The organism is Bradyrhizobium sp. ma5 (assembly GCF_042258955.1).
Lineage (GTDB): Bacteria > Pseudomonadota > Alphaproteobacteria > Rhizobiales > Xanthobacteraceae > Bradyrhizobium.
Genome location: NZ_CP170156.1, coordinates 7,184,321 through 7,415,006, shown reverse-complemented (window position 1 = coordinate 7,415,006; position 230,686 = coordinate 7,184,321). Strand labels below are relative to the sequence as shown.

General features: G+C 63.6%; 205 protein-coding genes, 1 tRNA gene and 3 pseudogenes (2 of these 209 cut by a window edge). 94 read left to right on the top strand and 115 right to left on the bottom strand.

Translation table 11 applies throughout. The annotated features are described in order from the left end of the window. The 6 genes from lspA to ACE103_RS34910 form a co-directional block, all read right to left on the bottom strand. A protein-coding gene (gene lspA, locus ACE103_RS34935; protein WP_375776723.1) for a signal peptidase II crosses the window boundary here: on the bottom strand, positions 1-324 show its 5' portion. The gene continues 189 nt to the left of window position 1, outside the view; only the first 324 of its 513 coding nucleotides appear in the window; it begins with the start codon at positions 322-324; its stop codon lies beyond the left edge, outside the window. Positions 325-467: 143 nt separating this feature from the next. Continuing rightward, positions 468-962, bottom strand: coding sequence for a nuclear transport factor 2 family protein (locus ACE103_RS34930; protein ID WP_375776722.1), 495 nt, complete (start codon positions 960-962; stop codon positions 468-470). Between the two features lie 177 nt (positions 963-1,139). Further along, entirely contained in the window at positions 1,140-2,132 is a 993-nt protein-coding gene (locus ACE103_RS34925; RefSeq protein ID WP_223977562.1) for a LysR family transcriptional regulator, read from the bottom strand. 77 nt (positions 2,133-2,209) lie between these two features. Beyond that, positions 2,210-3,241, bottom strand: coding sequence for a MerR family transcriptional regulator (locus tag ACE103_RS34920; protein WP_375776721.1), 1,032 nt, complete (start codon positions 3,239-3,241; stop codon positions 2,210-2,212). Positions 3,242-3,587: 346 nt separating this feature from the next. Beyond that, positions 3,588-4,388, bottom strand: a complete 801-nt coding sequence (locus ACE103_RS34915; RefSeq protein WP_375776720.1) for a DUF2927 domain-containing protein — start codon at positions 4,386-4,388, stop codon at positions 3,588-3,590. A 93-nt stretch (positions 4,389-4,481) separates the two neighbouring features. After that, positions 4,482-5,054 carry a L,D-transpeptidase gene (locus ACE103_RS34910; protein ID WP_374708099.1) on the bottom strand — a complete coding sequence of 191 codons (573 nt, stop codon included), beginning with the start codon at positions 5,052-5,054 and terminating at the stop codon, positions 4,482-4,484. 320 nt (positions 5,055-5,374) lie between these two features. Here ACE103_RS34910 and ACE103_RS34905 point away from each other — a divergent pair, with 320 nt between their 5' ends. Further along, a complete protein-coding gene (locus ACE103_RS34905; protein WP_375776719.1) occupies positions 5,375-6,919 on the top strand; it encodes an acetolactate synthase large subunit in 1,545 nt (514 codons plus the stop codon). Positions 6,920-7,114: 195 nt separating this feature from the next. After that, entirely contained in the window at positions 7,115-7,651 is a 537-nt protein-coding gene (locus ACE103_RS34900; RefSeq protein WP_375776718.1) for a hypothetical protein, read from the top strand. 360 nt (positions 7,652-8,011) lie between these two features. Here the strand turns inward: ACE103_RS34900 and ACE103_RS34895 are convergent, their stop codons facing one another. Beyond that, positions 8,012-8,245: a hypothetical protein gene (locus tag ACE103_RS34895; protein ID WP_223977572.1), complete on the bottom strand. Its 234-nt coding sequence runs from the start codon at positions 8,243-8,245 to the stop codon at positions 8,012-8,014. A gap of 180 nt (positions 8,246-8,425) precedes the next feature. Here ACE103_RS34895 and ACE103_RS34890 point away from each other — a divergent pair, with 180 nt between their 5' ends. Then, a complete protein-coding gene (locus tag ACE103_RS34890; protein ID WP_171947715.1) occupies positions 8,426-8,566 on the top strand; it encodes a hypothetical protein in 141 nt (46 codons plus the stop codon). Positions 8,567-8,634: 68 nt separating this feature from the next. Here the strand turns inward: ACE103_RS34890 and ACE103_RS34885 are convergent, their stop codons facing one another. Then, positions 8,635-9,006, bottom strand: a complete 372-nt coding sequence (locus ACE103_RS34885) for a DUF4118 domain-containing protein (RefSeq protein ID WP_223977575.1) — start codon at positions 9,004-9,006, stop codon at positions 8,635-8,637. Positions 9,007-9,186: 180 nt separating this feature from the next. Here ACE103_RS34885 and ACE103_RS34880 point away from each other — a divergent pair, with 180 nt between their 5' ends. From ACE103_RS34880 to ACE103_RS34855, 6 genes and pseudogenes are all read left to right on the top strand, one after another. After that, positions 9,187-9,486 carry a hypothetical protein gene (locus ACE103_RS34880; protein ID WP_375776717.1) on the top strand — a complete coding sequence of 100 codons (300 nt, stop codon included), beginning with the start codon at positions 9,187-9,189 and terminating at the stop codon, positions 9,484-9,486. 415 nt (positions 9,487-9,901) lie between these two features. Continuing rightward, positions 9,902-11,260: a tyrosine-type recombinase/integrase gene (locus ACE103_RS34875; protein WP_375776716.1), complete on the top strand. Its 1,359-nt coding sequence runs from the start codon at positions 9,902-9,904 to the stop codon at positions 11,258-11,260. 394 nt (positions 11,261-11,654) lie between these two features. After that, positions 11,655-11,786 (top strand) — tRNA-Met (locus ACE103_RS34870). A 312-nt stretch (positions 11,787-12,098) separates the two neighbouring features. Continuing rightward, positions 12,099-12,272 carry a hypothetical protein gene (locus tag ACE103_RS34865; protein ID WP_375776715.1) on the top strand — a complete coding sequence of 58 codons (174 nt, stop codon included), beginning with the start codon at positions 12,099-12,101 and terminating at the stop codon, positions 12,270-12,272. Then, the gene (locus tag ACE103_RS34860) at positions 12,269-14,719 is read left to right on the top strand and encodes an AAA family ATPase (RefSeq protein ID WP_375776714.1); all 2,451 of its coding nucleotides are present in this window, start codon (positions 12,269-12,271) and stop codon (positions 14,717-14,719) included. Before ACE103_RS34865 ends, ACE103_RS34860 begins: the two co-directional genes overlap by 4 nt. A gap of 1,035 nt (positions 14,720-15,754) precedes the next feature. Then, positions 15,755-16,296 (top strand): annotated as a pseudogene (locus ACE103_RS34855) (DUF6602 domain-containing protein); the annotation flags it as partial. A 334-nt stretch (positions 16,297-16,630) separates the two neighbouring features. On the opposite strand, the gene ACE103_RS34850 reads toward ACE103_RS34855, so the two are convergent. The 5 genes from ACE103_RS34850 to ACE103_RS34830 all read right to left on the bottom strand — a co-directional run bounded on the left by ACE103_RS34850 (position 16,631) and on the right by ACE103_RS34830 (position 21,596). Beyond that, on the bottom strand, positions 16,631-16,897 hold the full coding sequence (locus ACE103_RS34850) for a hypothetical protein (RefSeq protein WP_375776713.1): 267 nt from the start codon (positions 16,895-16,897) through the stop codon (positions 16,631-16,633). A gap of 239 nt (positions 16,898-17,136) precedes the next feature. Continuing rightward, positions 17,137-17,991: an FAD binding domain-containing protein gene (locus tag ACE103_RS34845; RefSeq protein ID WP_375776712.1), complete on the bottom strand. Its 855-nt coding sequence runs from the start codon at positions 17,989-17,991 to the stop codon at positions 17,137-17,139. Further along, positions 17,988-20,360 carry a xanthine dehydrogenase family protein molybdopterin-binding subunit gene (locus ACE103_RS34840; RefSeq protein WP_375776711.1) on the bottom strand — a complete coding sequence of 791 codons (2,373 nt, stop codon included), beginning with the start codon at positions 20,358-20,360 and terminating at the stop codon, positions 17,988-17,990. Before ACE103_RS34840 ends, ACE103_RS34845 begins: the two co-directional genes overlap by 4 nt. Then, positions 20,353-20,874: a (2Fe-2S)-binding protein gene (locus ACE103_RS34835; RefSeq protein WP_375776710.1), complete on the bottom strand. Its 522-nt coding sequence runs from the start codon at positions 20,872-20,874 to the stop codon at positions 20,353-20,355. The genes ACE103_RS34840 and ACE103_RS34835 overlap by 8 nt, the downstream gene beginning before the upstream one ends. Beyond that, positions 20,871-21,596 carry a hypothetical protein gene (locus tag ACE103_RS34830; RefSeq protein ID WP_375776709.1) on the bottom strand — a complete coding sequence of 242 codons (726 nt, stop codon included), beginning with the start codon at positions 21,594-21,596 and terminating at the stop codon, positions 20,871-20,873. The genes ACE103_RS34835 and ACE103_RS34830 overlap by 4 nt, the downstream gene beginning before the upstream one ends. Before the next feature lie 118 nt (positions 21,597-21,714). Between ACE103_RS34830 and ACE103_RS34825 the strand changes: the two genes are divergently transcribed. The 4 genes from ACE103_RS34825 to ACE103_RS34810 all read left to right on the top strand — a co-directional run bounded on the left by ACE103_RS34825 (position 21,715) and on the right by ACE103_RS34810 (position 25,064). Next, complete coding sequence (locus ACE103_RS34825) at positions 21,715-22,206, top strand: winged helix-turn-helix transcriptional regulator (RefSeq protein WP_375776708.1); 492 nt, start codon at positions 21,715-21,717, stop codon at positions 22,204-22,206. Between the two features lie 84 nt (positions 22,207-22,290). Continuing rightward, on the top strand, positions 22,291-23,169 hold the full coding sequence (locus ACE103_RS34820; RefSeq protein ID WP_375776707.1) for an enoyl-CoA hydratase/isomerase family protein: 879 nt from the start codon (positions 22,291-22,293) through the stop codon (positions 23,167-23,169). Between the two features lie 2 nt (positions 23,170-23,171). Beyond that, on the top strand, positions 23,172-24,437 hold the full coding sequence (locus ACE103_RS34815; RefSeq protein WP_375776706.1) for a CaiB/BaiF CoA transferase family protein: 1,266 nt from the start codon (positions 23,172-23,174) through the stop codon (positions 24,435-24,437). 153 nt (positions 24,438-24,590) lie between these two features. After that, positions 24,591-25,064: a winged helix-turn-helix transcriptional regulator gene (locus ACE103_RS34810; RefSeq protein ID WP_375776705.1), complete on the top strand. Its 474-nt coding sequence runs from the start codon at positions 24,591-24,593 to the stop codon at positions 25,062-25,064. A 236-nt stretch (positions 25,065-25,300) separates the two neighbouring features. Here ACE103_RS34810 and ACE103_RS34805 read toward each other — a convergent pair whose 3' ends face one another. Further along, positions 25,301-25,909, bottom strand: coding sequence for a hypothetical protein (locus tag ACE103_RS34805; RefSeq protein WP_375776704.1), 609 nt, complete (start codon positions 25,907-25,909; stop codon positions 25,301-25,303). 210 nt (positions 25,910-26,119) lie between these two features. On the opposite strand from ACE103_RS34805, the gene ACE103_RS34800 reads away from it, so the two are divergent. Then, complete coding sequence (locus ACE103_RS34800) at positions 26,120-27,208, top strand: M91 family zinc metallopeptidase (RefSeq protein WP_375776703.1); 1,089 nt, start codon at positions 26,120-26,122, stop codon at positions 27,206-27,208. A gap of 258 nt (positions 27,209-27,466) precedes the next feature. Here the strand turns inward: ACE103_RS34800 and ACE103_RS34795 are convergent, their stop codons facing one another. Both ACE103_RS34795 and ACE103_RS34790 read right to left on the bottom strand, forming a co-directional pair. Further along, positions 27,467-28,849: a hypothetical protein gene (locus ACE103_RS34795; RefSeq protein ID WP_375776702.1), complete on the bottom strand. Its 1,383-nt coding sequence runs from the start codon at positions 28,847-28,849 to the stop codon at positions 27,467-27,469. A gap of 39 nt (positions 28,850-28,888) precedes the next feature. Next, the gene (locus tag ACE103_RS34790) at positions 28,889-29,767 is read right to left on the bottom strand and encodes a hypothetical protein (protein ID WP_375776701.1); all 879 of its coding nucleotides are present in this window, start codon (positions 29,765-29,767) and stop codon (positions 28,889-28,891) included. Positions 29,768-29,949: 182 nt separating this feature from the next. Between ACE103_RS34790 and ACE103_RS34785 the strand changes: the two genes are divergently transcribed. After that, positions 29,950-30,525, top strand: coding sequence for a hypothetical protein (locus tag ACE103_RS34785; protein ID WP_223975657.1), 576 nt, complete (start codon positions 29,950-29,952; stop codon positions 30,523-30,525). 88 nt (positions 30,526-30,613) lie between these two features. Here ACE103_RS34785 and ACE103_RS34780 read toward each other — a convergent pair whose 3' ends face one another. The 9 genes from ACE103_RS34780 to ACE103_RS34740 all read right to left on the bottom strand — a co-directional run bounded on the left by ACE103_RS34780 (position 30,614) and on the right by ACE103_RS34740 (position 42,578). Next, positions 30,614-32,200: a methyltransferase regulatory domain-containing protein gene (locus ACE103_RS34780; protein ID WP_375776700.1), complete on the bottom strand. Its 1,587-nt coding sequence runs from the start codon at positions 32,198-32,200 to the stop codon at positions 30,614-30,616. Positions 32,201-32,205: 5 nt separating this feature from the next. Continuing rightward, complete coding sequence (gene tssH / locus ACE103_RS34775) at positions 32,206-34,842, bottom strand: type VI secretion system ATPase TssH (RefSeq protein ID WP_375776699.1); 2,637 nt, start codon at positions 34,840-34,842, stop codon at positions 32,206-32,208. A gap of 99 nt (positions 34,843-34,941) precedes the next feature. Next, positions 34,942-36,006, bottom strand: coding sequence for a type VI secretion system baseplate subunit TssG (gene tssG / locus ACE103_RS34770; RefSeq protein WP_375781248.1), 1,065 nt, complete (start codon positions 36,004-36,006; stop codon positions 34,942-34,944). Further along, complete coding sequence (tssF, locus tag ACE103_RS34765; RefSeq protein ID WP_375776698.1) at positions 35,970-37,937, bottom strand: type VI secretion system baseplate subunit TssF; 1,968 nt, start codon at positions 37,935-37,937, stop codon at positions 35,970-35,972. Before tssF ends, tssG begins: the two co-directional genes overlap by 37 nt. A gap of 1 nt (position 37,938) precedes the next feature. Then, entirely contained in the window at positions 37,939-38,487 is a 549-nt protein-coding gene (gene tssE / locus ACE103_RS34760; protein WP_375776697.1) for a type VI secretion system baseplate subunit TssE, read from the bottom strand. 68 nt (positions 38,488-38,555) lie between these two features. After that, the gene (locus tag ACE103_RS34755) at positions 38,556-39,041 is read right to left on the bottom strand and encodes a type VI secretion system tube protein Hcp (RefSeq protein ID WP_223975663.1); all 486 of its coding nucleotides are present in this window, start codon (positions 39,039-39,041) and stop codon (positions 38,556-38,558) included. 51 nt (positions 39,042-39,092) lie between these two features. After that, positions 39,093-40,595, bottom strand: a complete 1,503-nt coding sequence (tssC, locus tag ACE103_RS34750; RefSeq protein ID WP_375776696.1) for a type VI secretion system contractile sheath large subunit — start codon at positions 40,593-40,595, stop codon at positions 39,093-39,095. Between the two features lie 16 nt (positions 40,596-40,611). Continuing rightward, positions 40,612-41,139, bottom strand: coding sequence for a type VI secretion system contractile sheath small subunit (gene tssB, locus ACE103_RS34745; protein ID WP_223975665.1), 528 nt, complete (start codon positions 41,137-41,139; stop codon positions 40,612-40,614). Between the two features lie 125 nt (positions 41,140-41,264). Beyond that, positions 41,265-42,578, bottom strand: coding sequence for an ImpA family type VI secretion system protein (locus tag ACE103_RS34740; protein ID WP_375776695.1), 1,314 nt, complete (start codon positions 42,576-42,578; stop codon positions 41,265-41,267). 352 nt (positions 42,579-42,930) lie between these two features. On the opposite strand from ACE103_RS34740, the gene ACE103_RS34735 reads away from it, so the two are divergent. From ACE103_RS34735 to ACE103_RS34695, 9 genes are all read left to right on the top strand, one after another. After that, positions 42,931-44,799, top strand: coding sequence for a type VI secretion system Vgr family protein (locus tag ACE103_RS34735; RefSeq protein WP_375776694.1), 1,869 nt, complete (start codon positions 42,931-42,933; stop codon positions 44,797-44,799). 5 nt (positions 44,800-44,804) lie between these two features. Next, entirely contained in the window at positions 44,805-45,368 is a 564-nt protein-coding gene (locus ACE103_RS34730; RefSeq protein ID WP_375776693.1) for a DUF6931 family protein, read from the top strand. A 12-nt stretch (positions 45,369-45,380) separates the two neighbouring features. After that, positions 45,381-46,754 carry a type VI secretion system-associated FHA domain protein TagH gene (gene tagH, locus ACE103_RS34725; RefSeq protein ID WP_375776692.1) on the top strand — a complete coding sequence of 458 codons (1,374 nt, stop codon included), beginning with the start codon at positions 45,381-45,383 and terminating at the stop codon, positions 46,752-46,754. A gap of 48 nt (positions 46,755-46,802) precedes the next feature. Continuing rightward, positions 46,803-48,140 (top strand): type VI secretion system baseplate subunit TssK, encoded by a 1,338-nt coding sequence (tssK, locus tag ACE103_RS34720; protein WP_375776691.1) that lies wholly within the window; start codon positions 46,803-46,805, stop codon positions 48,138-48,140. 287 nt (positions 48,141-48,427) lie between these two features. Next, on the top strand, positions 48,428-49,660 hold the full coding sequence (gene tssL, locus ACE103_RS34715; RefSeq protein ID WP_375776690.1) for a type VI secretion system protein TssL, long form: 1,233 nt from the start codon (positions 48,428-48,430) through the stop codon (positions 49,658-49,660). 44 nt (positions 49,661-49,704) lie between these two features. Then, entirely contained in the window at positions 49,705-53,256 is a 3,552-nt protein-coding gene (gene tssM, locus ACE103_RS34710; RefSeq protein ID WP_375776689.1) for a type VI secretion system membrane subunit TssM, read from the top strand. Continuing rightward, positions 53,253-53,954: a type VI secretion system-associated protein TagF gene (tagF, locus tag ACE103_RS34705; protein WP_223975677.1), complete on the top strand. Its 702-nt coding sequence runs from the start codon at positions 53,253-53,255 to the stop codon at positions 53,952-53,954. The genes tssM and tagF overlap by 4 nt, the downstream gene beginning before the upstream one ends. A 6-nt stretch (positions 53,955-53,960) precedes the next feature. Continuing rightward, on the top strand, positions 53,961-54,737 hold the full coding sequence (locus ACE103_RS34700) for a PP2C family protein-serine/threonine phosphatase (RefSeq protein ID WP_375776688.1): 777 nt from the start codon (positions 53,961-53,963) through the stop codon (positions 54,735-54,737). After that, complete coding sequence (locus ACE103_RS34695; RefSeq protein ID WP_375776687.1) at positions 54,734-56,539, top strand: serine/threonine-protein kinase; 1,806 nt, start codon at positions 54,734-54,736, stop codon at positions 56,537-56,539. Before ACE103_RS34700 ends, ACE103_RS34695 begins: the two co-directional genes overlap by 4 nt. A gap of 8 nt (positions 56,540-56,547) precedes the next feature. On the opposite strand, the gene ACE103_RS34690 is transcribed toward ACE103_RS34695, so the two are convergent. Next, positions 56,548-57,528 carry a DUF4424 domain-containing protein gene (locus ACE103_RS34690; RefSeq protein WP_375776686.1) on the bottom strand — a complete coding sequence of 327 codons (981 nt, stop codon included), beginning with the start codon at positions 57,526-57,528 and terminating at the stop codon, positions 56,548-56,550. Between the two features lie 89 nt (positions 57,529-57,617). Then, on the bottom strand, positions 57,618-57,899 hold the full coding sequence (locus ACE103_RS34685) for a hypothetical protein (protein WP_375776685.1): 282 nt from the start codon (positions 57,897-57,899) through the stop codon (positions 57,618-57,620). 155 nt (positions 57,900-58,054) lie between these two features. Between ACE103_RS34685 and ACE103_RS34680 the strand changes: the two genes are divergently transcribed. From ACE103_RS34680 to ACE103_RS34670, 3 genes are all read left to right on the top strand, one after another. After that, entirely contained in the window at positions 58,055-59,776 is a 1,722-nt protein-coding gene (locus ACE103_RS34680; protein WP_375776684.1) for a hypothetical protein, read from the top strand. 140 nt (positions 59,777-59,916) lie between these two features. After that, positions 59,917-61,695: a caspase domain-containing protein gene (locus ACE103_RS34675; protein WP_375781247.1), complete on the top strand. Its 1,779-nt coding sequence runs from the start codon at positions 59,917-59,919 to the stop codon at positions 61,693-61,695. Positions 61,696-61,715: 20 nt separating this feature from the next. Next, positions 61,716-62,360, top strand: a complete 645-nt coding sequence (locus tag ACE103_RS34670) for a DUF4384 domain-containing protein (RefSeq protein ID WP_375776683.1) — start codon at positions 61,716-61,718, stop codon at positions 62,358-62,360. Between the two features lie 209 nt (positions 62,361-62,569). Here ACE103_RS34670 and ACE103_RS34665 read toward each other — a convergent pair whose 3' ends face one another. Continuing rightward, positions 62,570-64,414, bottom strand: a complete 1,845-nt coding sequence (locus tag ACE103_RS34665; RefSeq protein ID WP_375776682.1) for a caspase domain-containing protein — start codon at positions 64,412-64,414, stop codon at positions 62,570-62,572. A gap of 503 nt (positions 64,415-64,917) precedes the next feature. On the opposite strand from ACE103_RS34665, the gene ACE103_RS34660 reads away from it, so the two are divergent. The 3 genes and pseudogenes from ACE103_RS34660 to ACE103_RS34650 all read left to right on the top strand — a co-directional run bounded on the left by ACE103_RS34660 (position 64,918) and on the right by ACE103_RS34650 (position 65,798). After that, positions 64,918-65,166 (top strand): DUF1194 domain-containing protein, encoded by a 249-nt coding sequence (locus ACE103_RS34660; protein WP_375776681.1) that lies wholly within the window; start codon positions 64,918-64,920, stop codon positions 65,164-65,166. Then, positions 65,154-65,270 (top strand): annotated as a pseudogene (locus ACE103_RS34655) (ribonuclease Z); the annotation flags it as partial. The gene ACE103_RS34660 and the pseudogene ACE103_RS34655, both read left to right, overlap by 13 nt. A gap of 9 nt (positions 65,271-65,279) precedes the next feature. Continuing rightward, the gene (locus ACE103_RS34650; RefSeq protein WP_375776680.1) at positions 65,280-65,798 is read left to right on the top strand and encodes a metallophosphoesterase family protein; all 519 of its coding nucleotides are present in this window, start codon (positions 65,280-65,282) and stop codon (positions 65,796-65,798) included. Positions 65,799-65,912: 114 nt separating this feature from the next. Here ACE103_RS34650 and dinB read toward each other — a convergent pair whose 3' ends face one another. Then, the gene (gene dinB / locus ACE103_RS34645; protein ID WP_375781246.1) at positions 65,913-67,016 is read right to left on the bottom strand and encodes a DNA polymerase IV; all 1,104 of its coding nucleotides are present in this window, start codon (positions 67,014-67,016) and stop codon (positions 65,913-65,915) included. A gap of 193 nt (positions 67,017-67,209) precedes the next feature. Here dinB and ACE103_RS34640 point away from each other — a divergent pair, with 193 nt between their 5' ends. The 6 genes from ACE103_RS34640 (at position 67,210) to ACE103_RS34615 (ending at position 72,494) form a co-directional block, all read left to right on the top strand. Next, entirely contained in the window at positions 67,210-67,422 is a 213-nt protein-coding gene (locus ACE103_RS34640) for a hypothetical protein (protein ID WP_375776679.1), read from the top strand. Between the two features lie 753 nt (positions 67,423-68,175). Then, positions 68,176-68,349 (top strand): hypothetical protein, encoded by a 174-nt coding sequence (locus tag ACE103_RS34635; protein ID WP_223968847.1) that lies wholly within the window; start codon positions 68,176-68,178, stop codon positions 68,347-68,349. Between the two features lie 1,046 nt (positions 68,350-69,395). Further along, entirely contained in the window at positions 69,396-69,812 is a 417-nt protein-coding gene (locus ACE103_RS34630) for a hypothetical protein (RefSeq protein ID WP_375776678.1), read from the top strand. A gap of 92 nt (positions 69,813-69,904) precedes the next feature. Next, positions 69,905-70,189 (top strand): PilZ domain-containing protein, encoded by a 285-nt coding sequence (locus ACE103_RS34625; protein ID WP_375776677.1) that lies wholly within the window; start codon positions 69,905-69,907, stop codon positions 70,187-70,189. 1,294 nt (positions 70,190-71,483) lie between these two features. Continuing rightward, positions 71,484-72,053, top strand: coding sequence for a peptidase S14 (locus ACE103_RS34620; protein ID WP_375776676.1), 570 nt, complete (start codon positions 71,484-71,486; stop codon positions 72,051-72,053). A gap of 75 nt (positions 72,054-72,128) precedes the next feature. Beyond that, on the top strand, positions 72,129-72,494 hold the full coding sequence (locus ACE103_RS34615; RefSeq protein ID WP_375776675.1) for a GrlR family regulatory protein: 366 nt from the start codon (positions 72,129-72,131) through the stop codon (positions 72,492-72,494). 1,458 nt (positions 72,495-73,952) lie between these two features. On the opposite strand, the gene ACE103_RS34610 is transcribed toward ACE103_RS34615, so the two are convergent. From ACE103_RS34610 to ACE103_RS34555, 12 genes are all read right to left on the bottom strand, one after another. Beyond that, entirely contained in the window at positions 73,953-74,240 is a 288-nt protein-coding gene (locus tag ACE103_RS34610; protein WP_375776674.1) for a DUF5658 family protein, read from the bottom strand. Between the two features lie 100 nt (positions 74,241-74,340). Continuing rightward, positions 74,341-74,838: a hypothetical protein gene (locus ACE103_RS34605; RefSeq protein WP_375776673.1), complete on the bottom strand. Its 498-nt coding sequence runs from the start codon at positions 74,836-74,838 to the stop codon at positions 74,341-74,343. 3,060 nt (positions 74,839-77,898) lie between these two features. Then, positions 77,899-81,147, bottom strand: a complete 3,249-nt coding sequence (locus tag ACE103_RS34600; protein WP_375776672.1) for an adenylate/guanylate cyclase domain-containing protein — start codon at positions 81,145-81,147, stop codon at positions 77,899-77,901. A gap of 646 nt (positions 81,148-81,793) precedes the next feature. Then, positions 81,794-82,630 (bottom strand): alpha/beta fold hydrolase, encoded by an 837-nt coding sequence (locus tag ACE103_RS34595; protein ID WP_375776671.1) that lies wholly within the window; start codon positions 82,628-82,630, stop codon positions 81,794-81,796. A 155-nt stretch (positions 82,631-82,785) separates the two neighbouring features. Then, a complete protein-coding gene (locus tag ACE103_RS34590) occupies positions 82,786-83,295 on the bottom strand; it encodes an Lrp/AsnC family transcriptional regulator (RefSeq protein ID WP_375776670.1) in 510 nt (169 codons plus the stop codon). A 311-nt stretch (positions 83,296-83,606) separates the two neighbouring features. After that, positions 83,607-84,539, bottom strand: a complete 933-nt coding sequence (locus tag ACE103_RS34585) for a sugar-binding protein (RefSeq protein ID WP_375776669.1) — start codon at positions 84,537-84,539, stop codon at positions 83,607-83,609. Between the two features lie 96 nt (positions 84,540-84,635). Further along, a complete protein-coding gene (locus ACE103_RS34580; RefSeq protein WP_375776668.1) occupies positions 84,636-85,718 on the bottom strand; it encodes an ABC transporter permease in 1,083 nt (360 codons plus the stop codon). Continuing rightward, complete coding sequence (locus ACE103_RS34575; protein WP_375776667.1) at positions 85,718-86,482, bottom strand: ATP-binding cassette domain-containing protein; 765 nt, start codon at positions 86,480-86,482, stop codon at positions 85,718-85,720. Before ACE103_RS34575 ends, ACE103_RS34580 begins: the two co-directional genes overlap by 1 nt. A 38-nt stretch (positions 86,483-86,520) precedes the next feature. Then, entirely contained in the window at positions 86,521-87,870 is a 1,350-nt protein-coding gene (locus ACE103_RS34570) for a carbohydrate porin (RefSeq protein WP_375776666.1), read from the bottom strand. Between the two features lie 300 nt (positions 87,871-88,170). Continuing rightward, positions 88,171-89,232 (bottom strand): ABC transporter permease, encoded by a 1,062-nt coding sequence (locus tag ACE103_RS34565; RefSeq protein WP_375776665.1) that lies wholly within the window; start codon positions 89,230-89,232, stop codon positions 88,171-88,173. After that, positions 89,229-90,755, bottom strand: coding sequence for a sugar ABC transporter ATP-binding protein (locus tag ACE103_RS34560; protein ID WP_375776664.1), 1,527 nt, complete (start codon positions 90,753-90,755; stop codon positions 89,229-89,231). Before ACE103_RS34560 ends, ACE103_RS34565 begins: the two co-directional genes overlap by 4 nt. Positions 90,756-90,819: 64 nt before the next feature. Then, positions 90,820-91,785: a sugar-binding protein gene (locus ACE103_RS34555; RefSeq protein ID WP_375776663.1), complete on the bottom strand. Its 966-nt coding sequence runs from the start codon at positions 91,783-91,785 to the stop codon at positions 90,820-90,822. A gap of 241 nt (positions 91,786-92,026) precedes the next feature. Between ACE103_RS34555 and ACE103_RS34550 the strand changes: the two genes are divergently transcribed. Both ACE103_RS34550 and ACE103_RS34545 read left to right on the top strand, forming a co-directional pair. Next, positions 92,027-93,298 (top strand): ROK family protein, encoded by a 1,272-nt coding sequence (locus ACE103_RS34550; protein ID WP_223969638.1) that lies wholly within the window; start codon positions 92,027-92,029, stop codon positions 93,296-93,298. A 79-nt stretch (positions 93,299-93,377) separates the two neighbouring features. Next, positions 93,378-94,136 carry an SDR family NAD(P)-dependent oxidoreductase gene (locus tag ACE103_RS34545; RefSeq protein WP_375776662.1) on the top strand — a complete coding sequence of 253 codons (759 nt, stop codon included), beginning with the start codon at positions 93,378-93,380 and terminating at the stop codon, positions 94,134-94,136. A 23-nt stretch (positions 94,137-94,159) separates the two neighbouring features. On the opposite strand, the gene ACE103_RS34540 is transcribed toward ACE103_RS34545, so the two are convergent. The 21 genes from ACE103_RS34540 to ACE103_RS34440 all read right to left on the bottom strand — a co-directional run bounded on the left by ACE103_RS34540 (position 94,160) and on the right by ACE103_RS34440 (position 118,296). Then, complete coding sequence (locus ACE103_RS34540) at positions 94,160-96,529, bottom strand: xanthine dehydrogenase family protein molybdopterin-binding subunit (protein ID WP_375776661.1); 2,370 nt, start codon at positions 96,527-96,529, stop codon at positions 94,160-94,162. 14 nt (positions 96,530-96,543) lie between these two features. Next, on the bottom strand, positions 96,544-97,002 hold the full coding sequence (locus ACE103_RS34535; RefSeq protein ID WP_223969635.1) for a (2Fe-2S)-binding protein: 459 nt from the start codon (positions 97,000-97,002) through the stop codon (positions 96,544-96,546). A 15-nt stretch (positions 97,003-97,017) separates the two neighbouring features. Further along, the gene (locus ACE103_RS34530) at positions 97,018-97,908 is read right to left on the bottom strand and encodes an FAD binding domain-containing protein (RefSeq protein WP_375776660.1); all 891 of its coding nucleotides are present in this window, start codon (positions 97,906-97,908) and stop codon (positions 97,018-97,020) included. Then, positions 97,908-98,921 carry an ABC transporter permease gene (locus ACE103_RS34525; protein ID WP_375776659.1) on the bottom strand — a complete coding sequence of 338 codons (1,014 nt, stop codon included), beginning with the start codon at positions 98,919-98,921 and terminating at the stop codon, positions 97,908-97,910. The genes ACE103_RS34530 and ACE103_RS34525 overlap by 1 nt, the downstream gene beginning before the upstream one ends. Further along, positions 98,914-99,930, bottom strand: coding sequence for an ABC transporter permease (locus ACE103_RS34520; RefSeq protein WP_375776658.1), 1,017 nt, complete (start codon positions 99,928-99,930; stop codon positions 98,914-98,916). The genes ACE103_RS34525 and ACE103_RS34520 overlap by 8 nt, the downstream gene beginning before the upstream one ends. Next, entirely contained in the window at positions 99,927-101,465 is a 1,539-nt protein-coding gene (locus ACE103_RS34515; RefSeq protein ID WP_375776657.1) for a sugar ABC transporter ATP-binding protein, read from the bottom strand. Before ACE103_RS34515 ends, ACE103_RS34520 begins: the two co-directional genes overlap by 4 nt. Positions 101,466-101,544: 79 nt before the next feature. Beyond that, complete coding sequence (gene torT, locus ACE103_RS34510; protein ID WP_223969630.1) at positions 101,545-102,651, bottom strand: TMAO reductase system periplasmic protein TorT; 1,107 nt, start codon at positions 102,649-102,651, stop codon at positions 101,545-101,547. Between the two features lie 116 nt (positions 102,652-102,767). Next, positions 102,768-104,729 carry a hydantoinase B/oxoprolinase family protein gene (locus ACE103_RS34505; RefSeq protein WP_375776656.1) on the bottom strand — a complete coding sequence of 654 codons (1,962 nt, stop codon included), beginning with the start codon at positions 104,727-104,729 and terminating at the stop codon, positions 102,768-102,770. Positions 104,730-104,732: 3 nt separating this feature from the next. Further along, positions 104,733-106,757: a hydantoinase/oxoprolinase family protein gene (locus ACE103_RS34500; RefSeq protein ID WP_375781245.1), complete on the bottom strand. Its 2,025-nt coding sequence runs from the start codon at positions 106,755-106,757 to the stop codon at positions 104,733-104,735. A gap of 194 nt (positions 106,758-106,951) precedes the next feature. Further along, a complete protein-coding gene (locus tag ACE103_RS34495; RefSeq protein ID WP_375776655.1) occupies positions 106,952-107,911 on the bottom strand; it encodes a helix-turn-helix domain-containing protein in 960 nt (319 codons plus the stop codon). Positions 107,912-108,018: 107 nt separating this feature from the next. Further along, entirely contained in the window at positions 108,019-108,984 is a 966-nt protein-coding gene (locus ACE103_RS34490; RefSeq protein ID WP_375776654.1) for a LysR family transcriptional regulator, read from the bottom strand. A gap of 210 nt (positions 108,985-109,194) precedes the next feature. Then, a complete protein-coding gene (locus ACE103_RS34485; protein ID WP_375776653.1) occupies positions 109,195-110,172 on the bottom strand; it encodes a biotin-dependent carboxyltransferase family protein in 978 nt (325 codons plus the stop codon). Continuing rightward, a complete protein-coding gene (locus ACE103_RS34480) occupies positions 110,162-111,037 on the bottom strand; it encodes an allophanate hydrolase subunit 1 (RefSeq protein WP_223969624.1) in 876 nt (291 codons plus the stop codon). Before ACE103_RS34480 ends, ACE103_RS34485 begins: the two co-directional genes overlap by 11 nt. 43 nt (positions 111,038-111,080) lie before the next feature. Next, on the bottom strand, positions 111,081-112,481 hold the full coding sequence (locus tag ACE103_RS34475; protein ID WP_375776652.1) for an acetyl-CoA carboxylase biotin carboxylase subunit: 1,401 nt from the start codon (positions 112,479-112,481) through the stop codon (positions 111,081-111,083). A gap of 12 nt (positions 112,482-112,493) precedes the next feature. Further along, on the bottom strand, positions 112,494-112,736 hold the full coding sequence (locus ACE103_RS34470; protein ID WP_223969622.1) for an acetyl-CoA carboxylase: 243 nt from the start codon (positions 112,734-112,736) through the stop codon (positions 112,494-112,496). 39 nt (positions 112,737-112,775) lie between these two features. Further along, positions 112,776-113,504, bottom strand: coding sequence for a LamB/YcsF family protein (locus ACE103_RS34465; protein WP_375776651.1), 729 nt, complete (start codon positions 113,502-113,504; stop codon positions 112,776-112,778). Between the two features lie 88 nt (positions 113,505-113,592). Beyond that, positions 113,593-114,780 (bottom strand): ABC transporter substrate-binding protein, encoded by a 1,188-nt coding sequence (locus tag ACE103_RS34460; RefSeq protein WP_375776650.1) that lies wholly within the window; start codon positions 114,778-114,780, stop codon positions 113,593-113,595. A 30-nt stretch (positions 114,781-114,810) separates the two neighbouring features. Continuing rightward, positions 114,811-115,884 carry a branched-chain amino acid ABC transporter permease gene (locus tag ACE103_RS34455; RefSeq protein ID WP_223969619.1) on the bottom strand — a complete coding sequence of 358 codons (1,074 nt, stop codon included), beginning with the start codon at positions 115,882-115,884 and terminating at the stop codon, positions 114,811-114,813. Positions 115,885-115,887: 3 nt separating this feature from the next. Continuing rightward, positions 115,888-116,802, bottom strand: coding sequence for a branched-chain amino acid ABC transporter permease (locus tag ACE103_RS34450; RefSeq protein WP_223969618.1), 915 nt, complete (start codon positions 116,800-116,802; stop codon positions 115,888-115,890). 1 nt (position 116,803) lies between these two features. Further along, positions 116,804-117,526 carry an ABC transporter ATP-binding protein gene (locus tag ACE103_RS34445; protein ID WP_375776649.1) on the bottom strand — a complete coding sequence of 241 codons (723 nt, stop codon included), beginning with the start codon at positions 117,524-117,526 and terminating at the stop codon, positions 116,804-116,806. Continuing rightward, positions 117,523-118,296 (bottom strand): ABC transporter ATP-binding protein, encoded by a 774-nt coding sequence (locus ACE103_RS34440; protein ID WP_375776648.1) that lies wholly within the window; start codon positions 118,294-118,296, stop codon positions 117,523-117,525. The genes ACE103_RS34445 and ACE103_RS34440 overlap by 4 nt, the downstream gene beginning before the upstream one ends. A gap of 100 nt (positions 118,297-118,396) precedes the next feature. Between ACE103_RS34440 and ACE103_RS34435 the strand changes: the two genes are divergently transcribed. Further along, the gene (locus tag ACE103_RS34435; protein ID WP_375776647.1) at positions 118,397-119,317 is read left to right on the top strand and encodes a LysR substrate-binding domain-containing protein; all 921 of its coding nucleotides are present in this window, start codon (positions 118,397-118,399) and stop codon (positions 119,315-119,317) included. 169 nt (positions 119,318-119,486) lie between these two features. Next, positions 119,487-120,140 carry a TetR family transcriptional regulator gene (locus ACE103_RS34430; protein WP_375776646.1) on the top strand — a complete coding sequence of 218 codons (654 nt, stop codon included), beginning with the start codon at positions 119,487-119,489 and terminating at the stop codon, positions 120,138-120,140. Between the two features lie 8 nt (positions 120,141-120,148). On the opposite strand, the gene paaZ is transcribed toward ACE103_RS34430, so the two are convergent. Then, positions 120,149-122,176, bottom strand: a complete 2,028-nt coding sequence (paaZ, locus tag ACE103_RS34425; protein WP_375776645.1) for a phenylacetic acid degradation bifunctional protein PaaZ — start codon at positions 122,174-122,176, stop codon at positions 120,149-120,151. Between the two features lie 109 nt (positions 122,177-122,285). After that, a complete protein-coding gene (paaG, locus tag ACE103_RS34420) occupies positions 122,286-123,077 on the bottom strand; it encodes a 2-(1,2-epoxy-1,2-dihydrophenyl)acetyl-CoA isomerase PaaG (RefSeq protein WP_375776644.1) in 792 nt (263 codons plus the stop codon). Between the two features lie 390 nt (positions 123,078-123,467). On the opposite strand from paaG, the gene ACE103_RS34415 reads away from it, so the two are divergent. After that, positions 123,468-124,448, top strand: coding sequence for an AraC family transcriptional regulator (locus tag ACE103_RS34415; protein ID WP_375776643.1), 981 nt, complete (start codon positions 123,468-123,470; stop codon positions 124,446-124,448). 40 nt (positions 124,449-124,488) lie between these two features. Here ACE103_RS34415 and ACE103_RS34410 read toward each other — a convergent pair whose 3' ends face one another. After that, positions 124,489-124,884, bottom strand: coding sequence for a hypothetical protein (locus tag ACE103_RS34410; protein WP_375776642.1), 396 nt, complete (start codon positions 124,882-124,884; stop codon positions 124,489-124,491). A gap of 196 nt (positions 124,885-125,080) precedes the next feature. Between ACE103_RS34410 and ACE103_RS34405 the strand changes: the two genes are divergently transcribed. The 8 genes and pseudogenes from ACE103_RS34405 (at position 125,081) to ACE103_RS34370 (ending at position 132,320) form a co-directional block, all read left to right on the top strand. Then, on the top strand, positions 125,081-125,689 hold the full coding sequence (locus ACE103_RS34405) for a class I SAM-dependent methyltransferase (protein WP_375776641.1): 609 nt from the start codon (positions 125,081-125,083) through the stop codon (positions 125,687-125,689). A 362-nt stretch (positions 125,690-126,051) separates the two neighbouring features. Then, positions 126,052-126,264: a hypothetical protein gene (locus ACE103_RS34400; protein ID WP_375776640.1), complete on the top strand. Its 213-nt coding sequence runs from the start codon at positions 126,052-126,054 to the stop codon at positions 126,262-126,264. A gap of 37 nt (positions 126,265-126,301) precedes the next feature. Continuing rightward, a pseudogene (locus ACE103_RS34395) lies at positions 126,302-127,317 on the top strand (DUF4424 domain-containing protein). A 19-nt stretch (positions 127,318-127,336) separates the two neighbouring features. Further along, on the top strand, positions 127,337-127,849 hold the full coding sequence (locus ACE103_RS34390; protein WP_375776639.1) for a hypothetical protein: 513 nt from the start codon (positions 127,337-127,339) through the stop codon (positions 127,847-127,849). Between the two features lie 234 nt (positions 127,850-128,083). Then, complete coding sequence (locus ACE103_RS34385; RefSeq protein WP_375776638.1) at positions 128,084-129,205, top strand: branched-chain amino acid ABC transporter substrate-binding protein; 1,122 nt, start codon at positions 128,084-128,086, stop codon at positions 129,203-129,205. A 263-nt stretch (positions 129,206-129,468) separates the two neighbouring features. Then, positions 129,469-130,500: a hypothetical protein gene (locus ACE103_RS34380; protein WP_375776637.1), complete on the top strand. Its 1,032-nt coding sequence runs from the start codon at positions 129,469-129,471 to the stop codon at positions 130,498-130,500. 75 nt (positions 130,501-130,575) lie between these two features. Further along, positions 130,576-131,433, top strand: a complete 858-nt coding sequence (locus ACE103_RS34375; protein ID WP_375776636.1) for an alpha/beta fold hydrolase — start codon at positions 130,576-130,578, stop codon at positions 131,431-131,433. Positions 131,434-131,480: 47 nt separating this feature from the next. After that, entirely contained in the window at positions 131,481-132,320 is an 840-nt protein-coding gene (locus ACE103_RS34370) for a class I SAM-dependent methyltransferase (protein ID WP_375776635.1), read from the top strand. 2 nt (positions 132,321-132,322) lie between these two features. On the opposite strand, the gene ACE103_RS34365 is transcribed toward ACE103_RS34370, so the two are convergent. Further along, complete coding sequence (locus tag ACE103_RS34365; protein ID WP_375776634.1) at positions 132,323-132,901, bottom strand: TetR/AcrR family transcriptional regulator; 579 nt, start codon at positions 132,899-132,901, stop codon at positions 132,323-132,325. Positions 132,902-132,982: 81 nt separating this feature from the next. On the opposite strand from ACE103_RS34365, the gene ACE103_RS34360 reads away from it, so the two are divergent. The 4 genes from ACE103_RS34360 to ACE103_RS34345 all read left to right on the top strand — a co-directional run bounded on the left by ACE103_RS34360 (position 132,983) and on the right by ACE103_RS34345 (position 137,793). Next, positions 132,983-133,300: a monooxygenase gene (locus tag ACE103_RS34360; RefSeq protein WP_375776633.1), complete on the top strand. Its 318-nt coding sequence runs from the start codon at positions 132,983-132,985 to the stop codon at positions 133,298-133,300. A 175-nt stretch (positions 133,301-133,475) separates the two neighbouring features. Beyond that, positions 133,476-134,483: an aldo/keto reductase gene (locus ACE103_RS34355; protein WP_375781244.1), complete on the top strand. Its 1,008-nt coding sequence runs from the start codon at positions 133,476-133,478 to the stop codon at positions 134,481-134,483. Further along, a complete protein-coding gene (locus tag ACE103_RS34350) occupies positions 134,480-135,334 on the top strand; it encodes an amidohydrolase family protein (protein ID WP_375776632.1) in 855 nt (284 codons plus the stop codon). Before ACE103_RS34355 ends, ACE103_RS34350 begins: the two co-directional genes overlap by 4 nt. A gap of 119 nt (positions 135,335-135,453) precedes the next feature. Continuing rightward, positions 135,454-137,793, top strand: a complete 2,340-nt coding sequence (locus tag ACE103_RS34345) for a Tex family protein (RefSeq protein ID WP_375776631.1) — start codon at positions 135,454-135,456, stop codon at positions 137,791-137,793. 219 nt (positions 137,794-138,012) lie between these two features. On the opposite strand, the gene ACE103_RS34340 is transcribed toward ACE103_RS34345, so the two are convergent. Continuing rightward, positions 138,013-139,476: a catalase gene (locus ACE103_RS34340; RefSeq protein WP_375776630.1), complete on the bottom strand. Its 1,464-nt coding sequence runs from the start codon at positions 139,474-139,476 to the stop codon at positions 138,013-138,015. Positions 139,477-139,909: 433 nt separating this feature from the next. On the opposite strand from ACE103_RS34340, the gene ACE103_RS34335 reads away from it, so the two are divergent. The 3 genes from ACE103_RS34335 (at position 139,910) to ACE103_RS34325 (ending at position 142,633) form a co-directional block, all read left to right on the top strand. Continuing rightward, positions 139,910-140,434 (top strand): hypothetical protein, encoded by a 525-nt coding sequence (locus tag ACE103_RS34335; RefSeq protein WP_375776629.1) that lies wholly within the window; start codon positions 139,910-139,912, stop codon positions 140,432-140,434. A 146-nt stretch (positions 140,435-140,580) separates the two neighbouring features. After that, complete coding sequence (locus ACE103_RS34330) at positions 140,581-141,273, top strand: response regulator transcription factor (protein ID WP_021075850.1); 693 nt, start codon at positions 140,581-140,583, stop codon at positions 141,271-141,273. Beyond that, positions 141,260-142,633: an ATP-binding protein gene (locus ACE103_RS34325; RefSeq protein ID WP_375776628.1), complete on the top strand. Its 1,374-nt coding sequence runs from the start codon at positions 141,260-141,262 to the stop codon at positions 142,631-142,633. The genes ACE103_RS34330 and ACE103_RS34325 overlap by 14 nt, the downstream gene beginning before the upstream one ends. A gap of 198 nt (positions 142,634-142,831) precedes the next feature. On the opposite strand, the gene ACE103_RS34320 is transcribed toward ACE103_RS34325, so the two are convergent. From ACE103_RS34320 to ACE103_RS34205, 24 genes are all read right to left on the bottom strand, one after another. Beyond that, positions 142,832-143,458, bottom strand: a complete 627-nt coding sequence (locus tag ACE103_RS34320; protein ID WP_375776627.1) for an FMN-dependent NADH-azoreductase — start codon at positions 143,456-143,458, stop codon at positions 142,832-142,834. Positions 143,459-143,470: 12 nt separating this feature from the next. Beyond that, positions 143,471-145,045 (bottom strand): isochorismatase family protein, encoded by a 1,575-nt coding sequence (locus ACE103_RS34315; RefSeq protein WP_375776626.1) that lies wholly within the window; start codon positions 145,043-145,045, stop codon positions 143,471-143,473. Positions 145,046-145,062: 17 nt separating this feature from the next. After that, positions 145,063-145,911 carry an MBL fold metallo-hydrolase gene (locus ACE103_RS34310; RefSeq protein ID WP_375776625.1) on the bottom strand — a complete coding sequence of 283 codons (849 nt, stop codon included), beginning with the start codon at positions 145,909-145,911 and terminating at the stop codon, positions 145,063-145,065. A gap of 51 nt (positions 145,912-145,962) precedes the next feature. Then, positions 145,963-146,853, bottom strand: a complete 891-nt coding sequence (locus tag ACE103_RS34305) for an amidohydrolase family protein (RefSeq protein ID WP_375776624.1) — start codon at positions 146,851-146,853, stop codon at positions 145,963-145,965. Then, the gene (locus ACE103_RS34300) at positions 146,850-147,968 is read right to left on the bottom strand and encodes a VWA domain-containing protein (RefSeq protein WP_375776623.1); all 1,119 of its coding nucleotides are present in this window, start codon (positions 147,966-147,968) and stop codon (positions 146,850-146,852) included. Before ACE103_RS34300 ends, ACE103_RS34305 begins: the two co-directional genes overlap by 4 nt. Beyond that, positions 147,965-148,846: an AAA family ATPase gene (locus ACE103_RS34295; protein WP_375776622.1), complete on the bottom strand. Its 882-nt coding sequence runs from the start codon at positions 148,844-148,846 to the stop codon at positions 147,965-147,967. Before ACE103_RS34295 ends, ACE103_RS34300 begins: the two co-directional genes overlap by 4 nt. A 9-nt stretch (positions 148,847-148,855) precedes the next feature. Continuing rightward, positions 148,856-149,878, bottom strand: a complete 1,023-nt coding sequence (locus ACE103_RS34290; protein WP_021075858.1) for a xanthine dehydrogenase family protein molybdopterin-binding subunit — start codon at positions 149,876-149,878, stop codon at positions 148,856-148,858. A 2-nt stretch (positions 149,879-149,880) separates the two neighbouring features. Continuing rightward, positions 149,881-151,470 (bottom strand): xanthine dehydrogenase family protein molybdopterin-binding subunit, encoded by a 1,590-nt coding sequence (locus ACE103_RS34285; RefSeq protein WP_375776621.1) that lies wholly within the window; start codon positions 151,468-151,470, stop codon positions 149,881-149,883. A gap of 12 nt (positions 151,471-151,482) precedes the next feature. Next, the gene (locus tag ACE103_RS34280) at positions 151,483-151,962 is read right to left on the bottom strand and encodes a (2Fe-2S)-binding protein (protein ID WP_375776620.1); all 480 of its coding nucleotides are present in this window, start codon (positions 151,960-151,962) and stop codon (positions 151,483-151,485) included. Positions 151,963-151,968: 6 nt separating this feature from the next. Continuing rightward, on the bottom strand, positions 151,969-152,787 hold the full coding sequence (locus ACE103_RS34275) for an FAD binding domain-containing protein (RefSeq protein WP_375776619.1): 819 nt from the start codon (positions 152,785-152,787) through the stop codon (positions 151,969-151,971). 15 nt (positions 152,788-152,802) lie between these two features. Next, entirely contained in the window at positions 152,803-153,246 is a 444-nt protein-coding gene (locus ACE103_RS34270) for an SRPBCC family protein (RefSeq protein ID WP_375776618.1), read from the bottom strand. Positions 153,247-153,249: 3 nt separating this feature from the next. Next, on the bottom strand, positions 153,250-153,687 hold the full coding sequence (locus tag ACE103_RS34265) for an SRPBCC family protein (RefSeq protein ID WP_375776617.1): 438 nt from the start codon (positions 153,685-153,687) through the stop codon (positions 153,250-153,252). A gap of 9 nt (positions 153,688-153,696) precedes the next feature. Then, positions 153,697-156,588 (bottom strand): flotillin domain-containing protein, encoded by a 2,892-nt coding sequence (locus tag ACE103_RS34260; protein WP_375776616.1) that lies wholly within the window; start codon positions 156,586-156,588, stop codon positions 153,697-153,699. A 26-nt stretch (positions 156,589-156,614) separates the two neighbouring features. Next, positions 156,615-157,448, bottom strand: a complete 834-nt coding sequence (locus ACE103_RS34255; RefSeq protein WP_375776615.1) for a phosphoenolpyruvate hydrolase family protein — start codon at positions 157,446-157,448, stop codon at positions 156,615-156,617. A 3-nt stretch (positions 157,449-157,451) separates the two neighbouring features. Beyond that, positions 157,452-159,662: an ABC transporter permease gene (locus ACE103_RS34250; RefSeq protein ID WP_375776614.1), complete on the bottom strand. Its 2,211-nt coding sequence runs from the start codon at positions 159,660-159,662 to the stop codon at positions 157,452-157,454. Beyond that, positions 159,655-160,437, bottom strand: coding sequence for an ABC transporter ATP-binding protein (locus ACE103_RS34245; RefSeq protein WP_207835482.1), 783 nt, complete (start codon positions 160,435-160,437; stop codon positions 159,655-159,657). The genes ACE103_RS34250 and ACE103_RS34245 overlap by 8 nt, the downstream gene beginning before the upstream one ends. Next, complete coding sequence (locus ACE103_RS34240) at positions 160,430-161,515, bottom strand: branched-chain amino acid ABC transporter permease (protein ID WP_375776613.1); 1,086 nt, start codon at positions 161,513-161,515, stop codon at positions 160,430-160,432. Before ACE103_RS34240 ends, ACE103_RS34245 begins: the two co-directional genes overlap by 8 nt. Before the next feature lies 1 nt (position 161,516). Next, positions 161,517-162,527 carry a branched-chain amino acid ABC transporter permease gene (locus ACE103_RS34235; protein WP_375776612.1) on the bottom strand — a complete coding sequence of 337 codons (1,011 nt, stop codon included), beginning with the start codon at positions 162,525-162,527 and terminating at the stop codon, positions 161,517-161,519. A gap of 121 nt (positions 162,528-162,648) precedes the next feature. Further along, a complete protein-coding gene (locus ACE103_RS34230) occupies positions 162,649-163,467 on the bottom strand; it encodes a helix-turn-helix transcriptional regulator (RefSeq protein WP_223969580.1) in 819 nt (272 codons plus the stop codon). A gap of 138 nt (positions 163,468-163,605) precedes the next feature. Then, a complete protein-coding gene (locus ACE103_RS34225; protein WP_375776611.1) occupies positions 163,606-164,856 on the bottom strand; it encodes an ABC transporter substrate-binding protein in 1,251 nt (416 codons plus the stop codon). 502 nt (positions 164,857-165,358) lie between these two features. Further along, positions 165,359-166,078: an SDR family NAD(P)-dependent oxidoreductase gene (locus ACE103_RS34220; RefSeq protein WP_375776610.1), complete on the bottom strand. Its 720-nt coding sequence runs from the start codon at positions 166,076-166,078 to the stop codon at positions 165,359-165,361. Positions 166,079-166,127: 49 nt separating this feature from the next. After that, on the bottom strand, positions 166,128-167,372 hold the full coding sequence (locus tag ACE103_RS34215; RefSeq protein WP_375776609.1) for an acyl-CoA dehydrogenase family protein: 1,245 nt from the start codon (positions 167,370-167,372) through the stop codon (positions 166,128-166,130). Between the two features lie 113 nt (positions 167,373-167,485). After that, the gene (locus ACE103_RS34210) at positions 167,486-168,421 is read right to left on the bottom strand and encodes a helix-turn-helix domain-containing protein (RefSeq protein ID WP_375776608.1); all 936 of its coding nucleotides are present in this window, start codon (positions 168,419-168,421) and stop codon (positions 167,486-167,488) included. Positions 168,422-168,556: 135 nt separating this feature from the next. After that, the gene (locus ACE103_RS34205; protein WP_375776607.1) at positions 168,557-169,330 is read right to left on the bottom strand and encodes an SDR family oxidoreductase; all 774 of its coding nucleotides are present in this window, start codon (positions 169,328-169,330) and stop codon (positions 168,557-168,559) included. A gap of 137 nt (positions 169,331-169,467) precedes the next feature. On the opposite strand from ACE103_RS34205, the gene ACE103_RS34200 reads away from it, so the two are divergent. Further along, positions 169,468-170,376 (top strand): LysR family transcriptional regulator, encoded by a 909-nt coding sequence (locus ACE103_RS34200; protein ID WP_223969574.1) that lies wholly within the window; start codon positions 169,468-169,470, stop codon positions 170,374-170,376. Between the two features lie 37 nt (positions 170,377-170,413). Here the strand turns inward: ACE103_RS34200 and ACE103_RS34195 are convergent, their stop codons facing one another. Genes ACE103_RS34195 through ACE103_RS34185 form a run of 3 tightly spaced genes read right to left on the bottom strand, consistent with a single transcriptional unit; the run spans position 170,414 to position 171,546 of the window. Next, the gene (locus ACE103_RS34195; RefSeq protein ID WP_375776606.1) at positions 170,414-170,566 is read right to left on the bottom strand and encodes a hypothetical protein; all 153 of its coding nucleotides are present in this window, start codon (positions 170,564-170,566) and stop codon (positions 170,414-170,416) included. Further along, a complete protein-coding gene (locus ACE103_RS34190) occupies positions 170,521-171,162 on the bottom strand; it encodes a hypothetical protein (RefSeq protein WP_375776605.1) in 642 nt (213 codons plus the stop codon). The genes ACE103_RS34195 and ACE103_RS34190 overlap by 46 nt, the downstream gene beginning before the upstream one ends. Before the next feature lie 45 nt (positions 171,163-171,207). Then, the gene (locus tag ACE103_RS34185; RefSeq protein ID WP_375776604.1) at positions 171,208-171,546 is read right to left on the bottom strand and encodes a hypothetical protein; all 339 of its coding nucleotides are present in this window, start codon (positions 171,544-171,546) and stop codon (positions 171,208-171,210) included. A gap of 115 nt (positions 171,547-171,661) precedes the next feature. Here ACE103_RS34185 and ACE103_RS34180 point away from each other — a divergent pair, with 115 nt between their 5' ends. Beyond that, complete coding sequence (locus ACE103_RS34180) at positions 171,662-172,594, top strand: LysR family transcriptional regulator (RefSeq protein WP_223969570.1); 933 nt, start codon at positions 171,662-171,664, stop codon at positions 172,592-172,594. A gap of 20 nt (positions 172,595-172,614) precedes the next feature. Here ACE103_RS34180 and ACE103_RS34175 read toward each other — a convergent pair whose 3' ends face one another. The 3 genes from ACE103_RS34175 to tuf form a co-directional block, all read right to left on the bottom strand. Then, a complete protein-coding gene (locus ACE103_RS34175; RefSeq protein WP_375776603.1) occupies positions 172,615-174,888 on the bottom strand; it encodes a TonB-dependent receptor in 2,274 nt (757 codons plus the stop codon). Between the two features lie 147 nt (positions 174,889-175,035). Next, positions 175,036-175,407, bottom strand: coding sequence for a hypothetical protein (locus ACE103_RS34170; RefSeq protein ID WP_375776602.1), 372 nt, complete (start codon positions 175,405-175,407; stop codon positions 175,036-175,038). 198 nt (positions 175,408-175,605) lie between these two features. After that, positions 175,606-176,811, bottom strand: coding sequence for an elongation factor Tu (gene tuf / locus ACE103_RS34165; RefSeq protein WP_375776601.1), 1,206 nt, complete (start codon positions 176,809-176,811; stop codon positions 175,606-175,608). 362 nt (positions 176,812-177,173) lie between these two features. Between tuf and ACE103_RS34160 the strand changes: the two genes are divergently transcribed. Together ACE103_RS34160 and ACE103_RS34155 are read left to right on the top strand one after the other, a co-directional pair. Next, positions 177,174-177,794 (top strand): hypothetical protein, encoded by a 621-nt coding sequence (locus ACE103_RS34160; RefSeq protein ID WP_375776600.1) that lies wholly within the window; start codon positions 177,174-177,176, stop codon positions 177,792-177,794. A gap of 124 nt (positions 177,795-177,918) precedes the next feature. After that, positions 177,919-178,692: an SDR family NAD(P)-dependent oxidoreductase gene (locus ACE103_RS34155; RefSeq protein ID WP_375776599.1), complete on the top strand. Its 774-nt coding sequence runs from the start codon at positions 177,919-177,921 to the stop codon at positions 178,690-178,692. Between the two features lie 22 nt (positions 178,693-178,714). Here the strand turns inward: ACE103_RS34155 and ACE103_RS34150 are convergent, their stop codons facing one another. The 4 genes from ACE103_RS34150 to ACE103_RS34135 form a co-directional block, all read right to left on the bottom strand. Further along, the gene (locus tag ACE103_RS34150) at positions 178,715-180,901 is read right to left on the bottom strand and encodes a TonB-dependent receptor (protein WP_375781243.1); all 2,187 of its coding nucleotides are present in this window, start codon (positions 180,899-180,901) and stop codon (positions 178,715-178,717) included. 613 nt (positions 180,902-181,514) lie between these two features. Further along, a complete protein-coding gene (locus tag ACE103_RS34145; protein WP_375776598.1) occupies positions 181,515-182,189 on the bottom strand; it encodes an RraA family protein in 675 nt (224 codons plus the stop codon). Between the two features lie 33 nt (positions 182,190-182,222). Then, positions 182,223-183,248, bottom strand: a complete 1,026-nt coding sequence (locus ACE103_RS34140; protein WP_375776597.1) for an amidohydrolase family protein — start codon at positions 183,246-183,248, stop codon at positions 182,223-182,225. A 22-nt stretch (positions 183,249-183,270) separates the two neighbouring features. Then, positions 183,271-184,599, bottom strand: a complete 1,329-nt coding sequence (locus ACE103_RS34135; RefSeq protein ID WP_375776596.1) for an MFS transporter — start codon at positions 184,597-184,599, stop codon at positions 183,271-183,273. A gap of 201 nt (positions 184,600-184,800) precedes the next feature. Between ACE103_RS34135 and ACE103_RS34130 the strand changes: the two genes are divergently transcribed. Together ACE103_RS34130 and ACE103_RS34125 are read left to right on the top strand one after the other, a co-directional pair. Then, positions 184,801-185,736: a LysR substrate-binding domain-containing protein gene (locus tag ACE103_RS34130; RefSeq protein ID WP_375776595.1), complete on the top strand. Its 936-nt coding sequence runs from the start codon at positions 184,801-184,803 to the stop codon at positions 185,734-185,736. Positions 185,737-185,984: 248 nt separating this feature from the next. Further along, positions 185,985-186,335: a hypothetical protein gene (locus ACE103_RS34125; RefSeq protein ID WP_375776594.1), complete on the top strand. Its 351-nt coding sequence runs from the start codon at positions 185,985-185,987 to the stop codon at positions 186,333-186,335. Positions 186,336-186,344: 9 nt separating this feature from the next. On the opposite strand, the gene ACE103_RS34120 is transcribed toward ACE103_RS34125, so the two are convergent. Both ACE103_RS34120 and ACE103_RS34115 read right to left on the bottom strand, forming a co-directional pair. After that, a complete protein-coding gene (locus tag ACE103_RS34120; RefSeq protein WP_375776593.1) occupies positions 186,345-187,058 on the bottom strand; it encodes a type 1 glutamine amidotransferase in 714 nt (237 codons plus the stop codon). An 85-nt stretch (positions 187,059-187,143) separates the two neighbouring features. Further along, a complete protein-coding gene (locus ACE103_RS34115; RefSeq protein ID WP_375781242.1) occupies positions 187,144-188,118 on the bottom strand; it encodes a hypothetical protein in 975 nt (324 codons plus the stop codon). A gap of 494 nt (positions 188,119-188,612) precedes the next feature. On the opposite strand from ACE103_RS34115, the gene ACE103_RS34110 reads away from it, so the two are divergent. Beyond that, the gene (locus ACE103_RS34110; protein ID WP_375776592.1) at positions 188,613-189,161 is read left to right on the top strand and encodes a cytochrome b; all 549 of its coding nucleotides are present in this window, start codon (positions 188,613-188,615) and stop codon (positions 189,159-189,161) included. Between the two features lie 15 nt (positions 189,162-189,176). On the opposite strand, the gene ACE103_RS34105 is transcribed toward ACE103_RS34110, so the two are convergent. Further along, a complete protein-coding gene (locus tag ACE103_RS34105; RefSeq protein WP_375776591.1) occupies positions 189,177-189,704 on the bottom strand; it encodes an Lrp/AsnC family transcriptional regulator in 528 nt (175 codons plus the stop codon). Between the two features lie 87 nt (positions 189,705-189,791). On the opposite strand from ACE103_RS34105, the gene ald reads away from it, so the two are divergent. Beyond that, positions 189,792-190,907 carry an alanine dehydrogenase gene (gene ald, locus ACE103_RS34100; protein WP_375776590.1) on the top strand — a complete coding sequence of 372 codons (1,116 nt, stop codon included), beginning with the start codon at positions 189,792-189,794 and terminating at the stop codon, positions 190,905-190,907. Between the two features lie 84 nt (positions 190,908-190,991). Here ald and ACE103_RS34095 read toward each other — a convergent pair whose 3' ends face one another. Then, entirely contained in the window at positions 190,992-191,762 is a 771-nt protein-coding gene (locus ACE103_RS34095) for an IclR family transcriptional regulator (protein ID WP_223969555.1), read from the bottom strand. A 146-nt stretch (positions 191,763-191,908) separates the two neighbouring features. Here ACE103_RS34095 and leuC point away from each other — a divergent pair, with 146 nt between their 5' ends. The 10 genes from leuC (at position 191,909) to ACE103_RS34045 (ending at position 201,600) form a co-directional block, all read left to right on the top strand. After that, on the top strand, positions 191,909-193,312 hold the full coding sequence (gene leuC / locus ACE103_RS34090; protein ID WP_375776589.1) for a 3-isopropylmalate dehydratase large subunit: 1,404 nt from the start codon (positions 191,909-191,911) through the stop codon (positions 193,310-193,312). Between the two features lie 3 nt (positions 193,313-193,315). Continuing rightward, positions 193,316-193,966, top strand: a complete 651-nt coding sequence (leuD, locus tag ACE103_RS34085; RefSeq protein WP_375776588.1) for a 3-isopropylmalate dehydratase small subunit — start codon at positions 193,316-193,318, stop codon at positions 193,964-193,966. Continuing rightward, positions 193,963-195,096, top strand: coding sequence for a 3-isopropylmalate dehydrogenase (gene leuB / locus ACE103_RS34080; protein WP_375776587.1), 1,134 nt, complete (start codon positions 193,963-193,965; stop codon positions 195,094-195,096). The genes leuD and leuB overlap by 4 nt, the downstream gene beginning before the upstream one ends. Then, entirely contained in the window at positions 195,096-196,157 is a 1,062-nt protein-coding gene (locus ACE103_RS34075; RefSeq protein WP_375776586.1) for an ABC transporter substrate-binding protein, read from the top strand. Before leuB ends, ACE103_RS34075 begins: the two co-directional genes overlap by 1 nt. Further along, the gene (locus ACE103_RS34070; protein ID WP_375776585.1) at positions 196,154-196,987 is read left to right on the top strand and encodes an ABC transporter ATP-binding protein; all 834 of its coding nucleotides are present in this window, start codon (positions 196,154-196,156) and stop codon (positions 196,985-196,987) included. The genes ACE103_RS34075 and ACE103_RS34070 overlap by 4 nt, the downstream gene beginning before the upstream one ends. After that, on the top strand, positions 196,984-197,856 hold the full coding sequence (locus ACE103_RS34065) for an ABC transporter permease (protein ID WP_223969549.1): 873 nt from the start codon (positions 196,984-196,986) through the stop codon (positions 197,854-197,856). Before ACE103_RS34070 ends, ACE103_RS34065 begins: the two co-directional genes overlap by 4 nt. A gap of 125 nt (positions 197,857-197,981) precedes the next feature. Next, positions 197,982-198,851 carry a helix-turn-helix domain-containing protein gene (locus ACE103_RS34060; protein ID WP_375776584.1) on the top strand — a complete coding sequence of 290 codons (870 nt, stop codon included), beginning with the start codon at positions 197,982-197,984 and terminating at the stop codon, positions 198,849-198,851. Positions 198,852-198,977: 126 nt separating this feature from the next. Next, positions 198,978-199,439: a (2Fe-2S)-binding protein gene (locus ACE103_RS34055; protein WP_223969547.1), complete on the top strand. Its 462-nt coding sequence runs from the start codon at positions 198,978-198,980 to the stop codon at positions 199,437-199,439. Then, entirely contained in the window at positions 199,436-200,497 is a 1,062-nt protein-coding gene (locus tag ACE103_RS34050; protein WP_375776583.1) for a molybdopterin cofactor-binding domain-containing protein, read from the top strand. Before ACE103_RS34055 ends, ACE103_RS34050 begins: the two co-directional genes overlap by 4 nt. Continuing rightward, entirely contained in the window at positions 200,389-201,600 is a 1,212-nt protein-coding gene (locus tag ACE103_RS34045; RefSeq protein WP_375781241.1) for a xanthine dehydrogenase family protein molybdopterin-binding subunit, read from the top strand. Before ACE103_RS34050 ends, ACE103_RS34045 begins: the two co-directional genes overlap by 109 nt. 39 nt (positions 201,601-201,639) lie before the next feature. Here the strand turns inward: ACE103_RS34045 and ACE103_RS34040 are convergent, their stop codons facing one another. Next, entirely contained in the window at positions 201,640-201,816 is a 177-nt protein-coding gene (locus tag ACE103_RS34040) for a hypothetical protein (RefSeq protein WP_375776582.1), read from the bottom strand. Between the two features lie 200 nt (positions 201,817-202,016). On the opposite strand from ACE103_RS34040, the gene ACE103_RS34035 reads away from it, so the two are divergent. Then, on the top strand, positions 202,017-202,274 hold the full coding sequence (locus ACE103_RS34035; RefSeq protein WP_223969544.1) for a hypothetical protein: 258 nt from the start codon (positions 202,017-202,019) through the stop codon (positions 202,272-202,274). Positions 202,275-202,491: 217 nt separating this feature from the next. On the opposite strand, the gene garD is transcribed toward ACE103_RS34035, so the two are convergent. The 6 genes from garD to ACE103_RS34005 all read right to left on the bottom strand — a co-directional run bounded on the left by garD (position 202,492) and on the right by ACE103_RS34005 (position 210,560). Next, on the bottom strand, positions 202,492-204,030 hold the full coding sequence (gene garD / locus ACE103_RS34030; protein WP_375776581.1) for a galactarate dehydratase: 1,539 nt from the start codon (positions 204,028-204,030) through the stop codon (positions 202,492-202,494). A 106-nt stretch (positions 204,031-204,136) separates the two neighbouring features. Then, positions 204,137-205,585 carry an aldehyde dehydrogenase family protein gene (locus tag ACE103_RS34025; RefSeq protein WP_375776580.1) on the bottom strand — a complete coding sequence of 483 codons (1,449 nt, stop codon included), beginning with the start codon at positions 205,583-205,585 and terminating at the stop codon, positions 204,137-204,139. A gap of 17 nt (positions 205,586-205,602) precedes the next feature. Next, complete coding sequence (gene gudD, locus ACE103_RS34020; RefSeq protein ID WP_375776579.1) at positions 205,603-206,958, bottom strand: glucarate dehydratase; 1,356 nt, start codon at positions 206,956-206,958, stop codon at positions 205,603-205,605. Positions 206,959-206,989: 31 nt separating this feature from the next. After that, complete coding sequence (kdgD, locus tag ACE103_RS34015; RefSeq protein ID WP_375776578.1) at positions 206,990-207,931, bottom strand: 5-dehydro-4-deoxyglucarate dehydratase; 942 nt, start codon at positions 207,929-207,931, stop codon at positions 206,990-206,992. Between the two features lie 127 nt (positions 207,932-208,058). Continuing rightward, the gene (locus ACE103_RS34010; protein WP_375776577.1) at positions 208,059-208,964 is read right to left on the bottom strand and encodes a LysR substrate-binding domain-containing protein; all 906 of its coding nucleotides are present in this window, start codon (positions 208,962-208,964) and stop codon (positions 208,059-208,061) included. Between the two features lie 258 nt (positions 208,965-209,222). Beyond that, entirely contained in the window at positions 209,223-210,560 is a 1,338-nt protein-coding gene (locus ACE103_RS34005) for an MFS transporter (RefSeq protein WP_375776576.1), read from the bottom strand. Between the two features lie 212 nt (positions 210,561-210,772). On the opposite strand from ACE103_RS34005, the gene ACE103_RS34000 reads away from it, so the two are divergent. Then, entirely contained in the window at positions 210,773-211,804 is a 1,032-nt protein-coding gene (locus ACE103_RS34000) for an alpha/beta fold hydrolase (RefSeq protein ID WP_375776575.1), read from the top strand. Between the two features lie 14 nt (positions 211,805-211,818). Next, complete coding sequence (locus tag ACE103_RS33995; RefSeq protein ID WP_375776574.1) at positions 211,819-212,769, top strand: fatty acid desaturase; 951 nt, start codon at positions 211,819-211,821, stop codon at positions 212,767-212,769. A 3-nt stretch (positions 212,770-212,772) separates the two neighbouring features. On the opposite strand, the gene ACE103_RS33990 is transcribed toward ACE103_RS33995, so the two are convergent. After that, on the bottom strand, positions 212,773-213,384 hold the full coding sequence (locus ACE103_RS33990; RefSeq protein ID WP_375776573.1) for a TetR/AcrR family transcriptional regulator: 612 nt from the start codon (positions 213,382-213,384) through the stop codon (positions 212,773-212,775). A 151-nt stretch (positions 213,385-213,535) separates the two neighbouring features. Here ACE103_RS33990 and ACE103_RS33985 point away from each other — a divergent pair, with 151 nt between their 5' ends. The 8 genes from ACE103_RS33985 (at position 213,536) to ACE103_RS33950 (ending at position 221,201) form a co-directional block, all read left to right on the top strand. Continuing rightward, complete coding sequence (locus ACE103_RS33985; protein ID WP_375776572.1) at positions 213,536-214,561, top strand: histone deacetylase family protein; 1,026 nt, start codon at positions 213,536-213,538, stop codon at positions 214,559-214,561. 237 nt (positions 214,562-214,798) lie between these two features. Further along, a complete protein-coding gene (locus tag ACE103_RS33980) occupies positions 214,799-215,728 on the top strand; it encodes a Gfo/Idh/MocA family protein (RefSeq protein WP_375776571.1) in 930 nt (309 codons plus the stop codon). Positions 215,729-215,730: 2 nt separating this feature from the next. Next, on the top strand, positions 215,731-216,801 hold the full coding sequence (locus ACE103_RS33975) for an aldose epimerase family protein (protein WP_375776570.1): 1,071 nt from the start codon (positions 215,731-215,733) through the stop codon (positions 216,799-216,801). Between the two features lie 35 nt (positions 216,802-216,836). After that, entirely contained in the window at positions 216,837-217,715 is an 879-nt protein-coding gene (locus ACE103_RS33970) for an SMP-30/gluconolactonase/LRE family protein (RefSeq protein WP_375781240.1), read from the top strand. A gap of 58 nt (positions 217,716-217,773) precedes the next feature. Then, positions 217,774-218,520, top strand: a complete 747-nt coding sequence (locus tag ACE103_RS33965; protein ID WP_375776569.1) for a TetR/AcrR family transcriptional regulator — start codon at positions 217,774-217,776, stop codon at positions 218,518-218,520. Positions 218,521-218,539: 19 nt separating this feature from the next. Then, a complete protein-coding gene (locus ACE103_RS33960; RefSeq protein WP_375776568.1) occupies positions 218,540-219,409 on the top strand; it encodes an ABC transporter substrate-binding protein in 870 nt (289 codons plus the stop codon). Beyond that, positions 219,409-220,332, top strand: a complete 924-nt coding sequence (locus tag ACE103_RS33955; protein WP_375776567.1) for a DUF1932 domain-containing protein — start codon at positions 219,409-219,411, stop codon at positions 220,330-220,332. The genes ACE103_RS33960 and ACE103_RS33955 overlap by 1 nt, the downstream gene beginning before the upstream one ends. Positions 220,333-220,418: 86 nt before the next feature. Further along, on the top strand, positions 220,419-221,201 hold the full coding sequence (locus ACE103_RS33950) for an SDR family NAD(P)-dependent oxidoreductase (protein WP_375776566.1): 783 nt from the start codon (positions 220,419-220,421) through the stop codon (positions 221,199-221,201). Positions 221,202-221,480: 279 nt separating this feature from the next. On the opposite strand, the gene ACE103_RS33945 is transcribed toward ACE103_RS33950, so the two are convergent. Next, entirely contained in the window at positions 221,481-222,293 is an 813-nt protein-coding gene (locus ACE103_RS33945) for an enoyl-CoA hydratase (protein ID WP_375776565.1), read from the bottom strand. A 409-nt stretch (positions 222,294-222,702) separates the two neighbouring features. Between ACE103_RS33945 and ACE103_RS33940 the strand changes: the two genes are divergently transcribed. The 6 genes from ACE103_RS33940 to ACE103_RS33915 all read left to right on the top strand — a co-directional run bounded on the left by ACE103_RS33940 (position 222,703) and on the right by ACE103_RS33915 (position 227,866). Next, positions 222,703-223,356 carry a PilZ domain-containing protein gene (locus tag ACE103_RS33940; RefSeq protein ID WP_375776564.1) on the top strand — a complete coding sequence of 218 codons (654 nt, stop codon included), beginning with the start codon at positions 222,703-222,705 and terminating at the stop codon, positions 223,354-223,356. A 279-nt stretch (positions 223,357-223,635) separates the two neighbouring features. Then, the gene (locus ACE103_RS33935) at positions 223,636-223,875 is read left to right on the top strand and encodes a periplasmic nitrate reductase, NapE protein (protein ID WP_375776563.1); all 240 of its coding nucleotides are present in this window, start codon (positions 223,636-223,638) and stop codon (positions 223,873-223,875) included. Between the two features lie 5 nt (positions 223,876-223,880). Beyond that, positions 223,881-224,213: a chaperone NapD gene (locus ACE103_RS33930; protein ID WP_375776562.1), complete on the top strand. Its 333-nt coding sequence runs from the start codon at positions 223,881-223,883 to the stop codon at positions 224,211-224,213. Further along, the gene (napA, locus tag ACE103_RS33925; RefSeq protein ID WP_375776561.1) at positions 224,210-226,705 is read left to right on the top strand and encodes a periplasmic nitrate reductase subunit alpha; all 2,496 of its coding nucleotides are present in this window, start codon (positions 224,210-224,212) and stop codon (positions 226,703-226,705) included. The genes ACE103_RS33930 and napA overlap by 4 nt, the downstream gene beginning before the upstream one ends. Continuing rightward, complete coding sequence (locus tag ACE103_RS33920; RefSeq protein WP_375776560.1) at positions 226,678-227,178, top strand: nitrate reductase cytochrome c-type subunit; 501 nt, start codon at positions 226,678-226,680, stop codon at positions 227,176-227,178. Before napA ends, ACE103_RS33920 begins: the two co-directional genes overlap by 28 nt. A gap of 7 nt (positions 227,179-227,185) precedes the next feature. Further along, the gene (locus ACE103_RS33915; RefSeq protein ID WP_375776559.1) at positions 227,186-227,866 is read left to right on the top strand and encodes a NapC/NirT family cytochrome c; all 681 of its coding nucleotides are present in this window, start codon (positions 227,186-227,188) and stop codon (positions 227,864-227,866) included. Positions 227,867-228,054: 188 nt separating this feature from the next. Here ACE103_RS33915 and ACE103_RS33910 read toward each other — a convergent pair whose 3' ends face one another. Next, positions 228,055-228,747 carry a hypothetical protein gene (locus ACE103_RS33910; protein WP_375776558.1) on the bottom strand — a complete coding sequence of 231 codons (693 nt, stop codon included), beginning with the start codon at positions 228,745-228,747 and terminating at the stop codon, positions 228,055-228,057. A gap of 185 nt (positions 228,748-228,932) precedes the next feature. On the opposite strand from ACE103_RS33910, the gene ACE103_RS33905 reads away from it, so the two are divergent. The 3 genes from ACE103_RS33905 to ACE103_RS33895 all read left to right on the top strand — a co-directional run. Next, positions 228,933-229,553, top strand: a complete 621-nt coding sequence (locus tag ACE103_RS33905; protein ID WP_375776557.1) for a class I SAM-dependent methyltransferase — start codon at positions 228,933-228,935, stop codon at positions 229,551-229,553. Positions 229,554-229,576: 23 nt separating this feature from the next. Then, a complete protein-coding gene (locus ACE103_RS33900; protein WP_375776556.1) occupies positions 229,577-229,987 on the top strand; it encodes a DOPA 4,5-dioxygenase family protein in 411 nt (136 codons plus the stop codon). 146 nt (positions 229,988-230,133) lie between these two features. After that, positions 230,134-230,686, top strand: the 5' end (the start) of a protein-coding gene (locus ACE103_RS33895; RefSeq protein WP_375776555.1) for a putative bifunctional diguanylate cyclase/phosphodiesterase. The gene runs 1,829 nt beyond the window's last position; only the first 553 of its 2,382 coding nucleotides appear in the window; it begins with the start codon at positions 230,134-230,136; the stop codon falls past the right edge of the window.

Below are 230,686 nucleotides of genomic sequence, written 5' to 3'. Positions count from 1 at the left end.
TCCGGCGGCGCCGGCGCCGATCAAGGCGAATCCGAAGGCGTTGATGGTCGTGGTCGATCGCCGCAGGATCAATCCAAGCAGGGCCGCCGCTGCGGCAAGGCCGACGGACGCGAGCACCCACCGCGACAACGCACCGTAGTCGGGAACGAGACCGAAAGCGTTGCTGCGATTGAACATGAGGGTGAGATCAACGGGGCCGCGCAGCTTGACGGTGGCGCCGGTTTCCAGCGATCGAAGGGCCCAATGCTTGGTCAGCTGATCCAGCGCCAGCATCGCAAGCGCGGCGCAGAACGCGGTGATGCGCGAGCTTCGATATCTTCTCACGAAACCGTCTCTCGCTCCGCTGCCGTCCACGCCGGGCAACAACCCCCAGCGTCACACCATAGTGTGACGGGCCGTAACGGCCAATATCTCCGACCGGTCCTGCTCAAGCTATCTTGCTGACTGTATCCTGCGGGCGATCACAGCTACTCGAATCGAAAGGCATCTTTCGCGGGATAACCCAAATTCACACCAATCTTCCAGGCGCCATCTATCTTGCTCAACAAATAGGTCCCGCCTGATCTGTTAAGCTCGCTACCGTCCGACTTGTAACGCACGTATGTACCACCTGCGATGGCATGCGTAGGGCCAAGGAGCTTCACTCCGAAATCAATCCACTCCGTCTTTGCATATCCCTGCTTGACCGCCGCTTCGCGATACTTCTTGTACCAATCCATCGCTTCATCCCTCGTCGAAAAGGCGGTGAAGCCCTGCGATCCTGCTATGACGAAGGGAATGCTGATGTCTTGTGCCACTGCAGCCATGTCGCCGCGGCTGTACGTCTCAAAATATTCATGCATCAGCTTGTCGATTGCGTTCCTTTCAGTGGCTGGATCAGTCGACTGAGCTCGCGCAGCAATCGGGATCGATATCAGCAATGCGGCAATTGCGAGTGTGATTTTCTCTACTAACGACGTCATGCCGTAGCCCTTTCCAAGGCGGCCGCGTTGATCAGAGGTACGTGAATAGCACGACTTGCCGGCTCAAAATCCAAGGTTATAAGGCCGACGATGCCTGGATGATTTGTTTCCGGCAATTCTCGACTACCGCTTCTAAGTAAGCTCAAACCGGGGAGCGCGGTTCTTCGAGCGTTCGCGTCACACGTTCTTCGCGACCTTGCGCGTTCGGGTCGCGCCGGCGCCGGCGATCGCCGGCTTGATATTCCACACCGCGCGCACGGCTGCGAAGGCGTGGGCGATCACCGGCTCCTGGCGGCGGGCGGCGAGGCAGGCGAAAGAGAGATCGCAGCTGAGTTTCACTTTGTCGGAGACCACGAACTGATGCGGGCGCGCCATCCGCGGCGCCAGCACGCTGTCGCGCGCGAGGGCGAGGCAGAGGCCGGATTCGACGAAGTCGATCATCGCCTCTTCCTGATCGGTGTAGCCGACCCGCTTCGGCAAGGCGCCGAGCGGACGGAAGATGTCGTCGAGCAGCCGGCGGTGGCCGGAATGCGGCGGTGTCGCGAGCCAGGGCAGTTCGGCGAGCTCGGCCCAGCCCTTGCCGATCACCCGGTCCCGCCAGCCGATCGGCGCGATCACGCGGTAGTGGTAGCTGAGCAGCGGCGCCAGCTGGTAGCGGCCGTCGGCGATGGTCCGTTCGGTGAAGCTCTGATGGAGCTGCTCCGGCGGCGTGGCGTCGACATAGTAGCCGACGTCGAGCTCGCCGCGGCCGACCTGCGCCAGCACGTCGTCGCTGACGCCATGGCGCAGAAACACTTCGGTGCGCTGCGAGGACATCGCAAGGCTGCGCACGAACGGCCCGAGCCGGGTGAATTCGGGGTCGAGGATGGTGCCGACGCGCAGCGTGCCGCGCTGCGCCTCGTTCAGCGAGTCCGCCATCGCCTTGAAGTCGGATGCCGCGGCCACCGCCCGGTGCGCCAGCGGCAGCAGCGCCGCGCCCGCCTCGGTCAGCGTGAAGCCGCTGGGTGTGCGGTTGAACAGCAGCAAGCCGGTGCTTTCCTCCAGCGCCTTCAGTTGCAGGCTGACCGCCGGCTGGGTCAGTTTCAGCATCGCTGCAGCGCGCGATACAGTGCCCTCACGGGCAACCGTGATGAAGCAACGCAAGGCCTGGGTACGGGGAAGCTCGGTCATTGTGTGAGCTTATAGCACACATTTCCTGCCGCGCATCCGACCTTGTCGCGTGATTATAATACAACCAATGCGAGAAATCAGGATGGCCGCCACGCAACCATGCCTGCGGTGCGCACCCGCACCTCCGGCGAGGCGAGGCAGGTCGCGACCGCTTCATAGCCGGGAGCACCGGGCACGGGCGTGACGCAGATCGGCCGGCTGTGATTGGCGGGGCACAGGATGATCGCTTCATCGTCGCCGACCGCGTCGAGGTCCAGGATCGCGCTGGAGCGTGTCAGGAAGAACAGCGGCCGCGCCTCGGGCCCGCGGCGGCGCAGATACGCGATCACGGCTTCCTGGCTGGCCGCATCGAGCCCGTGCTCGAGCATGTCGATCACCAGGATCGCGTCGCCGTCGGCCTCGAGCGCGGCGAGCAGGGTGGTCAGCGCGGCCGAGTCCACCGCGCCGTCGGCGAGCAGGACGGCAAGACTGGCCTCGACCCTCGCCTTGTGCGCCGGGTCGGCAGCGAGCCGCGCGCGAACCGCCGCGCCGCCGTCGGCGGTGCGCTCTAGCCCCAGGAAGCTGGCATTGGGCAGCACTTCGGCGAGCCGTTGCGCGAGGCGCGTTTTGCCGCTGCCGAGCGGGCCGACGATGTAGTTCAGCAGCTTGATGTCGCGCAACTCGAAGCGCTCGCCGCCCCACGGCCACGGCAGATCGAACGCGACGCCGATCGCCGGCCGCGCCCTGACCGCGCCGATGAGATCGCTCGTCGCGGGCACCTTGCCGCGGCCGAGGTCGGCGCGCAGCCGGCGCACCCTGGCGATGCTGTCACCGGATTGGCGAATGCTCGCTTCGAGAGAGGCCTCGTGCGCCGCCAGCACGCGATCGAGGATGACGGCGTCGCCGCTCAGGATTCGCGCCACTTCATTGATGCTGAGGCCGAGCGCGCGCAGCGCGACGATCTCGGCGCCGCGCGCCATCTCGGCCGCACCATAGGCGCGCCATCCCGCCGGCGTGCGGCCGGGTGCGATCAGGCCGCGCTCCTCGTAGAGGCGTAGTGCTTTCGCCGAGATCCCGAGCTGCCTTGCAGCTTCGGACGGGCTGAGGAAACGGGCAGCAGGAGCATTCATCGAATCACCTCGCGTCGTCTGACCGCACCTCTATGGAGGCGGCCGCAGGGGCAAGGTCAAGGGGGAGGGAACCCTGCCGCTGGTGCGTCTCTTACGCGCGCGTTGCGCGAGAATGCGAAGCTGCGTCCTCATTCACAACTGTCATCGCCCGGCTCGACCGGGCGATCCAGTACGCCGCGGCTTCTCGGCTCAAGCACTGCTGTCTCTGGAATACTGGATCACCCGCATGCGCGGGTGATGACACCGAACAAGCTGTTTGACCGGTGGAGTCGAGACCTATCCTCATCGTCGTCCTGGCCTTCGCCAGGACGACAGCGGTGTTCCTGGCGAGCACAATGCACCACCCTCACTCCAGATGGTTCACCTTCGCCACCCAGGCGCGGACGTCGGTGAGCACTTCGGGCAGAGCGGCCTTGACCTCCTGCACGTTCATGCCGGGCTTGATGCGGGGGTCGTAGAGCAGGTTGAGCAGGTATTGGTCGTAGACGTCGAAGAAGCCCATCGAGACGCTGTCGTTGAACATGGTCCACGGCACGGTCGCAGTGTCGTTGATCGGGCCGAGCGACTGCAGCAGCTCCTCATAGGCGCAGTCGAGGAAGACGAAATCGCCATTGTCGACGGTCAGGATGACGTCGGAATGCTCGATCTCGTAGTTCTCGTTCTTGCGGAAGCCGGACAGGCATTGCGGGTCGAGCGAGGTGCGGATCTCCTTGGCGCGCTCCTGGCCGTAGAAGGTCGCGATGGTGCGATAGAGCTCACGGTCGCGCACCAGCTTGACCACGACATTGGCCGCGTCGTTGTCCTCGGTCATCGCGATGTCGAGATGCTGTACCTTGGCTCGGATGTCGGCGATGACCTTGGCGAGCTGGACCTTGCGGTCGGCGCGGTTGCCGTCGGCGAACACGCGCACCGGCCTGTCGTATTTGCGGATGCGGTCGACTCGGCCGGCGAGATGATATTCGGCGCCGAACGCGGTTTTCAGAAAGCCCTCGAGGATCTCGGCGTCGGTAAAGACCTTCTTCTCGTTGCGCTGGCGCGAGGTGACGGCCGGAATCTCTGCACCCGTCGCCGGTACGATGGCGTCGGTGAGCGAGGTGGTGAGCGCCGCGGCGAGCAGCAGCAGGATCGGCGAGCAAGGTTGGCGCATTCGAACCACGCTGCCGCAATGCGCCCGGCAGCGCAAGGCAAGATCAGCGATCTTGCCGGATGGCAGCGCCTGGTTCCGTCGAAATCGACGCGATCAGTTCTTCACCACCACGGTGGCGCCGACCGAGACGCGATCATAGAGGTCCTTGACGTCCTCATTGGTCATGCGGAAGCAGCCCGACGAGACCGCCTGGCCGATCGTCTCGGGCTCGTTCGAGCCGTGGATGCGATACAGCGTCGAGCCGAGATACATCGCGCGCGCGCCGAGCGGGTTCTCGATGCCGCCGGCCATGTGGCGCGGCAGATCGGGGCGGCGACGCAGCATGTCCGACGGCGGCGTCCAGGACGGCCATTCCTTCTTCGCACTGATGCGATGGACACCGCCCCAGCGGAAGCCATCGCGGCCGACGCCGATGCCGTAGCGCAGCGCCTGGCCGTTGGCCAGCACCAGATAAAGCCGGCGCTCGGCGGTGTTCACCACGATGGTACCGGGGGCATAGTTGGTCTCGTAGTTGACAGTGGTGCGCGGGATCGGGCTGGCGCCGCCACCGCCGAAGAAGCTCGGGGCTTCGGACTGGTAGCCCCGGGAGTCGAAGAGCTGGGCCTGGGCCTGGCCGGCACCTGCCAGGATCGTGAGCGCGGCAAACATCAAGGCAATCGGGCGCATCGTCATCGTCCTCGCGAACAATCAAATATGCAGCCAAAAAGGCCACAATCGCCGGCCTTTCGCAAGCGACGAAGCCGTGACTTTATGCACTTTCGAGCAAGACGGTTTAAAAAGGCAACAGACCGGAAGCGATACCTGCATTGTCCCGCCAAACCTTTGACGAAGCGGACGAAGAATGGTTGATCTGGAGCGTTTTCCAGCGAAGTGGAAACCGGTTCGCGTCAAGAAACGCGACCAAACAAGGGATACCAGCATGGTCCGCTTCAATCGGATCATGCTCTGAAGCGACCTCAAGAACATCTCGAAACGGGAGCGTGAGCATGAACGGTGCGGAAAGTCTGGTGCGGACGTTGGTCGCGGGCGGCGTGGACGTCTGCTTTACCAACCCGGGCACCTCGGAGATGCATTTCGTCGCAGCACTGGACAAGGTGCCCGGCATGCGCTGCGTGCTCGGCCTGTTCGAAGGTGTGGTGACCGGTGCGGCCGACGGCTATTTCCGCATGAAAGGAACGCCCGCCTCGACGCTGCTGCATCTCGGGCCCGGCCTTGCCAACGGCCTCGCCAATCTGCACAACGCCAAGAAGGCGCATTCCGGCATCGTCAACATCGTCGGCCAGCACGCCACCTATCACATCGAATACAACGCACCGCTGACATCAGACATCGAAGGCCTGGCACGGCCGATGTCGGCCTGGGTGCGCACCTCGCCGGACGCCAGGTCGGTCGCCCGTGATGGCGCCGCCGCGATCGCCGCCGCCAGCGGCGCGCCGCCGCAGGTTGCGACCTTGATCCTGCCTGCCGACACCGCGTGGAACGAGGCTGACGGGGTGGCCCAGGTGCCGGTGGAATCGCAGCGCCGGAACTATTCGCCACAGGCCGTCGAGAGCGCCGCCAAGGTGCTGCGCAGCGGTGAACCGACATTGCTGCTGATGACCGGCAGCGCGGTGACAGAGTCGGGGCTGGCGCTGGCGGCGCAGATCGCCGGCAAGACCGGCTGCAAGGTCATGGGTCAGCTGGCGAGCCCGCGGATGGCGCGCGGACGCGGGCGGTTTTCCATCGAGCGGGTGCCTTACGTGGTCGAGCTGGCGCTCGCGGCGCTGAAGGGCTTTCGGCACATCGTTCTCGTCGAAGCCAACGAACCCGTCGCGTTCTTCGCCTATCCGAACAAGCCGAGCCTGCTGAAGCCGGAGGGATGCGAGGTGCATCGCATGACCTCGAGCGGGGAGAATTCGGTGGCGGCGCTGCAGGCGCTGGCCTCGGCGGTTGGCGCCAAGCCGGCCGATGTCAAGCCGCAGGCGACCGTCGAACTGGTAAAGCCGACCGGTGCCTTGAACCACGCGTCGATCGCCCAGGCGATCGCGGCTGCGGTTCCTGACAATGCCATCCTGGTCGACGAATCCATCACGACCGGGCGCGGTTTCTTTCCGCTGACGGCGAGCGCCGCTCCGCACGACTGGATTCAGAACCTGGGCGGCTCGATCGGCTATTCGACGCCGGTCGCGACCGGCGCCGCGATCGCCTGTCCGGACCGCAAGGTGATCTGCATGGTCGGCGACGGCAGCGCGATGTACACGATCCAGTCGCTGTGGACGCAGGCGCGCGAAGGGCTCAACATCGTCACCATCGTGTTCGCCAATCGCATGTACCAGATCCTGCGCGGCGAGTTCGATGGCGTCGGCGCCGGCGAACCGGGCAAGCGGGCGCAGGACATGCTGAGGATCGACAGCCCGACGCTGGATTTCGTCGCGCTCGGCAAGAGCATGGGCGTGCCGGGCCGGGCGGTGACCACCGCGGACGAGTTCAACAAGGCCTTGGCGGAAGCCATCGCCGAGCCGGGCCCGCGGCTGATCGAAGTGCAGGTGTAGCAGCGCAGTTGCGGGGCCGCGGCGGCGGCCGAGCATGATCCGGACCGGAACGGCCGCGTTAGCGCAAAGTGCGAAGCGGTTTTCCCTGCGACAAGCGCGATGCGTTTGCGCGGAGATCATGCTCAAACAAAAGAGCCAAAGCGCGATGATGGATCAACCAGACCTCATCGCGCTTTAGTCCAGTCGGAGGCGCCAATGCAGACCGAGCTGAACAAGGTGATCGCCGCGATCGAGGAATTCTACGCGCAGGAGACATTCCTGCTGGAGCGCGATCTCGGCGAGCGAACGCTCACTCACCGGCTGGCGGTCTATGTCGAGCGGCAGTTTCCCGGCTGGCAGATCGACTGCAACTATGATCGGCTCGGCGAGCGCACGCTGCGGCTGCCGCGTGGCTCGGGGAGCTCGACCGATGACCATCTCGGCAAGTCGATCTATCCCGATATCGTCGTGCATCAGCGCGACATCCCGAACAATCTGCTGGCCATTGAGCTGCGCAAGGACAGCAACCACCAGCCGCTCGAGCACGATCAACGCAAGCTGCAGGCGCTGACCGATCCGAATGTGTGGTTTGCCTATGCGATGGGCATTCTGGTGATCGTCGGACAGCACGGCGTGAGCTTTTCCGAAATCTATGCCGGCGGCGCCGTCGACAGCGCCACGTCGCGCTGGTTTGCGGCGCGGATACGCGAGAGCGGGCTCGCAGGCAGGCGCGACGACGGCGCTCAGCATTAGGCCTGTCGATGAATCTTCCAACGCACCGCTGTGATAGCCCGTTTGGATCATGCGTTGCCGCTGCACGCGCGTCACAACAGAAGGTGCGGGAGGTGGAGCAATTTCTGGAGCTGGTGGTCAATTTTCAGAACGATCCAATGGCGGTGCGGATTATCGGCTCTGCGCCTCTTTCGCTCCCTCTCCCGCACTTGAATTCAGTTCTCACGGCCCCAACACTCACTGCCCCAAGCGGCCGGCGCATTTGATCGCGACGCGATGGGCGAGGCGGCATCCGCACCGAGACAGCAACAAAAAGGCCGCCTTCGGGCGGCCTTTTCCGTGATCGCCAGATTCGTGATCGGTGACCACGATTGTTTCTGTTTATTGCTTGGCCGCGTCGTCGCCGGTCGTGGCGGCGCCAGCCTTGGTGCCCCCCTTGGCGCTCGATTTCTTGGCGGTCTTCGCTTTCTTTTTCGGCGCCATTTTGGTCGCTTCGCTCTTGGTCGCCGTGTCGCCGCTTTGCGCTGCGGGGGCCGGGCTGGCGGCCTTGTCCTGCGCGAGCGCGGTGGACGAGACGAAGGCAAGCGCCGTGGCGGCGAGGATCAGTGTTCGCATCGGATGGTTCTCCCAAGTTGGTTTCCGGCGCCCCTCAACGGGACAGAATGTCGCAGGTTCCGCGGCGGCGATCAGCAGTCCGTGAGCTGTGCGTGAACGGCGCAATCGCCGCGAAAGGGCCGGAACCGGGAACCGCGAGCCGCGTTATGTCGCTGGGCAGGAGTTTCGAGGAGAGACGCCATGCGTTGGCGGTCAATGACGGAAACCACCAATACGGTGCTCGACACCGCCCCCGAGGATACCTTCTACACGGTGGGCTGGACCATCAGCGGGCTGGCGACACTGGCCACCATCGTCGCGGTCTGGATGTTCGGGATCTGAGGGCAAGCGATCCATGCAGGCAACCAGCCTGCCGGCGCCGGCGGGCGGTCGCGGCCTGCGACGGTCAGCTATTTCCGCAGAATGGCCAGCGCTTCCCGGTAGAGCTGCGAGAAACCGAGCAGGAGCGCGCTCGACAGCAGGAACGTCGCGATGCTGTCATAGTCGTCGGCCGTCGGCCAGGCGAACTCGAAATAGGGGGGCATGAACACCCACCACACGATCGGCACCGTGATGATGGTGGCAAAGGCGCCGGCAGGCGCGCCGCCCATCAGCCCGGCGATCAGGATCGCCGGCACGAAGGCCGCGAAATAGAACTGCATGCCAAAGCTTGCGAACATCTCCTGCGTCGCGGTGGCGAACACCACGGCCAGCAGGGCGACGACGAATGTCGACAATGACCAAGGCCGCAGCTTCAGAATGTAGTCGTTGCCCTTGCGCATCGAGACGTCCCGGCCTCCGCGAGTTCCGGGAAGGTAGCCGAGGAGGCCTGCAAACAAAACCCCGTACGACTCCGAGGGTCAGCGTTGTGCTCGGCACAGTGAAAAGGAACCGGCCCGGTCAAGCCGCCGCCGCATTGTCGCGCTTATTGCATTGCGGCAGGGTGATGGTGGGACGACACAATGCTGGAATTGCTGATTGTCGTGCTGGTCACCGGGATCGGCTTCGTATCGGGGTACGGCGTGCGCGAGCTGATCTCTCGCCGCAGACGGCGGTCTTCGCCGCGGGTTCACGCGCCGACGGTCCGCGCCGCGAATGACGACATCTCCGCCCGCGGCTGGTATCGGCCGACCGTCACGCAATCCGCCGATCAAGCCACCCCGCCGCCCGACGAACTCGACGGCGCGGTTCGCGACCTGCTCGGCGAACTGGGCCGGCGCAACACCAAGCCGTCATCCGCCCCGCACCGCCGACGGCAGTGAAGCCGCCGCTATCGTATCGGCTACTGTGCATGGGGGTTGTTTTCGACATTTTTGATGAGGCGTCCCTGAAGGGCGCCAGAACGTCGACAATCGTCCGCACCCGGCGGTTCAGGAAGGGAAATGGTGGACGCACAAGGGATCGAACCTTGGACCTCTCCCGTGTGAACCACAACTCGTAGGCCATCGTGGGCCAAATTCTGCCATCGTGCAATCCTAGAAACTGTTGAAATACAAATTGTTATTGCCATAATCGACCATAGTTGGCCATAACGGGCCAATCCACATTTTGTATACCCCTGCTGTTGCCCCGTGTGAATTTTCCCGTGGGGCACAACAGAGCTGGGAACGCGAGGGGAACGGGTTTGGGACCTGTTCCGCTTCTCGGTCTTGAGGGCATAAACTACGGGGACACGCGATGGAAATTGAAGGGGAAGGCCTCAGATCCGAGGTGGCCACGAGCTATCTGAAGCTCACTGACGACGCGATCCGCGCCGCCTTAGTGCCGGCAGGCAAGTCGCAACACTATTTACACGACACCGAGCAGCCAGGGCTTGCGATCAGGATGCGCGCGACTGGTGGCCGGACCTGGGTATATCTGTTCACTAAGCCGGGGGTGCGGGGTACCCAGCGCAAGACGCTCGGTGCATGGCCCAAGTTCAACGAAAAGGCTGCGCGAAAGGCAGCCACCATTGCCGCGGGCGAAGTTATCAAGGGCGTCGACCCCAACGATGCGAAGCGCGAAGCCAAGCGGCAACAATTGGCCGAGAGGCTGTGCACAACGCTAGCGATCCTGATTGTCGAAGAAGGACCCTACGAAATCTCGTTGACGGGGCGCCAGGTCGTCAACTGGAAGCCAGCAATGTCGGCGCTGCGACGTGGTCTTAAGGATCATGTGGACCTCGCTATCGCCGAGCTGACGCGACGACAAATCATGGCGGCGGTGGACAAGATCGCCAGGACCGGTAGGCGCGGAGCAGCCAAGGACCTCCGCAAACACACGCATACCTTTCTCGAGTGGTGCGTCGGCGAAGGGTACGTCGAACACAACGTGCTCGCCGGCTATCGCGCGCCAAAGGAAACTCGTGCGCAACGGGTCGGGCGCCGGACAAAGGGGCGGGCGCTCACCGATGAGGAGATCATCAAGGTCTGGCATGCAGCCGGCAAGCTCGGCGCTTTCGGGCTTTTGACTCGAATGTGCCTGCTTGGTGGTCCGCGCCGCAGCGAACCCACGATGATCAAGTGGCAAAAGGACGTTATGGACGACCGCATCACTTTTGATGCGGCTTGGACAAAGATGGGCCTGCATCATGACGTGCCACGCACGCGCCTCGTTGATGACGTGCTCGCCGCCGCAAAACATTTCCAACGTGCGACGTCCGACTTTGTCTTCCCGTCACCGAAAACCGGTGGCCAGATGTCCGGCTTCACCAAGATGGTCAACCGCTTGGTCAAGGAGGCGGGTGTCGCAAAATTCACCATGCATGACCTGAGGCGCAGTCTGCGCACCATCATGTCGCGCTGTGGCTACGACAATGAAATCCAGCGGCTGTGTGTCGGGCAAAAGCCAAGCGGAATCGATCAGGTCTACAATCACGATGAACAGTGGATCATCCGCAAGATGGCGTTCGAAGCAGCTCATGACTACATTGCGGAGTTGGTCGGCGCAGAACGAGTCGGCAAGGTCGTGCGCCTGCAGCGGACCAATCCGCTCGATCCCATCAAGGCCGAGCTGCTCGGCCGTCTCCGCGAACATTATGCGGCTGAGGGTGCCTAGTGGTCTCGTCGCACCCGGCTAGATAGTCACGCACGGCATCGACACGATAGAGTGGGCGGCCATCGACGTAACGCCATTTCAGCGGGTGGTTCGGATCACGCCGCCACTGCTCCAACGCTCCAGGAGTGCGTCGAATGACCGCGGCCGTCTCCAACGCTGTCAAATTGGAGCTACTTGGGAGGGTATCGATATCGAACGTCGCGGGCGGTGGCATGCCGCGGTTGCGACCGCGTTTCGTGGCAGGCGGCGTTTTGGTGGGAGCTGCTAACCCAAGGGCTTCGATCTTGGCCGCCTCATCCTTGCCGCGCATGCTTCCGTCCCGGACTATAATCGGTGCAAGGCAGCAGAACGGTAGATCGATCCAGCAAGAAAGAGTTCATTATGCAGATATGGTTGCGGGGTAGGCCGTGGCGTAAAAATGGGACGAACCGGATCAATCGGTCTTGGGATTCTGGGCGCGTTCTTGATTTCGACCTTCAGTCTCATAACCTGAAGGTCATGGGTTCAAATCCTATCCCCGCAACCAAGCTTTCTGAAATGATATCAATGAATTATCCCGCCTTTGGCGGGCTTTTTCATATGTTGCAAGCGGTTCCTGCACATTTCGATCTCTTACGAAGAAAAACTCTTGATTATCATGTAGTTAAAGTGATTCGATCCGATCGGTTGCCGGTCGCTACAAATGTTTACATGGCACGTGATTGGCACATGAAATCGGAGCGCTTGATCAAAAACTCTTTCTGAAAACCGTGCAGCACCGTGTTGCTTTGCGTAGTGGTTAGGTATCAGGTGTTTCGCCGATCTACCTTTAGTTGTTTCTGATCAGAAGATTATTTTTATGGCAACGTTGCAGCAGACAGTCGTGAACGCGTTTCTCGCGGACCTAGTTTCTAAAAAATCCTTGGACGGTGCCAAGATCGAGGCGCTGCGGAAACTCCTTGCCGAAAATCCCAAGGTGAAGGCGGACGACCTGGTGAAAATCTTCCTGTCTGACGGCGGTGATGTGACGTGATCAAGATCGAAGCGGCGCACATTGAAGAAGTACGGGGAATTCGTAACCTGGACATCGTTTTCGGTCAGGCGACTTATGCCATTTCTGGTCCGAATGGATCAGGTAAGAGCGGTGTCATCGACGCAATCGAGTTCTGCCTGACAGGCCAGATTGGCCGTCTGATGGGACCAGGAACAAAAGGCTTAACAATCGCGGATCATGGGCCGCATGTAGACAAGACAAAGTTTCCCGATGCCGCGTTCGTCACTTTAAACGTTCATATCCCGTCGCTGAAGAAGTCCGCGACTATCACCCGTAAATTGTCGGCGCCACGGAAGCCAAAAATCGTCCCCAGCGACGCCGATATCAAGGCCGTATTTGCGGAGATCGAGGATCATCCAGAAGTCACTCTCTCGCGCCGGGAAATTCTCCGGTTCATTCTGGCTGAACCGACAAAGCGGTCTGAAGAGATTCAGACCATTCTTAAACTTGATGAAATTGGGCAAACACGCGCCGCGCTGAATACGGCACAGAACCGGCTTCAGACACAGCACAAGACCGCACAGGCACAGGCCAGCCAGAGCCGCGATACGCTGTTGCGTCATCTTCAGATCGCCGCCCTGCAGCCCGCGGAGCTTCTGGATGCCGCTAACAAGCGGCGCAATCTGCTCGGCTTGACCGCGATTACCTCACTGACAGCTGACACGGTGCTGGACGTTGGTATCGGCGATGCCGGTAAAGTTAGTGATTTTAATAAACAATCGGCGTTACGTGACATCAAGGCTCTCTCCAGCGCGATTGAAGGGATTTCCGATGCCGGAAAGCCCGCCGTGTCCGAGATACTTGCAGGCCTTGCAAAGCTTGAGGCCGACCCCACGCTACTTGATGCGCTCAATCGCCGTTCGCTTGTCGAGAAGGGCCTTGAGCTTGTCGACGGTCCTGACTGTCCCCTCTGTGATCAGTCATGGGAAGATGAGGCCCATCTGCGCGCGCATCTGCAAGCGAAGCTCGCTAAATCCGCAGAGGCGGCCGCCCTCCAACTCGCGTTGATCAAGTCCGGTGCCGAAGCCAGGACTGAAGTAATCTCGCTGGCGGGCCTCCTTGGTTCGGCCGCGAAGGTGGCGCAAGCGCGAGCCGACGAGCTGGCACGTCTGCTTTTCGAGACATGGGTGAAGGACCTTGACGATCTAAAGGCGCAACTCAGCTCGTTCGAGGGGCTGCTCGGGTTGAAACCGCGATTGACGTCTGGCTGGGCGGCGATGCCCGCAAAGGCCAAGAGTCGCGTCGGCTCGCTGCTCGCTGCCGTCGAAGCCATCCCCGATCAATCAGCCGCTGTCGATGCACAAACGTTTTTATCCACTGCCCAATTGCGGTTGACCGATTACCGCGAGGCGATGCGCCGGAACAAAGCTGCTGAAGCGGCAGGCGTCGCTGCGAAGACGGCGTACGACGCGTATTGTGCAGCGATGGAAACGCAGCTGAATGCGCTTTACGATGACGTCCAAGAGGATTTCAGTACCTTCTATCGAATGATCAACGAGGGTGACGAGGTAAAATTTACTGCAAAGCTGACGCCAAGTGAAGGTAAGCTCGATTTCGCTGTTAACTTCTATGAGCGTGGACTGTTCCCCCCTGCGGCGTTTCATAGCGAAGGCCACCAAGATGGTATGGGTGTGTGCCTGTACCTTGCACTCATGAAGCGGTTGTTCGGCGATCGGTTCACGATCGCGCTGCTGGACGATGTCGTAATGTCAGTCGACGCGGGCCATCGGTATCAGTTTTGCCAATTGCTAAAGACCCATTTTCCGAACACGCAATTCATCATCACGACGCATGATCGCCTGTGGGCGGAGCAAATGAGATCTGCGGGCCTTGTAACCGCAAAAACATCCCTGGCGTTCCATAGCTGGACCGTGGACACCGGCCCGCTGGTCGAGTCCAACGAGGAAATTTGGCAGGAAATCGCGGCGTCGCTCGCTAAAGGCAAGGTCGAGGCTGCCGCTGCTGCCCTGCGGCATCATCTTGAATATGCATCGCGGCGATTGGCCGACAATCTCGGCGCACGCCCGGTGTTCAAAAGTGACGGCAACTATGAGCTTGGCGAATTGCTTCCCAGCGTACTTGCACGCCTACGGGAACTCTGCGGCAAGTCTGCCGAGGCTGCGCAATCGTGGAAGAACGATTCGGCCAAAGAGGCGGCGGTGTCGCTTAAGGCCAAACTCTCAACTTGCAACGGTGCCACCAACGTGGAGCAGTGGGCCGTTAACAAGGCGGTGCACTACAATGAATGGGCAAACTTCGGGCGCAAGGATTTCGAGCCGGTTGTTGCGGCTTTCAAAGAATTGCTCGACTGTTTTCGCTGTGCCGGGTGCGGAGCGTGGCTGTATGCTACGCCCCGTGGAATCCCCGACGCGGTGCGATGTTCTTGCACGACGATCAATTTCAATTTGAAGGCAAAAGAGAAGTAGCGCTCCCCCGAGCGCGAGAAATCTAGCGAGGGGCTTCTCGCCCTCACTGTGAGTGTATCAATGCGCAGATCAGGCTCGCACATGTCGCGCGGCTTGGCGATCAGTGATGTGATGGAAAACGCCATCTGCACTTGGCGCCGAATATCAAGGCGCGGAAGATCGGGCGGTGGCATTTGGTGAAGACAGGTGGCCAGAGATGACGCTTGGGCGCAGCGAGATCACCTTCTGCGGGCGGAGCTGCGGACACATTCCGACTTCAAGGCCGCCAGCACAAATGTTACGCTCGCTGGGCAATCGATCGCCGTCTTTCCGACATCCCTTGCGTTATTCATGCGCCTCATAATTGAAGAACGAGTCGAACATTCCCTTCGCTACCTCCGTCCAGGGGATAGCGCAAAGGTTATGCACACGCTCGGAGAACTCGAACGAACTGACTTCGCGCATTGGCGCGAAAGATTCAAAGTCGTGAAGTCACAAACTTCCGGAGTTCAGCCGTTCTTTGTCATTCGCGTTAATCCCCGGCTCCGGATCATTTGTCGTTATGGCGAAGACGAGACGCTGATTATCGAGGACATCGTTATCGGCTCTCGCGATATTCACAGATCGCGCATGCAAAGCAAGCATGACCTGCGCTGCATCATCTCATCTAGGTCGCTTGTATGCGCTGAGCCTAGGCATCCGCTAGAACTTCAGTTCGACTTGCGAGTGGCTTGGTGCTGCCCAACGTAGCCTATGACGACTTTCCGCGCTGTCTCGTCGAAGAAGAACGCAACACGAATCGTGTGGCGCGGCTCCGTACCCAATGTGCTCCCTGAGCTCGACCCGGGCGCCGCCATAAGTGACCTCGTAATCCGCCGCATACGTGCTCATTGTGATCTCGGACTGGTGGGCGTTGTACCTGAATTGGCAGCTCTCCCGGCAGGAGTGGTCCAAATCAGCGCATCTCTCAACGCCTGTGCGCGCGTTCCAATAAGTCGTCGCAACCAATTGAATGCTGCGTACAACAATTCGGGCTGCTCAAATTGAGAAGCTTCTTTGGACAGCCACGGAAACTTCAGCGACCAGATCGACGTCGTTGTGTTCGACCGGCAGTATTCGCCGTTTATTTTTAAATTTCAGGGACAGACCATCGTGCCGGCCGAGAGCGTTTATGCCGCTTTCGAAGCGAAGCAGGCGATCAACGCCACGCAAGTCGAATACGCGCAGAAGAAGGTCGCAACGGTCCGGCGCTTGCACCGCACGAGCCTTCCGATCCTGCATGCGGGCGGGACCTATCCCGCCAAGCAACTCATTCCGATCCTCGGCGGTCTCCTTACGTTTGAGAGTGACTGGACGCCTGCATTCGGTGATCCCTTAATCCGCGCACTTGAGGTTACCGACGAGATGGAGCGCCTCGACATGGGCTGCGTCGCAGCGCATAGCCATTTCACGTTTGACCGCAAATCTGGGAACTACACGTTCAGCCGGAGGGGCGCCCGGCAACGGCATTTTTGTTCAATCTCATCTCGACCTTGCAGTTCAGTGGCACGGTCCCGATGATTGACATTCAGGCCTATGCGCAATGGTTGACCCAGTGACGACAGTGCAACCCCGCCGGCAATCGTTTCGTCTCACTTCACGAGGATCCGCATCATGGGGTCGAAGTCCGAACTGCTGCGGACCTTGGTCGCCGCTTCCGGCGGGGAATCGTCGGTTCTCGGCGTTCGCGGTTCTGTACTGAAATGGCGCGCCCGACACGATTCGAACGTGTGACCTTGCCTTCGGAGGGCAACTGCTAAGCGGCCGCCTCCAATAGTAATTTGAGATGGTTGCAGGTCCGGGATTTGAACCTATTCGAGCACCAATTTGGGTGGCGAGGAATCGCGCGCGAACGGCGGCTTTTGACGGGCTATCAGGAGGCCAGCTCGGGAGTTAGGCTGCCCGCCGATAAGAAAACACGGCTTCCAAAATAGTGGGTTTAGCGATGTAGCGGTCTCCCGCTACCACCTTTACCCCCGACGTCTCGTCACTGGGGGATTGGCGGTACCGCCCTCCCGCACCATAAGCCCACCATACAACGTCGTCGCGGACCGACACCACCTGCGAAGTCCACAACCGCGCCTGGATCAGGATCGCGAACTCTTTTAGCCTGACCGGGACGGAAGTGTTGAAGCGCAGATAGTCGAGCTGGGCAAACATTCGCTGGCCCGTGGATACGATCGTCCGCTCAGGAAAGGCGCGTTGTATCGGCGGATCAAACTTTCTCTCTTACCGTCTGGCAAAAGCACTAGGACGCCAGGACACGCTGGGCGAATCGACCGGACGGTGTTTAGTCTCACTGCGCCTCACGCAGCACGAAGAGCTCGCACGTAACACCGTCGTTCGGCCGACAAGTTGCGCTTGTCGTCAACTTCTACGGCGCAGATCAGCCGGCCCGCTCAGGCACCATTCAGCGATGCCAACGCCCTGCTGACCTCGGTCTTAACCAGATGCTTGCGATAATCCGCCGAGGCGTAATGGTCTGACAGGCACTCAGCCTGTTCGCCGGTAAGCGATGCGGCCATTGCGATGTTTTCAGTCGATAGCGGCTTGCCGATCAGATGCGTGCTCGCAGAATCGGCCGCAAAGGCCCGGCTAGTCGCTCCGGTGATGGCGATCATGGCTTCTGAAACGATGTCGTCGCGCAAGCACAGCGTGGCGGCGACACCGACCACGGCATAGCCGCTGGCCGGATGGCGTATCTTGCGATACCGGAATTTCGCGCCGCGGTTCGGACGCGGCATATGGATAGCAACGAGCACTTCTCCTGGCTCGAGTGCGGTGGTCATGATATCGACGAAGAAGTCCCTTGCCGCGATACGCCTGCGTCTGGTCGGGCCGGCCAGCTCCAGTTCGCCCTTCAGCGCGATGACGACCGCCGGCCAGTCGGCCGCAGGATCGGCGTTTGCCAGTGAACCGCCAATCGTGCCGCGATTCCGCACTTGCGGGTCGGCGATAATGTCGGCGGCTTGATGGAAGATCGGCAGCACCTCTCGCAGAGGTTTTGAAGCCAGCAGTTCGGCATGCGTGGTCAGGGCGCCGATCCTGATGCGGTCGGCAACTTCGATTCCTCTTAACTCGTCGATGCCGCTGATATCGATCAACAGCGCGGGCGATGCCAACCGCAATTTCAACGTCGGAATCAGCGTATGGCCGCCGGCCACGAGCTTGTTGCCGTCGGGGTCGTCTTGCAGCAGGCCGATGGCGTGAGAGAGCGACGTTGCACGGACATAGTCGAATGAGGCCGGGATCATCGGTCTGCTCCGGCGCGTGCCTTCTGGATCGCCGACCAGACTCGCGGCGGCGTCATCGGCATGTCCAGATGTTTGATCCCGAACGGTGAAAGCGCATCGAGCACGGCGTGAACCATGCATGGGGGTGCTGCGATCGATCCGCTCTCGCCGATGCCCTTGACGCCGATCGGGTTGGTCGGCGAGGGTGTCTCCTGAAACAGCGATCGTATGCTGGGAACGTGCTCCGCGCGGGGCACTGCATAATCCAACAGCGATCCCGTCATCAATTGCCCGGTATCGGCATCGTAGCTGACTTCTTCATAGAGCGCCTGCGCGATGCCTTGCACGACGCCGCCATGAATCTGTCCGGCGGCAAGCAGCGGATTGATGATAGTGCCGGCATCATCAACGGCGACATAATCGAGAATGTCGACGATTCCGGTCTCCGGATCGACGTCGACATAGGCCATGTGGACGCCCGAAGGCGCGCCCATGCCCTTCGGATCGTAAAACACGGTCTCGTCGAGACCCGGCTCCATTCCATCCGGAAGCTTATGGCCGACATGCGCCATCCTCGCCACTGTGCCGAACTTCAAAGACGCGATGTCGGTTCCGGGGACACTGAACTTGCCGGCCTGATAGGAAACATCCGCTTCATCGACTTCGAGCATGCCCGCGGCAATCTTTTTCGCCTTGGCGACGACGCGGGTAGAGGAGACGTGAACGCCGGATCCGCCCACCGCCATCGACCGCGAGTTGAAAGTGCCATGACCGGCCTGGACTTGCCGCGTGTCGCCTTGCACCACGTCGATGTCTTCGATCGGAATCTGCAGGACGTCGGCGGCAATCTGCGCCAGTGACGTGACATGGCCGTGGCCCTGACTCATGGATCCCGAGAAGATTGTCACCCGGCCGCTTGAATCCACGCTGACCCGGGCGCTTTCCCAGCCGCCACGGTTGAAGCCGATCAGCGAGAGCCGGCGTGACGGCGCCATACCGCACATGTGGGTATAGGCCGCAACGCCAATGCCGCGATAACGGCCTTTGGCGCGCAATTGATCGCGTTCGGCGCTGCGGAAGTCGTAGTTGAAGGCTTCCATCGCTTTGACGAGGCAGCCTTCATAATTGCCGCTGTCGTAGATCGTGGCGGGTCCGCTATAGGGCCGATACGGAAAGTCGGCGGGCTGAATGAAATTAAGCCGGCGCACCTCCACCTGGTCGAGATTGAGATGGCGTGCGACCGCATCGATCGCGCGTTCGGCGATGTAGGCCCCCTCGGGCCGGCCATATCCGCGATAGGCATCAACCGGCACGGTGTTCGTCACAACCACCCTGGAGCGCGCCTCGTAGTGCTCGATCTTGTAGGCGCCGGTCCCGAAATTGATCGTGTTCACGGTGGGGCCGCCTGATGCCATGTTCGACAGATAGGCGCCGACATTGCCCAGTGTCTCGACCTTCAGACCGAGGATCTTGCCGTCGTTGCGGAAGGCTATCTCAAGCGCCTCGGTATGCGCCCGGCCATGGTTGGTGGATTGATGGCTTTCGGAGCGCGATTCCCACCATTTGACGGGCACGCCGAGGAGCCGCGCCAGATACGGGCAGAGGAGTTCCTCCGGATAGAGGTGCATTTTTGCGCCGAAGCAGCCGCCGATGTCGGGCGCCACGATCCGCAATTGATGTTCGGAAATACCGACGGTGTCGGCGATCCAGCGGCGATGCATGTGCGGCACCTGGCTCTGGAGGTAGACTGTCAGGCTACCGTCGACATTTGGCTCGGCCAGGATGGAGCGCGTCTCCATGCAGGTCGGGATCAGGCGGTTGTTGGCAACGCGAAGCGTGATGACCTGGTCGGCCTCCCGCGCAGCCTTGCCATAGTCGCCACCGCCGATCTTGTAGATCGTGGTGATATTGTTGGGCACGTTGTCGTGGAGTTGCGGCGCGCCGTCGCGGATCGCCGCTTCCTCGTCGACGACGGAGGGAAGCGTTTCGTAGTCGACATCGATCAGCCCGATGGCATCGTGCGCCATCGCCTGGGTTTCGGCGACGACGAGTGCGACGCATTCGCCGACGAAACGAACCCGGTAGATGGCGACGACGGGCCGGTCTGGCACCTTCGTGCCGGGTATGATCCAGTTGGGAACGATCGAGCCGATCTTGCCGGCGAGATCGGTGCCTGACAAGGCGAGGCGGACGCCCGGCGCCGCTTTTGCCGCCATCAGATCGACGTGCTTGATGATTGCATGCGCATGCGGCGATCGCAGCACGGCAATATGCAGCATGCCCGGTGCCTTGATGTCGTCGCTGTAACGTCCCTTGCCGGTAACGAACTTGAAGTCTTCGCGCCGTCGCAAGGGCTGACCGACATATCTGGTCGCGGTTGTGTCAGTCATGGCGAGGCGCCTCCGAGGCAAGGGATTGAACCGCGCGAACGATGTTGTTGTAGCCGGTACAGCGGCAGATGTTGCCGGCGAGGCCGTGACGGATTTCGCTTTCGGTCGGATTCGGATTTTGCCCAAGCATCTGGCGGACGCTCATGATCATCCCCGGCGTGCAAAAACCGCATTGCAGGGCGTGGTGCTCATGGAAAGCTGCCTGCACCGGATGCAACGCCCCGCCGCCGCGCGCGAGCCCTTCGATTGTCGTGATCGACGAGCCGCTGGTCATCACAGCCAGAACCGTGCAGGATTTGACGGCCTGTCCGTCGATATCGACGGTGCATGCACCGCATTGCGACGTGTCGCAACCAACATGGGTTCCCGTGAGGCCGAGATCGTCGCGGAGCAAGTGAACCAGAAGCTTGCGGGCTTCGACCGAAGCGGTCCGGCGTACGCCATTCACGTCGACTGTCACAACGTGAAGCTCTCCGGTGTGGTCAGTCATTGTTTTCTCCGACGGTCCAATCATGAGAATCTGACGTCGGCGATATCTATCGCCACGAACACCGGATCGGGAATCGCGGTGCCGTCTGCATTCCGGCGGACCGCTCGCCGCTTCGTCGCCACCTTAACTCCGGAAAAATCACGATGGTCGTCGAGGTAATGCGCCGTCGGTACGCCACCGGCAACGGCCGCGCTGTAGTCCATCCGGGAGATCAAGCCTTCACCATTGATGTGGAAAACCTGCTCGGCGCAATGCGTCGCGATATGATCCGGAAAGGTGACCTTGAGCCGCCTGCGTGTTTCGCCGTTCTCATCCCAGGGCTCGATTTCTTCAGCGCGAAATCCGGGCAGCGCGAAGATAAAGGGCGTATTGAGGTAGTTCCACATCGCGTAGCCGCTGAAATAAGCAAGATGCAATTCGTCCCACCGGGTCTCGACGGTATGGCCGTCAAACGCGGCGCGGGGATTTTTGCGATCCTTGACGGATTTGCCGTCGAGCGTTTCGATGACGGTATGGTCGGGGGTGCATGAACTGCGCATACCTTCGCCGAGGAAGGGGTGGTAGCTGATCCATTGTTTGTCGGTGGCGGCCGTGACGCGGACGTTCTTCAGCGCCACCGGCCACCCCTTTCGTGTCCAAAGGCCGCCGCTGATCGACATGTCGCCTTCGATGGCTTTCACATTATTCCAGCGTTCGATGCCGCCGTGGGCATCGATGACAAGGTCGCGAAGCTCGCGCATGATCATGGTTCCATTCCGTCGAAATTGGTGGCCCCCATAGACGGGGGGCTGGCCTGCGGAAGCGAAGATAGCCGTCGACAATTAGTCACTCTAATGATAAGAGTGAATAAGAGGCAAGCGTTTTATGAAGTCAAAGAGCTTTGATGGGATGGCGTGCTCGATCGCCGGCGTTATGGACGCGATCGGTGATCGCTGGGCCGTCTTGATCCTGCGCGATCTGTCGCTCGGGCTCAGCCGGTACGAGGACCTGCGCCGCTCTACCGGCGTAACCAACGCGACCTTGTCCGATCGGCTAAAGCACCTTGAGGGCCACGAATTGGTCGAGCGGCGCCAATACCAGACCAATCCCGAGCGATACGAGTACCGTCTGACTGCGAAGGGCCGGGACACCATCCTTGTGCTGCAGGCGCTGTTACAGGTGGGGGACAAATGGGCGGTTTCCGGAGACGCGGGGCCGCCACTCAAATTCGTCGATCGAAAAACCGGGCACCCGGTGAAGCTTGCGAGGGTCGACAGTGAGACCGGGCAAGGCATCAGGCTTCAGGACGTGCAGCCGCAAGCAGGCCCCGGCGCCGATGAACTGGTGCGGTGGCGCCTGACCCATTTCCGGAAATAAGAGTCGGCGAACCTGCCTCTGTCTGCAAGACGCGCCGCACAGCCTTTGTGAAATGATTGGTATCATTTAATTCGCCATCATGACTTGCAAATTGCAAGTCATGATGTAAGCGCGCCGCAACGAAAGAGTAGCGCGCATCGTAGCGTTCAACTAGGGAGGTGTGTGGTGTCCGAGGATGCACTGATTACGCGCGAGCAGCGCGGCAATACTTCCGTATTGACCATGGTCTATCGGCCCTACAATTTGCTTGGACCAAAGCTCATCAATGCCGTCGTCGAGCAGGTCGAAGAGGCGCAAAAAGCCGGTAGCCGGGCGATCGTCCTTCGCAGCGGGCTTCGACATTTTTCCGCCGGCGCCGATCTCGATATTTTCGACAAGCGCGTGGAGCAAGGCAGTGGCGAATCAAGCAGCGAGAACCGCCGCCTGAACGGTGTCGAGTTTCTCCGCTTCATGGAATTGCTGCCGATCCCGTTGATCGCGAGCATCCATGGCGTCTGTCTCGGCGGTGGCCTCGAGCTGGCGCTGTCTTGCGACTACATCATCGCGGCGTCGTCGGCGAAGATCGGTTCGGTGGAGGCTACGCTTGGACTGCATCCATTGCTGGGCGGCATCCAGCGTCAGGTGCAGCGGATCGGTGCACTGCGCGCCAAGGAGATGTCGATGCTGGCGCGTCGCTATGATGCGCCAACCCTGGAAAAGTGGGGCCTGATCAATCTTACCGTTCCGGAAGAATCGCTGGAGAAGGCGACCATGGCGGTCGCCGAGGAATTCGCGCAAGGTCCGACGCTGGCCCACGCGGCGACCAAGGAGCTGGCCCACATCGCCGTCAACGACGGGGTGGCCGCGGCCGACGAGGCCATGGCAAGACTGCAGGCGCCGATCTGGGCGTCGGAAGATCTGAAAGCCGGCCTTGCCTCGTTCCGTAAGAACGGCCCTGGCCTTGCCAAATTCGCGGGGCGCTGATCATGAGTGGTCCTCTCAGCGGAATTCGCGTCGTCGACTTTTCCCGTGTGCTCGCAGGTCCGCTGTGCGCGCGGACCTTGCAGGACCTCGGCGCCGAGGTCGTCAAGGTCGAGCCGCCAAGCCCGGACGTGTCGCGCTTTGCGTTTCCATCCACCGACGGCATGTCGGGCTATTATGCGCAGCAGAACGCCGGCAAGCGCAACGTCAGCATCAATCTGAACGTACCTGGCGCCTATGATCTGGCGCTGAAGCTCTGCGATAGCGCCGATATCGTGGTGGAGAATTTTCGCGCGGGAACGCTCGGCTTCTTCGGCCTTGACTGCGCGACCCTGTCGACGCGAAATCCGCGGTTGATCTACGCGTCGATCACCGGTTACGGCCAGGGTGGCCCCTGGCGCAGCCGGATGGCCTATGCTCCGACGGTGCAGGCTGAGGCCGGCTTTACCGAGAATAGTGTTCGGCACTATGGCGAGGCCCTGACAGAGCCGCGCACGGACAGTCTGTCGCATGCCGACGTCTATGCTGGATTGCAGGCGGTGATCGCCATCCTCGCGGCACTCCACAGTCGGCGGACAACCGGGCAGGGCCAGTATATTGACGTGGCGATGGCAGCGACCTTGCTTGCGGTCAATGAACGCGCGCATGTCGATCTGTCGGATGAGGACATCGGTGCAGAGCCTGCAGTGCTCGGCGCCACTGATTGCTCCTTTTTCACGGGGCCGCGGGGTGAGCATTTCACCGTCGCCACCAGCATTATCGGCAGCCGGACGTTTCCGTCCTGGCTGCGTGCGATGCGGCGCGTCGATCTGATGGACGACCCGCGGTTTTCGAGCGCCGCGGCCCGGCGGCTGAATTTCGGCGCGTTGCATCAGATCATCCAGTCCTGGATGCTGACATTCCCGGATATGGCGACGCTCGACGCACAGTTCGACGAGGCGAAGATCGCGATGGGCGAAATCCGCTCGATCAAGGAGCTGACGAAATCGGACTGGAGCGACTACTGGGGAGCGGTCCAGCTCGTGCCGGATCGCAGCGGCGGCGAATACAAATTGCCGGGCCGCCCCTGGCGCTTTTCCGGGGATGAACTGACACCTATTGGCACGCCGGCTTTCCAAGGCGAACACAACAAGGAGGTATTCCGCGAGCTCGGCGTGAGCGAGGCGGAACTGCAAAGGCTTTCTGAGACCGGGGTACTCGTGACGCACCGTCGCGCCCTTGAGCCGGAAGTCGCGGCCAAACCACCGCAGCCGGCTGGGCAGGCGGCTTGATCCCTGGCACAACGGCCAAAGGATCGAAGAAGGGGAGGCGGACCGCACTTCCCTCCTGCTATAAGTGATCGGGAATCACCGGAGCAAAAGACTGCGAGACACATCGTGAAGCGCTCCCGTTCCACCAACAAGGAATGCTCGATCGCCGGCGCCATGGAGGTGGTGGGCGACCGCTGGTCGATCCTACTGCTGCGGGAAGCCTATTATGGCACCAAGCGGTTCGACGAGTTTCAAAATTATCTCGGCGTGGCGCCGAACATTCTCAGCGCGCGGCTGAAGAAATTCGTCGATCTCGGCATGATGACGCGTGGGCCGCTGCCGGAGCATGGCGGGCGGTACGAATATGTATTGACCGAGAAGGGCCGCGATTTTTTCCCGACTTATCTCGCGCTCAAGAAATGGGGCGACGACTGGCTGGCGGAGCCGGCCGGACCGCAGGTGGTCTTCAGGGATCGCACGAGCGGGCAGAAGATCGAATATCCCGCCTTGCTGTCGGCGCGCGGCGAGCCGTTGCAGCTTGAAGACGTCGAGATCGTTGCTGGTTCTGGCGCCGTGCCTTTCAATCAAAAGCGATTTGGTGGACAACTACCGCATGTAAAGGTCAAACCACGACGTATCAGCCGATGAACCGCTCTGCAAACTCTAATCACTGACGCGGCTCACGTTGCAGGTCAAACCGACGCCAAAGTTATCGCGGAATTGGCGAGATGTCTCAATCGGCTTGCCGTTCTCCAACATGCCCGATCCTGTCGTTAGCTCGTGATTGATGCGCATTCCGGCCCGTCGCTTTGCCGGTTCGGGCAGCCTCGACCGCACGCTGCTCTGTACCAATTCGCCATCCAGCTCAGAACCGGTGACTCCTACTAGAGTTTGATTCCTTCCATCGATTTTCTCAACTCATCGGCCGATTGTTTGGCGAGAGCGCCGCCCTGCACGCTGACCCACGTCTCTGGCCACGCCTTCTTAATTCTTGAGATCGTGTGGCCGCCTAGTTTCGGGGGCGGGACCGCGCCGCTGCTATCGATGACCAGTGTCCCTATGAAGACGTCATCGTTGCTATGTGCGCAATTCGAGAGACCAATACAATGGACGAGTTCGTGCACAAGGATGTGCAGCCGCATTGCCTGGCCAGCGTCGGCGCGGCCGACTTTCGGGGTTGCAGGCACCCGCAGCTTCACTGAATTCATCGAAGGGCCACTACGAGAGTCGACGATGGTCTGTACGGCGCTGCCGTGGAGGCCGGAGCCCGGATACGTTTCGGCCACGATCGGGCTGCCAGCTGCACCGTCAGCCTTTCTGAACGCAAGATAGACGCCGTTCTGCTTGAGAAGCTCGTTGATCGTCGTGATCGCTGTATCGAGATCATTGACCCAAACGCTTGGGGTGAAGCTCGGCCCAGGGAATATCTTTAGCTCACCCGTGCGCCGGACCCGTTCGGGCCAAGGCGTAATCTCCGGTTCCGTACACGCCACGATGCGGCCCCCGTAGAAGGTCGATACAACGTCCTTAAGATCTATGTCTCGCCCTTGTTCAAATCGGTTCAACCCGGCGTGGAACCGGGTCGTTGCCTATCACGGTCGTGTGTTCGTGAGCGGACGAACCGTTGGTGTCTGCTTTGCGACTATTCAGCGTAGTTCTCGGCGGACCATCGCGTTGTCGAAAGCATAATATGGAGAGCCGCCATGGCCGACGATGTTGATCTTACTGAGCTGGATTACGATTTCTTAGGTTTTACCTTTCAGCAGAACGAGCAGTACAGAAAGTTCAACAAATATATCGAGAAGCACGCGTCGCCACTCGATGCTTCGATGTTGCAGTGGGATCTAGGCGATCCCGTGGTTGATGAAGGACTGCCGAACGGCATTCTCATAGCCTTCCGAAGCATGGGATCGTGGATGGTGGTGAACCATGAGACTGCCGACAGCCATGCCGGAAAATTCGATTCGCTGAAGCAGAAATACTTGGCTGCCAAGAACAGCTACAGGCGTCAGATTGTCGGTCTCCTGAAACAAATACAAAGCCACCCGACCGGCCGGGCCCTGCTTGACGAATTCGGCACCAGCAAACCATCGTTCGCGAGAATTCGCCCATATAACCTGGATGACGCCAACGCACTGACGGTGGCCGACGACCTCGATCAACAGCAATATATTATTGCCCGCGGTACCCGCCTAAGTGCCGATCCAAAGAAGAAGGACCTGTTCAAAGTCGTCGGGAAAGGCGGAGGCGCAAATTGTGATGTCCTGTTTTCGCCCGAGAAAGCAGAGCTTCTTCGAAAGAAATTCAAGAAGGCTCACCATGGCCATGCCCCCGCGATGGCAACCGACGAGGTGCTGTACCACGAACTCGTTCACGCCTCACGAATGATAGCCGGCGTGATGAACTTTGCCCCAGCAGACCATTGGTACCAGGATTCTGAAGAGTATCTCGCAGTCATTTTGACGAACATATACGTGTCCGATAAGGGCGGGCCCCCTCTCTTCAGAGCGTTTTATGGGCCGACCGAAGGCCCCTATAAAGGCAAGGATCCTGCGCCCGATGATGCGTTGTGGGAAGCGGCTGTCTTCCTTGATAATCCGCAGAACACATCTCCATCGCCTGTGCAGCTAATCGAGCGGTTCAGGCTCAGCCAGCCCGACCTGTACTGGAGGCTCGCCCATCTGCCACCCATGGGCGGGTTGGTAAGGAAGTACAATTGGATTTACTGGTACGACCAAATCCGGATCAAAGGACGGACGCGGCCGCGCAGGCCGATGGTCGGTCGACCGTGAAAAATCTCCCATCGAAGCCGCAATGTCACGGCGCTCCGGGCCACCACGTTGACGGCGAGTTCATGGCCGAGCGATCCCGGCAAGACTGATTCCAACATAAACGGGCCATTGGCTCGTCGCGGGGGCTCGAAGCCGTCGACCAAGGCTACCGATCAGCAGGCCTGACGCCGCGCTACGCGGCGAATCCGATGTCACCTGGAGAGGTCTGGATGATTGAGGGAATCGTCTCGGTAGATGGCGAATGCCAGCGAGCGCCGCTTACGCCTTGGCAGCAACGTAGCCGTAATAATTCATCAGAAAATCCGCAAGGGGCAGGGGCTTCAGAGCCCCGCCCTTGCTCGGGTGCGGGATCGCGTAGTCTCCCTTGCCCCAGGTAAAGATCGTTGTCGTCACGTTTCCGTTCGACACTTGAACCTTGTCGCGCAAGACGACCCAGTGCCGTGTGAGCACGGAGCCTTCGTCAGACTGGTCGTCATATTCGATCATATTGGCGCTTATGAATAGGCATACGCGGTATCCGCCGGCGAGCAGGGCGTTGGCTTCCATGACGTTGTCGATGCCCTTGCTGAATTTCAGATTGGTCTCCTCGCGCACGTCCTGGTATCCAGCCTTGCGGAACCATTGCTCCATTTCGCTCGGTACGGTGATTCCAGCGACATCGCTTATTCTGCCGGTGTCGTCAAAATCGAGGAACCAATTTTCGGAGTCGCGAATGGAGGCGCATGTCAGCCAATCAACGTGGTCCAGCGAGTAGGGCGGCGTGTAGTTCTTCACGTCCTTTCCAGGCTTGATCAGCAGGCGGCCGAGGCTCGCTTGCCCCTTCTGATACATGTCGATGGCGAACCGCGCATACTGCCCCGGCTTGTCGGATGCGTAGCTGAACATCAATGCGGACGGTCCGCACAGGCTTGCCTGATCCTGATCGATGAGGCTCGGCTTCGCAATGCGCCTGAGAATGCCTATCCCGACGCGGTGCGGGTCGAGCTTCGGAAAGAACGTCGTCCTCGTGTTCTTCAGGAAATCGCAGACCATCTCCGCGGCGAGCTTCTTTTGATCCGAATTGAGGTCGTACGGACCAACCCCGAGCCACTTCTTCTTTTCGTCGCCGACGAAGAGCGTGATGAGCTTTTTTGAAGTCGGCGAGAGAGTTCTGGAGGTGCTCGCAATGGTCATCAGGTCGTCCAGCTCGAATGCGGTGACCGTGCCGTCCGCGACGGTCGCCCTGATGATGTCAACCACTTCCGCATAATCTAGCTTTGAATCGTCGATCAACCCCTTGCGAAGCGCGGCATCGACGGATGGGGTCGTGATTCCATCCCATTGACCTTTTGGAGAGGGAGGCTTGGCGGCCGCCTTCGTCGAGAGGTCAACGAGCCTGCTGAAAGTTGGCCCGCCAGGCCGAATATAGCCGTCAGGCGTGCCCGGGAAGTTCTTTTGCTGGAAATACAGAATTGAGGTGTAGAGGCTGTCGCTGGCATGACCTGTCACGACCACTTGCGGCTTGAGCGTGGTCTCCGCACCCCCGTCGGAAATGGCGATCTTGTTGAGCAGCGAGATGACCAGCTCCTGGTCTTGCTTCCAGTTCTGGCAGCTGCGACCCGTCGCCGCAAACCGACCGACCTTGTCTTTCAACTGCGGCATATCGCCTCCCAGATCCGGACCGCAGATCTACGGTCCGCGTCAGCGCGAGCCTCTCGGCTTGGAGCCGAGCAAATCGTGCGTCCCACTGACGCTCAACGTTCCCGAGCACTCGAAGCCCCCGAAAATTCCGCAGGAACCGGTGACGGTGACGCGCAGGTCCTTGCGCTGATACAGGTCGACCGATATGCCAAATCGCGAAAAGTCATTGGCGCTGTTCGGCAGGATCAGGTCGATGTGATCGATCGCCCAGCGCGGCAAATTGGGGTTGCTCTTCCAGAACAGCTCATTGACGGCGTGATGGCCGAAATTCGGTCCGACCGTGAGGGCGCCGTCTGCTCCCTCAAACACGAAGCCCGTCTCGTCGATGTGAACGTTGACGCGGTCGGGCGCTACCGCGAAATGTAGCGATGTGATGTCTTGCGGCTGCGGGTCCTTGCCGAACTGCGCACTGTAGTCGTCGCTCCATTGCCCGCGGCCGCGCCCAAGCCCTAAGCCGTGCCGGCCCGGAAGATCTCGCGTCGAGAGCGGCCGGTCGGATAGCTTTGGGCGCCAGATTTCCCGAAATCCCTTGCCGATCGTGGCCGCCATCGACAGATCTAGCGCCCAATGCGACGGTTTCTCCGGGCTTTTCCCTTCGGCGAAGGCGTCGAATCCATCCGACGTCTTGGCAATCCGCAGCACCTTGACCAGGTCTTCCCAATCCTTCGGCAGAAACGTGACGCCGTCGAGCGTGCTCGTCGCGGCCGCTACGCCGTACTTCTCCAATTGACGGCGGATATAGGCTTTTTCGTCGTAGAGGCGGACATTGGGATTCGGCCCCGCGAAATATTTTGACAGATCGATCTGTGGCCGAAGCATGGTTAGCCGCGCGGCGATCTTCCGGTAGGTGTCGGTCGTTGTCGGGTCGGTGGTCGTCACGGGGCCATCCTCAGAGCAAAGCCTGTCTCCGATTGGTCTAGCCCGGACGGGGCCGGGTTCAACTGAACCTCCCAACCGGAAAAGCCGACCACTATTCGTGGAGCGGTGTAAAGAGCGAGGACGATCCGATGTCACTTCGGAGCAGGGTGCTAGACGTACTCCACGGCCCGGCGGTCGCGCGCATGCGCTTCCGGTTTCCGATCCGTGGCAGCCACGTGACGATTGCACCGCAAACGTTCCATCACGTCGCACGCGCGATCCGGTTGGGACAGGTCAGCGTCAGGGTCCCGACGGACCTCGCGGCAGGTGTTGCGGCGCAATATAACGATGTCGCGCGAACACGAGCGGACGGTACTGTCGTCGCGGCGAATACGCTGGAGGTGGTGTCGGCAACGGGCCGGATGGACGAAGCCTATATCGTCCATGAGGCCTTGCATGCGGCTTACGATCTGCTGCGCACCGGCCTTGACGCCAATGCGGAGGAGGCGTCCGCCTATGTCTGCACTGCGCTTTATTGCCGCATGACAGGTCTACCGCGACCTCGCTGGGCGAACGGCCCGATCTACGCCAACGCCGCCGAAGTTGCCCGAACGCTGCTATCACAATATCAGAAGGGTGATCCCGGCATTCCATGGGTCGGCGAACATGAATGGCGGATGCTGCGCGCCGGTGTGGGCCTTAATTCGGTCTATGCCAGTGGGCCTGGCGGCATTCTCACCGGATGGCTCCTCGGCCAACAATACACCCACGACGGCTGATGGGACGGGGCCGGACCCGCTCCACAAACTGCTGGCCGGCGGGCTAATCGCTGACACTTCGTGCCGAGGTTAACCGCCGTTGAAGGTGTTAGGCGACCAGCAGACCTAGTTTGCCGACCGTCGCCAGCGAACGGTCAACACTCTGTCGGGTTGAGAGTAGCAACGGCTCGGCGGGCTGCCCGGCATCATCCACTTGCTTGACCTCGATGGCCGGTCCGAAGGTTTCGGTCATTTCGGCCGTGATTTGCTCGATCGTTCGAGAGCCGTCGAGCAGTTGCAGGAAGCGGCGCGTCCTGTCGTCTTCCAACTGCACCGTTTGGTGGAGCAGATTGGTGACCAGTGGTCCGGTCTGCGCTTGTCTGCGAGCGAGTAGGCTCGCCTGCGGGCAATCTGTGACTTCCGTCACGAGAAAGGGCGGCGATTTCAGAAAGGAGATCTCGCCGCTGCAAGCTAGGATATAGAGCGCATCCGTCAATATCCGTTGGTCGTCGCTTGTTTGCCGGCCTTCCAACAGCGCCCGGGCGCCATCGAGCAGTTCAGTGAACGAGAGCGCGCGAGGCCAGGCCCGGCCGAGACAAAGATGTGCAGCCTTCAGGAGCGGATTGGTCACCGTGATTTGGCTGCCGTCCTGATTTTCAAACTCCATTTCGGAATCGTCGGTCAGGCAGGTGTCGGGTCGACGTGGGCTCGCGGTGCTTAGCAGATAGAACCGGGTGATGAAGTCGAGATCGACCCGGCGGCCAAGGGAGATGCCCTCGTGGCAGAGCAACGTACGCCGAAACCCGTTGCCGTCGATGAAGTCCTGATATTGATCGCGCGCCATGAATTCGTTTTCGGGAAAGCGCTGCAGCGTGGCGCGCACCTCTTCAGTGTAACCCGCAAGATAGCGTCGTGAAAAGTCGGCGTCGCTCAGATACTGCAGCCCATGTCGGCCAGCATCTTCGACGACTTCGTGTAGCAGGAAGGCTGTCGCGCCCTGGTCGAGATCGTCGTGAAAAAGCAATTCATCCGGAGCCTTGAGAACACGGTTGCACTGATCGCGCATGACCGCACCGTGCACTGAGTTGGACTTCGTCCCCTCGCTGAGAAACTTCACGATGGCGCGAGCTTGTCCAACCTTCTCCTTCATCCCCGTTATGCTCCGGGTGTGGTAGCGCATCATGTCGCGAACCATGTCGCGAAGGTGCGAGAACGGGTGCGCGTTATAGCTGACGTAGCAGAGCCCCTCGGGTGCCAAATTCCGCTTGAAAATGGTCATCATCTTCTCGCGCACGATCGGCGGTACCCATGAATACACGCCATGAGCGATGATGTAGTCGAACTGTCCGAAGGCCGCGTCGACATCCATGATGTCGCAATGCAGAAGCCTGATGTTGCTCAGGCCCAATGCGGCGATGTTTCGCTGCCCGCGTTCGATGGTAACGCCACTCAGGTCGATACCGACGAACTCGCTATCCGGATATTGGAAGGCCATGGGCAGCAGATTGCCGCCAACGCCACAGCCGAGCTCCAGAACCCGGCAGTGCTCGACCGGAGCCGGCTGCATGCCGTAGACGGTCGCGATCGTTGCGAGTTGGTTTGGGTGAGTGAGCCCGTAGACATGCCCGGGATAGTACACCTCATCGTATGGTGTGATGCCGGTGGTTGGCTGGCGGTGTTCGGTCTGGATGTTCATCGCAGTCAGTTCCACGAGTATGCAAACTTGTCGTTCACGATCGAGACGCGCGTTTGCTTGACTTCCTCCTTGGCGAGAGACTTGCTGAGGAATTCACGCGACAGTTCTGGCAACAGCGTGTTGGTGATGATGTTATCGATCATCCGCCCGCCGGAGTCCGGATCGTTGCAACGGGATACGATGTGCTCGACGACCGCATCGTCGTAGCCGAAGGCAGCCTTGTGATTATCGCGGAGGCGCTGTCCGATCCGGTCGAGCTGCAATCTGACGATTCCGGCAAGCATCTCGTCCGAAAGCGGAAAGTACGGGATCGAAACTATGCGTCCAAGTAACGCGGCAGGGAACACCTTCAGCAATTCGGGCCGCAGCAGCCTGGCGAGTTCTTCCGGCTCGTTGCGATACTTTGGGTCTCGCGCCAGGCCCATGATGAGATCGGTGCCGACGTTTGTGGTCAGAATGATCAGTGTGTTCTTGAAGTCGATTCGCCGGCCGTTGCCGTCCTCCATGACCCCCTTGTCGAACACCTGGAAGAAGATCTCATGGACGTCAGGATGGGCCTTCTCCACCTCGTCGAGCAGGATCACGCTGTAGGGCTTGCGGCGAACCGCTTCGGTGAGCCGACCGCCTTCACCATAACCGACATAGCCCGGAGGCGCGCCTTTCAAGGTCGAGACCGTGTGCGCTTCCTGGAACTCCGACATGTTGATCGTGATCATGTTCTGCTCGCCGCCATAAAGGGTTTCGGCAAGTGCGAGGGCGGTTTCCGTCTTGCCCACGCCGGACGGTCCGGCCAGCATGAAAACGCCAATCGGCTTGGACGGGTTGTCCAATTTGGCGCGGCTGGTCTCAATTCGTTTCGCGATCATCGTTAGCCCGTGAGACTGGCCGACGACGCGGCAATTGAGAATTTCCGGTAGCTTCAGGACGGTCTCGATTTCGTCGCGCATCATTCTGCCGGTCGGAATGCCGGTCCAGTCAGACACGACAGAGGCGACCGACTGCTGGTCGACATGGGCATAGATCATCCGCTTTTCCGGATTGATGCCCTCCAGTGTCTCAAACTTGCCACGCAACTCCACGCGCTTCGCTGCTCGATCGTCGTCTCCGTTCTCGGAGAGGATCTCGCGAATGCCGCGAATGTCCTTGACGAGTTCCTGTTCCCTGGCCCAGTCGCCTTCAAGGCCGCTCAGCTTGTCCTTCAGCGCGGCTATGTCGCCGTCGACCTCGGCAATCCGCTCGCTGTTCTCGTCCCCGAGGTCACCATCGCTGACCAGCGCTGACCGTTCGGCTTCGCGAGCGGCGATAGCGACGCGAGCGTCCTCGATCAGAGCCGGCGTCGCACTTTGACTGATGGCGACCCGCGCCGAAGCTGTGTCCAGCAGGCTGACCGCCTTGTCCGGCAACTGTCGGGACGGAATGTAGCGATGCGACAGGTTGACCGCGGTCACGATCGCGGCGTCCGAAATGCGAACGCCGTGGTGCTTTTCCATCGGGCCGAGGAGACCGCGCAGCATGATGCAGCAGGTCTCGACATCCGGCTCATCGACCTGGATCGGCTGGAAGCGTCGTGTGAGCGCGGGATCCTTTTCGATATATTGGCGATATTCTGCCCAGGTGGTGGCGGCGATGGTACGCAGCGTGCCGCGGGCGAGGGGAGGCTTGAGGAGATTGGCTGCGTCGCCGGTGCCGGCCGCGCCACCGGCGCCGATCAGCGTGTGAGCTTCGTCAATGAACAGGATAATCGGGGTCGGCGAGTTCTGCACCTCGTCGATCACCGAGCGCAGGCGTTGCTCGAATTCACCCTTCATCGAGGCGCCGGCCTGCATCAGGCCGATATCCAGCGCGCAGAGCCTGACGTTGCGCAGTGGCGGTGGCACCTCGCCAGCGGCAATGCGCTGGGCAAATCCCTCGACCACGGCGGTCTTGCCGACGCCGGCTTCGCCGGTGAGGATCGGATTGTTTTGCCGCCGGCGCATCAGCACGTCGATCAATTGGCGGATTTCGTCGTCTCGCCCGAGGATTGGGTCCATCTCGCCCGATCTGGCTTTGGCGGTGAGATCCTGGGAGAACCTGTCGAGCGGCGTTGTCCCCTTGGGATTTGCCCGGTCGGCACCGTCAGAGCCGGCACCGGCCAATCCGGTGCCGTCCATCGGGCGCATCGTTTCTTCCTCAGAGCCTGCCCAGACGGCGCGGTGCTCCGCTGCCAATGCGTCTACGTTTATCTTGGCGAACTCCTGCGAGATGTTGTTGAGGGCACGACGGATCTCATTCGATTTCAGTCCGGCGACCAGGAGATGGCCAGTGCGGATCTGAGTCTCGCCGAAGAACAGCGTGGCGTAGTGCCAGCCACGGTCGAGAATATCGATGACCGAATTGGCAATCCCCGGCATATCGGTTTCGTTCTTGCGGAAGCCGTTGATGACGCCTGCGAGATCAGACAGCAGCCGCGCGCGGTCCAGCTTGTAGTGGTCCGCCGCGAGGCTGAAGTCGGTCCTTTCCTGTTGCAGGATGTGAAACAGCCAGTGTGCGAGCTCGACGTTGCGGTTGCTCGCGCTCTTAGCGTGACGCAGGGCCTGTATGAAAGCATCGTAGCCGGCGCGGTTTAGCTTTCCAGTCACGGCCTCGAGGCTGATGTCGGTCACGGTGGGCCTCCTGCTCAATTGCCCCGGGGCGATGCCAGGCTCATCTTGGAAATTGGCGCGAATTCCATGATGTTAGGACAGTCGGACCGGTGCCTAGGTTCAAATCGGTGGGGCGTCTGTCGCGGTGCTTCGCCGGGCTCTCAGACGCTCGGCAAGGTGAAAGCGAGCATCGCGGCGATATTCCTCGGTCGAGGCCCAGTTCGGTGAAACCCAGCTGGTCCACCCAAGGCGTCCGCTCTGTCCAAGCTTCATCGGGACGACTGCTCCCGCCGGAATGGCGAGTTCTACCTCCCACTCGAGTTCGTCGCCGATATAGAAGTACACGGCGTCAACTAGGGGCTCGGACAAGTTAGGCTCTTCAGTGGGCAGGAACTGCTCGTATTGAGCAAAATCCTTCACGAAAACGCGAACCCTGATCTTGTCTTCGACACTGAACACCCGCGAGCCCAGAAGCGCGTCGTGGCCGAGCCTGGCGTGCGCCGCGCCGAGGCGGCTGCAGTGGCTTGCCTCGAATGGGAGCCAGGTGCCGACAAATTCGTCGATCTCAACCCTGACATCGAACAGCCCCTGCAGCAGTCGGGCCAGTCGTGACGCGGATTTCGCCCTGGGTGCGACCAGTCCAGCGAAGCTGAGCTTCGCCATGTCCGGTACCGTGTCTCGATTGGCAAAGATATCAGAGCCAAGGCCGGCAAAGGAGCCCACATAGGCGATGAAGCGGTCATCCGATGGCCTGTCATGCTGCGCGATCGGCCGCGCGTTCGCCCAGGCACGAAAGAACAATTGCAGAAAGCGTCCATTGAGAAGGTCGAGAAAGCGCGGAAAGGCGTCGTCTCGCATCAACTGCCAACCGACGCTCTCGTCGGTGGTGGCCAGAGGCAGCGCGCCTTGCGGTCCGAGGAGACCGAGGAATTTGACCAGGATTCTGAGCCTGCCATCGCGGTCGTCGACTGAGCTCAGATTGGACGCGGGAAATTCCAGATAGGGGGTTTGACCGAGGTCAACAAATTCCTCGCGACGCGCGGCACTGTCGCCGATCCGCGGTCGATCTGGATTGGATCGCTCGAGCTGGCGGAGCGTCTGGAAGAAATCGAACCGCCAGGGCTCGGCCTTCATTTGATCGATCAGCATTACAGCGGCCTCCGGGTGCCCATGCGGGTCGGCCAGTGCATGATCTCGCCGCGTTCCGAAGTCGATATGACCGTTTGGGTGAAGGTGTTGAAGCCCGAATAGTCGGCGAAAAAGCGTTCCAGCACCGCCCCGAGCAGGAATACGCCACTGCCTTCGAATGCCTTCTCGTCGAGTGTGACGGTGATCTCCAGGCCGCGCGCTGCGCCACTGCCGGTACGCTCACGCACTCGCCGCACCACGGGCCTGCTCTCGACGCTGCGCACGCCACGAATCTTTCGTTCCGTAGCGTCGTCGAACTGGTCGGCGAATAATGACAGCATCTCCCGCAGTGCTCCGGCGTTCTTGCCGCCGCTGCGTTCTACGAGGCCGAGATAGTTCAAACTCAGCATGTTGATCAGGCGCCAACTGACAACACCGCTATTGGCGATTTCACTGCGACTGCGCAACTGCGCCACCACTGGCTCGCGTGGCCGGGTGGGCCCGGCGATGCACATCAGCTCGAGTGAGGTGTCATCCAGCAGGCGAAAGTCCGCTCCGCCTTGGCCGACCGGCAGATGTTCCGTGAGATGCCGGTTGGAGCACAACGCCCGGACGCTCAGTTCGGCGGCAGATCCGTCGCCGCTCAGGTCACCAGGCTCGAGCAGCGAAAGGAACATGTCTGTCCCGGTGTAGTCGGAGGCCGTGCCATATGTCTTTTCCTCGACGGTGCGGCGCCGCGGCAGCCGACGAACGGTAAAATAAAGTCCCTCGACCGATGTGGCCGTGCGGTCGATTGCGGCGGAGTACAGCGGACGCACCTGCCGCTTGTCTTTTTCTGCAGGGAAGTGCGCGTAAACCTCCAGTACCTGGTGCGGCTCGTATTCGAGATAGCGGCTTCGGTCGGGCACCACGTGGTATTCGTGCGTATTCGATTTGACAGGGATGCGATCGCTGGTTTTCTCGAACAGGTTGATTGCCGGGGCAGTGTAGAGACTGAAAGTCTCTGCCCGGACGTAGGCCGCAAGCCGTGAGTTGTGCTCATCGAACGCGAAGACGATATCGATTGACTTGCCGCGCAACCGAGGCATCACAGCGCGAAGTCCCGTCAGATTGATGCCAAGGAACTTGCGCGGAAACACGAAATACTCCCGCAACAACTCCGAGCCGCGAAAGACCCGGTTATCGTTAGGAAACAGGGATTCGTTCTCGCCGAAGCCGACCTGTTGCACACAGTCGTTCGGGGCCCGGATGACGACCGGATCGCCGAAATCGTCGAGATAGCGAAAGTAGACGCTGATGCAGTTCGAGGTCAGCTGTTCGTAGAGCGCGACAGCGTCGGATTCGGCGCCGGTAAGATAGATAGGCAATTCGCTGGTGCGGCAGCCCGCGAACCAGGTTTCCGGCTTGTTGCGAGCCTCCGCGTCCGCCGGCTCTTCGTCGAGCCGCGCGGCGGTACGGTGGGTCATGGAGAGCCTGAGCCCCGCAATGACCTCTCCGCCGATTGGAATCCCGAGGGCCTGCAATGCGCCCGCGGTCGCAAAATATTCGGCGCCGGTGACGTCAAAGGGCCAAAGTACGATATCGCGGCAAAGCCTGAATCGGCAGGCGAGGCTCCGTTCCCTTTCGCGATAGCTCGCATCGAAGTAGGCGCCCCGCGCGATTTTTCTGCCGTCGCGCAATGCCGGATCGGCATAGGGTGGCTGTGCCTTGACCAGCATGGCAGATGGAGTTGGCGCGAGATAGTTCGGAACCAGCTGTTCGAGCAGGTTTGCCGTGAACTCCGGAAATTCGTGCTTGAGCTTGAGCTGAACGCGAGCAGCAAGGAACGCGGCTCCTTCGAGCAGCCCCGAAATCATTGGATCTGAGCGATCGCGGATCAGCCCGCCGAGGCGTTCGGCGATGCCAGGATATTCCTCGGCAAAGTCTTCCGCATGCTCGTACAACAGCGACAGTTCACGGTTGTAGAAGTCGAGGAATTCGCGATTCATGCTATAGTCGATTGATCTGGATGTCGCCGCTGTCGAGGTCGACGTCCGCGACGAATTCTACGGGCACGTTGAGCGGCTCGCACTTCAGGTCGGATTGCACGACAAAGCGCAGCTTGAGCTGTTCGGGGCCCACGGAGGTGTCACGGCGCACCCGGATGGACCTGCGATCGAGTCGCGGCTCGTACGTCGTAAGTGACATGCGCAGGGCGTCGCTGAGCTCTTCGTCCGTGACCTCGTCGATCGAACGGTTTGCGATGTCGGGAAAACCATAGTTTAAAATCGAGGTGCGAACGTGGCCGCGGCCAGTCAGATCGAGCGTCGATTCGAGGGCAATAGTATTAAGGAGCGTTTCAACGTCATGCGAAACCTCCCGCCGTAGCACCGTCTCCGAGATCGGGAAACGACCAGTGCTGCGCCGTCCCGCTATGACTCGCTCACCGAACTGATCGCGCAGTTCGAGTGGCTTGCGCGCATCACGAGCGTCATGAGCCGCACGAAAGGCCAGCATCAATGGCGGAGAGAGCCGGTCCTTCTTTGGCGTAACAGTCATTGACAATCTCCGTACCGCCAACGCCGATTGCCATTCTTGGCAACCGGCGCCAGACAGGGAGCTTACGATCAGGCCCATTCCTTGTTGGCCGGAACGTCCCAGCCGAAGGTCGGCGATGCGCCGGCGCCGCCCTTGTCCGTCTGGGTCTTGTAGGTCATCTTCACCTTCGCGAAGTTCAAGCTCACATTTTCGGTGAGACGATCTTCGCCATGGGATCCGCCGGTCGATACGCTGGAGACCAGCACGTGCTTCATCTCGATCTTGAGATACTCCAGCGGATTTTCACCGGCCTTGCGGACAGTGAGGATCGCGGTATCGATGTGCTTGCCGTTGGCGCAGACCTTGAACAGCTCAGGCGTCGCCTTGTCGACGAAGTGCGTGAAGTGGAGATCCTGAACGTTGACCTTGCCGGCGCCACCGCCTGACCCGCTGTGGAAGGTGCCGCTCTGGCTCTCGCCAAAGGACCAGCTCAAAATGTCGATTTCGTCCTTGTGTTTGTCGTCGAGCGACTCGCCCTTGATCGGGTCGAGTTTCAAAAAGATATCGACAGCCATATCATAGCCCTTTCAAAAACCTGGATGAGTGACAGTTGCGATAACGCGGCGTCAGGAGCTCGGGCCTGGAAGGCGGGAAACAAGGCTGAGGCCGACGTCCATCGCTTCCAATTGAAAGTGTGGACGGAGAAAGAAGCGCGCGTTGTAGTATCCCGGGTTCTCCTCGTTTGCTATGACCTCGACCTTCGCAGCGGCCAGCGGCTTGCGCGCCTTCTGCGCCTCTGACGATAGGGCTGGATTGGCATCAACGTACTCGTTGATCCAGGTTTGCAGCCAGACCGTCAGCTCATCCTTTTCCTTCATGGATCCGATCTTGTCGCGAACCATGCATTTCAGGTAGTGCGCAAAGCGGGACACTGCGAACATGTAAGGCAGACGTGACGACAGGTTGTCGGATGCGGTTGCGTCCACACCCTTCTCGCCGAAGTATTTCTTCGGCTTGTAGAGGGACTGGGCACCGATGAAGGCGGCCTTGTCGGTGTTCTTGCGGTGGATCAGCGGGATAAGGCCCGCCTTTGCAAGCTCGTGCTCGCGGCGATCGCTGATCGCGATTTCGGTGGGGCATTTCAGGTCAACGCCACCATCGTCAGTCGGGAATGTGTGCGTCGGCAGGTTGATGACCTCGCCGCCCGACTGCACACCGCGGATGCGCGTGCACCAGCCGAACTCCTTGAAGGCGCGGTTGATGTTGACTGCCATCGCGTAGGCGGCGTTGATCCAGCCGTACTTATCACCGGTGTGTCCGTCCGTCTCCTCTTCGAAGGCGAATTCTTCCACGGGCTCCGATTTGGCGCCGTAGGGGAGGCGACCCAGCGCGCGCGGCATGCAAAGGCCGAGATAGCGGGAATCGTCCTGATCGCGCAGTCCCTTCCATGCGGCGTATTCCGGTGTGTCGAACACCTTGCCGATGTCGCGAGGGTTGGACAGTTCGGTCCACGAGTCCATTCCCATCAGGGTAGGCTCGGCGCCGCTGAAGAACGGGGCATGCGCGGCGCCGGCGATCTTGCTGAGGTCGCGGAGCAGCTGCACGTCGGTCGGGAGGTGGCTGAAATAGTAGTCACCGATCAGGCAGCCGAACGGCTCGCCGCCGAGCTGGCCGAATTCGTACTCGTAGATCTGCTTGAACAGCGGGCTCTGGTCCCAGCGCGCATCGGGATAGAGTCGCAGGTTCCGATACAGCTCGCTCTTGGAGACGTTCATCACCCGGATCTTGAGGTTGGCGTCGGTCTCGGAACTGAAGACGAGGTAGTGGAGGCCGCGCCAGGCACTTTCGATCGCCTGGAATTCGGGTGCGTGCAGGATCTCGTTCATCTGCGCGGTCAGCTTCTGATCGATCCGCGCGATCATCTCCTCGATGGTGTCGAGCACGTCCGATTTGATGACGCTGGTGTCCTTGAGCGCCTCTTGAACGAGCGTGGACACCGCGTTCTCGACCTCGGTCGCCGCACGTTCGGTGCGCGGCTTGAAGCTTTGCTTCAGCAGGGCAGCAAACTCGTCAGCCTCGACGGTCCCGACTTGGGTGGTGGTCTCTTTATGGGTAGCTTCTTTTGCCATGGTCCCCATCCTTCCCTTAGCTGTTGGTGTCGGGTTCGGTGGACTGGCTGGCCGCGCGCTCGCGCAGTGCGGCCATCAGTTGAGGATCGGCGAGGAGTTTCTTCAGCTGGTCCTCGGCGCCCACCTTGCCATCCATGTAGCGCAGCAGGTTGGCGAGCTGTTCACGTGCTTCGAGCAGTTTGGCCGTCGCCGGCACCTGGCGAGCGACCGCCACAGGCGTGAAGTCGGACATCTTGTTGAAGCGCAGGTTGACGGAGATCTTCTCGTCAGAGTCATCGCTCAGACGATTGACGACGCGCGTCGTCACACCGGGCTGGATCGCCGTCATGCGATTGTCGAAATTGTCCATGTCGAACTCAAGGAACTTGCGCTCCTCGACTTTCGCCTTCTCGACGCCGGGGTTGTTGCCGGAAAGATCGGACAGGACGCCCATGACAAACGGCAGTTCGATTAAGCGTTCGGCGTCGTATGGATCTTCGTAAGTGATGTGCACGCGCGGTGCGCGGTTTCGGCGAATAAATTTTTGGCCGCTGTCGGTTGCCATTGGGGTGCCCTCTTCACAAAAATCTCTGCGGAAGCCGACTTGCGCGACGCAGGCAGGGAAGTGCCCGGGTCTTCTTCGGCAAAGCTTCCTTTCGTTTAGTTAGTCCCTTCGAATGGAAGGCGGGTTCAATTCGATTTGTCGATCGCCTTCAGAGCGCCCTCCGGCAAGACTTCGTTCAGCAGGCTGAGGAAATCTCGTTGTGCGAGTTCGCGTGCGCGATCGACCAGGAAGGGGATCGGGCTGGACGGCTCTGCGGTCCGGAAGAAAGACGCTACCTTGCTCAGCAAGTCCAACGCTTGGGCTCTGCTTTCTGCTGCAAAAACAACGTCTTGGGCATCATTTTCCGTCGTGGATGGGAGCGATGTGGCGAACTCCGCCATGCGCTCGATCGGCAGGTCAAATACCTTGTCGCGACCGATATTGATGGCGGCGCTCTCGACGTGGGCGGGCATCAGCATCCGCATCACTTCGATAAACGATTTGCCAACCATGTCCTGTGCCTGCCGCACCAGCAAGAGTGCCGGGCTCGACGGTTCCCTCCGAGCGAAATATTCGGCAGCGGCCGCCAGCGCCGCGGATGCCTGTCCGGGCGAGGTCACGGCGCCGGCGATTTCGATCGGAAGCTGCGGGCCGTCTTGGGCAGCCTCGTCCGGCGAGGGGGCGGCCGCTGCCGGATCGCGTGCGGTGACCAGCGCCGCGAGCCAGTTGGCCATGCCATTCGCGACGCCCGCCAACCTGTCGAGACTGATGGGTTGCCCCGAATTCAACTTCTCGTGCCAAATCGATTTGATGCCGGCAATCTCGGCAGCGACGGCGGAACAGCGGGTACTCACCGCTTTGAGGGTGTCGAGCTCGGTCTCGCCGATGATGCGTTCAATGCTTCCGAGATCGGGCATGTCGACGTCGGCCTCAGCGGCGGGAATTTCGCCCTTGGCAATCTGATAGGCACGGTAGTTGAGGCTGCCGTGCCTGCGATTTTCGATTAGGGGAAGAAATTGGAGCGGGTTGATCACCGTCGGAAACACGTCGATCGCCTCGACGGTGACGGCGCGAAAAGCATAGTCGCCGTCCTCGCCCCTCGGGTGAACCGCATCCCATTGTTCACGCAGCAGCACGGTGGTCGCCTTCAGGCAGCTGAGAAAGCCGTCGAGATCGCGGTTCAAGATGGAGAATTTGGCGAGCAGCATGGTCAGGCGCAGATCGCGGGTGCGTGCCAAGAGCGGCTGCGCAGCGGAGAATTGGCCGGCAATGTCGATGGCCTTTGGGTCAAATCGTCCGCGCTCTCCATTGGCGTTGACGACCTCGAAATACGACATCGGAAGCAGCGATTCCGCACCTGCGAAGAAATTGAGGTACTGGACATCCCCGGCCGCATCGAGGTCAGGCCCGCAGGGATCGTCCGGGGCTATGGGCTGGGTCAGGGATGTGACATCGAGCATGCAAAGATGGTCCGTCTACGGGGCCCTAGCCCCTTTACCAAGACCGTCACAAGTGGCGGATCGGGCGGGGATCATGACCCGGTCGTCTGTTAGGTCAGATCAACGATGACCTCGGTTCATTCCCGGCGGCCAGGACCGTTTCGCGTGAACCAACAAGCTCTTGGAGCCGACTACATGAATGCCGGGATAGTTCCATCGGGCGCGTACTTTGGCGCGTCAGGAGCGGGCGACCCCAGGCGGACTGGTCGGTCGTCCTACCGATGGCTGGCTCGGATTTCGGTTGTTTCGTGCTTGACGACCTGATGCGCCGGTTGCGCGGATCGTGCGGTCAACCAAGGAGTTTAACGCCCACATGGGCCAGCTTACCCAGGATACCCGCCTTTGCGAGCTCAAGACCCCCCTTGGCAAGGACGTTCTGGTTTTTGTCAGGTTCGAGTCCTCTGAAGGTCTGAGTGAACTGTTCGAACATCGTATCGAGTGCTTCAGCGAGGACGCCGATCTCGACTTTGATCGCGCGATCGGCCAGCAGTGCACGCTTACGATCAAGTTGCACGGGAAGGAGCGCGAGTTTAGCGGCATTCTCACGGAAGCGCAGTGGCTCGGGGTCAAGAACGACTATTTCAACTACCGGATCGTGCTGAGACCCTGGTTATGGCTGCTGTCGCGTACCACCGATTGCAGGATTTTTCAGGACAAGAAGGCGCCTGACATCATCAAGGAGGTCTTCAACGAGCGCGGCTTCACGGATTACGAGTCCAAGCTTACTGAAGAAGGCTCATGTCCAAAGCTCGAGTACTGCGTTCAGTATCGCGAGACCGATCTGGATTTTGTATGCCGGCTGATGGAGCAGCACGGCATCTACTACTTTTTCAAGCATGAGGGTGGCAAGCATACGCTGGTGCTGGCTGACTCCAAGTCCTCGCACAGCCCAATCAACGGTCTCGCAAAGATCCCTTATGTCCCGCTGACCGGATCCGACCGCCGCGAGGAGCAGCATATTTATGAATGGGTTTCCGAGCGCAGATTTCGTACCGGCAAGTTCGAGCTCAACGACTACAACTACCAGAAACCCAACGCGCAGATGATCAGCGACGCCAAGGGTTCTGAGCACTACACGCGATCCGAGATGGAGTTCTACGACTATCCCGGCAAGTTCAAGGAGAAATCCGACGGCGAGCGATACGCCAAGATTCAGCTCCAGGCCGAGCAGGCGATGGATCGGCGCCGCCGCGGCAACGGCGACGCCGTCAACCTGTTCCCGGGAGGACTAACCAAGCTCGAGAAGCATTCGAGAGACTCGCAGAACGTTGAATATCTCGTCGTACGAGCAGCTCACTCGTTTTCCATCGAGTCCTACCGCACTGGCGGTCCCGGCGACGGCGGACAGCACGTCTACTTCGGCAGCTATGAATTTCTGCCAAGCGATCGGCCGTTTCGATCTCCCATGATGACGCCGAAGCCGAGGATCAACGGTATCCAGACGGCCAAGGTCGTCACCAAGGACGACAATTCGAGCGAGGAAATCGACGTCGAGTCGTTGGGCGAAATCTATGTTCGCTTTTTCTGGGATCGAAAGAAGAAGCGGTCGTGCCGGTTGCGCGTGGCCCAAGTCTGGTCCGGCAAGCGCTGGGGCGGTCAGATCATCCCGCGCGTCGGCCAGGAAGTCGTCGTGGAATTCCTGGAAGGAGACCCCGACCGGCCCTTGGTGATCGGCACGGTGTATAACGATGAATACAAGCTGCCCTACGATCTACCGTCCAAGAAGACGATCGCGGGGTTGAAGTCCGACTCGACCAAGGGAGGGGGCGGTTACAACGAATGGAACTTTGAGGACAAGAAAGGGTCCGAGAAGATCACCCTGCACGCCGAAAAGGACTACGACGTAACGGTCCGCGACACCGAGACCAGGACCATCGGTGAAGCCGCGTTCGGCGGCGATACCCGCAAGACCACACTCAAGAACGGCAATGACAAGCTTGATATCGAATTGGGTGGTCAGCACATCAAGCTGGCGATGGATCAGTCCGTCAACGCGGGGCTGAACATCACCCTCACTGCCAATGTCAACATCACCCTCCAGGTTGGTCCCAGCCAAATCATCCTGTCCCCCGCCGGAATCGTCATCAACGCACCGACCATCACCATGACCGCGCAGGCCGCCATGGCGCTCGCGGCCGGCGGCCCGTTGGTTGCCCACGGCACACCAACCATTGTCGGCTGACGGCCATGGGTCAAGTTCGGTTCAGCACAGTCCGCGATCTGTTTGAAGCCTATCCGCTGGCGCGATACGACGTCGGCAGCGCCACCCCGGACAAGTTCTCGTTGGATTTCCTGCAGGAGGTCGCTGATGCAGGCAACTGGCACCAGGCTGTATCCTTCTGCGCGTATCTGCTCCCCAGGCGCGTGGCCGTCGCCTGGGGATGTCGCTCGCTGCGGCAGATGTTCGACAACTTCGACGGCAACGAAGGCAGGTCACTCAGCTTTGCCGAGACCTGGGTCCAGCAGCCAGACGAGCAATCGCGTAACAAGGCGTTGGCGGTCGGCAACGCCAACGATCCCGAGCAGCCGGCGACCTGGCTGGCGCTGGCGGCGGGCTGGTCTGGCGGGAGCGTCGTCCCTGCGGAATTTGCCCCGGTCGAAGCCAAGCCGGATCAGACGGCGCGGGCGGTTCGCGCGGCTCTTTTGATCGGACTTTGCCGGCTTACCAATGAGTCTAGGGACCGGATAATGACGGCCTGCCTGGAGGATGGTATTCAATTGGCCCGCGGCGAACCGCGCCCTCTGCGCTGACGAGACGATGTGATGGTGCTTCGCTTCAACATCGAGAACGAGCCCAACCTCCGCGATGGCGGACCCGTTTCATTTACGGTCACCGGCCAGCGCTCGGTCGATATAGGCCGCGATCGTCATCTCGATTGGACTTTGCCCGATCCGTCTCGGATGATTTCGGGAAAGCATTGTGAGGTCCATTATCGCGACGGCGGCTACTGGTTGCACGACGTCTCGACCAACGGCACCTTTCTTAACGGCGCAGACCAGCGCATGCGGGGAGCGCATCGGCTACGCAATGGCGATCGCCTCGTCATCGGCCACTATGTCATTGGTGTTTCGCTGGACCTGGACGAGCGTGCCGAGGGCACTCCGAGCCATGGCACGCAGCAGCAAGCTTCTCTCGCGCAGCAGCACGCCGATTACCACGAGCTGTGGGCTCCCGGCCGCGACGTGCCGCCGCCAATCGACCCCCAGCAGTTGAGAAAGCCGCGCGAAGCAGCGCGGCCCGTCAATGCGGAGTTCCTGGACTGGGCGGCGAGCGTTCCGCCGGCGGGCGTCGACCCCGTCCGGCATTCGCCCCAGATGCCTCAACGAGAGCCGCCTTCGCACGACGACATGAGCTGGGCAGCCGGTCCGGTCGCCACGTCTCAACCGCCGGTCGACGTGCTGCGCGCGATGCCGACGCCGCGCCGACCATTGGTCTGGGTCGACGATGAAGCAGCTGTCCCGCCACCGTCGGCGCCACCGGCAGGCCACGCGGGAGCGCCGCGGCCGCAGGTGGCCGAGCCGGTACCGGCTTCGGCCACCTTGATCGGCAATCCCGAATTCGCACGCCTGGTGGCCCGTGCTGCCGGACTGCCGGAGAATTTCTTTGCCGACAAGACCGAGGCCGAACTCGCGGAGCAGCTGGGCATCATACTGCGCATGACCGTGGAAAATTTGATGGCCCTGCTGCAGGCGCGGACCCAGGCCAAGCAACTGACGCGCAGCACCAGTCAAACCACCATCCAGGCTATCGAGAACAATCCGCTGAAATTCTCGCCGACCGCGGAAGACGCGATGCGTATCCTGTTCGGGCCGCCGACGCGCAGTTACCTCGATGCGCCGCATGCCTTCGCGCAGGGCTTCAAAGATCTCAAATCCCATCAATTGAAGACCTATGCGGCAATGCAGCATGCCGTCGGGGGGCTGATCGCCAGTATCGATCCAACGCTGGTGGCGCGCGAGCTTGAGCTTCAGCGCGGCGCAAGATCCTTTTTCGGCTCGAACAAGAGTAAGTTGTGGGATGAATTCTTGACGCGCTGGAAGGCGCATCTCGGTCGCGACGAAAGCGCGCCGATCGATACTTTCATGCTTCATTTCTCTGAATATTACGACCGCGCAGACAAGTCGGGGTCAAAGTGAACTGTCGGTGACGATGCCGTCGCCGATCATTGCCAAGTGGATGCAGGAATGTCCTGGTACAGCAAAGTTTTCTGGTCGGAAGGTCTGTTTCTGCGGCCGCATCATCTGCAGCAGGGCGATCGCTATATCGAGCATCTGCTGGAAAAGCGCGTTCGTTACACAACACCGTACCCATGGGGCTTTGCGCAGCTCGAGATCGACAACGATCTTACTCAGCAGAGCAAATTCGCCGTGCGCCGTGCGGCCGGCGTCATGCCCGATGGAACGCCTTTCGATATCCCTGCCGACAGTCCGATCCCGGAAGCGATCGAAGTGCCGGATTCGGCCGCAGGCCAGATCGTCTGGCTGATGATGCCGGTCGCAGCGCCCAATACGCGGGAGGTGGATGAGGATCGCACTGACAGCGCAAGTCGTTACGTTCGGAGTTCCGAAACGTTTATCGATTCAACCTCGGCGCTGCGCATCGAAGAAGAGATCGATATCGTCTATCCGCGGCTGTCGTTCGAGCTGCGCAAAACCAGCAAGCCGGGATACATGGGTCTCGGCATCGCCCGCATCCTCGAGGTGCGCGACAAGAACATCCTGTTCGACGACAAATTTGTGCCGCCGATGCTGGTCTGCGCCGCACATCCGGTTATCGATGGTTGGCTCAATCGCATCATTGGCTGGGTTGAGACCAAACTCGACGAGCTTGCACGCTACGCGGTCGATCCATCGTCCGGCGGCGGCTTGCAGAGCGTCGATTACCTGGTGCTGCAGGTTCTGAACCGGATCATTCCCGTGCTAACTCATTTCAAGCGGTCCGGCAGCGTACATCCCGAGCGGCTGTACGAAGAACTGCTGAGGTTTGCCGGTGAGCTTGCGACTTTCGCGACCACCGAACGACGTGCGCGGGACTACCCGGCATACGATCACGACAACCTCGAATACGTCTTCACGCCGCTGGTGCGCGACATCCAGGATTTCCTAAGCGCGCGGCTGGGCAGGCGGGCGATCCGTCTGGAGATCATCGAACGCGCCCAGAACGCATTTGTATCGCCGATCCGTGATCGCGCGTTGTTCCGAAATGCTACCTTGGTTCTGGAGGTTGCCGCGCGGCGGCCTCTCGTCGAGATTCAGAATGAATTCCCGCACCTGTTCAAGGTCGGGCCCAACACCAAGATGACCGAGATCGTACACGCAAACCTGCCGGGTTTGACCTTGGTGCATTTGCCGACGCCGCCACCGCACATCCGAGCCATCACAGACCACGTCTATTTCTATCTCGATCGCAAGTCGCCGCTGTGGCCGGAGTTCAGTACAGCTGCCTCGATCGGGATGCATTTCTCCGGCGACTGGCCGGAGCTTGAGTTGTACCTTTGGGCCATCCTGGAAGAGCGGCCATGACCGACAGGGACAAGCCGGTTAATCCTTTCGGTCGGGGCGAGCGGACCATCATCCGTCCGAACCCCGGCGGGAAGGTGCCGCCTGCTCCGGCTCCTCAACCTCCTGCAGGGGAGGGGCCTGCAAGCCGTCCGGCGTACTCGCCATCGCCCGTGGCCTCGCCGGGTAGCCCTTCGCCGCCCTCACTTTCTCCCGTACCGCAGGGCGCAAGCTACGCCGCCCCGCCGACCAGTCAGCCCTCGGAGGAATGGATTTCGACACCGACGCAGGTTCCGGCGCAGCAACCGATCTTGCCGCCCGGACCGCCCTTGCGTGTCGATGATCTGGTCGCGCCAAACGCCAATCCGGTGATGCGCGCTGGCGGCCCCTTGCTGCAGTTGCTTGGTCGGCTGCGAGTAGCGCTGATGAGGGCGTCATTCGCGAGCCTAATGGAGCAGGTCGCCGACGCCATCAAGTTCTTCGAGAAGGATATCCGCTCGGCCGGCATTTCTGAACACCAGGCCAATACCGCGAAGTATATCCTGTGCGCTACCGCCGACGATATCGTGCAACACATTCCGACCGACGATCGGCACGTCTGGGCGCAATACTCGATGCTCAGCCGGTTCTTCGGCGAACGCGTCGGCGGCGTACGCTTCTTCGAGATTCTCGATCATTTGAAGGCTGATCCGCTGGTCAATTATCCGGTGCTCGAACTCCAGCACGCCTGCCTTGCGCTCGGGTTCCAGGGCATCCACCGGACCTCGCCAGGCGGGCTTGCGAACCTCCAGGTGATCCAGCGCAACCTCTATGAGACGTTGCGCCGGGTTCGCCCCAAGCCGACCAACGATTTGTCGCCGCACTGGCGCGGCCAGGCCTTGGCCGGTCGGCGGAAGCACCTGCGCATTCCGGTTTGGCTGGTGGCGGCCGTGGTCGCCGCGCTGCTGACGGGATCCTATTTTGTGCTGAGGACATTGCTGGCTGGCCGTGCAGAGAATGCCGCCGAAGTCGCGCTGGCATTGCATCCCGGCGATCCAATCGAGCTCAAGCGCCGCGTCGTTGCGCCGCCGCCGCCTCCACCGCCGCCGCCACCCCCAGATCGCATTACCCAGCTGCAGCGCATTCGCAACGCGCTTGCACAGGAGAAGACGGCGTGCGCCATGACGGCGGATCAGACGGCGAGCTTCATCGTGATCAGGGTCTGCGATCTCGCATTGTTTGCCTCGGGCCAGGCAACCATCCTGGATGGCTTCAGGCCGATCGCGGCCCGCGTTGCGGTGACGCTCGACAAGGAGCCCGGCCGCATCCGAGTGGTTGGCCATACCGACAGCTCGCCGATCCGCACCGTCCGTTTCCCCTCGAATTTCGAATTGTCGCTCGAGCGCGCCAAGGCGGTTGCCGCCGCGCTGAAACCCGGCCTCGCGGATGGTTCGCGCATCGACGTCGACGGCAAGGGATCGGATTCACCGATTGCCAGCAATTCGACACCGGAGGGACGGTCCAAAAACCGACGGGTCGAAATCTTCATCGAACGTAGCGAATAGGCGGACGCCACAAGTTCACGCGTAAGCGACAGGTACCGGCAAATATGCTCGCCAAGGACATTCTACGCATCGTTCTCTATGGAGTCGGGCTCAGCTCGCTTGGGGCGGTGATCTACCTTGCCGGTCCCTTCCTTGCTTTCGGCGACTGGCATCCGCTGGAGAATCACATCATTCGCCAGATCGCGATCCTGCTGCTCGGCGCTGCGGCGGCAGGCGTCACCGGTCTTCATTTCTTCAAGCGACGCAAGAATGCTAAGGAGATCGCCGACGGCGTCAGCGGTGCGGACCAGGCTGTCAGCGACGAGCCGGTGCTCAAGGAGCGCATGAAGGATGCGCTCGCAACGCTCAAGACCACAAGCGGCAACAAGTCCGGGTATCTCTACGATCTGCCCTGGTACGTCATCATCGGTCCGCCCGGTGCGGGAAAGACCACCGCGCTGGTCAATTCGGGGCTCAAGTTTCCGCTCGCGCGAGGGGCAACGCCGGCGGCGATCGCCGGAGTCGGCGGCACCCGGTACTGCGATTGGTGGTTCACCGAGGAAGCGGTACTGATCGATACCGCCGGTCGCTACACAACCCAGGACTCAAACAGCAAGGCCGACAAGGAAAGCTGGCTGTCCTTTCTGGACATCCTGAAAAAAAGTCGGTCGCGCCAGCCGATCAATGGCGTTCTCGTCGCGATCAGTCTGGAGGACGTGCTGACGCTGCCGAAGCAGGAACTCGCGCTGCATGCCGATGCTATCAGGATGCGGCTGCTCGAACTGCATCAAAGGCTGAAAGTGAGCTTCCCGGTTTACGCGCTGTTCACCAAGGCCGATCTCGTTGCCGGTTTCACCGAATATTTCGCCTATCTCGGCGAGGCCGGCCGGCGCCAGGTCTGGGGCGCCACCTTCCAGACCGCCGACAAGACCCAAAATCTGGTGGGGCAGGTCCCGGTCGAGTTCGATCGCCTGCTGGAGCGCCTGAGCGAGGAAACGCTCGACCGCTTGCAGGACGAGCCGACCCCGCAGCACCGGGTGCAGTTGTTTGGCTTCCCGGCGCAGATGGCGCGGCTCAAGCCGCAAATCCACGATTTCCTCAACCAGATATTTGAGCCGACGCGATATCACGTGAACGCCAATCTGCGTGGGTTCTATTTCACGTCCGGCACCCAGCAGGGTACGCCGATCGATCAATTGATCGGATCGTTGGCGCGTACATTCGGTGCGGAAGAAGTCGGTGCTGGAGCCTATTCCGGGACCGGCAAGAGCTACTTCCTTGCCGATTTGATTTCGAAGGTCATCATCGGCGAGGCCGACTGGGTCTCGACCGACCGTGCCGCGGTGCGCCGCGCCTTGATCCTCAAGACCGCGGCACTATCGGTGATAGGTTTGGTGGCGATCGGACTGATCGGTGCGTGGCTGACCAGCTACAAACGCAACTCCGACCTGATCGAGCAGAGCTTGCAGGCGGACAACGAGTATGCCGCCGCCGGTGCGCCGCTGATCAAGCAAACGTTGATTGCCGACCATGATCTCGACAAGGTGCTGCCGCTCCTTTATCGGCTGCGGAACGCGCCGGCTGGCTATGCCTCACGGAACGAGCCGGTAGCACTCTCGGCGCGTTACGGGCTCAGTCAGCACGCGCGCCTGTTGTCGCCCGCAAAGGCAGCCTATCACACTGCGCTTGAGCGCATGTTCAGGCCTCGCTTGCTCTACCGTTTGGAGGAGCAGCTCAATGCGCGGATCGGCGAGCCTGCCTTCGTCTATGAGGCGCTGAAGGTCTACCTGATGCTCGGCGGCCTTCAATCCCCAGACCGCGAGCTCATCCGCTCCTGGATGCAGCGCGACTGGGCCGACAACCTCTATCCCGGCGCGACCAATGCGGAAGGACGGCGTCTGCTCGATGAAAATCTTGCTGCGCTGTTCGACCTTGAAACCGAGCAGCCGCCGCTGGTCGAGCTCGACGGCCGGCTGATCAAGCAGGCCCAGAATTCGCTAGCGCGCCTCAGCGTGTCGCAACGTGCCTACGAGTTCTTGAAGTCGGAGGCTCGTGGATCGACCGCCGGCGACTGGATCGTCAGCCGCCGAGGCGGTCCGGACGTGGCAGTTGTCTTCGAAACCACGACCGGACAGCCCTTGGACAACGTGCGGGTACCCGAGTTCTTCACCTACAATGGCTTTAATCAGAAGTTCATCGCTCGACTGCCCGGATTGTCAGAGCGCATGAAGCGGGAGCGGTGGGTCCTGGGTGACGCCGGCCAGCAGTCGGCGATTGACCAGCAGTATGACAACCTGGCTGGCGATTTGCTCAGCATCTACTCCAATGAGTTCGTAACGACGTGGCGCACTGCGCTTGGTAGTCTACGTCTGAAGAAATTGCTCGCGGACAAGCCGAAATACGAAGTGCTGAGGGCGCTTTCGGCGCCCACATCGCCGATGCGGCAAATCCTGGAGTCGGTGCGTGACGAGACGATGCTGACCAAGGAGCGCCCGAAGCCGGCGAGCGCAGGCACGCCAGCCGTGCCGCCTGCGGTGACCACGCCGGCGCTCTTCAACAATGCCCAGGATGGTACGCCTGGCGCGGTGATCGAGTCGCAGTTCAAACCCTACCATGCAGTGCTTGAAGGGGAGAGCACCCGCCGACCGATCGACTCGACAATCGCAAACCTGAACGACATCGCGCAAAATCTGACGCTGATGGTCGAGAATCCGCAACTGACGGCGCAGGCAACGGCGGGGCTTCAGACCCAGGTTGCAGCGCTGCGCAACAACGCCTCGCGCATGCCGCCACCGTTTTCCGATATGCTGCGGGCGGCGGCCGCGGAGTTCGAAGGCAGTATCGCGGCCTCCACGGCCGGTCAGATCCTGCAGTCGTTGCGCGATCAAGTCACGCCGGTCTGTCAGCAGACGGTGACCAACCGCTATCCGTTTGTACGGAGCAGCGGTCAGGAAGTGCCGCTCGCGGATTTCGCCAAGCTGTTCAGCCCGAACGGCATTATGGACAAGTTTTTCACTCAATTCCTGGCGCCCTATGCAGATACGTCGCGTTCGGACTGGGTTTGGCGAAAGGAGAGTCCTGTCGGCCGATCGTTCTCGCCCGACACATTGAAGCAGTTCCAGAGTGCCGCCTATATCCGTGATGCCTTTTTCCAGACTGGCGGCGCTGTGCCGGCGGTGTCCTTTGCGATCCGGCCGCCGGCTGCGGCCGGACCGGGCATCACGGTCAAGACCGAGATCGGTGGCACGACGATCACCAGCCCCACCACCACGCCAGGACCAGCCGCAGCTCCCTCCATGTTCGGTACGCCGCAACCCGCCGCTCCACCGCCGCAGCAGAGCAATTCACCGACTACGGTGCTCTGGCCGGGCCCATCGCCGCGCACGGCAATTTCGGTCAGCAACGAGACCGGCTCGCCATCGGTCCTTGAGCGTATCGGCCCCTGGTCATTGTTCCGAATGCTGGAGGCCGGCTCGCTGGTCGCCAAGGCGGAAACCGCCAGTGCAACGTTCATTGTCGCCGGACGTGAGCTCAACTATCAGATTTCGACCGGATCGTTGCGCAATCCGCTAAACTTGTCAGTGCTCCGCGAGTTTCGTTGCCCGACCGGAATATGACCATGCGATGCGGCTTATTCGGCAAGATCGGAGCGAAGCGTGATTTCATCGCGATCGCGACGCCGCGGAGCTTCCTAGAAGCCTGGGAGCCGTGGGTGCAAGCTGCCATCTCAGCGAGCCGCCATCAACTCGGCGCCGCCTGGCAGGAAGCATTCCTGACCGCGCCAATTTGGCGATTCTGGCTTGGCGCCGCAATCTGCGGTACCACCGTCGCAGGAGCGATCATGCCGTCGCTTGACGGCGTCGGACGATACTATCCGTTGACGCTGCATGTGGTGCCCGATGGCGACACCGCGCTGCCGCCACCACACATCGATCCGCAGGACGAGTGGTTTGGCCAAGTGGAGACGTTTCTGCTCTCGACCCTGGACCGGGCTGCGACGTTCGAGCAGATCTCCGATGCGCTCGATCGTCTCGCGCTCCCGCGTCTGCGGACGCCGGGGACTGATGGACCGTCAAACGTGTCATCGAGCGGCGCGACGCTTGGAATGGTTTCGACGGTCGATGGGTTCGCCGATTCGTTCGGCACGCTTTGCGGCGCGAACCCTCAAGTCTATGCGTCGGCCAGTTTCTGGTGGACCGCCGGAGGCGAAGGGTTCTCGCCGACCGCGCTCTGTTGCCGCGGATTACCGGATCCGTTTCACTATTCCACGCTGCTGACCGGTGACATCGGCCGCGCAGTATCCGGGACGGGATGACGCACGATGGTACACATCCCGTCCCTGTTCGATGTCGGTAGCGTCACTCACGCCGGACGGGTGCGGGCGCGGAATGAGGATTCATGCCTCGTAAGAACCGACATCGGCCTATGGGCCGTCGCCGATGGTATGGGCGGTCACGAGGCTGGCGATCTTGCCAGCAACATCGTGGTGCAGTCGCTTGATACCATCGGCGCGCCGGACTCGGCGGCGGACCTGTTGGCGCAATGCGAGGCGCGTCTGTTCAGCGCCAACCAGCAGATCCTGGCACTCAGCCATGCAAGGCAGGGCGCCATTGTCGGGACCACAACGGCAGTTCTGCTCATACGCGACGGCCATTATGCTTGTATATGGGCGGGTGACAGCCGGGTATACCTGATCAATCGCGGCGGCATCAAACAGGTTTCGCACGATCATAGCGAGTTAGAGGAGCTGATCGCCGGTGGTGCGCTATCGCGCGAAGAGGTCCAGGGTTGGCCGAACAGTGTCATCACCCGAGCAGTCGGCGTTGTCGCCGACCCCGAGTTCGAGGTGGTGACCGGTCCGGCTGAACCGGAAGACGTCTTCGTAATTTGCAGTGACGGCTTGACCCGACACGTGCAGGATGACGAGATCCAGCAGTACGCGGCGAGTCGACTTGCTCAGGCAGCCTGCGAAGACATGCTCGCGCTCGCGCTCGAGCGCGGCGGGCTCGATAACGTTACGATCGTGATCGCGCGATTGCTCGTGCCGCGCTCCTCGGAGCCCACCAGGACGCCGCTCGATCGGGAGCAGCGACCATGACCGCGAACGGTCCATTTCGGTCAAACTACCGCGGTGTACCGGCCGGCACCCGGCTCAACGGCATTTACGAAATCGAAGCGATGATCGGGTCGGGCGGCATGGGGGAGGTCTACCGATGCCGCGAGATCCAGACCGGATCGCCTGTTGCGGTCAAGATGTTGCTGCCCGACATGGTCGACAATGAAGCGGCACTTGCGCTGTTCCGCCGGGAGGCAGCGGCACTTCACAATCTTCCGCATGAAGCAATCGTTCGCTACTTTCTGTTCACGGTCGAACCCGTGCTGCAGCGCCCGTACCTCGCGATGGAATTTGTGAACGGGCGCTCGCTGTCGAACATGCTCGACGATGGACCGCTGACCTTCGAAGCGCTGATCAAGTTGGCGCAGCGGGTCGCATTGGGCCTTCAGGCCGCTCATGAGCACGGTATTGTCCATCGCGATGTTTCCCCCGACAACATCATCGTGCCGCTCGATGATGTAAGGCGGGCGAAGATCATCGACTTTGGTATCGCCCGGTCAACGCAGATGGGTGACAAGACCATCATCGGTTCCGGCTTCGCCGGCAAGGACAATTACGCGTCGCCGGAGCAGGTCGGCTTGTACGGCAACGATGTCACCGCGAAGTCCGATGTCTACAGCTTTGGCCTCGTGCTGTTCCATGCCTTGACCGGACAGAAGCTCGATATGGGCGGGAGCCAGTTTCAACTGGTCGAGAAGCGTCGACGTGTGCCCGATCTTGGCGCAGTGGACATGCGTATCAGGCCGCTGCTCGAGAAGATGCTGCAGCCGGACCCGGCCTTGCGCCCGACCATGGCGGAGGTCGCCAACTGGATGCCATCGGCATCGGCTCATTCGTCCGCCGCACCGCTCTACGGCTTCGATCCATTGGCGAAGTTGGAAGCCGGGACGTCTGCGCAGCAGGAGCGGGTGCCGCCAACCACGCGGAAGCCTCGTCGCATCTGGCTCGGCGCCGGCGTCGCGGGGCTGCTGCTTCTGCTGGGAGGCGGCGGGTACAGCTTCTATAAATTTGTCTGGAAGACGTCGGGCGTGGCGGCCTTGCCGCCACCTCCAAAACTCGCCGGGACCCCCGCGCCGCCGAGCGAGGCTGCTCCGCTACAGCCGGCACGTCAGGAGCCGGTGAAGTTGCCGCCTCAGCCGGCGGTGACACCGTCTCCGTCTCTCGATGGGCCGGGTCGAGCCGAGCGCGTCCGCAAATATGTTGCCCAATATGCGGGTGGCGATTGCTTCTTCATCCTACCTGTTGCAGTGAGCTCAAGCGCAGCCGTCATTGAAGGCTTCGGCGCTACGACCGCGCCGTTTGATACGTTCGACAAAGCGTTTCGAAAGGAACAGGGATTTGAGGCTTCGGTCGGCGTCAGGCAGGTCAATCAGGCGCAATGTCCGGCCGTCAAGTTCCTGAGTCAGGTCGGAAGCGATCAAGCGCGTGCGCCGCGCATCAACCTGTCGGCGACGGAGCTGAAAGCCGGCGAGACCCTCAGTGGGACCGTCGAGAACTTTGCCAATCGGGTGGTGGAACTGCTCTTGATCTCGGATCGCGGCGAGGTGCGCAGCCTGTCCTATCTCCTGAAGCCGGGCATCGATTCGCTTTCCTTTGCCCTGCCGATGGAGCGTACGACCGGTCCACAACTCCTGTTGGTCGTTGCGACCCCGCGGGTTCTGGATTCGTTGCGCCAGCCGCGACCAATGGCCGCCGACACATTCTTTCTGCAGGCAACGAGCGAAGCCCAGCGCGGCAACGTGACCATGACTGCGGCCGCTCGCTATGTGATGCTCACGAACTGAGCCGTTCTTCAGAACTTGCCGATCATCAGGATCTTCAGGTCGGCATCCGGCTTGAAGTCGCTCGCCGAAAATTGACGCGAGTTGTTGGCAGATGACGGCTTGAGCCGCCCGGGGCAGAAACTAACCAGATTGTCGTCGCTTCCCGGATCGATCGTCAATGTGAAGGATCGGATTGGACCCGCCCAATTCGCCCCCGTCTTGAGCACGTAGGAAATACGCCGCTCCTGCAGCTTTGAGGTATTGGCCTGGCCGTTACCGGTGCGCTTGTCCAATTCGGCAAGGAACGCATCCGTAACGCAATAATCTCTCCTGTATCGCTGGACTTCAGGAGCTAGCGCCGGGCTGCTACGCAGGCCCGAGCGCAGGACCGTGTCAGGGCTGGAACCGACGCTCGGGCGATATTGGTGTTCGACGATGACGGTGCGCGCCGCCGGAAACACCTGCTCGCGAACGGCCGAAGTCTTGGTTATCCAGCCAGCCATGTATTGCTGGCGACCGTTGTCGCTCATGCCGGCAGGCATCAGCAGGCCGTCATCGATCAGCTTGGTTCGAGTTGCCGCCGGCAGGTCGGCGATCCGGATATCCCGATAACCGAGCGGCAGCAGAGGCAGCATAAATTGTCGGAGGAGGGCGGTGACATCCTTATTGCCGACCATGGCGCGCTGGTCGATGGTCAGCGGCACCGCGTTGCCGTCGATCCTGGTCTCGAAATCCACGAAGTTGACCGGATCGTTCGATGGAAAAGCGATGTTCTCGGCGTCGGACAAATCGATGTCGGGCAGCGGAAAGGCGACAGTGAGTGCAACCGGCTTGCTCGCCTGGTTGACGAATTGGTAGCGAACGCTGACCCTGCGCAGCCCGATGCGAAGCTCCTCGCTCGCCATGGCCACATCCTTGGTGCGAACGAATTGCAGCCCGCCGATGGACAATTCGGCCGCGGAATCGTTCGCTCGCGCGGGCCAGCTGGTTGCGGCCAACAAGGCGATCATCAAGGCTCGCGACCTCAACGACCGCCCGCTTAACGCTCCATTTGCCATGCCGGCCTCCATGCGGCGCCGCAGCGGCTGCCCGGGTGGGGTCAATCGATCGCCTGGTAAAGGTCTCCCCATTCCGGCTTCCAGACGCCATCCTGGTCGCAAACCACGATCGCTAGCTTCATGTCATTGGCGAGCCGGACTGCGCCGCGAAAGGCGTCCTGGGCCGGCATTTGGGCGCTGATTTGGTCGCTGCTCAGGCGTCCCCCGCTTGCAGCGGCCGACAACACGATTGACCCTGAGGCACCTCCATCGTCGCGCCTTAAAACCAGAGTAATCGCGTCGGGCTGGACTTCGCTGACTTGCTCAAATCTGTTTCTGGCCATGATTTTGCACTGCAGGCTGAATGATTAGAACTATCACCGTCCAGTGAGAGAGTTGAACGGGATTGGGGTTGCTCGCCACTAATTGATGCTGCACTCGCGCAGTCTTGGATTAGTCGGACTGACGCTGCATTCGGTTCGGTTACATTGAGGCGGATATGCTTCGTCGATCTAGCTGGATCTGGCTCTCTATCGTCGGCGCGATCATCGTCGCTAGCGGGGCAAGGGCCGACGATGCCGTCGTGCGAAGCTTTGCCGGCGGTTCGGCTGCATCCATGGTCGGGATCGTCCCGGCCGGCCAAGACGTCGAACTCGCGGGCCCGCAAGCGCTCAGCGCGGACGGACAGGGAAACCTGTTTGTGCTTGATCAGATCAACGGCCGCATTCTGCAGTTCGACCCTAAGCAGCCGAACGCGGCTCCTGACACCCTAAAGATGCCAAGGGATGTCCAGCCCACCGACCTCGTCGTTCGCAATGACGACATCATGGTTTGGGACGGCGGCGTGAGGATGCTGAAGGCAGCACCAGGACAGTCCACCCGCGGGCTGGGCGGGGACGTGATTCAGCTGGAGGAGGTCTCATCTCGCGGAACGGACGACCAGGTCGCCATTTCGGCTTTCGCACAGATGGGCTCGCAGGCGTTGAGCAGCCCGACCGACTTGCTCGATCAGAATACGCGTGCGGCTATCGTGAGGACGACGCGGCAGCCCGACCGGCAGTATATCGCCTCGCGCAGCAAGGGATCGGTGATCGCCGATATCATTCCCGACAAAGGGAATAACAGCGTTCGGGTGGAAATCCAGACCATGGTCTCCAACGAGACCATAGGTCAGCTTGGCCTGCGTGTCCGCAACCAACTCGGCACCGTGGAGTTTCTTGAGATCGATAACAGTGACCGCTTCTACGTGCTCGCCGAGGACATTCCTCCATCGGGCAAGAATGCCTCCACATTCGTGGCGCGATATGCCGCGAACGGACGCCTTGAGGGTATCTACGAGTTGCCACTCGAGAACACGCCCGTGACCCGGCGGTTCGTCACCATCTCGGGCGACGGCGATGTCTATTTTCTGCGCACCAAGCCGGAAGGTGTCGAGGTGGTTGGTGTCGGCTTCCGGCCGCTGGTGAAAGTGTCCGTCATTGACGTCAGGCCGTCGCGCACGGCGGCCGCGCCGGCGGCGCAGCCGGATTTCAAGTTCAATGCAACCGTCGCCGTGCGACCGTCCAATCGCCAGCAGGCGATCGAGACGGCCTTCGCCTTTGAGGGCATTCAGTGGAAGCTGACCCCGGCGAACTACGGCAGCGATCCCGACAGCCAGTGCTCCGGTTTCAGCCGGGTTCGCCGGCCATGGTATCTGCAGGGCAAGGTAAATCAGGAAGTGCGGGGCGTGCCCTATTGCTGGGGTTGCCATGGTTCGCTCGCGAATTTCCGGCAGCGGATCGAAAGCGGGACGCTTGCGGGCAATGTCTGCACCCGCAACGAGCCGCGGCCGGACGTGGCGGGCGTCGACTGCTCGGCGTTCGTCAGCGCCACATGGGGACTTTCCGTCCACTACACGACCGCCGCCATCCCCGCGATCGCCGCACCCGTGACCAACCCCTGGGACCTCAAGCCTGGCGACGCCCTGAACAAGCCGGGTTCCCACGTGATGTTGTTCCTGCGGTTCACGCCGGATCGCAAGGCGGAGGTCATGGAATCCTCGACGGGTGGCTGCAACGGCAGGGTCTGCCGCAACGTCTATCCGCTCGCAAGCCTGCTCGCGCGCGGTTACGTTCCGGTCCGTTTTCGCGCGTTCGCAGATGATCAGACCGCTGTTTCCGCAAACGCCTATCAGGAGACTGAGGCGCCGACGGGCCGCAAGACGGCGAACAAGCGGCGCTGAACCTGTGGTCGCCCTAAGGCTACAGATGAACATGGATCAACGCCTGTGTGCTGATTTCTGAAGGTCCGGACGGCATCCTGCCGCTCTGCCACGCCGATGCGGTTCCAGGGCGGACCTGCTTGATATCGAGGTGGTTCACGATGCGAAGGCTCAGGGGCTTTGATCAAAGGGCCGGTTGGCTGTGTGCAGCCATCCTGCTCGCAGCGTTGATCGGCCTGCCACTCCAGCGCGCACACGCGGCGGGTGAGCTGTCGATAAGCAATCCCGACGGTGCGGCTCTTCGGGCGCTCGTTATCGGCATCGACGACTACCAGCATGTACGCAAATTAAAGGGCGCGGTCGCCGACGCCAATGACATCGTGTCCAGCCTGAGGACCATGGGCGTCAGCGATGTGGTTGAACTGACCAATGCACAGGCGGATCGGGCAAGCGTGCTGCGTGAGATCAGCTCACTCGTAGAGCGGACAAAGAGCAACGATCTCGTCTTCCTGTCTATCGCAGGTCACGGCACGCAGGAGCCGGAGCGCGTCAAGGGCTCCGAACCGGACGGAATGGAGAACGTGTTCCTGCTGCCCGAATTCGCGACCACTCCGGCCGGATCGGCCGAGCGCATTCTGGGAAGCGAATTCAACCATTTCATCCGGCAGTTCGAATTGCGTGGCGCGAAAGTGATCTTCGTCGCGGATACCTGCCACGGCGGTGGAATGGTGCGGGACATCGATCCGCGTGCGGCAGAGATGAGCTTTCGACAGGTGCCACGCTACACGCTCCTGGTTGATGAATTGAAGCCGGTGTCGAGCAGCGACGACCCGAAGTCCGAACTCGATCTCGACCACACTGCATTCATTGCCGCTGTCGATCGAAACACCAAGGCTCCGGAAGTGCGGATCCCCGGGATCGATGGCCTGCGCGGCGCACTGAGTTATGCCGTCGCGCGGGCAGTGGAGGGCAATGCGGACATCAATCATGATGGCAAAGTGACGCTGAAGGAGCTTTTCAGCAATGTTCGGCAGGTGGTCTATCAACTGTCCGACCAACGCCAGAACATCGTGACGGTATCGTCGCCGACACAGAGGCCGGAAACCGACGTCGCCTTCGAATTGACGCGCGGCGTGGTGCTGATCCAGGGGGCGGCCGCGAGAGCTGCCTCCGGTCAGGCTGCTACCGTCACGCCCGTCGACAAACAAACCTCCGCGCCGCCGGCCGTTACGGCCACGTCACAAACCGCTCCAACCGGCGTCGCCGCGGCCAGTCCGGCCGCGCCGAGCGCCGCGCTGCCGCCCTTCCGCCTTACCACGCCGATCCGTTTGGCGGCGCTTGACGGCAAGATGAACTATTTCGCCAGCGTCAAGCCGCAGGATGCCAGTGTGCAGGCCGTTCAACCGACCGATAATCCCGACTTGATCTGGGACCCCGTGTCGCATGACGTCATCGCGTGGGGCGATGTAGTCGCCTATGGTGTTGACGTTGCCGGCTTGACGACGGTAGTCAACCGAACTGCAGCCATTCGGGAGCTTAAGCGCATGGCGACGCAGTCGCCGCAAGTGATGCGCATTTGGCCGGATGATCGTCAGCAGCGCAGCGGACAAACCGTCGAGGTCGAATTGTCCGACGTCGGTTCACGAGCGGTGCTGCTGTTCAACGTGTCCGGCGACGGAACTATCCAAATGCTGTATCCGGTGGGTTCTGACGCCGCACTGGCGCGATCGGCAAATCTGCGGCTGCCTCTCCGGGTGGGCGAGCCGTTCGGTGCCGAGCAGATTGTTGCTGTGACTTCGCTGCAGCGAATGGTCGATCTGGAGACGGTCCTGATGCAGCTCAACCGCCGTCGTGCCTCGGGGCAGATGATCAAGAGTCTGGAGCGCTATCTGCCGGCGGACGCGCGGATCGCGTCTATCGGCTTTTTCAGCGTTCCCTGACAATACTGTGACTGCAGGTCATGTCGTCAGCGAAGCTGGTTTTCCAGAAGCAATCATGGCTCGCGCTGGTACTCTCGCTGGCGGGAAGCGGCATAGCGGGCGCCGCGCCGCTGCCATCGATATTTCCATCTTCCGCGAGAGATACTCAATTGCTCTGGCATGTACAGGCCCTCCGGGGCCCGGCAAACGCGGCCAGCGTTTTGCTTGAAATCCTACCGGGTCCAACCGTTAACATTGGCGGCAAGGTGTCGTTCGGCGTAACCGCAAAAAGGTCTGGCTATCTGATGCTGGTGGATGTTGATGCGGAAGGCCGGATGTCACAGATCTTTCCGACCGCCGAGCTATTGGCACAGTCGGTCGAACGCGACATGAATCTTGTGAGACCTGGTGTCCAATTCATTGTTCCGACTCGTGCGGCACAGCAACTTGGATTTGAGTATGTCGTCGCGCCGCCCGCCGGGTCCGCTGTGATCGTTGCGATCCTGAGCGAGCGACGCGTGGAATTGCTTGATTTGCCAGATGTTCAGCGCAAGCTTCAGGGGCCGGCCGATACGCTGAGCTATCTGTCGGATTGGACCAGTCAGCTGCGTGTGCCGGACAGCGGCAGCGGAAAACTGGTAACGAACAATTGGTCGTTCGACATCAAATCATACTCTATCAAGTAGCTAAACGGTTGAGACGATACGGCTTACTCGGACGATTGAGTAAACCGTCCCACGCAATCATGTGATGAACATTCTTGTGGCCGAGCTGGTGTTCGGCTCCTTGCCGTGCGGGGCCCTGCGGTTTGGTTCCGTTGCCGCCAGCATTCTCAATTGCGGAGGAGACGGCGGCCCGTACAGGGTCTCGAGAGAGCGCCGCCGTGCACGTTGTCCTAGTTGCAGACCTCGACATTACCGGTACCGCCGCCGGGACCTCCGCCGCCACGGTAATCGAGGTGACACCCATGACGGACGGGGCGGCATAGATAAGCATCACACACGATCTGGCCGCTGCCACCAGCGGGCCTGGCAGTCGCTTGCTTTCGCTTGGGGAAATCGGCTTGCGGCTCCGAGATATCGCGTACCGGACGATCCGCGCGCGACGGGCGCTCGTCCATGTTGCGCTTCGCCAGCGGCTTCTTTCCGCGGCGCTTCTCGCATTCGTTATCGTCGTTCAGAAACGAGCCTTCGGCACAAGTGACCTTGCGGCACTGATCGCCGTCCGCTTTGTATCCGTGCTCGCAGATCAACGGGCAAACCCGGGCCGGTTTCAGCTTGATTGCATCGAGCGCATCGAGGCTTGCGAGTTTGACGTCAAATTTGGTCCCGGCGTGCCGGTTGAACAAGCTCAGGGAGCGACGCGATGCGGCGTTCCATTCACCGTCGATGGAGCCCGTGAAACACCCAACCCGGCTCAATTCGCTCTGGACCGATTTGGCAAGATCCTCCTGCGGCGGCGCCGTGTTCAAGGCGGAAACCTTCGTGCCCTCGCTATTCGGGGATAGGACAGCGGGTGCAGGATTGTCCGGCTTGGCACCGTCGGGGACGGCTCCATTAGCGGAAAGCATGGCAACCGTTGACGATTGGGATGCAGTCCGATTCCGTTCAGCCTCAGCAGCTTGTTCCTGCGCTGCCAGCTTTGTTCTTTCTGCCGCGATACGGGCATCCTCCGCGGCCTTGAAATCTGCGGCTGCCTTGTCCTGCACGGCCGGCTGAGCACCTTGGGATGCAAGCCGAGCTTTCTGCTGCTCCGCTTCCTGCGATTTCCGGGTCGCGGCAATGCGCGCGTCCTCCGCGTCGATCTGGTTGAGCTGAAGCTTGGCCAGGTTTGCGTAGTAGCCATCTGGATGCTGGGCGAGGAACGCGCTCATAGCGGCCTTGTTGCCGAGTTGCAGAGCCAATTCGTAGTCGCGACGAATTTCCGACGAGGCGCTGACCGGCGGCGGCACCTGCTCCTCTGCTTTTGGTACGAGCGCTACGTCGTCGCCCCCAAGCGAGCCGTAAACGTAAGGTTCCTGTCGGTTGCCTGTCGCTTGCAAGACATCATCCCGGACGAAGCCGAAAGCCCTGCGCAAGTCCAGTCCAGGCTTTGCGATATATTTAACTAGCGCCGTCGCGTAAGGACTGTTCTTGCTGTTGCCATCGAGTGCGGTCAGTCCGGCTTTGGCCGCAAATGCGATCAGCGTATTGGATACCGCGGGTTCCACTCGGGCGAGCCCGCGGCTGATCGCGCGCGAAGCGACGGTTCGTTTCATCGTGTCGGCGAATGGATTGTTGCGACAAGCGTCAACGATCACGACGCGCAGCTGCTTCGCGGGCTCGATTGCTAGTAGGACGCGATCGAGCGAGAAGGCCTCGTCATAGATATCAGTGTCGCGTTCAAGTCTGGCATCCGTCGGAATAAGATAATTCGTCCCGTCGATCTCGATTCCGTGACCTGCATAATAGACGATGGCGATGTCTGCATCGCGAGCTTGATCGGCGAAATCCCTCAGTGCCCGCCGCATGTCGCTCGAGGTCAGGTCGATACGAGATTCCACCAAATCGAACCCGGCGTTCTTCAGTGTCGCGGCGATAGCGGTGGCATCATTGGCAGGATTCGGAAGTAAGGGCGCATTTTGATAGCTCGAATTTCCGACTACCAGAGCCACCCGCTTCGTTGCCCACGCAGGGTGCGAAACCAGAAGAAGCGAAGCGGCAAGGAAAACAAAAGCTCTGAAGTGCGTGTACAAGCTCATGGCCACCGTCCAGAATCGCCCGAACCAGTTCAATCGAAGTTGGCCCCCGGACAAATTCGGCCGCGTTAAGCTCCGCGGGCGTCGGAAGGCCAACCTCAGCACAGGTACCAATCTTAGGTTCGATCCATTCCTAGTATGGTCGTTCAGGGAGGCAAGCACGTTCAACCGCACACGGAAGAGTGTAAAGCCACGGACGGCTCACCCGATGTGATCTCGAAATAAGATATTGAAATAGCTATAGTTTATGTCGTTTCTTCATGTGGGGCTGTGCTGGCGTCTGATCCGGGTCACCAGTGAAGCTCCATCCTCTTGGTAGCGAAACCAAAATGTCATCACATCAGCAATAGACAGCGGAGCGGATCAACGTCGGTCTCGTCATATTCATACATGCGCTCTCGTCCGGCCGACGTCTCTCGTACGCTGAGCGCGCAATTCTCGGCGCATCGAATAGACAAGCGCGACGCACATTTCTTGGAGATTGGGTTTCCTTACGGCGGATTTGAATGGTTCCGCCATCCGTGTCACATTGGCCCGTGTTGGCGATGCGCTGGGCGATGTCAATCGGAGCTATCCTCATCGTCGGAGCTATTTCGGCGGGCGCGGCCGGACCGAGAAATCTCGGCTCTCAACAAAGCAATGGCGGCGGAACTTCCGTGTCGGTGGATCTCGAGCTTGTTATTGCTGTTGACGTTTCTTGCTCGATGGACATGGACGAACTGGCCGTCCAGCGCGAAGGAAGCAACTCGTCCTGACACACATCTCCGGACGCTATCCGGATGAAGAGATCCTGGCGGAGGCATCGCGGACCTTTCCAAATAGCCGCGTTGCGACGGATTTCACAACCATTACCATCTAGGCGATCCCTTTGAACAACATCGACTCCCCCGCTGCGAAAACCGCGATCGCGGCGACCACCAGAGCGTTCAGGGTCGGCATCATCTCGGATACGCACGGCCTATTGCGGCCGGAAGCGGCGCGTGCGCTGGCTGGCGTCGACCACATCATCCATGGCGGTGACATTGGTCAGGCCGGCATCATCACGGCGCTGCGTCGGATCGCGCCGGTCACTGCGATCAGGGGGAACGTCGACAACGGCGATTGGGCCGGCGGATACCCTGACACCGAGCTCATAGAGCTTGCGGGCCGGACGATCTTCGTATTGCACGATCTCAAGACGCTGCCAATCAACCCCGTTGAGCGCGGCATAGACATCATCATCTCCGGCCATTCTCATGTGCCGAAAGTCGATACGGTCAACAATGTGCTCTACGTCAATCCCGGCAGCGCCGGGCCAGGGCGCTTCAAGTTGCCGATCACGCTTGCGACGCTCGATGTTACGTCTGACAATCTGCGACCGGTCATCCATGAACTCGTGGCCCGTTGAACTGTGCGGCGCAGGGATATGCAGGGCGAAGGTCCGATGCTCGGCCTGTCCCACGCCGTGATGGTTCGGCATTCAGCGTGACCACGAGGAAATCGACCGCATTCATCGATCGCGTCAAATTGGCAGGTCCAGTTGGGGTCCCACCTGATCTTGGTCATGGAGCGCGGAGAGCGAGACGCCCAGTAAGCGGACGGGCTTCGGGAAGGGCATTTCGTGCTGCAGCAGGCCGATGGCCAGACGCTCGAGGTCAGCGCGGCTCGATACCGGGGCTGATACGGATCGGCTGCGCGTAATGATCTCGAAATCAAAGAACTTGACCTTTAGCGTCACTGTGCGTCCCCGGACGCCGGTGCTTTCGCAATGCCGCCAGATCTTGTCGATGAGCGGCTGTAGCTCCGCCGCCAGGGCATCGAACGCGGTCAGATCGACCGAGAATGTGTTCTCGGCGCCTGTCGACTTCCGGACCCGGTTCGCCTGCACCGGGCGATCGTCGACGCCGCGCGAGATCCAGTAATAATAGGTGCCCGATTTGCCGAAGTTCGCGTTCAAAAATTCGAGTGTTTGATTGCGGATGTCGAGCCCTGTGAAGATGCCGAGCGCGTTGAACTTGGCTGTCGTCGCCGGGCCGATGCCGTGGAATTTGCCGACCGAAAGCTCCTCCACGAAGGCAGGGCCGACCTTGGGCGAGATGACAAACTGGCCGTCGGGTTTGCGTTGGTCGGAGGCGAGCTTCGCCAGGAATTTATTGTACGAGATTCCGGCGGAGGCTGTGAGACCGGTTTCGGCAAGGATCCTGGCCCTGATCGCGGTCGCGATCTCGGTTGCGAGTGGGATATTCTGAATGTTCTCGGTAACGTCGAGATAGGCCTCATCCAACGACAGCGGCTCGATGATTTCCGTGTGCTCGGCGAAAATATCCCGGATCTGCCGGCTGACGACCTTGTAGACCTCGAACCGCGGCTTCACGAAAATCAGGTCCGGACACTGACGCTTCGCGGCGATCGACGGCATCGCCGAGCGAACCCCGAACTTTCGGGCCTCGTAACTCGCTGCGGCCACGACGCCGCGTTCCGCGGAGCCGCCTACGGCCAACGGCTTGCCGCGCAGGTCGGGATTGTCCCGTTGCTCCACCGACGCGTAGAATGCGTCCATATCGATATGGATGATCTTGCGCTGGCGGGCCTCGCCGCTGTTCCGCGCCCAGTCCGACGAGCTCATTCGGGAACAATACCCTAAGCTGACCCGCGCGGGAATGACGGGGAGAGCGGGGAAAACTGCCGCTCCCAACTGGCTAGCCAATCGTCGTCGGGCTCATGCTGGCGGACCTGTTGTCGGACCTGGCGGTGTCACCACGGGCAGCGAGCGCCTGGTGCTTTGCCGGTATGTTTGTTTTTTCGTATTGGGCATTTTCATGAAGAAGTTTGACGAGCGCACGACCGCTAACCTCAACGTTGCGCTGGAAAGCGCCTGCCGCGACCTCCCGAACGGCGGTGGCCACGAGGCCAGGAAGTTCATTGCGCGGAAGCTGCTGCGCGCAGTCCAGCAAGGGAAGAAGACGCTTGGAGCTCTCGAGCGTGTCGCCCGCCAGGCACTGCGGGGACTTCTGGAAGGCCGTCCGGCATAATCGGCCAATCAGGATCTGCTGCTTCTCAATCGAAGTTGCTCGCAACTACCGGGCATCCGCACAAAGGCGAGGATTCCATGTATGACGTTTATCTGAGCAAGAGCAACGAGCTTCTGGTTGTTGCTCGAGGCGGATCTATCCCGTTGGCGATCTCCGGGCGATGGCGCAAACGGAAGCGTCTCGTGCGGTCCGTCAGCCGCAGCATTCGCGACGACGTGCGGCGGTATGGTTACCACCACCGCAACCTGGCGAAGAGATCGGTCGCGTCAGCGGAGGCAGAATTGCAGTAGGGCGATTCGATTGCGCCCTGGCGCCGCTATCCGCAATCGGCGTAGCATTTCGAACTAGCGCCGAACGTCATGCTCTGACCTCACCGAATTGCAGCCATAGCAACGAAATACGTGGACGGCTTCATACTTGCCAACGGACGGTAGCTCGGCCAACAAGGCCATGTGGCGACCGCAAACCTCACATTTGCATGCGAGCGCTTCTGTCTCTTGCCTGGACATCGTTGGCATAGCGAAGTCCCCCAAACGCTATTCGCCGAGCCATCCATGATGTGCCTGAAATGCATTTTTGTTGTATCCGTGCGAGTACGGAGCTGGCCAATTTCATGCACGTTGTGTGCTTGCGACCTGATAGTCCGTTTGGGTCATACAGTTCGTGCCATAAGATCATGTTCCAAATAGACTATGCTTGCGCGCAGCCGCAGCGCTCTGGAATGTTGACGGTCAGCGTCGCATACTCATCGGCATGACGATCAAGACGCCTTATTTTCAGCCTGAAAAGGCGAAGGATGGTCGCTGGTTTGTGGCGGTCAAGACTGGCAATGGCCCGGATTCTCACATCGGAGACTTCGATACGAAAGCCGATGCGGAGCGTTGGATCGCCACCAAGGCGAAATACTGGCCAGGCAGAGAGAGTTGAGGTGCGGGCTCAACGTCGGTGTATCTGAAGCCTCTTGGCTTCCAGGCCTTGGGCGAACGGAAGCGGCCTTAACTCAAATGGGTCAGATGAAAACGAATGGCCGCGTTGCGGCGCGAAACTGGGGCAGCCTCATTTACGTTTCTGGTTGGTCGGCTATCGCTTCTGTTTTGAGGCAGGGCAATTGGAAGTGGCCGGCAGGGGCCGTCCGTTTTTCCAAGTTACGGACGGCCCCAACTGCGGGCTCGGAATCGGCCTAAGGCAAATATCCGGGAGCGAACCCCGAACGACAGGAACAGTCAGCGTTCACGGCACGTTGGCGCTCCTGCGAGATGTCCGTTGGTGCGTGTGATGACGGACAATGGCCAGCGCTTTGACCGGCCGCGAGGAAGCGTACATGACAGATGGAAACCCCATTGCACATACTGCTACGCCTGAACAACGAATAGATCAGGCCTCGGAAGCGATCCGTCGAATGGCTGAAGACGCCGCGTTCGAACCTCTACCGCAGCAGGACCGGTGGCTCCGCCATATGACTGAAGCGACGAGAGCGGCTCCGCTTCAATCACTCGCTCTCGCATTCCTGCTAGGAGTATGTTTGGCTCGTCGATAGCATGGACATCGGTTCTCCAACGCGAGCATTACGCCGCGCCAAAAAAAGCTCTCTGGGTGAGCGATGCGGGCGAGAAGCAAAGCTGTCCGAGATGCTGGGTGGCGACCGGCGACGGGAATGTGCAAATGAACGAGGTGCGGACATTTGGTGCAGCCTCGCGCATCACGAAGCTCTCTTGGAAATGTGTCTCGTAGATAGCAAAAACTGTCCCACCTCTACGCCGGCGGTGCAATGAGGCGTGGTCGCCTCTGCGGCAGGACCACCCTGTCCGCGTACCTCTCGAAGCGGTCGTCCCGGATTTATACGTACACGCCGAAATCCAGGTAACGGCAGTCATCATCGGCTTTCATCGCGAAGCTTTCGCGCACCGGGTTCTTGACTGGCGATTAACGAATCTCCGTCATACTGCACGGCCAGCCAGACCGGAGACGTGGAAGTGTCCTTCCAACTGACCGTCTTGAAAGTGCTGGCCGGCCAGTCCGCCGGGCGAGCCTCCGTTGCCGACCTGCGGCAGGCTGTTGCAATCCTGATGAATAGCGGCAAGGACTGGACCGATCGCATGAAGCGGTTGGCCGAGCATGCGCCGGACCTGAACATATTCTTGGCCAAGTTCGTTGTGCGCGATGACGCGGGTTGGGAGATCACGGAGGAGGGGCGGCTATTCCTCGCTGCGCTCGAAACCGCCGTCGCCGTTCGAAGGTCGCCGCTTCGGTCAGTGGACGATCCGCCAACGACCGAAGCCGCCGTGCCGGGAGCGACGGATGCGCCGAAACTGTCTGACCCTCCTCGAAACCGTCGTCAACGAACGCGGCGTCGTCGCGGCAAAGGCCGATCAAATCGGCAGACGGCGTGAAGCCGCGTCGCCAGCTTTAGCCCAGCACTATGATCGTTAGCAGAAACGCAATCCTTCTCGCGCAGCATCGGTCTAATTTGCATTAGTTATTGATGGACTCGGAGATGATAGGTCGTCCTGACAGACGAAAGTCTGTGCGTAATCCATCGTTGGACAATGCGTTGATCAGGGTTGGTGACCTGTCACTGTCTTGTGTCGTTGGCAACATCACAGAGAACGGCGCGGCGCTGAAGGTGGATGATCCGCCGTCGCCCCTTCCTGACCAATTCACGCTTATCGTTCCGCCTAGCAAGACCTACGCGTGCAACGTCGTTTGGCGAAAAGGCCCATGGGTTGGCGTTGCATTCGCTACCGAGCCGACTATCACGACGCGGTGAATTCCGGGGAAAGTACGACAGCAATGTAACCTACGTCACAGTCAGCCCGACAGTTTGACTGGCAGTATCCCGCGGTGATTTTGGCGGGACGCTATGGACGACGAGTTTTGCAAGGAAAGAGCGCGGACTGTTCGTGCGCTAGCTGAACAGGCCGATCCTCTCATCAAGCTGCGGCTGTTGCAGCTGGCGGCCCACTACGAACGACGCGTCGAACGAGATCGCGCTGATCTTCCGGCGGCGGGGTCGCCGATACAGCGATCGTGACTGCCTGCCAAGCGTTGCGGTGGGATTTCAGCGATCGTCAACTGCAGTTGAGACAGCGGCGACCAACGTATCGCCCCGCCATCCTTCATGCCCTCGTACCAACCCACAACCATTTCTCTGAGATGGTGCCGCGATCGATGCAAGTCCAGTAGGTTCCGGGCTACAGTTGGTCCGGCCACAGACGCAACATTTCTCGTGCAATTCGAGGTTGCGCAGGGGGTGTCTTCAGCGACTAGCCTTTGTCATAATTTCCTACTTTGCCCTCAGCCGCGCCGGCGGCCGAACAGGACGCCGAAGAGGAATGCAACGCTAAGCGCTTGCAAAGGAGCCTCGCGCGCCCAATGCGCCAGTCGGTCGAGCGGTCGACCCGGCTGCCGCCCGCTTTCGATCGCGTTGGCTAAGGTCCGAGTGGTATCCCTGACGGTATTCGTCACGGCCTGAACGGCCTCTGTGGCCTTATTGATCGTGCTTGGGCCACCAGTGTCTTGCACCGGCTCGTTTGTCATCGTTTGCTCTTTCGATAAAGTGCAGAAGATCGACTTTCTTCACGGATATTCGTTCCAATCATGCATTGTCTGCCTGGTACGGAGCCTGTCGCGGCAGTCTTTCTCCGAAGGTCTCATGATGGGGCGCATAACCGAAGGAACGCCTGAAGTTCCTCTCGGTTTAAGAGGCAGGAGAGGTCCAATGAACAGACGGATTGACGAAGCAGTGGCGGCGCGCACGGCCTTGGCTGGGTGTGCGAGAACCATCCGCATCTCGCGTGGACGGGTGACCCAACGGCTGCCAGCGCGGCGCCGCAATGCGCTGCGATTGCAACCGATCGGATGATATCGACGCAGGGATTGAAAAGTCGGACGTAAGCGGAGTATTTGACGGATAGTTGTGGCGATCCATCGCAGATCGCCTATCGAATATTGCAATCAGTCGCCTGGCGCGATCGGGCGCTGTATGGCGACCCCGAAGGCTAATCCCGTCCGGCACGGCATCTGCATGTGGTCAGAGGCCAAAGCCGTGATGGGGTTGTTAGATGGAACTCGCAATGCTTCCGACCACTGCCTTTAAGTCGCCGGCGATCAGCCTTTCTGGCGTCGTTGACTATAACATGTACACCGCTTTTCGAACGCAGTTCGACAACGCGGCCGATAAAGACCTTGTTGTCATCGAACTGTCGACCTTAGGTGGGGATCCAGAGGTCGCCCGAATGATGGGGGAGGACGTGCGGTTCGCGAGCGAGACGGAGCCGCAACGGCGCTTTGTCTTCCTTGGTAAGGCTATGATTTATTCGGCTGGCGTTACATTCATGAGCTTCTTCGCGCGGCCGAACCGATACCTCGCGCGCGGCACGCGTCTGATGATTCACGAACGCAAGCTTTCGAAGAGCTTGGTGATCGATGGCCCTTTAACGACGTGCATCGCAGTTGTAAGAGCAACGCTCAACGAAATCGAATGCTCGATCGCTATGCAGAACGAGGGCTTTCAGAATCTCATCCTGGGATCGAACGTGACGATCGACGAGGTCATGCAGAAGGCGCCGTCAAACTGGTATTTGGAGGCGCAGGAGGCGATGACGTTGGGTTTGATCGAGACAGTTCTGTAATCCGCTCGATGCGACGATAGAAGTCATCGCCCCTGTAGTCAGACGACGTTATTTTGGTCGCGGGGAGGACGCCGGATGTCGGATGTCAGGAATGGCTTGTATTCGATCCGGATCATCATGCAGTTCGGATCGAACGCGCATGCTAGCGGCGTCATAGTTCTACTCGACGGCCGCATCATGGGCGGCGATAGCAATTTCTATTACTCTGGGACATACACGTTCAAAAACGGAAAATGGCGCGGCGAACTGACAACGGTCCAGCACACCGATGCGATCGGTGTCAATTTTCTGTTCGGTGGCCGCGAAGTCACCTGCGGCTTTACAGGAACCTACGGCGATGGTTCGGCCACACTCGACGGAACGGCGCTTGTAGGAAAGGCGAGCGTACCATTTCGTGCAATGCTCGATCTCAAAGCTGCGCTCGGCCCAGTTGCGTCATGACGATACCGAGACGTCTTCCTTCGTGTCGCCGCGGGCGAGGATCTGGACGGCGTCATTCGACAGCGGCCGCTGCAACGCCTTCGCTACATCCCAAGGGGCGCGCACCCAAACGTCACGCTCCTCCCCGGTGGCAGGGATTACCGGCATTGCTTTCGGGTCCTTCGGCTTTCGAACGGATCCTCCACGCTCTTCTCCGCCTTCTGGCGACCAAGGCATTTTTGACCGGCTGAGCGAGGCTATCCCGGGTGCGCTGGCGGGGCGACCAGTAACAGGCCCCAGCAGTTCTGTTAGCGTTATGCGAATTGTGCAAATGGGTTTGATCAAAATGAGCTAAACGGCAGCGCCGTAACCCGCGCCGGTGCGCTGTATGAGAAGTATGTGACCGTGTGCGTGGGGCAATGGTAGTAGCGCGCCGCAGCAATCGCGGTTCCTTGTGGATGAAGTTCGGGAAAGCCGTAACGTTGTGCGCGGAGGCTGTGCCGCCACAGCTTCCTAGCCCCGGTAGCCCCAGCTCACCCCCTGAGCTGGGGCCCATCGGGTCACTCGTTCGAAAGGTCGATCGAGGTGGATGGCGTTGAGTACAGCCTCATAGGCTTGGCGATAGTGTTCTTCGTCGTCGGCGGGGGCGCTCTATTGCTCGGATGATCGACGCCACAGGCGTTGACTGCGGATGAAGGCGTGTTGCCCTCGGTAGTGCGGAAACCTTTAGAGAATTGACGCATCGTCTCGAGCTTGACCCCGATCAACTGGATGTCGCGATCGGAAAAGCCGTCTTCAAGACGCGATCATCGGGCTGGACGCGGATGTGCGGGATAGGTGCTTGACCCCCTTTGCACTCGCGCCGGCATTTCGAGGTGTTGCTCGATCGTTCCTGGTAAGCGCGGAAGGGCACGCGCGTTAAGGTCCAGCAGTCAAAGTCGAATTTTCAGACTGACCTTAGTTCCTCCATCGCGTCGCCGCTTTCTAGCCGCGCCGCGTTCGCCATGCCCAATTCTGTTCATAAGCCTTAGTAGTTACAAAACTGTCGTCTGTTCGGGGTCCGTTTCTGCTTTTGCTACGGACCAGTATCCAATATGACTATATCGCCTCGGCTCCGCGCAGACTGTCGGTCAGCATCTGCTTTAGTTGTTCGGCTTGTTCCTTGGTCAGCCTCTCGGCGAACGGGCCATTTTTCCTTGGCTGCGCTGGCCCCCTCAGCTCTCGATCATAAACCATCCAGTCGTCACTGCTTCCTCTCCGCACGAGGAACCTGTTTTGTTGAAGCGCTGTGTAATGCAACGATACCTCCCAAAATGGCGGCCCCGGTCTCAAAAACACACACCGAGTGACCGTTTATTCCCAAACCGGGACATTGAAATTCCCGGCAGCCAAACAACAGCACAATTCATGCCGAGCATCGGAGAGTTGACGCCGGCCTGATGAAAGGCTCGTGGGTGCGCCACGTCCCCTCAGCGGAAATCAGTTCGTGCCTGCGTTGATGAGGCGGTTGTTGATTACGGGGGTCGAGCAAAACGCTACTACCAGAGCAATGTTGAAAGCGTTCTTGCTGCGCCAAAGCAACGCCATGAGGAGGAGCGTAAAGCTCAATTTTGGGACTGACCACCAGACACCTAACCATGTCTGGGCCATCTGCATAAACGGATTGGCCTCGCTGAAGCCGAGTTCCAGAATCTTGTTAGTAGTCGCGAAATCGGCGCATCCGAGCAAAAGCACGGAGGGCAACAGCAACGCTTTAACCGAATTCATTTCATTCTCTCAACCGGGCCAACGCAGGCTGCAGCTATCGGCAGAATGGTAAGTTCCCTTGGACACAGCGGCCAATTCTCAACAGGGGGCGATACTCGCGTCATCCTCTTGGACCAGGCTTATCTCCCGCAGGGCCTAGTGGCTTTGGACCGGCCAAGGGTGCGGGGCTTATGGTTGGAAAATGGATTTGATCTGCATCGTTGGTCGATTTGTCCGGTCGCTTTTGGGAACGATTTTCCTTGTCCAGTGGTGGGCAGACCTTCTCCCAGCCGGGATTGTATGCCGTGTCCAGGAACTCGATCTGATCTGTCTCGAAGGTTTGAACGATTCGTTGCTTACTGCAGGCCGGGACGACCGCGATTCTTGCAACGCTGTCGAGAGAGCCCTTCACAAAATAGCGCATCGTTACGGGTGAGCCGCAGCGATTATCGACAGTCCACGTTTGCAACGAACCGTCCTTCGTTTTGATGGGGCCGGTGAGGCAGCTTTGTGCGTTCGCGTTCGCGGCGAGCACGTAAGGCACGAGCCAAATTGCGACTGCCACAGTAAGAGGATGGCGTGCTGGCTTAATCATCGCATTCAAATAGCTTGAGGACATCGGCGAGCCGGAGCTTCGTGCCCTTTGGCATGTGTTGCAGGAGGAGTGCCGGGTATCGGCCGCGATCTCGTCACGCTTGAGAGGGTCGCGCTCGGCATGGAAGGCCCATCCGCGGCAAACTCGCGGGCGAGGTCTGGCGGGATCTTGAGCGAGTTTTGGGTGACGGGCATGGTCAGAAATATAGGCACCCGGCATCGGTTTGGCGAACTCCGTTATACTGTGAATAGAAGCACCACGGCCGCCAGCCAGTCGGGTTGGGGTTGCCGGCACCTTGACCGACTTCTTGCGGAGGAAGCAGCCTGACGCGCTAGCTCCAAGGTCACAGGACTGTGTCGGCCCCGCAACGTCACGACAGTTCCTTTTGTGGATATACCTGTTCGGACTTCACGGGGCTGGAAATTCGTCGTTTAAGAACGTCGGACCTTCGGCGGCAATTTCTATTTCCAAGACGTTCATTTGAGATCGGGTCCAAGAGGCCGCTGTCGGCGGCCAGCGGCCTCTTCATTTTTTGATTTTCATTACAGGAGGAACACTCCAATGCCGATACAGGTGTGGGCGCTAGCCACTTCGATCGGCTGGACAGCCGTTGTGGGCACGATGCTGCTCTATATGATTTTCGGGCCGGGCTGATATAGCCGCCACAGAGATTCAGGGCGCAACGCTGCCCACAGACGAATTGGTGCTCGGCGATGGCGGTCCTAAAGCCACCCATATGGCATGCCGATCGCTCGCCCGGCGAACACAGCCTTCGTCTCGAGTTTTTCGCCTTCCATCTTCCGCGGTCTTCTTCAATGCGCCAATCGGCGCATCTCATGAAGGCGTGCGAGGCAAAAGCTGCGATAGAGGACGTTGATAAAAACCCACATGACCAAATCCACAATCGTTCAATAAGGGCAGGTTAGGACGGGATTGTTTCAGGCCGGCTTCGTGCTCCCTGCCAATTGATTTCGCATTCGGGCGGCGCGCTCCGTCTCCTGCTGCTGGCGGGCAAGCCGTCGTTCACGGGAGTATTGTCGAATCCAGCGACCGAGATCAGCGGACCGTCGAAGTTGTGCGTTTCGCAAAACCTGATCGAGATCCTGAAATTGAATACCTGTCTCTCGCTTCATTGCTTTACCCCAAAAATTGTCAGGTCAAAGGAACAACGCACAGGAACGGTGAGCGCGGATTGTTTCGCGCTCACTTCGATCGGTCAGGAACGATGTTTCGTTCACGCGGAGGTTATCGGGCGGCCCACTTAAACTAAGCCGCCGAGCTGGAAAAAGTCATGCATATGCTTCCGCGATCGGGTTGCCCCGTCCGGGAGGGTCTTGGCGACCCTGGCGTTCCCCGCAGCGGTCGCTGTCCGCTTACGCCCCGCCACCGGTAGCTGTGTCACGGCATCAAGTGCGCGTGAGATGTGAGGCCGATCACAATCGAAAATCGCGTGTCGATCTATCTACCGTGGCAACCCCGGTGTCGGAGAATCGCGATGCCATTATTCAGCAACGAAAACTGGTCGGGAACGGCCGCAGCTTCGATGTGCGGAGTGCTTATCGTAGCGGCGCTTGGCTCTGCGCTCGTTGGTTATGTGGAGTGGTCGTCGGACGCCAACCTGGCCCAATTCATAGGCCGGACGACCGAGGTGGCTGCTGCTAAGTTACCACTCAGGGGACGAACAGGTTGTGAGCAAAAGTCGACTACGGCGCTTTCTCTTCCGCTCGAGTGAACGCCGTCAGTTGATTGTGAGAATTCACCCTATCGGGTGATGAACATTCACGGGCAAGTTTCTAAAGATGCGCAGCACAAAGGTCGGAGGGCTTTTAGGCATGAGGCGCGAGAAGATCGCGACAAAGACCGTGCTGGCTGCATTGGCCATTGCCACTGCCGTTTGGGCTACCATGGGACCGCCGCAGCCGAGCTCAAATTCGTCCGTGCACGTCGCCAGTAGGCGATGACGGATTGGCGGCGGCCCCGATTTGGAATGCCATCCTCACTGGATGGCGCAAGCCGGATGCGCCAGACCCCGGCAGGAACGCTACGACGTCGGACACAGTTCCAGCTGCCGCGGATGTACCGGTGCAGTGCTGAACCGAGGCGGCCTGTTTACTGGCGCCAGCGCCCCCACCAGACAGAATGACGGCTCCAGCAACCGCAATGCTGGGGCCGTTGCTGCACCTCATAAAGGCGTCACGCCCGGGGCGAGCCGCTATTCGCAGCGTGGCTTTAGCCTGATCGACTGTAGCAGGCTGTCCAGTCCGTTCCCGCTGCAGTTTTTTGCTTCGACAGTTCGTCTCGGGCCTTCGTGCTGGAGGGTTTGATACTGCTTGCCGGTCACCGCCTGTTTTCGTGACTTAAGTTTAGGATCCGTCGGATCGTGCCAGTGTCGAGGGATGATGGGCGGAGCCGGTTCCGGTTTTGCTACTTGAGGCGACGGTGGCGCTACCAAAGCGATCGAGGCGGGAAGCGGAGGCGAGGCGGGCTGCGCAGGCGGAACCTTCACTGCGCTCATGACTGTTTCTTGTTCGGCGATGAGCGGAAGCCGATCGGCTTTCCCGGCGGTCTCAGCGACTGGATAGTCATCGGCGCGAGGCTCTGGCGCAGGATTTCTCCCGAGTGCTGCAACCGCACCCATTCCGACCAGGCCAATTACTCCAACCGCTAAAATTCGGATCCACACGAATGGCTCCTGACCAACGCAATGAACGGCAAAGCTTCCGAAAAACCGCAGCCTTTCGCCGAATTTTGCTCAGAAAAAGGCGGCTAAGGTATTGGCAGACATAATAAAATGAGAATGCGATGGACTCGTCGCGCGTCGCCAAGTCAGCGCGATCCGATATCGACGGGTTGTTCACGCCTCAGTGGCGGCAGTTTCGGCTTCGGCGGACGATCCTTCGCGTTCTTGTGGTTCAAGTGTCCGCGCCTTGGCATCGGGATCCTATGCCTTTTGCAAACCACACGCAGCGCTTGCTCCGAGATGCTGAGGTCACCAGCAACGCCGGCCATTGTTCTTGCGCCAGACGGCGCGCGAAAAGCTTACCCCGGTGAGAGGCACCTGCTTGCGGCAGATCAGGCGCAAGCTCACCCGTCTTTCGCCAGCCGCTCGCGGTCAGCCATGATGCGGCGTTGAACCAGCACCGAACCTTGCTGAGCGGCGATCCGCTGTGCTTCGGCGAGGTCGTCAAGTCCGCCCGTGCTGTCGTCGGACTGCAGCCGTAACAGGCCGCGCAACCGGTGAAACTCGCCAGCGGTCCAGCGCTCGCCGGTATCGATCTCCTCGGCGATGCCCGCGAGCGCCGCCAGTCCGTCCTGCGGACGGTTTGCCCTGACACAACCGCCGGCAAACACCACGCACCACGCCGACAGCGAGGGCAAACGCTCGGCGATCATTCGTTCCATGCCGTGCTGCGCCAGACGGAACCCCTTTTCGACCATCCCCCGACGAATCTCGGCTACGCCCGCCAGCAGATCGGCGTGTGGCCGCCAGTAAGGCAGGTCATGCTGGAGCGTCAGGTCCCGCAACCGCGTGGCGTGGAAGGCAAGATTGTCGGCGTCCTCCATCAACGCGGCGAGCAGGCCGCCGGCGAAAGCGGTTGTATGGCAGATCGTTTGGTAGTGACCGCTCGCTTCGGCGTCGTCGAGCGCAGCCTTTCGCCACATGCCGGCCCGTTCAGCGTCGCCAAGCATAGTCCAGGCTTCGGCAAGCCCGACCTTGATGATGACGGCATGAACCGTGGCGCCGATCCTGTTCAGCGCATCGTTGTGCAATTCGGGATCGAACATTCCTTGAAATTGGTCGAATTCGGCGATCGCTGCTGCGAACTCGCCGCGGAACAGCAAGGTCGTGCCCATGCAGCGATGCGCGATCAGCCTATCCAGCGTGCTACCATGCGCTGCTATTTGCGCGATTTGGCGCGCTACTTCGAGCCGCACATCGGTCTCGTTGAAGCGGGCAATCCAGTTCAGGAACAGCGCCGGAACGATGCGATCGCCGCCGCCAATGCGCGCCGACAGTTCGACGGCATGCGCGATTTGCCGCTCGACCTCGCGTGCGCCGTAGCCTCGTGCTGCGATGAGCGGTCCCAGAATGCCGAGGCGCAAGTCGAATTCGCGGACGTCACGCTCGCGGCCAGCTGGGAGTTTTGAGGTCTGCTCCAGCGCCGCCGTGAAATGTGCGACCGCCTCCATGGCTGCCGAACGCCGCGCGGCATCGCGGCCCGCCCTTTCCAGATAGATGATGGCGGCGGAATGGTCGCCGGCTTCCGCGAACTGGTGCGCCAGCACGTGCGGCATGCTGTCGGCAATCGCGGGAAATTCCGCCTCGATCGTGTTGGCAATTAGCTTGTGGACGCGCACCCGGTCGCGCCGCAGCAGCAGATGATAGGCGGCGTCGCGGAGCAACGCGTGGCGGAAATCGACGGCATCGCCAAAGCCGCTGGGGCGCATGACGAAAATGCCACTTCCGACCAGCCGCTCAATGCTCGCCCGCGTAACGTCCGCGCCGAAAGGTGACACAGCGATCAAGAGATCGCGCGGGATATCGCGCCCGATCGCGGCTGCAAGCTGTGCGGTCTCGCGGCCATTCTCGAGCAGATCGAGCCGCGCCAGCAGGATTTCGTTCAGCGTGACCGGAATGTCAGTCGCATTCGTCGTGCCGGGGGACGCGTCCTCCATTGCCTGGAGGCTGCGGGCCAATTCCTCGGCAAAGATCGGAATGCCGTCCGAGCGCGCCACAATCGCATCGACTACACTCGTTGGCATTCTGCGCTCGGCTGCAATGCAGTTAACAATCCTCCGGATCTCGTCGGGCTGCAGCCGCACCAACTGCATCATGCTCGCGCCCGAACGCTCTGCCCATTGCGGGATCCGCTCCTGACGCATGGTCGCAACCAACAGTACCGGGAGACTGCAGATCATGCCGGCCAGCTGTTCCAGCCATTCGTTGGTTGAGGGATCCGCCCAGTGCACGTCCTCGATGACGATAATGGGACTGTCGTGCGAGATCGCCTCAACGATATCAAGCAGCGCCGCGATGGTGCGCGCGCGGATTTCCGTGGGCGCAAGCCGCAGCAACAGCTTGCGGTCGCTGCTCTCGCGCCGCAACAGCTCGGCGATCAGCGCCAGCCGTTCGGGCGTTGCCTGGCCGAGGCCGCGCAGCAGTTTGTCGAGCTTGTCCAACTGGCGCACATCGGCATCGGGCGCCTCGACGCTGGTCATGTAGTCGAAATAGCGGGCGATCGGATGAAATGGCCGGTTTGTGTGGATCGGCGAGCATTGCAGCACCACACGTTGTTCCGGCCTGATCTCAAGCCGGCGGTGCATCTCCTCGATTAGCCGGGACTTGCCGATGCCGGCCTCGCCAGTGATGACGACGATCTGGCCTTGGCCGAGCAGAGCAGTGGCGGCGAAGTCAACGAGTCGGGAGACCTCATCCTCGCGACTGATCATCGGCAGGTTGATCGCGCCGTGCACGGCTTCGAAGCGGGTCGCTCCCCAGTGCTCGCCGAGTACGCGGTAGGCGTTGAGCGGCGCGTCGAAGCCCTTCAGGCTTCGCGGGCCGAGATTGTGCAGGCGGAATTGTCCGCCGATGAGTTTTGCGGTCGTTTCCGCGATAAGTACTTCGCCGGCCAAAGCTTCGCCTTGCAGCCGTGCGGCAAGGTTGGGTGCCTGGCCGACCAGCGAGTCCCGCTCAACGGCGGCATCCCCGATCAGGTCTCCGACGACTACCAACCCGGTCGCAATCCCGATCCGAGCTTCTAGTCGATCTCCGTTCGGTGTGACCAGCTTGCCGATCCCCTCGGCGAGCATCAGCCCGGTGGTGACGGCACGCGCCGCATCGTCCTCGTGTGCACGCGGATAACCGAAGGTCGCGAGCACGCCGTCCCCGACATAGCGCAGCACGTGTCCGCCATAGCTCTCGATCAAAGTGGCGCAAGTGTCCTTGTAGCTGGTGAGGAGCTCCAACACGATCTCGGGGTCGAAATCAGAGGAAATTCTGGTGTAGCCGACGAGGTCACAGAACAGCGTCGTCACTTGCCGTCGTTCGGCGATCGCAAGTGGCCGCAGTAGGGCCGCGGGGACGCGCGGGGTAGGCTTCTTCTTCGGCTCAGGTCGCTGCACCTCCACCGCAAGCCTTGCGATCGCATCGAGTAGCCTGCGGCGATGACCAACCGACGTAACTCCGAGTTCGACAAGATCCGTCGATGTCAGATGTGCCAAATCGCCAGCACCGATGTCGTTGTCGAGGAACGCCTGTAGGTAGCTGGACAGCTCTAGCTGTTGCAGCCACCCACTGACAAAATCCGCGCTCGGTCCGTTCGATTTGGGCATATCGTCTATTGCGCCTCACCGTTCTCACAGACGATCTGCCGCTTCACCATGAGGGATTGGGGCGTCGAGTTTTTGTGTCTGTCCGTTCAACGATGATGCTACTCATCTGAAACTCAACCAAGCTGTTGATTTTAAAGAGGCAAATTTGGCGTTTTGTCTAAGCGCGTTGAAATCATTGGATAATCAAGCAGGTTCTTGATTCCGCCAGTCGCAATGGGCAGAGGCGAGACTTTAGGCGAAAGATTCCGGATGCTACCGCAGATTCCCTCCGTGTGGGGAGAGGCCGGGCGGCCTCCTGACCGCCCCTCATCCTCTCGAGCTGAGCGTCCAAACAGCCGCCTTTTGGTTCAAATTCGCTGCTGCTCCATTCCGACAAACGGAAAACCCAGTGTGGGTTCAATCCGGGTTGGGCGGCCCAGTTATCGGAATGAGCGTTGATTTTGCAGCGAAATCATACGCGTCCTAATCAGCGGCTGTGTAGGCCCATGGTCAGAGCTTAGTCAGGGCGCTATGCGGAAGATTGAAGCTAATACCGTAGATCCGCCGAGTGTGGGGAAAGGCGGTAGCGCTCTCCCGCTACCAAGGCCGCGAATTGGTACGCTCGTCCACGATTTCTAGCGATTTTGTGCCCCCGACGGTCGGTCTGTCAGTTGCCATCGATGAAATGCAGAAGGGCCGCATTGAACAATGCGGGATCCTGCAGGAAGGCGAAATGACTGACGTTGGGCAGGATCAGCAGCCCGGCGTTCGGGATGGTGGCGGCGATATATTCGGTGTGAGCGCGCTTGATCGCCTCATCATGATCGCCATCCACCACCAGGACCGTCGCCTTGATCGAACGTAGCTGATCATCAGTCCAATTCGGTTCGGTCTCCCACATCTTGGTGATCTGCGAGACGAAGGCGTCGTAATCCTTCGGTGTGGCGGACAATTTGGCGTACTCGCCGCGGGCTCGCTCGATGAAGCGCGCGAACACAGGGGCTTTCTCCACGCCCTCCTGGACACCCGACGTGACCGTGTTGGCAGCGAACGCGAAGACCTTTCCGACACGGCCTGAATGACGGAGTGCGATATCGAGCCCGAGAATGGCACCGTCGCTCCAGCCGACGACGTCGGCCTTGACGATATGCAACGCATCGAGAAGCGCGTCGATGTCATCGGCCATCAGGTCGTATCCATAGGGGCGGTCGTCACGTGTGCTGCGGCCGTGGCCACGGCTGTCCACGACGATCACCATGTGCTGCCGGGCGAGCGCCTTGACCTGATGACCCCAGTAGTCCGAATTGGAAAGTCCGCCATGGAGCAGGACGACCGGCGGTCCGTGGCCGATGGTTGCGTAGTACAGGCTGATGCCGTTGACCTTGGCATGGCCGCTGCGCTCACCGGAGACAGCGGGCGGCGTCGGCGGAAGGGTTTGCCAAAGCGGCGCGGCGGAAGCCTGCACGGGAAACAGCAGCAGGAGGGCCCACAGGAGCAAGCGCATCGATAGTCCCTTTGAGGATCCGGATGATGACGATGCATCGATTGGCCCGACGAGGCAAGCGAAGCGCGGCCTGGCGAGAGTTGCGCTCGCGTGGCCCGAACTCTCCTATCGCGTGAAGTGCGCCGATCTGAGCGTCAATCGTACGCCACGTTTGATTACACTGGTGCGAGTGCCGGGACAGGCAGGGCGGTCACCGACTTGATCTTTTCCATTGCGAAGCGTGAGGTTACATTCTTCAGTGCAATCGCGCCGATCAGCTTCTTGTAGAACAGGTCATAGCTCTGCATATCAGCGACGACCACACGCAGGACATAGTCGATGTCGCCGGCCATGCGGTAGAACTCGATCACCTCGGGCATCGCGCTGACGACCGACGCAAATCTCCTCAGCCACGTGTCGGAGTGGTCGTCGCTCTCGACGGACACGAAGACCGACAGACCCAGACCGATCTTGTTCTGGTCGACGAGGGCGACCTTGCCGGTGATGACCCCCTCGTTCTCCAGACGCTGCACGCGCTTCCAGCAAGGGGTCGAGGAAAGTCCAACGCGCTCGCCGATCTCGGCGACCGAGAGCGATGCGTCTTCCTGGAGAACCCGCAAGATCTTGCGATCAATCGCATCGAGGCGGCGAGGCGCGACCGCCGAAAGCGTTTGGATGTCGGTCATGTGCAGAACTCTCGTTCAAATGAAATGTCTGCATCAATGCTAGATGAAAGAATCTTCTACGCAAGCCGCGGGCATTTTGAAGAAAGCGATCGCCGGAGAAATCCCTTCTGCGGGTTCTGCGCTTTGTAGTTCATCTATTCGGTGGTTGTAGGTCGGAAGGCTGCCGCGCTCAACGCTCGAGAACGTACACCAGCAGATACCGTAGGTTTGGTTGGTGTGGGGAAAGGCGCGGTAGCCTTCCCGTTACCAAGGGCACCGTTTGTGCGCCGAGCCGCAGTTTTCCGCGAATAGGCGACGCGGCCGCCGGGCTGCTACTTCAGCATCGCCGCAACGTTGTCCTTGGTCACGACGTCGAGACCGGTGTGGATGATCTCCGGCACCTTCTGGCCCTTCTTGATGGCAAGCAGCGTATCCATCGCTTTCTCGCCCATCTCGAACGGGCGCTGGCCGATCAGTCCATTGGCATAACCCTCGTTCAGAAGCTCAAGCTGCATCCTGAGGGTGTCGGCCACGACGAGCGTGAACTTGCCTGCGTCGATCTCCTTCTTGCTCTTGCTGGCGAATGCCTTGAAGCCTTCCGGCGCGAACATCGGCCAGCCGCCGACCGGGATGATCGCAGCAAGGTCGGGAGTTGCGGTGCGCAGATCGGTCATCTGCTGAACGCCCAGCGCAGGGTCGTCGTTGCAGAAGGTCGGCGATCCCGCGACTTCGGTCCACTTCGAGCCCTTGAGCGCTTCGCGGACGCCATCGACGCGTTCGGCGAGGTTGGCCGCTCCCGGTCCGCCGGAGATCATCGCGTATTTGCCGCCATTGGGCCGGAGCGTCAGCAACTGCTTGCCGAGCGCGACGCCGAACTCCTTGTTGTCGGTGCCGATATAGGCAATCCGTTTCGAATCTGGCGCATCGGAGTCGAACGTGATGACGGCGATGCCGGCCGCCGTCGCCGCCTCGATCGACTTGGTCATCGCGGCAACGTCGGCGACCGAGATGGCGAGGCCGTCCACCTTCTGGGTGATGAAATCCTGGATGATCTGCGCTTGCGTCGCCGGCTCGTGCTCGACAGGACCCTTGTAGATGCATTCGATGTTGCCGAGCTCCTTGGCGCGCTTCTGGCAGCCGTCGCGCGCGAAATCGAAGAACGGATTGTTCATCGCCTTGGGCACGATCACGAACTTGTAGCTCTGGGCAAAGCCGGGCGTCGCCATCATGGCGAGGACCGCGGCGGCAAGAAGTGTCTTCCTCATTGCTTCCCTCCACATTTTTATTGTGCCTATTCCTTGAAATCAGCGGCTCCCGGAGGCGGATAGGCGGACATTGGTGATCCTCCGGGGACGAACGCTTCAGGCCATGCGCGAGCGGAGGCGATCGACCAGCACCGCTGCGATGATGATCACGCCCACCAAAGTCTGCTGCCAGTAGGAGTTGACCTGCGCGAGCACGAGGCCGTTGCGGATCACCTCGAGCAGCACGCAGCCGACGATCGCGCCGAGCGGGCCGCCGGCGCCGCCGGCGAGATTGGCGCCACCAATCACGGCGGCCGCAATGACGTTGAGTTCGTAGGACGTCGCCATGTTTGCCGGCGCCGATCCCAGCCAGCCGCAGATGATGATGCCTTGCAGGCCTGCTGCGAGCGCGCAGATCACGTAGATCTCGATCTTCACCCGCACGACCGAAATGCCGGTCAGCGCAGCCGCCTTCTCATTGCCGCCGATGGCAAAGACGTGGCGACCAAAACTCGTGTGGTGCAGCACGACCGCCATCGCCACCGCGAGAACGACGAGGTAGATGAACGGCGCGGGCATGCCGAATAGGACGCCCGACGTCAGCGTGTAGAAATAGCCCGCGTCAGGGCCGCTGGGAAAGCTGCCGCGGCCGTTGGAGACGACGTAGCCGAGGCCGCGCACGATCGAGAGCATGCCGAGCGTGGTGACGAAAGGCGATAGCCCGAGCACCGCGATGCAGAAGCCATTGACGAGGCCGACGATCAGCGCGACGCCGAGTCCTGCCAGGATCGAGACCAGCAGGATCAATCCGGGCAGATTGGCGATCACGGTCTTGCCGTCGCCGGCCAGATGCACGAACCAGTCTGCGCCGGGCATGCCCGGTGTCGAGATGTGAGTCATGACCATCGAGGTGATCATCGCGGAGAAGCACATCACCGAGCCGACCGAGAGGTCGATGCCGCCCGTGATGATGACGAAGGTTACGCCGAGCGTGGCGATGGCGATGAAGGAAAAGTTCTTCGCCACATTCTGTATGTTGCCCTCGGTGAGGAAATAGGGGCTGGCGAAGTTCATCACCACGAACAGTGCTACCAGCGCGAGCAGGACGTAGCCGGTCTGCGAGGCGAAGAAGCCGCTCTGCCACCATTTGGCCTTGCCGACATTGGTGAAGGTGATGGGAGTTTCCAGGGGCGTGGCCATCACGCAGCCTCCTTCGCTCCCGTGATGAGGGAGGTGACTTCCTCGGGGCTGGTGTCGCCGATCGCCTTGTCGGCGCGTTTCTCGCCGCGGCGCATGACGACCACGCGGTCGCAGACCGCGAACACGTCGGGCATGCGGTGCGAGATCAGCATCACCGCGACGCCCTGTTCCTTCAGGCGGTGGATCAGGCCCAGCACCTGCTCGACCTGGCGGACCGAGATCGCGGCCGTCGGCTCGTCCATCATCACGAGCTTGGCATTGGAGAGCCGCGTCCGTGCGATCGCGACCGCCTGACGCTGGCCGCCCGACATCTGCCTGACGAGATCGTGCGGCCGGGTCTCCGAACGCAACTCGCCGAACAGCTCCAGCGCGCGGGCTGCCATCGCCTTGTGGTCGAGCAATGCGAACGGACCAAGCTTGCGCTTGAGCTCACGGCCGAGGAAGACATTGGCCGCCGCCGTGAGATTGTCGGCGAGCGCGAGGTCCTGATAGACCACTTCGATACCGATCGCGCGGGCATCGATCGGCCGGGCGAAATGAACCGGCTTGCCATCAAAGCGGATCTCGCCGTGGCTTGGCGGGAAGTTGCCGGCGATGATCTTGACCAGCGTCGACTTGCCGGCGCCGTTGTCTCCCGTCAGGCCGACCACCTCGCCGGGAGAAACGCGCAGGTCGACGCCATGCAACGCGCGAATGGCGCCGAACTCCTTGCCGATGCCCTTCAACTCAAGGACCGCGAGCCCGGCGTCGTGAGGGGTTACCATGGCTGGTTTCGCTCAGACATGCTGGCAACCCCTCCCGATCAGAAGTGCACCAGCGTGCGCAGACCAAGAACCCAGGCATTCTCGGTCTTGATGCCGGCGGCATTGTAGCCGCGCCCGCCGGGATTGATCACGTACTGGGCGTCGAACTTGAGGTTCATCCAGCCAGTCGCCTGCCACCCGTACCAGGCTTCGATCGGAACTTCGTTTCCGCCCGCATTCAGGGTGAGCGCAGCCGAATTCACGTGGGTCGTGCCCACCGCGAAACCGACTTCGTCTTCCGGGCGCCAGGAGAACGTTCCGGTGTGCCTGAAGCCCAGGGCGACCTGGTAATCCTGATACGACGTCCGGTGATCGGCGACGGTCGTATTGAGGAACATGTACCAACCCTGTGCCTTTGCACCTTCAACGGTCAGCCGCTGCAGGATCGATTCATAGATGCCATAGCGGCCGCGTTGATCGCCCAGATTCTGGTCCGAGACGCCGCCGATGCCGGGCGCGATCGCGATGATACCGGGGAGGCCACCGTCGATCGTCGACGCGCTGTCATACCAGCCGCCGAAGCGCCAGGTCCCGTTCAGCGGACCGCCCGGCGCCCAGACCACCTCGACCGGCACCAGCACGCCGGAGGCCCGGCTCGAGCCGGGGACGCCAGGCAGGAAGTAGGTCGCGGAGTCCGACGTCGTCAGATAGTTCGGATTGGCGTCGTAGACGCCGACCGAAAGCTGCCATTCCTTGGTGAAGTTGTAGTGTGCGACACCTGCCCATTGGCTCACCGGCCAGTTGTAGATGTAGCCACCCTGGATGTTGCCGGGCTGACCGCCGCAGAACGTCAGGTTGATGAACTCGCACAGGCCGAAGAAGAAGTCGGAGCCGACCGGCAGACGGCCGCCCTTGAGTTCAAGGCGATCGTCGAACAGCTTCTGCGAATAGTATAGTTCGGTGAGGCGAAGAATGCTGCCGCGGCCGAACACTTCGTTGGTCAGCTGCAGCGCCGGAATGCCTGCCTCGTCATTCAGGTTGTGGCCGAAGCGGTCAACCAGCGTGAGGCCGACCGTGCCGCCCTGGATCCCGGCAAGCTTTGCCATGTCGAACTTGGCTTGAAAGAATAGCTGTCCGGCGTTGGCGCCGGTGTTCCTGTTGCCGCCTGACAGGTTGGTGACGGCTTCATCACCCAGCGTCAGTGCCAGCGAGATACCCCGCTCCTTCAGCTGCGTCCTGCCGAGATCACCGAACAGATACGGTCGCGTCCAGAAATCATCGGTCTCCGTGTAAGGCACAGGCGGAGCCTTCGTTAAGAGATCGGCTGCATGCGCGCCGCCGTTGAACAACGATAACAGAGCGATCCCCACGCCGCATGCACGCGCGGTGTTTACAGACCAAAGTGACATTTTCTGCACTCCCAGCGTCCCCGGCTTTGTCCATTCTTGTGTCGCGTTCCGGCCCAAAGCCCTTCAGCCTGGAACGCGCCCCCGTCAGTGTAGCGACCCGTCAACTTGAGATAGAAAATCCACGCGCACCAAAGCCATTCAGGACGGTGGTGAGGTCTGCCCGCGGACGGGCTCGGCCCACAGCGCCGGCATGGACGCGAACGTCGGATGCTTGATCAGTCTTGCGCATCGAACTCTTCCCCTGTCCCTCTACCCAAGTCGCCGCGGTCATATTCCCGATCCCGGTTCTTCGTCATCGAGTTAAGCCTGATCGCCCGCGCTCGTCGGCAACGCTGCGGCGCCGCGCGGAGATGCGTTTTGCAGGATTGTGGTTTCCTTTGATCGCGGTGCCGTGCGGGCGAGGCCGGCGAGCGCCGCCTTGCGTCGCCGACGCGCCTGCAATTGCTGATCCGCCAGCACGCCGATCAGGATCACGGTTCCCATCACCGCGAAGTTCAGCGAGTTCGGAATGCCGAGGATGTTCACGAGGTTTTGCAGCACCTGCAGCAGCGCCGTCCCCAGCACGATGCCGAGAATCGAGCCTTCGCCGCCGCGCAGGCTGCAGCCGCCGAGGACGGCCGCTGCAATCGCATAGAGTTCGTAGAAATTGCCGAAGGAGCTCGGCGAGACCGAGTTGGTGTAGAAGACGAACATCACGGTCGAAACGCCGGCGAGGCCGCCGCTGATGACATAGGCGGTCGCGATCACGAGATTCGTCCTGATGCCGGAGTAGCGCGCCGCCTCCTCGTTCTTGCCCACGGCATAGAGCCAGCGTCCGTAGACCGAACGATGCAGCAGCACGCCGAGGACCACCGCAAGGATGATCAGGAAGATGAAGGTGTTCGGAATGCCCGCGATATTGCCGGAGGCGATGTTGCCCAGCGTGCTGGCCTCGTCGCCGTAGCCGAAGCCGCGGGTCGAATCGCTGGTGTAGTAGCGCGCGGCGCCGCGATAGATCAGCAGCCCACACAGCGTCACGATGAAGGGCTGCATCTTCAGCCGGGTGATCAGGAAACCCTGGATGCCGCCCAGCGCCAGCCCGCCCATCAGGACCAGCATCAGTGCGAAGGGCCAGGGCACCTGATATGTCGTCAGCAGGTCGATGAAGACGACGCCAAGCAGCGCGAACATCGAGCCGAGCGAAAGATCGATGCCTCCGGTGATGATGACCAATCCTTCGCCCAGCGCGAACACGCCGAACAGGCCGATCAAATTGGCCATGTTCAGCAGGTTCACGAACGACAGGAAGGCCGGATTGATCGCGCCGGTGATGGCGGAGATCACCGCCAGCAGCAAGAGCAGGCCGAGTTCCTTCTTCATCATGGCGCAGCGATCTCCAGGGTTTCGAGCGCCTGGCCGACCGCCAGCCTCAACACGTTGTATTCGCTGAACTGGTCGCGCTCGAGGACGCCGCTGACGCTGCCTTCATGCATCACCGCGACCCGGTCGGAGACGCCGATGACCTCTTCCATGTCGGATGAGATCATCACGATGGCGACGCCCTGGTCGGCGAGGCTGCGCATCAGGGCGTAGATCTCGCTCTTCGCGCCGACGTCGATGCCGCGGGTCGGCTCGTCGAAGAACATCACGCGCGGCTGCATCGAGAGCCACTTGCCGAGCACCACCTTCTGCTGGTTGCCGCCGGAGAGCGTCACCGCTTCGATGTCGATGCTCGGCGCCTTGATCGACAGGCGCCTCGCTTGTTCCTTCGCGATCTTGCGCTCGGATCCGCCGTTGACCAGCCACATCCGTGCGTGATCCAGCAGGCTCGCGAGCGTCACGTTCTCCCGGATCGGCAGCTCCAGCACCAGTCCGGATTTCTTGCGGTCCTCCGGTACGAGGTAAATCCCTTGCCTGATCGCATCGCGCGGCGAGGCGATGCCGACCGGCGTGTTGTCGATCCTGATCTCGCCACCCAGCAGCGGGTCGACGCCGAACACCGCGCGGGCAAGCGAGGTGCGGCCCGCGCCGACGAGCCCGGCGAGGCCGAGGATCTCGCCGCGCCGCACCGAAAGGTCGATCTGCCGGTCGGGAAAGGCCGTCGTCACAACGCCGGCGATATCGCAGCCGCCCGGCTGCGGCGTGTGCGCCGGCGGCGTGTACAGCGCCTTCAGGTCGCGGCCGATCATCAGGCGGATCATTGCGGCATGGCTCAGCTCGCCGCGCGTCAATTCGCCGACGGTGCGCCCGTCGCGCAGCACCACGACGCGGTCGGCGCAGCTCATGATCTCGCCGAGCCGGTGAGAGATGTAGATCACCGAGATGCCGTGCGCTTTCAGGTCGGCAATCACCTCGAGCAGCCGCTCCGTCTCCGAAATGGTCAGGCTGGAGGTCGGCTCGTCCATGATGATCACGCGGGCGTCGATCGAGAGTGCCTTGGCGATCTCCACCATCTGGCGCTCGGCGATCGACAAATTGTCGACCAGCGTGTTCGGCGTGAAATCGGCGCCCAGCCGTTCCAGCAGCGGCGTCACGCGGGCGCGCATCTCCGCATTGTCGACGAGCTTCAGCGGGCCGCCGGCGAGCTTCTCGCGCCCGATGAAGACATTGGCCGCGACGTCGAGATTCTCGAACAGGTTCAGCTCCTGGTGCACAAAGGCGATGCCGGCGAGGGTCGCCTCGTTCACCGTCATCCGAGCGTGCTCGTTGCCGCCGATGCGGATCACGCCCGCGCTCGGCGCGATCACGCCGGCCAGCACGCGCATCAGCGTCGACTTGCCGGCGCCGTTCTCGCCGATCAGGCCCAGCACCTCGCCACGGCAGACGCGCAAATTGACGTCGTCGAGCGCCCTGACTCCGGGATAGGTCTTGCTGATTCCGCTGAGTTCGAGCAGCGTTTCCGCCATTCGACATGTCCTCCTGCAGCCCGCCCGGCGGCCAGCGGCGGCCGGGCGGTGAAGCCGACTGAAGCTACTTTTTCAGCAGTTCCTTCAATTGCCCGGCGAACTCCGCGACGTTGGTCTTGGTGATCACCTTGGTCGGCACGATCAGCTTGCTGTCCTTCGGAATCCAGGATTTGTCGCCGTTCAGCGTCTTGATGATGTTGGTGGCGGAGAGATACCCGAACTCGTAGGGCTGCTGCACGACCGTGGATTCGATCGTGCCGTCGGAAATGCCCCGCAGCGTCCGCTGGTCCTCGTCGAAGCCGACGATCTTCACCTTGCCGGCCTTGCCCGCAGCCTTCACCGCATCATAGATCAGCGGGGTCTCGTAGCTCCACAGCCCGGAGAGCAGTGCGATATCAGGGTATTTGACGAGCACGTTCTCCATGTTCGCCTTGGCCTTGGCAAAGTCCACCTGGTCGGTGAACACGTCGACCAGCTCGACCTTGGTGCCGGCGATCGATTCCTTGATGCCCTGTACGCGCTCGCGGGCGTTGTCGGCATCCATCGTTCCGACGAACAGCGCGATCTTGCCGCCGTTCGGCAGCGCCTTCTTGATCTCCTCGCCGGCCTGTCGCCCGGCCGCGACGTTGTCGGTGCCGATATAGGCGAGACGGTTGCTCTGCGGCGCGTCGCTGTCCGTGGTGATCAGCACGGTCTTGGCCGCGACCTTGTTGAGTTCTTCGGTTGCATGCGGCGCATCGTCGACCGAGATCGAGATGCCGGCGACGCCGCGCACCAAGAGGTCGTCCAGCTCGCGCCGCTGGCCGGCCGCGGTGCCTTCGTTGGTGACGATCAGCTCGATATTGTATTCCGGGTGCTCTTTCTGCGCCTTCTCAAGCCCGCGGCCCGCGATGGTCCAGAAGTCGGCGGCAACATTGGTCACCAGCGCGATGGTCTTTTTCTGCTGCGCCTGTGCTATCCCCGTTACCATCGCGAGCGAAGCTGCGCCCGCCAACAGCGGTACGATCAATCTTTTCATTGAGTCATTCATATGCACCTCCCTGTCGACACCCCCGGTGAGGGGATTTCACGCCCGGCGCTTTTCACGCCTTATTTTATTCACGTAACTAATAAATTAGCGCGACAAAATGTCCAGTCAAGGATGTTTATGTCTAGGACTTCACGCAATAATAGTGAGAAGGTGATGTATTTCCGCCGCTATCGGCGCTTTTTGGCCAACATCTGAGTTGTATCCGTTGAATAATTTCATCAAGCGAATTAAAAAAGCCGGCATGAATGAGCAGTCCGAACCGCTGAGACGTGCTTCAAGTCTGGCCCGCGGATCGAACCGCGGCCGTCTCGTCGAAGTCTTGCGGCGTCAGGGGCCATTGCCGCGCGTCGAACTTGCCCGCAGCACCGGGCTGAGCTTCCCGGCCATTTCGGCCATCACGTCGAAGCTGATGGCGGAAGACCTGCTGTGCGAAGCCGAGACGGATGCCGCGACGTCGTTGCCGGACGATGCCGACGACGAGGATGCGGATGGGCTGAGCGGCCGCCGCCGCGGCCGGCCGGCGGTCCTGCTGACCCTGAACCCCGAGTTTGGCCGCATCATTGCCATCTCGCTCCGCATGAACCTGATCGAGACCTTGATCGCCGACTTCAGCGGCGCTGCCCTGGCGCAATCGCGGCTCGAGCTCACGACGCGTGGGCTCGATGCAGGCGCGTTGTGCGATCTCGTGATCGCGCAGATCGAGGCCATGCTCGATGAGACGGCCACGCCGCGGCATCGGCTGCTGGGAATCGGGATTGCGCTGCAGGGCATCGTCGATGCCGACGCCGGCCGGCATCTGTGGAGCCCGGCGCTGTCGATCACCGACGTCGATCTGGCGACGCCGGTCCGCGAGGCATTCGGCGTCGAAGTCGTGATGGCGAACGACGCGGTCGCGGTGGCGCTGGCCCTCGTGGCGGCCGAGCCGGCGCTGGCGCAGGGCCTCACGGCCACGCTCATGGTCGGTCACGGCATCGGCATGGGCATCGTTGTCGATGGTGAAGCGCGCTGGGGTGCCGGCGCGGGCAGCGAGATCGGCCACGTCAAGTTGACGCCGAACGGTCCGCAATGCCGCTGCGGTCAGCGCGGCTGCATCGAGGCCCATCTCGCCGACTATGCGCTCTACCGCGACGCCCGCACCTTTCTCGATCTGCCGCCGGCGGTGTCGCAGCAACCATCCGAGGCGCAGATGGCTCTGTTGCGCGCGCGGGCACGCGCCGGCGATCCCCGTCTCGAACAGCTATTCCGGCAGGCTGGCTACGCGCTTGCCGAGGCGGTGGCCACAACGATCTCGGTCTTGCGCCCGCACCATGTGATCCTTGCAGGTCCCGGCCTGGAGGCGTTTGACATGATGCGCAGTGCCTATGAGGAGCGGCTCGAGCAGGCCGTGTTGCCATGGCTTCTCAAGTCCACCGCGATCCATGTTCGTCCAAGCGAGTCGGCGACGATTGTCGACGGCATGGTGCGGCGGACGCTGCGGGTCGTGGACCGAAACCACATGGAGACGACCGAGTGAACCTCGGGAGCCGTGGCTTTTGCCTTGAGCCGCAGCAACGCAACCGACGCGCTTCAGGCGCCAAAGCGAGAGAATGCCAATGCAGGGTGCCATCTATCCAAGCCTCAAGGACCGGACCGTCCTGGTAACCGGTGGTGGTTCCGGCATCGGCGAGGCCATCGTCCGCCAGTTCATCAGCCAGGGCGCGCGGGTCGGATTCATCGATATCGATATGACGTCCTCGGAGCAGCTGCTGTCCGATTTGGGGGCGCATGCCCGCGTGCACTTCGAGCACGCCGATCTGCGTGACATCGCCGCGCTGCGACGCGCGGTTGCCGGCATCCGCGAGGCGCTCGGGCCGATCACCATCCTGGTCAACAATGCTGCGCGCGACGACCGTCACGCGATCGAGGACGTGACGCCGGAATTCTGGGACGAGCGGATCGCCGTCAACCTGAAGCACCAGTTCTTCAGCGCCCAGGCGGTCGCACCCGACATGAAACAGGCAGGCGGCGGTTCGATCGTCAACATCGGCTCGGTGAGCTGGGTGATCGGTCAGGGCAACATGCCCTGCTACACCACGGCCAAATCAGCGGTGCAGGGCCTGACCCGCGCGCTGGCCCGCGATCTCGGGCCGCACAACGTGCGGGTCAACTCCATCCTGCCCGGATGGATCATGACCCGGCGGCAGCAGGATCTGTGGCTGACGCCCGAAGGTGTGGCCGAACTGATGCAGCGCCAATGCCTGAAGCGCAAGCTCGTGCCTGACGACATCGCCCGTGTCGTCCTGTTTTTCGCCGCCGACGACAGCGGTGCCTGCACCAACCAGAGCCATATCGTCGACGGCGGCTGGGTCTAGCGACGCCGCCCGCCAGCTTGTTGCTATGTCTTGGGAGGTGTCTGATGCGAACGCGTCAGATTGTCGGCCCACGCATCGGCAATGTGGGGAAGGGTCAGATCCTGCTTGCGATCGAGCAGGAGTTCGAGCACGCGTGGCGGGGTCAATGGAAGTGCCTGGACGCGCTTGCCGGTGGCGTTTGCAACCGCGCATGCGACGGCCGCTCCGACATTCAGGATCGGCACCTCGCCGGCACCCTTGGTGCCGAGCGGTCCGATTGACGGCGCACCCTCGTAAAGGCTGATCTCCACCGGCACGACATCGAGCGCCAGCGGCACGCGGTAGGTCTCGAAACCGCTCTGGCAGACACGGCCGTTGCTGCCGATCGTGACTTCCTCGTGCAACGCGTAACCCAGCCCCTGCACGACACCGCCCTGGATCTGGCCATGGATGGCGCGCGGGTTCAGCGCGCGGCCGACGTCCTGCACCACGCGATAGCTGAGCACCTCGACATGTCCGGTTTCCGGATCGACGGCGACCTCGCAGTCGTGGACCGCGAAGACGGGGATGTCGATCGCGTCGATGAAATGTCCGGCGACGCAGCCCGGCATCGCCGGTACGCCGGCGCCGGTGAACGCGCCGGTGCCGGACACCGGGCCAGCCAGAGCCTGGGCACGGGTCGCGACCTCCGCGACCGTACGGCCGGAGCCCGGCGCGCCGGCGATCTCGATTCGGCCGTCGCGCATGACGAGATCATCCGGCGCAGCCTCGATCATCTCGGAGGCGACCTTCAAGAGTTTCGTGCGTACCTCCTGCGCTGCCGACAGGCTGGCCGCGCCGAGCGAAACGGTGGTGCGGCCGCCGCCGACGCCGACGTCATAACCGGCTGCATCGGTATCAGCGGCGCGGACGATCACATGCTCGGGCGCAATGCCGAGCGTGCTGGCCACGATCTGCGGTAGGCTCTGCATCATCGAGCCGGATCCGATCTCCACACCGGACGTGACCAGCGTCGCCGTGCCGTCGGCATTCATGTTCACCGTCGCCGCCGATGGTCCGACGAAGACAAACCAGGTGCCGACGGTGGTCGCGCGTCCATGGAGCCGGCCGTCGGTGCGCGCCGGCGGCGGCGCTGCCGCATCGCGCAGCGTATCCATCCGCTCGAGCATCGGGCCGAGCACGTCGCCTTTGAACACCTGGCCGGTGGCGCCGAGATCCTTGTCGCCGAGCACATTGCGGCGGCGGAAGGCGAGCGTATCCATTCCGATCCTTGCCGCGATCTCGTCGGTGTGGCGCTCCAGCGCAAAGGTGTTGTAGACCCCGTTGCAGCAGCGGAAGGCGCCGTTCGGCGCCGTGTTGGTATAGACCGCACGCGACACCATGCGTACGCTTCCAAGCCTGTAGTTTCCGCCGAGCGTGTGCGCGGTCATGGTGGTCAGGAAGATCTGTTCGCCGCCATAGGCGCCGCAGTCCATTAGGACGACGGCCTCGCGCCCCACGATATCGCCCGCGCGCGTCACCGCCGAGCGGATGCGGATATCGGCGTTCTCGCGGAACAGGCAGGTCAGCATCTCCTCCTCGCGCGAATTGACGAGGCGCACCGGCCGGCCGCTGGCGCGGGCGAGCAGGGCGGCGAAAGGCTCAACGGCCAGATCGAACTTGAGACCGAAGCCGCCGCCGACCGGCGGCACCGTGACGCGGACTTGTGATGCCGGTACGCCCAGCAGGCGCGCGGTCGCATTGCGGACGCTCCAGGGAACCTGCGTTGAGGTCTCGATGTGGAAGCGCCCATCCTCGTAGCTCGCGACGACTGCGCGCGGTTCGAAGGCGACGTGGTTCTGCCTGCCGACGCGAAAGCAGCTTTCGACGATCTCGACGTCGGGCCGGGCAAAGGCGGCATCGACGTTGCCGCGAACGACGGTCGCCTCCCAGGCGACGTTGCCGCCGCGCGCGCTGCCTTCGAGCAAGACCTCATAGCTGCGCCAGTCCGGATGAACCAGTGGCGCGCCAGATGCCAGCGCATCTGCCATAGTCAAGACTGCGGGGAACGGCTCGATCTCCACGTCGATCGCCGCGAGTGCGGCCTGCGCCTGCGCCAATGTGGCGGCTGCGACCGCGGCGAGCGGCTCGCCGTCGTAGCGGATGACGTCGCGGGCGAACAGCGGGTGATCGGCGATGCCGATCCCGATCATGCCGGGCGCATCGGCCGCCGTCACGATCGCACGCACGCCCGGCATGCGGGCCGCTCTGGACGTATCGAGACGAATGATCCGTCCCGCCGGCACGCCGGCGCGCAGCACCGCAGCATGCAGCATGCCCGGCAGATACCGGTCGATGGTGTAGCGGGTGCGGCCACGCAGCTTGTCGGCGGCGTCACGCCGGCGCAGATCCATCGTCGCGGAAACGTCTGACATCCTTGCGCCCCCGATCATGCCGAGGCCAAGGCGAGCAGTGTCGCCTCGACGATGCGTTCATAGCCCGTGCAGCGGCAGATATTTCCGGTCAGCGCCATCAGGATGTCGTCACGGGTGGCATCCGGCCGGGTCGTCAGGAAATGCGTCAAGCTCACCACCATGCCGGGAAAGCACATGCCGCACTGGACGGCATCGCTGGCCTCAAGCGCGGCCTGAATGCGGTTCAGCATTCCCAGAGGTGCAAGGCCTTCGACGGTGCGGATCTCGCGGCCATCGGCCAGCGCAGCAGGCAGCAGGCACGAAGGCGTGGGCTCGCCGTCGATCAGCACCATGCAGGCGCCACAAAAGCCCTCGCGGCAGACAGGCTTCGCGCCGGTCAGATGCATCTCTTCGCGCAGGATATCGACCAGCGGGGTGGCAGGATCGGCCGCGCAGGATAGGCGATCGCCGTTGACGGTCAGGCTGAATCCCATGTCATCTCCGCGCGTTCATGAGCCAAGTGCAGCGATCGCGGCGCGGCGGACGAGGCCGGGCAGCACGCTGACGCGATACCAGGCCGGCGCATCGACGCTGTCGCGGCCGACGAACTCGTCGCTCAGTTCGGCCGCACGACGCGCCGCTGCTGCGGCGTCGAGTGGATGTCCGATCAGCGCCACTTCAAGCCGTGGCCAGCGGCGTGCGCCCGGTTCGACCGAGCCAACCGCGATCCGCGCCGCGTGGACGCGGTTCGCCGTATCGACGCTGACCGAAAGGCTGACGATGGCGACCGGATAATCGCCCGCTCGGCGTAGCGGCAGGCGGGCATGGGCCGTCTTGCGCTCCGCCCGAGGCACGATGATCCGTGTCACCAGGCGGCCGGGCGCGAGCGTTGATCGGATTGCGAGGAAATCCGCCAGGCCGATGCGCTCGCGACCGTCGCGGCCCGCGATCTCGACATCGGCATCGAGACAGAGTAGCGCCGGCACGCAATCCGCCGCGGAAAATTCCGACGTCGCGAGATTGCCGCCGATCGTCGCCATTGCGCGGATCGCGGGGTTGGCCGAGCCTCCGGCTGCTGCTGCGAGGCCGGCAAATTGCGGAAGGCCGGCCAAGGATGCCGCAAGCGCCGCGTGCGTGACCGCCGCACCGATCTCGACGGCATCGCCGCCGATCCGAACCGCGGTCAGCTCGGCGATTCTTCCGACGGCGACATAGTGGGTTCTGAGCGGCTCGTGCCGGATCGGCGATCGCATGATCCATGTGCCGCCGGCCAAGGGAGCGCCAGCGGCACCGTATTCGCTCAATGCATCGAGTGCGGCGGCGAGCGAGGGCGCGACATAGATCGATGCCGGCGCATCGCGCGGTCCGACCGGGACGTTCTGGATAGGAGAGCCTGACATCATTGCCGCCGCTCCTGCCGCAGGCGATCCAGCAGCACGCCGATGATGACGATCGCGCCGAGCACGACCATCTGGACGTATCCGTCGATCCGGGTGAGGTTCATGCCGTTGGAGAGAATGGTGATGAACAGGGCGCCGAGCACGGCGGTGCCGACACCGCCGCGGCCGCCCGCCAGGCTCGTTCCGCCGACCACGGCACCGGCGATCGCCTGCAACGAGAGCGCGCCGCCGAGGTTCGGTTCACCCGATCCGGTTCGCGCCGTCATCATGATCGCACCGAGCGCGGCAAGTCCCGAGCACAGCACATAGGTCGCGACCAAAATGCGCTTGACCGGCATGCCGGCGACCGCCGCGGCACGCGGGTTGGTGCCGATCAGATAGAGCGACCGGCCGAACACGGTGCGGCCCAGCAGCAGATGAAGCGCGATGCCGACCCCGACGGTGATCACAATCGCCGCCGGTACCCCGAAGATGCTGCCGCTGTAGAAGATCTGCGAGAACGGTGCCGGCACGCCTTGCACCGGCCGTCCGGCCGAAAGCGTGGTCGCAATCCCGATCGCGATATTGTAGCTGCCGAGGGTTGCGACGAATGGGTTGACCCCGAGCAGTGCGACGACCACGCCGTTGAAGAGACCGCACGCGATGCCGAGGGCGAAGCCGGCGCCGAGCCCGGCGAGCAGCACAGCCCCCGCGCCGTGGCCGGACGCCGTGGCGCCGGCCATCGCGAGCGCGCTGCCGACGCTGACCATCGACACCGTCGGGCCAAGGGCAAGGTCGAAACCACGCGTCAGGATGACCACGGTCTGCGCCATCGCGAACAGTGCCAGATAGCTGGTCTGCTGTGCGATGTTGAGCAGATTGGCCGGCGACAGCACCCCGCGGTCGACCGCGGCGAAGCCGAGCAACAACACTGCCAATGCGACCGGCAGGACCGCGCTCCAGAGCCTATGGCCGAGCGTCAGCTTCGGCCGGTCGGTGTCCTTGGCGGCAACGGTCAATTCGAGATCAGACACGCGGCTTGCTCCCTCGGCTGAGTTCGTCGAGCGCCACGGCTGCGACCATGATGACGCCGAGGAAGACCGGCTGGAGCCGCGAGTCGACGTGCAGGAGGTTGAGTGCATTGCCCAGAATCGTGAGGAACAGCGCGCTGATGGCGACGATCTCGATGCGCCCGACGCCACCGCGCAGACTGACGCCGCCGATCACGGCGGCGGCGATCGACTGCAGCATCATCCGGTCGCCGCCAAAGCTTGCCTGCCCGGAGCCGACCTGTGCCGTCAGCAGGATGCCGGTCAATGCCGCAAGGACGCTCGAGACCACGTAGGTGCCCACGATATGGCGCTGGATCGTCACGCCCGACGCCACGGCGGCGTCGACATTGCCGCCGATCGCATAGACGTAGCGGCCGAACAGCGTGCGTCGCTGTGCAAACACCATCACCAGGATCACGATCAGCGCGACGTGGGCGGCGGTCGGCAGACCGAATGCCTGGGCGCGTCCGAAGCCCTTCACGAATACCTCCGGCATGCCGTAAACGGGGATGCCGTTGGTGATCATGAGGCCGACGCCGGCAGTGGCGGACATCGTGCCCAGAGTCACCACAAAGCCGGAGACCTTGAGCTTTGCCACGCAGAAGCCGTTGACGAGCCCGACCGCGACGCCGCAACCGAGCCCGGCCGCGACCCCGCTTGCGATGATGAGGACGTTGGAGCCGGGGAATGCGGCCGCGGTGGCCGCCATGGTCTTGGCCGTGACGACACTCGCCAGGGCGACCACCGCGCCAACCGAAAGATCGAAGCCGCCCGCGATGATGACCAGCGCCTGGCCGCAGGCGACGATCGCCAGCAGCGAGGCGTTGCGCAGGATGTTGAGGACGTTGATGATGCCATAGAACTGCGCATCGACCGACGACATGCCGGCCACGAGCAGCACAAGCAGCGCCGGCAGCAACCCGATCCGGCCTGCGATCGACCGGAGGCTGACCAAGCCCCGTGGCGCTGCGGCGGCCAGGGCCGTGTTCATGCGACCTCCGCGGCGTGATGATCGCGGAAGAAGCTCGAAAGCACATTCTGCTCGGTCTTCGCGGCGCCCGTCAGCTCGGCGACGATGCGGCCCTGATGCATGACATAGAGCCGGTTCGACAGCGCCAGCACCTCGGGCAGTTCGGATGACACCACGATCACGGCAGCGCCGGCCTCGACGAGACGCTTCATGAACTCGTAGACCTCGAGCTTGGCGCCGACGTCGATGCCGACGCTCGGCTCGTCGAACAGGAACACGGTCAGCTCGCGCGTCAGCGCGCGTCCCAGCATCACCTTCTGACGATTGCCGCCCGACAGGGCGCCGGCGCTCCGTTCGATGTTCGGCGGCCTCAGCTGCAGCTGCGTCATGATGCCCGCGATCGTCACGCGTTCGGCGGCCTGCCGTAAGACGCCGAAGCGGGCGAAGGCGGGCAGGTCGAGCCCGGTCATCGATGCGTTCTCGCGGATCGGACGGGACAGCGCGAGCCCCTCGGCGATCCGGTTGGCGGGGAAGTAGGCAACGCCGCGCTTGAGGCTATGACTTGGCCTTGGAGATTCGTAAGGCGCGCCGTCGATCCGGATCGCGCCCGCTGACGCGCGCTCGATGCCGTAGATGGCGCGGATCAGCTCCGACTTGCCGCAGCCGACGAGGCCCGCGATGCCGGTGATCTCGCCGGCCCGGGCATGGAAATTGACCTCCCGGACGCTGCCGTCGGCGAGCGTCAGGTTCTCGACGTCGACCATCACCTTGTCCGGCTGATGGGCGATAGTGGGAAACAGCAGGTCGATCGTGCGGCCGGTCATCAGTTCCACGAGTTCGCCGTCAGTCGACTTCGCGGCATCGAGAGTCCGGATGTGACGGCCATCGCGCAGCACGGTCACACGGTCGGCAAGGGCACGGATTTCGCGCATGCGATGCGAGACGTAGATCAGTCCGACATTCTGGCTCTTCAGGCGCGCGATCAGCTCGAACAGCCGCCCGGTTTCGCGTTCGGTCAACGACGCGGTCGGCTCATCGAGGATCAAGAGACGCACGCGGCCGAGCAGCGCCTTGGCGATCTCGGCCATCTGCTGATGCGCGCGGGACAGGTCGTCGATCCGTTGCGCGGGATCGAGGTCGAAGCCGAGCTCGTCGATCAGCGCCCTGGCGCGCTTGCGCATCTCGCGCGCACGCAACATTCCGCCGCGCGTGATTTCGCGGCCAAGGAACAGGTTCTCTTCCACGGTGAGGCTCGGGATCAGCGAGAACTCCTGGAACACCGGACTGATGCCGATCTCTCGCGCGCGCTGCGGCGTCAGATGCCGGATTTCCTCGCCGCCGAAACGGAACGTGCCTTCGTCGGGGGGAAACGTGCCGGATACGACATTGATCAGGGTCGACTTGCCGGCGCCGTTCTCGCCGAACAGGACGTGAAGCTCGCCGGCACGGACATCGAGGTCGACGCGATCGAGCGCACGGACGCCGGTGAATCGCTTCGATATCCCTCGCAACTGAAGCAAGGGTTCGGCCGGCCTCGGGTCGATCTCGACGTTCATCCGCTTCTCCGTTGGCCGCGAGCCAGCAGGCGGGAGCACGCTCCCGCCTCGACCGTTCAGGCCGGCTGCTTGACCATGCCTACTTGGCCTTGACCGAATAGACCGGCGTCCAGCTTCCGGGCGCCAGCACGAGATCCATCTGCAATTTCGGCACCGTGGTCTTGTCGATCATCGTGGCCACCGGCTGGACCAGGCTCATGACCGGCTTCTTCTCGATCAGACGCACCGCCTGATCGATCGCGATCGCGCCTTCGCCGACGGGATATTGGGTAGCGAAGGCGAGGATGTCGCCGCGGTTCAGCGCGTCGAGCATGGCCTGGTTTTCGTAGGACGACACGATCTTCAGGTCGCTTCGGCCGGCCTCGGCGACCGCGCCGATGGCAGCTTCGGCGGTGGGAGCGGTGCCCCAGATCACGTTCATGGCGGGATAGGCCTGCAATGCGTCCTGGATCAACTGGAGTTGCACCGCGACGCCGGAGTCGCCGAACTTCTCGGCCAGAATCTTGGCGTTCGAATTCTTGGCGATGGCCTTCTTGAACCCTTCATTGAACGATTCCGCCCAGCCCGAGCCGGCCGGACCGGGGAATGTCACGATGTTGAGCTTGTCGCCGGGCTTGGTCTGCGCCAGCAGGCCGTCGCCGGTGACTTCGCCCATGGCGACGAAATCGACATAGTTGGCCGCAGGCAGTGCGTTCGGCGGCAGCGGATTGGTGACGCCGACCACCGGCACGCCCTTGGCCTTGGCCTCCTCGAATTTCTTGCTGAGCCCCGCGCCGGAGATCGCGCCGACGATGATCGCGTCCGGTCCGCTCGCCATGCAGTCATCGAATTGCGAAAGCTGCTTGGGCAGGTTCTCGTAACCTCCGGCTTCGTAGAGGTTCATGTTGACGTTCATCGCTTCGGCCTGTTTCACGATGCCGTAGGCGACCGCGACCCAGAAGCTATCCTTCATGTGCGGAAACAGCACGCACAGCCTGTAGGGCTTTTCGGCCTTCGGCAGCGGCGTGTAGTCCGCCGGCTTCGGCGTGCCGGATGACGCGTCGTAGACCTTCATGGGAAACCACGGTGCCTCGGTCCCGGCCGCCGCCGGCGTGGCGGTGCCGGCAAGGGCGAGGGCCGTGGCGATGCCGAGCACGGAGCGGATGGGCCACAGTCGGTTGGAAGAAAGGCACGTCGTGATCGTCATAGCGCTATCCTCATGGTTTGAATGAAAGTGCAGGCGATGCAGGGGGAGGCGACGGCTCGAATCCTCTTTGGTGGTTTGACCGCGCCGTCTGCCGACGGCGCGGCCGCCGGCGACGATCAGCCCACCTTCCACATCGCGACCGAGCGCCGCTCGAACGCTTCGCGGAATTGACGGGTGGATTCGGGAAGCAGCGCGCCGGTGCCCCAGTCGAGGATCACCGCGTGCTTTCGGATCACGTCGAACGTGTTGATCTCTCCGCTGCGGTAACGCTGCGCCACCGTCTCCGGGTCGAGCCGGGCATTGGCGACGCGCTCGGAGCGGATCTTGGTCCGGAGCGAAGCGGTCGCGACCTTGTCGACCTCGTAATTGCAAAGCTCGGCGTCGATGGTGTGCACCACGACGCCATAGTCCTTGGCGGCACGCTCGACCGAGACATAGTCGTCCTTGATGTCCTCGATCACGAGGTTCGGATCGCGCTCCAGCGGATCGCCGAACCCGCCGCCGCCGGCGGTCGGACGCGAAAAGACGTCGCCTTCGCCGATCGGCACGTCGGAGAAGATCGAGCCCAATCGCTCCTCGGCCGCGCTGCCGGCGCGCTTCAAGGTCAGGCCGTGCGGCATCGACGGCAGGCCGCCCTCGATGCCCCACACGATCGCGCGCTCGCGGTCGCAGATATAGGAGATCACGGTCTTCTCGGCCTGCAGCATCCGCGACATCTTCACCACGCCGGCGCCGCCGCGCCATTTGCCGGGGCCGGGCGAGTCCTTGAGGATCTCGCATTCGGTGGTCAGGATCGGGTTGGCGCGCTCCTGGCCTTCGACCGGCTGCGACATCAGTCCGGTGCCGAAGCAGGCGGTGGTGACATTGCTGCCGTCCTTGCCGTTACGGCCGCCCCAGCCGCCGGGCAGCCAGTCGTAGAACATGAAGATCGGCTTGTCGGCGCTGCGGGCGTCGAGACCGCCGGTGAGCAGATATTCGAGATTGAAGGCGCAGGCGAGCGCGCGCTCCGGCATCAGCTTCGACCACATTTCGTAGATCGAGTTCATGATCTTCTCGAACGGCATCAGGAAGCCGGTGACCGCGATCGGCCATTTGGCATCGACGATCGAACCTTCGGGAGCGATGATCTCGAAGCAGCGGTAGAAGCCGGAATTGAGCGGAAGATCGGGAAAGAAGGTCTTCATGCCGGCGGCGACCGCGGAAAAGGTCGCGCCGAACGCCGAGTTGTAGATCGAGCCGATGGTCGGATGGCTGCCGGTGAAGTCGTAGATCGCGCGGTCGCCCTTGATCGTCATCTTGATGCGGATCGGGATCATGCCTTCGCCGCCGGCCGGATCGCGGTCGATGTAGTCGACCGTTTCCCATTCGCCGTCAGGCAACGCTGCGATGCGCTGGCGTGCCGAGCGCTCGACATAGTCCTGCACGGCGGCAAGCCCGGTCTCGACGGTATCGCGGCCGTATTTGCCAACCAGACGCAGGATCTCGCGTTCGCAGACCGCGGTTGCCTCGGCCTGTGCCTGGATATCGCCGATGATCGAGGCCGGATCGCGCGTATTGGAGGCGATCAGATGCGCGACGTCCTTGCGCAGGCCGTTCTTGTCGAACAGGCGGACCGGCGTGATGCGCAGGCCCTCGCGGAACATCTCGCGGGCGGCGACGTCGAACGACCCCGGCACGCTGCCGCCGACGTCCGACCAGTGCCCGTTGGACTGGCTGAAGGCGATGATCTTGCCGTCGGCGAAGATCGGACGGATGAGCCGCACGTCGGAAAAATGCGTGCCGCCGGCATAGGGATCGTTGATCGCGAAGACGTCGCCCTCATGCATGTCGCCTTCGAAGTGGCGCATCACGTCCTTGCAGGTGAAATGCAGCGTGCCGACGTGGACCGCGATATCCTGGTTGCCCTGCGCCGCACATTCGCCGTTGGCGTCATGCAGCGCGCTGGAGAAGTCGCGGTTGTAGATGACGAAGGAGTAGCAGGTCCGCAACACCTGCTCGCCCATCTGGTCGACGCTGGTAATGAAGGAATTCTTCAGAACCTCGAAGGTTACGGGGTCGAGCGGGAGAGCTCCGGCCATGGTTCACTCCTTCACGCGGATGATGATGTTGAGATATTTGTCGACCTCGGCGGCGGCGCCGGGCGGCACCACGGTGGTCGCATCGACCTGCTCGATGATCGCGGGGCCTTGAAAGGAGAAGCCGCAGGGCAGGTCGTCGCGCTGATAGACGGGCGTATCGAGCCCGCTGCCCTCGAACCAGACCCTGCGGCGGCCAATCGGCTCGGGGCTAGCGCCGGTCGGCTGGTGAACGGCAAATTCGGCCTTGGGAACCACGCCAACTGCCTTCAGATTGAGACGGAAGAAGCTGACCGGCGCGCTGTCGCGGCGGAAATTGTATTCGCGCTGGTGCTCGGCGTGGAAGCTCTGCACCAGATCGGAAATTGCGCCGATCGGTTGCGGTGCGTTCACCGCGAGCGAACGCCACTGACCGCGGTACATCATGTCGATCGACCGCTGCAGCACTATATCCTGCTGTGCGACGCCCTCATGGGTCAGCCGTGCGAGCGCGGCTTTCTCGAGCTCGGCGAACTGCGCTTCGATCTCGTCGGCATCGGCGTCGGCCGCGTCGACCATGCAGCTCTGCGAGAAATCGTGCTGCATGTCGACCAGCAGGCATCCGAGCGCGGAGGTCACGCCGGGGTTCGGCGGCACGATTACGACGGGAATCGCCAGCTCGCGCGCGACGTCGACGCCATGCAGGGCGCCGGCGCCGCCGAACGCCACCAGCGCAAAGTCACGCGGGTCGTAGCCGCGACTGATCGAGATCAGCCGCACCGCATCCGACATGTTGGCATTGGCGACCTTGACGATGGCGTCAGCGGCTTCGTGCAGGCCAAGGCCGAACGGCTTGGCGACGCCGCTCTCGACGGCTTTCCGCGCCAGCTCGGGGTCGAGCTTCACCTTGCCGCCGGCGAGGTCGGTGCCGAGCCGGCCCAGCGTCACGTTGGCGTCGGTGTTGGTCGGCTGGGTGTTGCCGTTGCCGTAGCAGGCCGGTCCCGGATGGGCGCCGGCCGATTGCGGACCGTTGCGCAGGGAGCCGGCCGGGTCGGTCCAGGCCAGCGAGCCGCCGCCGGCGCCGATGGTGAGCACCTCGATCGAGGCGAAGCGGATCGGATAGCCGAATTCGATGTGCCAGTCCTTGGTGACACGCGAGCGGCCCTCATAGGCAAGCGATACGTCGGTGGACGTGCCGCCCATGTCGAGGCCGATCGAGTTGGGAAAGCCGCACAGGCCGGCGACGTAGCGGCTGGCGATGGCGCCGGCGGCGATGCCGGAGCCGGCGAGGCGCGCCGCGAAGTCCTTGACGCTCGCCGGCGTCATCACCCCGCCGCCGGTGTGCAGCAGCAGGAGATCGCGGGTGTAGCCCTCGTGCGCCAGGCGCTCGCCGAGCCGGCTCGTGTAATTGACGACCACCGGGCTCACGACGGCGTTGGCGACCGTGGTCGAGAACCGCTCGTGTTCGAAGATCTCGGGAAGCACTTGCGAGGAGATCGACACCGGAATGTCGGGCATCTCCGCCAGCAGGATGTCACGCATCGCGCGTTCATTGGCGCCGTTGAGATAGGCATTCATGAAGCAGACCGCGACCGCGGCGACGCCGCGACGCTTGAGGATGCGGGCCACGTCGCGCGCAGCCTCGACGTCGAGCGGTTCGATCACCTTGCCGCCGGCATCGACGCGCTCGGGCACGGTCAGGCGATCGCGACGTGGCACGTAGGGCCGGACAACGTCCTTGTAGGTATCCCAGAGGTCTTCCTTGTTGGCGCGCCTGATCTCGATGACGTCGCGGAACCCCTTGGTCGTGACCACGGCGGTGCGGGGCAGGCGGCGGGTGATCAGCGCGTTGGTGGCAACCGTCGTGCCGTGCGAGAACAGCGCCACCCTGGCAAGATCGATGCCGGCCTTGGACACGCCGCCCATGATGCCTTCGATCGGATCGCGCGTGGAGGAGGTCTTCTCGATGCGGATGAGGCCGGTCGTCTCGTCCATAATGCAGATGTCGGTGAACGTCCCCCCGACATCGACGGCCACACGAAGGTCCTGCACCATGCGTCTTCCTTTCGAACAAGCGTTTCGCCGATCTTAGGCAGAGCGGCGGCCCGCCTTCTTGACGCTGAGCGCAGGAAGACTTGTGCGAGAGAGCGAACCGCTTGGCGGGCCATGCGTACCGGGACCGGCGGCGGGCTGCCCGGGAAGCGGTCAGGTTAGCCGGTCAGGTGGGTGCGGTTGCGATGCCGTGTTCAGGCGTTGGCGGCGCGCGAGGTGGCGCGCGCCTCGCTCGGGGTGCAGCCGAACCGGCCGCGATAGTTGCGGCTGAATTGCGCCTGGTCGGCAAAGCCCCATTGGTAGGCGATTTCCGAGATGCTCTTGCGGCAGCTCGCATCGCGAAGCAGGGCGTCGCACATCGCTAGCCGCTGGTTGCGGATGTAGGCGCAGACGGTCAGACCCTCGCCCTCGAAGATCTGGTGCAGATAGCGCAGCGAGATGCCGCAGCCGTCGGCGACCATCTGCGGGGTGAGCCGCATGTCGTCGAGGCGAGCGCGGATGAACTGCTCGCAGCGCAGCAGATGGCCGTTGCGCACCGAGGACGAGTGGCCGGTCAGCACGCGGTCGTCGGATTCGATGGCCATCGCAAGCAGCTCGATGAGGTGCTTGCCCATCATCGCGCGCGCCGTCTCGTCCATTTCCTCGATCCGCTCACCGGAGAGGCGCAGCGTGTCGACGAACAGCGCGCCGACGCTGCGGCTGGCGTCGAATTGCAACGTGGCGAGGCGCTCGGGCCGCGAAATCCGGCTGCGCAGCACCGCGCTCGGGATCTTCAGGCACCACAGCGCCGTCGGATCCTGATGGCTGAACTCGTAGGGGAGGTGGCTGCGCTCGATCAGGAACGCGCCCGGCCGGCAGTGCACCACCTTGCCGTCCTGCTCGAAACGGATTTCGGCAAGTTCGGGCACCGTGATCAGGAAGGATTCCTCCCGCTCGCTCAGCAGATGCCGCTCATGCCGCTTGTAAAGCAGGCCATTTGCAATGTTGCGGGACACCGAGAGGGGGCCCATCGACCAGGCGCCGAGGCGCGCATTGAAGTCGCGGGTGCTCGGAAAACGCAGGTCGAGCGAGTAATAAGTCTTCGAGACGACCTCCTGCCAGTACTGGCGGCGCGTCTGCAGCGGGATGTCGTTGGTCGTGTAGGTGACTTGCATGTCTCACTCCCCGCCGCCGGCTGTGCCTCCGGTCGTCGTGTCCCAGGCCAAAGTTTGGCGAGGACTGCCGGACGGCGTCAAGTCGAATAAAACGGAAACAGATATTTCTAGATTTCGATCGCCTCCTCGGCTTGGTGCCGGTGATCCATGCTGACCGGGGGCCGGGCCGGCCCGACGCCTGCAACCGCAAAGCGCATGAAATCGCGGAACGCCATCGCGGCTTCCGACGGCTTGATGTCGCGCCGCCACGCAAGACCGATATCCATGCTGGGCACCTCGTCCTCGATGACGCGGGTCTCGATCCGCTGTCCCTCCAGCGACCAGGGCCGGTAGATCAGGTCGGAGAGAATGGCGATGCCCATGCCGCCTGCGACCATGGAGCGCACGGCCTCGACCGAGGAGGTGCGGAAGATCGTGTTCGGTTCGAGCGAGGCGTTGCTCCAATAGCGCATCGAGGTGTGCTTGGCTTCGTCGACGGTGAGCATGACGTAAGGATAGGTGGCGATGTCGGCGAGATGGACCCGCTCGGCGCGGGTCAGCGGATGCTCGGGCGCAAGCCACAGGCGGCGCGGCGATCGCAGCAGCGTCTCGCTGGTCAGCTTGGCGTTGTCTCGCAGGTTCGAGACCAGCATCACCGCGAGATCGAGCGCGCCGTCGACGAGCGCACGTTCGAGCACGTCGCGCGGCGCCTCGAACAGCTCGATCGTGATGCCGGGAAAGCTTGCCTGGAAGCGTTTCTGATGGCGCGGCAAGAAGTAGCCCGACACGGTGTAGGTGACGCCGATGCGGACCGTTCCGAACAGTGGTCCCGCGGACATCTGCGTGTTCCGCACGGCTTCGGCGACGGCGGCGAGGATTTGACGGCCCTGGGACAGGAAGCGGCTGCCCTCCATGGTGACCGTCACGCCGTTCGGCGCGCGCTCCAGCAGGCGAGCGCAGACGGTCGCTTCGAGTTGCTGAATGGCCGCGGTGACCGCGGATTGCGAGACGTTGAGGTCGATCGCCGCCTGGCTGATGCGCCCGGTCTCGGCGGCGGCGACGAAGTAGCGGATCTGTTTCAGAGAAACGGACATCGCGGTTGTTCCGATGTTGCCTAACTCATGAGCGGTGTTTCTCAGCCCGGCTGCATTCGTTGCAACTCTCGTGCCGACAGGTACAGAACGCGCGGTGACGTCAATATCAGGCGGGAGAGGCCGCAACCGACGGCCTGAAGCCTGGAATACGCGCGGTCACCCCGATCGGTGGCCGCGGTCTTTGGCGGATAGGGACGCGGCTGCCGGCGGCTACGCCAGCGCGCTGTGCAGCTTGCCCAGCAATTCCGACCGGCGCTTGCGGGCCGCAAGCGCCTGGTTCATGTCGACCTTGACGAATTTCACCGGCGTATTGGGCTGCAGCTGGCCGATCAGATCCATGTCCGCGGCGATCACGGTCCCGACCATGAAGTAGCCGCCGCCGGACACTGCGTCACGATGCAGCACGATCGGTTCGGTGCCGCCGGGAACCTGGATCGAGCCGTAGGGATAGCAGGCATCGGTGATGTTGGACGGGTCGGAGCCGGCGCCGAACGGCGGTTCGCGCGGGACGAATTCGAGCGGCTTGCCGCCCTTGAAGCGGTAGCCGATCCGGTCGGCTTCCGGCGCCACCTTCCAGGTGTCGGAGAAGAAGCCGTTGCCGGCCGCCTCGGTGATGCGGTGCCAGTAGAGACCGGGCATGGCGCGTAGTTCCGTCGGCATCCCTGCCGGTTGCCCGCGCAGATCCCTGGCAACGCTGCGTCCATCCTTGCCCGTCGCGGCGGCAGTGCCGATTGGCAGTTCGTCGCCGGCCTCGAGCTTGCGGCCCTTGAAGCCACCGAGCGCGCCGAGCGCGTAGGTCGAGCGCGAGCCGAGCACGGTGGGCACGTCGATTCCGCCGGCGACTGCGATGTAGCCGCGCGCACCCCGCTTGAGGAAATCGAAGGAGAGGATCTGGCCGCGCTTCACCCTGAAGCTGGTCCAGGTTTCGCGCGGCTCGCCGTCGAGTTTCGGCGGCAGCTCGGCGCCGGTGATCGCGACGGTCGTGCCTGCGGTGAATTCGAGTTCGGGTCCCATGAACACGGCCTCGAGCACGGCAGCACCCGCGTCGTTGCCGACCAGCAAATTGGCCGCGACCAGCGCGTGACGGTCCATGGCGCCGGAGAGCGGGATGCCGATGTGATAATAGCCCGGACGTCCGAGGTCCTGGACGGTGGTCGCAAGACCCGGCTTCAAAACCTTAACGGCCATGGAGGACTCCATCGAGCTTGGCGTTGTAGGCATCAACGTCGCGGTTGAATTCGGTCAGCGAGAACGAGACGTCGCGGATCACAGGCGCAAAGCGGCCGGCGTCGACGTCGGCGACCGCCGCGTCATAGGCCGCCCGGTCGATCGGTTTCCACTTCACGATGTCGCCCGGTTTGAACAGGCACATGAAGTCGCGCAAATAGCTGATGTTCTGGTTGGGGTCATAGATCGGCATCGGTGTGATGCCGAACATCTGGTAGCCGCCGGCACCGCGCACCGAGTAGATGCAGCTGAAGCAGCCGCCATGTCCGACGGTGAGCTTCGGCGTGTCGGTGCGCGGGCGCAGATATTTCGGCGCCTGAAGCTGCCGCTTGCGCTCGACCATCTGGTAGAGGAAGGGCAGGCCGGCGACGAAGCCGACCATCGAGACGAACCAGGGCGCGCTGGAATGCGCCTTGATGAAGGCGTCGACGCTATCGAGGCCGTTGATGCGCGCGGCGTATTCGAGGTCGGTCCCGTTCGGATCCTGATGACGCTCGCGGAAGCGCATCAACGTCTCATGCGTCCAGGGATCGTTGTAGAGCACGGGAATCTCGATGATCCGCGTCTTGATCACCGGTTCCGATTTCTCGGATGCGGAATCCAGCCGCTTCAGCTCGGTCAAGAGGTCGTCCGGCTTGATCTGATCCGGATCGAACTTGACCTGATAGGACGCGTTGGCCGGGCAGATCTCCGTGACACCCCTGATCTTGGCGTCGCGCACCGCATTGGTGATGAAGAGGCTCTTGAAAAAGGCCTCGAGCGACATCGCTTCGCCGACCTCGGCGAAAATGTGCTCGTCGCCGCCGAAGGAAAATCGAGTTTGCATGACTAGCGGCCTCCTGTTGCTGACGGGGCGGATTCTCTCGCCATCATGGCGCGACCTTCACGGCCGATGGCGGCTTAGCGGTGGCAAGGCCGGCGGCATGGGACTCCAGCCACGGTTCGAGCCATGTCGTATGGAAGCGTCCGGCCTTGACGTCGGCGTCGCGCGCCAGCGCCTGATGCAGGGGCTTTGTCGTGAAGATGCCTTCGACGCTGAGTTCGGCGAGCGCGCGCTCGAGCTTTCTGATCGCGCTCGACCGATCCTTGTCGTGCACGATCAGCTTGCCGAGCAGGCTGTCGTAGAAGGGAGGCACCGTGTAGCCCGCATAGAGCATGCTGTCGAAGCGCACACCGTCGCCGCCGGGGACGCTGAGTGCGCTCACCGTACCCGGATTGGGCAGGAAATTCCTGGCGGGGTCCTCGGCGTTGATGCGGATCTCGATCGAATGACCGCTGACGCGCACTTCGTTCTGACAAATGCGCAAGGGCTCGCCGCCGGCGATCCGGATCATCTCGCGCACGAGGTCGATGCCGGTGACCATTTCGGTGACGGGATGCTCGACCTGGATGCGGGTGTTCATCTCGAGGAAGTAGAATTCGCCGGTCCTGTCGTCGTAGAAATATTCGAGCGTCCCGGCGCCACGGTAGTTGACTGCCTTGGCCAGCGCCACGGCGGACGTGCAGAGCTTTTCACGCACCGCCTGGGTGAGCGAGGGCGAAGGGGCTTCTTCCCAGACCTTCTGACGGCGCCGCTGCAACGAGCATTCGCGCTCGAAGCAATGGATCACGTCGCGTCCATCGCCGAGCACCTGGACCTCGATGTGCCGTGCGCCTTCGATCAGCTTCTCGACATAGAGCCCGCCGTCGCCGAAGGCGGCGAGCGCCTCGGCCTGCGCCTGCGGCATCAGATGATGAAATTCCTCGGCGGAGCGCGCGATGCGAATGCCGCGTCCGCCGCCGCCGGCGGCGGCCTTGATCATGACAGGGAAACCGGTTTTCTCGACCAGCGCGAAGGCCGCGTCCGCCGACTCCAGCCGCCCCTGGCTGCCGGGGACGGTCGGCACGCCGGCCGAGGCGGCGGCCTCGCGCGCTGCAACCTTGTCGCCCATCAGGCGGATCGATTGCGCGGTCGGGCCGACGAAGATCAATCCGGCCGCTTCGACCGCGGCCGCGAACTCGGCATTCTCGGCCAGGAAGCCGTAGCCGGGGTGGATGGCGTTGGCACCGGCACCCTGCGCCGCAGCGAGGATGGTCGCCTGGTTGAGATAGGATTTTGACGCCTGCGGCGGACCGATATCGACCGACTCGTCGGCGAGCCTCACCGCGAGCGAATCCTTGTCGGCCTTGCTGTAGACCTGGACCGTCGCAATGCCGAGATCGCGTGCTGCGCGGATGATGCGCACCGCGATCTCGCCGCGATTGGCTATGAGGAGCTTCTTGATCGCCATGGCTGGTCGGGCTCAAACGTCGATTTCGGCGATCGGCTGGCCGGCCATCACGGCATCTTCATTCTCGGCCAGGAAGCGAACGATCTTGCCGGCGGCGCCGGCCTTCACCTCATTGAACGATTTCATCACCTCGATGAGCCCGATCGTGTCACTCTCCGTGACGACGTCGCCGTCGTTCTTGTAGAACGGCTTGTCGGGCGACGGCTTGCGATAAAAGATGCCCGGGAGCGGCGAGAAGATCTGCTGCGTTGCCATGGTTTCCTCGTGGGTAATTGGTTTTCTTGCCGCGACGGCTCAGCGCGCGGTGAGATAGGGACGAACCGCTTCGCGGACGGCCTCCGCGATGGCGACGGCGTTCGGCGTGTCGGAGTGAATGCAGATCGAATCGGCGCCGACCACGATATCGTTTCCCGCCACCGTGCGCGTCTTGCCCTCGTTGACGGCTCTTGCGCAGCGCGTGGCGGCCTCGGCCGGATCCTTCGCCTCGTGCTCGCGGGTGATGATCAGGCTGCCATCGGCATTGTAGTCGAGGTCGGCATAGTACTCGGCGACGAAGGCGTGGCCGCGGCGCTCGTAGACCTGCTGGTGCAGCGTTCCCTTCATGCCGAGCAGCGGCACCTTGTAGACATCGGCGGCGTCAGCCACGGCTTCGGCGATGTCCTCGTTGCGCGAGGCCATGCCGTAGAGCGCGCCGTGCGGCTTGATATGATTGAGCGCCATGCCTTCGGCATCCAGGAACGCCTTGAGGGCGCCGATCTGGTAGAGCAGGCAGTTGGTGAGCTCCTCGCGGCTGATCTTCATCTCCCTACGGCCAAATCCCTGCAGATCCGGCAGCGAGGGGTGCGCGCCGACCTTGACGCCGAACTGCTTGGCAAGTTGCACCGTCTTGCGCATGTGGTTGAAGTCGGAGGCATGAAAGCCGCAGGCGACGTTGGCGACGTCGATATGGGGCATCAATGCCTTGTCGTCGCCCATCTTGTAGAGGCCGTAGGCCTCGCCCATGTCGCAGTTGATCACGACCATCTCCTGATTTCCTTCCAACTTGCTTTGCATACGACCGTCGCGGCCGCCCGGGGTGCGTCCGGCGCACCCGGGGCGGCGCGTTGCCGGGTTACTTGGACACCAGATAATCGAGCGGGATCTTTTCCGAGATCGTCCACTGGTCGATCACCTTCGGCTTGCCGGCCTCAGTGTCGACGATCAGGTAACGGCCCTGGTTCTGGTGGTGGATGTCCTTGCTGAAGGTGCGCGGCCCGAACAGCGTGGACTCGTCCTTCATCTTCTCGAGCTCGGCCACGACGGGCGCCGCATCCGTCGATTTGGCGCGTTCGACCGCCTTGGCCCAGACGTCGATCAGGACGTAGCCCGGATAGACGTACTGGCTGGACGGGTCGCCGCCGGTGACTTCCTTGTACTTCTTGTTGAACTCGTTGACCTTCGGGTTCGGATCGTCGCCGTAGACCGAGCCCTGCACCGGAACATAGAAGTTCGAGAGATCAGGAACGGCGTTCAACCAGTAGCTGCCGTCGACGCCCGAGCCGTTGAGGATCATCGACTTGATGCCGGCGGCGCGGATCTGCTTGATGGCGGACACGGCGCCCGGCATCATCGTGCAGAGCATGATGGCGTCGGGTTCCTTCGGCAGGCTCTTGATCCGCGTGATCTGCGACGCGATCGAGGCATCGTCGTTCTTGAACGTGTCGCTGCCGACCAGCTTGGCCTCCTTCAGGCGCGGCAGCATCCAGTCGAAGCCGTCGCAAATGCCCTTGTTGTAGACGGTCCAGCTGTCGAGCAGCCGATAGAAGCTGCGCGCGTTCTTCTTGGTGTACGCCCATTCCGACATGGTTGCGCCCTGCACCGGTGCCAGCACCGAGGCCGAGAATGAGAACGGGCCGACGCCGGGAATGCCGGCCTTGATCGATTCTGCGCAAAGGAAGAAGGAAACCTTGCCGGCCGCCTGTGCCTGCAGCGCCGCGGGCGCACCGTAATCGTAGTCGCAGGAGACGATCACGAGGTCGGCGCCCTGGTCGAGCACCGCAAGGCCGGCTTTGGCGCCTTCGGCCTGATCGGTCTTGGTGTCGGCAAACACCGGCTTGATCTTCTTGCCCAGCAGGCCGGCGGCCTTGTTGATCTCATCGATCCGGATCAGCGCCGCGTCCTGCGCCGGCTTGTCATAGGCCTGCATGAATCCGGATGCCGCGGTCGCAAAACCAACGACGATCTCGTCGGCCGCCTGGGCCGGCGTGAACCAGAGCGCGGATGCTCCGGCCAGAATGCCGAGTAATGTCGTAAAGCGCATATCCCACTCCTCCAATTTTATAAACGAGCGTCAGTGCAGTTCCTTCAGTGCGGTCTGGACAGGTCGGGTCAGGCGCCGCTGCAACGGCCATCGGCGCCAGGAGAACTCCCGGTTGCGGGTCAATCCCGTCGGCAGGTACATCAGGATCACGATGGTGATGATCCCGATCGCGATCTCCTGGACGCCGTTCGGCAGGCCGACGGTGTGCCCGCCCAGGCTGATGCCCTTCTCGAGGTCACGGAACAGCTCGATCAGCACCGATATCGCGACCACGCCGGAGACGGCGCCGCTCAGGCTGTACATGCCGCCGACGACCAGCATCGACAGCGTGATGAAGGTGGTCCGCAGATAGAATGCGCCGGGATTGACGATGCTCAGGAAATGCGCGTACAGCGCGCCGGCGAGCCCGATGATGAAGGCGCTGACGACGAAGGCGATCAGCCGTTCGCGGACGATGTCGATGCCGGAGGCGCTGGCGGCGACCGCTTCGTCGCGCGTGGCGCGCAGCGCGAGGCCCGAGCGCGAGATCGAGTAGAGATAGGCGATCGCGATGGCCACGGCGCCGCCGATCCATGCGGTCCAGACATTCATGGTGGGCGGAATGCCGACGATCGAGCCTTGTCCGCCCGTCACCGAATCCCAGTTCGAATAGACGTTGTTGATGACGCCGAGCAGGCCGAAGGTCGCAATCGAGGCCGCAATGCCCGACAGGCGCATGATGACGCGCCCGACGATCAGCGCGAACAATGCGGCAAACAGGCCGGAGATCGGCGTCGCCACCCACATCGGCAGTTGCGCATGGAGCAGCCACGCCGGCAGGCCCTTGAGCGTGATCGATTTCATCACCGGCGGAATGGTGAGCCAGGCGGTCATGTAGGCGCCGAGGCACATGAAGCTGATATGGCCGAACGACAGCAGGCCCGAATTGCCGACGAAGACGTAGAGGCCGACCACCACCATGATGTTGATGAACATCTCGACCACGGTGCGGTTGAAGGCCCGGCTGCCGAACTGATAGGAGAGGGCGGCCATGATGAGCAGCGCCACGATCAGCACGATCGGCGTGATGATCGTTTGCCGAATGACGGACGGCCGCTGCGACATCGATCAGACCCTCTGCTTGGCGGATTTCGGTGCGAACAGGCCCTGCGGCCGCACCAGAAGCACGACGATGACGGCGCCGTAGACGAAAGCGTCCCGGAACACGCGGGCGTCGTGCGGCAAGGTCGCCTGGAATACGACGCTGGCCGCACCGATCAGGAAGCCGGCGGCAACGGCACCGGGAATGCTGCCGAGACCGCCGATCACGGTCGCGATGAACGCGATCAGCATCACGTTGGCGCCCATGCCGATGTCGGCGGTGCCGGAATTGGTCGCCAGGATCAGGCCGATCGCCGCCGCCAGCATGCCGCTGATGGCGAAGGCCAGCAGGATCACACCGTTGGCGCGGACCCCGAGCATGCGCGCCATGGTGAAATTATCGGCCGCGGCGCGCATCTCGAGCCCGTAGCGTGTGCGCTTCAGGAACAGGACGAGGATCACAAGCACGGCCAGCGTGATGATGATGGTCACGACCTGGAGCATCGGGATGTGCGCGCCGAAGACTTCGACCGGCAGGCCGAGGCTCGGCCACAGCGTGATCGACTTCGGTCGGCTGGAAAACAGCATCAGCAGGACATGCCGGATGACGAAGCCGAGCGCGAAGGACGCGATCATCATCGTCGCCGGATTGGCGTTGCGGAAGCGCCGGAACACGACGACCTCCGACAGGATGGACAGCGCAGCGCCAATCAGCAGCAGCAGCGGGATCAGCAGGTAGAACGGCAACTGGCCGGCAAATACGATCGCCGCCGCATCGATCGACGGCCACAGCATCGCGAAGACGCAGAAGGCGATGAAATCACCGTGGGCGAAATTGACGAGCCGCATGACGCCGAAGATCAGGGCGATGCCGAGCGCGCCCAGCGCATAGAGGCTGCCGAGGCTCAGCGCGTCGAAGATGATCTGGAGCAGCTCGCGCATCTCAGTGATCTCCGAAGCCGAAATAGGTCTGCTTCAGGCGATCATCCCTGACCATGTCGACCGCGGGGCCCTCGAGCACGATGCGGCCACCGCGGATCAGGACCATCCGCCCGCCCGTCATCATGGCGCGCGTCGAGCTCTGCTCGACGATCAGCAGCGTGAGCCTGCGCTGGGCCCGCAGCCGCAGCAGGATCTCGTAGACCTGGTCGATGATCTTCGGCGCGAGACCCAGCGACGGCTCGTCGATCGCCATGATGCGGGGCGCGGCCATTAGCGCGCGGCCGATGACCAGCATCTGCTGCTGGCCGCCGGAGAGCATGCCCGCCGGGCTGTGGCGGCGCTCGGCCAGCATCGGGAATTCCTGGTAGACCCGATCCAGGTCGCCGGCGATTGCCTTGCGGTCGGCGCGCATGCCGGTGCCGACCTTCAGGTTCTCCTCGATCGTCAGTGCGCCGAAGACGTTGCGTCCTTCCGGCACCAGCGAAAACCCGCGCCGGGCGATATCTTCGGGCGCGGCACCGGTGATCCTTGCGCCGTCGATCATGATGGAGCCGGAGCTAGGCGGCACGACGCCTGCGATGGCGTTGAGCAGCGTCGACTTGCCGGCGCCGTTGGGGCCGGTCACGAACAGGATTTCGCCTTCATCGACCGTCAATGTTACGCCGCGGAGCGCCGTGAGGCGGCCGTAGCTGACCGTGATGTCGTCGACGACGAGCGCGGTCATGACGCCACGGCCGCTTCGGCTGCGACCGGTGGAATTAATTCATCGCGCTGCGTGCCCATATAGGCGTGCCGCACGGCATCGCTGTTGCGGATCTGGGCGGGCGGGCCGACTTCGATGATCTCGCCGGAATCGAGCACGAAGATGCGCTCGCAGAGCTCCAGCACGAGGCCGATATTGTGTTCGATCAGCAGCACGCCGACATTGAGCTCGGATGCGATCCTGCGGATGATGCCGGCGAGCTCGTGGCTCTCATGCTCCGACATGCCTGCCGCTGGTTCGTCGAGCAGCAGATATCGCGGCGTGCCCATGATGGCGCGGCCGATGGCAACGCGGCGCTCGTCGGTATAGGGCAATGCGCCGGCAATGCAGTTGGCAAGATGCGAAATGCCGAGCCAGGCCATCACCCGCTCGGCCTCGCTGATCGCGTCGGGACGGCCCTGACCGAGGCCGACGCCGGTCACTTCCAGGTTGTCCATGACAGGCAGGTCGCGGAAAAGCCGGCCCGACTGGAAGGTCCGCGCCACGCCTTTGCGTCGCAGCATGTGCGCTGCAATGCCGTTGAGCGTTTCGCCTTCCAGCTCCACGGTGCCCGCGCCGACCGGCTGGAAACCGGTCAATACATTGATAAGGGTGGTTTTGCCGGCCCCATTGGGCCCAATCAGTCCGGCGATATGCCCCCGCGGCACGGCTAGTGTAACGTCGGACAGCGCCTTCAGGCCTTCGAATTGGACGCTGACACCGCGAGCGACCAATTCCAAACCTTCGGACATCATCTCAACGCCTTCTCACCCGGAACCGACGGATTGATCTTTTCGTTCCGTCGCGGGATTGTAAAATTCGAAATATCGTTCGCTGATATCGGAAATTTTTATGTCTCTGACGTTCCGTCAGGTTCGGCACTTCATCGCGACGGCGGAGAGCGGACGCGTTTCCGCGGCCGCGGCAGCTCTGAACGTGACGCAATCGGCGGTCACGTCGTCCATCAAGGCGCTCGAGACCGAGCTCGGCCGCAAATTGTTCGACCGCCATTCCAACGGCGTGACGCTGACGTTTGACGGCCACGAGTTCTTGCAGCGCGCCCGCGCGATCGAAGCAAGCGTGTCGGATGCGACACGGGGGCCGCATCGCTGGGGGACGCAGGTCGACGGCACTGTGGACGTGGCCGTGAGCTATACCGTGGCCGGATATTTCCTGCCGCCATTGCTGACGCGGTTCTGGCGGTCCTTCCCGGGCATCACGGTCCGGCTGCACGAGTTTCAACGTGATGCGATCGAGCAGAGCCTGATCAGCGGCAGTGTCGATGCGGCCATCATGCTGATCGCGAATCTGCATGACCGGCACTCCATTCGCTCGCGGCTGCTGTTACGCTCGGCGCGTCGCTTGTGGACATGCGTCAATCATCCGCTGCTGCGCAAGGACAACATCAAGCTGACCGATCTGGCGAGCGAGCCTTATCTGATGTTGACCGTCGACGAAGCCGAACGCTCAGCGATGCGCTACTGGCAGCACACGGCACACGTGCCCAACGTCATCTTCCGCACCCTGTCGGTAGAGGCCGTGCGCAGCATGGTCGCGACCGGGATGGGGATCACCATCCTGTCGGACATGGTCTACCGTCCCTGGTCGCTCGAGGGACATCGCATCGAGCTCAAGACGCTTGATGACGACGTCCATACCATGGATGTCGGGCTTGCCTGGAAGGGCAACGCGGCGCTTTCACCGGCGGCCCGCGCCTTCTGCGAGTTCGTTGCCCACTCCTATCCCGGATCGGAGCCGTTCAAGCTCGACTGACGTCCCAGAGAGGCGCCATTCCAACTCAGCCATGGAATTATTTGACCGGATGGTCGATAAATGCTGGTTCGGACGCCGCCCCGCGCAAGCAGGGCGGTGGTTTCGGAACTTTGCCGTTGATTGACATCTCCTGACGATGGCCGGACGGCGGCCGATGGAACGGAAAGACATGGCCCGATCGCGCGCCAAGGACTACGACGACAAGCGCCTCTCGATGCTGCATCGCTCGGCCGAGCTGTTTGCCGCATCGGGCTATGTCGGCACGTCGATGAACACGATCGCGGATGCGTGCGGGGTCTCGAAGGCGCTGCTCTATCACTATTACCCCGACAAGGAGGCGATCCTGTTCGACATCCTGTCGTCGCATCTCGAGACGCTCGTGGCGGCGGTTCGGAAGGCGAGCGCACAGGCCGGCGATCCGGTCGAGCGCTTCAGGACGATCGTGGCGACCCTGCTCGAGCTCTACCGGCATGCCGACGCCGAGCATCAGGTCCAGATTGCGAGCCTCAAGCTGCTGCCGAAGGACAAGCAGCAGCCGCTGCTTGCGAGCGAGCGCATCCTGGTCGGGATCATGTCGGATGCGCTCGCCGCGGCCGTGCCGGCGGCGAAGCAGAAGCGCGTCCTCAAGCCGCTGACGATGAGCGTCTTCGGCATGCTGAACTGGCACTATATGTGGTTTCGCGACGGCGGGCCGATGACCCGCGCCGAATACGCCGACTTCGTCGCGCGATTGGTGCTGGCCGGTGCCGCGGACGCGGCCGCCGCCCGGCCCCGCAGCAAGGCAAAGCCCGCCGGCCGAAGCCGGCAGGCCGAGTTGCTCTGAGCCGCGCGTTATGCCCGCATCGCGTTCATCGTCAGAAGCTCGTAGGTCGCCGCGGTCTCACCGGTCCCTGTCGTGATCTCGACGTCCCAGCGCACCTCGCCATACTGCTTGTTGCGTGGCGTCTTCTCCTTCGCGGTCAGCCGCACCTGGATCTGTTCGCCCGGCTGCACGGGCTTGACGAAGCGCAGCGAGTCGAGGCCGTAATTCGCCAGCACCGGACCGTAATCCGGATCGACGAACAGGCCGGCCGCGAACGACAGCAGCAGGTAGCCATGCGCGACGCGGCCCGGGAAGAACGGGTGCCCCTTGGTCGCTTCCTCGTCCATATGGGCGTAGAAGGTGTCGCCCGTGAAATGCGCGAAGTGTTCGATGTCGTCGAGCGTGATCTGGCGCGACTTCGAGACCAGCGTGCGCCCGATCTCGAGATCGTCGTAGTGATAGCGGAACGGGTGCAGATCACCTTCGAGCACCGGGCTGCCCTTGAACCAGCGGCCGGTGACGCCGCTCAGCATCGCGGGCGAGCCCTGCAACGCGGTGCGCTGCATGTAGTGCTGGAGGCTGCGGACGCCGCCCAGTTCCTCGCCGCCGCCGGCCCGGCCCGGTCCGCCGTGAACCATCTGCGGCATCGGCGAGCCATGTCCGGTGTGCTCGGTCGCGCAGTCGCGATCGATGATCGCGACACGGCCGTGAAAACTGCCGATGCCGAACGCGAGCTCGGTCGCGGCCGGGATGTCGTGGGTGTAGACCGATGCGACCAGGCTGCCGCCGCCGCGATTGGTCAGCGCGATGGCCTGCTCCAGATCGTCATAGCCCATCACGGTGCAGACCGGCCCGAACGCCTCGATTTCGTGGACCGCGGTTGCGGCGAGCGGTTTCGCGCAGTGCAGCAGCAGCGGCGGAACGAAGGCGCCGCGTTTGGCGTCAGCGTCGACCAGCGCGAAATTGTCGGGATCGCCGGCCACCAGTTCGGCTTCGGTGCGAAGCCTCGCCACGTGGGCAAGCACATCGCTGCGCTGAGCGAGGCCGACCAGCGGTCCCATCCTGACCTTCTCGTTCTCGGGATTGCCGATCGTGACCTTGGCGAGACGCTCGCGCAGCGCCGTGATGACGGCGTCGATCTGCGCCGACGGCGCCAATGCACGGCGGATCGCGGTGCATTTCTGCCCGGCCTTGACCGTCATCTCCTTCGCCACCTCCTTGATGAAGAGGTCGAACTCCGGGGTTCCCGGCACGGCGTCCGGCGCGAGGATCGCCGCGTTGAGCGAATCCCGCTCGGCGATGAACCGGACCGCTTCGCGCGCGATGACCGGATGCCGCTGTAGTTTCTGCGATGTGTCGGCCGAGCCGGTGAAGGACACCACGTCCTGGCAGGTGAGATGGTCGAACAGGTCGCCGGTCGATCCGACGATGAACTGCAGGACGCCTTCCGGCAGTGCGCCGGATTCGGTGATCATCCGCGCCAGCTCGTAGGCGACATAGGAGGTGACGGTCGCAGGCTTGGTGACGACGGGAGCGCCGGCGAGCAGCGCGGGCGCCATCTTCTCCAGCATGCCCCAGCACGGGAAGTTGAACGCGTTGATGTGCACGGCCACGCCATGCAACGGCGTGACGATGTGCTGACCAGCGAATGCGCCGCCCTTGGAGAGACCCTCGACGTTGCCGTCGAGCAGGTATCTGGTGTTCGGAAGCTCGCGGCGGCCCTTGCTGGCATAGGCGAACAGCGTGCCGATGCCGCCATCGACGTCGATCATGGCGTCGGTGCGGGTTGCGCCCGCATGGAGCGACAGTCTGTAGAGCCGGTCCTTGTGTTGGCTCAGATAGTCGGCCAGCGTCTTCAGCAGGCCGGCACGCTGGTGGAACGACAGCTTGCGGAGATTCTTGCCGCCGACCGTGCGGCCATAGGCGAGGATCTCGCGCATGTCGAGATCGGTTCTGGTTGCGAGTGCCACCACGTCGCCGGTGACGGCGCTGCGAATCTCGGTGGCCGGCTCGCCGGAACCGGTCCAGTTTCCGCGGACGAAACTGCTGAGCTTCATGACGGTGTCTGCCGTCCGTGCGCCACTGGATTGAGGCTGTGTCATCGAAATCGAACCCTCTGACTTTGTGATCAATGATGCGTCTTGCCTTGCGGGCGAACGTTCAATTCTAGGCTCGTCCAAGAAAGCGCGGCGTGCGCTTTTCGAGGAACGCCGTGACGCCTTCGGCATAGTCCGCCGACCGGCCCGCGCGGCCCTGCAGGTCGCGCTCGAGATCAAGTTGCGCGTCGAGCGTGTTGGTCTCGGAGGCATCGAGCGCCTGCTTGATCAGCGCAAGACCATCGGTCGGCTGCGTCGCGAGAGAGGCGGCGAGGGCGTGGGCCTCCGCCATCAGGTCGGAATCCTCGACCACTCTCCAGATCATGCCCCATGTCTCCGCCCGCTCCGCGGAGATCGGTTCGGCGAGCATGGTCAACGCACGAGCCCGCGCTCCGCCGACGAGCCGCGGCAGGAACCAGGTGCCACCGGAATCCGGGACGAGGCGGAGCTTCGCGAAGGCCTGAATGAACTTGGCCGATCGTGCGGCGATCACGATATCGCAGGCAAGGGCCACATTCGCGCCAGCGCCCGCGGCCACGCCGTTGACGGCGCACACGACCGGCATCGGGATGCTGCGCAGCTTGCGCACCAGCGGGTTGTAGTATTTTTCGATCGGCACCGAGAGATCAGGCGTTTCGCCCGGCGTGAACACGCCGTCCGAAAGATCCTGCCCGGCGCAGAACCCGCGTCCGGCCCCGGTCAGGATCAGCGCGCGGCAGGACTTGTCCTGTTCGACTGCAATCAGCGCGGCCATCAATGCGGCGTGCAGATCGGCGCTGAATGAATTCAGGCGGTCGGGCCTGTTGAGCGTCAGGACGCGATATCCGGCGCGGATATCGGTCAACACCAAATCGCTGACCATGATTACCTCCCGTTGCGGCTTCTGATGACCGAGGTCGCATGACCTGCGACCGGATTACTATTGACCGTCCGGTCAGTCAATTATAATTTATCCGCGCTCCGATGCGGACGGCGTGTTCGGGCGTATCGGAGCGAGGACAATTTTAGTCCCGGTCGCGAATTCGGGCGCGACAAAATCCATCAAGGTCGAAGGAATTTCGCGCGCGCCGTACCAGGCTGCGCATTTGCGAAGTTTATGCGCGATGCTTGACACTTGTCAGATCGAGTCATCGGGGGAACCGGCGAAAGGTTCACGTTCAACGTGGCGTTGCATGGCCCCCATGCTCGGGTGTGCGCTGCCGCAAATCAGCCGCATATGAACGGCGACTTCCGCCACCATGAGGGCGAGCCGATGACAATGCAGTCGGGCGATATCACAGGGTTTCGATTCTCGACCGCGCATTTCGGCGAGCGCGATCGCTTGCCGATCTTTCGCGAGCAGATCGGGCGGATGATCGTGAAGCTCGATCCGGAGCCGCTTGACGACGGCGCGTTTCATGCCGAAGCCAATGTGCGCGAATTGTCCGGGCTCGGCATCGGGTCCTGGGCCTGCAGCAATCTCAAGATCGCAAGACCACGCGAACTGCTCGACGGCACCGACGACCTGGTGCTGACGATCATCACGAGCGGCAGCACCCGCGCCTCGCAGCGCGGTCGCGATATCGAGCTCAGCCCGGGCCAGGCCGTGCTGCAGTCGAGCGCGGAAGCCGGCAACATAGTGGTGCCGGTGTCGCCGAGCCGCTTCGTCGGTCTCCGGCTGCCGCGCAACGCGCTCGCATCGCTGGTCAACGATCCCGAAGACATGCTGATCCGTCCGCTGCCGGCGAACACCGAGGCGATGCGGCTGCTGGCGCTTTACATCAGGGAGCTCGACGACAGCTACCAGCTTTCGACCCCCGAGCTGCGCGGTGCCGTCGTCAAGCATCTGATCGATCTCGGCGCGCTGATCATCGGCGCCAACCGGGATGCGGCAGTTGCGGCGGAAGACGGCGGACTGGCGGCGGCCCGGCTTGCCGCGGTCAAGGCCGACATCAGTGACAATCTCGGCTATGGCGACCTCACACTGCCCGCGGTGGCTGCGCGGCTTAGGCTCACGCCGCGCCATATCCAGAGGCTGTTCGAGAGCGCGGGTTCGACATTCTCGGAATTCGTGCTCGGCCAGCGCCTGGCGCGCGCGCATCATCTGCTGACCGATCCGCGCCACAGCCGCAGCGCCATCGGCACGATTGCGTTCGAAGTCGGGTTCGGCGATCTGTCCTACTTCAACCGCACCTTCCGCCGGCAGTACGGCGTGACGCCGTCGGATATTCGCGCGGTGCCGCGGCGTTCCTGACCGAACGGCTGAACTCCCCCTTGTCCCGCCCGACCGCTCCTTACGGCTCTCCACAACCCGGCACCCGCCGGATCTGTTCGATCAGCCGCCGGTGACGCTCTGCGGATAGCGCTCGCTCATTCGCGCACATCAGCATCGCAACGCACGTCGCCTGCGGCCGGGAAGGCCAGGCGATGGTGCCGTCGATCGCGCCGTCGCATTTGAGGTAGGCGTTCTTTGCATCCCAACGGATCAGGCTTTCCGGTGCTGGCGTTGCGCCGGCTGTCACGATCAGTGCCGCGCCGATCAACAAGAACGATCCGGATATCCGCCGATATGATCCGCGCATGTCGCTTGTCCAATCCTTTTGAAGCTTGCTGACGATACCGGAGCGTCCGAGGCCGGCAATCATTAGCGGGCGGCCGACCTGCATACAATTCCTGCCGTCGGGCAGCATGCAGCGACAAACTCCATTCACGTCGTCGACAGATGTCGCATATGTCCAAATCGCTGTCGCATCGGTCCGTGCGACACTTCCTCTCAGCGCATAAGAGGGCAGCTTCCGCGCGATCTTGCCTACGGGACGATCCGCTCAGGCCGGCACCATTGGCGCCGTATCGCACGTATGATCGGCTCAAATTTCAGGACGTATCATGGCTCCGCCTCGCTTGATCGCTCGCCATCTCGCTCATCCGCGCGGCGTCTTCGGTCGTTTCGTTGGCGGCCTGATGAACCGGCACAACAGCCGGATAAACCGCTTTGCGCTGGAGTTGCTCGACGTGAAGTCCTCCGACCGCGTCGCCGAAATCGGGTTCGGCGGCGGCGCGACGCTCGCGCCTTTGCTCGACTGCGCTGCTCATGTGACGGCGGTCGATCGCTCCCAAGACGTGGTGGCATGGGCGACAGCGCGATATCGGAATGCGATTGACGCCGGGCGCGCCGACTTTCGGATCGGAGAAATCGAGGCCTTGCCGCTGGAGAGTGATCAATTCGACAAGGTGTGCAGCGTCAACACCGTGTACTTCTGGCGATCGCTGTCCATAGGTGCCAGCGAGATCAGGCGGGTGCTCAAGGCAGATGGCGTGCTCGCGCTCGGTTTCCTGCCGGGTGATGTGATGGAGCGCCTGGGATTTCCCAAGGACATCTTCACTTTTCGAGCCGTCGACGATGTCAGGCATGCCTTGCGGGAAGCTGGATTTGGAACCGTCGAGATCCATCGTCCCAAGCCTGGCACGACGTGGAACGTGATCGTTGCGCAATAGGAAGAGTATGCTTGCCCTTCAATACCGTTCGCAGCGAAGGCCTCGGCTGCGCATGTATCGACATTGGATTCGAGGGAAAGATCGCGACGCGGCGAACCTGTTCGGCTCCTGGCGCACTCATTCAGGAAGCATTGCGCTCATGTCGGCTTCACTCATTCGATCAGCATCAGTGATTCTCTGCCTTCTAGCGGGAATAGCGCCGATCGCCACCGAGGCCGCGAGTGCGAAACCAGTGCTCAATATCGAGAACGGGTTCCAACAGACCGTTGCGGTCACGGCCGGGAGCGAACTCTCGTTCGGATCACCGCGGCAATCGCCGATCCGACCTGGCGGCACCGGCGCCGGCGAAATCACGATCTCGCTTGCGGTCGGCGCTGCCGCCGGTATTGCCAGCTGTTTTCGAGCGCAGTGCAGTCCCGATCGGTTTCACGGTGACGGCCTGGCGGGACCGGAAATCGATCGCTGTCGTCAAGCTTTGCGGTCACCTCGAGATGGACAGTTGGGTCGTGCTGCCGATCGAGACGACGCGCGTCGACGTCTCCGATTTCTTCCCGGTCAAGGACGGATGCGACTGACTGCCGCGAGTTTGCTTCCCCAATCAAGCGAGAAGGAATGACCATGCCTCCGATATCCAAAGGGGCCCTTCTGGTCCTGCTTGCCGGGCTGCTGCCGTGGTGCGCGCGGGCGAATGACACGTCCGCCGCACTGGAAACCGGGGGACTTCGCTTCAAGCAGGACCCCGATATCGTGATGAGTTCCGAGGATCTGTTCATCTCCGAGAAGCAGGTCCGGATCGTCTACCGGTTCTTCAACACCTCGGCTGCCGACAAAACGATATTGATCGCGTTCCCGATGCCGGACATTGCCGGCAAGGAAGGCGACGAGAATATCGGGCTCCCGACCGACGATCCCGAGAACATCTTTGATTTCCACGTAATCGTCGACGGCAAGGCGGCCGTGCCGCATCTCGAACAGACGGCGCTCGCGAACGATGTGGACCGGCGCTGTTGCGGAAGCTCGGAATTCCGCTGATGCCGATCAGGGGGCCTGCGGGCGAGCTACTCGATAGGGTGCCGAAATCGAACTGGCCGGAGCTCGTCAAGCTCGGCGTCGGCGCAATCGAGACCTACGGGTCGGGTGGCCCGATGCAGGATCATCTGGTGCCGACCTGGACGTTGCGCTCGGCCTATACCTGGACGCAGACCTTCCCTGCGGGTCGGGAGATCATGTTCGAGCAGACCTATCGTCCGAGCGTCGGCGGCTCGGTGCAGACGATCATCGGCGCCGACAACTGGCGCAGCAATCCGGAAGCGCGGGAGTTTCTCGCCTCATATTGCATCGACGACGACTTGATCCGCACCATCGAGCGGGCGCGCGCGACCCGGCACGCTCCCTATCCCCCGTTCAGTGAACGGTCGATTGCCTATGTGCTCTCGACCGGCGCCAACTGGGCGGCGCCGATCGGCGACTTTCACCTCACCATCGACAAGGGTGAGCCCAACAATTTCGTCAGCTTCTGGGCGGATGACGTCAAGAAGACCGGACCGACCCGCTTCGAGGTCCGGCACACGAACTTCACCCCGTCGCGAGATCTGAAGATTGTCATCTTTGTTCCGAACCCGAACTAGCGTCGGCGGCGTTTCAACCATGACGAACACGCCCTGGATGGTCGTGGTGCCGAGCCTGCGCCTGCTTCTCTGCATCGGCGGGTTGGCCGGCCCGGCATCGGCGCAGTCCACCGATCCGCATTATCCGACAGTGCTCGGCGTCGGCGTCAATCGCGCCAACATCACCAACGATGTCCGCGGTCATTACTACAGCTTCATGGCGGGGCCGGGCCATGTCGATGTCGAGCTTGCCTTCAAGGAGATGGGCGTGTTCGGCCGTCCGCTGCCGCAGCATCTCAACTTCAACTTCTGGAATGCGGACGGCGTTCGGCTGTCTCACATCGAGGTCCTGTCCCAGGGCAGCGTTGCCCACCGGCACACCGATGCCGTTCTGCCGGCGCGACAACGAATCAATGTGGCGGTCTCGACGCAATGGGGCGCGATCAAGGTCGGCGGCTACTACGAGATCGAGCTGAAAGGCGCCGTGGAGGCGGCAGCACCGGTCGGAGCCGGCGTCAAGCCGGCAGAGCCCGAGCCGCTGGTGCGACCGTGATCGAGCTATCACCAGCTATGTGCTGCCGCGCACACAGGACGATTCCAGGCGCCAATGCACGGCAACGTGTTTCACATTGTTGCCCAATGTCGCATATGTCCAATCCCCCGTCGCCTCAGTCCGAGCCTGCTGCTCATCGCGCGCATACAAGGCAGCCCCCGATGATCGTTGCGGCCGGCGATACCAGTCGATTGCGATGCATTGAGGCGACTTGAGACCATCAAGGAGAATATGATGAAGTTTGCACTTCGAGGATACTTTCTTGCGGTTGGTGCGAGCCTGGCATTGTCCAGCGCGGCCATGGCCCAGGATATCAGTGTTGCCGTGGTTGGGCCGATGACAGGCTCGGAGGCGAGCTTCGGTCAGCAGTTCAAGAACGGTGCTGACCTCGCCATCGCCGACATCAATGCGGCGGGCGGCGTGCTCGGGAAGAAGCTGAAGCTGGAGGTCGGCGACGACGCCTGCGATCCGAAGCAGGCGGTGTCGGTTGCCGAGAAGATGGCGGGTGCGAAGATTCCGTTCGTCGTCGGGCACTTCTGCTCGTCGACCTCGATCCCAGCCTCGGACGCCTATGCCGAGGGCAATGTGCTGCAGATCACGCCGGGCTCGACCAACCCGCTCTTCACCGAGCGCGGATTGTGGAACACGTTCCGCGTCTGCGGCCGGGATGACCAGCAAGGCATGGTCGCGGCCGCCTACATCATCAAGAACTACAAGACCAAGAACGTCGCGATCATCCACGACAAGACGACCTACGGCAAAGGCCTTGCCGACGAAACCAAGAACGCCATCAACGCGGCGGGCGTTAAGGAAAAGCTCTATGAGGCCTACACCAAGGGCGACAAGGATTTTGCCGCGCTGGTGTCGCGCTTCAAGAAGGAATCGATCGATTTCGTCTATGTCGGTGGCTACTACGCCGAGGCGGCGTTGATCCTGCGCCAGATGCGCGAGCAGGGCGTCAATGCCGTGCTGATGGGCGGCGACGCCTTGGTCGACAAGCAGTTCGCCGCGATTGCGGGTCCGCTTGCCGAGGGCTCGCTGTTCACCTTCTCGCCCGATCCGCGCAAGAAGGTGACCGCGGCCGCGACCTTGAAGAAGTTCAAGGACAAGGGCATCGATCCGGACGGCTACACGCTCTACAGCTATGCCGCGTTCCAGATCTGGAGCCAGGCCGTCACCCGCGCCCAGACCACGGATGCCAAGAAGATCGCAGCGACCATCAAGAGTGGAAACTGGGATACCGTGCTCGGCAACATCAGCTACACGCCGAAGGGTGACATCACGCTGATCGATTACGTCGTGTACCGCCGCGACAAGGACGGCAACTACGCCGAGCTGCCGGCCGCCGGTCAATGATCGCTGGCCGCGACATCGGCGCTCCTCCCTGATCGATGTCGCGGCTGTGCCGGCTCACAGCGCCAACGGACCAACCCTCTGCCAGCCCCGAGGTGTTGGCGCTGTGATGCCTGGTCGGTGGCGGACAAGCTGCTCTTGGGCAGGTTTGCGCATTGGGCAGGTTGCCGCATCAGTCACCGCGTCGAGCTGATCCCGCAACAGCAATCCCGTTGAATCCAATTTCGATCGATCACGGCAACCCAAGAGCCAACGAGAGGCAACACGTGTCTGACATAAGCCTGAGCAATGGCGGTGGCCGCGGCGGTTCAGCCGATTGGCACGCCGCGGGACAATCCCAGGGACCGTCCCATTCTTATCCGCTGCTGGTTCGCGATCATGGTTTGGCGGCGGCGCTGAAGCTGTTGGTCGAGACCTTGCCCTATGCGCTGGCGCGCTGGGGCGTGCTGCTGGCCTTTGCCGTAGCGTGCGCCATCTGGGCCGTGGTCGCGGTCGGCGGCGCGGTCTGGCTCGGCACCCATGTCGCGAGCTTGTTCGGCTATTGCTGGCTGCTTGGTATCCTGCTGCTCGGCGGATGGATCTGGGGCGCCATCCTTCGCTACACGCTTCACATGATCGCCTGCGGCCATGTCGCCGTGCTGACCGAGCTGATCACACGCGGCAGCATCGGCAACGGCACCGAAGGGCAGTTCGCCTACGGTCGCCGGATCGTGATGGACCGGTTCGGCGAGGTCGCGGTCCTGTTCGGGCTCAACGCGCTGATCCGCGCCGTGCTGCGCGCGTTTCACAATGCGCTCGATACGCTCGGCGATTGGTTGCCGGCGCCCGGTATGAAGACAATCGTCGGTCTGCTCAACACGATCCTGTCGGCTGCGACGCGTTATCTGGACAAGGTGGTGCTGTCCTACGATCTGGCGCGCGGCGGCGACGATCCGAGGCGCAACATCCAGGACGGACTGGTCTACTATTGCCAGAACGCCAAGCCGATCTTGGCGGCGTCGGTCTGGATGGTCATCGTCGAGCGGATCCTGAGCATCCTGCTTTGCCTGCTGCTGCTGGTCCCCGCAGGGGTGGTGACGGTCTGGCTGCCTGAGGCCGTCAGGGAATATGGCGCCGTGGTCACCGTCCTCATCGCGGCCCTGCTGGCGGTGACGGTGCGCGCGGCATTCATCCAGCCGCTGTTCCTGATCTGCATGATGATCCGCTTTCACGCGCTGATCGAGAACCAGCCGATCAATTCGACCTGGGTCGGTTATCTCGACGGCCTCACAGACAAGTTCCGGCAGATCGGGCGCTGAGATCGGCGCGGGTGATGCCGAAGTGCAATCGGGCCGACGCCTGATGCTGGCGGTATTTCGCAACGGAGATGTTCGGTGACCGACATTACGCTCGACAATAATGGCGTCAGGCTGGCTGCTTCGGTCGATGGCCCGCCGGACGGTGAACCGATCCTGTTTCTGCACGGCCTGTCGCTCAGCCGCGACACATGGCAGGAAACCGGCGGTCGGCTCAGGGATCGACACCGGGTCTGGACTATGGATTTCCGGGGGCACGGGCACTCGGATCGGGCCCCGAGCTACGCGCTCGCCGATTATGTATCGGATGCGGAGACCGCATTGGCCGCAATCGGGCGTCCGGCGGTGATCGTCGGGCACTCGCTCGGCGGCTGTGTTGCTGGGGTGCTGGCACAGCGCGGCGATGCCAACGTGCGCGCCGCCTTCCTCGAGGATCCGCCATGGTATCTTGGCCAGCCGGGCGAGTGGGAGAAATCGGCTTTCCCAAAGCTGTTTTCGATCGTCAGCGCGCGTCAGGCCGCGTGGCAGCAGGGGCGCGCGCCGCTCGGCACGTACTTGGCGTTCCTTGCAGACTCTCCGACGCCCATGGGCGGGATCGGCCGCGATCATTTCGGGCCCCGTCACCTGTTGAGCCATGCGTCAGCGCTGCAGCGGCAGGACGGGCGTTGCTGGGCGGACGGAAACGTTGCGACCTCCGTTCTTGCTGCGATTCCGACCAGGCGGGAATTCCTCTGTCCTGTCAGGATCATTCAGGCCGATCCTGGATGTGGGGCGGCCTTGCTGGAGGACCACGACGCGCGCTTCGCGCACGACAATCCGCGTGCCGACATCGTTCGCTATGAGGGATGCGGCCATTCACCCCACCGCGCCATCGCGTTCGAGCAGCGCTTCGCGGCGGATCTGCAAGCATTCCTGTCGGGCCGGCGGCCGGCTTGAGCACGGGCGCGGCCGCCTCCATTCACGAACCGAAGACGGGTAGATCCATGCAAGAGACCTCCGGCTACGATCCGAACTATGTGATGGGGCGTTCGACCGCGGAGACCGACAGGCTCAAGCGTCAGTCGCAGCTCTACGATGCATCCACATGGCAGCTCCTGAAGGAGGCCGGGCTCTCGCGGGGCATGAAGGTGCTCGACGTCGGAAGCGGCGCAGGCAACGTGTCCTTCATCGCCGCAGGTCTGGTCGGCGAGAGCGGGGCGGTCGTCGGGGTCGACAGCAACCCCGCCATCGTCGAGGAAGCCGCGGGCACGGCACGCTCGCTCGGCCTAGGCCAGGTCTCGTTCCGGGTCGGCGACATCAGCACGATCGAGCTCGACCGGGATTTCGATGCTGTCGTCGGCCGGCTCGTGCTGATCTATGTGAAGGATCCCGCGGCGCTAATTCGGCACTCGCTCGGGCACGTCAAGCCCGACGGCATCGTGGCGTTTCAGGATCTCGACTGGGGCGAGGGGCCGATCGCCAATCCGCCGTCGCCGCTGCTGTCGCAGGCATGGAGCACCGTGAAGGAGATGTTCGCCCGAGCGGGTCTGAACAATCGCATGGGATTGTCGTTGCACGGCGCTTTCGTCGCAGCCGGGCTTCCCGCACCGCGCATGAGCCTGTTTGCGCCGGCCGGAGGCGGGGAGGATTTCGACGGTTACGATTACATGGCGAGCGGCCTGCGCAGCAATTTGCCGCATATCGTCAAGCTCGGTGTCGCCACCGAAGCGGAGCTGGCGCTGGATAGCTTTGCCGAGCGCTTGCGCAGCGAGGTCGTCGCCATGCAGGGCGTCTTTGCGCTGCCGACCTTCGTCGGCGCATGGTCGCGCAGGCGGCCCGGCTGACCTCAGGCGTGGCCAACGACCGCGTCGATGAACGTCGCGGCCAGCTCCCTCAACTGCTTGCGGCTGTATCCGGCGCGCTCCATCACGGACAGTCCGCGCGTGTATGTCACGATGACGCGCGCCAGCCGGTTCGCATCGGCCGCGCTGCGCTTGCCCGGCGCCGTGCCGAGGGCCTTGTCGATCAGCTGCTCGAGCCGCGTGAGCACATCCTGCACCCGCTGACGCACGTCCGCGCTTGAAATGGCCGCGTCGAGCGCCGTGCGCGTGGTCAGGCAGCCGCGCGCCGGCGAGCCGTCCGTCATGTTGACGATGATCATGTCGAAGAAGTGCCTCAGCCCCGCCGCAGTGTCGCCCTGAGCCAGCGCGTCGCCGGCCGCCTCCAGGAATTGCCCGGTATACCGATCGAAGGCGCGCAGGAACATCGCTTCCTTGTCGCCATAGGCGTTGTAGAGGCTGCCGCGCTGTACGCCGGTCGCCTCCGCGAGGTCCTGCATGGTCGCGTCGTGCAGGCCCTTGCGCCAGAACACGTCGAGTGCGGTCGCGATCACCGCGTCCTCGTCAAACTGACGCACACCTACCATGCAATTCGCTCCACCGGTTCATTCTTGACACAATTGTCAAGTTTGACGATTATGTCAAGAATGGTCCCGCGGGAGGTTCTCATGATTACCGCCGTCACGACGTTCAAATTGCCGAAGCCGGTCACGCGCGAGGAAGCGCGCAGCATCTTCCTGAGCACCGCACCGCTCTATCGCGACGTGCCGGGGCTGTTTCGCAAGACCTACGTGCTGTCGGAGGGCGGCATGACGGCCGGAGGCATCTATTTCTGGAACTCGAAGGGTGAGGCGGAAGCGCTGTACACCGCTGCGTGGCGCGCCCGCGCCCGTGAGAAATACGGCGCCGATCCGACGGTGACTTATTTCGAAAGTCCCGTGGTGGTCGACAATGTGGCCAAGGAGATCAACTCCGACGACGAATAGGCTCGCGTCGTCACGTCGGATCCACAGTGGCGCGGAACTTTCGACTGTCGCTTGACTGCGCGTCCGCTTGTGCTCGGCTCGCCCGCGAGGCTACTCTCCCTGCAAGCAAGAAAACTGCAAGGGAGCCGTCACGGTGAACCAATCTCCATCCTCACATCCGGCGCCTGCGTCGGCAATGCCGCGCCGCAAGCTCGGTCGCACCGGCCTCGACGTTTCCATCCTCGGCTTCGGTACCGCGCCGCTCGGCGACCTCTTCGCGAGGCTCGACGACGCCACAGCGATCGCAGCCGCGGAGCGGGCGTTTGCGCTGGGCGTGAACCTGCTCGATTCCTCACCGCTCTACGGGCATGGTCTCGCCGAGCATCGCTGCGGCACCGCGCTGCGCCGCGTGGCGCGTGACGATATCGTGGTCTGCACCAAGGTCGGGCGCTGGATGGACGCGTTCCATGGCCGCGGCGACGGCTCGAACTTCGTCGGCGGCGCGCCGCATCGCGCGGTGGTCGACTATTCCTATGACGGCACCATGCGCTCGGTCGAGCAGTCGCTGCTGCGGCTCGGCACCGATCATATCGACTTGCTGTTGATCCACGACGTCGACGTCTGGACCCATGGAGCGGATGCGATCGAAGCCAGGTTCCGCGAGGCGATGGAGGGCGCCTATGTCGCGCTCGACAAGCTCCGCTCGGAACGTGTGGTCAAGGGCATCGGGATCGGCGTCAACGAGGCCGAGATGTGCGTGCGCTTCGCCAGGGCCGGTACGTTCGACACTATGTTGCTCGCCGGCCGCTACTCGCTGCTGGAGCAGCCGGCGCTCGCCGAATTCCTGCCGCTCGCGCAGGCGCAGGGCATCGGCGTCATGCTCGGCGGCGTGTTCAACTCCGGCATCCTGGCAACCGGCGCGGTTGCCGGCGCCAAGTACAATTACAAGGACGCGCCGCCCGACGTGATGCAGAAGGTGGCAACAATCGAGCGCGTCTGCCGCGTGCACGACGTGGCCCTCGCGACCGCCGCGCTGCATTTCGCGCTGGGGCATCCGGCGGTCGCGAGCGTCGTGCTCGGCGCACAGACGCCGCAGGAGGTCGAGCGCAACGCCGCCGCATTGTCGTCGCCCGTCCCCACCGCGCTGTGGCGGGATTTGAAGAATGAGGGGTTGCTCGACCAGCACGCGCCGGTGCCGGCATGATGCGGATCGATGCCCATCACCATGTATGGACTCTGGCGCGCGCCGATTACGGCTGGCTGACGTCCGAACGCGGGCCGATCTACCGCGACTTCGGCCTGCCCGATTTGATGCCGCATCTGGCCGCGGCCGGGATCGAAGGCACGATCCTGGTGCAGGCGGCGCCGACCGAGGCGGAGACGGCGTTCATGCTTGACGTCGCCAAAGGCGCGGAGCTGGTGCGCGGCGTGGTCGGCTGGATCGACTTCGATGCTGACGACGCTGCGACGCGGGTCGACGCGATCGCCGGGCGCGAACTGCTGGTTGGCCTGCGGCCGATGGTGCAGGACATCGCCGACGACGACTGGCTGCTCCGGCCGGAACTGGCCGCGCCGCTCGAGGCCATGGCGCAGTACGGCCTCGTGTTCGACGCGTTGGTATTGCCGCGCCATTTGCCGCGGCTCGTTCAGGTGGTCGATGGCCATCCGGACCTGCAATTCGTGCTCGACCATTTCGGCAAGCCGCAACTCGCAACCGGCGACATCGCGGCCTGGAAGGACGACATCGCGAGCCTGGCCGCGCGGTCCAACGTCGTCTGCAAGCTGTCGGGCTTGGCGACGGAAGCAGCGCCGAACTGGCAGGTCGCCGATTTGCGCGAGGCCGTGGATCATGCACTGGCATGCTTCGGGCCGCAGCGGCTGCTGTGGGGCAGCGATTGGCCCGTCGTCAACCTCGCCGGCGGCTATGCGCACTGGTTCGCCGCCGCCGAGAGCCTGCTTGCTGATTTGTCAAGTGAGGCAAGAGCTGCGATTTTCGGCGGCAATGCGGCGCGGGTGTATTTGTCAAGTCGCGGGCGGCCGACATCCCGGAAATAGCGCGTGCGGTGCGCCAAATTTGATCCACAGCGCGCCTTGATGAATCATTCCGGGATGGTCCATAAGCGGCGTCCGCGCCATCGGTGATTTGGCGGCGCGACGGGGTGAGAGAGACAGGCGTGGCAAAGATCCATCATCAGATTGCGCAGGAGCTGGGCGTTCGCGACGAGCAGGTCGAGGCGGCGGTGACGCTGCTCGACGGCGGCGCTACGGTGCCGTTCATTGCGCGATACCGCAAGGAGCTCACCGGCGCGCTCGATGACGCCCAGCTGCGCACGCTGGAAGAGCGGCTGACATATTTGCGCGAGCTCGAGGAGCGCCGCACCGCGGTGCTCAATTCGATCCGCGAGCAGGGCAAGCTCGACGCCGCGCTCGAGGCCCAGATCGTGGCCGCCGACAGCAAGGGCCGTTTGGAAGACATCTATCTGCCGTACAAGCCGAAGCGCCGCACCAAGGCCGAGATCGCCAAGGAGGCCGGGCTCGAGCCGCTCGCCGATCAGCTCTTGACGCAGCCGCAGAACGATCCGAACGAGGCCGCTGCTCCCTTCGTCAATGCCGAGAAGCAGGTCGCCGACGTCGCCGCGGCGCTGGACGGCGCGCGCGCGATCCTGGTCGAGCGCTTCGCCGAGGATGCCGACCTGATCGGCGCGCTGCGCGAGGAGATGTGGTCGAACGGCATCATGGCCTCGACCGTCCGCACCGGCAAGAAGACCGAAGGCGAGAAGTTCAAGGACTATTTCGATTTCTCCGAGCCGCTGCCAAAGCTGCCGTCGCACCGCATCCTGGCGCTGTTCCGCGGCGAGAAGGAAGAGATCCTCGACCTCGCGATCAAGCCGGAGGCCGAGGCGCCGGCGGTCGGCGTGCCCGGCCTCTACGAGCTCAGGATCATGAACCGCTTTGCGATCTCGAGCCAGGGCCGCAAGGGCGACAAATGGCTGAGCGAGACGGTGCGCTGGGCCTGGCGCACCAAGATCCAGATCCATCTCAACATCGACCTGCGGATGCGGCTGTGGACCGCGGCCGAGACCGAGGCGGTGCGTGTGTTCGCCTCGAATCTGCGCGACCTGCTGTTGGCGGCGCCGGCCGGTCCGCGCGCCACCATGGGGCTCGATCCTGGCTACCGCACCGGGGTCAAGGTCGCGGTGATCGATGCCACCGGCAAGGTGGTGGCGCATACGGCAATCTTTCCGCACGAGCCGCAACGGCGCTGGGACGAGGCGCTGGCCATTCTCGGCAAGCTCGCGATCGAGCATGGCGTCGAGCTGATCGCGATCGGCAACGGCACCGCCTCGCGCGAGACCGACAAGCTCGCCGCCGAGCTCGTGAAGCGGCTGCCCGAGCGCAAGATGACCAAGATCGTGGTCTCCGAAGCCGGCGCGTCGGTCTACTCGGCCTCCGCCTTCGCGTCGAGCGAACTGCCCGATCTCGACGTCACCATTCGCGGCGCGGTCTCGATCGCGCGGCGCCTGCAGGATCCGCTGGCTGAGCTGGTCAAGATCGAACCGAAGGCAATCGGCGTCGGCCAGTACCAGCACGATCTCGGCGAGGCCAAACTCGCGCGCTCGCTCGATGCCGTGGTGGAAGACTGCGTGAACGCGGTCGGCGTCGATGCCAACACCGCCTCGGTGCCGCTGCTTTCGCGGGTGTCGGGCATCGGCGCTGGGCTGGCGCAGAGCATCGTGCAGCACCGCGACGCCAACGGCCCGTTCAAGTCGCGCAAGGCACTGAAGGAGGTGCCGCGGCTCGGGCCGAAGGCGTTCGAGCAATGCGCCGGCTTCCTGCGCATCAGCAACGGCGAGGACCCGCTTGATTCATCCGGCGTGCATCCGGAAGCCTATCCGGTGGTGCGCCGTATCCTCGAAGCGACCAAGAGCGACATCAAGGCGCTGATCGGCAACGCCGACGTGGTGCGCGGGCTGAGGCCGCAATCCTTCGTCGACGACACTTTCGGTCTGCCGACCGTCACCGACATTCTGCGCGAACTGGAGAAGCCCGGCCGTGATCCGCGTCCGGCGTTCAAGGCGGCGGTGTTCAAGGACGGCGTCGAGGAGGTCAAGGACCTCAAACAGGGCATGATCCTCGAGGGCACCGTGACCAACGTCGCCGCCTTCGGCGCCTTCGTCGATATCGGCGTGCACCAGGATGGCCTGGTGCACATCTCGGCGATGTCGCGGAATTTCATCAAGGATCCGCGCGAGGTGGTGAAGCCGGGTGACATCGTCAAGGTCAAGGTGCTGGATGTCGAGGTCGCGCGCAAGCGCATCGCGCTGACCCTGCGGCTCGACGACGAGGTCGGACCGAAGAAGGACAATGCCGGACCGTCACGCGATTTCTCGCGCGGCTCCGCCAAGATGACGTCGTCGGCTCCGCGCAAGCCGCAGGAGCAGTCCGGCGGCGGCGCGCTCGCCGAGGCGCTACGCCGCGCCGCCGAGAAGAGCGGGCGCGGCAAGCCGACTTGAGCGAGGTGAGGGCGGCAAGCCGAGCTCGCCGCCCTGTTTCAAATCGACTGCGTGACGCGTCTCGCCGAGTCACCCGAGCTGCCCGTCATCCTGAGGTGCCCGCGGAGCGGGCCTCGAAGGATGAATCGGCCAGAGACGGGGCCGTGCATCCTTCGAGGCTCGCAAGAGCTCGCACCTCAGGATGACGGGACTCATTGCTTCATTCGTCAAGGCATTGCGTTACAATTTGCCGGCCGCGAACTTTGCCAGCGCATCCGCGACACCCTTGCCGTAGGTCGGATCGGCCTTGCTGCAATTCGCAACATGCCGTTCCTGGATGTGCTTCGACGCCTGGCCGACCTGGCGGGCGGTGTTGTCGAATAGCGCCTGTTTTTGCGCGGCATTCATGTTGCGGAACAGATCGCCCGGCTGCTGCCAGTGATCGTCGTCCACGCGGTGATCCCAATGTGCAGCGGCGCCGGCAATCTCGAGCGGCGGCTCGTTCAGCTGCGGCTGGTCGGTCCACTCGCCATGGCTGTTCGGCCAATAGGTCAGCGTGGCGCCCAGATTGCCGTCGGTGCGCATCGCGCCGTCGCGGTGATAGCTATGAAACGGGCATTTCGGCGCGTTGACCGGGATCTGGTGGTGGTTGACGCCGAGCCGGTAGCGCTGCGCGTCGCCATAGGAGAACAGGCGGGCCTGCAGCATCTTGTCCGGCGAATAGCCGATGCCGGGCACGACATTGGCCGGCGTGAACGCCGCCTGCTCGACCTCGGCGAAGAAGTTCTCCGGGTTGCGGTTGAGCTCGAAATACCCGACCTCGATCAAGGGATAGTCCGCCTTCGGCCACACCTTGGTCAGATCGAACGGGTTGAACTTGAATGCGTTGGCCTGCGCGTCCGTCATCACCTGGATGAACAGCGTCCAGCCCGGGAAGTCGCCACGCTCGATGCTGTTGAACAGATCGCGCTGATGGCTCTCGCGGTCCTTGCCGACCAGTGCCTCGGCCTCGGCGTCGGTCAGGTTCCCGACGCCCTGGCGGGTGCGGAAGTGGAATTTCACCCAGACCCGCTCGTTGTTGGCGTTGATCATGCTGTAGGTGTGGCTGCCGAAACCGTGCTGATGCCGGAAGCTCTTCGGGATACCGCGCTCGCTCATGACGATGGTGACCTGGTGTAGCGCTTCCGGCAGCAGCGTCCAGAAATCCCAGTTCATGTCGGGGTCGCGCACGCCGGTGCGCGGATGCCGCTTGATCGCGTGGTTGAGGTCGATGAAGCGCAGGGGATCGCGGAAGAAGAACACCGGCGTGTTGTTGCCCACCACGTCCCAATTGCCTTCGTCGGTGTAGAATTTCAGCGCGAAGCCGCGGATGTCGCGCTCCGCGTCCGCCGCGCCGCGCTCGCCGGCAACGGTCGAGAACCGCGCGAACATCGGCGTCTGCTTGCCGATCTGCGAGAAGATGCTGGCCTTGGTGTAGCGCGTGATGTCGTGGGTGACGGTGAAAGTGCCGTGCGCGCCGGCGCCCTTGGCGTGCATGCGACGCTCCGGGATCACTTCGCGGTGAAAGTGCGCCAGCTTTTCGATCAGCCAGACGTCCTGCAAAAGCGCCGGCCCGCGCGGACCCGCGGTCATGATGCTCACATTGTCGGCAACGGGCGCGCCGGAGGCGTGGGTCAGAAACGGTCTTTTGATCTCGTCGCTCATCGAAAGCTCCTTGCTGAAGGTCAGCAATCGCCGTCCCGGCGCAGAGAGGAGCCGGGTCAAAGACGATTGCATCGCGGATGGGTTACGGCCGGCGCGACGGGGAGACCCGGCGATCGACAAATTGTGAACCGGATCTGCAATCCCGCCGCGACGACGTCGCTCCTTGGATGGGCGCAGGATTAAGAAACCCGGCGGATCGCTTCAACGCGCGCCACCCGCTGATTCCAGCCAAATGTCCGTCGATCTCGGCCAACGCAGTCGCGGCCCGTGATCCAGCCATTTGCTGTATGTGCCGGCGCGTTCGCCAATCCTAAATCCGGCGTCAGAATCTGGCGCATTTGTCAGTTGAAGTCGGCCTCACGCTTGCGTCTTCTGATCATGCTCTGCATGCGGCGACACGAGGTTCGCCGCGGTCCCAATCAGGGAGGATTTCATGACGAACAGGCTCTTCACGGTTCTCACGGCGGCGACGCTCGCCGTCAGTGTTGCGCTTGCACCCGTAGCCTTCGCCAGAGGTGGCGGCGGTGGCGGTGGTGGGCACGGCGGTGGCGGTGGCTTCGGCGGCGGCCATGGCGGCGGTTTTGGTGGCGCCATGGGCGGCGGCATGCACGGTGGCGGATTTGGCGGCGGAATGCATGGCGGTGGTTTCGGCGGCGGCATGCGCGGTGGAGGTATGGCCTTCGCCGCCATGGGCGGCGGCGGACATTTTGCCGGTGGGCATTTTGGCGGCGCGCGCTTCGCCGGCGCACCGGCGTTCGGCCCGCGATTCGCCGGCGCCGGATTCCACGGCTCGCACTTCTTCCATCATGGCGGCTTCTTCCACCACCATCACCGCTTCCATCGCTTCGCCTTCTTCGGCGGGCCTGGCGTCTATGCCGATTACTATGACGGCTGCTACCGCAGGGTATGGACGTCGTACGGACTGCAATGGGTCAATGTGTGCGGGGACTATTGGTGATCGCCCAACGAACCGCACCGTTGTCGCGGCCGTCGCCAGGCGTTCCATCCAGCCCCGGAATGGGATAGTCTGGCGGCGACCGTTGCGGGGCACTCGGAGAGTTTGAGAACTCGGGGAGTTCAGGACAACTCGGAGAGTTCAAGAACATGACCGGAGCTCACCGCCGCATTCTCGTCGTCGAGGACGATCCGGAAACCGCCGGTCAACTCGTCGAGGAACTCACCACCAGCGGCTATGACGTGGATCTGGCGGCGAACGGCCGCGAGGCGCTGAGCCAGGGGGCGGCGCGGGACTATGCCGTGATCACGATCGATCGCATGCTGCCCGACATCGACGGCATCACGGTGATGCGCCAGATGCGCGACGACGGCATCGCGGTGCCGTTCCTGATCATCAGCGCGCTCGGCGAGGTCGATGATCGCGTGCGCGGCCTGCGCGCCGGCGGCGACGACTATCTGGTCAAGCCGTTTTCCTTTGTCGAGTTGCTGGCACGGCTGGAGGCGCTCGGCCGCCGCAGCGAGACCGTTGCCAAGGAGACCATCCTGCGGGTCGGCGATCTCGCGGTCGATCTGATCGCGCGGACGGCAAGCCGCCGCGGCCGCAAGATTCCGCTGCTGCCGAAGGAATTTCAGCTGCTCGAATATCTCGCGCGCAACGAAGGCCGGGTGGTGTCGCGCGCCATGCTGCTCCAGCACGTCTGGGATCTGCACTTCGATCCCTCGACCAACATCATCGATGTCTATGTCGGCCGGGTGCGCCGCAAGGTCGACGACCAGCAAGCCTATCCGCTGATTCACACGATCCGCGGCATCGGGTACTGCCTCCGTGCTCCTGGCTAAGACCCTCAGGTCGTCGACGTTTCGCCTGGCGTTGATCGCCATCGGTACGTTCGGCCTCATCGTGTCCGTGATCTTCGCCTATGTCTACGGGTCGACGCTGTCCTATGTGCGCGACAGGTCCGACCGCGCCATCATGACCGAGCAGGCAAACCTCGACGATGCCTATGCGCGATCCGGCCGCGATGGCCTGATCGCGTTGATCGCGCAACGCGTCGCGAACAAGGGTCTCGCCGATCAGGTTTATCTGCTGGTCGGCCCCGGCTCCGTCGTGCTCGCGGGAAATCTCACGCAATGGCCGGCAGATACCATTGGAGACGGATGGACGGAATTTCGAACCTCGCTGCCAGCGCTGCCTTCGGGAACCGCGCTCGTGCGCGCCGTGGCGAAGACCCTACCAGGCGGCGGTCGGTTGCTGGTCGGCCGCGACATCAGCGATCTCGACGGCTTCATGGCGCAGATCAGGGCCGCGGGCATCGCGGTCGTCGTGCTGATCATCGGCCTTGCGGCTGCCGCCAGCATCGGGGTCACACGGCGAACGGTCGGCCGGATCGAGTCGATCAATGCGACCAGCCGCGCCATCATGCTCTCCGGCCTCGACCAGCGCATCCCGCTCCATGGCAGTCATGACGAATGGGATCGCGTCGCCGAGAATCTCAACCTGATGCTGGACCGGATCCAGACCCTGATGGGCGACGTCAAGCAGGTCAGCGAGAACATCGCCCACGACCTGCGCACGCCGCTGACCCGGATGCGCGGCCGGCTCGAAAAGGCCTATCACGCCCCGCGCAACGGCGAGGGCGATGCGGCGCTGATCGGCGACACCATTGCCGATCTCGACGCGGTGCTCGGGATGTTCGCATCGATCACGCGGATTTCCGAGATCGAGACGCGAGCCCGCAAGGGCGCATTCCGCACCGTCAATCTGGTCGAGATCGCCGGTGAGGTGGTCGAGCTCTATGACGCCGCCGCTGAAGAGGTCACCACCCACCTCGACCTTGCCGGCGATCCGGCGGTATTGGTCACCGGCGATCGCGACCTCTTGTTCGACGCAATCGCCAATCTCGTCGACAACGCCATCAAGCATGGGCGTCCGGGCGGACGGGTGACCGTGACCTGCGACAACGACGAGGGCGGGCCGGTGATTTCGGTTGCCGATGACGGCCCCGGCATTCCGGCCGAACAGCACGATCGCGTTTTCAAGCGCTTCTACCGGCTCGAGCAGAGCCGCTACACGCCAGGCAACGGCCTGGGCCTCAGCCTGGTCGCGGCGGTCGCAAGCCTGCACGGCGCGCGTATCGAACTGCGCGACAACGCGCCGGGACTGCTGTGCAGGCTCGTGTTTCCGCCGACGGAAACGTAGGTGTGAGCGCTGTCGCGAGAATGCGGACACATGGCTCACGACTCCGTTCACACACTCGCCGTCGTCCTGGCGAAGGCCGGGACCTATTACCCCGAATGGCAATTGTTGTGCAGGGCTGGGGCCACGGTCTCATTCACAATCAAATGCGGTGGTTATGGGTCCTGGCTTTCGCAGGGACGACGATGTGGTGAGAGCAGGTCAAAACCGCCCCGCCATCTCCGCGAGCCGGCGGTGCGCGGCCTCGCGGGCGGCATGGATCGGCTCCGCAGGTCCGGTGGTCGGACCGATCGGCACGAAGCGGACGTCGCTGATGCCGATGAAGCGCAGCGCTTCGCGCAGATAGGGCGTTGCCATGTCGATGCGGCCGCGGTTCATGCCGGTGACGAAGTCGCTGCCGCTGGCGATGATCACGACCGTCGGACGGTCCTTGAGCAGCGGCAGATAACCTAACGCCGGATCGAAGCGGAAGGTCAGGCCGGGCTGGATGATGACGTCGAGCCACTGCTTGAGCTTGTAGGGAATGGAAAAATTCCACATCGGCGTCGAGATCAGTACGCGGTCGGCCAGCGCCAGCCGCAGCGCCAGCCGCTCCGCCATCGCAAAGGCGTCGTGTTGCGAATTGGTGAAGGTCTTGCCGCCGATCCGGGCGTATTTTGCCTCGAGCAGATAGCCCTCGAACTCCGGCAACGGCTCGCGCCAGAGATTCATCGCGTCGATTTCCCAATCCGGCCGCATCTCGCGGAAGCGATCGAGAAAGACGCGCGCGCCGGCTGCCGATTCCGAATCGGCGCGGGGAGAGCAGGCGACGTGAAGCAGCTTTGGCAATGCGTCCGCCTCTCAGCCGAGCGCCTTGATGACGGTGTCGGCGTTGGTCACGACGGAGACGTTCTGCAGGGCAAAATTGATCGCGGCGCTGTGCCAGTCGGCATTCATGGTCGAGCAGCAATCCTCCGGCACGATCATGAAATAGCCCTTGTCGGCGCCGGTGCGCGCGGTGTGCTCGACCGACATGTTGGTCCAGGCCCCGGTGTTGATGATCATGTCGCGGCCGGTTGCTTTCAGGATGGTCTCGAGCCGCGTGCCTTCCCAGGCGCTCATCCGCATCTTCTCGACCACGAAGTCGCCCGGACGCGGTTCGAGACCGGAGACCGGCGCCGCGCCCCAGCTGCCGCGCACCATCGCCTTGCTGTCGACCAGCCCTTCGAACAGCGGCGCGTTCAGTGTCACGCCGGGCGCGCCCGGCTCGACCACGAACCAGACATGGATGATGGCGACGCCGCGCGCACGCGCTACCTCGGCGACGCGGCGAACATTCTCGACGACATGCTGCTGGCGCGCATGGGCGGGTGCACCGGACTCGGCGAACGCGCCGCCGTCCATGATGACGTCGTTCTGCATGTCCTGGATGATCATCGCGCAGCGCTGCGGTTCAATCTGCATCTCGCCGGCGGCGAGATTGGGCGCCGGCGTGGAGGACGATACGGCGCTGGCGCCGCCGCGCTTGCCAGTCATATAGGGCTCGTTGCGCGGCCCGACCTCGGTCGGGATCGCGTAGACCGAATGGGTCGCGGTCAGATAGAGCGTGCGGAAATCGGCGCCGCCCCAGGCGAGGTTGGCGACGAGTTCGGGCAGGCGGACTTTGCCGAGCAGATCGCCGGCGGACGAATAGACCCACACGCCGCCCGGCGCGGTGACCCAGACATTGCCGCGCTGGTCGCACTTCATGCCGTCGGGCAGGCCGGGCTCAAGCTCCGAGCGAATGCCGGAGGCGAACACGCGCGGATTGCCGAGCGAGCCGTCGGGGCTAACGTCGAAGGCGCGGATCAGCGCCTGCACGGTGTCGTTGACATAGAGGATGCGCTCGTCGGGCGAGAAGCATAGTCCGTTCGGCTGCTCGAACAGATAACGATCGACCAGCAGTTTCGGCGCGCCGCCGCCCGGCGGCAGACGATAAACGCCCTGGAAGCCGAGCTGGCGCGGCCGCTCGACGCCATAGACCGGCATGCGGCCGTACCAGGGGTCGGAGAAATAGATCGCGCCGGAGGAATGGACGCAGACGTCGTTCGGACTGTTGAGCTCCTGGTTCTCGTAATGCGAGGCCAGCACCTCGCGCCGCCCGTCGGGCCGCTCACGGACGAGCGATGAGGTCGCGTGCTCACAGACGATCAGATTGAGGGCGGCATCATAGGTCATGCCGTTGCACTTGTTCGATGGACGCTTGACCTCGACCACGCCGCGCCGCGCATCCCAGCGCCGGCGCACGTCGCCGGGCATGTCAGAGAACAGCAGGAAGTGATCGAGCGGATGCCAGATCGGTCCTTCCGTGAAATCGAAGCCGGTCCCGACCTGGCCGACCGGTGCATACGGATCGATCAGGTCTTCGAACTCCGCGCGTAGCGTGACATGCGTCATCGCATCCGTCCTCGCTGTTACGCTGGAAACCAGCTGCGTTGCGGCAGGCTTTGCACGACGGGCCCGGGCACCTGGTCGTGCAGGCGGCCGACCACCATGCCGCCCTCGATCTTCGCCGGGCGATCGTGCACCGGCAGCAGATAGCGCGAGCTCGACAGCAGCTTCTTGATCGCGGCCTTCTCGGCACGCTTGCTGGTCCCATGGTTGCCAGTGGTGCGCGGCTCGGCGTCCTGGATCTCGTTGAAGGGCGTGACGATCTGGTCGTTGAAGTCATAGATCACGTCGCCGCAAATCGTGGCGATGCCGTCGGCGGTGTGGACGTGGACGTTCATCGAGCCCTCGGTATGAGCGTTGGCGGCATCGCAATAGACGCCGGGCATCAGCTCGACCGGACCGGTGATTTCGAGGTCGAGGAAACGCAGCGCGCTCTTGGTGTGCAGGCGGTCGATCAAATGCTTGATGTCGGGTGCGGGATATTGCGGGTGCATCAGGCCGGAGACCGAGTATTCCAGCTCCTTGCGGTTGACGACGACGGTCGTGTTCATCGGGAACAGGTCGTCCTTGCCGGCATGGTCGATGTGCAGATGGGTGTGGCAGACGAAGCGGACGTCGCCCATCCGCACGCCGTGACGGGCGAGCTGGTTCTCGATCATGTTCTCGTGGAACTGGAGACCGCGCATGCCGAGCGTCTCCATGATCTGGTTGGAGCGGTAGCCGGTATCAACCAGCACGGGGTAGGGGCCGCCGAGGATCAGGAAACCGAGCGTCAGCACGCGGCGGGTGCGGCCGCAATTGTGCCCGAGCACGAGGAAGCTCGATTCCAGCTCGATATCGCCATAGTCCAGGATCTTGATCTCCAACGGCATCTTTCTCCCTCCCAATTCGTGTTCGTCGTTGTGTCCGTGCTCGCGGCGCTGCTATGGCCCGAGCCGATAGACCCGCGCCGCCGTCGTGCTGAAGATCGCCTCGCGCTGCTCGCGGCTGAGCCGTTCGGCGGCTGCCTTGAAGGCGTCGATGAGATCGCGGTAGCTGGTCCACAGCTTCTCGATCGGAAAGTTCGAGCCGAACAGGCAGCGGTCCGCGCCGAAGATCGCGACCGTGTCGATCACGACGCCGGCGATATGCGCTGCATCGTTGCGGTGGATGAAGGTGCCGAGCCCGGACAGCTTCGACACGACGTTCGGGCATTGCGCGAGCCGCGCCATGCCGGCGCGCCAGCCGGCGCGGCCCTGCGGCGACAGATCCTCCAGCATGCCAGCGTGTTGCAGGATGAACGTCACGTCGGGGCAGGCTGCGGCGAGACCGGCGGCATCGGCCATCTGCGGCGCGAACACCTGCAGGTCGAAGCTCCAGCCGTAATCGGCGAGATGGCCGACATTGCGCCGGATGACCGGATCGGTGCAGAGATCGGGACGAGCCGCGAAGCGATAGAGTGGGTTTTCGTGCCAGTGCAGCTGCATGCGCACGCCGCGCACCAGCGGATAGCGCTTCAACCGATCAAGCTGTGGCCGGACGTCGTCGACGGAGAAGTCCGCATAGGCGACGAGTGCGTGCGGCCAGCCGTGTTGGTCGGCGGTCTGCTGCACCCAGGCCGCCTCGTCCTCGAACTGGCCGTTCGGCCAGTTGGTCTGGACATAGACCGAGCGGGTAACGCCGGTGCCCTTGAGGTCGTCGAGATATTCCTCGATCGGATAATCGCGGCGGATCCGCTCGTAGGGGCCGAAGATACGCGGCTGCATCGAGCCGGACAGCCAGGCGAGATCGGCCTGACGCCAGATGTGATGATGCCCGTCGACAATGCCGGTCACGCAGCTCTCCTTGTTGCAAGTGACAGCAGATGCGCGACAATAACCGCGCTCGATCCGCCGTCCACGAGATCATCGACAAAGCGCTCGATCGCGATCAGCGCCTCGGTTTGCGGCTTGAAGCCGGGCGAGGTCGCGAGCGGCGTCAGCCAGCTCACTCGCCAGGCCCGGCGCGACAGTTTTGCGACGGCATCGCGTAGCGCGGCCGGATCGCCGCGTTCGAGGCCGTCGGAGACGATCACGACGGCGGCGCCGCGGGCATATCCACCGAACCGCGGCACCGCAAGGAACGCCTGCAGCGCGTCGCCGATGCGGGTGCCGCCGTCCCAGTCGCTGACCAGGAAGGAGGCCGCGTTCAGCGCCTGCTCGCGTCGCTTCAGCCGCAGCGCCGGGGTGACGCGGGTCAACCGCGTGCCGAAGGTGAAGACCTCGACATTGCTGGCCGCCTGCACCAGCACATGCGCCAGTCGCATGTTCTCCTCGGTGCGCGCCTTCATGGAGCCGGAGACGTCGATCAGGAGCAGGATTTTCCGCGGACGCTGGCGGCGGCGCATCCGTCCGAGCCGCAGCACCTCGCCGTCATTGCGCACGCTGTCGCGTAAGGTACGACGCAGGTCGGCGAATGGGCCGCTCCTCGCACGTCGTCGCCGATGGCCGCGCCGCCGCGGCAGCCGTTTTGCTGCCTCGCGTGCCAACCGGCGCAGCGGATCGCTGGTGGTGGTCTGCGCAAAGCGGCGCTCGACCAGCGCCTCGGCGCGCGCCGCGGCGAGGCCGGATTCATTGGCCTCGTCGGCGAGCGGCGGCTCGTCCTCGCCGCGGCCCTCCTCCTGCAGGCGGACGGTTTCCTCGTCCTCGCCCTCGGCCTGCTCGATCGCATCGGCGCCGCGGAAATGGATGTCGAACAGCCGGTCATATGTCGCGCGGCGCTCTGGCGGCGGTGCCAGGGTGGCCAGCCCGGCCTGGCGGATGTGCTCCAGGCTGTGCGGCCCGAGCAGTTCGATCGCGGCGAGGAAGCTCGTCGTCTGCTCCGGCGTGACCAGGAAGCCGTTGGCACGCAGCAGCGCGACAAAGGTGACGAAGACCTGCGCGGCACGCGGCAGCTTGAGATCGTCGCTCACGCGGCAGCCTCCGCGATGATCGCATCGAGCCGGGGTGAAATGAAATGCAGATCCTCCTCGTCCTTCAGCGCGACACCGATCGAGCGCTTGAAGGCGTCCGGCCAGCGTGCGCCGCCCTTGTGCAGCAAGGTCGCGGCCTCGGCCCAGTCGACCGCCTCGGCAATGCCCGGCGCCTTGCTCAGCGGCTCGCGGCGCAGCCGGCCGACGGCCGCGACCACCGCGCGGGCAGTGGCTTCGGCGACGCTGGAGGCGCGCATCATCACGATCCGCGCCTCCCGCTCGGCATTCGGATAATCGATCCAGTGATAGACGCAGCGCCGCCGCAGCGCCTCGTGCAGGTCGCGCGTGCGGTTTGAGGTCAGCACGACCACGGGATGTTCGGTGGCGCGGATGGTGCCGCGCTCGGGGATCGAGATCTGGAAGTCGGAGAGGAATTCGAGCAGGAACGCCTCGAACTCCTGGTCGGCGCGGTCGATTTCGTCGATCAGAAGAACGGTCGCATCCGGCGCGCGCAACGCGGCCAGCATCGGGCGCTCGATCAGGAACGACTCGCCGTAGATGTCGATGCTCTCCTCGCCCGCCTGCCGGATCGCCAGCATCTGGCGCGGATAGTTCCACTCATAGAGCGCCGCAGCGGCGTCGATGCCCTCATAGCATTGCAGGCGGATCAGCCGCCGGCCGAGCACGGCGGCGATCGCCTTCGCCGCCTCGGTTTTGCCGACACCCGGCGCGCCCTCCAGCAGCAGGGGCTTGCCGAGCGCGAGCGAGAGATAGGACGCCGTCGCGATGCCGTCGTCGGCGAGGTAATAGGCGGCGCGCAGCGCCTTCTCCAGCGCCTCGGGGCTGTCGATGCCGACGATGTTGCTGCGGACCGGCATGAAGTGACCTCAGCGCCGCGGTTGCGGCCGCGCGCCGCCCTGCGCCCGGATCGCGCGCAGCACCTTCTCCGGCGTGATCGGCAGATCGTCGATCCGCACCCCGACCGCATTGAAGATCGCGTTTGCAACGGCAGGCAGCACCGGATTGGCGCACATCTCGCCGGGTCCCTTGGCGCCGAACGGGCCGTCGGGCGCGGGGCGTTCCAGCACCGCGATGTCGTGCGGGCAGATATCGCCGGGCCCCGGCATCAGGTATTCAACGAAGTCGCGCGGGCCATGCACCGGCTCCGGATAATAGGGCTCCGGCGTCTCGTAGAGCGCGTGGCTGACGCCCATCCAGGCGCCGCCGACCAGCTGCTGCTCGACCAGCCGCGGATTGAGCGCGCGGCCGAGCTCGTAGGCGGAATCCATCCTGACCATGTCGACCTCGCCGGTCTCGTCGTCGACCTCGACCTCGGCCACCAGGCAGGCATGCGCATAACATGTCGCCGGCGACATCTCGCCGGTTTCAGGGTCGACGTCGGACAGCGGCACCAGGAAGATGCCGCGGCCGGAGATCGTCTTGCCCTGCTTGAACTGCGCGGCGATCGCGACGTCCTTGGTCGAGATCGAGCGGTGCGGTGCGCCCTTGACGTGGATATTTCCGCGGCCATCGGTCTCGAGATCGGCGGCGTTCACCTCCAGCTCCTCGGCGGCGGCCTCCATCATCACGCCGCGCGCTTCCCGCGCCGCCGCCATCACGGCGTTGCCGACGCGATGGGTGCCGCGCGAGGCGAACGAGCCCATGCAGTGTGGGCCGGTGTCGGAATCAGCAGTGTCGACATAGACGTCCTCGACCGGCACGCCGAGCGTCTCGGCGCAGATCTGCCGCGTCACCGACTTCATGCCCTGACCGAGATCGATCGAGGACAGTGCCACGGTGAACTTGCCGCTCGGGTTGGAATGCACCAACGCCTGGCTCGGATCGCCGCCGAGATTCATGCCGATGGGGTAGTTGACCGACGCGATGCCGCGTCCGCGGTGCCTTGTCATGGTCAGCGCCTCCTGGTGCCGAAGACGGAAGAGAAGCGGGTGGCGCCGTGCGACGGCGCGCTCGGCCGCGGTGGCGGAGGTGATGTTGGCGGTGAGGGAGGCGGCGGAGGCGGCTCGCGGGTCGCGGCCGGCGCGCGGTCATACGTCGTGCGCTGCTGGGCCGGTGCGGCCACCGGTGCATGCGATTCCCGCGGCGTCAGCGTCACGGCGGCGCGGATCCCGCCACCATCCTTGCGCGACGACATCCGCTTGAACTCCTCGCGGAGCGGCCACTTCGCCTTCTCGGCGGCGACCTGCACGCATTCGATCAGCGCGGTGTTCTTGGCCTCGCGGCGATGCGCCTTCATGTCGCCGTCGCGATAGGCATTGAGGATGCGGAACTCCATCGGGTCCATGCCGACGAGATGAGCGAGCTTGTCCATCTGGCATTCGATCGCGAAATCCATCGCCGTGACGCCGAAGCCGCGCATCGCGGTGGCGGGCGTGCGGTTGGTGAAGACGCAGTAGACGTCGCCATGGACGTTCGGGATCGTGTAGGGGCCTGGCAGATGCGCGGCGCATTTCACCGCCGCGTAGCTCGACAGCCGCGTATAGGCGCCGCTGTCGAAATAGGCCCGCACCTTGCGGGCGACGACGCGGCCGTCGCGCATCACGCCGTCCTTGATGTAGATGCGCTCGGCGCCGCGCGGCGGGCCGTATTGCATCTCCTCCTCGCGCCCGAACACGTAGCGCACCGGGCGCCCGGTCAGCATCGCGCCGAGGATGCAAAGCGGCTCGGTCAGGGTATCGACCTTGCCGCCGAAGCCGCCGCCGACAGTGCCGCCGATGAAGTGGAAGGTGTTGGAGGGCACATCGAGGATCTTGGCGCAGGTGTCGACCGAGAAGAACAGCGCCTGCGTCGAGGTGTAGACGATGTAGCGGCCATTGGTGTCGGGTGCGGCGATCGAACCGTTGGTCTCGGTCGGCGCGTGCTCGATCGGCGACATCTGGTAGCGCTGCTCCAGCACATGATCGGCCGAGGCCAGGGCGCGGTCGGCGTCGCCGAAGCGGAGCTGCTGGCGATCATAGGTCTCGTGATAGGTGAAGGTGTTCTTGGGATAGACCTCGTTCACCACGGGCGCGCCCGGTTTCAGGGCGTCCTCGACATCGAACACCGCCGGCAGCGGCTCATAGTCGATCTTCACCTTGGCAATGGCCTCAAAGGCCTCGCGCGGGCTGTCGGCGACGATGGCGACGATCGGCTCGCCCTTGTAGCGCACCTTGTCGACCGCGAGCGACGGCTCATCGTCCTTGCCGAAATTGATCAGGCTGAGCAGCGTGTTCAAATTGTGCGGCACGTCGGAGGCGCGGATCACGCGCCGCACGCCCTGCGACCGCTCGGCTTCGGAGGTATCGATGCGGCGCAGTCGTGCATGAGAGTGGGCGCTGCGGACCACCTTCAGGTGCAGCATGCCCTGCAGCTTATGGTCGTCGAAATAGGGTGAGGTGCCGGTGACATGGCCGAGCATGTCCTGACGCTGCGTGCCCTTGCCGATTTCTTTCAGATTGTCGTCGCGCTCGTCGGCGAAGAGGTCCTTGCGCAATTCCAGCATGGCACTGTTTCCTTACGCGCGGGCCCGGCCGCCGGATGCGGCTGCCAGCACGGCGTTGATGATCGGCTCATAGCCGGTGCAGCGGCAGATATTGCCGGAGATCGCCTCGACGACCTCGGCGCGGTTCGGTTGCGGATTGCGGTCGAGCAGTGCTTTCGCGGCCATCAGCATGCCCGGCGTGCAATAACCGCACTGCGCGGCGAAATTGTCGGCGAAGGCGCGTTGCAGCGGGTGGAGACTGGGGCCGTCCTTGATGCCGTCGAGTGTCTCGACCGAACGGCCGGCGACCGTCTCGGCGAGCGTCAGGCAGGAGAGATGCAGTTCGCCGTCGATCAGCACGCTGCAGGTGCCGCAGCCGCCCTGGCCACAGCCGAATTTCGGCGTCATGTCGCCGATCAGCTCGCGCAGCGCGACCAGGAGGTTGGTGCCGCCGTCGACGAAGATCGCGACGTCGCGGCCGTTATGCTGGAATTGGAGAGGGGTCTTGGTCATGACGATCTATTCCTGACCGGACAACAGGCGCCGGAGGTGCACGCCGACGATCTCGCGGCGATACCAGGCGCTGGCGAGGGCATTGTCGCCGGGGGAGGTTCCTTCGACCGCCGCCGCGGCGGCTGCGTTGATGGTGGAGGCGTCGAGCGCGCGGCCTTCCAGCGCGCGCTCGGCGGCGCGGGCGCGGATCGGCGTCGGCGCCATCGAGCCGAGCGCGACGCGGGCGCCGACGATCCGGCTGCCGTTGACCGGCAGATGGGCTGCGAGCGTGATCACCGCGCCGCCCTTCGGCTTGATCCGCGCAATCTTGCGGTAGCGGAAGGCCTCAGTGCTGCCGGGCTTGGCAAAGGAGATCGCGAGCACCAGCGTGCCGGCCTGCCGGTCGCGCGATTGCAGGAATTCCTCGATTCCGATCTCGCGGCCGCCGAGCCCGCCCTGCACCGACACGACGGCATCGAGCGCAAGCATCGCGACCGTGAAGTCGCCATACGGCACCGGCGCAAACAGATTGCCGCCGACCGTACCCATATTGCGCACCGCCGGTCCGCCGATCGAGCGGGCAGGGGCATGCAGGAAGCCGAGATCGCGCTCGGCCAGGATCCGCGCGAAGGTGACGCCGGCGCCGAGCACGACTCGCGCGCCGGACGCGTCGATCCTTGTCATCGCCTGGTCGCTGGCGCGGACGACGGTCGAGATCGAGATGTCGCCCTCGTTCAGCGCCCGCATCACCAGCGTGCCGCCACCGAGATAGCGGGCGCTGCGATCCGACGACAGCGCCGCCGCGGCGTCATGGGTGCTGGTGAAGGTCTTCACCGTGACTGGCATGTTGTCCTACCCCGCTTACGCGGCCTCCTTCAGATGCCGGCGGATGGCGTCGAAGCCGGCCTGGTAGATGTCTTCCGAAACCATGTGCGTGATGCGGTCCCTGTCCTCGGTCCGCGTCATGAAGCGCGACTCCCAGTGCCAGAAGGTTCGGTCACCATCGGTGACCGGAAGCAGCCGGACATGCGCCACATAGTTGAACATCGGGACCGGCGTATCGAGCAGGCAGTAGCTGAACGATTGTTCGAGATCGGATAGCGCCAGCAGCTGCTCGCGCAGCTCGGCGCCGTCCTTCAGCTTGAAGCGCCTGACGCAGCCGATCTTGTCCGACGGCTGCGCCCGCTCGATGCCGCTGGTCGCGACCGCCGGATGCCAGCGGTCATGACCGTTGAAATCGCGCAGCACGGCCCACACCGTATCGGTCGGTGCATCCAGGATCGTGCTTTTGACTATGTGCGGCACGGCCTATCCCCCGAACGCCCGCTTCAGCGCGTCGAACCCGCCCTGGAACACCCCGCCGCCGATATTGTTGACAAGCTCCGCCTCGCGCTCCGGCGCGCAGTCGAACTCGGCCGTCCATTCCATGAACGTCTGGTCGCTGTCGGTGACCGGCGTCAGCCGCAGCGTCGCGACGTAGTTCTCGACGCCCATCGGCGATTCCAGGATCGAGTAGGTGCAGAACATGTCGTAGTCGGACAGCCCGAGCAGCTTCTCCCGGATACGATCGCCGTTGCGCAGGCGAAAATCCCTGACGCAGCCGATCTTGTCCGAGGGCTCGCCGCCTTCGATGCGGCTTTCGGCGATCGCGGGATGCCAGTTCGGCAAGCCATTGAAATCGCGCACGCGAGCCCAGACCCGGTCGTTGCGGGCATTGACGACGGTGGAGACGTAAACCCGTGCCATGTTGCGAGCTCAGTCCTTCTTGCGCGGCGTGCGTTCGGGACGCGGCTCGCCGCCGCCTTCGGGCGCTGCCGGTTTGGCGTCGCCGCCGCTCTTGCGTGCGGACTCCTTGATGCCCTGCATATCGCGGGCCTCGCGGATCAGACCGGGCATCTTGGCGAGGCTACCGCCCTCGACGCCGATGTCGGAGAGGATCGAGTCGATCAGCGGCGCCTGCACCCGATAACGCAGCGCCGAGTCGATCACCTCGTCGGTGGCGCTGCGGCCGGAGCCGTTGCCATTGCCATTGCCATTGAGCCCGTCGACCTGGAGGATCCGAATGCCCTCGATCTTCTCCATCGGCTTGACGCTCTCGCGCACGATGCCCTCGATCCGGTCGAGCAGCTTGCGGCGGAACAGTGAGTAGCGGGCCTGGTCGGTCAGCACGTTCTCGGCCTCGTTGAGCAGGCGTTGCGCCTCGGCCTCGACCGTGGCACGCACCCGTTCGGCACCGGCTGCGATCCTGGTTTCCTCGGCCTGCTTCTCGGCGAGCAGAACCTCGATGGTCTTGCGCCGCTTGGCAATCTCGCTCTCGCGCGCGGTAACGACGCGCTCGGCCGCCTCGGTGGCGTGGACCCTGGCGTCCTCGGCGGCGGCGCGCGCCGCCGATTCCTCCAGCGACTTCTGGTGCAGCGCGATCGCCTTCTCCATCAAGGCGGTCTCGACGTCCTTCTCCCTGTTGACCTCGAGCTTGCGCAGCTCGCGTTCGCGGCCGACTCTCGCCTCGTCGAGACCGCGGTCGGAGGCGATGCGGGCGCGCTCCACTTCTTCACGCGCCGCGATCTCGGCCTCCTGCAGCGATTGATTGCGGGCGACCTCGAGCTGCTCGATCGAGCGGCGCCGTTCGATCCGCGCCGCCTCCAGCGCCTGCTCGCGGGTCACGTCGGTGGTCTCGACCTCCTTGCGGGCCGTGATCTCGGCCTGCTTGACCTGCCGGTCGGCGTCGATCCGTTCCGAGCGCTTGGCGGCGAGCGCGATCACGCGCTCCTCGTCGGCGAGCTCGATCGCTCGCTTCTGGTCGATGTTGAGCACTTCGCGGGTCCTGGAGGAGGTGATCCGCTCGCTCTCCAGTGCCAGCTCGACATCGATCCGCTGCCGCTCGACCGCGTCGCGGCGCTTCAGCTCGGCGGCCTCGATCGCCCCGGTGCGCTCGATCTCGAGCGCGCGGGTCTCGCGTTCGGCACGGATGCGCTGCGCGGCGACCGACTTCTCCTGAGAAATGCGTGCCGCCTCGATCGATTCGCGCGAGGCGATATCGGCTTCCTCGATTGCGCGGGTACGTGCGATTTCCAGCGCCCGGACATGCTCTTCCTGCGCGATCCGCGACGCCTCGGTGGCGTCGCGCGCAGTGATCCCGGCGATCTCGATCGCCTGGTTGCGCTCGATCTCGAGCTTGCGGGTGGTGTGATCGGCGGCGATGCGCTCGGCGGCCAGCGTCTTCTCTCTGCTGATCCGGGCGGCCTCGACCGACTTCTGCGCCTCGATCTCTGCCTCCTGGATGGTCCGAACCTGCTGGATCTCCAGCGCCCTGGTGCGCTCGTCTGAGGAGATCCGCTCGACATTGACCGTCATGGTCTGGGCGATGCGCGCCTTCTCGGTGGCCTCGCGGGCCGCTATCTCGGCTTCCTCGACGGCGCGGGTCCGCTCGATTTCGCGCCGGCGGGTCTCTTCCTCATTGGCGATGCGGGCATCAGTGACGACGCGGTCCTGCTGAATGCGGGCCTTTTCAATCGATTCTCGGGCGGCGATCTCGGCTTCCTCGACGGTGCGCATCCGCTCGATCTCGCGCTGGCGCACCTCACGCTCTGATGCGATACGCGTGGTGTCGACCGAGCGCTGGTTGGCGATCCGCGCCTTCTCGATCTCCTCGCGTGCCAGCAATTCGCGCTCTTCGACCGCGCGGGTGCGTTCGATCTCCCGGTGCCGGGTCTCGCGTTCGGAGGCGATGCGGGCTTCGGTGATGGCCTGCTCGTTGGCGATGCGGGCTTTCTCGATGGCTTCGCGTGCGGTGATCTGGGCCTGCTCGGCCTCGGTCTCGCGCAGCGCGCGTTCACGTGCCACTTCGGTGCGCTGCAGGGCGCGGCGCATCTCGATGTCGCGTTCCTGCTCGAGGCGGGCAGTTTCGCTCTCGCGCTCGATGTCCAGCGCCTGCCGCTCGGCCTCCAGGTTGCGGGAACGGATCTTGATCATCGAGTCCTGCTCGATGTCGTTGCGCAGCTTGCGCTTGGCCTCGATGTCCTCCATTAGCCGGGTGAGGCCTTCGGCGTCGAATCGGTTCGAGGGATTGAAATATTCGAGGTCGGTCTGGTCGAGATCGGTGATCGCAACCGACTCAAGCTCGAGGCCGTTTTGCGCCAGCGCTTCGGCGGCATTGGCCTTGACGCGGGCGACATAGTCGCCGCGCTGCTCGTGCATCTGTTCCATCGTCATCTCGGAGGCAACGGAGCGGATCGCGGAGATGAACTTTCCGGAGAGCAGGGTGTGCAGCTGTTCGGGTTCCATGGTGCGGCGGCCGAGCGTGGCGGCGGCGATCGAGACGGCTTCGCGGGTCGCCTGCACCCGGACGTAGAAATCGGCCTCGATGTCGACGCGCATGCGGTCGCGGGTAATGACGGCATCCTGTTTGGAGCGCACGATCCCCATCGGCAGCACGTTCATGTTCACAGGCGTGTAGTCGTGGATGAACGGCAGCACGAAGGCGCCGCCATTGATCACCACGCGTTCGCCGAGGAAACCGGTCCGGACGAAGGAGGTTTCCTTCGATGAGCGGTGGTAGAGCCAGTTCACCACATAGACGACGATGACGATCGCGACGATTGCGACGATGAGCCAGAGGATCAATTCACCGACCAGCATCCCTGACATCTCTTCCTCCCTTGGTCACGGCGGCTCTAGCGCGCGCCGATCGCCTTGAATTTGCGAACCTGATCCGTCAGCGCCCGCTCGACCGGCAGACGCTCCATCGAGGAGGCGCCGTAGAAGCCGTGGCAGTTGCGGGTCTGCTTCATGATGAAATCGGCATCCGCGGGATCGGCGATCGGGCCGCCATGCGCGAGCACGATGATGTTCGAATTGACGCTGAGCGCGGCCTCGGCCCAAGTCTCGATCCGGGCAGGGCAGTCGGCGAGCTTCAGCGCGGTCTGTGCGCCGATCGTGCCGCCCGTGGTGAGGCCCATATGGCAGACGATGATGTCGGCGCCCGCGATCGCCATCGCGGTCGCTTCCTGCTCGCTGAACACATAAGGCGTGGTCAGCATGTTTTTGTCATGCGCCTTCGCGATCATGTCGATCTCGAGCGCATAGGACATCCCGGTCTCTTCGAGATTGGCGCGGAAGGTGCCGTCGATCAGGCCGACGGTCGGGAAGTTCTGCACCCCGGCGAAGCCGAGTGCCTTGAGCTGGTCGAGGAACACGTCCATGTCGCGGAACGGATCGGTGCCGTTGACGCCGGCGAGTACCGGCGTCCTGGTTACGACCGGGAGCACCTCGCCGGCCATCTCGACGACGATGGCGTTGGCATCGCCATAGGGCATCAATCCGGCGAGCGAACCGCGGCCGGCCATGCGGTAGCGACCGGAATTGTAGATCACGATCAGGTCGACGCCACCGGCCTCCTCGCATTTCGCCGACAGCCCGGTGCCGGCGCCGCCGCCGACGATCGGCTCGCCGCGTGCGATCATGGCGTGAAACTTCTTCAACAGCGCTGCGCGTTCAAACCTGGGCATGGGTCACCTCGCCACTCTCCGCCGGCCACCGGCGCGTCCGAGCAGCGGACGGAACGCGCTGACGATGGCGGCGGTGAACTCGGGATCGTTGATGTTGCGCTTGATGCGGATGATCTGCCGATTGCCGGTCTGGCGCACGGTCCGCTCCAGCGCGCGAAACAGCGCCGCGTCGGCATCCGGGTCCCAGAATGGCTGGCCAGGGGCATCGAGCGCGGAGACGCCGCCTTCGGCCAGAAAGAAGCGCACCGGCCCGTCCATCTGGTTGAGGCGTTCGCCGATCCAGCGGCCGATGCGCTCGTTCTCTTCCGGCGTGGTCCGCATCAAGGTGACCTGCGGATTGTGGACATGAAATTTGCGCTGCCGGTAGCGCTCCGGAATGGAGTCGGGAGCGCCGAAATTCACCATATCAAGCGCGCCGACCGAGCCGACATAGGGCACGCGGCTGCGGATGATGGCGCCGAAGCGGTCGTCGGTCGCCGGGAACACGCCGCCCATCAGGAGGTCGCAAACCTCGGTCGTGGTGAGATCGATGACGCCGGCGAGCTGACCGGACTCGACCAGCTTCTCCATCGAGCGGCCGCCGACGCCGGTGGCGTGGAACACGAGGCACTCGAAATCCTCGCGGAGGTCCGCCGCGATCTTCTGCACCGCCGGCGTGGTGACGCCGAACATGGTGATGCCGATCGCCGGAAGTTGAGCGCCGGTATCGCGCGGCTTGCCGGCCTGCTCCTCGAGCCGTGCCTTGACCATGCCGACCACGGCATGGGCGCCGTTGCCGAGCACCGTGCGTGAGATCGAGTTGAGGCCCTGAACGTCGGTCACCGAATACATCATGGTGATATCGGCGGGGCCGACATAAGGACCGACGTCGCCGGAGGCGACCGAGGAGATGATGAGCTTCGGCACGCCGACCGGGAGCGCGCGCATGCCGGGGGCGACCAGCGACGCGCCACCTGACCCGCCAGCGGAGATAATGCCGGCGACATTGCCCTGGCGGTGCAACCATCGCTCGAACGCCTCCGCCATCGCCGTCACCGAGGCGCCGCGATCGGTGCCGAACACGCTCGCGCCGCCGCGGCCATGGTTCAACGCGATCTCCTGCGCGGTGACATCGCAACTCGCCGCCTTGCCACTGGTCGAGACGTCGACCAGCCGGGTGCGCAGACCGCTGCCCGCGATGATGTCGCGGATGAAGCGCAGCTCCGCACCCTTGGTATCGAGCGTGCCGACGACCAGCACGACGGGAGGTCCCGATGTCCTCGACGTTGCCGGTTCGCGCCGCGTGCGGGTCGTCTCCTCGAGACGCGTGACCGCGGCGGATTGCGTCCGCGCGGCGGCCTCGATGCGCGCGATCGGCACCGGCTGCGACCAGCGCGTCGGCAGCACGGGATTGGAGATGTAGATGCGAACCGGACCCTTGCGTTCCGGCTGTGGCGTGCCGGCCGCCTCAGCTTTTGTCGGCGCCGTCTCGGCATCGATCTCATCAGCGTCGTGGGTGCCGACACCGAGCAGCCGCTGCTGCAACTCGCGGTCGGTCGCAAGCCGCGCGGCGTCGATGATGCGGTTGATGCGGCCGTTGACCATGATGGCGACGTTCTGCGACACCGCGGTCGCGACGCCGATGTTCTGCTCGATGACCAGGATGGACATGTCGCCTTCATCGCCAAGGCGCAGCAGCATCTCCTCGACTTGCGCGACGATGACGGGCGCAAGACCCTCGGTCGGCTCGTCCATGATCAGGAGCTGCGGATTGGTCAGCAGCGCGCGGGAAATCGCGAGCATCTGCTGCTCGCCGCCGGAGAGCTGGTTGCCGCCGTTGTTCTTGCGTTCGGCGAGCCGCGGGAAGGTGTCGTAGATGCGCTCGATGGTCCAAGCGCCGCGGCGCAGGCCGCCGGCGAGCGCAAGGTGTTCGTCGACCGTGAGCGAGCGCCACAGCCGCCGGCCCTGCGGCACATAGCCGACGCCGAGCCGGGCGATCCGCGCCGGGTTCAACCGCGTGACTTCCTCGCCGCGAATCCGGATCGAGCCACTGCTGGCGCGCACCAGTCCCATGATGGCCTTGCACAGCGTGGTCTTACCCATGCCGTTGCGGCCGACCACCGAGAACACGCCCGAGTCGAGCGTGAGGTCGACGCCCTGCAGCGCATGCGAATGGCCGTAGTAGACGTCGAGGCCTTTGACTTCGAGCGCGGGCGCGGCACGGCGGTCATTCATGGCCGCCTCCGAGATAGAGTTGCTGCACCTCGGGATCGGACTCGATCTCGCGCGGCAAGCCTTCCTTGAAGATGCGACCGTTGTGCATCATCGTCACGCTCTCGACGACGCGTAGCGCGACGTCCATGTCGTGCTCGATGATGATGTAGCCGATATGCGCGGGCAGCGAGGTCAGGATCTCGATCAGCTCGCGCCGCTCGGTCGGCGACAGTCCCGCCGCTGGCTCGTCGAACAGGATGAAGCGCGGCGCGCCGGCCAGCGCCAGCGCGATCTCGAGCTGCCGCTGCTGGCCATGCGCGAGCTCGGCGACGCGCTGGTCCTTGACGCCGGCAAGGTGCACGGCCTGCACCAGCGTCTCGGTCGCGTGCATCAGCGCATCGTTCTGCCCCGGGCGCAGCAACGAGAAGCGGCCGCGCGAGACGCCGCGGCAGGCGAGATAGACGTTGTCCTGCACGGTGAGGCCGGGGAACAGCGCCGAGATCTGGTAGGTGCGGCGCAGGCCCCGGCGGATGCGTTCGTAGGGCGGGAACTGGGTGATGTCCTCGCCAAAGAAGCGGATCGTGCCGGAGGAGGGTGGGAAGTCGCCGGTGATGCAATTGAACAGCGTGGTCTTGCCGGCGCCGTTCGAGCCGAGCACCGCGCGTCGTTCGCCGGGACGCACGGTGATCGTGACGTCGGTCAGTGCTGCCAGCGCGCCGAACAGCCGCGTCACGCCGCGCAGCTCCAGCGCGGCGCCGGCGCCGACCACCGAGAGCCGCTGTGCGACGCTATCCATGGCGGCCTCCGCCGGAACGGCGCGTCGAGGATGCGCTGCGGCGCCGCCAGCGGTCCCAGAGGCCGATCACGCCGTCGGACGACCAGAACACGATGGCGAGGAAGCCGAGCCCGATCAGCAGCCGGAAGCGGTTGCCGTCGAGCCCGAACTTGATCAACACGTCGAGCGCGAAGGTGCGCAGCAGGACGAAAATGAGTGCGCCGATGAAGGGACCGATCGGTCGTGTGATGCCGCCGACCACGGCGATGATCAGGACGTCGATGCAGGCGCCGACGCTGACCGAGCCTGGCGAGATCTGCCGGTAGTTCCAGACTTGCAGCACGCCGCCGAGTGCGGCGATGAAGGCGGCGAAGGCGTAGGCCGCGATGCGGTGGGCATTGGGATTGAAGCCGAGGGCCGCCATGCGGCGCGGATTGTCGCGGACGCCCTGCAGCGCGAGGCCGAACGGCGCGCGCGAGACATACTGGACGGCGAAGTAGCAGATCGCGGCGACGCCGACCGTCACATAGTAGAAGGCGATGTCGGCGCGCCAGTCGACGCCCCAGAAATGCGGCGTCGCAACGGTGTTGATGCCGGTATGGCCGTTGAAGATCGCCCAGTTCTGGTTGGTGAAGTAGTAGAAGGCTGCGCCGATCGCGAGCGTGATCATGATGGTGTAGATGCCCTCGGTGCGCACCGCGAGCGCGCCGCCGAGCGTGCCGAACAGCGTCGCCAGCGCCAGCGCCGTCGGGGTTGCGAGCCACCACGGCCAGCCGAGGCTGATATTGGTGCTGCCGCTGATGCCGAACACCGCGACCATGTAGCCGGCGAAGCCCGCGATGGTGAGCTGCATCAGGCTGACCATTCCGCCATAGCCGGCGAGGAACATCAGGCTCAGCGCGATGACGCCGAGGATCAGCGTGGTGGCGAAGATCTCGATCAGGAAGAAGCCGTTGGCGATCAGCGGCATGATCACGAGGATCAGCGCTACCAGCCAGGCCGCCGGGTTCTGGAATTCCGGCCAGGTGCGGATCAGGGCGCGGCGGGGCGCGTTAGCGGATGGGTCGGGGCGGAACTGGGTGCTCTGGAGCAACGACATCTCATCGCCTCGCGAGCAGGCCCTGCGGCCGCAGCGCCAGCACCACGACCATGATCAGGAAGGTGACGACTATGGCGTAGGTCGGGATGTAGACCGAGCCGAGCTGTTCGGCGAGCCCGATGATGACGGCGCCGAGCGCAGCGCCCGGGATCGAGCCCATGCCTCCGACGATCACGACCACGAGCGAAGCCAGCAGGAAGCGCGTATCCTCGCCCGGCGACAGCGACTGGAAGGTGCCGCCGACCACGCCGGCGATGCCGGCAAGGCCCGCGCCGAGCGCGAACACCAGCACGAACACCAGCTGGATCCGAATCCCGGTGGCGGCGAGGATGTCGCGATCGTCGACCCCGGCGCGCACGATCATGCCGATCCGCGTACGATTCAGCGCCAGCCACATCGCGACGCCGATCACGACGGACGCCGCGAAGATCACCAGCCGCACCAGCGGATATTGCAGATAGACCGGCTCGCCCGATGATTTGATTGCGGTGAGCAGCGGCAGCTGCACCGGGCCGATCAGCCAGCTCGGGGTCTGGACCTGGTAGAAGTCGCCGCCGAACACCCAGAGCATCAGATCTGCGAACACGATCGAGAGCCCGATCGTGACCATGGTCTGCCTGAGGTCCTGACCCTCCATGCGGCGGAACACGGCGAGCTGCAGGATCACGCCGACCAGCGCCGCCGCGATGAAGGCGACGATGAAGGAGAGGATCCACGACCCGGTCCAGGTGCTGATGGCGTAGCCGATATAGCCGCCGAACAGGTAGAGCGAGCCGTGCGCGAGGTTGACGTTGCGCATCAGCCCGAAGATCAGCGTGAAGCCGCTGGCCACCAGGAAATACAGCCCGCCGAGCGTGATGCCGTTCAAGACGGCGTTGAGGAACACGCGCTTGCGGCCGATCGCGGCCTCCAGCCCCGGCGGCCAGATCGCGAACACCAGCCACAGCAGCACCGCGACCGCGATGATCACGATCAGCGCCCAGGCCGGATGGCGTTCGATGAACCTGGCCATCTCCGTCGCGTTCCCTCTGTGGTCGCGACCGTCTGCCGGGCCGCGTGTCCTTGCATCCTACCGAGGGCGAAGGCGGCGGATTTGATCGACAGTATCTTTTATCGTCTAGGTGGGACCTCCGTTACGGCCGCAACACCTTGGCGGCGCGGCGATAGTCGGTCGGGGCCATGCCGACATTGGCGGCGAAGAAGCGGGTGAAACCGCTCTGCGAGGAGAAGCCGAGATCGAAGCCGATATCGGCGATCGGCGCCTCGGTCGCGACCAGCGCATCCAGCGCCTGCTCCATGATCAGCGTGTTCATGTAGAGGTGAGGGGTGACGCCGGTTTGCGTCCGGAACAGCCGGTAGAAATGCGGCCGCGACAGGCCGGCTTCGCGTGCGATCGCATCGAGCTCGATCTCGGCGCCGGGGCTTTCCGACATCAGCCTGATCGATTTGCGGACCCGGAAATCGGTCACCGCGGCGGCGGCACGCGCGTCCTGCGCCGCCTGCCAGCTCTCCTCGTAGCAGGAGTCGATCAGCTGCCGGAGCTCGCAGTCGAGGCTGCGCAGCGATGGCGCGCCGCACACCAGTGCTGCGGTGCGGCGGATCAGCCGGTCGAGCGTCTCTGTGCGCGGAAAGAAGGTGCGGCCGAACCGCAGGCCCTGCGCACTCGCGGGCTGCGGTGCGAACCATTCGGCATTGACATAGAGCACGAAGAAGATCGCGCCGTGGTCCATGTCGGTCGGCAGAAAATTGTGTGGTTCCCACGGGTTGACCGCGACCACGGTATCGTCCTTGAGCAGCAGGCGCTGCTCGGACACATCGATCTGCGCCGGCGTGCCGCCGACATGAAAGATCAGGTGCCCTTCGCGGTGCGCATGCACGTTGAAGGGACGGTTCAACTGATAGACCGTCGCGCGACCGAACCGGCCGTGGAAGACGGCAAGCGCCCTGCTCATGCCTCCCCTCCCGCGGGATGTTCTTGTCTTTTCGACAAGCGTTCATCATCCGCCCGCGGAAAGCAAGGGCGAGCAGGGCTCCTCGTGCAACCGCGCGACTTGGTCACGGCTGGCTTGCTCGCACCTGCAACAAATACGTCAGTACTTCTTGCACTCCGGGACCGTGCGGCTCGGCAGGCCGATCTTGGCGAAAACCGCCGGATCGTAGCCCAGCGTCTGGTTGACGTTCGGGATCACCTTCACGACCTTGCTGAACAGCGCGCCCTTGCCGTCGTCGACCACCTCGGTGACGAAGTTGGTGCCGATCGCCTGGCGGTTGGCGTCGAGCTTGATCTTGCCGTTCGGGGCGTCGATCTCGATCTTCGCCAGAGCATCCTTGAGCTTGGCCTGGTTGTTGGAGAGATCGCCATTGACCTGCCGCAGCGCCAGGATCAGCGCCATGGTCGAGCCGTAATAGTTGGTGGCGAGCAGCGACGGGCTCGGGAAGCGTTTGTTCTCCGGGAACGAGTCCTGATAGGCCTTCACGAATTTCTGCCAGGCGGGATCCTCCCAGGTATCGGCCTGGCCGCTGGCGGCGATGGTGCCGATCAGGGCGTTCTTGGCGCTGCCCTTCGACGACAGGATGGTCTGGTCGATCATGATCGAGCCGCCCATTAGATGCGCCTTGCCGCCGGCCTGCTGATACTGGTTGAGGAAATTGACGGCGTCGGCGCCGCCGAGGCCGAGATAGATCGCATCGACATCGTCGGGAAGTGCTGCGATGACAGAGGCGAAGTCCTTGGTGCCGAGCGGCACCCATTGCCGGTTGGTGACCTGGCCGCCGGCGCCGCAGAACTCGAGCACCAGGCCGAACACCTGAGTGTAGATGAAGGAGTAGTCCTCACCGACGGTCGCGATCTTGCGATAGCCCTTGGTCTCGTAGGCGTATTTGCCGAGGCCGACCTGCCACTGCGCGCCATCCATGTTGTAGCGGAAGAAGTTCGGCGCCGGATCGACATAGGTCGTCTCCTGCGCGCCGGAGGCGGCGTTGACGAAGGTCAGCTCCGGATGGGTCTTGGCAAAATTCTTCACCGCGATGCCCTCGTCGCCGGACAGCGGTGACAGCAGGATCTGCACCTTGTCCTGCTCGATCAGCTTGCGCACCGCGCGCACCGCGGAATCCGGCGTCGCATCGGTCGAGGCGACGATGAACTCGAGCTCCTTGTCGCCGATCTTCTTGCCGAGCACGTTGAGCGCGGTCTGGTGGCCGCGCATGCCATCCTCACCGAGCACCGTGTAGGTGCCCTCGAGCGTCGCGGTGACGCCGACCTTGATCTTCTCCTGGGCGAATGCCGTGCCCGAAAGCAACAGGCTGCTCAACGCAATCAGTCCCAAACTGCCTTTCAACATCGCTCTCCTCCCTCTGTGTTGTCGCCGGCGTCCACATCGCCTGACGAAGGCCGATGGGTGTCCGGTTGTTGCCGGCAAAGCTAGCCGAAGGCAGGCACGGCGCGGATGTCGTCGCGGCGGGGGTGCTTAACGGGCAGTCTCATTTTGATTGTTGCGCCGCAACGAGCTTCGCGGCGCAATGCCGCGGTTACTTGCTCGGTGTCATCACCCGTGCATGCGCATGCGGGTGATCCAGCATTCCAGAGGCGGCTGTGCTTGAGCCGAGAGGCCGCGGCTTCTCCGGTGTCGTCCCTGCGAAAGCAGGGACCCATAACCACCGCCTTGTGTGATGGAATTCGCTGGGGCCCCAGCGTCGCACAACAACTGTACCCTGTGGTTATGGGTCCCGGGTCGCGCTTCGCTTGCCCGGGACGACACTGAATTTGCAGCAGCGTTCGAAACGTGACCCATACATCCGCTGCCGCGGGCGCGGAGCAGCAACGTGGTCCGAGCGTTCGCCTTGCTACGGCATATGGTGGCCGGCGGCCTGTCCGCCGTCGACGTGGAGTACCTCTCCGGTCACAAAGCCTGCGCCATCGAGGTAGAGCACGGCGTCGACGATGTCGGAGATCTCTCCCATCCGGCCGACCGGGTGGAGCGCTGCCAGCGCCGGATGCGCATCGGCCGGGTGCATCGGGGTCTTGATGATCCCGGGCGACACTGCGTTGACGCGAATTCCGGTCCGTGCATATTCGATCGCGAGCGCGCGGGTTGCGGCGTTCAAGGCGCCCTTGGTCAGCGAGGCGAGGGCGGCCGGAACGCTGCTCATCGGCTGGTCGACGAGACTGGTCGTGATGGTGACGACGTGGCCGTGGCCCTGCTTGCTCATCAGCTCCAGCGCGCGCCGGGTCATATTGAAGAAGCCCGTCACGTTGGTCGAGATGTAGCTCGCGTAGTCATCTTGCGTGTATGCGGTGAAGGGCTTGGCCATGAAGATGCCGGCGTTGTTGACCAACGTGTCGAGACGGCCGAAGCGCTCCAGCGCCGCCTTGAACACGTGCTCCGCCGTCTCAGTTGCGCCGACGTCGCCCGCCACCGTGACGATATCCGCGTCAGTGGCCGGCTTGATCGAGCGCGAGGTCGCGACGACCCGGCAGTTGCGATCCCTGAAGGCCTGAACGATGCCGGCGCCGATCCCCTGCGATGCGCCGGTGACCACTGCGACTTTCCGCTCCGTGCTCATGATTGCGTTCCTTTAAAGCCCGGTCCTTGGTTTGACGCGTCACGTTGCGCTACGCCGCGCCGCTTGCAGAAAGCGGGCTGTAGTCGCGGCTCTTGAACATCGTGTGCAGCTGCCGCCGCCGGATGCCGAGATTGCCGCCGTCGAAGATCGGCAGCGCGAGCGCGTCCCGCAGCAGGGTGCCGAACGGCGCTTCATGATCGTAGCTGTCGATCCCGACCACCCGCATCAGATCGGTGATGACGCGCACGGCGGCCTCGGAACCGAAGATCTTGGCCTGCACCGCCAGCTCCTCGGCCGCCGGCGACTGGGTGTCGAGCGCATGGCAGGCGCGCCAGCTCAGATAGCGTGCCGCTTCGATCGTGGTCTTGGCATCGGCGAGCGCGTATCCGACCGCCTGATGCTCGATGATGGGGTGGACGCCGCCGCGCTTTTCGCTGCGGGCAAAATCGAGCGCGAACGCGAAGGCTGAGCGCATCAGCGCGACGCCGAAGATTCCGACCAGCGCCGCGGTGCCGGTGAAAGCCGCCGCGGTCAGCGCAAGGCCGGCACCTTGCTGTCCGAGCAGATTGCGGTGTGACGCCGCGACATTCTGCAAAGCAAACTGCGGCACGAGATGCGCGCGATGACCGATGCTGTCGATTGCACGTTCGAACACGAGGCCGTTCACCGGTCCTTGCACGGCAATGATCGAGATAGCGGCGTCCGGCGCTGCGGCCGAGTCGGTCCGGCACACGATGGTCAGAAGGTCGGCACCCTCGCGATTCCAGCCGGTGGCCGAGGACACCCATTTCTTGCGGCCGTTGATCAGCCAATTGTCGCCTTCTCGCCGGGCCGTGGTGCGGACGCCCTCGCCGGGCGGCGGCGAGGCGGCGTTGGCGCTGCCGCCCGGCTCGCTGGAGCAGAAGGCGGCGAGCGGTGCGCCGCTGGTCTTCAGGAACGGCGCGAGCAGCCGCCGACATTGCTCCGGCGTGCCGCCGAGCAGCAGTGGCAGCAGGCCGAGCACGCTGCCGAGCATGGTCAGCGTCACGCTCGGGTTCACGCTATAGAATTCCTCGGCCAGGATCGCCATGTCGATCATGCCGGCATTGTCGCCGCCCGCCGGCGCCGGAATGCACTTGCGCAGATAGCCGGCCGCCACCATCGCCTCGTAGGTCGGTTTGGTGGCGAGGAAGCGCTGCTCCGGCGTTGCCAGCTTTTCGGCGGCCCTGGCCTCGGCCAGCACCTCTCTGGCAAATTTGCGGGAGGCGAGTTGCAACTCGCGCTGCTGTGCCGTGAGCGTGAAATCGATTGCCATGCCAATGCCCTCCGTGTCGGCGGTTCGGGCTATGACTATCGCGGCGTGGTCGGGAAATCTTGGACGGCAGTGCCCGATTTCTTGGCGGGGAGTGAACCAAATCTCGTCGCGCCTCAGTGCGCGGCGGTGCGGCGGAATTCGCGCGGGGCGAGGCCGTTGTGGCGCTTGAACAGGCGGTTGAAATGCGAGATGTCGCGGAAGCCCGCGGCAAAGGCGATCTCGGCAATGGTCTTGTGCGCGGAGGTGCGATCGAGCAGGGCGCGCGTGCACGCGGCGATCCGCTGCTCGTTGACGTGTTCGCCCACCGAGCGGCCGGTGCTTGCAAACAGGCGGTGCACGTAGCGCTCGGAGCAGCGGAATTTCGTGGCCAGCGCCGGCGCGCCGAGCTCGGGGTCGTCGTTGTGACGCGCAATATGGTCAAGCATCATCGACAGCAGGACCGGCATATGCACGCGCTCCGCCGCCGTGTCGGCGAGGATGTCGGGTACGTGGGCGATCAGCTCGGCGATATGCGTGCCGAGCATCGCCGGGGTTGTTGCGAGGTGACCGCCGCTTAGGCAGAGCTCGGCGTAGCTCGCCAGCGTCCGCGACAGCGCGCGGCCGGTTTCGGTCGCAGACAGGCCGAGCCGCGGGTGGTCGAACAGCGCGTCCGGCAACAGACGCCGCGGCACCGCAAAGCAGAACAGCTTGAAGTCATGCCGGTGGGCGATCTCGAACGGCTGCGTCGTATCGGCAACCGCGAGATCGCCGGGGGCGCTGATTTGCTCGTGGCCGCGCTGCGAGGTGCGCCCCAGCCCTTCGAGCTGGAGGTTGACGAAGCAAAGGTCGTCGGTGCTTGCAGCGATGTGCGAGGCGAGCCGGTGCACGATATGCCCGCTCGCCGTGACCCGCGATATCTGCAGCGGCGCGGCGTCGACCTTGCAGATCGCGCCGGCAAACGATTCCTCGGCAATCCGGCGCGGCTCGAGGCGCACGAAGGCAGCTGCGAGGTCGTCTGCCCAACTGCCGAAGGGTTGATCCGGACGGGCCGGCCTGGTCGACCATTCCATGTGCGCCTCGAATAGACCGTCACTGCGAAGGGCCCAGCGAGGCGAACGATATCGCCGGCCAAACCGGCGGTCAAATTCCGCCGGCGGCCTGTTTTCCCCGCAAAGCATGGCGCATGCATGCAGAGAACGACGGTTTCACTTCGTGGTGTAGCCGCCGTTGACCAAAATGGTCTGGCCGGTCATCCACCAACCGTCCGACACCAGGAGGCGAATCCAGGGCACGATATCCTTGATGTCGGTGAGACCGGTCTTCGAGAAGCCGGACAGCGCCGCTGCCGATTGGTGATAGGCGACCGCGTCCGTACCCTCGGCCGGATAGAAGAACGGCGTGTCCATCGGGCCGGGGCCGATCGCGGTGACCGAGATGCCGCGTGCGCCGAACTCCTTCGATGCTGCGCGGGTAAAGTGCTCGACCGGCGCCTTGGTGCCGGCATAGGCGGCATAGAAGGGCGTGTAGGCGCCGAGTAGCGACGTCACCAAGGTGCAGATCTTGCCGTTGTCGTTGACGTGACGGCCGGCCTCCTTGAGGAAGAAGAACGCGGACTTGGCGTTGACCGCGCTCATCGCGTCGTATTCGGCCTCCGAGATCTCGACCATCGGTTTCTTCAGCACCTTGCCGACGGTGTTGATCGCGACGTCGGGACGGCCGACCGTAGCGACGGCATCAGTGAACAGTTTTTCCATCGCGCCCGATGTCGTGAGGTTGGCCTGGAAGGCGACCGCGTTGGCGCCGGCAGCCTTGATTGCTGCCACAGTCGCGTCGGCATCGGCCTTGGACGCGGAACTGTTGTAGTGGATTGCGATCGCCTTCGCGCCGTGGGCCGCGAGATCGCGTGCGATCAGGCCGCCGAGGTTCTTGGCGCCGCCGGCGATGATGACGGTCTTTCCCTTGATGCTGTGTTCGGTCATGGCGTTCGCCTCTCCGGATCTCGCGGCCGCGCCATGCGGCTGCTTTCTGGAGGCAACGATATCGTCTAGGATTTGCCGATAAAGCCGTGCATTCTGACCTCACTTGTCAGGAATAGCGAACAATCGGGGCGTTAATCGTGGACCGCATCGATCTCTTCCGCATTTTCGCCCGCGTCGTCGAGTGCGCGAGCTTTACGCGGGCGGCCGACACGCTGGGGATGCCGCGCTCGTCGGTGTCCTCAGCGGTCGCGGAACTGGAGCAGCGCATCGGCGCCCGGCTGCTGCACCGGACGACGCGAAAAGTGTCGCCCACGCACGACGGCGCGGCGTTCTACGAACGGTGCCTGCGCGTCGTCGCCGATGTCGAGGAGGCCGAGACCCTGTTCCGCCATGCCGCCGCCGAACCATCGGGTCGGCTCAGGGTCGACGTGCCCGGGCGGATCGGACGCCTGATCGTCGCACCGGCGCTGCCGGCGTTCCTCGATCGCTATCCGCAGATCGACATCGATCTCGGCGTCACCGATCGCGCCATCAACCTGATCGCGGACTCCGCCGATTGCGTCGTGCGCGTCGGCCCGCTCGGCGATTCCGGCCTGATCGCGCGGCCGCTCGGCAATCTCGTACTGATCAATGTCGCGAGCGCGGGATATCTCGCGCGCCACGGCACGCCGCAGACGCCGGACGATCTCGGCGCGCATTGGGCGGTCAACTACGCTTCGCCGTCCACCGGCCGCATCGAGGAGTGGGAATGGCGCGAGCAGGGCGCGTCGCGCGCCATCGCGATGCGCGGCCGTGTCACCGTCAACAGTGCGGAAGCCTATATCGCCTGCTGCCTCGCCGGTCTCGGCCTGATCCAGATTCCGGCCTACGACGTGAAGCGGCATCTCGATGCCGGAGAACTCGCCGAGGTGATGCCGCAGCATCGCGCCACGCCAATGCCGATGACCTTGCTCTATCCGCACCGCCAGCATCTGTCGCGGCGGCTGCAGGTGTTTGCCGATTGGCTGACGGCACTGCTGAAAGAGCAGCTGCTGGTCGCGGGTTAGAACTTCAGCGTGATGCGGGCCCGGAAGCCGCGGCGCGTTATCGCCTGCTGTTGCCGGCGCGGGACGAGGTCGTCCTTGTCGCGCGCTTCACCTCGGCCTTGGGCTGGAAAAACAGGCCGGGCATCACCGAGACCAGTCCGAAGGTCATTCCGAGGAATGCCAGGAACGTATCGAGGTAATTGATCTCCATTTCAGTTGTCTCCATTCAGCTTGCACCGGGTTGACCCGGTGCAATGCGTTCGATGAACCTAGATATGGTCCGGTACATTGCTCGGTACAATAGAAACATTTATCTCGGAGCAATACTTTCAATGCTCCGCGTCTAGGCAGCGATCCGACCCTGCTGCAGGTGCCGCTGCTCGATGGCCTTGACGGAGTTTTCGAATGCTTTTCGAGGGCACTTCTGCCGATCGACCCGAGCACGAGACCGAGGATCCATCCCTTCAGATTCTTGTCCTCGCGCACCACGACCACGTCAATGTCGGTCGCGCCATCGGACCGCCGCGCGAAGCTGTAGGAGTGGCCCGACCTGCCGCCCCACACATTGGAGTCGGTCGTCGTCAGGACGACATGGTCTGGGTCGGACCAGTCGTAGTGCAAGCGTTCCCAGATGCCGTTCGAGCCCTCGGTCACGTCAGCATCCGAGGGGCCGCGATGATGCACCTTGAGATATGCGTCGGCACTGTTGCCGAACAGCTTGGAGCGGCCCGGCCCGAAGTCGGTGAGGCCGGCGACGTACTGCTCCGGCGTCAACCCGGTCGTCCGATGAAGGTGGATCGTGGACATCTGTGGCTCCTGCACCTTCGATGGAAGGCTCCGACCGCTATGCCACTAGTTGGAGAGCGTGCCCGACTTGCGGACAGTCACGCTGTCGCCGTTCCGGCTGATCTCCACTGCGCCTGCCTGGTCCGGCGTCGAGAGCAGGGCACGCTGACCGGGCGCCAGCACCGAGACGAAGCGGACCGGCGTGCCGGCCTCGCCCTGTGCGAGCGTCGTCACGACGCGATACCCGTCGGGCTCGACCGTGTAGTAGGCGACGCCGGATACGTCGCCGAGATGGATGCTTTGGGCCTCGATCGGCCTGAGCCCGCGCGCCTGGGCGGCTCCATGCGATGCGCCAAGTGCGGCGAAGGTGATGGCTGTGGCGAGAATTGTGCTGCGGATCGACATGGGATCCTCCGTTGGCTTGAGTGTCAGAATCTGGGCGGCGAGCGATTGCCCGTCTGCTCCCTTGCCGGAGGAGATGGTGAGGCTATGATCATCGATCAAACAGATAGGATCGATAATGGCCATCGATGCCGTCAATTTGGGTCGGATCGACCTGAATCTGCTTGTTCATCTCAATGCGCTACTCACCGAACGGAGCGTGACCCGGGCGGCAGGCTCCGTCGGGATCGGCCAATCCGCGATGAGTCACAATCTCGCCCGGCTGCGCGAACTGTTCGATGACGAGCTGCTCACGCGGGGCGCCGATGGCATGCGCCTCACCCCGCGCGCGATGACCTTGCTCGATCCGGTGCGGACCGCACTCGCACAGGTCGAGGCAGTGCTGCTGCGCGAGAAGACCTTCGATCCGGCCACCGCGGTGCGAACGTTCAGGCTCGGCCTGTCGGACAGTATGGAAATCCTGATCGTGCCGCGCCTTCTGGCGCGCATGCGCGAAATCGCGCCGGGCATTCACCTGCGGCTCTACAACGTTGATACGTCCCGGCTGCTCGATGATCTCGACGCCGACGAAGTGGATCTCGCGCTCTCCTACGGTCCGATCCAGCAAGGACAATTGCATCACAAACAGCGCGTGCTGTTCACCGAGAGCTTCCTTTGCATGTTCAATGCGGAGAAGACGGGGATCACGCCGCCCATCTCGCTCGAGGACTACATCCGGCTTCCGCACGTGCTGACCAGCCTGCGGCCGGGGCGCACCGTGCGCGGCTCTGTCGATGAGGCGCTCGAAGAACTCGGCCTGCAGCGGTCCGTTGCGCTGACCACGCCGCGCTTCCTCACCGTGCCGTATCTGGTGGCGCAGGCGCCCGTGATCGTCACCATGGGCGCACGGCTGGCCCGCCGCTTCGCCGCCGATCTCGGGCTCAGCCTCAGTCCGCCGCCGGTGAAGGTGAAAGACGTTACGGTGTCATTGCTGTGGCATGCGTCCTACCATCACGACCCGGCCCATGTCTGGCTACGGGACCAGTTGGTCCAACTGGTCGCCGAACTGTGAGCGGGCGCGCCCCGGCCTCGTCAGAACTTCTGCGTGATGCCGGCATAGAAGCCGCGGCGCGGGCCGTATTGCGGCGCGAACACGCCGATACCGGAGCCGTCGCGGATTTGGTAGACGGTGTCGAACAGGTTGACGACGTCGAAGCGCAGCGTGGTCGGTTTGTTCGGCGCGACGATGTTGAAGTCGTGCGAGACGCCGAGGTTGACTTGCGCGTAGGGCGGCACGGTGCCCGTGTTGGCAAAGCCGTTGCGCAAGCCTGAGCCGTAGATCACCGACGCGCTGAACTTGGTGTCGCGCCATTGGTACCAGCCGCCGACCGATGCGGTTAGCGTCTGAGCATGGTCGGTGTTGACGTAATTGTTGGCGATGTAGGCCAGCTCGTCAGGATCGAACAGATACTGGTTTGAGACGACCTGGGTGGCGACCTGCCTTGCGATCGCGACATTGCCGTAGAGATGCAGATTGTCGTGGTCGTATCGCGCGGTCAGCTCGACGCCTTCATTGGTGCCTTTCGCATAGTTGAAGGCGGTCAGGACGTAGGCCTGGCCGAACTGGCCGTCGTCGAGTAGATCGGTCGCGATCTTGTAATAGGCGTCCATGCCGACCTCGAGGCCGGGGATCGCATAGACTTTCTGCGTCACGCCGATGTCGAACACGTGCGAGCGCTCGGGCAGGACAGGATCGTTGGCGGTGGTCGCCGGCTGCGCGGTCGTGTTCTGTACCAGCGCAAGGTTGGTCGGTGCCGCCAGCACCTGCTCGGGCGGCGTGAAGTTGCGGGCATAGCCGGCATGGAAGGTCGTGCCGTCATAGGGCTTCCATGTCAGGCTAATCCGCGGGCTAAGCTGGTTGGCATCGACATATTGCCACATCTGGTCGAAGCGCAGGCCGGCATTGAGCGTGAGCTGGTTGGTGATCTTCCACTCGTCGGCAATGTAGGTGGAGAACAAATATCCGGTCTTGGCGCTGGAATCGAACACCGAGAGCGGCGCATCGATCGGGTTGCCGGCATCGTCGAGCGGCAGCACGGTCGAGCCGTTGTTGACCAGCGAGCGTTCGGCGCTGACCGCGATGCCGAACTTCAGCGTATGCGCGAAGCCGAGCCTGTAGGAGGTGTCCTCCTGGATGCCGTTGATGAAGCTCTGGCGATACACGTCCGACGCGACCCCATTGAAGACGAGATCGCCGACTGGATCCGGCATGAAGTGCAGCTGGCTGTAGCGATTGAAATAGGCGACCTGGTAGTCGAACCCGTCGCCCGACTTCTGGTAGGCCACGACGTTGAACTGGTTGAATTCGCGTTGCCGTTCGTTGAGCAGCGCGGAGTCGAAGTTCGAGACGCCGAAGGCGGTGAAGGCCGGAGCCTGGCCGGGATTGTTGGGGATCTGATAGGCGCCGTTCGAGACGCCGCCGATATAGGTCAGCCGGCTGGTCGGATCGAGCGCGGTCGAGACATAGGCAAAACCCTTCTCCTGGTCGGTCCGGTCGTGGATGGCGTTATAGGCCGGCGTCGGGTTCTCGATGCCGACATCGCTGCCGAAATAGCGTCCGGAGACGTAATACTGCGTCTGTCCAATCGTGCCGCCGTAGTCGACGCTGGTGGTGAAGGTGCCGTGGCTGCCGCCATAGACGCTGACGCTGCCGGAATTGTTGAAGGCATCGGTCTTGGTCTGGATGTCGAGCACGCCGGCGGTGCGCAGGCCATACTGCGCGGGCAGTGCGCCCGTGATCAGCGCCATGCTGCCGACGATCCCGGTGTCGATGATCTGGCCGAAGGCGCCGACGCCGTCCGGCAGCATGATCCCGTTGATGCGGTATTGCAGGTTGGCGTGCTCGTTGCGCACATGCAGTTCACCGCTTGCGGCGGAGTCCTGCGAAACCCCGGGCGCCTGCAGCAGCGCCTTGTCGAGCGTGGTGTTGGTGCCCTGTGGCAGTGCCTCGAGGGCTTGCCGGCTCATCTGGTAGCTGTTGGCGCCGGTGGGTGCCAGCAGCGCGGCGCGGGCCTGGTCGAGCTGCGTGTTCTGGCTTGCGACGGCTTGAGCCTGGGTCTGTTCCGGAGATTCAGGCGTCGCCGATACCGCGCCGGTTCTGCGTGCGCGGTGGCCACCGCCGCTCGCAACGCGCGTCTTCGGCTTGTTCGGTCCGGCCGGCGCGGTGTGGCGTTGCGGCGCCGTCACCGTGATGTCGGGAAGAGTCGTTGTCGGCGCGGTCGTCTGCCCGAATGCGGCGCCGTTGATCCCGTAGACCAAGAGCGATGCAGCGCCAACGGCGGCGCGTCGTCTCATAATTTTTGACATGTTGGTTCCCGATCTCACGAGGCTGCGATCCGGATCCTCACCGAAGGACGCGGTCGAGCCCGCCGTCGATGCGCGACGGCGAAATTCCCCATTGATCAAACGGCAGCCGAATGATGGCCGCGTTCGACGTTCAGTCGTGCAGGGAGTTCAGGAGATCGGAGGCGCGCGCGGCTGATAGTGCAGCCGGCCGATGTCGAGCGGCGCCGCATAATTGTCGATCTGCCAGGAGAGCAGAGCGACGGCATCGGGCAATTGGAGTGGTGGCAACGCCGGCGCCGGCGTCGCCGTGCTCGTCATCGCTACGACAGCGCAGATGGCGCAGAGATCTACGGCCTGATCGGAATCAGGATTCGAACGAGGCTCGTCGCGCGAGGCGTTCTCGATATGCGCCGCGAACGACGCTGTCGCCTGTGCCGGCGCAATGGCATGGAAATGGCCGAACGACAGCACGAACTGGACCGCCAGCGCCAAAAACGCCAGCCGAGCCCCGTGCCTGATGTTCGAACGAAACCACTTCATGACGACGCCATTTTCCGCGTCGAGAGGTCACAAGACCGATGGACGGCGCCTGCGACGCGGTGTCGCACAGTTTCGAAAACGTGCCGGCCTGTCAATCCGCATTGCCAAGCGATGCGATCAATTTCCGGGCGATCGGGCGATCTTGCAACATCGCGACGTTGGAAAGTGGGGGCCCGGCTTGCGCCGCGCCCCCATCCGTCACTCCACGATCGTAGTGACCACGCCGGCACCGACGGTACGGTTGCCTTCACGGATCGCAAAGCGCGACCGCGCTTCGAGCGCGATCGGCTTGTTGAGCTCGATCGTGAACTCAGCGCTGTCGCCCGGCATCACCATCTCGGCGCCGTCGGCGAGCTGGACGGTGCCGGTGACGTCGGCAGTCCGGAAGTAGAACTGCGGACGATAGTTGGCGAAGAACGGCGTGTGCCGGCCGCCTTCGTCCTTCGTCAGCACATATACTTCCGCGCGGAAGGTCCGGTGCGGCGACGCACCACCCGGATGCGACAGCACCTGACCCCGCTGCACGAGAGCCTTGTCGACCCCGCGCAGCAGGCAGCCGACATTGTCGCCGGCCTGCCCCTGGTCGAGGATCTTCCGGTAGCTCTCGATGCTGGTCACGACCGACTTGCGGGTCTCGCCGAGGCCGACGATCTCGACCTCGTCGCCGATCCTGATCGTGCCGCGCTCGACGAGCCCGGTCACCACGGTGCCGCGGCCCGCGATCGACTGCACGGCCTCGATCGGCATCAGGAACGGGCGATCCTTCGGCCGCTCGGGCAGCTCGATAAAGCTGTCGAGCGCCTCGAACAGTTCGAGGATCGCCTGATCCGCCAGCGGACCGTGCTCGCCGCGCAGCGCGGCCATCGCCGCACCGCGCACGACCGGCGCGTTGTCGCCGTCGTACTGGTACTTCGACAACAGATCGCGCACCTCGATCTCGACGAGATCGACCAGCTCCGGATCGTCAGCGACATCGCACTTGTTCAAGAACACCACGATGCGCGGCACGCCGATCTGGCGCGCCAGCAGGATGTGCTCGCGCGTCTGCGGCATCGGTCCGTCGACGGCGGAGACGACCAGGATCGCGCCGTCCATCTGCGCCGCGCCGGTGATCATGTTCTTCACATAATCGGCGTGACCCGGGCAGTCGACGTGCGAGTAGTGGCGCGCCGCCGTCGAGAACTCGACGTGGCTCGTCGCAATGGTCAGGATCTTCGTATCGTCACGCGTACCTTGCGCTGCCGACGCCTTGGCAACGTCCTGGTAGGAGACGAACGCGCCCCAGCCGTGATCGGCTGAAACCTTCGTCATCGCTGCCGTCAGCGTCGTCTTGCCATGATCCACGTGGCCGATCGTGCCAACATTGCAGTTGGGCTTGAGGCGGATGAACTTCTCTTTGGCCATGGGACACCTGTGGTGTTCGAGCTCCCGTGCTGGGTTTGCACGACTCGTGGCACCGCGAGAGCCCGTTCGGCGCCAGGAGCCGCTTCCGCTCCGGGCTGCCTTCCAATGTCAGGTGTGACGTGAGGTCAGGTCCAAAGCAGAATGGCGGCGGACGAGGGCATTAGCCCTCCCGTCATCAGCATCGATGCTCGCTGTGACTGCCGCATGTTGGAAACCTGGGTCGCTCTTTCTACAAAGGGAGGCGAGTACATAAGGGGTGACCGCGCGATTGGCAAGAGGTGGGGTCGTCGCAGCCAAGAGCCGCGCTGGCATTGTCGACCTCCGACGAGTATAGTTCGCGGGCACAAGTGACGGTCTCCCGAATGTCGATCTTCGCAAGCAAATCCGGTCTCGCCATCATCGCCGCAGTGCTCTGTCTCGGCGCCCGGCAGGCCAACGCCCAGGCCGGCCCGGTGCGCTACTGGACGCCGGGCTCGCTGTTCGGCTTCGGCGGCAGCCTGGCCGATGGCCAGAAGGCGGACACCTACGGCAACTTTCCAGGCTTTGACGCCACGGCCCCGCAAGGCGGCGACTTCTCGTATCTGAACGGCCGTCCGGATGGCTGGTTCATCGGCGGCGAAGGCGGCCGTGTCGGCTGGAACACGCTCGGTCAATCGGCGGCGTTCGGGTCGCTCGAATATCAGGGCGCGCAGGTCGGCTACAATTTCAAGGGCGTCGGCGATACGCCCGTGACGTTCTTCGCCGGCTTCGACTCGTTGAAATACAATCCCCCCGGCGCCGGTGGTCCGCTGGCGCCGTTCAGCGGCAATCCCGGCGTCAACGCCGGATATACCGCACGTGCGGGACTGGAGTTCCGCCCGACCTCGAATGTGACCCTGTCGTTCGGGGCTGGTTTTACCCAGCAAGGGGCGGAGCGCATGGACAGCGACATCCATTCGCAGCTGCTGCCAGGCCAGTCACCGGTTCTGTTCGGCGGCCGTTAGCGCGAAGCCGGCAGCCTGACGGTAGCGCGTCAGCGCAAGACCACAGCGTTGCGATCCTGATCCAACCAGAACTTCAATCAGAACCAAGAAGGCTCGAGCTCGCGAGCACAGTCAGGATCCAACCATGGACATGCAAGGCAAGATCGCACTCGTCACCGCCGCGGCATCGGGCGCCGGCCGCGCCGGCGCGCTCATTCTCGCACGCGAGGGCGCGGCAGTCGCGGTGGTCGACCAGAACGAGGCCGGCGCGAAAGCCGTGGTCGAGGAGATCAAAAAGAGCGGTGGACGTGCGCTGGCGCTGGCCGGCGATCTGCGCGACGACAAGTTCTCGCGCGATATCGTTGCTGCGACCGTGAAGGAGTTCGGCGCGCTCGATTGTGTCTGGAATCACCTCGGCATTCCCGGTCCGTCTGTCATCGACGATCTGGAAGGCTGGGATCTCAGCGTCGATCTCAATCTGCGCTCGCAGCTGATCACCACCAATGCGGCGCTCGGGCAGATGACGACGCGGCGCAAGGGCAGCATCCTGTTCACCGCATCGACCTCGGGCCTGGTCGGCTCGCCGTGGAGCCCGACCTATTCGGCGGCCAAGGCCGGCGTGATCGGCCTCGCGCGGGCGCTCGCCAAGCGCCACGCCAGGGACGGCGTGCGCGTCAATGCGATCTGCCCCGGCGCGATCGATACGCCGATGCTGCGGGTGTTCGTCAACCGGCCCGACCAGCCGGGCCACAACGAGGCCGATCCTGAGGAATTGATCAAGGCCGCAGTGACCCGCAATCCGATGGGCCGGGCCGCGCGCCCGGAGGAGATCGCCGAGGTCGCGGTGTTCCTGCTGTCGGACAAGGCCTCGTTCGTCACCGGCATCGCGATGCCGGTCGACGGCGGGACGGTGGCGTAGCGTCGCTTCTCAGAAAACCGTCCTAGAACTTCGCCCTGATGCCGGCATAGGCGGCGAGCGGCATGCCGGGCACGAAGGTGCGCGGATCGCTCAGCTGCGCCATCAGGTTGGGCAGGCCGCCGGCACTGGTAAAGCCGCCCGTTTGGTAGAACGCGCCGCTCAGATAGTAGTGCTGGTTGAACACATTGTTGATCAGCCCGAACACCTCGATGTTCTTCGTGATCTGATACGACGTGTGCAGATTGACGACCGAATAGGCCGGCACCTTCGGGCTCTGGTTGGTGTCGTCGTGGATGATCCACTGGCTACCCACGACGTTGAGGTCGGCGCCGACCTTCCACGCATCGGTCACGTTGTAGTCGACGCCGGCCTTGAAGCGGTGCGCGGGAATGCCCGGGATGTGGTCGCCAGGCATGACGTTGACGAATTGCGCGCCGGCATCGTTGGTCAGGGCATTCGGATTGTTCGGCGAAGACAGTGTAACCGCGCTTCGATAGGTGGCGTCGACATAGGTGTAGTTGGCGTAGGCGTTCCAGCGATCGATGCGATAGTCGAGCTTGGCCTCGATGCCCTGCCGTAAGGTCTGCCCGGCATTCTGGAAGAAGCCGAAATTGTTGACGCCGAGCGGACTCGTGACCTGGATGATGTCGTCGTCGGACAGGGTGTGGAACACGCCCAGGCCCCAGCTCAGCATGCCGGTCCTGGCGTCGCGGCCCCAGCTGCCGCGCAGGCCGGCCTCGACGGTGTGCGACACCACCTGCTTGAGCGGCGGATCGGCCACCAGGAAGGTGTCGATCATGCAGGGATGGTTAGGATCGGAGCAGCCGAGCTCCAGCGGTGTCGGCGCGCGGTTGGCCTCCGAATAGCCGGCATAGGCGGTGAGGTTGGGAGTGATCTTGAAGGTGCCGCCGATCACCGGGTTGAATCGCTGGAAGTGGTTGCTGCTATTGAGCAGGTCGTTGGTCCCGGTCTGGTCCTTCAAGTCGATCTGGGCATAGTTGAATCGTCCACCGGCAGTGACCGAGAACCGATTCGTCACATCGAATGTGTCGGTGAGGTAGACGCCGGTGTACGTATTGGTCGCGCGCAGGTCGACCGGGCTGAGACCGGCGTCTGGCTGATTGATGAAGACCCCGGTGCCGGTCACGAACAGGTTGTTCGGGTCGACCGTTCCGAGTTCGCTGGATGCCGTGAACTTGGTGTTGCCATGGTCGACGCTGACGCCCATCACGACATGGTTGTCGTGCCCGAACAGCCTGTCCGTGTTGGTCAACTGGGCCGTGCCACCATAGCTGTTGGTCGCAACCTGGTTACGATCGATCTCGCCGAGGAAAGCGTTGCCCAGCGTGTTCGGAGTCGCGGGACCGTCTGCCGGACCGAAAACCGGGAGGCCGTCGCCGATGCACAAAGTGGTGGGATCGTCGCACGGCGCAACGTCGGTGCCGTTGCCGTCGACATGGGACTGTCGGAAGCCGCGGAAATAGGCGTTGCCCTGGAACGACCAGGTGTCCGAGAAATTATGGCTCAGCGTGGCGTTGACGAAGGCCAGCTGCAGCAGCGTCGACTGCGGCCAGGTGTAGACGCTGGACCAGCGCTGGTTGAGCATCTCGACTGGCGTTGCGGCGACGTTGCCGAGCAGATTGCTGGCGCCGGTGAAATTGACGTGGAATTCGGTGTCATCGTTGCGCGCGCCGATGTCGACATACATCCGGTTGACGTGTGACGAATTGGCGTAATCGCGCCATCCGCGGTCATAGGCGGATTCGAACGCCGCATAGGCGGAGATGTTGTCCCGCTGGCCGCCGGCCTGCACGCTGCCCTGCACGCGCCCGTAAGAGCCGCCGAACAGTTCCGCCTCGGAGCCCTGATAGGTGAAGCCGTTCTTCATCTGGATGCTGAGCGCGCCGCCGATCGCATTGAGGCCGAAGACGGGGTTGTTGGGCACCAGCGACACCCGGTCGATGGCCTTTTCCGGGATGAAATCCCAGTTGACCACGTCGCCCCAGGATTCGTTGATGCGGACGCCGTTCTGATAGACCGCGATGCCCTGCGGCGTTCCCTGGACCGGCGAGGCGACGAAGCCGCGGTAGTCGAGATTGCGCTGGAACGGGTTGCCGGTCTGGTCGGTCAGCGTGACGCCGGGCAGCTTGCGATTCACCGAGTCGAGAAAGTTGGTCGAATAGTTGCGGCTGAAATCCGCCGAGGTCAGCACCTCGGTGTTGGACGGGATCTTGTCGCGGTCAAGCAGGCTCGAGTCGCGGTCGGAGGGGCTCGGGACGCCGGCGCCGCCCTCGGGCGCCGCCGCGGTTTGGGCCGGTGCGGCCCGGGTTCGGGCGGATCGCGAGGTCCGCGCCACCGGCTGGGAGGCGGGCTTGATGCTGCGCGTCCCCGAAAGCGGCGAGGGGGCAATCACGGTGACGGGCGGCAGTTCGGTCGGGGCGGGGGTCTGGGCCTGCACCATCGTCAGCGGCGCTGCGGCTCCGATGGCGGTGAGCACGGCCGCAGCGCCGCGCGTCGTGACCGAACCAGACAAAAATCGTGTTGCCGTACGCAACAACGCACCAGCCATAACGCCCACCCTGTTGTCCCGGTTCGACTTTTATCCCCGACGAACCTTGGCTTCGAGACTGCGGGAGCGCTTTAGCTTTGGCAAACAAGATGTGTCCCGGAGGTTCGGGATTCTTTTCCATCTGCAATCGGGAAAAATTCCCGATGCCGATCGACGGACGCGCCAACCGTTCGCGCGGCGGTGATTTTCGCCGGTTGTACGGAGACTTATGCCCAAGAGGCAGGCATCCCGCCTCCTGGGCAGCGGCGGCAGGTCAGTCCTTGAACTCGCAGCCGAGCCGGTGCAGGGCCTCATCGACCCAGCGGCGGTCGCTGGTACCGGCGAGGATTTGCTGGATGGCCTTCTCCTCGGTTGCCTTCTTGGCCTCGGTCAGCTTGCAGACGGCCTCGGCGTCGTCATGCGGCACACAGAGCACGCCGTCATCGTCGGCCACGATGAGATCGCCGGGCTCGACGATCATGCCGTCCATCGAGATCGTGCAATTGATCTCGCCCGGGCCGTCCTTGTAGGGGCCGCGATGGGCGACGCCGGCGGCGAACACCGGGAACGATCCGGCGCGGATCGCGCCGGCATCGCGGATCGAGCCGTCGATCACGAAGCCCGCGACGCCCTTCTTCTCCGCCAGCGTCGACATGATCTCGCCGATGATGGCGTTGAGCAGCACGCCGCCGGCGTCGACGACGATCACGTCGCCCGGCTGCGCGAGGTCGATCGCCTTGTGCACCATCAGATTGTCGCCGGGCCGGGTCTTCACTGTCAGCGCCGGGCCGCCGAGCCAGCCGCCGGCATGCATCGGCCGCAGCCGGTTGGTGCCTGCGATCCGCGACATCACATCGCTGATATTGGCGACCGGCAGCGTGCGGTAGCGCGCGACGAGGTCAGGCGACACTTTCCGCTTCGCCTTGTGAATTGCAAATCCTATGGCCATCGGTGTTCTCCGGTGTGTTGTCGGCGCGGTCGGCTAATGCGGGCGGCGGTCGAGATGGGCGTTGAGGCGGGGATAGACGCGGCGGGCGTTGCCCTCGAAGATATTGGCCTTGTCCGCAGCGCTCAGCCGCAGCGCATCGATGTAGCGGCGGGTATCGTCGAAGTGATGTCCCGTTTCAGGGTCGATGCCGCGCACCGCGCCGACCATCTCGGAAGCAAACAGGATGTTCTCGACCGGGATCACACGGGTCAACAGCTCGATGCCGGGGAGATGATAGACGCAGGTGTCGAAGAACACGTTCTTCAACAGATGCTCCGACAGCGGCGGCAGCTTCATGTCCTGTGCGAGGCCGCGGTAGCGGCCCCAGTGATAGGGCACCGCGCCGCCGCCATGCGGGATGATGAACCGCAGGGTCGGGAAGCGCTTGAACAGATCAGACGTCAGGAACTGCATGAACGCGGTGGTGTCGCCGTTGAGGTAATGCGCGCCGGTGCCGTGGAAGCAGGGGTTGCAGGACGAAGAGACATGGACCATCGCCGGCACGTCGAGCTCGACCATCTTCTCGTACAGCGGATACCACCATTCGTCTGATAGCGGCGGATCGCACCAATAACCGCCAGCAGGATCGGGATTGAGGTTGCAGCCGACGAAGCCGAGCTGCGTCACGCAGCGCTCGAGCTCCTCGATGCAGTTTTTGGGCTGCACGCCCGGGCTCTGCGGCAGCTGGCAGACGGGGACGAAGTTCTGCGGAAACAGCGTGCAGACCCGGTGCACCAGGTCGTTGCAGATCGTGGTCCATTCGCGGCTGGTTGCTTCCTTGCCGACATGATGCGCCATGCCGGCGGCGCGCGGCGAGAAGATGGTGACGTCGGTGCCGCGCTCCTTCTGCAGGCGGAGCTGCGCACCCTCGACGCTGGTGCGGATCTCGTCGTCGGTGATGCCGAGATTGGTGGTGAGCGGCCGGCGCGATTTGTCGGCGAGGCCGGCGAGCTGCTTGTCGCGGAAGATCTGCAGCTTGGCCGGCTCGGTGGTGTAATGGCCGTGACAGTCGATGATCATGGTTGCGTCCTTGGCAGGGTTGTCAGTGTGCGACGGTTGACGGGATCGCGCCCGTCAATTCCGTCTCGCGCGGTTTGACCCGCATGGTGGCGGCGATGGCGGAGGCAACGAACAGGAAGCCGGCGATGCCGACGAGTGCCCAGGAGAAGCTTCCAGTGGAGTCCTTGATCAGCCCGATGCACCAGGGGCCGATCAACCCGCCGAACTGCGCCAGGGTGTTGACCATGGCGATCGCGGCGGCGCCGGCCGCGCCGGTCAGCAACGAGGCGTTGATGCTCCAGAACAGGGGATTGCCGGCATTCAGGCTGAAGCCGACGATGCAGAGGAACACGAAGGCCAGCACCGGGCTCGCGACATAGGCGCTGCCGAGCATGGCGACGGCGGCGAGCAGATAAACGGCCGCAAGATGAAACTTGCGGTCGCCGGTCTTGTCCGAGCTGCGGCTGACCACGATGGTGCCGACGACGCCGAGCAGCGGCGGGATCGCCGATAGAAAGCCGACCTCGATGTTGCTGAGATTGCCCATCCCCTTGATGATCTGCGGCAGCCACAGCAGCAGGCCATAGATCCCGACCAGCGCGCAGCCGAACAGCGCCGCCAGCAGCCAGACCCTGATATCGAGCACGCATTCGATCAACCTGTGCTGCCCCTGTTGTTCGATCTCGGCCCGCTCAGTGGCGAGCTCGCCTTCCAGCCAGGCGGCCTGCTCTTTGGTGAGCCAACTCGCCTTGGCGGGGCGATCGGTCAGATAATAGAGCGTGAACACGCCGAGCAGAATGGTCGGCACGCCCTCGGCGATGAACATCCATTGCCAGCCATGCAGGCCGGACGCGCCGTCGAGGAAGGTCATGATGCTGGTCGAGATCGGCCCGCCCAGCACCGCCGAGAACGAGCCGGCGATGATGTAGCCGGCGACCGCGCGGGCGCGGTAGCGCGCGGGGAACCAATAGGTCAGATACAGCACCACGCCGGGCATGAAGCCGGCTTCCGCGACGCCGAGGCCGAACCGCATCACATAGAGGCTGAGCGGATTCCAGACAAAGGCGGTCAGCGTAGCGACGAGGCCCCAGGTGATCAGGATCCGCGCCAGCCAAATCCGCGCCCCGAGCCAGTGCAGCATCAGATTGCTCGGCACTTCGAGCACCATGTAGCCGAGGAAGAAGATGCTGGCGGCAAAGCCGAAGATCGCGGGGCTGAGGCCGAGATCCTTGTTCATGGTCAGGCCGGCATAGCCGAGATTGATGCGGTCGAGATAGTTGAAGAACATCATGACGAAGAGGATCGGGATCAGCCGCCAATAGACCCGGCGGATGGTTTGCTGTTCGAGCTCGCTGACGGACGCTTGGCCCATTGGAATCCTCCCTTGCTTCTTGTTATCGCGCTTGTGATCCGAACCGGGCGGAGCGCCTGTTATTCGCGGCGATTTCGCATGGCTGACCGGCTGCGCGTGTTGCCCCTTGGAGCATCGGCGTTTTGCCGCCAAGATCGGGAAACGGCCGTGGGAGGTCAAATACCGCTTTGACCCGTCACTTATAGGGAAACGGAATAAGCGATGGATTACAGGCAGCTTCGCTACTTCATCGCGGTCGCCGAAGAGCTGAGCTTCAGCCGCGCCGCCAAGCGGCTGCATGTCAGCCAGCCGCCGCTGAGCACGCAGATCAAGGCGATGGAAGAGGAGCTCGGCACCCAGCTGTTGTCGCGGACAAGGCGTGCGGTCGAGCTCACCCAGGCCGGCCAGTTGCTGCTGGAGCACGCACGGCGTGCCGTCAGCGAGCTCGACCTTGCGTCGGAGACCGTGCGCCGCGCCGCGCGCGGGGAGGCCGGCGCCGTTCGTGTCGGCTTTACCGACTCGGTTCCGATGCTCGAGATGTTCGCCGAACTGTTCCGCGGTTTCCGCGGCAGCTATCCGCGGGTGAAGATCGAACTCAGGCACATGTCGACGGCGAAACAGCTGCAGGCGCTGGCCGACGCCGAGCTCGACGTCGCGATCATGCGGCCGCCGCTGGATTTCCGGCCCGCGGCCGATCTGCAGGTTCATGTCGTCTGGCGCGACCGGCTGATGGTGTTCCTGCCGATCGATCATCCGCTGGCCGCCGCGCCCGGCAAGCTCAGCGTTGCCGACCTTGCCGAGCATGAATTCGTCGGCATGGCGGAGAGCGGCTGCGGCGTCGGCGACCAGGCGGCGATGCTGTGCCGGCGAGCCGGCTTTGCGCCGCGGATCGCGCAGGAGGCGCATGAACTGCGCACGGTGCTCAGCCTCGTGGCGGCCGGGATCGGACTTTCGATCCTGCCATCGTGCTACCAGCAGGCCGGCGTCATGAACGTGGTCGCGAAAGCGCTGGACACGCCGGATGCGGAGAGCCGCATGCTGGTGGCGATGCGTTCGAACGCCTCGCTCTTGCCGCGCCGGTTCGTCGAATGCGCGCTGCAGGCGGCGTCGCGAAGTGCACCGCCGCTGCTCCCCGAGGTCGCTGCGGCGATCCGCTGATCGAGCCGTGCCGAAGGCAATCGCGCGCGCTTGAGATTGCGACTTGCCGCACGCGGCACGCGGCCGTCCCCGCCCCATACTTTCGTCGGCCGTAGTCTCCCGGAATGCAGTCTGGCGTCGCTCTTGCATACTTCAATGCAAGGTGCTGGGGCGCCGATTCGTCGTGTTTCGCCCGCGACGGCAATGTCGCCGGCGAACAGTAAGTGATGCGCGCCCGCAGCTGGATCGACACTTGCGGAGACGACACCATGCACGCCATCACGTGTGCGGCACTGCTGCTTGGGACGATGTGGTTGACATCGCCGACCCTGGCGCGCGACGACGGCCGCTACGCCAATTCACCTCTGAAACCCTGGTTTGAAAGCCTGCACAGCGGTTACGGACAATGCTGTTCCGACGCCGACGGATCCGTGGTCGCCGATCCGGACTGGGAATCGGATCACGGCCATTATCGCGTGCACATCGACGACGAATGGGTCGTGGTGCCGGACGAGGCCTTGATCACCGAGCCGAACAAGATCGGGCGAACCATGGTGTGGAAGCACTATATCGACGGTCACCCGCGCGTGCGCTGCTTCATGCCGGGCAGCATGACCTGAGGCGTTGACTTACGCTGGCGTATGGCGTGTGAGGAAGCGCGTGACCACGCCGCCGAGCGTGGCGTGGTCGAGCGGCTCGGTGAGCGATGCCTTAGCGGTTTCGACCACGGTATCGGGCGCGAGGCCGCGGCGCAGGTCGCACAGCGCGTCGGCATAGTCGACGGTGAATTCCGGATGCGGCTGTACCGACAGCGTCGTGCCGTTGGCATAGAGCAGCCCGGCATGCGGGGTAAACTCGGACGCCATGATGGTGCGTGCGGAGGCGGGCGGGGTGATCACCTGGTCCTGATGCGAGGCGGCCGCCGCGATCGTCTCGCCCGCGAGCAGCCCGTTGTCCGGCGCTATCCGATAGACATGGCGGCCGATGCCCCAGCCTTTCTCGGACTTGCGCACTGTGCCGCCAAGCGCCTGCGCGATCAGCTGATGACCGAAGCAGACGCCGACCATCGGAACGTGCTTGTCGTGGGCTGTGCGCACGAAGGCTTCGAGCGGCGCGATCCAGGCGACATCGTCATAGACGCCGGCCGCCGATCCCGTGATCAGGATCGCATCCAACGTGGCCGGATCCGGAAGCGGCTCACCGTTGGCGACGCTGACGACGTCACAGGCGACCGACGGATCTGAAGTCGCCACCATCCGCTGGAACATCTGCGGATAGCTGCCGTGGCGCCCGCGGAATTGCGGACTGACGAGCCCGGTTTCGATGATGGTGATGCGGGGCATGGAACGCGCGGATGGATGAGCGGGGATCACCCAGCCTTTACTCCGAAAGCGCTGACGGCCACAAGCCGCGCGCGGCGACCGCCGTTCAATTCCGTGACGGCGCCGCCGCGTCGATCGTTGCGGTGTGCTGCGCCGCCGGCGTCGTGCTGACGATCGCCAGCGCCGGGCTTTCGATCGCCGGCGTCGTCGCGACGACCACCGGCTCGGTGCGGTAGCGCGGCAGCTGGTCCTCGAGCGAGTAGCCGACGCAGAGCGCAAGGCTCGACCACACCGCCATGCTGAAATACAGCGACATCCAGGCGATCTCCTCGCGCCACTCGGCGATGTCATGGGTCACGACCCACCGCCTGCTGACGTCGCGCAGGCCCTCGAGCGGATGCAGCAGGGTGCCGCCGGCGGCGAGATTGGCGCGCCAGCGGTTCAGATACATCGGGACGTCGACGGTCATCAGGAAGGCGAGGAAGGCGGCGATGCCGACGATCGCGACGATGAGGGCCCAGCGCACCGGGCCGTGAAACTCGGGCAGCAGCCGGCACAGCGCGATCCCGACCAGGAAGAACACCACCGCCCAGATCGAGTTCTCGATCGCGTTGCAGAGATAATGGGTGGTCAGCACTGCATACCAGGAGAAGCATTCCGCGATCACGATCAGCGGCACGATGATCCAGGCGATGTTGATGGTGGTCTCGGCGCCGGTCATGGTGCCGAGCTGATGCAGGATAATCGCCCATTGCGCGGCGAAGCAGACCTCGGCGACGGTGGCGACGGTGCGGCCGACCACGACGCTCGATAGCCAGGTGTCGAACAGGCAGATGCGCTGCACGTCGGCGCGCGGCAGCACCGAGCGGAAGGCGCAGCCGAACACATAGGCCGCGCAGAGCAGCAGCATCAGGCCGATGCCGGACGTGTTGCTGAAGCTGCCGTTCGACTGCTCATGGAACTGGCGGTACAGCGCGAACCAGATCGCGATGTTGGCGGCGCTGACGAGGCTCAGGAAGCCCCACCACCGGACCACTGGATTCGACCAAGCCAGCGAAACCGGCCGCGCCCGCCACTCCATGCTCATTCACCGCTCCGCGTGTAACCGAACTGATATTGAATTGTAGTAATTCTGTCATAGAAGGCGGCGAATCACGACTAAAAAATGCGTGTGGCGCGGGGCCGGGCGGCTCCGATTGTGACAGCGTTTGTGACAGCGGGCGCGGTTTGTGACAGCGCGGCGTTTGTGACAGTGAGCGCGTGGCTGCGCGGACCCTCCGTTCGTCATTCCGAGGCGCGCCGTCCCTCCTTCGTCATTCCGGGATGCGCCGAAGGCGCAGGCCCGGAATCCATCGGGCCGCCGTGTTGCGGTTGGATGGATTCCGGGCTCGCGCTTCGCGCGCCCCGGAATGACGATTGAGGGGAGCATCGGCTCGCCACCCCTTCGCGATCGTGATCGAAGTTGACGCCCTCGCCGGGTAGGCAGGTGTCGCGCGATCATCTATGGAACGGCCTTCCTTTTTCGGCCGAACCCGCACGGGCGGCTTCAAGCCAAGGCACCTTGTGACGACGGACATGACGGCCAGCTACGATCCGCTGTTGCGCCGGATTCACTGGGCGACGGCGGTGCTGTTCATCGCGGCCATGCTGATCGGGCTCTATTGCGGGCTGCAGCCGGCGGGAACGTCGCCGCGGCGCGAGCTGCTCGAGGTGCACAAGTCGCTCGGCGTCACGCTGTTCTTCCTTGCGATCCTGCGGCTGATGGTGCGCGCCGTGACCACGGCGCCGCCGGAGCCGGGTTCGTTCTCGCCGCTGGTCAGGATCGCCGCACGGCTCAATCACTGGGCACTCTACGCCATCCTGTTCGTGATGCCGGTGACCGGATACATGTTCTCGTCGGCGGGCGGCTATTCGCTGCGCTATTTCTGGACCTTCAGCTGGCCGCGCCTGTTCGCCGACAACAAGGCGGTCGCGGAGGCCGGCGAGCTCGCGCATGGCGTGCTTGCCTACTTCGTTTATGCGGTGGTCGCGCTGCACATCGCCGCGACGCTCTGGCATGTCGTCGTCAAGAAGGACGACACGCTCGCGCGGATGTGGCCGCGCGCGAGCCGCCATCCGTCCTGACGCGGCGATCGGCCTTCAGCCGCGCAGCGCGGTCTCCGGAATGGTGCGGCGGACCACCTCGCGCATCGCAAAGCTGGAATGGATGCGGGCGACGCCCGGCATCCGCGACAGATGCTGCTTGTGGATGCGCTCGAAGTCGGCGATGTCGCGGGCGATGACCTGCAAATGATAATCGTCGCTGCCCGACATCAGATGGCAGGACACGACGTCGGGGCAGCGCGCGATCGCGGCCTCGAAGGCTGCGAGATAATCCTCGCTCTGCTTCTCCAGCGTGATGGTGACGACGACGGTGGTCACCAGGCCAAGCGCTGTCGGCTCGAGGTCGACACGGTAGCCGCGGATCACGCCGATCTCCTCGAGATGACGGATGCGCCGCGCGCAGGCGGTCGGCGACAGCCCGACCTTCTCGGCGAGCTCGATCTGGCTGGCGCGCGCATCGGCGACCAGCTCGGCAAGGATTCTGAGATCGATACGATCGAGACCGTCCACGCAGTTTTCCTTCGAAGGCCGAGCTGAAAACGAAGGATATGGGCGTATCCGCATGTGCACAAGCCGGAATTCGCTGAGAAACGCCGTGTGACGAGGAATACCCTTGAGGCTAAGGGAAACGAATCCTTCAAGGAGCGGACCATGCGCATCGGCGTGCCCAAGGAAATCAAGGTCGAGGAATATCGGGTCGGGCTGACGCCTGCCTCGGTGCGGGAATATGTGGCGCACGGCCACGAGGTCGTGGTCCAGCGCGGCGCCGGTGACGGCATCGGTGCCGGCGATGACGTCTACACCCAGGCCGGCGCACGGATTGCCGACACCGCCGAGGAGGTGTTCGCGGTCGCCGAGATGATCGTGAAGGTGAAGGAGCCGCAGCCATCCGAATGGAGCAGGCTGCGCGAGGGCCAGATCCTCTTCACTTATCTGCATCTCGCGCCCGACGTGCCGCAGACCACGGGGCTGATCGCCTCAGGCTGCACGGCGGTCGCCTATGAGACTGTGACCGATGCACATGGCGGGCTGCCGCTGCTCGCGCCGATGAGCGAAGTCGCCGGCCGGCTGGCAATCGAGGCCGCGGGCGCCGCGCTGCGCAAATCCGCCGACGGCATGGGCAAGCTGCTCGGCGGCGTGCCGGGCGTTCCGCCGGCGCGCGTTGCGATCATCGGTGGCGGTGTGGTCGGCACTCATGCGGCACGGATGGCGGCAGGCCTCGGCAGCGACGTCACCATCCTCGACCGCTCATTGCCGCGGCTCCGCGCGCTCGACGACCTGTTCCTCGGGCGCGTCCGCACCCGTTACGCCACGCTGGAAGCGATCGAGCAGGAGGTTTTCGCGGCTGACGTTGTAATCGGCGCGGTGCTGGTGCCCGGCGCCAGCGCGCCGAAACTTGTCTCGCGCGCGCAGCTTGCAGGCATGAAACGCCGCGCGGTGCTGGTCGACGTCGCAATCGACCAGGGCGGCTGCTTCGAGACCTCGAAGGCGACCACGCACCAGGCGCCGACCTATCTGGTCGATGACATCGTGCATTATTGCGTCGCCAACATGCCGGGTGCGGTGCCGGTGACCTCGAGCCACGCGCTCAACCACGCCACCTTGCCGTTCGGCCTGGCGCTGGCCTCGAAGGGACTGCGCGCGCTGGTCGAGGATCCGCATCTGCGCGCCGGCCTCAACGTCCATCGCGGCCGCATCACCAACCGCGCCGTGGCCGAGAGCCAGCATCTGTCGGCCGTGATGCCGGAGGAAGCGCTGGCGTCGTAGGAATTTCGGCGCGCATTTGTAGCCCGGATTGCGCGGAGCCTGTCATCGGGCGCGCGTTCGCGGGACCCGTTGGCTCCATCCGGGCTACGGCGCCACATCTGTCAGTTCCTTCAGCCGGCTCTGCATGACTTCAATGATCTGCGCGCGCTTTGCCGCGATCCGTTCGATTGGCCCGCCGATGCCGATAGCGAGCGGCGCGCGTCGCTTTGGCAGGGGAACAAGCATGCCGATTGTGTTTGCGCCCGGCGTCGTGCGGCCGCTCGACTCGGAAAAGCCGCGGCGGCGGATGCGCTCGACCTCTTCCAGAAAGGCCGCTTCGCGAACGCGAGCCGACTGACTCGGCTCCTCGGCGTTATTGCGACGGATGATGCCGCGAATTTTGGTGTTCGGCATCTGGCTCAGCAGCACGTGTCCGAGCGCGGTGCGAACCATCGGTCGTATTTGACCGGCATTTGCAATGAACTGAAGCTGATTGCCGCCGGGGACAACGTGCAGATACCGCATCCCGGCGGCGCCGGCCTGCTGTCCCAGCATGACGGTCTCGCCACCCGTCGCGGTCCAGAGTTCCTCCATCAGATCGGTGAGCTTCGTGTCCCGGAACGGAGAACGACGGATCCAATCGCCAAGCAGATTGACCCGGTAGCTAGGGATGAAACGCCGGGTTCGTCGGTCGTATTCAAGGTAGTTCAATTCAACGAGACTGCGAAGCAACACTGACGTGCTCGATTGGGGCATCTGAAGCGCGGAAGCTATTTCAGTCACGGAAGCAGCCCGCTTTCTTTCCCGAAAGAACTCCAGAACGGCAAACGACCGCATGGCCGATTTGACGATGGCCGTCTTGTTCGCGTTCGGCATGGCTGTCTCCGCGGCGGCGCAACGACCGCGCCTTCCATCACATATGTGATGTTAGGGCAAAACTGCTTCACTTGACGACAACTTTGGCACAGATTGGCGCCAATTCGATCAAGCCGCATGGAAACGCGGAGAGCAGGGGAAGGCGGATGCCCGGACGCAGTTTGCTCGAGAAGATCTGGGACCAGCATGTCATCGCCCGCCTCAGCGAGGACACGGACCTCCTTCATATCGATCGCCATCTGCTGCACGATCTCGGCGGCTCGCGCGGCCTGCTCGATCTCAAGAGCCGCGGCCTCAACGTTCACAACCCCGAACTGACGTTTGCGACGCCGGATCACGCGTTGTCGACGGCGCCCGGCCGCGCCGGAACCAGCAAGATCGGCATGGAATTGCTGGCTGCGCTGCGGACCGAGACGGCGGCGAGCGGCATCACGCTGTTCGATGTCGATCAGCCCGGCCAGGGCATCGTCCACGTCATCGGGCCGGAACTCGGCTTGAGCCTGCCGGGCGCGACGATCGTCTGCGGCGACAGCCACACCTGCACCCATGGCGGTCTCGGCGCGCTCGCCTTCGGCATCGGGTCGAGCGAGCTCACCCACGTGCTGGCGACGCAGGCGCTGATCCAGAAGCGTCCGAAGACGATGCGCGCGCGCTTCGAGGGCAAGCTGCCGCTCGGCGTCACCGGCAAGGACATGATCCTCGCACTGATCGGGCATATCGGTGCGGCCGGCGGCACCGGCTACGCGGTCGAATATGCCGGCAGTGCGATCCGCGAACTGCCGATCGAGGGAAGGCTGACGATCTGCAACCTCTCGATCGAGCTCGGCGCCAAGATGGGCATGGTGGCGCCCGATGAAAAAACCTTCGAGTACCTGCGCAGCCGTCCCTATGCGCCGCAAGGCGAGATGTGGGATCTGGCAGTCAAGGCATGGCGCGAATTGCCGAGCGATCCCGATGCGGTGTTCGACCGCGAGGTCGTGATCGATGTCGAGAATATCATCCCGCAGGTGACCTGGGGCATCAGCCCCGAGCATGTCGTCGGCGTCGATGGCCTCATTCCCGATCCGAAGGCGGTCGACGATCCGGCGCGGCGCGCCGCGATCGAGACCGCGCTCGAGTATATGGGCCTGCAAGGCGGTGCGCCGATCGCCGGCACGCCGGTCGACTGGGTGTTCATCGGCTCCTGCACCAACAGCCGGCTCAGCGATCTGCGCGCCGCGGCCGAGGTGGCGCGCGGCCGCAAGGTCGCCCCTGGCGTCCGCGCCTGGGTGGTGCCGGGCTCGGAGAACGTCAAGCGCGAGGCAGTGGCCGAAGGGCTCGACAAGATCTTCATCGATGCCGGCTTCGAATGGCGCGAGCCGGGTTGCTCGATGTGCCTTGCCGCCAATGGCGAGGTGGTGGCGCCCGGGCAGCGCTCGGTCTCGACCTCGAACCGCAATTTCGTCGGCCGGCAGGGACCGCGGGCGCGGACGCATCTGGCGAGCCCAGCGAGTGCGGCGGCCTCGGCCATCGCCGGTGCGATCGCCGATGTCAGGATGATGGGGCGCTAGACGATGCCGAAACCGTTCGACAAGCTCACCGCGACTGCTGCGCCGATCATGCGCGCCAATATCGATACCGACGTGATCATCCGGATCGAGCGCCTGGTCGGCAATTCGATCCGCGGCACGCTCGGCAAATGGGCGTTCGGCTCGCTGCGCTATCTCGCTGACGGCTCCGAGAATCCGGATTTCATCCTCAACCGCGAGCCGTACCGGGAGGCCGAGATCCTGGTAACCGGACCGAATTTCGGCTGCGGTTCGTCGCGCGAGGGCGCGGTGTGGTCGTTGCAGGAGCGCGGCATCCGCGCCGTCATCGGCTCCGGCTTCGGCGACATCTTCTTCGCCAACTGCTTCCAGAACGGCATCCTGCCCGTCGTCGTCGACAAGGCGGTGGTCGATCAGCTTGCCGCCGACATCGAGGCGACGCAGGGCGCCGGCAAGGTCTCGATCGACCTCGAGGCGCAGACCATCGTCTCGCCGTCGGGCGCGCGGCATTCCTTCGAGATCGACCCGCGGCGGCGCGAAGGACTGTTGAAGGGGCTCGACGAGGTGGCGCTGACGTTGCAACGCGACGCCGAGATCCACGCCTTCCAGGTCGTCGACCGCGCGGCGCGGCCCTGGATTCATTTTCAGAGAACACCCGCTTCAAGGACACCGGCATGAGCACGCAATCCAACATGATCAAGGTCGCCGTCGTCGGCGGCGAGGGCATCGGCCCTGAAGTCACCGCGCAGTCGCGCCGCGTGCTCGAGTGGTTCGCAGCCAAACGGAACGTGCCGATGACCTTGCGCGAGGCGCAATACGGCCTGATCCCGTATCTGGCGACCGGCAAGGTGCTGCCCGAGGATACCGCGGAGGCGATGGACGAGGCCGACGCCATCCTGTGGGGTGCGACCGGTGGTCCCGAGACCACCGAAGTGCCGGCGGCCGCGCGCAAGGCCGGCAGTCTCTTGGGCCTGCGCAGCAAATACGATCTCTATGCGAACTTGAGGCCGATCGTGGCGAGCCCTGCGCTGTCGGCGTCGGCGCCGCTCAAGCCCGAGGTGCTCGACGGCGTCGATTTCGTCATCATCCGCGAATTGACCAGCGGCATCTATTTCGGAGAGCCGCGCGGCATCGAGACCTTGCCGGATGGCCAGCGCCGCGGCTTCAACACCGAGCAGTACACCACGAACCAGATCCGCCGCGTGGCGCGCTCGGCGTTCGAGCTGGCGCGGACCCGGCGCAACAAGGTCTGCTCGGTCGACAAGGCCAATGTGCTGGAGACCAGCGTGGTCTGGCGCGAGGAGGTGGTCAGGCTGCACAAGGAGGAATTCTCCGACGTCGAGCTGACCCATCTCTATGTCGACAACGCCGCGATGCAGATCGTGCGCGAGCCGCGGCAGTTCGACGTCATGGTGACCGGCAACATCTTCGGCGACATCCTGTCCGACTGCGCGGCGATGGCGTCCGGCTCGCTCGGCATGCTGCCGTCGGCCTCGCTCGGCCCGGTCGATCGCTTCGGCCGGCGCAAGGCGCTGTATGAGCCCGTACATGGCAGCGCCCCCGATATCGCGGGCAAGGGCGTCGCCAATCCGCTCGGTTCGATCCTCAGCGTCGCGATGCTGCTGCGCCTGACGCTGAACCGCCCCGAGGATGCCGACCTGCTGGAAAAGGCGGTGCAGAGTGCGCTTGCCTCCGGCGCACGAACGGCCGACATTGCGGAAGCGGGTGCGAAGAAGCTATCGACCGTCCAGATGGGCGACGCGGTGCTCAGCGCGCTGGACAAGATCTCGGCCAAGGAGCACGCGTGATGCCTGATGTCGCCATGCCCCACATTTCGCGGCGGTCGGCCCTGACGGTGATCGCCGCGGGTGGCGCGGCGCTGGCGACCGGGCGTGCATGGGCGCAGGCGGCCACCGGCCGCGCGATCTATCCGGTCGCGGTGCCGGTCTATCAGACACAATTTGTCGCGGACCGCATCGGCTACTTCAAGGAAGCCGGGCTCGATTGCAAGTTGGTGCAGGGCGGCAGCGGTGTGAAGACCCGCGAGATCATTGCCTCGTCGCAGGGCGATATCGGCATCGGCGACGTCACCCATCCGATGCAGCTGACCAATCACGGCCGCGCCGCGCGGGTGTTGCTGCCGGTCGACACACGGTCGAACTCGGTGATGTTCATCCTGCGCAAGGATCTGAAGGACCAGGGCATCAACACGCTGGAGGCCTTCACGCAATGGAAACGGCCCGACGGCCGCAAGCCGATCGTCTCGGTCTCCTCGCTCGGCGGCACCAACCATGTCTGGTCATCCTACTACATGGAAACCATGGGACTCGACGACAAGGTGACCTGGATCGGCACCGGCAATGTCGACACCATGCTGGGTTCGCTGAAATCGAAGCAGGTCGATATCCTGGTCTCTTCGCTGTCGCTGTTGAACGAGGCGCAGCAGCAGGGTTGGGGCGAATTGCTGTTCGACGGCACTGACGAGGCGATATGGAACAAGCATATCGGCGGCAAAGTGCCGGTGACCGCGCATTTCACATTGCAGGCCACCATCGACAAGGATCCGGCCAAGATGCAGGCCTACGTCACCGCGCTGTGGCGCGCCTCGCAATGGATCAAGACCCACAAGGCAACCGAGGTCTATGATGCCATCGAGCCCTATGTCGGCAGCACCTCGCGCGATGCCAATCTGCTGGAGATATCGGCGATCCAGAAGGTCGCGGACTATGAGGGCATTGTCGATGCGGCGAGCTTCGCACGCGGCGAGAAGGTCTGGTTTCGCGAGATGACCGGCATCAAGCCGCTCAAGATCGCCGACGTGGTCAACTCCGATCTCATCGGCGCGGCGCGAAAGGCCTATCCGGGTTGAGCGCGCTCGAGACGAGCGCACCCTTGTCGCCGCGCGCCTCGGCCGATCGCCGCGTCGAGGTCAAGGGCCTGAGCAAGTCGTTCCAGCTTGCGAAGACCACGATCGAGGCCGTACGCGACGTCAGCTTCGACGTGCGCCGTGGCGAGTTCGTCGCGCTGCTCGGGCCGTCGGGCTCCGGCAAGAGTACGGTGCTCAACATGATCGCCTCGCTGATCCGCCCGACCGGCGGCGAGATCCTGATCGACGGCAAGCGCGTCGTCTCCGGCAAGGCAACGCCCGATGTCGGCTACGTCTTCCAGCGCGACACGCTGTTTCCGTGGCGGACCGTCGACGACAATATCGGCTATGGGCTGGAGCTATCCGGCGTGCCGGCGCAGGAACGGAAAGCGCGCATCGCGCAATGCGTCGCGCAGGCCGGGCTGAAGGGATTTGAGAACGCCTATCCGTCGACGCTGTCGGGCGGCATGCGGCAGCGCGCCGCGTTGATGCGGACCCTGATCGTCGAGCCGCAGATCTTGTTGATGGACGAGCCGTTCGGCGCGCTCGACACCCACACCAAGATCGACATGCACGAAGTGCTGCTCCGGATCTGGGAGCGCGAGCAGCAGACCGTGCTGTTCGTCACCCACGATCTCGGCGAGGCGCTGACCTTGGCCGACCGCATCATCCTGTTCTCGGCGCGGCCGGGCCGGATCAAGGACATGTTCGAGGTTGACTTCGCCCGCCCGCGCGATGCGGTGAAGGTGCGCGAGACCCCGCGTTATGCCGAGCTGTTCCAGCACATCTGGCATTCGCTCGGCGAGGAATTCGTCAAGGGCCGCAGCGCATGAGGCGATACAGCACGCTCGGCACGGTCGGCTGGCAGGTTCTGATCTGCGCCATCGTGCTGTCGGTCTGGCAATGGGGCTATGATCTCCGCACCAAGCTGCCGTGGCTGGTGCCCGACCTGCTCGATCCGTACTTCATCTCGAAGCCGTCGATGATCTTCGACAACTTCCTGATCCAGAGCTGCCTGAAATCGAAGCTCGGCGTCTTCAACGGCTGGTTCAACGGCGATTTCGCAAAGTGCCTGGCGCGCAACGAGAACAATCTCTGGGCCGCGACGGCGATCACCCTGAAGAACACCTTCTTCGGCTTCGTCACCGGCGTGGTCTCTGGCTTCGCCGCCGGGCTGATCCTCGGGCGATCCGATCGGCTCAGCGCGATCTTCCAGCCGTTCATCACCGCGGTGAATTCGATCCCGCGGATTGCGCTGGCGCCGATCATCGTGCTGGCGTTCGGGATCGGCGACATGTCGAAGATAGTCACCTCCTGGATCGTTGTCGTGTTCCTGGTGTTCTTCAACACCTTCGAGGGCGCGCGGTCGATCGACGAGGGTTTCACCAATGCGGCGCGGCTGCTCGGCGCCAGCGAGTGGCAGATCACCCGCACCGTGGTGATCCCCTCGACCATGGCCTGGGTGTTCGCCTCGCTGACGCCTGCGATCTCTTTCGCGCTCATCGGCGTCATCGTCGGCGAGTTCATTGGCGCCGAGCGCGGCATCGGCCGCCTGATCATCGAGTCGGAGGCCCGCGGCGAAGCCTCCGGCATGATGGTCGCGGTCGTGGTGCTGATGCTGGTCGGCGTCGTGCTGTCGACGATCATCTGGCGGCTGCAAGCCTACCTGCTGCGCTGGCAGCGGCAGCGCGGCGCCGAATAGGCCTGCGGCACGGCGTTTTGGCATGTGGGGCTGCCGGCCATCGAGTGGCTGAGCCGGGGGCGGCGGTATAAAAGCGCGGGGTGGCCGGCGCCGTAAGCTCCGGCCGATCCATGGAGAGCCCTCTCTTGGCCCTGATCTCGAGCCTCGATGCCCATAAATATCTGCGCGCTTCGTTGACCGCGTGCAGCTGGAAGGCCGGCTGGCGCTCGCTGCTGTTGCGGGCTTATGACGATCCCACTGAGGCTAACGAATTCGTGACCCCCGCGACGCGTGACCTTCTGATCGTGCTGGTCACAGGCGGCGCCTGCGATGTCGAGGTGCGCTATCGCGGCGGCTGGCAAAGGTCTCGCTCCGAGGTCGGCCATATCGGCATGACGGCGCCGGGCGAGGCCGCGATGCTGCGCTGGCGCGGCGACACCACCCACAGCACGCTGCAGCTTCATCTGCCCGCGGAGACGCTCGACCGCGTCGCGCAGGACCTGCCACAGCGGCGGCAGACGGGGCCGGTATTGCCGAGCGGCCTCGGCACCGTCGATCCGCTGGTCAGCCAGGTCATGCTCAGTCTCGACCGCGCGTTCAGGGCGGGGGCGCCCGATCTCTACGCCGAGACCGCCGCCGAGATGCTCGCCGCGCATCTGCTGGTCCGTCACGGCCGGTTCGATACCCAGCCGCAGACCTGCGGCAACAGCGGTCGGCTGCGCCAGGTCGATGCGTTCATGCGCGATAACCTCGCCGCTTCGGTCAGCCTCGAGATGCTGGCGCAGGAGGCCGGCGTCAGTCGCTTCCATCTGTTGCGGCTCTACAAGAAGCATTTCGGACAGACGCCGCTGCGGCGCCTCACCGAACTGCGGATGGAAGAAGCGAAGCGGCTGCTGAAGCACGGCGACGAGCCGGTGACGGCGATCGCCGCCAAATGCGGCTATGACAACCCATCGCATTTCGCCACCGCGTTCAGGCGGGTCGTCGGCGTGTCGCCGGCCGCCTACCGGCGATAACCCGCCATTCAGCGGAATGTGAGCGGTCGCGGCAATTGCGCGGGCGCCACGGCAATCCCGCGAGAGACGATCGAGCCCAGCGCTGTCATATGCCGTTCCGCCGGACGGAATCTCGCTGGGTGCAGAATGGCCTATGTTCTCAAGATAAATGGCGCGTCGCATACGGTCGACGCGGACGGCGACACGCCGCTGTTGTGGGTGCTGCGCGACGTGCTGCAGATGACCGGCACCAAGTTCGGCTGCGGCATGGCGTTGTGCGGCGCCTGCACCGTGCATCTCGACGGCGCCGCGACACGTGCCTGCATCACCACGATCGACAGCGTCGGCGATGCCGCGATCACGACGATTGAGGCGATCGGCCAGAGCGACGCCGGCCGCAAGGTGCAGCAGGCCTGGCTCGATCTTGACGTCGTGCAGTGCGGCTATTGCCAGTCCGGCCAGATCATGTCGGCGACCGCGCTCTTGATGTCCAATGCGCACCCGAGCGACAGCGACATCAATGATGCGATGTCGGGCAATGTCTGCCGCTGCGGCACCTACAACCGGATTCGCGACGCGATCAAGCTTGCCGCCGGAGCAAAGCCATGACGCTGACCTTTGCTCACCGCGTGGACACCGCAGCGCTCTCGCGGCGCACCTTCCTGACGGCAAGCGCGACTGCGGCCGGAGGCCTGGCGCTGGCGTTCATCGTGCCTAATCGGTCCGAGGCTGCGAGTCCGGTTGCCGAGGGCGGAGCACTGAACGGCTTCGTCCGGATCGAGCCGGACGGACGCATCCATCTCACCATTCCAATGGTTGAGATGGGGCAGGGCACCTACACTTCGCTTGCGATGCTGCTCGCCGAGGAACTCGAGGTGAAGCTCGACAGCATCGTGCCCGAGCACGCACCGCCGAATGACGCGCTCTATGCCAATCCGATCCTGCATGAGCAGTCGACCGGCCTGTCGGCCTCGACCCGCGGCTTCTGGCTGCCGCTGCGCCAGGCGGGCGCGGCGGCGCGCATCATGCTGGTGACCGCGGCGGCGCAGCGCTGGAAGGTCGATCCGGCCCAATGCACCGCCACGGACGGCGTGATCCGCGATCCCTCAGGCCAGCGTTCGCTGGCCTATCGCGAGGTCGCTCTGGCGGCGGCGCAAATCAAGCCGCCGGCGCCCGACCAGATCAAGCTGAAGGCGCCCGGTCAGTTCACGCTGATCGGCACTTCGCCGAAGCGGCTGGAGGCCGCCGGCAAGGTCAGCGGCCGCACGCAATTTGGCATCGATGCGATCGTGCCGGGGATGAAGTTTGCTGCGATTGCGATCTCGCCGGTCGGTGGCGGCAAGCCGAAGCAGGTGAACCAGGCCGCGGCGCTGGCGGTCAAGGGCGTCCGCCAGGTCGTCGTGATCGATGAGGCCGTCGCCGTCGTTGCCGACCACACCGGTGCGGCGAAGAAGGATTGGACGCCGCGGCGATCCAGTGGGACGACGGTCCGAATGCGCAGATCAATAGCCAGGGCATCGTCGCACAGCTCAAGGCTGGATCGGAGACGCCGGGCGTCATCGCGCGGAACGACGGCAATGTCGAGCAGGCCTTTGCCAAGGCCGCGCGGCGGTTCGATGCCGTCTACGAACTGCCGTTCCTGGCGCACGCGGCGATGGAGCCGATGAACTGCACGGTCCACCTCCGCAAGGACACCTGCGAGATCTGGGTCGGCACCCAGGTGCCGACGACGACGCAGAGCAGGGTGGCTGCATTGACCGGACTGCCGAAGGACGCGGTCATTCTGCACAACCAGTTTCTCGGCGGCGGTTTTGGGCGGCGGCTCGAGCCCGACGGCACGCTGCTCGCCGTCAAGATCGCCAAGCATGTCGACGGCCCGGTCAAGGTGATCTGGAGCCGCGAGGAGGACATTCAGCACGATATCTACCGGCCCTATTACTACGACCGGATATCGGCTGCGGTCGACATATCAGGCAATCCGGTCGCGTGGCATCATCGGGTCTGCGGCTCGTCGGTGGTGGCGCGCTTTGCGCCGCCGCTGTTCAAGAACGGGCTGGACTTCGACGCGGTAGAGGGCGCTGCCGAGCCGCCCTATGCGTTTCCCAACATCCTGGTCGACTATGTGCGCGTCGATCCGGCCGGCATCACGACCGGCTTCTGGCGCGGGGTCGGTCCGGTCCACAACGTGTTCATCGTCGAGAGCTTCATCGACGAGCTGGCGTTCGCGGCCAGGCAGGACCCCGTCGACTACCGGCGCCGCCTCTTGTCAAACAATCCGCGCGCGCTCGCGGTGTTGAACCTTGCCGCTGACAAGGCCGGCTGGGGGCAGCAGATGCCTGCCGGAAAGGCGCGCGGCATCTCGCTGCAGTTTGCCTTCGGCAGCTATCTGTCGCAGGTCGCCGAAGTCGCCGTCGATGCAAAGGGCAAGGTCAAGGTCGAGCGCATCGTCTGCGCGGTGGATTGCGGCATCGCCGTGACCCCGAGCATGATCGATGCGCAGGTGCAGAGCGGGACGATCTTCGGGCTGACCGCGGCGCTGCGCGGGGCGATCACGATCAAGGATGGCCGGGTCGAACAGTCCAATTTCGACAGCTATCCGCCGATGCGGATCGACGAGGTTCCGCGGATCGAGACCCACATCGTGCCGAGCAGACAAAATCCCGGAGGCCTCGGCGAGGCCGCCACCGCGATCGTTGCGCCGGCGGTGACGAATGCGATCTTCGCGGCGACCGGGCGGCGCATCAGAAAGCTGCCGATCGAAGAGGTCTGAGCATCGCGGCTGCGGAGGCCGCGATGCATCGGTGAGAGTTCACGCTGCGTTTTCCGACGGCGAGGTCTCGCCGTCGAGCCAATCCTGCTCCTTGGCCAGCGCGCGCCAGGCCGCTTCCATGCGCTTGTAGCGGTTGTAGGTCGGTTCGTCGTCGGCGCGCTCGGCAAGCTGCGCGCAGTTCTCCGCATTGTCGAGGAAGTGCTGCGATTGCTTCATGGAATGTCCTCCTGTTGATGAGGACGTGGGCCATCAAATCGGGCTATTCAACGCGTGGAACATGAGCATTTCGCCACACAGGTGAATGTCCGTTCAGCGAGGTTCCCCGCGCGATGTTCCGCATCAGCGCCGGAGCGTAGGAACGGTTTGTCGCACCCGACGTTCCTCCTCCACATCGCCACTCGAGGAGGAGAGACGTTATGAGAAAGTATCTGTTTGCCGCGGCCATGGTGACCGCGATCGCATCGCCTGCATTCGCCGATGAAATCGGTGTTCGTGCCGGCCCCGTCGGCGCCGGCGTGACTGTCGGCGAGTCGCATGAATATCGCGACCGCGATCGTGACCGCACCACCGTGATCAAGGAGCGTGAGCCGCGCAGTGACCGGACCACGGTGATCAAGAAGCAGGACGAGTTCGGCAATCGCAGCAAGACCGTGATTCATCACGACGACGATTGATCGCGCTTGCTTGACGTGAAGATGAAAGTCTGCCGCTGACTTCGTCAGCGGCAGACTTTCATTTGCCGCGAGTCTTCTGCCGTCATTCCGGGGCGACGCGTAAGCGTCGAGCCCGGAATCCATCGAACCGCATCTCGAGCTGATAAATGGATTCCGGGCTCGCGCCAAGCGGCGCGCCCTCAGGTGCGCAATTGCGCACCGGGGAATGACGACGGGCCTAGGTCACCGGCGCCGGGTTGAACAGCGTCAGATCGTTGTGGATGCCCCAGCGGTCCGACCACGGCTTGATCCGTCCGCTCGCGACGTCGAGGATCAGGCGGAACAGGTTCCAACCGGTTTCCTCGATCGTCTTCTCGCCGGTCGCGATGCAGCCGGCGTCGAAATCGATCAGGTCCTTCCAGCGCCGCGCCAGCTCGCTGCGGGTCGCGACCTTGATGACGGGCGCGGCGGCAAGGCCATAGGGCGTGCCGCGGCCTGTCGTGAACACCTGCAAGGTCATGCCGGAGGCGAGCTGCAAGGTGCCGCAGATGAAGTCGCTGGCCGGCGTCGCGGCAAACAGCATGCCCTTCTGCCGCGCCTTCTCGCCCGGTGACAGCACGCCCGCGATCGGGCCGGAGCCCGACTTGACGATCGAGCCGAGTGATTTCTCGACGATGTTGGCAAGCCCGCCCTTCTTGTTGCCCGGCGTGGTGTTGGCGCTGCGGTCGGCGCCGCCGCGGGCAAGATAAGCGTCATACCAGGCCATCTCGCGGATCAGCGCGCGGCCGACATCCTCGTTGACGGCGCGGCGGGTCAGCAGCTGGATCGCGTCGCGCACCTCGGTCACTTCCGAGAACATCACAGTGGCCCCCGCGCGAACCAGCAGATCGGCGGCGAAGCCGACCGCGGGGTTCGCGGTAACGCCGGAGAACGCATCGCTGCCGCCGCATTGCAGGCCGATCACGAGATCGGCGGCCGGGCAGGTCTCGCGCGTGCGGGCGTTGAGCACCTTCAGGCGCACCTCCGCCTGGGTCATGATGGCATCGACGATGGCGCCGAAGCCGTCAAAGGCTTCGTCCTGCATCCGCACGATGGCGTCGCTGACGCCTTCCGGCACCAGCCGTTCCGGCGCGAGCTTCTCGCAGCCGAGGCCAATGACGAGGATCTCGCCGCCGAAATTCGGATTGAGCGCGAGATTCTGCAACGTGCGGATCGGCACCACGGCGTCGGGTGCCGTGATCGCGACGCCGCAGCCATAGGCGTGCGTCAGCGGCACGACGTCGTCGACATTGGGATATTTCGGCAGCAGCTCGGCGCGGATGCGCTTCACCGCGTACTCCATCGTGCCCTTGACGCATTGCACGGAGGAGGAGATGCCGAGGATGTTCTTGGTGCCGACCGCGCCGTCGGGATTGCGAAAGCCTTCGAAGGTGAAGCCTTCGAGCGGCGGCAGCGCCGGCGGCACCGCGGTTGCGATCTCGAGCTGATCGAGCGGCGGCGCGTCGGGCATGCGGATGCGTGCCTCGTCGACCGATTCGCCGGCCAGGATCGGCGACAGCGCATGGCCGATCACCTCACCATAGCGGATGATAGCCGCGCCCTCGGCGATGTCCTCCAATGCCGTCTTGTGGCCCTGCGGCACGAAGGCACGCAGCGTCAGGCCGCAGGCGAAGCGGGAGCCGGCAGGCAAGCCGAAATCATTCACGACGATCGCGACATTGTCGCGCGTGTTGAGCTTAATGTAGCGGGGCTCCTGCGCGCCGATCGACTGGTCCATGGGGACTCCGGAAATTGTAGGGCGGGTTAGCCGAAGGCGTAACCCGCCATGTTTGATGTGCGGTGCCGATGGTGGGTTACGCTGACGCGAACCCACCGTACGAACCTCAACCCGGGAACGTGTAAGCCGTCTTCACCGTGGTGTAGAACTCGCGGGCATAGGCGCCCTGTTCGCGCGCGCCGTAGCTCGAGCCTTTGCGGCCGCCGAACGGCACGTGATAGTCGACGCCGGCGGTCGGCACATTGACCATCACCATGCCGGCCTCGCTGTTGCGCTTGTAATGCGAGGCGTATTTCAGGCTCGACGTGCAGATGCCCGAGGCGAGGCCGAACTCGGTGTCGTTGGAGATCGCCAGCGCCTCCTCATAATCCTTGGCGCGGATCACACAGGCGACCGGGCCAAAAATCTCCTCGCGGGCGATGCGCATCTGGTTGGTCGCCTCGGTGAACAGCGCCGGCTGCAGATAGAAGCCGGGCGTCTCGCGGTTCAACAGCTCGCCGCCCCAGTGCAAGCGGGCGCCTTCGTCCTGACCGATCTTGATGTAGCGGAGGTCCTGATCGAGCTGACTCTGGTCGACCACAGGGCCGACATGCACGCCGCTCTTCAGCGCGTCATCCACCGAAAGGCCCTTCATGCGCTCGGTCATCGCGGCGACGAAGCGGTCGTGAATCCCCGCGGTGACGATCAGGCGCGATGAGGCCGTGCAGCGCTGGCCGGTCGAGAAATAGGCGCCGTTGACGGCGACCTCGACCGCGACCTTGACGTCGGCATCGTCGAGCACGACCAGCGGATTCTTGCCGCCCATCTCGAGCTGGAACTTCTTCATCGGATTGGAGAGCACGCAGGCCTGCGCGATCTTGCGGCCGGTCTGCACCGAGCCGGTGAACGAGATCGCGGCAACGTCGGGATGATCGAGCAGGGTCTGGCCGACCACCGAGCCCGAACCGACCACGAGGTTGAACACGCCTGCCGGAATCCCGGAGCGCGCGATGATCTCGGACAGCGCATGCGCTGAGCCCGGCACCAGCTCGGCCGGCTTGAACACCACTGAATTGCCGTAGCAGAGCGCGGGCGCGATCTTCCAGGCCGGGATCGCGATTGGGAAATTCCACGGCGTGATCATGCCGATGACGCCGACCGGCTCGCGGGTGATCTCGACGTCGAGACCGGGGCGCACCGATGCACCCTTCTCGCCCATCAGCCGCAGCGCTTCGCCGGCAAAGAACGCAAAGATCTGCCCGGCGCGCGCCACCTCACCGATGCCCTCGGGGAGCGTCTTGCCTTCCTCGCGCGCCAGCAGGCGGCCGAGCTCTTCCTTGCGGGCGAGGATCTCGACCGAGATCTTGGTCAGCGCGTCAAAGCGCTCCTGCGGCGTCGAGCGCGCCCAGGCCGGGAAGGCGGCCTTCGCCGCGGCGATAGCCTTTTCGGTCTGCGCCTTGTCGGCCTTGGCATATTCGCCGACCACGTCGGCCGTGTTGGAGGGGTTGATGTCCCGCGTAATGCTTGTTCCGTCGACCCATTCGCCGGCGATGAAGTTCTTCTGGTGAGCGGTCATGTTTCCAACCCTTCTTGTTAGCGCACGAGGCAGGGACGCTTGTCGTCGAAGGTCCAGCCCGGAATCAGGAACTGCATGGTCAGCGCGTCGTCGCGGGCACCGAGGCCATGCTGCTTGTATAGCGCGTTCGCCGCCTCGATGGCACCACGATCGAGCTCGATACCGAGACCCGGCCGATCCGGAATCGCGATCTTGCCGCCCTTGATCTGCAGCGGCTCCCTGGTCAACGCCTGGCCGTCCTGCCAGATCCAGTGGGTGTCGATCGCGGTCACCTTGCCGGGTGCGGCGGCGCCGACATGGGTGAACATCGCCAGCGAAATGTCGAAATGGTTGTTCGAGTGCGAGCCCCAGGTCAGGCCGTTGTCGCGGCAGGTCTGCGCCACCCGCACCGAGCCCTGCATGGTCCAGAAATGCGGATCGGCCAGCGGAATGTCGACCGCCCCGAGCCGCAGCGCGTGGCTGAGCTGGCGCCAGTCGGTCGCGATCATGTTGGTTGCGGTCGGTAGTCCGGTGGCGCGGCGGAACTCGGCCATGATCTCGCGGCCGGAGAAGCCGGCCTCCGCGCCGCAGGGGTCCTCGGCATAGGCCAGCACGCCATGCATGTTGCTGCAAAGCCGGATCGCCTCGTCCAGCGACCAGGCGCCGTTCGGGTCGAGCGTGACGCGCGCGTTCGGAAAGCGTTTTGCAATTGCGGTGACGGCCTCGATCTCGTCTTCGCCCTTGAGCACGCCGCCCTTGAGCTTGAAATCGGCAAAGCCGTAATGCGCCTGCGTCGCTTCGGCGAGGCGCACGATCGCCTCCGGCGTCATCGCTGCCTGATGGCGCAGGTTGAACCAGTCCGCCTTGCCGGTCTCACCTTCCACATAAGGCAGGCTGGTCTTCCTGCGATCGCCGACGAAGAACAGATAGCCGAGCGTCTCGACGCTGGTGCGCTGCTGGCCTTCGCCGAGCAGCGCCGCGACCGGGAGATTGAGATGCTGGCCGAGCAGATCGAGCAGCGCGGATTCCACCGCGGTGACTGCGTGAATGGTGACGCGCAGGTCAAAGGTCTGCTTTCCGCGGCCGCCGGCGTCGCGATCGGCGAAGGTCTGGCGCATCGACGCCAGGATATTGTTGCAGGCGCCGATGCTCTGGCCGACGATGAGGTCGCGGGCGTCCTCGAGCGTCTTGCGGATCTTCTCGCCGCCCGGCACCTCGCCGACGCCGGTGTGGCCGGAGTTGTCGGTGAGGATGACGAGATTGCGGGTGAAGAACGGCGCATGCGCGCCGCTCAGATTGAGGAGCATGCCGTCGCGGCCGGCGACCGGGATCACCTCCATCGCCGTGACGACGGGGGCGCCGGCAAAGCCGGTGCGGATCGTGTCTTGAATCATCTGCTCCTCCCTGTGTCGTTTGCCGTTCGGCTTATTCCGCCGCCTGCTGGGTCGTGGCCTGCGGCAGCTTTGCCACCAGCGCCGCGAGCTCGGCGATCTCCTGCTCGGTGAGATCGGTCAGCGGCGGCCGCACCGGGCCGGAATCGCGGCCGATCACCTTCATGCCGGCCTTGATGATCGACACCGCATAGCCTTTCCTGCGGTTGCGGATCGCGATCAGCGGCAGGATGAAATCCTTCAGGCCTGCATGGATGGTCTGATGATCGCGCCGGCGCACCGCGGCGTAGAACTCGGTGGCGAATTCCGGCACGAAGTTGAACACCGCCGACGAATAAGTCGTGACGCCCATGTCGAGATAGGGCAGGGCGAAGGTTTCCGCCGTGGGCAAGCCGCCGATATAGGTCAGGCGGTCGCCGAGCCTGGTGTAGACGCGGGTCATCAGCTCGATGTCGCCGATGCCGTCCTTGTAGCCGACGAGGTTCGGGCAGCGCTCGCAGAGGCGCGCCAGCGTGTCGGGCTGCAGGATCGCATTGTCGCGGTTGTAGACGATGACGCCGATCTTCACTGACGAACACACCGCCTCGACATGGGCGGCGAGGCCGTCCTGCTCGGCATGGGTGAGGTAGGGCGGCAGCAGCAGCAGGCCGTCGGCGCCGGCCTTCTCGGCGCCAACAGCGATCTCGCGCGCGATTGCGGTGCCGTAGCCGGTGCCGGCCAGCACGGGCACGCGGCCCTTGGTCTCTTCGACCGCGATCTTCACGACATGCGGAACTTCAGCCGGCGTCAGCGAGAAGAACTCGCCGGTGCCGCCGGCGGCGAACAGGCCGGCGACGTCATAGCCGCACAGCCAGTCCATATTGGCGCGATAGGTCGCCTCGTCGAACGAATAGTCCGGCTTGAACGGGGTCACGGGAAAAGACAGGAGGCCGCCACCGATTCTCGCGGCCATCTCCCGAGGGGTCATCTTGCTCATGGCGCCACTCCTTGAATGATGTTGGGATGAGGGATGCGCGAGCAGCGCGCGTCCATGGTCGAATTCTTAGGGAATGCTTCGATGCGCGTCCAAGCCAAACGCGGTATCGAGCGATGCAAAATCTGCATCAATCGCCGCGCAGGTGCGGGGCGGCGATTTCGGTTGCGATCTCGATCAAGGACGGCAGCAACTGGTTCTCATGATCGCGCCGCCACACCATGAACAGCTCGACCGGCACCGGCGTGCGCAGCTTCAGTGGTTTCAGCTTGACGTCCGCGATCTTCAGGCTGGCGGCGGCCTCCGGCACGATGGCGACGCCGAGCCCGGCGCGAACCATCGCGAGGATCGAGTGGATCTGGCTGAGATGCTGCACATAGCGCGGCAGCACGTCGGCACGCGTGAACAGCGACACCAGGAGGTCGTGGAAGTAACGCGCCTCATAGGGCGAATACATCACGAAGGGCTGGTCGTCGAAATCCTTGATGCTGACGGTGTCGGCCGTGGCCAGCGGATGCTTCTTCGGGATCGCGGCGAGCAGCGGCTCGGCCACGACGCGCCGGCTGGCGAACTCCGGCCGCGCGATCGGCGGGCGCAGCAGGCCGGCGTCGATCTGTCCGGTGGTGAGCGCCTCGAACTGATCGCCGGACACCATCTCCTTCAGGGAAAAATCGACCTCAGGCAGGCGGGAGCGGGCAGCCGCGATCAGATCGGGCAGGAAGCCGTAGGCGGCCGCGGCCGTGAAGCCGATCTTGAGCGAGCCGGTCTTGCCGAGCGCGATGCGGCGGGCGACTTGCGCGGCGGATTCCGCGAGCTTCAGGATGCGCCGCGCCTCGGGCAGGAAGCTGCGTCCCGCCGGGGTCAGCCGCACCGAACGGCTGGTGCGCTCCAACAGCGGCGCGTCGATGATGTGCTCGAGAACCTGGATCTGCCGGCTGAGCGGCGGCTGCGTCATGTTGAGCCGCGCCGCGGCGCGGCCGAAGTGCAATTCCTCGGCCACCGTGACGAAACAGCGGAGCTGGTTCAGGTCGAACATCGATGCTAGCCTGGAATGGATCGGTCGAGGATTTGTACGTTCTAGCATCGATGCCTCCCACTGGCCAAGAAGACAAAAAAGCAGACAAACAAGAAGACAAAGACGGCGGCCGAAGCCGCCGTTTTGGGTTTGTGCCCAACTCCATCCCCGTCTTTGCGAGCGAAGCGAAGCAATCCATCGCGCGGCATATGCGGAACCATGGATTGCGTTGTCGCTGTCGCTCCTCGCAATGACGGGCGATAGACGTCGGCGGCCCGGTCAGGCTGCCTTCAGCTGCACCCGCTTGATCTCGCCGACGATGAACAGATAGGCGATCGCCGCGACCAGAGCGTTGGCGCCGACGAACACCAGCGCGCCGTTGAATGAGCCGGTGGCGGCGAGGATGTAGCCGATGATGATCGGCGTTGTGATCGAGGACAGATTGCCGAAGGTATTGAACAACCCGCCGGAGACGCCGCCGGCTTCCTTCGGCGAGGTGTCGGAGACGACCGCCCAGCCAAGCGCGCCGATGCCCTTGCCGAAGAAGGCGAGCGCCATGAAGCCGATCACCAGCGCCTGGCTGTCGACGTAGTTGCAGGCGATGATCACCATCGACAGCAGCATGCCGCCGACGATCGGGATCTTGCGCGCGATGGTCAGCGAGCCGGTGCGGCGCAGGAGGTAGTCCGAGATCACGCCGCCGAGCACGCCGCCGACGAAGCCGCACAGCGCCGGCAATGTCGCGACGAAGCCGGCCTGCAGGATCGAGAGCCCGCGCTCCTTCACCAGGTAGACCGGGAACCAGGTCAGGAAGAAGTAGGTCAGCGTGTTGATGCAGTACTGGCCGATATAGACGCCGAGCATCATGCGGTTGGCGAGCAACCGGCGGATGTGGTCCCAGCCGGGGCCGCTGTCGTGTGCCTTGCCGGCCTTCGCCGCATCCATGTCGACCAGCGCGCCGCCCTGCTTGATGTAGTCGAATTCGGCCTCGTTGATCCCGGGATGGTCCTTCGGCTCGTAGATCGTCTTGATCCAGGCGATGCCCATGATGATGCCGAGCCCGCCCATCACGTAGAACACGTGGCGCCAGCCGTATTCGTGCGCGATCCAGCCCATCAGCGGTGCGAAGATCACGGTCGCGAAATACTGTCCGGAGTTGAAGAACGCCGATGCGGTGCCGCGCTCATTGCCGGGGAACCAGGCCGCGACGATGCGGGCATTGGCCGGGAACGATGGCGCTTCGGCGAAGCCGACCAGGAAGCGCAACCCGAACAGCAGCACCACGGCGGCGCCCGCGGAGAGGAACCCGGTCAGTCCCTGCATCGCGGTGAAGATCGACCAGACGATGATGCTGATCGCATAGACCCATTTGGAGCCGTAGCGATCGAGCAGCCAGCCGCATGGTACCTGCGCGATCACATAGGACCAGCCGAAGGCCGAAAACACGTAACCCATCGCGACGGGGTCGAGATGCAGTTCCTTGGAGAGGGCAGGGCCGGCGATCGAGAGCGTGGCGCGATCGGCATAGTTCACGGTGGTGACGAGAAACAGCATCGTCACGATCAACAGCCGGACGCGGGATCGCCGCGCGTCCGTGGCGGACACAATTGCGCTCATTCGCGCCTCCTTAAGATTTCCTCGGGGTCTGTCCTAGAGAGATGACGGCAATGGGTCCAAGCCGAAACGGGTATTGATCGATGCCGATTTTGAATGGATCGACCCGGTGTCATTCCACCTTCGCCGCTCTTGCTTCGGTTCCTAATTAGTGTACAATAAGTACAGTTATAGAAGGCGCAGCGTCGCGCCCTGCCGATCGAGGTCGAATGCGCATGACCACGCTACGCGACTATGAGGTGTTCGAGGCAGGCAGGGTGACCTTGCAGGACGGCGCGGTGTTTCCGCAGCTTGCGCTCGCCTACAAGACCTACGGCACGCTGAACGCGGCCAAAGACAACGTCATCCTCTATCCGACGTCGTTCGCCGCGCAGCATTACGACATCGAATGGCTGGTGCAGCCGGGCGGGGCACTCGATCCCGAGCGCTACTTCATCATCATCGCGAACCTGTTCGGCAATGGCGTGTCGTCTTCGCCGTCGAATTCGAGCGAGCTGCTCGGCGACGCACCGTTCCCGGCCTTCACCTATCATGACGCCGTCGCCATCCAGCGTCGGCTGCTGGTCGAGCGGTTTGGCGTGACCAAGCTCGCGCTGGTCTACGGCTGGTCGATGGGCGGCATGCAGGCCTATCACTGGGCCGCGCGCTATCCCGACATGGTGGAGCGTGCAGCGGTGGTCTGCGGCAGCGCGAGGTGCTCGCCTTACAATCATGTCTTCCTCGAAGGTGTGAAGGCTGCGTTGACCACCGACCCGGCCTACCAGGATGGCCGCTTCGTCACCAAGCCGACAGCGGGCCTTCGCGCGATGGGGCGTGTCTATGCCGGCTGGGCGATGTCGTACGAGTTCTATCGCGAGGAAGTCTGGCGCGAGGCCGGCTTCAACTCGTTGGAAGACTACCTCGTGGGATCGTGGGACGGTGCCTTTGCGCGGCGCGATGCCGGCAATCTGCTGGCGCAGATTGCGATCTGGCAGGCCGGCGATATCAGCCGCTGCGACGAATTCGGCGGCGACTTCGATCGGGCGCTGGCCGCAATCAAGGCCCACGTGCTGCTGATGCCCGCCCGTACCGACCGCTATTTCGACCCGCGCGACAACGAGGACGAACTCGGCCGCCTGGTCAATGCCCGCTCCACGGCGCTGCACGCGATCCCCTCGATCCACGGGCACCGCGCCGGCAATCCCGTCAACAACCCCGAAGACCGCGCCTTCATCAACGCCGAAATCTCGGCGCTCCTGCAACGCTGACAGGTGAGACGACCATGAGCACCGCAGAGACCAGTGATGCCGGACCCCGCCTGAAGCCGCTCAACCCGCTGACCTTGCGCGATCTGTCGACCAAGTCGAACCTTGCCGGTGCGGCGCGCGCGGCAAGCCATTACGGGATGATCGCTGTGGTCGGCGCGCTGATCTGGTTGGTCTCTTCGCATTACGGCTTGCTATGGGCGTTGCCGCTGATTGCGATCCAGGGCTATTTCGTCGCATTCCTGTTCATGGTCTTGCATGAGACCGCGCACAAGACGGCGTTTCGCAGTCACGCACTCAATCTTGTGGTCGGCAACCTGTCGGCCTTCATGATCGGATTGCCCTACCAATATTACTGCCTGTTTCACTGGGACCATCATCGCTACACCCAGGATCCGGAGAAGGACCCGGAGCTGATCGTCGGTCCGAAGCCGGCGTCCGATACCCAGCTCGCGATCGCCTATTCGGGGCTATTGCAGGTGCTGGTGCGGATCCGGCTGATGTTTCGGCATGCACTCACCGGGAAGGTGATCGTGCCGTGGATTCCGCAGCACAAGCGCGCCGCGATCGTGCTTGAAGCCCGGCTTTATCTTGCAGGCTACCTGCTGTTGCTCGCGGCATCGCTCGCACTGCACAGCGCGATCCTGCTCTTTGTGTGGATCGTGCCGCTGCTGGCCGGTCAGCTCATCCTGCGCCCTTATCTTTACGCGGAGCACACCGGTTGCGAGCGGACGCGGAGTGCGTTCGAGAACACGCGCACCACGATGACAGGCCGGATCATGAAATGGTTCGCGTGGAACATGCCTTATCATGTCGAGCACCACGCCTATCCGACGGTGCCGTTCCATGCGTTGCCGAAGCTGAACGCCATCGTCGATGGCCACATCGTGTATCGCGGCAGCAACTACCGCGCCGTGACGCGCGAGACCTGGGCCTGGTTCCGCCGTCAGCGGCAGCGCTCTGCTTGATATTCACGCCTCGGCGTGCGGTCGCAGCACCAGATTGACGAGGTTGCGGGCATAGGCCGGCGTCAGCGGCCTGATGCCGAAGACGTAGCGGTAGAACAGGCTGCCGTAGATCGCGTCATAGATATCGCCGGGCACGCCCGGCGCGCCGATGCTGCCGTCCTTCTGGCCGGCGGCGATGATTTCCAGCATCCGGGCGCGACGAAGGCCGAGGTAGCGCTCGTAGAACAATTCCGCCGTGCCGGTCTGCGAAATGCATTCCGAGATCACCGCGAGTTGCACCCGCCCGAACTCACCCTGCAACGCCTCGACATAGGTCGCGACATGACGGCGGATGCGGGCCACCGGATGGCCCGCTTCGGGCAGCGGCACCGCGCGCGAGGCCTGATCGAGAAAGGCATCGATCAGCAAAGCCTCGCGCGACGGCCACCATTTGTAGATCGTCATCTTCGAGACGTTGGAGTGTCTCGCGATCGCGTCGATGGTGGTGGCGGCAAGGCCGGTGGCTGCCATAAGCGTATAGGCGCTGTGCAGGATCGCGGCCGTGGTCGCGGCGGAGCGCGGCCGGCCGCGCCGCCCCGTTGTCGTATCCTCCGTCTCCACCTTGCTTCCCGCCATGGCCGGGATTGGTATCCTGCGTACTTGAATCATTGCGCTGCCTGCGGACATAGCATGAAATCGCGCGCTGTTTCAGATCATCGCTGCCGCTGCTACGGTACAATCCGCCAGCGAAGGCGCAGCCCAACTGCTCATCGAACAGGAGTATCCCGTGAAGGCCGTCTACAGTGATCTGCACCGCAGCCATGATCCGCAATTCTTCCTGGTCCGCGGTGTGGTCCAGCGCACCACCGAGCAGCCCGAGCGCGCCGACCGCCTGCTGGCGGGGCTGAAGGCCGGCAAGCACAGGCTGATCGAGCCGACCACATTCGGGCAGGGGCCGCGGGCGCGGGTGCACAGTCCGGAATATCTGAGCTTTCTCGAAGGAGCCTGGGAGGAATGGTCGGCGCTCGGCAACGCCGGACCGGAGATGATCGCGAACATGCATCCGGTGCGCAACGCCGGTACCTATCCCACCCACATCGTCGGCAAGCTCGGCTGGCATACGGTCGACACCGCGGCGCCGATCGGACCCGGCACCTGGGCCGGCGCCTGCGCCTCGAGCGACGTCGCGGTCACTGCCGCGCAGATGGTGCTCGATGGCGAGGACGCTGTCTACGCGCTGTGTCGTCCGCCCGGCCACCACGCCTATCGCGATCTTGCCGGCGGCTTCTGCTTCCTCAACAACAGCGCGATCGCGGCCGAGCATCTGCGCCAGAAGCACGAGCGTGTCGCGATCCTCGATGTCGACGTGCATCACGGCAACGGCACGCAGGGCATCTTCTACGAGCGGGGGGATGTCTTCACCGTCTCGATCCATGCTGATCCGTCGTTCTTCTATCCGTTCGTCTGGGGCTATGCGCATGAGCGCGGTGCCGGGCCCGGCCTCGGCACCAATCTCAACATTCCCCTCGCCAGGGGCACCGGCGACGACGACTACATCAAGGCGCTCGCGGCGGCCGAGAAAGCGATCCGTTCCTTCGCGCCGACCGCGCTCGTGGTTGCGCTCGGGCTCGACGCCTCCGAGAAGGACCCGCTCGCGGGCCTCGCCGTCACCACCGACGGCTTCCGCCGGATCGGCGAAGCGCTGGCCCGGTTCGGCCTGCCGACGGTGCTGGTGCAGGAGGGCGGCTATCTCTCCGACATCCTCGGTGCCAATCTGACGGCGGTGCTCGGCGGATTCGAAGCCGCGCGCTAGCCCGGTTTCGAATGGCGTGGTGATCGGTTCGCGTGAAGAAAGCCCGTCAAATCAACAGTCTGGAGCATCGGTTGTGATGAATCAGAACCGATGCCCCCACCGTGCGCCGCACAACAAGGCGTCGTGGAGTTGCACGTTTGCAACCAAAGGCGGATCATGCCGTTGGTATCCGGCGGTGACCTATGATCCTGCCTGGCGGCATCTGCCGTCCGGGCGGGCAGCAACGCGAGGACGGCCATGAGCGATCTGCTCCGCATCGCCATCGTCGGGTTCGGGGAGATCGCGTGCCGGCAGCACGTGCCTGCGATTGCCAAGACATCAGGCGCTGCACTCGTCGCCGTGGCCGATCCGGCCAAGAGCCCATCCGGCCTGCCGCATTTCCGCGATCTGCAGGAGTTGTTGCGCGACGGGCCGGAGATCGATGCCGTTGCGCTGTGCACGCCGCCGCAGGCGCGTCACGCGCAGGCCGCTACGGCGCTCGCCGCCGGCAAGCATGTGCTGCTGGAGAAACCGCCTGGGTCTACGCTCAGCGAACTCACGCCGCTGATCGCGGCCGCAGGCGAGGCGGGCCGGACATTGTTTGCGACATGGCACTCGCGCTACGCACCCGCGGTTGGACCGGCGCGGAAACTGCTCGCCGGCCACACGATCAACAAGGTGACCATCATCTGGAAGGAAGACGTCCGCGTCTGGCATCCAGGCCAGGCCTGGATCTTCGAGGTCGGTGGCTTCGGCGTGTTCGATCCCGGCATCAACGCGCTGTCGATCCTGACCGAGATCCTGCCGCGCCCCGTCTTTGTCAGGAGCGCGATGTTGGACGTTCCTTCCAACCGGGAGGCGCCGATTGCTGCAGCTGTCGAGCTGTCCGATGAGAACGGCCTGCCGATCCACGCCGAGTTCGATTTTCGCCAGACGGGGCCGCCGAGCTGGGACATCCTGTGCGAGACCGAGGCCGGGCCTGTGGCGCTGTCGAAAGGCGGACGGCAGCTGCGCGACGGCAACAGGTTGGTGGTCGATGCCACGGATGAGGAATATCCCGCGCTGTACCGCCGCTTCGTTGCGCTGACGTCGGATGGAAAATCCGACGTCGACCTCGCGCCCTTGCGGCTCGTCGCCGATAGCTTCATGCTGGGGCGACGGCGTCTTGTCGAGGCGTTCGGGGACTGACAATGACATCAGCCAGCATTGCTCGCGTGCCCTTCGGCACCTTGCCCAACGGCACTGTGGTCGAGCGCGTGACGCTGCGCGGCGAACACGGCTTCGAGGCCACCATCCTCACCTTCGGCGCCACGCTGCAAGCGCTGCTCGTGCCCGATCGCGGCGGGCATTGCGACGACGTCGTGCTTGGCCATGACGAATTCGACGGCTATCTGGCGCAGCGCAAATTCTTCGGCGCGACCATCGGGCGCTACGCCAACCGGATCGCCGCCGCGCGCTTCATGCTCGATGGCGAGATGGTGAAACTTGACGCTAACAACGGCCCCAACGCGCTGCATGGCGGGTTGCAGGGCTTCGATCGCAAGCTGTGGTGGATCGCTGAGCTCAGCGATCAACCGGGGCCGACGCTGGTGCTGGAGCGCGAAAGCCCGCATGGCGAAGAGGGCTATCCGGGCAATCTTCACACCCGGGTGACGTATCAGCTGCGCAACCCGATGGAACTCGCGGTCACCTACGAGGCGACCACCGACCGGCCGACCTGCGTCAACCTCACCAATCACAGCTTCTTCAATCTCGACGGCGCACGCTCGGGTACACAAATTCTCGATCACAGGCTGACGATCGCTTCAGATCATTTCCTCGCGGTGGACGCCACCGCGATCCCGTTGCCAGAGCCGCCACGGCCGGTTGACGGCACGCCGTTCGACTTCCGCAAGCCGACCGCGATCGGCGCGCGGATCAGGATGAACGACGATCAGCTCCGGCTCGGGCGCGGCTACGACCACAATTTCTGTCTGGCCTCGGGGGCAGGCGTTCGCTTCGCCGCGCGCCTCGAGGCGCCGCACTCTGGCCGCGTGATGGAGCTGTTCACCGATCAACCGGGGTTGCAGTTCTATTCCGGCAACTTCCTCGACGGCTCGGGCGCCGGCAAGGGCGACCGGCTCTATCGCCAATCCGATGCGCTGTGTCTCGAACCGCACGCCTGGCCGGATACGCCGAACCGGCCCGACTTCCCGTCGGCGCGGCTCGATCCCGGGCAGGTCTATCGACGCACCGCAATCTATCGCTTCTCGACCATGTGAGTGACGCCATGACCGACCGTGCCTCCGAGCCGCTGATCGAACAGGTGCCGACATCGGTGCTGTCAGCCGAGCGCTGTCATCTCGGCGAGGGCCCGACCTATGACGCGGCGACCGACACCGCGTGGTGGTTCGACATCCGCGAGCGCCGCCTGTTCGAGCATCGTTTTGCAAGCGGCGGCACCATCATTCACGAGTTGCCGAAAATGGCGAGCGCGTTGGCGCGGATCGATGGCGAGCGGCAGCTCATCCTCGCCGAGGATGGGCTTTACGTCCGGCAGGTCGCCGGCGGCCGGCTGGAGCTGTTCGCCGCACTCGAAGCCGACAATCCGGTGACGCGCTCCAACGATGCGCGCGTGCATCCGTCGGGCACCTTCTGGCTCGGCACCATGGGGCGTCAGGCCGAGCACGGCGCCGGCGCGATCTACGCGCTGCATCACGGCCGCATCACGCGGCTCTATCCGGGGATCACGATCCCAAATGCGATCTGCTTTTCGCCCGCAGGCGACGTCGGCTATTTCGCCGATACCGCGACCAATGTGCTGCATCGCGTACCGCTCGATCCATCGACGGGACTGCCGACCGGCGAGCCGATCGATTTGATCAGACATCAAGGCACCGGCGGGCTCGACGGTGCGATCGTCGATGCCGACGGAATGATCTGGAACGCGCGCTGGGGCGGCGGCTGCGTCGATGTCTACGACCCCAGCGGCCGGCATTTGCGCTCGCTGAAGGTGCCGGCGAAGCAGTCGAGCTGCCCGGCCTTTGTCGGCCGCGATTTTGCGCGCGTGCTCGTTACGTCGGCGTGGCAGGACATGGATGAGGCCCAGCGCGCGGCCGATCCCGGCCACGGCCGAACCTTTCTGCTCGATGCCGCGGCGCGCGGCCGTGCCGAGCCCGACGTCAAACTGACCTGAATGCGGGTTTGGCGCCGCGTTGTTGACGCGACCTGAATATTTGGACGATAGTACAAATATGGTCCGCAAACCTGCCAAGTCCGGCATGAAGGCCGACGCCAAGGCCGCCAGCACCCGCAAGCCGAACATGCGCGAGGCGATCCTCGCCGCGGCGGAGGAATTGTTCTCGACCTACGGCTTCAACGCCGTCTCGGTCCGCGACATCGCACAGGCCGCCGGCGCCAATCCCGGCAGCGTGACCTATCACTTCAGGACCAAGGACGGCCTACTGCTGGAGGTCTATCGGCGGCATTGCGGCCCGATGAACCGGCGGCGCTCGGAGCTCCTGGCGGCGGCGCGGCGGGTGCGCGACCTGCAGGACCGGCTGGAGGCGATCGTGCGCGCTTATGTGCTGCCGGCCTTCACCTCGGGCAGCGATCTTGCCGGCGGCGGCACGCGGTTCACGCGGCTGCGTGCGATCATGTCGGCCGAGGGCAACGAGGTCGTGCGCAAGATCATCGCGCAGACCTTCGACGACACCAGCCATGCCTTCATCGACGCGATCCATGAAAGCCTGCCGCATATTCCGCGCACTGATCTGGTCTGGCGCGGCCACTTCCTGCTCGGCGCGCTCTACTACACGCTGGTGACGCCGGAGCGCGTCTCGCGCCTGTCGCGCGGCAGCGCCGACGGCACCGATGCCGGCCATGCCATCGAGGAGCTGGTGCGCGCGACAGTTGCCGCGCTGCAGGCCGCGCCGGTCGATCAGGGACCGCCTGCGCCGCGCAAGGCGCCGGGCGTCAATCCAGGGCGCGCACTGGCCTGACCCCGCGGAGTTCGTCGCCATGGAGAAACTTCGGCTGCGCACGGTGCTTGGCAATCACCCGCACGTCCAGGCGGTGAAGCGCGGTGCGCTGCGCTCGGAGCTGTTCGATCTCGACTTCACCGAGTTCACGCCGACCAACGCCGCGTTCAAGCCAATGGTGCGCGAGCGGGCGTTCGACGTCTGCGAGATGGCGATCGTGACCTATCTGATGGCGAGGGCGCACGGCAAGCCGCTGGTGCTGCTGCCGGCTGCGATGGTCGGTCGCTTTCAACATGGCCATGCGCTCTATCGCGCCGACCGCGGCACGCTGATCCCTGCCGATCTCGAAGGCAAGCGGGTCGGCATCCGCTCGTTCACCACCACGACGGGCGCATGGATACGTGGAATCCTCGCCAACGATCATGGCGTGAACCTCGACCGGATCAACTGGGTCACGTTCGAGGACCCGCATGTCGCCGAATATGCCGACAGCACCGAACGGGCCCCGAAAGGCAGCGCCATCATCCAGATGCTGAAGGACGGCGAGCTCGATGCGGTGCTGGGCGAGACCTCCAGCGATCCGGCGCTCAAGCCGTTGTTCGCCGATCCCGCCACAGAGGCGGCGCGGTGGTACGCACGGCATGGCGTTGTGCCGGTCAATCATCTGGTGGTGGTGACGAGGCAGCTTGCGACGTCGCGCCCGGACGTGGTGCGAAGCCTCTACGACCTCCTCAAGCGCGCCAAGGTGAACGCCGGTCCGGCTGATGTGCCCGACCTGCTGCCGTTCGGCGTCGAGGCGAACCGCAAGCCGCTCGAATTGATGATCGACTATTGCGTCAAGCAGGCGTTGATCCCGCGGCGCGTCACGGTCGACGAGCTGTTCGACGACACAACACGGGACTTGAATTGATGACAATCTCCAGCGATCCGCGGCAGTGGCAGGTCGGCATGCTCGGCTATGGCGAGGTCGGACGCATCCTCGCCGAAGACCTGCGCAAGCAGGACATCAAGGTCGCTGCCTACGACATCAAGCTCGACCGCGAGGCGGGCGCGCCGCTGCGCGAACACGCGGCCGTGACCGGCGTGGCGCTTGCGCAGTCCCATGCCGATCTCGCAGCACGGGCCGATTTCATCATCTCGGCGGTGACGGCGAGCCAGGCGGTGCCGGTGGCCGAGGCCTGCGCGCCTGCGATCCGGAACGGTGCCTGGTTTCTTGATTTCAATTCGGCTTCGCCCGGCGCGAAACGGCGCGCGGCGGCCCACATCGATGGTGCCGGCGGCAGCTATGTCGAGGGCGCGGTGATGACGTCGCTGCCGCCGTACCGGATCAAGGTGCCGCTGCTGCTCGGCGGCCAAGGCGCGCGGGAGCTGGCGCCGCTCCTGGTCGAACTCGGCTTCGCGGCAAAGGTCGCAAGCGACGAGCTTGGTGTGTCCTCGGCGGTCAAGATGTGCCGCAGCATCATGATTAAGGGCCTCGAGGCCATGGTGATCGAGAGTTTCACCACCGCACGCGCCTATGGCGTCGAGGACGCGGTGCTCGCCTCGCTCAAGGAGACCTTTCCAGGTATCGATTGGGAGAAGCAGGGCGCCTATTTCTTCCAGCGAGTGATCGAGCATGGCCGGCGGCGTGCCGAGGAGGTGCGCGAGGTGGCGGAGACCGTGCGTGAGGCCCACCTGACGCCATGGTCCGCGTCCGGCACCGCCGAGCTGCAGGGCTGGATCGCTGATCTTGCCGACGAGGGGGTTTTCGGACCGAAGGGAACGCCGGACTTCGCCCGCAGCGCCGACTGGCGCACCGAGGCCGACCGGATTCTCGCGCGCATCAAGTCCTGAAATCTCGCGCGGAGAATCCGCCGCGTTCCCTGCCGACGCGCAATGCGCTATTGCTCTGCGAACAGTTTTGTTCTGGAGGCACTCCCATGAAGAATTCCGGCAAGGTCGTCGCCATCACCGGGGCGGCGCGCGGCATCGGCAAGGCCTGCGCGGCGCGCTTCCTGGCCGATGGCGCCAGGGTCGTGATCTCGGATGTCGACGCTGCGGGGCTCGTCCACGCCGCCCAGGAGCTCGGACATGAGGATCGGTTGCGGGCCGTCGAGGCCGATGTCAGCAAGCGCGCCGATGTCGATCGCATCGTCGCTCACGCGGTGAAGGAGTTCGGCCGGCTCGACGTCATGGTCAACAACGCCGGCGTCGCGCGCAACCGCGACTTCCTCGATATCACCGAGGCCGAGTTCGACGACGTGATGGGGATCAACCTCAAGGGCGCGTTCTTCGGCGTCCAGGCGGCGGCGCGCCAGATGATCGCGCAGGGCGGGGGCGGCGTCGTCGTCAACATGTCCTCGGTCAACGCGCTGCTGGCGATTCCTTCGCTCGCGACCTACGCGATGTCGAAGGGCGCGATGAAGCAGCTCACCTCGGTGGCCGCCGTGGCGCTGGCGCCGCACGGCATTCGCGTCGTGGCGGTCGGGCCCGGCACGATCCTGACAGAGATGGTGGCGACGGCGATCTTCTCGTCGGAGGACGCGCGGCGCAACGTGCTGTCGCGCACGCCGGCCGGGCGCTGCGGCGAGCCGAGCGAGGTTGCCTCGGTCGTGGCGTTCCTCGCCAGCGACGATGCCTCCTACATCACCGGCCAGACCATCTATCCCGACGGCGGGCGGTTGATCCTCAACTACACGGTGCCGGTCAACGAGAAGAAGTAGGCGGCAGGTTCAATCGCGAGCCCACCGCCAAAATATCGAAAACAACCCCATGCAAAGTAGCCGGCGGCTGCCCGGCGTTCGTCACGGCAACTTGACATGTCGGGCAAATCAGGGGTATTCTTCTATTATTCAGAAATTGCGCCAACGCTTGCTCAGTGTCATCACCCGCGCATGCGGGTGATCCAGTATTCCAGAGACCGCTGTGCTTGAGCCGAGAGGCTGCGGCGTACTGGATCGCCCGGTCGAGCCGGGCGATGACAGCGGTGGACGAGGACGCCGCTACCGGCCCTGGAACCGCGGCTTGCGCTTTTCCATGAAGGCGTTGCGCCCTTCACGGAAATCCGCGCTGTCCATGCAGTCGATGCCGATCTGCTTGATCGCGGCCATGTCGCGATCGGCTGGATCCTTCAGCACCTGTGCGATGGTGATCTTGGCGGCCTTGATCGCCAGCGGCGCGTTGCCCGAGATCGTGCGCGCGATCTCCATGGTCGCATCCCACAGCTCGGCGTCCGGCAGCACGCGATCGACGAGGCCGATCCGCAGCGCTTCGGCGGAGTCGATCCGCATACCGGTATACATGATCAGCCGCGCCCAGGACGGGCCGACCAGCGACACCAGATGGCGCAGCCCGTCATAGCCGTAGGCGATGCCGAGCTTGGCGGCGGGAATACCGAACTGGCCGCTGGTGCCGGAGATGCGCATATCGGTCAGCATCGCGACCTGCATGCCGCCGCCGAGGCAGAAGCCGCGGATGCAGGCTATGGTCGGCTTCGGATAGTCGGCAAGCAGCGCGCGCTGGGCGGCGCTGCGCCGTGAATATTCCTCGGAGGCTTCCGCGTTGTGGCGGGTCTTCTCGAACTGGCTGATATCGGCGCCGGACACGAACGCCTTGTCGCCGGCGCCGACCAGGATCACGACGCGGACGGCCGGATCGTCGCGCAACGCGGTTAGCGCCTCGCCGAGCCCTTCCCACATCTCCAGCGACATCGCGTTGCGCTTGTCGGGATTGTTGAAGGTGATGACGCCGACGCCGTCGACCACGCTTTGCAGGATCTTGCCGTCGGCAAGCGACTTGTCTGAGATGGTTGGCATAGGCGGATCCGGTCTGATTTCGGCCAAGGCTGGTTTCAAGGTTGAGGCTACGATCAAGGCTAGCACCCGGTTGCGAGCCGAGGCAGGCCGTTTGGAGCACGGCGCGATTGCAACGACGTGCCGCGACTCTCCCGGTAGTTGTACGGCTCGCAAAATAAACACACGCGTAAGGGTTGCGCCATAGAGTGCGCCGCCCGCGCTCTGTCCCGGCTTAACTTTTCCCAGTGTTTCGACGGTACGACTGTACGCACCTGCGCGCCAGGACGATGCGCGACGCGCTGGGACGCACACCGCAGCCTTCCCGCTGCAATCGCGTCGGTAACGGATGTCCCCCGCCACCAGACCGACCACGGATGTCGGTCAACCCCAGACCTCCGTGCACTCAGATCGCCTCGGGCGAGGTCCAGTCGTGTCTGTCGAAAAGTTTCTCAAGCAACGCGCGGTGAGGATCATCGTCAACGGCAGCTACACGCTGCCGAACTGGTACGATGCACAGGGCAGGCTGCGCACCTTCGCCTGCCGCACCACGCGCGTCTCGCCGTTCCGGATGATCGTGGACGTGCCTGTTGTCGGCAAGGTCGGCGACCGGCTGACGTCGTATTTCGAGGAGTTCGGTAAGTTCGAAGGCTGCATCACCGACACAATGAGCGGCAGCTTCCTGGTCGAGCTCGAGATGACGCATGCCAGGCGCGAGAAGTTCGCCGACAAGCTGACCTGGATCGAGAAGAAGCAGAAGGATCCGAGCGTCCGCGAGGCGCGCAACAATCCGCGTTTCGTGCCCGTCGCGCCGCATGCCATGCTGACGCTGGCGGACGGCACCATGCAGAGCTGCTTCATCATCGACATGTCGCTGTCGGGCGCGGCGGTGTCCTCCGAGCTGCAGCCGCCGATCGGCATGCCGCTGGCGATCGGCGCCTGCGTCGGCCGCGTGGTCCGGCATCTGCCGAACGGCTTCGCCATCAAGTTCGTCGAGACCTACAGGCAGGGCGATCTCGGCCGCCTGATCGCGCGCAAATCCAAGGACCTGCTGGTGGTGTCCGAAGACGCGGATCCTGTTGCCTAGGGCGTGTAATCATAAATCTGGTACGCGCGTCCAGAGATAGCGAGGTCCGAGTTGTCCTCCAAAGCAGACATCGACGGACGCCTAAGTGAATGTCCGCAAAGGGCCCAGACCACTTCAATCTGACACGAAAGGCCCTCATCAGCGGTCACTGGTAGCTGCAACGATGTCGGCCGCAAGGCTAGGATCAGGCGGACGGTCGTTCCTGTGCCCAAGCTCGCTCTCATCGCGGGAGGATTGATCTAAATCAATGAGGGGGCCTCGGGCCACGAAGAGAAATGCATGTCTGCGGCGGCAGGCGGCCTGCGATTCCACCGTTCGGATCTGTATATGACAGACCATTCGAACAAAATTGAACCGGTGCGGAGTTCGGCCGGGACGCCGCGCGACGAATTGATCGTCTTCCTGATCATCGTCGCCCTGGTCTGGCCGCTCGTGACCGTCGGCGCGGTCGGCGGCTACGGTTTCGCGGTCTGGATGTATCAGGCGATCGCGGGGCCGCCCGGCCCTCCGAAGCGGTGACCAGCATGCGCCCCGACCACCCCTCGCGACGTGCGTTGCTCACGGGAAGGCCGGCCTCCCGGGCGGTCCGGACGGACGCGACCGCCGTCCACGTCTCGAGCGCCATCGTCACGGTGCTGCCGGATCTGCGGGACGACGTCGCCCGGCGCCTGTCCGCGCTCGCCGGCGTCGAGATCCATCACATCGAATCCTTCAAGATCGTGGTCGTGCTGGAGGCCGAGGAGGCCGGCGCAATCGGCGGCCGGCTGGCCGAGATCGCGACCTGGTCCGGCGTGCTCTCGGCCAACATGGTCTTCGAGCAGACGGCGCGGCTTTACGACGGCGGAGAAGCGACATGACGCTATCCAGGCGCGATCTCCTGAAGGCCCAGGCCGCCGCGATCGCCATGGCGGCCCTCCATCCGGGTCACCCCGCGCAGGCCCAGGCGGTCGCCGGCGGGATCGGCACGCTGCAGATCAAATGGTCGAAGGCGCCGTGCCGCTTCTGCGGCACCGGCTGCGGCGTCATGGTCGGCGTCAAGGACGGGAAGGTGGTCGCGACCCACGGCGACACGCTGGCCGAGGTCAACCGCGGTTTGAACTGCATCAAGGGATATTTCCTGTCCAAGATCATGTACGGCGCCGACCGCCTCACGACGCCCCTGCTGCGCAAGAAGAACGGCGTCTACGACAAGGCCGGCGAACTCACGCCGGTCGGCTGGGACGAGGCCTTCGACACGATGGCGGAGCGCGCCAAGGCCGTGCTGAAGGCCAAGGGCCCGACCGCCATCGGCATGTTCGGCTCGGGCCAGTGGACTGTGATGGAGGGCTACGCCGCCACCAAGCTGATGCGCGCGGGCCTGCGTTCGAACAATCTCGACCCCAATGCCCGCCACTGCATGGCGTCCGCGGCGTTCGCCTTCATGCGCACCTTCGGCATGGACGAACCGATGGGCTGTTACGACGATTTCGAGGCCGCCGACGCCTTCGTGCTCTGGGGCTCGAACATGGCCGAGATGCATCCGATCCTGTGGACCCGACTCGCCGACCGCAGGCTCAGCCATCCGCACGTCAAGGTAGCGGTGCTCTCGACCTTCACCAACCGCAGCTCCGACCTCGCCGACATTCCCATCGTGTTCAGACCCGGCACCGATCTGGCGATCCTCAACTTCATCGCCAACCACGTCATCTCGACCGGGCGGGTCAACCAGGACTTCGTCAAGAACCACGCCACCTTCGTCAAGGGCACGACCGACATCGGATATGGCCTGAGGGCGGACCATCCGCTCGAACAGGCGGCCAAGGGCGCCGCCAATCCCGGCGCGACCCAGCCGATCGACTTCGACGCCTACGCGGCCTTCGTGAAGGACTACACGCTGGCGAAGGTATCCCAGCTGTCCGGCGTCGAGCGCGGTTTCCTGCAGGAGCTCGCCGAGCTCTACGCCGACCCCGACCGGAAAGTCATGTCGCTCTGGACCATGGGATTCAACCAGCACGTCCGCGGCGTCTGGGCCAACCAGCTCGTCTACAACCTTCACCTCCTGACCGGGAAGATCTCGGAGCCCGGCAATTCGCCGTTCTCGCTGACCGGCCAGCCGTCGGCCTGCGGCACCGCGCGCGAGGTCGGCACCTTCGCGCACCGGCTGCCGGCGGACATGACCGTCGCCAACCCCGAGCACCGCAAGAAGGCCGAGGAGATCTGGCGCATCCCTTCGGGAATCATCCCGCCGAAGCCCGGCTATCACGCGGTCGAACAAGACCGGATGCTCCGCGACGGCAAGCTGAATTTCTACTGGATCCAGGTCAACAACAACCTCCAGGCCGCCCCGAACAATTCGCACGAGGCCTATCCCGGCTACCGCAATCCCGACAATTTCATCGTCGTCTCCGACGCCTATCCGACCGTCACCGCGATGGCCGCCGACTGCGTGCTGCCGGCCGCGATGTGGGTCGAGAAGGAGGGGGTCTACGGCAATGCCGAGCGGCGCACCCACGCCTGGCGGCAGCTCGTCAACGCCCCGGGCGAGGCGCGGTCCGACCTCTGGCAGCTGATGGAGTTCTCGAAGCGGTTCACGACCGACGAGGTGTGGCCGGCCGAGGTGCTCGACCAGAACCCGAACTACCGCGGCAAATCAGTCTACGAGATCGTGTTCCGCAACGGCCAGGTCGACAAGTTCCCCCTCGGCGAGATCTCGACGGACTACGAGAACCAGGAATCGAAATATTTCGGGTTCTACGTGCAGAAGGGCCTGTTCGAGGAATATGCCTCCTTCGGCCGCGGACACGGCCACGACCTCGGCGCCTACGACACCTATCACCAGGTCCGGGGCCTGCGCTGGCCGGTGGTCGACGGCAAGGAGACGCGCTGGCGCTACCGCGAGGGCTACGACCCGTTCGTGAAGGCCGGCAAAGGCGTCGACTTCTACGGCAATCCCGACGGCAAGGCGCGGATCATCGCCGTGCCCTACGAGCCGCCCGCCGAAGCCCCCGACAAGGACTTCGACATCTGGCTCGTGACCGGCCGCGTGCTCGAGCATTGGCATTCCGGGTCGATGACCATGCGCGTGCCCGAACTCTACAGGGCATTCCCGGGCGCGCTCTGCTTCATGCATGCCGAGGACGCGCGCGCCCGCGGCATCAATCAGGGCGCCGAGGTCCGGGTCGTCTCGCGGCGCGGCGAAATCCGCACCCGCGTCGAGACGAGGGGCCGCAACCGGCCGCCGCGCGGCGTGATCTTCGTGCCGTGGTTCGACGCCAGCGAACTCATCAACAAGGTGACGCTCGACGCGACCGATCCCATCTCCAAGCAGACGGATTTCAAGAAATGCGCGGTCAAGGTTGTTCCGGTTTAATCGGGGGCCGCAACGCTCTGGCTGGCGCGCTCGTCGGCGGCGCCATGGTACTGGCGTGTGGCGCGATCTACGCGCAGACCGCGCCGCAGATCGTGCCGCGGCTGACCGGAGAGGCCTCCCCGATGGCCGACGTGCCCGCTCCGCCCTTCGGGCGGCCGATCACCGACGACCGGCGTGTGATGCGGAATTATCCCGAGCAGCCGCCGGTGATCCCGCATTCGATCGACAACTACCAGCTCACCTTGCGGACCAACCGCTGCCTGGATTGCCATCGCCGGCAATTCACCGAAGGCTCGGGCGCGCCGATGATCAGCGTCACCCATTTCATGGACCGCGACGGCCAGGTGCTCGGCGACGTCACTCCGCGCCGATATTTCTGCACTGAATGCCACGTGACGCAGACCGATGCCCGGCCGCTCGTTCCCAACACCTTCCAGGACATGGCGCTGAGTCCGCCGTCTCCCAAGCAATGAGCCCGTCATGGCGCGGTTGAAGGAATGGCTGCTCTGGTTCTGGACCATTGCCACCCGTCCCAGCGCGCATCTCAGCCTCGCCTTCCTCGCGCTCGGCGGCTTCGTCTGCGGCCTCCTGTTCTGGGGCGCATTCAACACCGCGCTGGAGTTGACCAACACCGAAAAGTTCTGCACCGGCTGCCACGAGATGCACGACAACGTGTATCAGGAGCTGCAGCACACCATCCATTTCTCGAACCGTTCGGGGGTACGCGCGACCTGCCCCGACTGCCACGTTCCGCACGCCTGGACCGACAAGATCGCCCGCAAGATGCAGGCCTCGAAGGAGGTCTGGGGCAAGATCTTCGGCACCATTTCGACCCGGGACAAGTTCCTGGACCATCGACTGGAGCTCGCCAAGCACGAATGGGCGCGGATGGAGGCCAACGACTCCCTGGAGTGCCGCAACTGCCACTCCGCGATCGCGATGGACCTCGCCAAGCAGACCAACCGCGCGGCCGCGATCCACACCAAATATCTTCTCTCGAAGCAGCGGACTTGCATCAATTGCCACAAGGGCATCGCGCATGAACTACCCGACATGACCGGCGTCGAGCCGGGCTGGCAGGAGCCGCCGGAGGAGCGCGGCCGCGAAGGCTCAATCAAAGCGCTGCGTCATTATGCGGCGACGATTCCGGTGCCGGAATAGTCAGGCCGAGACCTTGGCGATCGATGGGCACTAGGGGGGGCAGAGCCGGCAGCGGTGGTAGGTCTGGTTCAGGTCAAAAGACGACATCCCTATGGTCGGGGCCGCGCCTCCGCTTTACCTCTCGGAAGCGGACATCCTGAATTTATGAGTACGCACCCTAGTCTGCGGCCGCGCGTCAGATCCGCGCATTACGCCAGCTCATCCGGATCGTCGGCCGCGCGCAGGCGCGCGATGCTGCCTTCCGTCGCCGCCGCGATCGCGATCTCGCGCGCCAGATTGGTGCATTCGGCCCACAGCAGGAAGAACACCAGCGGCGGCCGCTCGCGCGCCTCGAGCATCTGCCGGCAGCGCGCGGCGGCGCCATCGAGCGCCCACCACTGCCGGGCGACGACCATGACCTTGCGGAAGCTGCGCAGCGTGCCGGAGAATTTTTGCGGATCGGCACCCACGATGGTGCCGCAATGGTTCAGCCAGTTCAGCGCCGCATAGATCGCGATGCCGTAATCCTCGATCGCAGTGCCCGTGAAATCGACGACGGTGTTGTCATGCGCGCGTTGGCGCAGGAAGGCGTCGATCATCTCGGCCTGGCGTGCCGGATCGACCAGCAGCGAGGTGTCTTTCCGCGGCACCATCGGGACATAGCGCACCGCTTCGAGCCGCGTGTGCTCCCAGATCGCCCTGACATCGCCGAGCAGGTCGCCGGGCTTGCGATTGCAGGCCGGATAGACCAGCACGCCGTTGTCGGCGAGATCGAGATAGCGCGGCACCACCTTGTCGAGCGCGGCGAGAAACGCGGATGGATCGGTGAGGCCGCGCAAGTCGCTGGCGGCGTCCTCCGTCTGTGCAGGCTTGTTGCCGCGTGTCCAGCCGAAATTGGCCATCCCCGGACGCCCCGATCTCAACCTCGCCATCAGGTTAAATGGAAAATGCCGCGATGCAAATGCGGCATTTGCCGCTGCGCGGCCGTGCGTGTCCGCTGCTGCCGATTGACGCGGGAGACCGCCGCGCCTAGCTCATGGTTAATGGTGCGCAACGAGGGTTGCTGCCGCTTTCGGGAACTATCGCCGTGACCGCTTCTGATCGCCCGTCGCATTGGCAGACCGTCTATCTGACCAAGGGCGAGCAGCAGGTGAGCTGGTCGCAGGCCGATCCGCAGCCGTCGCTGCGTCTGATCGAATCCGTCGCGCCCGGCCGCGATGCGTCGATCATCGACATCGGCGGCGGGGCTTCGCGCCTCGTCGATGCGCTGCTGGCGAAGGGGTTTCATGATCTGACCGTGCTCGATCTCTCGGAAGCTGCGCTGGCGAGCGCGCGGGAGCGGATCGGCGCAGCCGGCGCGGCGGTGCGCTGGGTTGCCGACGATGCGACGGTCTGGCAGCCGCCGCAGGCCTCCGACATCTGGCACGATCGCGCGGCGTTTCATTTTCTGGTCGCGGAGAGCGACCGCGCCGCCTATCTCGAGAGACTGCATCGCGGCGTCAAGGCAGGCGGCCACGCCGTGATCGGCACCTTCGCGCTGGACGGTCCGGAAAAATGCAGCGGCCTGCCGGTGCAGCGCTATGATCCCGCAACGCTGAGCCGGACCGTCGGTCCGGCATTCGAGTTGATCGCGCATGAGGCGCACCGGCACGTCACGCCCTGGGGCGCGACGCAGTCGTTCCAGTTCAGTGTGCTGCGGCGCAGGTGAGCGGCCGCGGAAGGAGAAGCGAGATGACGGAAGGGCCACGGGCGATCGGCGAGATCGCGAGCTATCACGCCCATGTCTATTACGACCCCACCACCAGCCGGGGCGAGGCCGAACGCCTGCGCAACTGGATGGGCGAGCGCTTCCTGGTCACGCTCGGGCGCTGGCACGACGTCAAGGTCGGCCCGCACGATCAGGCGATGTATCAGGTGGCGTTTGCGGCCGAGCTGTTTCCGACCCTCGTGCCGTGGCTGATGCTCAACCACGGCAGCCTGAGCATCCTGGTCCATCCCAACACCACCAATCCGCGCCGCGATCATCGCGACGATCCGCTCTGGATCGGCACGCCGCTTGCCGTCCATGCCGACAAGCTGCCCGAAGAGGCTGAAATGGAGCAGGCGCCGGCCCCGAACACGTCGCCGACATTGCGTCCCTGAGCGGCCGGCTGCGGTCGGACGGGACGGGTAAAGTTTGACGCAATTGCGTTACAGCCAAGTCGTTTCAAACTCATCGCGTTTTGCAACGTAAGGTTAAGCCGGCATTCCTAGGCTTACCCGACATTTCAGGGTCGGGCGCATTGGGCATGTTCTTTTCGTTTCGAAGCTGGTCACTGTGGCGGGTGGTCGGGCCTCTGCTCGCCATCGTGCTGCTGCTGGGCAGTCTGTCCGCCGGCAGCCTGCAGGTGATGTCCGCGGTGCGCGCCTATGTGGCGGGCGAGAGCCTGTGGTCGAAGGGGCAGAAGGACGCCATCTACTACCTTCAAACCTATGTCAGCACCGGCGCGCCGCTCTATCTGCAGAAGTTCGATGCCGCGATCGCGGTGCCGCTTGCCGATCGCACGGCGCGGCGCGCGCTGGAAGCGCCCGGCAACAATGACGCCGTGGCCAGGGCCGGCTTCGCCAAAGCGGGCAATCATGACGACGACATCGGCGGCCTGATCTGGCTGTTCAAATATTTCCGCACGATGCACCACGTGGCCGGCGCGGTGACGGCCTGGCGGAATTCGGATGCGCTGCTCGATCAGCTGATCGAAATCAGGAACGAGGCCGCGAGCGACGTCGCGCTGCATGATCCCTCGGCTGCGACCATCAAACACTGGGCCGAGCGGATCGGTGCGGTCGACGCCGCGCTGAGCA

Excerpts from the sequence above, each read along its gene's own strand:
- ACE103_RS34240 (WP_375776613.1), bottom strand. The coding sequence starts at position 161,515 with ATGTCGTTGCTCCAGAGCACCCAGTTCCGCCCCGACCCATCCGCTAAC.
- ACE103_RS34435 (WP_375776647.1), top strand. The coding sequence starts at position 118,397 with ATGTCTCTGACGTTCCGTCAGGTTCGGCACTTCATCGCGACGGCGGAG.
- tagH (WP_375776692.1), top strand. The coding sequence starts at position 45,381 with ATGGTGCTTCGCTTCAACATCGAGAACGAGCCCAACCTCCGCGATGGC.
- ACE103_RS34535 (WP_223969635.1), bottom strand. The coding sequence starts at position 97,002 with ATGGGATTCAGCCTGACCGTCAACGGCGATCGCCTATCCTGCGCGGCC.
- ACE103_RS34215 (WP_375776609.1), bottom strand. The coding sequence starts at position 167,372 with ATGGCAATCGATTTCACGCTCACGGCACAGCAGCGCGAGTTGCAACTC.
- ACE103_RS34065 (WP_223969549.1), top strand. The coding sequence starts at position 196,984 with ATGAGGCGATACAGCACGCTCGGCACGGTCGGCTGGCAGGTTCTGATC.
- ACE103_RS34370 (WP_375776635.1), top strand. The coding sequence starts at position 131,481 with ATGCAAGAGACCTCCGGCTACGATCCGAACTATGTGATGGGGCGTTCG.
- ACE103_RS34795 (WP_375776702.1), bottom strand. The coding sequence starts at position 28,849 with ATGCCGCAGTTGAAAGACAAGGTCGGTCGGTTTGCGGCGACGGGTCGC.
- ACE103_RS34170 (WP_375776602.1), bottom strand. The coding sequence starts at position 175,407 with ATGAAGTGGTTTCGTTCGAACATCAGGCACGGGGCTCGGCTGGCGTTT.
- ACE103_RS34260 (WP_375776616.1), bottom strand. The coding sequence starts at position 156,588 with ATGTCAGGGATGCTGGTCGGTGAATTGATCCTCTGGCTCATCGTCGCA.
- ACE103_RS34365 (WP_375776634.1), bottom strand. The coding sequence starts at position 132,901 with ATGGTAGGTGTGCGTCAGTTTGACGAGGACGCGGTGATCGCGACCGCA.
- ACE103_RS34495 (WP_375776655.1), bottom strand. The coding sequence starts at position 107,911 with ATGCAAGTCACCTACACGACCAACGACATCCCGCTGCAGACGCGCCGC.
- ACE103_RS34130 (WP_375776595.1), top strand. The coding sequence starts at position 184,801 with ATGGATTACAGGCAGCTTCGCTACTTCATCGCGGTCGCCGAAGAGCTG.
- ACE103_RS34330 (WP_021075850.1), top strand. The coding sequence starts at position 140,581 with ATGACCGGAGCTCACCGCCGCATTCTCGTCGTCGAGGACGATCCGGAA.
- ACE103_RS34105 (WP_375776591.1), bottom strand. The coding sequence starts at position 189,704 with ATGCGGATACGCCCATATCCTTCGTTTTCAGCTCGGCCTTCGAAGGAA.
- ACE103_RS34675 (WP_375781247.1), top strand. The coding sequence starts at position 59,917 with ATGCGAAGGCTCAGGGGCTTTGATCAAAGGGCCGGTTGGCTGTGTGCA.
- ACE103_RS34780 (WP_375776700.1), bottom strand. The coding sequence starts at position 32,200 with ATGAACATCCAGACCGAACACCGCCAGCCAACCACCGGCATCACACCA.
- ACE103_RS34585 (WP_375776669.1), bottom strand. The coding sequence starts at position 84,539 with ATGAGGAAGACACTTCTTGCCGCCGCGGTCCTCGCCATGATGGCGACG.
- ACE103_RS34680 (WP_375776684.1), top strand. The coding sequence starts at position 58,055 with ATGCTTCGTCGATCTAGCTGGATCTGGCTCTCTATCGTCGGCGCGATC.
- ACE103_RS34520 (WP_375776658.1), bottom strand. The coding sequence starts at position 99,930 with ATGAACACGGCCCTGGCCGCCGCAGCGCCACGGGGCTTGGTCAGCCTC.
- ACE103_RS34695 (WP_375776687.1), top strand. The coding sequence starts at position 54,734 with ATGACCGCGAACGGTCCATTTCGGTCAAACTACCGCGGTGTACCGGCC.
- ACE103_RS34545 (WP_375776662.1), top strand. The coding sequence starts at position 93,378 with ATGCAGGGTGCCATCTATCCAAGCCTCAAGGACCGGACCGTCCTGGTA.
- ACE103_RS33930 (WP_375776562.1), top strand. The coding sequence starts at position 223,881 with ATGCGCCCCGACCACCCCTCGCGACGTGCGTTGCTCACGGGAAGGCCG.
- ACE103_RS34905 (WP_375776719.1), top strand. The coding sequence starts at position 5,375 with ATGAACGGTGCGGAAAGTCTGGTGCGGACGTTGGTCGCGGGCGGCGTG.
- ACE103_RS34590 (WP_375776670.1), bottom strand. The coding sequence starts at position 83,295 with ATGACCGACATCCAAACGCTTTCGGCGGTCGCGCCTCGCCGCCTCGAT.
- ACE103_RS33920 (WP_375776560.1), top strand. The coding sequence starts at position 226,678 with ATGCGCGGTCAAGGTTGTTCCGGTTTAATCGGGGGCCGCAACGCTCTG.
- ACE103_RS34580 (WP_375776668.1), bottom strand. The coding sequence starts at position 85,718 with ATGGCCACGCCCCTGGAAACTCCCATCACCTTCACCAATGTCGGCAAG.
- ACE103_RS34625 (WP_375776677.1), top strand. The coding sequence starts at position 69,905 with ATGGACTCGGAGATGATAGGTCGTCCTGACAGACGAAAGTCTGTGCGT.
- ACE103_RS33965 (WP_375776569.1), top strand. The coding sequence starts at position 217,774 with ATGGTCCGCAAACCTGCCAAGTCCGGCATGAAGGCCGACGCCAAGGCC.
- paaZ (WP_375776645.1), bottom strand. The coding sequence starts at position 122,176 with ATGAAGCTCAGCAGTTTCGTCCGCGGAAACTGGACCGGTTCCGGCGAG.
- ACE103_RS34560 (WP_375776664.1), bottom strand. The coding sequence starts at position 90,755 with ATGGCGGAAACGCTGCTCGAACTCAGCGGAATCAGCAAGACCTATCCC.
- ACE103_RS34050 (WP_375776583.1), top strand. The coding sequence starts at position 199,436 with ATGACGCTGACCTTTGCTCACCGCGTGGACACCGCAGCGCTCTCGCGG.
- ACE103_RS34055 (WP_223969547.1), top strand. The coding sequence starts at position 198,978 with ATGGCCTATGTTCTCAAGATAAATGGCGCGTCGCATACGGTCGACGCG.
- ACE103_RS34195 (WP_375776606.1), bottom strand. The coding sequence starts at position 170,566 with ATGGAGATCAATTACCTCGATACGTTCCTGGCATTCCTCGGAATGACC.
- ACE103_RS34530 (WP_375776660.1), bottom strand. The coding sequence starts at position 97,908 with ATGTCAGGCTCTCCTATCCAGAACGTCCCGGTCGGACCGCGCGATGCG.
- ACE103_RS34615 (WP_375776675.1), top strand. The coding sequence starts at position 72,129 with ATGTCGGATGTCAGGAATGGCTTGTATTCGATCCGGATCATCATGCAG.
- ACE103_RS34315 (WP_375776626.1), bottom strand. The coding sequence starts at position 145,045 with ATGACGCATGTCACGCTACGCGCGGAGTTCGAAGACCTGATCGATCCG.
- ACE103_RS34035 (WP_223969544.1), top strand. The coding sequence starts at position 202,017 with ATGAGAAAGTATCTGTTTGCCGCGGCCATGGTGACCGCGATCGCATCG.
- ACE103_RS34895 (WP_223977572.1), bottom strand. The coding sequence starts at position 8,245 with ATGCGAACACTGATCCTCGCCGCCACGGCGCTTGCCTTCGTCTCGTCC.
- ACE103_RS34335 (WP_375776629.1), top strand. The coding sequence starts at position 139,910 with ATGACGAACAGGCTCTTCACGGTTCTCACGGCGGCGACGCTCGCCGTC.
- ACE103_RS34800 (WP_375776703.1), top strand. The coding sequence starts at position 26,120 with ATGGCCGACGATGTTGATCTTACTGAGCTGGATTACGATTTCTTAGGT.
- ACE103_RS34660 (WP_375776681.1), top strand. The coding sequence starts at position 64,918 with ATGGTTCCGCCATCCGTGTCACATTGGCCCGTGTTGGCGATGCGCTGG.
- ACE103_RS34175 (WP_375776603.1), bottom strand. The coding sequence starts at position 174,888 with ATGTCAAAAATTATGAGACGACGCGCCGCCGTTGGCGCTGCATCGCTC.
- ACE103_RS34155 (WP_375776599.1), top strand. The coding sequence starts at position 177,919 with ATGGACATGCAAGGCAAGATCGCACTCGTCACCGCCGCGGCATCGGGC.
- ACE103_RS34235 (WP_375776612.1), bottom strand. The coding sequence starts at position 162,527 with ATGGCCAGGTTCATCGAACGCCATCCGGCCTGGGCGCTGATCGTGATC.
- ACE103_RS34110 (WP_375776592.1), top strand. The coding sequence starts at position 188,613 with ATGACGGCCAGCTACGATCCGCTGTTGCGCCGGATTCACTGGGCGACG.
- ACE103_RS34125 (WP_375776594.1), top strand. The coding sequence starts at position 185,985 with ATGCACGCCATCACGTGTGCGGCACTGCTGCTTGGGACGATGTGGTTG.
- ACE103_RS33995 (WP_375776574.1), top strand. The coding sequence starts at position 211,819 with ATGAGCACCGCAGAGACCAGTGATGCCGGACCCCGCCTGAAGCCGCTC.
- ACE103_RS34570 (WP_375776666.1), bottom strand. The coding sequence starts at position 87,870 with ATGTCACTTTGGTCTGTAAACACCGCGCGTGCATGCGGCGTGGGGATC.
- ACE103_RS34515 (WP_375776657.1), bottom strand. The coding sequence starts at position 101,465 with ATGAACGTCGAGATCGACCCGAGGCCGGCCGAACCCTTGCTTCAGTTG.
- ACE103_RS34690 (WP_375776686.1), bottom strand. The coding sequence starts at position 57,528 with ATGATCGCCTTGTTGGCCGCAACCAGCTGGCCCGCGCGAGCGAACGAT.
- ACE103_RS34910 (WP_374708099.1), bottom strand. The coding sequence starts at position 5,054 with ATGCGCCCGATTGCCTTGATGTTTGCCGCGCTCACGATCCTGGCAGGT.
- ACE103_RS34250 (WP_375776614.1), bottom strand. The coding sequence starts at position 159,662 with ATGAATGACCGCCGTGCCGCGCCCGCGCTCGAAGTCAAAGGCCTCGAC.
- ACE103_RS34555 (WP_375776663.1), bottom strand. The coding sequence starts at position 91,785 with ATGAATGACTCAATGAAAAGATTGATCGTACCGCTGTTGGCGGGCGCA.
- paaG (WP_375776644.1), bottom strand. The coding sequence starts at position 123,077 with ATGGTCAGCGATTTGGTGTTGACCGATATCCGCGCCGGATATCGCGTC.
- tssE (WP_375776697.1), bottom strand. The coding sequence starts at position 38,487 with ATGACTGTTACGCCAAAGAAGGACCGGCTCTCTCCGCCATTGATGCTG.
- ACE103_RS34670 (WP_375776683.1), top strand. The coding sequence starts at position 61,716 with ATGTCGTCAGCGAAGCTGGTTTTCCAGAAGCAATCATGGCTCGCGCTG.
- ACE103_RS34900 (WP_375776718.1), top strand. The coding sequence starts at position 7,115 with ATGCAGACCGAGCTGAACAAGGTGATCGCCGCGATCGAGGAATTCTAC.
- ACE103_RS34825 (WP_375776708.1), top strand. The coding sequence starts at position 21,715 with ATGAAGTCAAAGAGCTTTGATGGGATGGCGTGCTCGATCGCCGGCGTT.
- ACE103_RS34430 (WP_375776646.1), top strand. The coding sequence starts at position 119,487 with ATGGCCCGATCGCGCGCCAAGGACTACGACGACAAGCGCCTCTCGATG.
- ACE103_RS34830 (WP_375776709.1), bottom strand. The coding sequence starts at position 21,596 with ATGATCATGCGCGAGCTTCGCGACCTTGTCATCGATGCCCACGGCGGC.
- ACE103_RS34410 (WP_375776642.1), bottom strand. The coding sequence starts at position 124,884 with ATGCTGCCCGACGGCAGGAATTGTATGCAGGTCGGCCGCCCGCTAATG.
- ACE103_RS34145 (WP_375776598.1), bottom strand. The coding sequence starts at position 182,189 with ATGGCCATAGGATTTGCAATTCACAAGGCGAAGCGGAAAGTGTCGCCT.
- ACE103_RS33950 (WP_375776566.1), top strand. The coding sequence starts at position 220,419 with ATGAAGAATTCCGGCAAGGTCGTCGCCATCACCGGGGCGGCGCGCGGC.
- ACE103_RS34450 (WP_223969618.1), bottom strand. The coding sequence starts at position 116,802 with ATGCGCGAGCTGCTCCAGATCATCTTCGACGCGCTGAGCCTCGGCAGC.
- ACE103_RS34350 (WP_375776632.1), top strand. The coding sequence starts at position 134,480 with ATGATGCGGATCGATGCCCATCACCATGTATGGACTCTGGCGCGCGCC.
- garD (WP_375776581.1), bottom strand. The coding sequence starts at position 204,030 with ATGGACCAGTCGATCGGCGCGCAGGAGCCCCGCTACATTAAGCTCAAC.
- leuC (WP_375776589.1), top strand. The coding sequence starts at position 191,909 with ATGCCCGGACGCAGTTTGCTCGAGAAGATCTGGGACCAGCATGTCATC.
- ACE103_RS34465 (WP_375776651.1), bottom strand. The coding sequence starts at position 113,504 with ATGGTCGTGATCAACTGCGACATGGGCGAGGCCTACGGCCTCTACAAG.
- ACE103_RS34225 (WP_375776611.1), bottom strand. The coding sequence starts at position 164,856 with ATGTTGAAAGGCAGTTTGGGACTGATTGCGTTGAGCAGCCTGTTGCTT.
- ACE103_RS34210 (WP_375776608.1), bottom strand. The coding sequence starts at position 168,421 with ATGGAATGGTCGACCAGGCCGGCCCGTCCGGATCAACCCTTCGGCAGT.
- ACE103_RS33945 (WP_375776565.1), bottom strand. The coding sequence starts at position 222,293 with ATGCCAACCATCTCAGACAAGTCGCTTGCCGACGGCAAGATCCTGCAA.
- ACE103_RS33960 (WP_375776568.1), top strand. The coding sequence starts at position 218,540 with ATGGAGAAACTTCGGCTGCGCACGGTGCTTGGCAATCACCCGCACGTC.
- ACE103_RS34245 (WP_207835482.1), bottom strand. The coding sequence starts at position 160,437 with ATGGATAGCGTCGCACAGCGGCTCTCGGTGGTCGGCGCCGGCGCCGCG.
- ACE103_RS34290 (WP_021075858.1), bottom strand. The coding sequence starts at position 149,878 with ATGACAAGGCACCGCGGACGCGGCATCGCGTCGGTCAACTACCCCATC.
- ACE103_RS34120 (WP_375776593.1), bottom strand. The coding sequence starts at position 187,058 with ATGCCCCGCATCACCATCATCGAAACCGGGCTCGTCAGTCCGCAATTC.
- leuB (WP_375776587.1), top strand. The coding sequence starts at position 193,963 with ATGAGCACGCAATCCAACATGATCAAGGTCGCCGTCGTCGGCGGCGAG.
- ACE103_RS34810 (WP_375776705.1), top strand. The coding sequence starts at position 24,591 with ATGGAGGTGGTGGGCGACCGCTGGTCGATCCTACTGCTGCGGGAAGCC.
- ACE103_RS34005 (WP_375776576.1), bottom strand. The coding sequence starts at position 210,560 with ATGAGCGCAATTGTGTCCGCCACGGACGCGCGGCGATCCCGCGTCCGG.
- ACE103_RS34595 (WP_375776671.1), bottom strand. The coding sequence starts at position 82,630 with ATGCGCTTGCTCCTGTGGGCCCTCCTGCTGCTGTTTCCCGTGCAGGCT.
- ACE103_RS34815 (WP_375776706.1), top strand. The coding sequence starts at position 23,172 with ATGAGTGGTCCTCTCAGCGGAATTCGCGTCGTCGACTTTTCCCGTGTG.
- ACE103_RS34490 (WP_375776654.1), bottom strand. The coding sequence starts at position 108,984 with ATGTCCGTTTCTCTGAAACAGATCCGCTACTTCGTCGCCGCCGCCGAG.
- ACE103_RS34840 (WP_375776711.1), bottom strand. The coding sequence starts at position 20,360 with ATGACTGACACAACCGCGACCAGATATGTCGGTCAGCCCTTGCGACGG.
- ACE103_RS34925 (WP_223977562.1), bottom strand. The coding sequence starts at position 2,132 with ATGACCGAGCTTCCCCGTACCCAGGCCTTGCGTTGCTTCATCACGGTT.
- tagF (WP_223975677.1), top strand. The coding sequence starts at position 53,253 with ATGACCATGCGATGCGGCTTATTCGGCAAGATCGGAGCGAAGCGTGAT.
- ACE103_RS34635 (WP_223968847.1), top strand. The coding sequence starts at position 68,176 with ATGACGATCAAGACGCCTTATTTTCAGCCTGAAAAGGCGAAGGATGGT.
- ACE103_RS34135 (WP_375776596.1), bottom strand. The coding sequence starts at position 184,599 with ATGGGCCAAGCGTCCGTCAGCGAGCTCGAACAGCAAACCATCCGCCGG.
- ACE103_RS34415 (WP_375776643.1), top strand. The coding sequence starts at position 123,468 with ATGACAATGCAGTCGGGCGATATCACAGGGTTTCGATTCTCGACCGCG.
- ACE103_RS34440 (WP_375776648.1), bottom strand. The coding sequence starts at position 118,296 with ATGTCCGAAGGTTTGGAATTGGTCGCTCGCGGTGTCAGCGTCCAATTC.
- dinB (WP_375781246.1), bottom strand. The coding sequence starts at position 67,016 with ATGAGCTCGTCGGACTGGGCGCGGAACAGCGGCGAGGCCCGCCAGCGC.
- ACE103_RS34605 (WP_375776673.1), bottom strand. The coding sequence starts at position 74,838 with ATGTCCTCAAGCTATTTGAATGCGATGATTAAGCCAGCACGCCATCCT.
- tssK (WP_375776691.1), top strand. The coding sequence starts at position 46,803 with ATGTCCTGGTACAGCAAAGTTTTCTGGTCGGAAGGTCTGTTTCTGCGG.
- ACE103_RS33915 (WP_375776559.1), top strand. The coding sequence starts at position 227,186 with ATGGCGCGGTTGAAGGAATGGCTGCTCTGGTTCTGGACCATTGCCACC.
- ACE103_RS34485 (WP_375776653.1), bottom strand. The coding sequence starts at position 110,172 with ATGGCCGTTAAGGTTTTGAAGCCGGGTCTTGCGACCACCGTCCAGGAC.
- ACE103_RS34880 (WP_375776717.1), top strand. The coding sequence starts at position 9,187 with ATGCTGGAATTGCTGATTGTCGTGCTGGTCACCGGGATCGGCTTCGTA.
- tssB (WP_223975665.1), bottom strand. The coding sequence starts at position 41,139 with ATGGCAACCGACAGCGGCCAAAAATTTATTCGCCGAAACCGCGCACCG.
- ACE103_RS34730 (WP_375776693.1), top strand. The coding sequence starts at position 44,805 with ATGGGTCAAGTTCGGTTCAGCACAGTCCGCGATCTGTTTGAAGCCTAT.
- ACE103_RS34550 (WP_223969638.1), top strand. The coding sequence starts at position 92,027 with ATGAATGAGCAGTCCGAACCGCTGAGACGTGCTTCAAGTCTGGCCCGC.
- ACE103_RS33910 (WP_375776558.1), bottom strand. The coding sequence starts at position 228,747 with ATGGCCAATTTCGGCTGGACACGCGGCAACAAGCCTGCACAGACGGAG.
- ACE103_RS34230 (WP_223969580.1), bottom strand. The coding sequence starts at position 163,467 with ATGAGCAGGGCGCTTGCCGTCTTCCACGGCCGGTTCGGTCGCGCGACG.
- ACE103_RS34340 (WP_375776630.1), bottom strand. The coding sequence starts at position 139,476 with ATGAGCGACGAGATCAAAAGACCGTTTCTGACCCACGCCTCCGGCGCG.
- ACE103_RS34010 (WP_375776577.1), bottom strand. The coding sequence starts at position 208,964 with ATGTTCGACCTGAACCAGCTCCGCTGTTTCGTCACGGTGGCCGAGGAA.
- ACE103_RS34475 (WP_375776652.1), bottom strand. The coding sequence starts at position 112,481 with ATGGCGATCAAGAAGCTCCTCATAGCCAATCGCGGCGAGATCGCGGTG.
- ACE103_RS34685 (WP_375776685.1), bottom strand. The coding sequence starts at position 57,899 with ATGGCCAGAAACAGATTTGAGCAAGTCAGCGAAGTCCAGCCCGACGCG.
- ACE103_RS34040 (WP_375776582.1), bottom strand. The coding sequence starts at position 201,816 with ATGAAGCAATCGCAGCACTTCCTCGACAATGCGGAGAACTGCGCGCAG.
- ACE103_RS34865 (WP_375776715.1), top strand. The coding sequence starts at position 12,099 with ATGGCAACGTTGCAGCAGACAGTCGTGAACGCGTTTCTCGCGGACCTA.
- ACE103_RS34190 (WP_375776605.1), bottom strand. The coding sequence starts at position 171,162 with ATGTCCACGATCCACCTTCATCGGACGACCGGGTTGACGCCGGAGCAG.
- ald (WP_375776590.1), top strand. The coding sequence starts at position 189,792 with ATGCGCATCGGCGTGCCCAAGGAAATCAAGGTCGAGGAATATCGGGTC.
- ACE103_RS34620 (WP_375776676.1), top strand. The coding sequence starts at position 71,484 with ATGGAACTCGCAATGCTTCCGACCACTGCCTTTAAGTCGCCGGCGATC.
- ACE103_RS34480 (WP_223969624.1), bottom strand. The coding sequence starts at position 111,037 with ATGCAAACTCGATTTTCCTTCGGCGGCGACGAGCACATTTTCGCCGAG.
- ACE103_RS34785 (WP_223975657.1), top strand. The coding sequence starts at position 29,950 with ATGCGCTTCCGGTTTCCGATCCGTGGCAGCCACGTGACGATTGCACCG.
- ACE103_RS34740 (WP_375776695.1), bottom strand. The coding sequence starts at position 42,578 with ATGCTCGATGTCACATCCCTGACCCAGCCCATAGCCCCGGACGATCCC.
- ACE103_RS34845 (WP_375776712.1), bottom strand. The coding sequence starts at position 17,991 with ATGATCCCGGCCTCATTCGACTATGTCCGTGCAACGTCGCTCTCTCAC.
- tssM (WP_375776689.1), top strand. The coding sequence starts at position 49,705 with ATGCTCGCCAAGGACATTCTACGCATCGTTCTCTATGGAGTCGGGCTC.
- ACE103_RS34920 (WP_375776721.1), bottom strand. The coding sequence starts at position 3,241 with ATGAATGCTCCTGCTGCCCGTTTCCTCAGCCCGTCCGAAGCTGCAAGG.
- ACE103_RS34850 (WP_375776713.1), bottom strand. The coding sequence starts at position 16,897 with ATGTTTGCCCAGCTCGACTATCTGCGCTTCAACACTTCCGTCCCGGTC.
- ACE103_RS34930 (WP_375776722.1), bottom strand. The coding sequence starts at position 962 with ATGACGTCGTTAGTAGAGAAAATCACACTCGCAATTGCCGCATTGCTG.
- leuD (WP_375776588.1), top strand. The coding sequence starts at position 193,316 with ATGCCGAAACCGTTCGACAAGCTCACCGCGACTGCTGCGCCGATCATG.
- ACE103_RS34460 (WP_375776650.1), bottom strand. The coding sequence starts at position 114,780 with ATGCGCTTTACGACATTACTCGGCATTCTGGCCGGAGCATCCGCGCTC.
- ACE103_RS34025 (WP_375776580.1), bottom strand. The coding sequence starts at position 205,585 with ATGACCGCTCACCAGAAGAACTTCATCGCCGGCGAATGGGTCGACGGA.
- ACE103_RS34405 (WP_375776641.1), top strand. The coding sequence starts at position 125,081 with ATGGCTCCGCCTCGCTTGATCGCTCGCCATCTCGCTCATCCGCGCGGC.
- ACE103_RS34310 (WP_375776625.1), bottom strand. The coding sequence starts at position 145,911 with ATGCCGTTGGAGATCAAGATCCTGGACTATGGCGATATCGAGCTGGAA.
- ACE103_RS33935 (WP_375776563.1), top strand. The coding sequence starts at position 223,636 with ATGTCTGCGGCGGCAGGCGGCCTGCGATTCCACCGTTCGGATCTGTAT.
- ACE103_RS34600 (WP_375776672.1), bottom strand. The coding sequence starts at position 81,147 with ATGCCCAAATCGAACGGACCGAGCGCGGATTTTGTCAGTGGGTGGCTG.
- ACE103_RS34610 (WP_375776674.1), bottom strand. The coding sequence starts at position 74,240 with ATGAATTCGGTTAAAGCGTTGCTGTTGCCCTCCGTGCTTTTGCTCGGA.
- ACE103_RS34285 (WP_375776621.1), bottom strand. The coding sequence starts at position 151,470 with ATGCTGGAATTGCGCAAGGACCTCTTCGCCGACGAGCGCGACGACAAT.
- ACE103_RS34115 (WP_375781242.1), bottom strand. The coding sequence starts at position 188,118 with ATGGAGTGGCGGGCGCGGCCGGTTTCGCTGGCTTGGTCGAATCCAGTG.
- ACE103_RS33980 (WP_375776571.1), top strand. The coding sequence starts at position 214,799 with ATGAGCGATCTGCTCCGCATCGCCATCGTCGGGTTCGGGGAGATCGCG.
- ACE103_RS34255 (WP_375776615.1), bottom strand. The coding sequence starts at position 157,448 with ATGCCCAGGTTTGAACGCGCAGCGCTGTTGAAGAAGTTTCACGCCATG.
- ACE103_RS34140 (WP_375776597.1), bottom strand. The coding sequence starts at position 183,248 with ATGATCATCGACTGTCACGGCCATTACACCACCGAGCCGGCCAAGCTG.
- ACE103_RS34180 (WP_223969570.1), top strand. The coding sequence starts at position 171,662 with ATGGCCATCGATGCCGTCAATTTGGGTCGGATCGACCTGAATCTGCTT.
- ACE103_RS33975 (WP_375776570.1), top strand. The coding sequence starts at position 215,731 with ATGACATCAGCCAGCATTGCTCGCGTGCCCTTCGGCACCTTGCCCAAC.
- tssC (WP_375776696.1), bottom strand. The coding sequence starts at position 40,595 with ATGGCAAAAGAAGCTACCCATAAAGAGACCACCACCCAAGTCGGGACC.
- ACE103_RS34355 (WP_375781244.1), top strand. The coding sequence starts at position 133,476 with ATGCCGCGCCGCAAGCTCGGTCGCACCGGCCTCGACGTTTCCATCCTC.
- ACE103_RS34735 (WP_375776694.1), top strand. The coding sequence starts at position 42,931 with ATGGGCCAGCTTACCCAGGATACCCGCCTTTGCGAGCTCAAGACCCCC.
- ACE103_RS34575 (WP_375776667.1), bottom strand. The coding sequence starts at position 86,482 with ATGGTAACCCCTCACGACGCCGGGCTCGCGGTCCTTGAGTTGAAGGGC.
- ACE103_RS34385 (WP_375776638.1), top strand. The coding sequence starts at position 128,084 with ATGAAGTTTGCACTTCGAGGATACTTTCTTGCGGTTGGTGCGAGCCTG.
- ACE103_RS33955 (WP_375776567.1), top strand. The coding sequence starts at position 219,409 with ATGACAATCTCCAGCGATCCGCGGCAGTGGCAGGTCGGCATGCTCGGC.
- ACE103_RS34915 (WP_375776720.1), bottom strand. The coding sequence starts at position 4,388 with ATGCGCCAACCTTGCTCGCCGATCCTGCTGCTGCTCGCCGCGGCGCTC.
- ACE103_RS34390 (WP_375776639.1), top strand. The coding sequence starts at position 127,337 with ATGACGAACACGCCCTGGATGGTCGTGGTGCCGAGCCTGCGCCTGCTT.
- ACE103_RS34505 (WP_375776656.1), bottom strand. The coding sequence starts at position 104,729 with ATGGCCGGAGCTCTCCCGCTCGACCCCGTAACCTTCGAGGTTCTGAAG.
- ACE103_RS34445 (WP_375776649.1), bottom strand. The coding sequence starts at position 117,526 with ATGACCGCGCTCGTCGTCGACGACATCACGGTCAGCTACGGCCGCCTC.
- ACE103_RS34275 (WP_375776619.1), bottom strand. The coding sequence starts at position 152,787 with ATGCCAGTCACGGTGAAGACCTTCACCAGCACCCATGACGCCGCGGCG.
- napA (WP_375776561.1), top strand. The coding sequence starts at position 224,210 with ATGACGCTATCCAGGCGCGATCTCCTGAAGGCCCAGGCCGCCGCGATC.
- ACE103_RS34075 (WP_375776586.1), top strand. The coding sequence starts at position 195,096 with ATGCCTGATGTCGCCATGCCCCACATTTCGCGGCGGTCGGCCCTGACG.
- ACE103_RS34185 (WP_375776604.1), bottom strand. The coding sequence starts at position 171,546 with ATGTCGATCCGCAGCACAATTCTCGCCACAGCCATCACCTTCGCCGCA.
- torT (WP_223969630.1), bottom strand. The coding sequence starts at position 102,651 with ATGACGATCACGACGTGCCTTTCTTCCAACCGACTGTGGCCCATCCGC.
- ACE103_RS33900 (WP_375776556.1), top strand. The coding sequence starts at position 229,577 with ATGACGGAAGGGCCACGGGCGATCGGCGAGATCGCGAGCTATCACGCC.
- ACE103_RS34160 (WP_375776600.1), top strand. The coding sequence starts at position 177,174 with ATGTCGATCTTCGCAAGCAAATCCGGTCTCGCCATCATCGCCGCAGTG.
- ACE103_RS34220 (WP_375776610.1), bottom strand. The coding sequence starts at position 166,078 with ATGAGCACGGAGCGGAAAGTCGCAGTGGTCACCGGCGCATCGCAGGGG.
- gudD (WP_375776579.1), bottom strand. The coding sequence starts at position 206,958 with ATGATTCAAGACACGATCCGCACCGGCTTTGCCGGCGCCCCCGTCGTC.
- ACE103_RS33990 (WP_375776573.1), bottom strand. The coding sequence starts at position 213,384 with ATGGCGGGAAGCAAGGTGGAGACGGAGGATACGACAACGGGGCGGCGC.
- tssF (WP_375776698.1), bottom strand. The coding sequence starts at position 37,937 with ATGAATCGCGAATTCCTCGACTTCTACAACCGTGAACTGTCGCTGTTG.
- ACE103_RS34875 (WP_375776716.1), top strand. The coding sequence starts at position 9,902 with ATGGAAATTGAAGGGGAAGGCCTCAGATCCGAGGTGGCCACGAGCTAT.
- ACE103_RS34470 (WP_223969622.1), bottom strand. The coding sequence starts at position 112,736 with ATGGCAACGCAGCAGATCTTCTCGCCGCTCCCGGGCATCTTTTATCGC.
- ACE103_RS34540 (WP_375776661.1), bottom strand. The coding sequence starts at position 96,529 with ATGTCAGACGTTTCCGCGACGATGGATCTGCGCCGGCGTGACGCCGCC.
- ACE103_RS34835 (WP_375776710.1), bottom strand. The coding sequence starts at position 20,874 with ATGATTGGACCGTCGGAGAAAACAATGACTGACCACACCGGAGAGCTT.
- ACE103_RS34665 (WP_375776682.1), bottom strand. The coding sequence starts at position 64,414 with ATGAGCTTGTACACGCACTTCAGAGCTTTTGTTTTCCTTGCCGCTTCG.
- ACE103_RS34360 (WP_375776633.1), top strand. The coding sequence starts at position 132,983 with ATGATTACCGCCGTCACGACGTTCAAATTGCCGAAGCCGGTCACGCGC.
- ACE103_RS34640 (WP_375776679.1), top strand. The coding sequence starts at position 67,210 with ATGAAGAAGTTTGACGAGCGCACGACCGCTAACCTCAACGTTGCGCTG.
- ACE103_RS34755 (WP_223975663.1), bottom strand. The coding sequence starts at position 39,041 with ATGGCTGTCGATATCTTTTTGAAACTCGACCCGATCAAGGGCGAGTCG.
- ACE103_RS34890 (WP_171947715.1), top strand. The coding sequence starts at position 8,426 with ATGCGTTGGCGGTCAATGACGGAAACCACCAATACGGTGCTCGACACC.
- ACE103_RS34265 (WP_375776617.1), bottom strand. The coding sequence starts at position 153,687 with ATGGCACGGGTTTACGTCTCCACCGTCGTCAATGCCCGCAACGACCGG.
- ACE103_RS34295 (WP_375776622.1), bottom strand. The coding sequence starts at position 148,846 with ATGCCGGTCCGCAGCAACATCGTCGGCATCGACAGCCCCGAGGCGCTG.
- ACE103_RS34565 (WP_375776665.1), bottom strand. The coding sequence starts at position 89,232 with ATGATGAAGAAGGAACTCGGCCTGCTCTTGCTGCTGGCGGTGATCTCC.
- ACE103_RS34885 (WP_223977575.1), bottom strand. The coding sequence starts at position 9,006 with ATGCGCAAGGGCAACGACTACATTCTGAAGCTGCGGCCTTGGTCATTG.
- ACE103_RS34205 (WP_375776607.1), bottom strand. The coding sequence starts at position 169,330 with ATGACCGAACACAGCATCAAGGGAAAGACCGTCATCATCGCCGGCGGC.
- ACE103_RS34095 (WP_223969555.1), bottom strand. The coding sequence starts at position 191,762 with ATGCCGAACGCGAACAAGACGGCCATCGTCAAATCGGCCATGCGGTCG.
- ACE103_RS34455 (WP_223969619.1), bottom strand. The coding sequence starts at position 115,884 with ATGTCGCAGCGGCCGTCCGTCATTCGGCAAACGATCATCACGCCGATC.
- tuf (WP_375776601.1), bottom strand. The coding sequence starts at position 176,811 with ATGGCCAAAGAGAAGTTCATCCGCCTCAAGCCCAACTGCAATGTTGGC.
- ACE103_RS34000 (WP_375776575.1), top strand. The coding sequence starts at position 210,773 with ATGACCACGCTACGCGACTATGAGGTGTTCGAGGCAGGCAGGGTGACC.
- ACE103_RS34280 (WP_375776620.1), bottom strand. The coding sequence starts at position 151,962 with ATGACCAAGACCCCTCTCCAATTCCAGCATAACGGCCGCGACGTCGCG.
- kdgD (WP_375776578.1), bottom strand. The coding sequence starts at position 207,931 with ATGAGCAAGATGACCCCTCGGGAGATGGCCGCGAGAATCGGTGGCGGC.
- ACE103_RS34700 (WP_375776688.1), top strand. The coding sequence starts at position 53,961 with ATGGTACACATCCCGTCCCTGTTCGATGTCGGTAGCGTCACTCACGCC.